The organism is Hoeflea phototrophica DFL-43 (genome assembly GCF_000154705.2).
Classification (GTDB): Bacteria; Pseudomonadota; Alphaproteobacteria; order Rhizobiales; family Rhizobiaceae; genus Hoeflea; species Hoeflea phototrophica.
Genome location: NZ_CM002917.1, coordinates 170979 through 396513, shown reverse-complemented (window position 1 = coordinate 396513; position 225535 = coordinate 170979). Strand labels below are relative to the sequence as shown.

The following is a 225535-nucleotide window of genomic DNA, read 5'->3' as shown; positions in this document are numbered from 1 at the left end:
CGGGGCGGCTATCGCGCCGAACCTACGCCTGGGCCTTGCTGTTTTGGACGCTCAGCCTCAGCATAACGGTGTCAGCTGCAGCCAACGCGCCTGATGACAGCACATCGCTGGCTCTGGCGGGCCTCGGATTCATTCTGGTCTGCGTAACCGGAGCCTGGTCGATCGCCGTCATGTCGATCAAGCGGCTGCATGATGCCGGTTTGCCGGGGATGCTGGTTATCGGACTGGTGATCCCGGCCGCGTCTTTCCTTGTTCTCCTTGTCATCATGTTCTGGCGCTCTGACAAGGGCCCGAACCGCCACGGCCCTGGATCGGATCAACCCGGATATTGAGCTGTTGGCTCCAGACGCATTGGAACAGTCGACAGCCATGGGGCAATCGTCTAATCACGGTGCATGAAACTTACCGATCCAACCCAGACCTTGACCGCCCTGATCCGTTGTCCCTCGGTGACCCCCGAGGAAGGCGGCGCGCTGACAGAGCTTGCCGGAATGCTCAGCGAATTGGGCTTTGCCAATGACCGGGTGACCTTCTCCGATGAAGGCACGCCGGATGTCGAGAACCTCTACTCAAGGCTCGGCTCCGAGGGTCCGCATCTGATGTTTGCCGGACATACTGATGTGGTTCCGGTGGGCGATGCTGAGGCCTGGACACAAGGACCGTTTTCCGCCGACATCGTTGACGGTGAGATGTATGGCCGCGGCGCAGTCGACATGAAGGGCGGCATTGCCTGCTTCGTCTCCGCACTGGCGCGGCTGATTGAACGAAAAGGCCCGCTCAAGGGCTCGGTTTCGCTGCTGATCACAGGCGATGAGGAAGGCCCATCGATCAATGGCACCGAAAAGCTGCTGGTCCATGCCGCAGGCAAGGGCGAGCGCTGGGATGCAGCGGTGGTTGGTGAGCCGACAAACCCCGATCAGCTTGGCGACATGATCAAGATCGGCCGCCGCGGTTCGCTGTCGGGCACACTGACGGTTGAAGGCGTTCAAGGCCATGTGGCCTATCCGCACCTGGCGGACAATCCGCTTCCCGGCATGATGGCACTGGCTTCGGCGCTGATCGATCCGCCGCTGGATGCCGGCAATGAGCGATTCCCGCCGTCCAATCTGGAAATCACCTCGATCGACACCGGCAACACAGCCACCAATGTGATCCCGGCGCGCTGCACGGCGAAATTCAACATCCGTTTCAACGATCAATGGACTGCGGAAAGCCTCAAGGCGGAACTGCGTGCGCGGATCGAACAGGCATCTGGGGGAGGAAGTTCACGGACCGGGCAGGAGAAGGTGCGCTACACGGTCAAGTTCGCCGACCGGCCGTCATCCTCATTCCTGACCCATGACGCGCCTTTGATCGAGGCGCTGTCCAATGCGGTCACCGAAGCGACCGGACGCACACCCGCGCTGTCGACCACCGGCGGCACCTCGGATGCGCGGTTCATCAAGGACTATTGCCCCGTGGTGGAGTTCGGTCTGGTGGGCAAGACCATGCATATGGTCGACGAACGGGTTGCGGTGTCGGATCTCGAAGCCCTGACGGGCATCTATGAGCTGTTTCTGGAGCGCTGGTTCGACCGCGCGGGAGCGCACTGAGCGTGGCGGCGGGGCTGATTCCCTCTCGCGCAGAAGCCGGGCGATCCATCGCCGGACTGTTTTACCTGAGCCTCAAACGCCCCGAAGGACTCAAGCTGTTCGATGTCTCTTCCGATGGTTTCTGGCGCTCGTTCGGCGCCTTTGCCTGGGCCTGGCCTGTGCAATGTTTCCTGTGGACCGGAATGTGGCGCGCTTCCCCTGACACGAGGCCGGAAAGCGCCGGTGACTATCTGGGTTTCTTCCTTACCTCGACCGCCTTTGATGTGGCTGCCTGGGTGCTGCCAGCGATCATGCTGCTGGCGGTCACGCAGTTGTTCGGCATGGCCGACAAGTTCACGCGGCTGGTGGTGGTCAACAACTGGTTCGGGCTTTTTTCGGCCTATATCGGCTTCTTCCCCGCCGCCCTTCGCTATCTTGCACCGGTGCCCGACGGGCTAAGCGCGATCATCTCGCTCGCGGTCTATGTGATTGTTATCGGGCTCTATTACCGGGTCACCCGGATCGCTGTCGGAGGCGAAACGATGATCGCCGTCTTCATCACCGCGCTGATGGTGGTATCCGGATTGACCATCTCCGAGTTCGCGTTCACGGCGCTGAGCGGCGAATAGCAAAAGCGCCGCCCATCCTCTTGAATGTGCGGCGCCTCAAAAACGGCAATCATATCTGTGCGTGTCGTTCAAATGAACCATTTGAGCACGCCGGTCTATCGGATCGGGTCCCGCGCCCAGCGCGCGGTCCTTGCAGCCGAGCTGATCAGGCCGCTTCGTCTTCCGTATCGGCAAACAGCGTGTCGAGATCGAGGTAGCAGATCATCTGCTTGTCGACCGGGATGATCGCCTTGGTCAGCGCCCGTTCGGCGGCCGGGAGAACATCCGGAGCCGGCTGCAATTCGGATTCGTTGACGGTGATCATGTCCGACACATTTTCAACCAGCAGCCCGACGAGCTTGCCGGCAATATTGGTGACGATGATGGCCGAACGTTCGGTTGGCTCGATCGGCTTTAGTCCGAGCCGGATCGCCATGTCGATGACCGGGATAACCGAACCGCGAAGGTTGATCACGCCCAGCACGTGCGGTGGAGTGTGCGGCAGGGTTGTCGACGGGGCCCAGCCACGGATTTCGCGGACAGCCATGATGTTGACGCAGAACACCTGTTCGCCAAGGTGAAACGAGATGATTTCCAGATAACCGGACTGTGCTGCATTGTTGGTGTTTTCTTGCATCAAAATTTCTCCCAGTTGTCCTGAGACCCTGTGTTTGTTTCTGCAATCGCGACATCAAGTGTTCGGGCGACCGGTTTGACCATGTTGCTGGCGGCTGACGCGTAGACCAACCTGCCATACAGGACTGGTGCGGAGCTTTTGAGCTTGTCACGCATCAAAGCTCTCCGGCACGTGCGTCATCGGGTCCTTTAATCCCCCCGTCGCGCTCGAACCCACTGACATAATCGTCAGCAGAATTGCCGAGAGCGGCGATGTGCGCAAAAGACCCATGTACATCCAGAAACTGGTTTGAAGTCGCCGACATGCCTGCCAACGCAGGCTATCCAGAACAGCTTCATGCACGCAGCGAATTGCTCGCAGCTTCTGGTGAAAGCAGCTTTCCGTGTTTCAGGTTATTATTCGGTTAAGCAAGTGCTTGAATTCCGCTCTCACCCTCAAATTTTGATGGTTTGGAGAGTTCGGAGCCGTTCATCCTTGGCTCGAAGCGATTTGATGGAGCAGTCAGACCGGAAACAACCCATCATAGTCGACCTGCCTGAAGTAGAGCCCTTCAGGTGCTGCCACCGGACCACAGGCCTTGCGCGAGCGGGCCTCCAGTGCGATCTGCACATCGTCGGCAGTCCATTTTCCTTCACCCACCAGGCGCAGGGTTCCTGCAAAAGAGCGGATCTGATTGTGCAGAAAGCTGCGCGCTGTGGCGTGGATCTCGATCAGCCCGTCGAAGCCGCCTCTGGTCACATCAAGCCGGTCAAGCGAACGGACCGGCGAGTCCGCCTGGCACTGCACCGAACGGAAGGTGGTGAAATCATGCCGGCCGACCAGCCGTTGCGCGGCCTCGTGCATGGCTTCGGCATCAAGCGGGCGCGGCGACCAGAGTGCCCGGTTCTTCTCGATCACCAGCGGTGCGCGACGGCAGATGATGCGGTAGACATAGTGCCGCCTGGTCGCTGAAAACCGTGCGTCAAAATCTTCAGGTACCTCACGGGCGGCGAGGATGGCAACCCGCTCACGTGCCATCTGCAGATGCGCGTTGATCGCGTCACGAACGGTGTCGTCGGACCACTGGTTTTCAAGATCGACATGGGCGACCTGGCCCCATGCATGCACACCTGCATCCGTGCGGCCGGCGCCGCGAATGCTAACAGCCTGGCCGCAAAAGCCGTGGATCGCAGTCTCGATCGCCTGCTGGATCGAAGGATGATCATCCTGACGCTGCCATCCGGCATATCCGCTGCCGTCATACTCGATGTCGAGGCGATAGCGCGGCATCAGCCGATCACCGCGCCGGGAGCAACCGGCGTTCCGCGCAGAAAGTCCTGCGCCGACAGCGGCTTGCCGCCGGCCTTCTGCAGCCGGAGAAGCCGTACTGCGCCCTCGCCACAGGCAATGGTCAATTGTTCGTCCAGGACGGTGCCGGGCACCTCGCCTTGCGCACCGCCCGCAACCACCCCGGAGGCAAGCAGCTTCACCCGTTCGGCCCGATCCCCTGTTTGCAATTCGAACCAGGCGCCAGGCGCCGGAGCCAGACCGCGGATGTGGTTGTGCACATCCAGAGCAGTCCGGGTGAAGTCCACGCGCGTCTCCTCCTTGGAGATCTTTGCCGCGTAGCTCACGCCTTGCTCGGGCTGGACACGAACCGGCAGCTCACCGCGCTCAAGCCGCGCCATGGCGTCCGTCATCAGCTTAGCGGTCACTCCGGCCAGGGTGTCGTGAAGCTCGCCGGTCGTCATGCTGGCGGAAATGTCCACGGTTTGGGTCAGCGCCACCGGGCCGGTGTCGAGCCCCACATCCATCTGCATGATCATCACGCCGGTGGTGGTGTCGCCGGCCATGATTGCGCGCTGGATCGGGGCCGCGCCACGCCAGCGCGGCAACAGCGAGGCGTGGCCGTTCCAGGCCCCCAGGCGCGGCGCGTCAAGCACCGGCTTGGGCAGCAGGAGACCGTAGGCGACGACCACCGCGGCATCCGCTTCAAGCGCCTTGAATGCCGCTTGCTCTTCATCCGATTTCAGGCTTTTGGGGGTGAACACCGGAATGCCAAGACCTTCAGCGGCTTCATGCACAGGAGACGGCTTGAGTTCGAGCCCGCGGCGGCCGGCGGGACGCGGCGGCTGCGAATAGACCGCGACGATCTCGTGCCCGGCCTCATGCAGTGCCTGCAGCGTCGGAACGGCATAGGCCGGTGTTCCCATGAAGATGATGCGCAAGGGCAATGATGTTTGTCCGTGGTCTGGCGTTGATCAACGCCCGTGTTCAAACGGGTTTTCAAGCGTCAGGTCAAGCCCGGCGAAGCCGCACGTGATGCCTGACGCCGCGGACGCGGCGTTGGCCGAGTTAAGCCGTCATGCGCTGCTTGGCGAGCTTGGTGAACTTGCGCACCACCATGTCGCGCTTGAGCTTGGAGATGTGGTCGATGAACAAGACGCCGTTCAAATGATCGATCTCATGCTGCAGGCAGGTGGCGAGCAGCCCGTCGGCCTCGGTGGTATGCTCCTTGCCGTCGCGACCGAGATATTTGACCGTGATCGTTTCCGGACGTTCAACATCGGCATAATAGTCCGGGATCGACAGGCAGCCTTCCTCATAGACGCTGATGCCATCACCGGTGGCGACCACTTCGGGGTTGATGAACACTTGCGGGCTTTTCGGCTCGTCCTTGCCGGCCACATCGATCACCAGAAGCCGCCGCGGCACACCGACCTGGATGGCGGCCAGACCGATGCCGGGCGCGTCATACATGGTCTCGAGCATGTCATCGATGAAGCCCTCGAGTTCCGCATCAACGCGCTCCACCGGCAGGCTTTGCTGGCGCAGAATAGGATCGGGCAAAAGGACGAGAGGCTTGATGGTCATGAGAGGTGAAATAATCACTGACAGGCCCCGCGTCAATCGGGCAAGGCCGGCCAAGAAGGGGCGTCGCGTCGCGGTTGTTCCTGTTTTGATCTGGCATTCAAGTCAGAATCAGCTAGGCTTGCTGGATGGAAAATCCGGCAAACCCGTTTCTGACACCCGTTTTCGAGCTCAATGGACTCGCGATCACGCTTGGCCAGTCGCTGTTTGGTTTGGCAATCGCCGTGTTGCTGCTTGTTGTCTGGCTGACGCTGGCGCTGGGGCGCTCGAACCGGGCACGGGCGCAAATCAATGCCGAGGCAGCAGCGCGCGCCGCCCAGGCGGAGGCACGGCTTGCCGAGATCCTCAAGGCGCAAGCTGAAATGCAGGGCCGGATGGGAACCATGGCCGAGGTCTTCGGCGCGCGGCAGGCCGAACTCAACCAGGCCATCGGCCAGCGCCTTGACGGTATGACACAGCGGATCGGCTCGACACTGACGGACCAGACCCGCGCCACCCACGAGAATCTGGCGCGGCTTCAGGAGCGCCTGGCTGCGATCGACACGGCCCAGTCCAACATCCAGTCGCTGGCACGCGATGTGGTCGGGCTGCAGGCGATCCTGTCGAACAAGCAGACCCGCGGCGCCTTCGGCCAGTCGCGGATGGAAACCATTGTCCAGGATGGGCTGCCGATGGGCGCGTTCCGCTTCCAGCCTACCCTTTCGAACGGCACCCGGCCCGATTGCACCGTGAAGATGCCCAATGGCGCGCCGGATCTGGTGATCGACGCCAAATTTCCGCTCGAGGCATGGAACGCCATGCGTGAGGCGCAGGCCGAGGCGCTCGGCGAGCAGGCCTTTCAGGCCGCGCAGCAGCGCTTTCGCAGGGACATGGAAGTGCATATCCGCGACATCTCTGAAAAATACCTGATTGCGGGGGAAACCCAGGACACGGCCTTTCTGTTCGTGCCGTCGGAATCGATCTTCGCTGAGATTCACGAGACCCTGGAAGCGATCGTGCAGCGGGCGCACCGGGCGCGGGTGGTGATTGTCTCGCCCTCGCTTCTGATGCTGTCGATCCAGGTGATCCAGGCCATCCTAAAAGATGCGCGAATGCGCGAACAGGCACATCTGATCCAGGGCGAGGTGGTGCGGCTGATGGAGGACCTGTCACGCCTCGATGACCGCACCCGCAAGCTTCAGGCACATTTTTCCATGGCGCAGAAGGATGTCGATCTGATCCTGACCTCATCGGACAAGCTCACCAAGCGCGGCTCGCGGATCGAAGCGCTCGAATTTGCCCAGCTCAAGAATGATGCCGAGCAGACAGATTCGCCCCAAACCGAACAGCAAGCACCGCCTACCCCAGATCCGGCTCCAAAGTTCGAACCACGGTCCTCGACACTCAAGTTGCGGGTGGTGGATGAGGACGACTAAAGCCTTTTCCCGGGTCCTGGCCTGTGACAAACAGTCGGTCGGCAATGCGGCCTGCAGCCGTCAGCAAAAGGGAGAGCGCCATGATCACTGTCATTGGTTCGATCAACATGGACCTTATCGGCACGACAGCGCGGTTGCCCGCACCCGGCGAGACGGTGTCCGGGTCCGATTTCACCACAGCGCCCGGCGGCAAGGGTGCCAACCAGGCGCTCGCGGCCCGTCGCGCAGGCGCTTCGACCAAGATGGTGGGTGCCACCGGCAATGATGCTTTCGCCGCAGAGGCGCTTGCGCTTCTTGAGGCGGCCGGCACCGATCTTGGCGGCGTGCGCGGACTTGAAGGCGCGACCGGCATCGCGCTGATCCTCGTGGGTGGTGACGGCGAGAACGTGATCGTGGTGATCCCCGGTGCCAACGGCCAGGTGAGCGCCCAGGATGCCAGTGACGCAGTCGCCGCGATGTCTTCGGGCGACACCGTGCTGTTGCAGATGGAAATCCCCGAAGCTGCCGTGCGCGCAGCGCTTGAAGCCTCGCGGGCAAGGGGTGTACGCAGCATTCTCAACATCGCACCGCTGACCGATGCGGTGGAGCGCCTTGCGCCTCTGGCTGACATTGTGATTGCAAATGAGACCGAATTCGCCCGGCTCTCGGGCCGCCCGGTGGAGGCCCTGGCAGAGGTGAAGGCCGAGCTCGAAGCCCTGCATGACCGGAGCGGGCAATGCCTGATCATCACCCTGGGTGGCGACGGCGTCCTCTGGGCCAGGGATGGTCGCAGCGGCCACGTTCCCTCGCTGAAAATTGCGCCTGTGGACACTGTGGGCGCGGGCGACACATTCTGCGGCTACCTTGCACAGGGCCTGGACGCCGGCATGGCATTTGAAGAGGCCGTGCGCCGCGCAGCCGCTGCCGGTGCGCTCGCTTGTCTTACACCGGGCGCACAGCCGTCTATCCCGCTGGCTGAGGACGTCGACGCCCGGCTGTGATCCGCCTCAGAGCCGGCCAAGCCGCTCGATGAACAGATCAAAAAACCGGTCGGCATCAACGTCGCCGATCACTAGTGCATTCTCCTTGCGGCCGGTGACCTTCCACCAGTCGACCACCGTGGCGCCCAGGGTCAGCTCGGAGCCGGTCTCGATTTCGACATTGCAGTTGCGCCCGGTAAACATCTCCGGGTCAATCAGCCAGGCGATCACGGTCGGATCATGCAGCGGGCCACCATCGGTACCATATTTCTGCTCGTCATAACGCTCGAAGAATTCCAACATGCTGGCCATTTCAAGCGAGGCCCGGTTGCCGTTGGCTCTGAGACGGTCGACCCGCGTCCGCGTGGTAAGAACCTTGTGGGTGACATCAAGCGGCATCATGGTGATCGGAACGCCCGCGGCAAACACGATCTTGGCGGATTCCGGATCGACATAGATGTTGAACTCTGCCGCGGGGGTGATGTTGCCGCCCTCAAAAAAGCCGCCGCCCATCAGCACGATCTGCGCAACCCGCGCGATGGTGTCAGGCGCCCGCTCAAACGCCATGGCGATGTTGGTCAGCGGGCCTAGCGGGCACAATGTGATTGTCTTTTCCGGATTGGTGCGCAGCGTTTCAATGATGAAATCGACAGCATGAGCCTGTTCCAGCGGCCGCGCCGGCTCAAAGATGTCAACGCCATCAAGACCGGTCTTGCCATGCACATGTTCAGCCGTCACCAGCTTGCGCTTGAGTGGCGCCTCGGCACCGGCATAGACCGGAATGTCGGAGCGTCCGCTTATCTCGGCCACGATGCGGGCGTTCAGCGCGGTGCGTGAGAGCGGCACGTTGCCTGCAACGGCGGTAATACCAAGCACCTCAAGCTCCGGGCTTGCAAATGCCAGCATGATGGCTGCCGCATCGTCCTGACCTGGATCTGTATCGATGATGATCTTGCGTGGCGTCATGGCGTGTCTCCGGAGCTGGCGATTCGATTTCGCGCCACACTATTCATCCCGACCAGCGGCGGGCAAGGTTCTTGCGCAGGCGCTTTCAAGTTCCCATATTAGCGCCAGGCCGGATGCCAGTAAGGGTCCGGCGCCTGTCGCTTGAGAACGAGGACAAGCCATGTCGCGCATGACTCCCTTTTCTAGCCCGCTTCTGCTGGGCTTCGATACCATGGAAAAGACCCTTGAGCGGATCGCCAAGGGATCGGAAGGCTACCCGCCCTACAATATCGAGCGCATTCGCGCTTCAGCAGACGGTTCGAACGCCGATCGGTTGCGCATCACGCTTGCAGTCGCGGGCTTCTGCGAGGAAGACCTGGATGTCACAACCGAGGAGAACCAGTTGGTGATCCGAGGCCGCCAGGCCGAGGTGGAAGGGCGGGAATATCTGCATCGCGGCATCGCAGCCCGGCAGTTCCAGCGCATGTTCGTGCTTGCCGATGGCATGCAGGTTGTCGGTGCGGAATTGAAGAACGGCTTGCTTTCGGTTGACCTTATTCGACCCGAACCCGAACGTATGGTGCGAAAAATTAACATTTCGGTTCGAGACTGAGTTTCAAGGTTCGATTCTGCAGGATGCTTCCTGCCCCAAACCGAAGGAAATCGACATGATTGCCAAATCGGGGAAAACCCAACTCTCCGCCCAGGATCTGGCGCTGCTCGGCGCTGGAAAGGTTGGCTATATCCGAAAGATGCGCTCGGAAGACGTGCTCGCCAAGTTCCCCGAAGCGCCGGAACTGGATCCAGGCGTGGAGCTGTGGGCCCTGTTCGGTGCCGACGGCACGCCAATCCTGCTGACCGACAACCGGTCAAGCACGTTCTACCGCGCGGCCGAAGACGAGTTGAAAACCGTTTGCCTGCACTAAAGGATTCCGGCCGGAGAAAACCTCAGGCGGCGTTGGATTCCGGCTCTTCGGCAAGAAAAGCGTAAAGCGACGCCGCGTCGTCGGTGGCGCGCAGCTTGGCCACCATCTCACTGTCGCGCATCACACGCGCGATGCGTGAAAGCGCCTTGAGATGGTCAGCGCCCGCGCCCTCCGGCGCCAGCAGCAGAAACACCAGATCAACCGGCTGGTCGTCCAGCGCCTCAAAATCCACCGGCTGATCAAGCCGTGCAAACACACCGATAATCCGGTCCAGCGACGGCAACTTGCCGTGGGGAATGGCAATGCCATTGCCCACGCCGGTTGAGCCCAGCCGCTCACGCTGCAGAATCACGTCAAACACTTCACGCTCGGCAAGCCCGGTGACCTCCGAGGCCTTGGCAGCCAATTCCTGCAAGAGCTGTTTCTTGGAGTTTGCCTTGAGCGCAGGCAGAACGGAGTTCTGCGCAATCAGGTCAGCAAGCGCCATGTTACATTCCTTGTTTCAAGCCTGGCTTTCAGGCGTTTTTCTTGGCTTTGCGAAGAGGCGTTGTGGCCGCACCCACTCAAAGCTCAGCGCGGCCAAAACCTCATATCCCCCAGGCTTCCGCCGTCAGGATTTCACGCCACCGGCATCAATCCACCCGATGTTGCCATCGTTGCGGCGGTAAACCACGTTGAGGGCGTCATTACCCGCATTGCGGAACATCAAGATCCGCTCGTCTGTCATATCCAGCGCCATCACTGCATTGGCCACGCTCATAGTGACCAGTTGCTTGGTGCTTTCGGCAATGATCGCCGGAGCGTAATCCTCCGGCACTTCATCCGCATCCTCATCGCCAGAGCCGACAACCGCGTAGGCAAGTTCTGCCTGGCTTGGCTGGCTGTTGGCATGGTGATCTTTGAGCCTGCGCTTGTAGCGGCGCAGGCGCTTTTCTATTCGCTCCGCCGCAGCGTCAAATGCAGGTTGCGGGTCCTGCGCTTCCCCTGTGGCGTGGAGCACCACGCCGGTGTCGAGATGTATCTTGCAATCGGCCTGAAACCGGGATCCCGATTTCTCAACGGTCACATGACTTGAAAAGCCGCCATCGAAGTACTTCCGTACGGCTCCTGAAACATGGTCATCGATCCGAGTCCGGAAGGACTCGCCGATTTCCATATGTTTTCCCGACACTCGAACGCTCATGTGACATCCCTTCTTATTGTGACTTGGGGATTTAGTCTAAGCCAAGCGCCGCGCTCATCCAAGCGCCAGACGGTGGACAATTGATCCGGACCAAGCAATTTATCCCTTGACGAAACAGCTTTCCGATAGGCCCTGATTATGTCCAATCAATGCGGAGCGGCTTCTACGCCGCAGTGCCTCTGCTGTCAAGCTTTGCCTGGATTTCCGCCATTCCTGACGTGAATTCAACCTCTTGGCAGAGCGGGGATCAGACCGCTGCAGCGCGGGCGCGGGCGCGTTTTTCGCGGCGGCGCTGTACCGAGGAGGGAATGGACATGGCTTCGCGGTACTTGGCGACGGTCCGCCGGGCGATTTCCACACCCGACTGCTTGAGCAAAGTGACCAGATCATCATCCGAAAGCACTGAATCGGGCAATTCTTCGTCAATCAGTGCCTTGATGCGGTGACGCACCGATTCGGCAGAATGGGCATCGCCGCCCGCTTCCGCCGAGGCGATCGAGACGGTGAAGAAGTATTTCAATTCAAACACACCACGCGGGGTGATCATGTATTTGTTCGATGTCACCCGGCTGACGGTGGACTCATGCATGCCGATGGCGTCGGCCACCGCCTTGAGATTGAGCGGGCGTAGATGGTCCACGCCATGCAGCAGGAACGCATCCTGCTGTCGCACGATCTCGCTTGCCACCTTGGTGATCGTGCGGGCGCGCTGATCGAGCGACCGCACCAGCCAGTTGGCGGTCTGCATGCATTCCGAGAGGAACTCCTGGCCGGGCGTGTTCTTGGCCATCTGGCTCGACACGGTGGCGAAATAGGACTGATTCACAAGCACCCGAGGCAGGGTTTCCGAATTGAGCTCGACCACCCAGCCACCATCAGCGCCCGGTTTGACCGAGACATCGGGCACAATGAGTTCGCTGGAACCGGTCTCGAACCGGGTGCCCGGCTTCGGATCAAGGGCGCGGATCTCGGCGAGCATATCGAGAAGGTCTTCCTCATCAACGCCGCAAAGCCGTTTCAGCGTCGAAAAATCACGGCGCGCCAGCAGTTCGAGATTGTTCACCAGCGCCGCCATTGCCGGGTCGAGGCGGTTCTTGCGGTCAAGTTGCAACGCCAGGCATTCGGAAAGCGACCGTGCAAACAGACCGGCCGGTTCGAATTCCTGAAGGCGCCCGAGCACATGTTCCAGCTTGGCCTGATCGATGGAAAGCCGTTCGATGGTCTCCAACAGGTCCCCGGCGATGTATCCGGCTGCGTCAAGCTGATCGGCAATATCAGTGGCGATCAACCGTTCGGCAGGATCGGCGAAGGTGAAGGCGATCTGCTCGGCGACATGGTCGCGCAAGGTCGGCGCGCGGGCAGCGAAATCATCAAGATCATAGCCTTCGCCACCCTGCCCTCCATCATTGCCGGGCATGGATTTCCAGTTGTCGACAAATTCGGGCGCGGATGGCTTCTCGACACCGTGGTCGTCAGGGAACACATTCTCGTAGCGGCCATCAATTTCTTCGTTCAGTCGTTCCGTAGATGTCTCCGAGGAGGCCGCCCAGAGACCATCAGCGCCCTCCCCGCCCTCGGAAGACGACGCGCCGGATTGGGAATCCTGAGCGCTATGATCGCGAGACGTCTCGCTGCCATCACCGTTGGCGCCCTCATTGTTGGCTTCCGATTCCGGCGTCACCAGTTCGAGCAAGGGATTGCGCTCGACTTCCTGCTCGATGAACCGGTTCAGTTCGATATGCGAGAACTGCAGCAGCCGGATCGACTGCATCAGCTGCGGCGTCATGACCAGCGACTGGCTTTGGCGCAATTGAAGGCTGGCTGACAGGGCCATGATAACGCACTACTCCCGGTTGGGCCGTTCAGGAACGGCAGGCCGCGGCTGTTTTAGTGGCCTTTGCCACTACAATGCCTTAACGCGCCTTACCCATCTGGCCCGAAAATTGCGTTTTTATTTCTTTGTGGTCAAGTGCGGCGAAAGAACAAGGTAAAAACGACCGGGCATTGGGCAGCTTTATCGAGATTTTGACTCAAGGTTCGCCACGTGCCGCTTTTGCGGGCTCGCGATCCATTGACGCTAAAGCGAGAACTGCTCACCCAGGTAAAGCCGGCGGACATCCGGATTGGCGACAATTTCCGACGGGCGCCCATGGGTCAGCAGCACGCCCGCGTTCATGATGTAGGCGCGATCGATCAGGCCAAGGGTCTCACGCACATTATGATCGGTGATCAGCACCCCGATGCCGCGGCGGGTGAGGTGCCTGACCAGATCCTGAATGTCCGACACCGCGATGGGGTCAACACCGGCAAAGGGCTCGTCAAGCAGCATGAAGGTGGGATCCGACGCCAGCGCTCGGGCGATTTCCAGACGCCGGCGCTCGCCGCCTGAAAGCGAGATCGAGGCGGATTTGCGCAGATGTGAAATGTGAAACTCCGAGAGCAGGCTGTCGAGTTTCTCCTCGCGCAAGGCCCGGTTTTTTTCGACAACCTCAAGGACCGCGCGAATGTTGGCCTCGACACTCAGGCCCCGAAAGATCGAGGCTTCCTGTGGCAGATAGCCGACACCGAGCCGGGCGCGGCGGTACATCGGCAGATCCGAAACGTCATGCCCATCGATCTCGATGGTGCCTGAATCGACAGGAACCAGGCCCGTGATCATGTAGAAGCAGGTGGTCTTGCCGGCTCCATTGGGGCCGAGCAGGCCGACGGCCTCACCCCGGCGAACACCCAGCGACACCCCATCCACAACGCGCCGTGACTTGTAGGCTTTGGTCAGATTGCGCGCGATCAGCGTGCCGTCGTAACGCCCCACACCGTCTTCGGCGACATCAGCGTCGCCCTTGCCGCCCCGGTTGCCCAGCGATGAAAAAAGCGCGCGGATCACTGTTTGGATCGCGACTTCGGATCGAGCTGAATCATCACCCGACGACCGCAGCTGTCGAGCTTGGCCTGGCCGTTTTGCATTTGGACGGTCAGCTTACAGCCGATGAACACATTCTCGGCGTCGGTCAGGACAACCTTCTCGCCCGACAGCACCAGAACCTCATTGGCCATGTTGAAATTGCCGGTATCGGCGGTGGCCGTCTGGGTGCCCGAGCGGATCAGCACTTTCTTGAACAGGTCGATTTCACGGATATCGGCTGCGCCGGAGGCCACCGATCCGCCATTCTTGGCATAATGAACGATCATCTCGCCTGCCTGCAGCACGGTATCGCCCTGCAGCACCCGGACGTTGCCGGTAAAGGTCGCCTGGCTGGTTTCCTCGTTGATCTGAAGCAGGTCGCTCTCGATCTGGATCGGCTCATCGCCCGAAAGCGCAAGGCCGGTCATCCGGCTTTCACTGGTTTGCGCCTGCACCGGCTGTGGGCCGGCCAGAACGGCGACACCCAGAAGTGCGGCAAGGCCAACGATTGGCAGAGATGTCTTGGCCATGTCAGTTGCTCTCTCGGGCCGGCTGTTTGATCGCCGAAGGGTTGATTGTCATGCGGACCTGATTTTCGAGTATGATGAGGCGGCCCTTATCCTGCATCTTCATGGATTTCGCAACCACCGAGGCCTCCCCCGAACGGATGGTGACCGGGTCAGACGTGGACATTTCACTGGTCGCCATATCGATGTCCGCGGACTGCATCTCTGCGGAGAATCCGCCCTCGCTCTGAACCTTGAAAGGCTCCCTGAACACCAGTGTCTGGGCGCCGCGGTCAAAAGTCGCGCTTGTTGCCTCGAGCACTGCCGTCTCACCTGCCGAGACCGGAAGTTCGGCAAGGATATCCTCAAGCACGATCACATCCGGCGTCGCCAGATCCTGAATCGCCCTGAGTGCTTCGAGCCTGTAGCTCCGTGCATCCGAGGTCTGGCCGCTCATCACCGGGTTCTGCATGACCAGCTTGCCATCACGCACCGCCACAGATTCGATCGCCACGCCCTCGGGCACCAGTGTATCGACAAAGGACACGGCAACAAAGCCTATGACAACCAGCACCGAGGCGAGCGGCAGAAGGATCTTGAGCGCTCTCACCCGGCGCGAGTGGGTCTGGGCGCGACGGTATTCGGCATGGGACCTTCCCGCATAAGCGCCTGTTCGCGGTATTTCTGAAACTGACGTCGTTGTCATGAAGCCCCGTGTTTTCAAACCGTCTCTGCACCCGGTCGCCTGACCGCGAGCACAGCACTGTTGCGACCGCTATGGCATGACAATATGGTGGCATTGCGAAGCAGTCGTACAAGACTGCCATGCCTTGACCGCGTTGGCAAAGATACCAATTTCAGGCGGTGCCTCAACGACCCTAACCGGAGACCTGACCTTGACCGACCCCAATGTTCTTGCCGATCGCCGCCGCCTGCGGCGCAAGCTCGGTTTCTGGCGTATATTTGCCGTTGTCGCGGTCATCGCCGTGGTCGCGGCACTGGCGTTCAATCTCGACGGACCTGACACCGGGTCGGACCATATCGCCCGGATCGACATCAGCGGGGTTATCTCTGACGATGAAGACCTGATTGACCTGATTGAAGACGCTGCCTCAAGTGAGACCGCCAAAGCGCTGGTGGTCCGCATTTCGTCGCCCGGTGGAACCACCTATGGCGGAGAACGTATCTACAAGGCGCTGCTGGAGGCCGGCAAATCAAAGCCTGTTGTCGCCGATGTGCGCACACTGGCCGCCTCGGCCGGCTACATGATTGCCGCATCGAGCGATCATATCGTCGCCGGAGAAAGCTCGATTGTCGGGTCGATCGGGGTGATTTTCCAATATGCGCAGGCGCAGGAGCTGCTCAACAAGATCGGCCTTCGCATCGAAGAGATCAAATCGGCCCCGCTGAAGGCCGAGCCATCGCCCTTTCACGACACCAGCGAGGAAGCCAAGGCAATGATCCGGGCTATGGTCCTCGACAGCTATGACTGGTTTGTCGACCTGGTGACCGAACGTCGCGGCATGACGCGCGCTGACGTGCTTGCGCTTGCCGACGGATCGATCTTCACCGGCCGCCAGGCGCTCGGGAACGGATTGGTGGATGCGATTGGCGGGGAGGCCGAGATCCGCGCCTATCTCGAGAGCCGCGATGTCGAGGCGGATCTGGAAATCATTGAATGGGAAAAGCAAAGTGATCCGGCTCGACGGCTGATTGGGGCGCAGGCCGTGGACCTGATCGCAAGCTATTTCGGTGTGCCTATGCGCCTCTCCGATGAAATCGACCGCTTGTCGGGCGGCAAGTTGTTTCTTGACGGTCTGGTGTCTGTTTGGCAGGTTGGAGGGAAACAGGCGGCGGATAACTAGGGGAAATTTCATGATAAAGTCGGAACTGGTTCAGGCGGTTGCTGCGCGCAACCCGCATCTCTACCACCGCGATGTGGAAAACATCGTCAATGCGGTTCTTGATGAGATTACCGATGCCCTGTCCCAGGGAACCCGGGTTGAACTGCGTGGCTTCGGAGCGTTTTCCGTGAAAAACCGCCCACCGCGCTCCGGGCGCAACCCCCGCACCGGTGAACCGGTGTTCGTGGAGGAGAAATGGGTGCCGTTCTTCAAGACCGGAAAAGAGCTGCGCGAGCGCCTCAATCCCGACGACAAGGACTGAGAATCGAGGCGACCGGCACACGGTGCGCCAGGACAGTTTGACAAGATTGCATTGGCGCGGATTGACCGCGTGGCCCTTGCGGCGGCACTATGACGCTTTGAACGCCGCGCCCCGAAAGAGTACAGACAGACCATGATCAAACGCATTGTCGCCCTTGCGATCCTTCTTCCGACGGCCATCGTGCTCATCATGCTGTCGGTTGCCAACCGCACGGCGGTCACGCTGGCACTCAATCCGTTCCAGCCATCAGATCAGGTTCTCTCTGTAACCGCGCCTTTCTTCGTGTTTCTTTTCGCAACCTTGATGCTGGGGATGATCATCGGCTCGCTTGCCACGTGGTTCAAGCAAGGAAAGCACCGCAAGCAGGCCCGCGCCAATGCCAGCGAAGCCGTCAAATGGCATACGGAAGCCGATCGTCACAAAGCCAAGGCCGAGCAAATCGCCGCCGCCCTGCCCGCACCGGACAAGCGCAACGCGGCCTGACGCCTTTTGCCGGTAAAGCCACTCATGGACGGTCTGCGGGCACTTATGCCTGCGCGGCTTTTTCGCTGACCACCTCGTTGAACCGGGTGAAGAACTGGCCCGCGAGCTTTTTCGAGGTTGAATCGATCAGGCGGGAGCCGAGCTGGGCGATCTTGCCGCCGACCTGGGCCTTCACCTCGTAGCTCAAAACCGTTTCGGCGCCTTCCTCGACAAGTTTCACATCGGCGCCGCCATTGGCGAAGCCGGCGATGCCGCCCTTGCCCTCGCCGGAGATCGTGTAGCTTTCCGGTGCATTGATGTTTTCGAGCGTCACCTCACCGGAGAACTTTGCTGACACCGGACCGATCTTGACCTTGACGGTGGCCGACATCTCCGTATCCGAGCTTTTTTCCAGCGACTGACACCCCGGAATGCACTCGCGCAGCACATCGGGATCATTCAACGCTTCCCAAACCAGTTGACGCGGGGCTGCGATGCGCTCTTCGCCGTGCATTTCCATTTGATAATTTCCTCCATGGAATCAGACCGCGGAAGCGGCCGGTCTTCGTGCTCATCTAAGCAAACCGAAAACGGCTTTGCCAAGTGGATTTCTGATTGCTATGTCGAGCCTGCAATCCAACCTACACGTTCCGGCCGCGTTGTTCGCCCCGGAACCGCGACAGATCGGACTTTTCAGACGTGGCGGACAAGCGCTCACAACAGCCCCGACGTGGTGGCCGGCCGACTGCAAAGTCCGCCGGGACGGGCCGGGACGCGTCAAAGGGCCCATCAAAGGGTCAGCCAAAAGCGACGTCCAAGGGAAAGCCGCGGCCCGGCTCGGCAGCGGGCGGTCAACCCACATTCAAACCCGGGCAAGGCGCGCGCAAGGGCAAGCCATCCTTTTCCAAATCCGGGGCCCTTTCACAATCCGGGGCGCCGCTCCGGGCTGATGCACGCTCTGCGGAGGCCGGGGCACAGGCCAGGCGCTCAGCCAACGCCACGCCGACACAAGCTCCGATCCGTGCCTTGACCGGGCGCAGCGGCGCCTTGCCCCGGGAGAACGCACCGCTGATCCTGGAGATCGGTGACGAGCATGGCTACCGGCTGATCGACAGCGGCCGCAACGCCGATGGCGTCGGCGAGAAACTCGAGCTTTACGGTGATTTACGGGTGATCCGGCCCGAAGCCCAGGCGCTATGGCCGCGCGGGCTGCCGGATGCTGACTGGGCCAAGGCCGATGCACTGTTTACCGGCGACACCGACGAGGATGGCATCGGGCGCTGGGCGTTTCCCAATGCGCCACTGGGTGAAACCTGGCCGATGCAACTTCTCGGTGTCGATTTCTTCGGCCGGCTGACCTCCTTCCGCCATGTCGGGGTTTTTCCCGAGCAGATTGCCCACTGGCGCTGGATGGCGGACCAGATCACCCAGGCCAAGCGACCGCTGAAGGTGCTCAACCTGTTCGGCTACACCGGCGTCGCCTCGCTGGTGGCGGCAAAGGCCGGGGCCGAGGTCACCCATGTCGACGCTTCCAAGAAAGCCATCGGCTGGGCCCGTGAGAACCAGGCTCTTGCCGGGCTTGAGGATCGGCCGGTGCGCTGGATCTGCGAGGATGCGATGAAGTTCATCGCGCGCGAGGAGCGCCGCGGCAGCCGTTATGACATCATCCTCACCGACCCGCCGAAATTCGGCCGCGGCCCCAATGGCGAGGTCTGGCAATTGTTCGACCATCTGCCTTTGATGCTCGATATCTGCCGTGAACTGCTGAGCCCCAAGCCGGTAGGCCTGGTGCTTACGGCCTATTCGATCCGGGCCTCCTTCTATGCCATTCACGAATTGATGCGCGAGACCATGCGCGGCGCGGGCGGCGTGGTGGAGTCGGGCGAACTGATCCTGCGCGAGAGCGGCAAGCCCGATCCGGCTGCCTGCCGCGCCTTGTCGACCTCGCTCTATTCAAGGTGGCTGCCTGCATGACCGACAAACCCTCTTCCACCGGTCCAGGGCGCGTCGGCCAGGTCAAGGAGATCACCAGCCTTTCCAATCCGGTGATCAAGGACATCCGTGCGCTGTCAATGAAGAAACATCGCGACGAGACCGGCAGTTTTCTGGCCGAAGGGCTGAAACTGGTGATCGACGCGATTGATCAGGGCTGGAACATCCGCACGCTGATCTACGCCAAGGCCCAGCGCGGCAAGCCACAGGTCGAGAAAATCGCAGCGCTGACCGTTGCCCGCGGAGGACTGGTGCTGGAGGTCAGTGAAAAAGTCCTGACCGCGATCACACGGCGCGACAATCCGCAGGCGGTGATCGCGGTGTTCGAGCAGAAGCTGACACCGCTCGACGCAGTCGCGCCAAAGCCCGATGAAACATGGATCGCGCTGGACCGGGTCCGTGATCCGGGCAATCTGGGGACCATCATCCGCACCGCCGACGCAGCCGGTGCGTCCGGTGTGATTCTGATCGGCGACACGGTGGATCCGTTTTCGACCGAAACCGTGCGCGCCACCATGGGGTCGATCTTCGCCATGCCACTGCTCCGTGCCTCGGAAGCCGAGTTCCTCACCTGGTCGAAAAAAACCGCGCCGCTCGTGGTGGGCAGCCACCTCAAGGGCAGCGTCGACTACCGTACAATTGCCTACAAGGGCCGGCCGGTGGTGCTCTTGATGGGCAACGAGCAAGCCGGACTGCCCGACACGCTGGCGCAAAGCTGCGGCAAGCTGGCCCGGATCCCGCAGACCGGACGGGCAGATTCGCTCAATCTGGCGATCGCCACCGGCGTGATGCTGTTTGAGGCCCGGCGGCATCTGCTGAGCCTTGAGGCTGACGCACAATGAGTGGGGCCTCGCTCAGCCGTATGGGGCCGATGCTGACCATGGTGACCGGCGCCGTGGCGCTCGATCAGGTGATCAAATATCTGGTCGAGACCCGGCTTCCCTTTCATGAGCTTATTCCGGTGATGCCGATGCTGGGGCTGTTTCGCACCTGGAACGAGGGTATTGCCTTTTCACTGCTCAAGGATCTGCCCGACACCGGGCTTTTGATGCTCACCGCCATGGTGATCGTCTTTGTGATTTTCTTGTGGTGGCGCACGCCGTCCGACCGCAGCATCGCCCATCTGGGCTTTGCGCTGATCATCGGCGGAGCGCTTGGCAACCTGGTCGACCGGGCGATCTATGGCCATGTCGTCGACTACATCCTGTTTTACACGAGCACATGGTCCTTTGCCGTGTTCAATCTCGCTGACAGCTTCATCTCCATCGGCGCCGGATTGATCGTGCTGGACGAGGTGATCGCGGCCCTGCGGGAACGAAAAGCAAAGAAGCAATCGGACTGAAGCGCTTCCCGCGCTCTTGATCTTCGCATGGCCAAAGGTCAGTGTGCCGACAGAGGAATATGAGGAGTTTCCATGGACAATCGTTTCAAGGGCATCCAGCTCACCCGTGATGAAAACAAGGTGATGTCGGTCAATGTGGCCGAGCTCGGCCTGGACGATCTGATGGAGGGCGACGTGGTTGTCGAGGTCGAGTGGACCACCGTCAATTACAAGGACGGGCTGGCGATCACCGGCAAGGGTCCGGTGGTCCGGCGCTGGCCGATGGTGCCCGGGATCGATTGCGCCGGCACGGTGGTCAGTTCCGAGAACGCCCGCTTCTCACCCGGCGACAAGGTGATTCTCAACGGCTTTGGCGTCGGTGAGACCCACACCGGTGCCTTTGCCGCCTATGCGAGGCTCAATGGCGACTGGCTGATCCCGATGCCCAACGGCATGGACGGCCGCTCATCCATGGCGATCGGCACCGCGGGATATACGGCCATGCTCTCGGTCATGGCACTCGAGCGCCACGGCATCACGCCCGAGCGTGGACCGGTGGTGGTTACCGGAGCCAATGGCGGTGTCGGCACGGTCGCAATCGCAGTGCTCGGCAAGCTCGGCTACGAGGTGATTGCGTCGACCGGCCGCACAGAGGAAGCGGACTTCCTCAAAGAGCTCGGCGCATCGGACGTGATCCACCGTGATGAGCTGTCCGGTCCGGCAAAGCCGCTCAACAAGGAGCGCTGGGCGGGCGGCATCGACGCAGTGGGCAGCCACACGCTGGCCAATGTGCTGTCGATGACCTCCTATGGCGGGGCAGTTGCGGCTTGTGGACTGGCGCAGGGAATGGATCTGCCATCGTCGGTGGCCCCCTTCATTCTGCGCGGTGTCTCGCTGCTGGGCATCGATTCGGTGATGGCTCCGCTGGCGCTTCGGCAGGAGGCGTGGGCGCGGCTCGTGACCGATCTCGACATGGCCAAGCTTGAGGCCTTGTCGACCGAAATCGGCTTCGACGGCATCATTGACGCGGCGCATTCGATCGTCGACGGAAAGATCCGCGGCCGCGTCGTGGTCGATATGAAACACTAAAATCAGCGATCGATAAAATTCGATCTTTTCGCTGAAGTCTTTGCTCACCGGGCCCGTGTTAATCACGGGTCCATGAGCACAGAACCGCACCGACTCCAGAGCGCGCTGTCCACGGCGCTGAACCAACCGGCGCCTTATTCAAACGAGGTTCCGCCGGTTGCCCCAGCCGTAAGATATCCGGTCCCAGGAGCGGCACCGGCTTCGCACGACGAAACATTGCGAGATTCAGCGCCGAACGCCTTGGCAGGCTTGAGTGGGGCGCTGCCGCTTTTCCTGATTTCCGGCGCACTGGGCGCAGCGGCGCTGTCTGTTGCATTCGACACGCCGGCGGCGCTCCTGGCCTCGGTGGCGGGCATTTCCGTCGTTGCCGCCATGCCGTTGTTGAAACGCCCTGCAGATCCGTCATCGGCTGCTGATAAGCCGGGCCGCAAGCCAATCAAGGCCAACATGACACCTGATCCGGATCGGTCAAAGGCCGAACACGACAGCGACCGGACCTGGGAGCTGGGCGAGTTCACCAGCCATCTCACCACACTGTTCGACGGCCTGAGCGACATGATCGCGGCCTGCGATCTCGAAGGCCGCATCATTTTCGCCAATGAGACATTCCGCCTTGCAATCGGCACCGAAAACCCTGTCGGCCTGACGCTGGCGCAGGCTGGCGTTGCACCAACCCAAACGGATGGAACCGGACAACGAGAGCTGGTCCTCGGCGAAGGCGAGGCACAGTCGGTCTGGACCTGGCGCGAGACCATCGCGCGCGATCCGGTGTCAGGCAAGATGTTTGTCCATTGTGTTGGACGCAATGTCACCGCGACACGCAAGGCCGAAGCCGAACTGGTCGAGGCCCTGGAACGCGCGGAAGCCGCAAGTCACGCCAAGACCCGGTTTCTGGCCACGGTCAGCCACGAGATCCGCACGCCGCTCAACGGCATCCTGGGTATGACCCATCTGCTCAGCCAGACCGAGACGACGCCCGAACAGGCAAGCTATATCCGCAATGCGCGCGAATCCGGACAGTCGCTGTTGTCTCTGATCGAGGACCTGCTCGACGTCACATCGATCGAAGCCGGACGGCTCAACCTGCGTGAGGAAGAGGGCGATCTCAGTGAGCTCGTCCATGGTGTTTGCGAGCTCATGGCATCAAAGGCACATGAGAAGAACATCGAGATCGCCGTACATATCGCCGTTGATGCTCCGCAACGAATCGCCTCTGACATCGGCCGTGTGCGGCAGATTCTGTTCAATCTGGTCGGCAATGCCATCAAGTTCACTGAATCCGGCGGAGTGCTGGTCGAAGTGTCACTCGAAAATGCCGCGCTTGTCTTCAGCGTCACCGACACGGGTCCCGGACTGAAAGAAACGGACAAGGCGAAAATCTTCGAGGAGTTCGAACGCGCCGACAACGGCCCTACCCGCAAGCATGGCGGGGCAGGCCTTGGCCTGTCGATTTCTGCGCGGATCGTCGAGGCACTGGGCGGCGAGATCGGGGTGGACTCCACGCCCGGCAAGGGCAGCAAGTTTCATTTCAGCGTGCCGATTGCAGATATCTCCAACAGCGCCCAGGTTACCGCTTTGCGCGGGCCGTTGTCTGACCGAGCCGTTCTGGTGATCGCCCCGCGCGGACCGGTTTCTGCCGCGATGCTTTGGAGCATCCGCGATCTCGGCGGGTATGCCGAAGCTGCCAGCGACGCCGAAAGCATGCTCGCAGCGCTCTCCCGGCTGAACCGGACCGGATTGATGTTGAGCGATATCATCGTTGACCGCCGCATCGCCGATCAGGCCGAAAGCCTGCTGGCATCAGCTCCCACGGTGCTCTCCGACAAGATCGCAAGAACCCTGGTGATTGCGCCTGAAGACAGCCGCGACCTGGAAGGCCATGGCGATCATGGCGCCGATGCCTGGCTGGTGCGGCCGGTGCGGCGGACATCTCTGATCAATGTCCTGACCCGCCGGGACGACCGGGACGACCGCAACCGGCTGGCAAGCAAGCCCCGGCCGCCCGTGCTGGAACGGACATCGGACAATCCCACGCTCGACATTCTTCTGGCCGAAGACGACCCGGTCAATGCGCTGATGGTGCGCACCATGCTGGCGCGTCAGGGCCACCGCATCACGCTGGTCGAGAATGGCCGCGCGCTGGTCGAGGAAGCCATGAACCGTCCGGGTGGCAAGATGAATTACGATCTCGTCATCACCGATCTGTCCATGCCGGAGCTTGACGGCCGCAGTGCAATTGCCCGGATCCGCGCCGACGAAGACGTCAACCAGCTCGACCACCTGCCGATCATCGTTCTCTCTGCTGATGGCCAGGCCTCGACCCGCGATGACATTCTCGCAGCGGGTGCCGATGGCCATGCGGAGAAGCCGGTTGACCCGGAATGGCTGATTTCGCTGGTGGCGATGACCGCGCGCAAACGATCCGCCACGGCAGGCTAAACCTCCGGCAATTCGCTCCCATTGGGGCGATTGAGGCCGGGCTGCCACAGATTCTCCCCGAAATGATCACATCCGGGATGGCAAATGTCACTCGGATGTCGCAGAATCATGGTTGAAACCCGCCAACACCAAAGCGGGAGATCATCCATGGAAACGCAAGTGCAACCGCCTTCAGCGACATCGATTTCCCTGCCTTTCACACCCGGACAAAGCGGGACGCGAACGCTCGGCCGAATCGGATCGCTCGAGGTCCGGCTGGCCACCACCCGGGCAGAGATCGAGGCCGCGCAGGAGCTGCGCTACAAGGTTTTCGTTGAGGAAATGGGCGCCCGGCTGCCGCTTGAAGCGATGCAGCAGAAGCGCGACTTTGATACCGTCGATCGCTATTGCGACCACCTCTTGGTGTCCGACACCGCCCTTGGCGGTGAGCCCGAGACGCAGATCGTGGGCACCTACCGGCTGCTCAGGCAGGATGTGGCAGAGCGCCATGACGGGTTCTACTCGCAAAGCGAATTCGATGTCGCCGATCTGGTCGGCCGGCACCGCGGCAAGCGTTTTCTTGAGCTCGGCCGCTCCTGTGTGCTGCCGGCCTACCGCACCCGGCGGACGCTGGAAGCGCTTTGGCAGGGCAACTGGGCCTATGCGCTCGAGCACCGGATCGACGTGATGTTCGGGTGCGCGTCGTTCTCCGGCGACAAACCCCATGCCCATGCGCTGGCGCTGTCGTTTCTCAACGAGACCGTCGCAGCCCGTGACGAGTGGACCGTGCGGGCGATCCCCGGCCGCGGTCTTTCCATGGACATGATGCCGGTCGAGGCGATCACCCCGAGAGCCGCGTTGAGCGCAATGCCGCCGCTGGTCAAAGGCTACCTGCGGCTCGGCGCACTGGTTTCACACGAGGCCGTGGTCGACCGCGCCTTCCGCACCACCGACGTGCTGGTGATCCTGCCGGTCAAGCAGATCAGCGGACGCTACATCAACCACTACGGCGCCGACGCCTCACGGTTTGTGGCGTAAGGCCAGCGCCGATCGCACCAAAAACTGCTGACAAAGATACCGGCATCCGGACGACATTCCGGGTGTCGTCAGCATCGTCAGAGAGTTTTCTTGCCGCTGAGAATGGTCCTATCAACTCGCCGCGTTATAGGCCGCAATCGCGGCCATGTTGACGATGTCGGAGTCCTTGGCACCCATCGAGACGATCTGAACCGACTTGTCGAGGCCGACCAGAAGCGGGCCGATGACGGTGGACCCGCCCAGTTCCTCGAGCATCTTGGTCGAGATCGAGGCCGAGTGGAATGCCGGCATCACCAGTACATTGGCGGTACCTGACAGGCGGCAGAACGGATACTGTTCCATCACATCCGCATTGAGTGCCACATCGGCGGCCATCTCGCCGTCATACTCGAAATCAACCCGGCGCTTGTCGAGAATCCTGACCGCCTCGCGAACCCGGTCCGAGCGTTCGCCGGTGGGATGGCCGAAGGTCGAATAGGCGAGCATCGCGACCCGCGGCTCGTAGCCCAGACGCCGGGCCATGCCCGAGGCTTCCTCGGCGATATCAGCCAGCTCCTCGGCATTGGGCATGTCGATAACGGCTGTGTCCGCGACCAGAACGGTGCGGCCACGGCAAAGCGCCAGTGACACGCCGATCATCCGGTGGCCAGGCTTCACATCGATGCAGCGCCGCACATCTTCGAGAGCCGTGGAGTAATTGCGGGTGATCCCCGTCACCATGGCATCGGCATCACCCAGCGCCACCATGCAGGCGCCGAAATGATTGCGGTCGGTGTTGATCAAGCGCTGGCAATCGCGCTGCAGGTAGCCTTTGCGCTGCAGCCGCGAATAGAGATAGTCAGTGTAGGCCTCGACACGCCGCGACACGCGCGCATTGACCAGCTCGATGCCGGGCCGGTCGAGATCGATGCCGGCAAGCCTGGCGGTTTCGCGCATCTGCTCCTCGCGGCCGAGCAGGCAGGCGGTGCCGAGCCGCTGGTTCACATAGGAGACGGCGGCACGCATAACCTGCTCTTCCTCGCCCTCTGCAAACACCACACGGCGCGGATGGCGGCGGACGCGCTCGTAAATCCGCTGCAGTGTTGATGCGATCGGATCGCGCCGGGCCGAGAGTTCATGCGCATAGAGATCCATGTTGAGGATCGGTTTCTGGGCTACGCCCGAATCCATTGCGGCCTTGGCAACAGCAGCCGGGATGGCGGAGATCAAACGCGGATCGAATGGCACCGGAATGATGTATTGCGGGCCGAAGCGCGGGCGCACACCCTGATAGGCCGCCGCCACATCATCGGGCACGTCCTCGCGCGCCAGATCGGCCAGCGCCTGGGCGGCAGCGATCTTCATGCTGTCATTGATGGTGGTGGCGCGGACATCGAGCGCGCCACGGAAAATATAGGGAAAGCCCAGGACGTTGTTGACCTGGTTGGGATAATCGGACCGTCCGGTGGCCATGATCGCGTCGTCGCGGATCCCGGCCACTTCCTCCGGCGTGATTTCCGGATCCGGATTGGCCATGGCAAAGATGATCGGATTGTCCCCCATGGAGCGGATCATGTCCTCGGTCAACGCTCCCTTGACCGAAAGCCCGAAGACCACATCCGCGCCTTCCATGGCGTCGGCGAGCGACCGCGCCTCGGTCTCCACCGCATGGGCGGACTTCCACTGGTTCATGCCCTCGGTGCGGCCCTTGTAGATCACGCCCTTGGTGTCACAGAGCGTCACGTTCTCGGGCGCAAAGCCCATGGCCTTGACCAGCTCGACGCAAGCGATTGCCGCCGCACCTGCGCCATTGCAGACAAGCCTGGTGGTTTTGAGATCGCGGCCGGTCAGATGCAGCGCATTGATCAGGCCCGCGACCGCAATGATGGCGGTGCCGTGCTGGTCGTCATGGAAGACCGGAATGTCCATGATCTCGCGCAGGCGCTGCTCGATGATGAAGCAATCGGGCGCCTTGATGTCCTCGAGATTTATGCCGCCGAAGCTAGGGCCCAGAAACCGGACGCAATTGACGAACTCATCGACATTCTCGGTGTCGACCTCAAGATCGATGGAATCGACATCGGCAAAGCGCTTGAACAGGACCGCCTTGCCCTCCATCACCGGCTTGGACGCCAGCGCGCCGAGATTGCCCAGGCCCAGAATGGCGGTGCCGTTGGAGATCACCGCCACCATGTTGCCGCGCGCGGTGTAATCGAAGGCGCGCGAGGGATCCTCGGCAATGGCCTTGACCGGAACCGCGACGCCCGGCGAATAGGCGAGCGACAGATCGCGCTGGGTCGCCATCGGCTTGGTCGGATTGATCTCGAGCTTGCCAGGTCGTCCCCGAGCGTGGAAATCCAGCGCTTCCTGGTCTGTGACTGCGGAAAATGAGCGATCTGACTTGTCCGTGCCTGGCATAGGTTCCATCCCTTGTGGGCGACCTTGAGTACGGCGCCTCGTAGCTGTTGTCTTTGTCCTCATCCCACCGTTAGGGTGGAAGCGACGGCCTGTAAAGCCGCGCCGCTGGCGAAGCATACATTCCAAACCATTGAAAACCGAGACAGGCATCCCCTCTTGAACGCAGAGACTCCGCTCCCCTCTTCCACGCTGACGACGGCCCAGCTGGCCACAGCGGAAAGCCGTGCAACTGCGACCCCGATGATGGAGCAGTTCATCGAGATCAAGGCGGCGAACCCGGATTCCCTGCTGTTTTACCGGATGGGTGATTTCTACGAGCTGTTCTTCGAGGACGCGATCGATGCCTCTCGCGCGCTTGGCATCACGCTGACCAAGCGCGGACAGCATCTGGGTCAGGATATCCCGATGTGCGGCGTGCCGGTGCATGCCGCCGATGACTATCTGCAAAAACTGATCTCGCTTGGGTTTCGGGTCGCCGTCTGCGAGCAGACCGAGGACCCGGCGGAGGCCAAGAAACGCGGATCGAAATCGGTGGTCAGGCGCGATGTGACCCGGCTGGTCACGCCCGGCACGCTGACCGAAGAAAAACTGCTTGATCCCTCGCAGTCCAACTTCCTGATGGCGCTGGCACGGATCAAGGGATCGGGCGAAGCCCAGTTCGGACTGGCCTGGATCGATATCTCCACCGGTGCGTTTCATGTGGCTGAAAGCCGCCTGGCAAGGCTTCTGGCCGACATCGCCCGGGTCGAACCGCGCGAGCTGATCCTGGCGGAGAACGTGTTTCACGATCCCGATATCCGGCCGCTGGTGGACCAGCTCGGACGGGTGGCGACGCCGCAACCAGGCGTGTTGTTTGACAGCGCCACCGCCGAGGGCCGGATCACGCGGTTCTATGATCTCGGTTCTCTCGACGGGTTCGGCAGTTTCTCACGTGCCGAGATGGCGGCGGCGGCGGCAGTCATTGCCTATGTCGAGAAGACCCAGATATCCGAGCGGCCGCCGCTTGGCCGGCCCGAGCGGGAAAGCGACGGCGCGCGGCTGTTCATCGATCCGGCGACACGGGCGAGCCTTGAATTGGTGCGCACGCTCTCGGGCGCACGGCAAGGCAGCCTGATCAAGGCTATCGACCGCAGCGTGACGGCAGGTGGGGGGCGCAAACTCGGCGAATGGCTGATGGCGCCACTGACCGATCCGGCCGCCATCAATGCGCGACTTGACGGCGTGTCCTATCTGATTGGCGATAGCACGCTTACGGATGCGCTTCGACAGGCGCTCAAGGGTGTTGCCGACATGCCGCGGGCGCTGTCGCGGCTGGCGCTCAACCGCGGCGGCCCGCGTGATCTCGGAGCCATTCTCGCCGGGGTCCGCGCGGCGGGTGAGATCGCCAACCTGTTTGACGGCATGGAGGTGCCCGAGCATCTGGCAGCCGCGGCCTCCTGCCTGCGCAATCTTCCCAAAGAGATCGAGGCACGCCTGTCGGCAACGCTTGGTGATGAATTGCCTCTGCTCAAGCGCGATGGCGGCTTCGTGCGCACAGGTGCCTCCAGCGAACTCGACGAATTGCGCGCGCTGCGCGATCAGTCACGCCGGGTGATCGCCGGGCTGCAACTTTCCTATGCTGAGGAGACCGGTGTCCGGTCACTCAAGATAAAGCACAACAATGTGCTGGGTTACTTCATCGAGGTGACGGCGCTCAATGCCGGGCCACTGACCGAGGGTGACGAGGCCAAGGCAAAATATATCCATCGGCAGACCATGGCCAACGCCATGCGCTTCACCACCACCGAACTGTCCGATCTCGAAACCCGCATCGCCAACGCCGCCGGCGAGGCGCTGGCGATCGAGCTTGCAGCCTTTGACGAGCTGGTGCTTCTGGTCGTCTCGCAAGCAGATGCCATCAAGGCGGCGGCTGATGCGCTGTCGGTGATCGACGTTACGGCAGCCCTCGCCGAACTTGCCCAGGAACAGGGCTATTGCCGACCAAAGGTCGATTCGAGCCTTGCCTTCGAGATCAGTGCCGGACGGCATCCGGTGGTTGAGCAGGCGCTCCGGCGGCAGGCCGAACAACCGTTCGTGGCCAATGATTGTGATCTTTCACCGCCTGAGGGAAGCGGTGACGGCGGCGCAATCTGGCTGCTTACCGGACCCAATATGGGCGGTAAATCGACGTTTCTCAGGCAGAACGCTCTCATTGCCGTGATGGCGCAAATGGGCTCCTTCGTCCCCGCAGGTTCCGCCCATATCGGCGTGGTTGACCGGCTGTTCTCCCGTGTTGGCGCATCCGATGATCTGGCACGCGGACGCTCGACCTTTATGGTCGAGATGGTGGAAACCGCGGCGATCCTCAATCAGGCCGGCCCGCATTCGCTGGTCATTCTCGACGAGATCGGGCGTGGCACAGCGACATTCGATGGTTTGTCGATCGCCTGGGCGGCGGTCGAGCATCTGCATGCCCAGAATCGTTGCCGGGCGCTGTTCGCCACCCATTTCCACGAGCTTACGGCACTGTCCGAAAAGCTGCCGCGGCTGTCCAATGCCACCATGAAGGTCAAGGAATGGGAAGGCGACGTGGTGTTTCTGCACGAGGTCGGCCCCGGAGCCGCCGACCGCTCCTACGGCATCCAGGTTGCGCGTCTTGCAGGCCTGCCAGACGCGGTGGTGGTGCGCGCCCGCGAAGTGCTCGATCTGCTTGAGAGCAGCGAGCGGGAAAACCCGGCAGCTCGGCTGGTCGATGACCTGCCACTGTTTGCCATGCCAGCCGTCAGGGAGCCGGCCAAACCGGCCAAGGGGCCGTCAGAATCGGATGCCTATCTGGGCGAACTGAACCCTGACGACATGACGCCACGTGAAGCGCTCGATGCGCTTTACGAACTCAAGCGGCGACTCGAGCCATCGGGAAAAACATGATGATGGTTTTTCGGCCGCTTCTTGTCGGGGTTTTACAAACTCCTAAAATCTGCCAAGAAGGCCAGGCTGCGCACCGGATCGCAGTCTGTTTGAAGGGATCCCCATGAGCCGTTTTGATGTCCTGTGCATCGGCAATGCGATTGTCGATATCATCGCCCGCTGCGACGAGGCCTTCCTCGTTGACAACAGCATCATCAAGGGTGCGATGAACCTGATCGATGCAGACCGCGCCGAATTGCTGTATTCGCGCATGGGACCGGCAATCGAAGCCTCGGGCGGCAGCGCCGGCAACACGGCAGCCGGGGTTGCCAGTTTCGGCAGCCGCTCGGCCTATTTCGGCAAGGTCTCCGCAGACCAGCTCGGCAAGATCTTCAGCCACGATATCCGCGCCCTGGGCGTGCATTTCGACACCAAGCCGCTCGAGGGCACGCCGCCGACCGCGCGCTCGATGATCTTCGTTACACCCGATGGCGAGCGTTCGATGAACACCTATCTAGGCGCCTGTGTGGAACTGGGACCAGAGGACATCGAAGCTGACGTCGTGGCAGACGCCAAGATCACCTATTTCGAGGGATATCTGTGGGATCCGCCACGGGCCAAGGATGCGATCCGCCAATGCGCAGAGATTGCCCACAAGAACGGCAGGGAAATGGCTATGACGCTGTCCGACCCGTTCTGCGTCGGGCGCTACCGAGACGAATTTCTCGATCTGATGCGCTCGGGCACAATCGATATTGTGTTCGCCAATGCCGACGAAGCAAAGTCGCTCTATGAGACCGACAATTTCGAGCATGCCATCGCCCAGCTCCGCAAGGATTGCAAGATCGCCGCCATTACCCGATCCGAACACGGATCGGTCATCATTCGCGGCGACGAGCGGGTCGACATTGACGCCATCGACATCGACGAGGTGGTCGACACCACCGGCGCCGGCGATCTGTACGCGGCGGGCTTCCTGCATGGCTACGCCAACGGCAAGCCGCTTGACGTCTGCGGCAAGCTCGGCAGCCTCGCTGCAGGTCTGGTGATCCAGCAGATCGGCCCGCGGCCGCTTCTGTCGCTCAAGGATGCAGCGGAAAAGTCGAAACTCGGCTGACCCGGACCGTGGCGGCAAGGTCCCGGTCAGGATGACCTGGACACAGGCAACCCTTGCTCGCGTCACACGTTTACAGAACGTCTTCGGGCGGACGGCCGGCACGTGAGCGGTAGGGCGAGAAGGCCCAGCCGTAGCGAATCGCGCCGCCACGCAAGGCGAAAGCGGCAATCACGCCCAACCCGGACCCGACAATGAGCGGCGCGCCCAGCAGGCTTGCGGCAATAAAGAAGGCCGAGCCCAGAAGAGCAGCGGAAACGTAGATTTCCGGGCGCATCAGCACCGAAGGCTCGCCAGAGAGAAGATCGCGCAGGATGCCGCCAAAGGTCGCCGTCATCATTCCCGTGACGACCGCGACAATGGGAGAACCAGTGAGGGCGAGCCCCTTTGCAGCGCCCATCACCGCGAAGGCTGCAAGCCCGATCGCATCGAGCCAGATCAGCAGCCGGTAGCGTGATTCCACAAGATGGACGGTGAAATAGACGATGGCCGCAACCGCCACGCAAACCACAAGATAGGCCGGTTTCTCGACCCAGAACACCGGCACATCACCCAGGATCAGGTCGCGGATCGTTCCGCCGCCGATGCCGGTGACAGCGGCCAGAAAGCCGAAGCCGATCAGATCGAGCTGTTTGCGCGAGGCGGACAGCGCACCAGTGGCGGCAAACACCGCCACGCCTGCATAATCGAGCCCTTCAAGCGGGGTCATGTCTACCTTCCGCCCGCCCCGAAAGCGGCGCTGTGATCCGGCAACCGGATTGATCAGTCGTCCTTGCCGTCGTCCTGATAGGCTTGAGCAGCATCGCTGACGGGAACATCCTTTGGACCACCCTTGGCGACACCAACCATTGCGGGACGAAGCATCCGGTCGGCAATCACATAACCGGGCTGAACCACCTCGATGACGGTGTTGTTGGGCACCTCGGTATTGGGCACCTCGAACATGGCCTGGTGAAAATTCGGATCGAATTTCTGGCCCTTCGGCTCAAGCTTGCGCACGCCATGGCGTTCAAGTGCCGACAGCATAGCCTTGCCGGTCAGTTCGACGCCCTCAATGAGAGTCTTGAGGCCGTTGTCCGTGGCATCATCAGCCTGCTCGGGAACAGCCGCAAGCGCGCGCTCGAGATTGTCGGAGACCTGCAGCATGTCGCGGGCAAAGCCCGAGATCGCATAGCTCTTTGCATCCTTGACGTCGCGGGCCGTGCGGCGGCGCAGGTTTTCCATCTCGGCTGCCATGCGCAGACGCTGATCCTTGAGCTCCTCGATTTCGGCCGTCAACGCGGCAATCGGATCGATTTCCTGCGGACTGTCAGCCTCTACGGAAGCGTCGGCCTCTGGCTTGTCGTGTTCGCGGCCTTGGCTTTCATCGCTCATGGTGTGGATGTCCTGTCTGTTGAATACAATGTCGATGGGGTTGACCCGCATATCGAGGTTCAGGGACCAAAAATCAAGGCCCGAGAGCCAAACAGGCAGGCTTGAGAGCCTATTTGCGCACCAGTCTGGAAACGAGCTGCGCGGTGTAATCCACCATTGGCACGATCCGCGCATAATTAAGCCGGGTCGGACCAATGATGCCGACAGCTCCGACAACCCGTTCCTCGCTGTCGCGCCAGGGGGCAACGATGACCGACGAGCCTGAAAGCGAAAACAGCTTGTTCTCCGAGCCTATGAAGATCCGCACACCCGAGCCTTCCTCGGCCGCCGTCATCAGTTCGGTAAGGTTTTCATTGCGTTCGAGTTCATCAAAGAGCATGCGCAGCCGGTCAAGTTCTTCGCCCTCGCTCACACCTTCGAGCAGATTGGCGCGTCCGCGCACGATCAGCCGCGCCGCGCCGGAGCCACCCTGGCTTCCGGCCCAGGCCGCCAGCCCGCGTTCGACCAGATCACGCGAGAGCGCATCAAGTTCATTGCGCACCTCGTCGGTGATCCGCTGCAGCTCGGCCCGGACCTCAGAGAGTGTCCGGCCAGCCAGATGTGCGTTTAAAAAATTCGCCGCTTCGACCAGCTGTCCGGCGGTCACGCCATCGGGCAGTTCCATGATGCGGTTTTCCACCTGATCATTGCCGCCCACCAGAACCACCAGCGCCCGTGACTGATCGAGCCTGATGAACTCGATGTGACGGATGGTGGAATCCTGCTTGGAGGCAATCACCAGCCCGGCGCCGCGGGTCATGCCCGAGAGCATCTGGCTTGCTTCGGTGAGCAATGTTTCAACCGGGCTGTTCTGATCGTTGGGGCGCACTTGACGCTCAATGCTTTCGCGCATTTCTGGCTGCAGGTCGCCAACCTGCATGAAGGCGTCGACAAAGAAGCGCAGGCCTTTCTGGGTGGGCAGACGGCCGGCGCTCACATGCGGCGCATAGATCAGCCCCAGATCTTCCAGATCGCTCATCACGTTGCGGATCGACGCGGGCGACAGAGACATTGGCAGCATGCGCGACAGGCTGCGAGATCCCAATGGATCACCCGACTCCATGTAGCTTTCCACCAGTGCGCGGAAGATCTCCCGCGAGCGGTCGTCAAGCTCGCCGGCAAGTTCGGCCGGCAGTGCTGTCCTGTCCATGCTCATATTGTATCCTCGGGCCCGCGCTGATGCCTGACCCTGTTCAACGCGAATATAGGGATTTGCCGCACGACAAGAAAGGGGTACGACCAGTTCAGGAGCATCCGGGCTTCCCGGCGCCGCAAGCGGCCTGCGGTGAAAACAGACGGTTTTGCTTTGCATATTGGCTGCCCTGCCGATAGAAGGCGGCTCAATTGAATTTAGGAGACACAGTATGCGTCCATCGGGCCGGAAGACAGATCAGATGCGGGCGGTCAGCTTCGAGCGCGGCGTGTCCAAACACGCCGAGGGCTCCTGCCTGGTCAAGTTCGGCGATACCCACGTGCTGTGCACCGCAAGTCTTGAGGAACGCGTTCCACCGTGGCTGCGCAATGGTGGCAAGGGCTGGGTGACAGCTGAATACGGCATGCTGCCGCGTTCGACTGGCGACCGCATGCGCCGCGAGGCAACGTCCGGAAAGCAGGGCGGGCGCACGCTTGAGATTCAGCGTCTGATCGGCCGCTCGCTGCGTGCGGTTGTCGATCTGCCGGCACTTGGCGAGCGCCAGATCACGGTGGATTGCGATGTCATCCAGGCCGATGGCGGCACACGGACCGCAGCCATCACCGGTGCCTGGATCGCGCTGCATGATTGTCTGAAATGGATGGAAGAGCGTTCGATGGTCAAGGTCGAGCGGGTGCTCAAGGATCATGTGGCAGCCGTTTCCTGCGGTATTTTCGCCGGCCAGGCGGTGACGGATCTCGACTATCTCGAAGATTCCTCTGCTGAAACCGATGCCAATTTCGTCATGACCGGTACCGGCGGTATCGTCGAAATTCAGGGCACCGCCGAGGGCGAACCCTTCACCGAAGAACAACTCGGGCAACTGATGGGGCTGGCCAAGGCCGCGATCAACGACCTGGTGGCGCTGCAAAAAAGCGCAGTAGCCTGAGGCAAGGGAAACACTGATCTGATGGCACACGCACCGCTCACGGAAATTCTGGTCGCAAGCCACAATGCAGGCAAGATTGCAGAAATCCGCGATCTGTTCGGCCCGCTCGGTGTTGCCGTCACATCGGCGGCGGAGCTCAATCTTCCTGAGCCTGAGGAAACCGGCGACACGTTTGAAGCCAATGCCGCGACCAAGGCGCTGGCAGCCGCCACCGCGTCGGGCAAGATCGCGCTGTCGGATGACTCCGGCCTGATTGTCGACGCGCTTGACGGCGCGCCGGGTGTCTACACCGCGGACTGGGCGACCCTGCCCGATGGCAGCCGCGATTTCGCTGTTGCCATGCAGAAGGTCGAGGATGCGCTCCAGGCCCGCGGTGCGCTCACCGAGGCGAAACGCACCGGACGGTTTGTGAGCATGTTGTGCCTGGCGACACCGGATGGTGACGTCAGTTTCTATCGCGGCGAAGCCGATGGCGTGATGGTCTGGCCGCCGCGCGGGACTTCCGGGTTCGGCTATGATCCGGTGTTCCGGCCGGACGGGCACACCCGCACATTCGGCGAGATGACGGCGGAGGAAAAGCACGGCTGGAAACCCGGCCAGGCGACGGCAACGTCGCACCGGGCACGTGCCTTCAAGCTGTTTGCCGAGCAACGCCTGGGCGTCCCCGTCACGTGAGCGGCCTCGTCGATCAGGCCGAAGCTCCGGATCCCCTGGCCGCGATGGCGAAGGCCCGCAGCAATGCGTTCAAGGACGGGCTGGCGCCAGACACCGGCAAGCCCGGTTTCGCGGTCTATCTGCATTGGCCATTCTGTGCCGCCAAATGCCCCTATTGCGATTTCAACAGCCATGTGCGCCATGAGGGCATCGACCAGCAGGCCTATATCGATGCGTTTCGCGCCGAGATCGCTGCGATGCGGAAGCTGTCAGGTCCGCAAGTGGTCACCAGCATCTTCTTCGGTGGCGGCACGCCATCGCTGATGCACCCGGAAACCGTTGCCGCCATCCTTGACGCGGTGCACGAAACTTGGGTTGTCCCCGAAGGCATCGAGATCACACTGGAGGCCAATCCATCAAGCGTTGAAGCGGGCCGCTTCCGCGGCTACCGCGCCGCTGGCGTCAACCGGGTGTCGATGGGCGTTCAGGCACTCAATGACAGGGACCTCAAACGGCTGGGCCGGCTGCATGACCGGGCCGAGGCGCTGAGAGCCATCGGGCTGGCGCGGGACATCTTTCCAAGGATGTCCTTTGATCTGATCTATGCGCGGCCTGACCAGACGCCCCACGCCTGGGAAGCCGAGCTTAAGGAAGCGATTTCGCTCGCCGCCGACCACCTCTCGCTCTACCAGCTCACGATCGAGGAAGGCACGCCGTTTTATGGCCTGCACAAGGCGGGCAAACTGATCGTGCCCGATGGTGATCTCTCGGCCGAACTCTATGAGCTCACCCAGAGCGTCTGCGAAGCCCATGGGCTGCCCGCCTATGAAGTCTCCAATCACGCCCGCCCGGGCGCCGAGAGCCGTCACAATCTCACCTATTGGCGCTATGGCGATTATGCCGGGATCGGGCCCGGCGCACATGGGCGGTTGACCACCTCGGCAGGCAAGATCGCCACGGCGACCGAACGGACGCCCGAGACATGGCTAACAAGCGTCGCGGACCGTGGCCATGGCATGAGCGAAAGCGAAGTGTTGGGCACCAGTGAGCAGGCCGACGAATTGTTGCTGATGGGATTGCGACTGCGCGAAGGGGTCGATCTCGGCCGCTGGCAAGCCCTGTCCGGCCACCGGCTGGATGCCGAGCGGGTCGAGTTTCTGATCGATCACGGCATGATCGAAACGATGGGCAAGGACCGGATCCGCTGCACGCCGCAAGGCATGCTGGTGCTTGACGCCGTGGTGGCCGATCTGGCGACCTGAAGGTTGTCGGATGCTGCTGTCTGTGACGCCGGGCGGCAAGAGATCAGATCACCTGTCGGGTCACAGCAATTCCTGCGAAAGCAGGGACCGGTTTCGTACCGGCAACTGCGTCAAAGCAGTAACCCAAGGCATTTTTCGGTGGTTCCGTGCTCAGCGGGAATGACTGGCTCGGCGTCGCACCTATAGGAATCACCGTCGCCTGTACCAGAGTTTCTTAACAATTTGCCGAGACACTACTCTGGATTGAAGCATATTTGTGCAAGCAATTGCACTCCACCCTGAGCACCTCAACCGCGTGTTTGGAGGATCGATAAATGTCAGGCATGGGTCCGCTTCCCGGCAGTGCGATGGGGCGTGTCACAACGACCCTCGTTGTGGCTGTTGCCCTGTCTATCCTGATCACTGCAACACTTGGTTACGTCAAGGTGTCTGAGTTGACAGCGACCAACTCAGCCATTCGGATTGACCGCGCAGCGCGCACAGCAGTCGCCACTATTACGCACGATCTCAAGAGCGAGTTTGAATCGGTTCTGGATGAAGAAGGCAGACCTCTCGCCGTTCGCCTCAAATATGACAACGCGGAGACCGCTCTTTCATTTCGCGATGAGCATAGCGTGTTGCTCAACGAGATTGCCAGGGTCAACCAAGGGGCGGCCAATCTTTTCAAGTTCAATCGCCAGACTGACGGGTTTGACCGTTTTGCAACCACATTCCGCAAGCCGGACGGATCAATGCCGCCGCCGATGTCGATCAGCGCCGGCCATCCGGCTTATGCAAGTTTGGCAGCCGGCAAGCCCTTCCTGGGTGAGGTGCCGGTCATGGGGCGTTTGCGGCTGGCTTACCTCACGCCGATTGTCTCGTCTGCTGGCACTGTTGAAGGTGCACTGGCCGTGGATGTTGGCTGGGTGGATGATCTGATTGTCGCGCGGACCGAACTGGGCAGCGAAATGATGGTCACCGCCGGACTTCTCCTGCTCATCGTCGCGTTCTTTGGCGCAGCCTTCATGGCATGGCAGCTCGAGCCCATCCGGATTCTGGCCGGCTATGCGGACGATCTGGCAGACAACCGGCAGAGCACAAAGGTCCCTTTCAAAGACAGCAAGGACGAGTTCGGTGCCCTGGCCCTCGCACTTGAACGGCTTGCCAATCTTCAGCACCGGCTGGCTGGCATCGCATACACTGATCAAATCACGGGATTGGGCAACCGCAGCCGCTATCTGGCCGATCTCGAAGCCGCCGTGGCCGAGACCCGCTCCGGATCTGCGCAATGGTGCCTGCTGCACCTGGATCTCGACAATTTCTTCCAGATCAATGACGCCTACGGGCCTGTCAATGGTGACAAGCTTCTGATCATGGTTGGGGAAGAGGTCAAGCGCCTTGCCGGCGCCCGGGCAAAGCTTGCCAGACCAGCCAGTGATGAGTTCACCATTCTGGTTGACGATCGCCCCACAGCGGATGAAGTCGCCTGGCTTGCGGAGAGCGTGCTCGAAGCCCTGCGCCAACCTTTCCATCTGCCCTGTGGCGAGGTCCATACCTGCGGCTCGATTGGCATTGTCCTGCCAGGGGACGACGCTGCCGATGCAGACACGATGCATCTGAATGCCGAGCTTGCGCGTCGCAAGGCCAAGGCAAACGGCGGCAACCAGGCCGTATTCTTCACTCCGGAACTCAACAACGCCCTGCAAGACCAGCTTGAACTGGAGGGCATGCTGCGTTCGGCAATCGCTGAGCGTGAACTGGAGGTTCATTTCCAGCCGCAGATCAATCCAGCCAATCACCAATTGGTCGGCCTGGAGGCGCTGGCCCGCTGGACCCATCCCGAGAAAGGGCCGATCCCGCCCGGGCGGTTCATCCCGATTGCCGAATCCAGTGGTCAGATCATGGATCTGGGCAGCCTGGTTTTCGACCTCGCATGCGCCCAGGCCGCCAAATGGCGCAGGGACGGTTTCGACTTCAAGCACATCTCGGTCAATGTATCGCCGATGCAGCTCGGGCAGGCCAATTTCATTGAGATGTTGAAAAGCACGCTTGAGCGCCACAACCTGCCAGGCGAAACCATTTGCATCGAGATCACCGAGAGTGTCTTTGTGGATCAGAACGAGGAGCGGATTGCCAGGATTTTTGCGGGTGTCCATACGCTTGGCTTGAGACTGGCGCTGGATGATTTCGGCTCGGGCTATTCGTCGCTGGGCTATCTCAATCAGCTGCCATTGGAACAGTTGAAAGTTGACCGCTGCTTTGTCTCCGACATTGATACAGACACCCGCAAACAAAAGGTGCTTCGCGGCATTCTGGAGCTGGCGCGTGGCCTCGGATTCGAGATCGTCGTCGAAGGCACGGAGACCTTGGAGGAGGTCCGTATGGTCGAGGCGATGGGCTGCGATGCGGTTCAGGGGTATTACTTCGCCCGTCCCTCTCCGGCATCGCTGGTGCCGGACATGGTAGCGAAAATCGCGCTCTCCAGGCGGGAACCACCCGCGCTTCGGGCCTGATACAACCAACCGCAGAGGTGCCATCGCGGCTTTTGGGCATCCGTTTGCGCGTGCTTTCCAATTGCTCTGCCTGGACCAGTGTCGCCGGCAATCTGGCCTTTGCGTTGCCGCCGCCGCCGATCCACACTGACCGGCACAGCAACAGGCGACCATATGATTCTCACCCTGTCCCAGCTCACCGGGCTTTCCGCCGCTCAGTTGGCTTTCGTTGTCGCTGCCGTTTTCATGGCAGGGCTGGCCAGAGGCTTTTCCGGCTTCGGCCTTTCGGCCGTTGTGATGGCATCGCTTGCCGTCATCATTCCGCCCGTTGAACTGATTCCCGTGTGTTTTCTGCTGGAGTGTGCCGCCAGCCTTGCGATGTTCCGGGGCGGGATGGCGCTGGCTGACATGCGGGTTGTCTGGGCATTGGTGATCAGTTCATCGATCGGCGTTCCGATCGGGCTTCTGGCAACCACGAGCATCGATGTCGCCTGGTCCCAGAAAATCGCGTTGAGCATCATTCTGTGCCTGACGCTGATGCAGTTCTTCAATCTGCGGCCCGGGTTCCTGGCAACGCGGGGAGGCCTTTATATGAGCGGTGTCACAGCCGGCATCGCTACCGGCCTGGCATCCGTCGGCGGCATGGTAATCGCGCTTTACGTTCTCGCAAGCGGAGCCCCGCCGAAACAGATGCGGGCATCTCTGGTCATGTTCCTGGCGATCACCATGGTGACATCACTGGTCTTCCTGATCGCCTATGACCTGATGACGATGCAGGCTCTCTGGCGCGGCGCGCTGATGGTACCTCTGGTTCTGTTGGGCGTGTTCTCGGGTGCCCGGCTGTTCCGCCCGGCCTATGAGCATCTTTACAAGGCTGCATGTCTGGGCTTGCTCGCGCTGCTGTCCGCAGCCGGACTGATAAGCCAGCTGTTCTGACCAGGGACACGGCCACAGGCGTCGCGCTTTGCAAAGGCTGTTGTTTGGAGGGATCTGCCCTATCGCGCATCCACTGCAATCTCTGCTACACCCACTTTGAAGACGAACGCGACACGGGCCCGCCCGGTCCCAAAGCGAAGTGAAGATGGCACGCAGGACACCCAAGGATACCGGTTCCGACAACACCGCAGCCACGGGGCAAACATCGCGCGGCTACCGCATTGGCGCGCATGAGATCGGCGCCCGGCCGCTGGCAGCCGGGCTCTATCTGGTGGCAACACCGATCGGAAACCTCGGCGATATCACCTTGCGCGCACTGGAAACACTTGCCGGGGCAGACATCATCGCCTGTGAGGACACCCGCGTCAGCCGGGTGCTGCTTGACCGTTTCGGCATTGCCACCCGGCCTTACGCCTATCACGAACACAATGCCGAGCGGGTCGGACCGAAGCTGATGGCGGCACTGGAAGCAGGCAAGAGCGTGGCGCTGATCTCCGACGCCGGCACGCCGCTGGTCTCCGATCCCGGCTACCGGATCTCGCAGACCGCGATCGAGGCCGGGTTGCCGGTGATCCCGATTCCCGGCGCCTCGGCGCCGATGGCAGCCCTCGTCGCCTCGGGCCTGCCCAGCGACACCTTCCTGTTCGCCGGTTTTTTGCCATCGAAGGACAAGGCGCGGCGTGACCGGCTGGCAAGCTTCGCGGCGACGGAGGCAACGCTGATGTTCTTTGAGAGCCCGAACCGGCTGGCGGCGTCGCTGAAATCCGCTGCCGACATGCTTGGCGCTGAGCGTCCGGCTGCCGTCTGCCGCGAGCTGACCAAGGCTTATGAGGAAATTCGCCGCGGTACGCTGGGTGAGCTTGCCGCGCGTTATGAGAACGAGAATGTGCGCGGCGAGATCGTGCTGGTGATAGGTCCCGGTTTCACGCCTGCGCCATCGGAAGATGATGTAGATGCACTGCTGGCCAGGCTCGCGAGCGACCTGCCCGCAGGCAAGGCTGCAACAGAGGCCGCACGGCTGACCGGGCTCAACCGCAAGGAGCTTTATGCGCGACTGCTCGCCATGAAAGCCGCCCCACCAAAGGGCGAGGCGTGAGCGCGGGCGGCAAGCTCACTCGAAAACGGCGTTCCGAGCGCAAGGGACGCCGCGCTGAATGGCTTGCAGCCTTTGCCTTGATGCTCAAGGGCTACCGGATTTCAGCGCTGCGCTACAAGACACCCCTTGGGGAGATCGATCTGGTGGCGCGCAAGGGCGATCTGATCGCCTTCATCGAGGTCAAGGCGCGGCGGGACCTTGCGGCCGGTGTGGATTCGGTGAGCTATGCGTCGCAAAGGCGGATCCGGGCGGCGGGCGATGTCTATATCAGCCGCCAGCCGGATGCAGAGCGGCTGTCCTGGCGTTTCGACATCATCGTGGTCAGTCCCTGGCGCTGGCCGGTGCACCTCGAGGACGCGTTTTAACCCCGGCGCCAGACCGCCAAGGCAATCGCAAGTGGGCCATGCCGCGCAGACCAAGCGCGGTTCGCACCAGCATCGCCTCGATCATGCACACTGTCAGGTAAACGGTTCGGCTGCCGCGCCCGCCATGCAGCTCCATGAAACGGTCCTCCTCTGTGAGAGCCGGACTTCTGCGCTCTCCGGGAAACGGGCAGCCTTTGTCGGCGCCATGATCCTTGGTTCTTTGCATTGCCGTCTCCTTTGCGCGGGCTTGTACGGCTTGAGCGCTTTGATGGCGGGCTCTCTTCCAGCCGCCGCTGGGCCGATTGGCCGAGACCCGGCAGCACCCTTGACCTCGGCCCAACTTAGTGACTCTCTTGATCCTTCGAAATGAAACAGTTTGAAGGATTATTTTCATGAATGAAAAGACTGCCTCCTGGGACGATCTGTATCTTTTCCTGGCCGTGGCGAGGGAAGGCGGGCTGTCGCCGGCGGCCCGGGTGACCGGACGAAGTGCCGCCACACTCGGCCGGCGGATGCTGGCACTGGAGCGGGCGACCGGCCGAGAATTGTTTGTCCGCCACGAGCGCGGCTACGAATTGACAACGCAAGCGCGGGAGCTGCTGGAAGAGCTCACCGGAATCGAAGCCCGCATCGCAAGGCTGACGTCCCATCCGGGAGAAACGGAACGGCCCTTGGTCAAGGTCTCCGCCGGGACCTGGACAACGCTTGCCCTGCTCGCGCATCTCGACGAGATCACCGGAACTCCGGCCGATATCCGCCTGCGCTTCGTCTCTGCCGAAACGACGCTCGACATCGCGCGGCGCGAAGTGGTGATCGGGTTTCGCAACGCGCGACCGACCGGCGACAGCCTGGCGGGCCGAAAACTCTCACGCGTCGAATTTGCCCCCTATGCGAGTGCCGGCGCACCCGAACGCTGGATCAAGGTGCTAGCTGATACGCCATCGGCACGCTGGCTCGACAGGATGGTGGGAAACGACGCGGTCTGCGAGGTCAACGCCCCGCGCAACAGCCTCGACCTGGCGCTTGCCGGTCAGGGCATAGCGCTGCTGCCGACCTTCATCGGTGAACGGCAGCCCGTGCTTCGCCAGACCGGCAGCACAATCCCGGAACTGGCGCACGACCAGTGGATCGTCACCCACCAGGACGACCGCCACCTGCCGGAAGTCCGCCGCACCATCGACCGGCTATGCCGGGTGTTCGGGGGACGGTGACGGGCAGCGGAGCCGCTCGCGTGGTCTGCTGGAAAAGTTAAGATGCGAGATCGGCGAGACAATTGTGATCAAGCCTATCTGGATGTTGCGGAACCTTGCTGATCGACTATCATCGCCACGAAGCAAATCGAGGCACGACCCAAACAGGGGTGCCGCACAACCCAACAAGGAGCACGACAGATGCGCATTATTCCTCAAACCCGCCCCTTCTCCAATCGTTCCAACACAGTCACTCCGCTTAAGGGACTGGCGCTGCTCGCGCTCACCGCTTGCGTGATGGCAGCCTCGCCCGCACTGGCCCACACCGGCGAAGGCATGACTGGCGGGTTTTTGAGCGGCCTGCTGCACCCGATCTTTGGCTGGGACCATGTGGTCGCCATGGTGGCTGTCGGGCTCTGGGGCGCGGTGCTGGGAAGCCCAGCGATCTGGATCCTTCCGATCACCTTCCCGCTGGTCATGGCGCTTGGCGCAGCGCTCGGCATCGCCGGCATTCCTGTGCCCTTCATTGAAGCAGGCATTGCGCTTTCGGGCGTAGTTCTGGGACTATTGGTGCTGTTCCTGGTGCGGGCTCCGGTCGTCGTTGCCGGCGTGCTGGTGGCTTTCTTCGCAGTCTTTCACGGCTATGCGCATGGCACAGAGCTTCCCACCGCTGCCAATCCCTTCGCCTATGCCATCGGCTTCGTGATCGCAACCGGTCTGCTGCATGGCGTCGGCATCGGGCTTGGCGCACTGAACGGACTGGCATGGGGGAAGCCGGCGATCCGTGTCGGCGGTGCAATCATTGCGCTGGTCGGCACCGCCTTCCTGACCGGCATTGCCTGACGGCTGACATTGATGCGGCCAGCAAGCATCCGGTTTGACCAACTGGCCGCCCGCCTTGTGCCCATGGCGCTTGCGGGCGGCCTTTTCTGTTTCGTCCCGCTTGACGCCAAGGCCCATGAATTCGCCCTGGGCGGTGACGCCTATGAGGATTTCCTGGCAGGGGGCATGGCGGTCCTGATCGATCTGCCGGTGATGATCGCGCTGATCAGCACCGGAATCCTGGTTTCCATGTGGAAACGGGAGGGATTGCCGCTGGTTTGGCCGGCCTTTCTGCTGGCCATACCCGCAGGCTTTGTCACTGCGGCGCTTGTGCCGGTTGATCCGGTGCCGCTGTTGTTCGCGACAGCCATCGCACTGGGACTTCTGGCCGTCATGGCAATCCGCCCCGCGGTGCGAACCATGGCAGCCATCGTGTTTCTGGCAGGTTTGCTGACAGGCTGGGGCATTCTGGCCGGTCACGCATGGGGAGAGGTCCCGCCAGGCGCCTATGCAGGCATCTTCGGCCTGTTCAACCTGGTGCTCGCCACATCCGCTGCCATCGTGTCGACCGGGCTCAAGCGCCTGCCCTATGGCTGGGTCGAGATCAGCTTCCGCGCGCTGGCCTCCTGGATGGTCGCCATCGCGATGATGGGCTGGGCTTTTCTGGCGGGGCAAACGGGGTGAGATAGCGTCGGATTGCGGATCGACAATTTGGAAAGACTGAGGTGTGGCGGCGCTGCGGTCGTTCCGCCCATACCCACCCGAATTCCATCTCCTGTAACCACCATCGCCATTTCCCATCCGCCCCCGTTGCAATCCCCCCCGTTCCCACCCTATGTGAAACCCATCAGAATGGCGGAGACACCTGACCCATGAGCAAGATCAAGAATGTTGCGGTCCAGATGGACCATGTGCGCTCGATTTCGATTGCCGGAGATTCCACCTTCGCCATGTCGATGGAAGCGCAGGCGCGCGGCTACAAGCTGTTTCACTACACGCCGGACCAGCTGTCGATGCGCGACGGGGTGGTCCAGGCGGTGGCCGAGCCGATGATCCTGCGTGATGTCGAGGGCGACCATTTCGAGCTCGGGCCGCAGGAAACCATCAATCTCGCCGACATGGATGTGGTGCTGCTCAGGCAGGATCCGCCATTTGACATGGCCTATATCACCTCGACCCATCTGCTCGAGCGGGTGCATCCGAAAACGCTGGTGGTCAATGACCCGGCCTGGGTGCGCAACTCGCCGGAAAAGATCTTCGTCACCGAGTTCCCCGACCTGATGCCGAAAACCCTGATTTCTCGCGATCCCGAAACGATCAAGGCGTTTCGCGCGGAGGTCGGCGACATGATCCTCAAGCCGCTTTACGGCAATGGCGGCGCCGGCGTGTTTCACATCAAGCCTGACGACCGCAACATGACCTCATTGCTGGAAATGTTCGCGCAGATGTACCGCGAGCCGTTTATTGCGCAGGAATACCTGCCGCATGTGCGCGCCGGCGACAAGCGCATCCTGCTGATTGACGGCGAGCCGGTGGGCGCCATCAACCGGGTGCCTGCCGAGCATGATTCGCGCTCCAACATGCATGTGGGCGGCCGCGCCGAACACAGCGAGCTGACGGACCGCGAGAAAGAGATCTGTGCCCGCATCGGCCCGGCGCTTCGTGAGCGCGGCTTCATCCTGGTGGGGATCGACATCATTGGTGATCTGATGACCGAGATCAACGTCACCTCGCCGACAGGGCTTCGCGAGGTCAAACGTTTTGGCGGCGCCGACATCGCCAGCCTATTCTGGGACGCCGTCGAAGCCAAAAAGCACTGAGCCCGAAGTTCTCTCAAGGCATGGCAAAATCCAACGGATTCTTGTGAACCAGGACAGCCAGGCATCCTTGCTTGACGCAGGAATCTTTCAGCCTCCGTGGGCTTGCGGGATTTGTCCATCTCCGCAAGTCCGGCCTCAACATACCAGACTGCACCAGGAGCACCGGAATGGCCTTTCTCGACGACGGCGATCATCTGTTTGTGATTGATCTGACTTACGTAACGGCGCTGGAAAATGTTGATCCGCTGATCGAGCCGCACATGGCTTTCATCGAGCGCAACTATGGCACCGGCAGGTTTTTAGCATCCGGGGCCAAGGTGCCTCGCACAGGCGGTGTCATCATCGCCCGAGGACAGTCGCTGCAGGATATCGAAACCCTGATCCGCGATGACCCGTTCCACAGTGCGGGCATTGCCGACTATACCATCACGGAGTTTCGGCCCGGCAACATTGCGGCTGTGTTGACATAACCCCACGCATCATTTTGCCCGGATCTGGGCGCGGAACGCTTTCAGCCGCTGATCAACGGCCCGTAAATGCCGTCAATGGCCAAAAATGCCCTGGCTTTTGCTGCCAAAACCGCTGAACGCACGCATAGGATGCGTCATTTCCTGTTCTTGTGATGCAACCGTATGCAGCCCGAGATCCACTTTTTGGTGTATTCGTTTCTTTAATGTTCTTGTTTTATTCCGGTTTATATGATTTCCTTTCCCCTATATCGTGTATAGGGGCGACAATACCCCCGAGTCGCTGTCTGGAGGAATAGACGCCATGGTTGCGCGGGTCAGCACAGTCGCATTTGAAGGCATCGAGGCGGTGCCTGTCGACGTTCAGGTGATGGTCGCCCCGGGCAAGGTCGGGATGCATATTGTCGGTCTTCCCGACAAGGCGGTGGCGGAAAGCCGGGAACGGGTGCAGGCAGCTCTTCACGCCTCGGGGCTCGCCCTTCCCGCCAAGAAAGTGACAATCAACCTCGCCCCCGCCGACCTGCCCAAGGAAGGTAGTCATTTCGATCTGCCCATCGCGCTGGGGCTGATGGCCGCGCTCGGCGCGATTCCCGGAGATGCGCTCAACGGCTATGTGGTGCTGGGCGAACTCTCGCTTGACGGCACCATCGCAAGTGTCGCCGGTGCATTGCCCGCGGCGATCGGCGCCAATGCGCTGGGCAAGGGCCTGATCTGCCCCGCGGCCTCGGGTCCGGAAGCTGCCTGGGCCGGAGAAGACATCGAGATCCTCGCGCCACGGTCGCTGATCGCGATGGCCAATCATTTCCGCGGCACGCAGGTTCTGGCCCGGCCAAAGCCTGCGATGCGGGCTGAGCCGGCCAACATGCCGGATCTGTGTGACATCAGGGGCCAGGAGACCGCCAAGCGGGCGCTTGAGGTGGCCGCCGCAGGCGGTCACAATCTGATCATGGTCGGCCCTCCGGGATCGGGCAAGTCCATGCTCGCGGCACGGTTGCCGTCGATCCTGCCGCCCCTGTCGCCGGCAGAGCTGCTCGAGGTTTCGATGATCCACTCCATCGCCGGTCGACTGGCAGGGGGCAGATTGTCCGAGCGGCGGCCGTTTCGCGCACCGCATCACTCGGCCTCGATGGCCGCGATGGTGGGTGGCGGCTTCAAGGCCCGCCCGGGCGAGGTGTCCCTTGCCCATCACGGGGTCCTGTTTCTGGACGAATTTCCCGAATTCACCCCGCAGGTGCTCGATTCACTCAGGCAACCGCTTGAGAACGGCGAATGTGTGATCGCACGCGCCAATCACCGGGTCAGCTATCCCGCAAACATCCAGCTGATCGCCGCGATGAATCCCTGCCGCTGCGGCATGGCGGGTGAGCCGGGCCAAAGCTGCGCGCGGGGCCCACGTTGCCAGAGCGATTACCAGGGCCGGATTTCCGGGCCACTGATGGACCGGATCGACATTCGCATCGATGTGCCGGCGGTCACCGCACAGGATCTGATCCGCCCGCAGGACGCCGAAAAGAGCGTTGATGTTGCCGCCCGCGTGGCCATGGCACGCGTGACACAGCAGGAGCGCTACCGAGCGCTTGGACGGTCTGATATCCGCACCAATTCACAATGCACCACCGCTCTGGTCGAAGAGGTGGCACGACCCGATTCCGGCGGGCAGGCTCTGCTTTCCGATGCAGCAGAGAAGATGCGGTTTTCCGCCCGCGCCTATCACCGGATCCTCAAGGTGGCACGCACGCTGGCCGATCTCGACGGAGCAGAGACGGTCAGCCGGATTCATCTGGCCGAATCGATCTCCTACCGCATCGCCGCCGAGCGGATCACCAAGGCGGCGTGACGGGCAACATGAAAACACAGCACAAGCTGCAAGACCGGGAGGACGGAAACCGCCATCCCGGTCTTGAGCTTGCATACCGTCGGCAATCAGGCCGCTCCGGCCGGGTGATCAGTCGCCAAGACCATCAAACAGTGCGGTCGAGAGGTAGCGCTCGGCGAAGGAGGGGATTATCACGACGATCTGCTTGCCGGCATTTTCCTCACGGCTGCCGACCTTGACCGCGGCCGTCAGCGCAGCACCAGACGAGATGCCCACCGGCAGGCCTTCCAGGCGCGCCACCTCACGGGCCATGGCGAAGGCCTCGTCATTGCTGACCTGGACAACCTCGTCATAGATCCCGGTGTCGAGAATGGCAGGCGCGAAGCCGGCGCCGATGCCCTGGATCTTGTGCGGGCCGGGATTGCCGCCGGACAGCACAGGCGAATCCGCGGGCTCGACCGCGACGACCTTGACCCCGGGCTTTTTCGCCTTGAGCACCTGCCCGGTGCCGGTGATGGTGCCGCCGGTGCCAATGCCGGAGATCAGAATATCGACACCGCCGTCGGTGTCGTTCCAGATTTCCAGCGCCGTCGTCTTGCGGTGGATTTCCGGGTTGGCCGGGTTTTCGAATTGCTGCGGCATCACCGAGCCTTCGATCTCACCTATGAGCTCCTCGGCACGGGCAATGGCGCCCTTCATGCCCTTGGGGCCTTCGGTCAACACCAGCTCCGCGCCCAGCAGCGCCAACATCTTGCGGCGCTCGACGGACATGGTCTCGGGCATGGTCAGGATCAACCGGTAGCCCTTGGCGGCGGCGGCGAAGGCCAGCGCAATGCCGGTGTTGCCCGAGGTCGGCTCCACCAGCGTGGTCTTGCCCGGTTCGATCTTGCCTTGGGCTTCGAGGCTTTCGATCATGGCGACGCCGATGCGGTCCTTGACCGAGGCGATCGGATTGAAGAATTCAAGCTTGCCCAGCAGGTGTGCCTTGACGCCCTTCTCCTTCGCCAGCTTGTCGAGCCGCACAATCGGTGTGTCGCCGACAGTGTCGAGGATCGAATTGTAGATCCGGCCGCGGCCTATTTCCTTTGAATCCGACATATCGAAACATCCTTTTCTCATTGCTTGTACAACAATTAGACGGCTTCTTGCGCATATGCCAGTCAGCAGCGTGCAGCCGACCCCACGAACGAGCAAGATTGTTCTCCCCAGCGGCCATTTTCTGAAATCAGCTTCTCACCCCGCCAGGAAACGGGCAACACCACGCAAAACAGTCCTCCATCCGCCAAAAGCACTCTCAGACGCGGCACGACCGGTTGAACGGTCGATTGAACTGCTGTTTTCTCCTCTGTGATAAATGGGCTTCATGACAGTCCCAACAAGCTTCCGGGAGGAGCAACATGCGTATCATTCTGGATCCCGAACCCCGTACTGCTGAGGACATTTTCAGCGAAGCCGATTATCAAGAGCTGACGCGCCGTCACGATGTCATCGTGTATAGCGGCGAAGACCGGGATGTTTTTTACACCCGGCACTTGCCTGACTGCGATATCCTGCTGGGCCAGGCCGATATGGGGCCTGATCGGCTTGCAATGGCCTCGAAGCTGAAGGCAATCATCAATGTCGAAACCAACTTCCTGCCCAATGTGGATTATGAAACCTGCTTTCAGCGTGGAATTCATGTGCTGGCGCCAAGCGGCGTGTTTGCGCTCCCGGTCGCCGAGATGGGGCTGGGCATGGCGATATCGCTGGCACGCGGAATTCATTCCGAGCATAAGCGCTTTACAGAAGGCAACGAGCGCTACGGACTGAGCGGCAATCAGGATGCGGAACTGCTCAGCGGCAGCGATTTCGGCTTTGTCGGCTTCGGTGATCTCGGGCGGGCGCTTTTTGCCTTGCTGCCTGGCTTCCGGCCGAATTCCGTCAAGGTATTCGACCCCTGGCTGCCCGATGCCCATCTCGAGCGAATGGGCGTTGCACCGGCCAGCCTGGATGCGGTTCTGGAGCAATCCCGGTTTGTCTTTGTGGTCGCCTCGATCACCACCGAAAACCAGCATCTTCTCAATGCCGGCAATCTTTCCCGAATGCAGCCAGGCGCCTCGCTCATCCTGCTCAGCCGCGCCGCCGTGGTGGACTTTGATGCTGTGTCGAAACTGGTAGGGTCCGGCGCGATCCGCTTTGCGACAGATGTCTTCCCCGAGGAACCTGTCACCGCCGATGATCCTGTCCGTGCCCTGCCCAACACGCTGTTTTCACCACACCGCGCCGGGGCGCTGGAATCTGCGCTGAAGGACATCGGCAACCGCGTAATCGAAGACATCGGCCAGATCGCCAACGGCTTGCCGCCAATCAGCTGCAAACGCGCCGAACGCGAAACTGTGACGCGTATGCGCAGCAAGCCGATCGACAAGACCTGAGACACCCCAGAGCGTTGCCAATTGCGGCCCGGTCTATCGGCCAGGTTTTTTCAGCGAACGAGAAATCCGGCCGCCAGAGGGTCATCATCCTCGACAATAAACTCGGTCTTGCCGGAATAGTAAGCGCGGCCTGACACTTTGGCCGTGATCGCCGGATGCGGCCCGCAAGCCGTCACCGAGGCAACCGAGCCTGAAAACCGGCTGCCGATGATGCTCTCGAATGTCCGCTGCTGCCCGAGCGCGATCTGGCCGCGCGCGTGCATCGCAGCCAGCCGCGCGGTGACGCCGGATCCGGTGGGCGAGCGATCCACCTGGCGGTCGGCGAAGACGCAGATGTTGCGGGTGGACTGATCGGAGAAGGCGTCCTGCCCGTCGGTCAGGATCGAGCCATAGAGAAACGCCAGATCCTGAGCGTCGGGATGGCTCAGTGGAATTGCCGCGTGCGCCGCCCTGGTCAGCTGATCGGCAGCTTCGACAAAGGCGGCGACCGGATCGCGGCCGAATTCAAGTCCGAACTGGCTGCAACCGGCCAGTGCGTAGAACGCGCCGCCATAGGCGATGTCGAAGGTGATTTCGCCGTGTTTTTCGAGGCTGAGTTTTTGATCTCCGGCAAACAGAAACGATGGCACGCTTTCGAAGCTGACTTCGGCGGCCTTGCCGTCGCGGACGGCGACCTCGGCGCGCACCATGCCGCAGGGGCACTCGATGTTGACCAAGGCCCGGTCGCCCTGAGGCTCGACCAGCCCCTGATCCACCGCATAGCGCCCGAGCGCGATGATGGCGTGGCCGCACATGGTGGAATAGCCTTCATTGTGCATGAACAGCACCGCGAGATCGGCGCCTGGAAGATCCGGTTCGACCAGCAGCGCGCCGTACATGTCAAAGTGCCCGCGCGGCTCGAACATCAGGATCTTTCTCAGATCATCAAGATGATCGCGGACATGGGCGCGTTTCTCGAGGATCGTGCCCTTTGGTAGTTCGGGATATCCAGCTGTGACGATCCGGAGCGGCTCGCCGCCGGTGTGCATATCGATGACTTTGAGCGGGGCGCTCATGCGGTTCCTGTGGAGCCGAAGCCGCCGGCGCCGCGCGCGGTTTCATCCACCGCTTCGGCCAGCAGGATGCGGGCCTGAACCACCGGGGCGATGACCATCTGCGCGATGCGCATGCCGCGGGTGACAAGGAAGGGCTCGGCGCCGAGATTGGCGAGGATCACCTTGACCTCGCCACGGTAATCGCTGTCGATGGTGCCGGGCGTGTTGAGGCAGGTAATGCCGGATTTGAGCGCCAGGCCGGAGCGCGGCCGGACCTGGCCTTCGAAGCCGTGCGGGATCTCCATCACCAGCCCGGTGGGGATCGCGGCGCGGGCGCCCGGCGCAAGTTCGAACGGTTCGCCTTCGCTGACCGCTGCGCGCAGATCCATGCCCGCGGCGCCGGGGGTTTCATAGGCGGGCAGCTCCAGCCCCTCGCCATGGGGCAGCCGCAGGATGAGCAGCTCGGGCACGCGTGCAGCGGTCGGATCAACGGCGATGTTTGCGGGGCGGTCATGATGGGTCATGGGCCAAGCTTTTCCTGTCGCGGGGCCGAGGTCAATTGCATGGCGGGCGGCAAGCGGTTAGAACGCAGCGCCATCAACAGGAATTCGTGATCGATGCCCGAACCACTTGCCGAGGAAGTCGGCCGCCGCCGCACCTTCGCCATCATCTCGCACCCGGATGCGGGCAAGACGACGCTGACCGAAAAGCTGCTGCTGTTCGGCGGTGCGATCCAGCTCGCGGGTGAGGTGAAAGCCAAAAAGGACCGGATCCAGACCCGCTCGGACTGGATGAAGATCGAGCGCGAGCGCGGTATCTCGGTGGTCACCTCGGTGATGACGTTCGAGTATGACAACCACGTCTTCAACCTGCTCGACACGCCGGGGCATGAGGACTTTGCCGACGACACCTACCGCACGCTGACGGCGGTGGACGCGGCGGTGATGGTGATCGACGCGGCCAAGGGCATCGAGCCACGGACGCTGAAGCTGTTCGAGGTCTGCCGGCTTCGCGACATTCCGATCATCACCTTCGTCAACAAGATGGACCGCGAGGCGCGCAATCCGTTCGAAATTCTCGACGAGGTGGAGCAGAAACTGGCGCTCGACACGGCGCCGATGACCTGGCCGATCGGTCAGGGCAAGAGCTTTTCGGGCACCTATCATCTGGCGAAATCGGCAATGCGCGGCCCCGACAGGGAGACCGCGCTGACGCCGGTCAACGGGCCGGAATCGGACAAGGTGGCGGGGCTCTTGCCCGAGAACGAGCGCGAGACCTTTATCGAAGAGACTTCACTTGCGGTGGAAGCCTGCCGGCCGTTTGATCTTGAGGCATTCCGCGAGGGGCATCTGACGCCGGTCTATTTCGGCTCGGCGCTGAAGGCGTTCGGGGTGCGCGACCTGATCAATGCGCTGGGGGAGCTGGCGCCGCCGCCGCGCGCCCAGGTGGCCGACATCCGCACGGTGGAGGCGACTGATGCAAAGATGACCGCCTTCGTGTTCAAGATCCAGGCCAATATGGACCCCAATCACCGCGACCGGATCGCCTTTGTGCGGGTCTGCTCGGGCAAATTGCAGCGCGGCATGAAGGCGCGGCTGTCGCGCACCGGCAAGCCGATGGGGCTGTCGGCGCCACAATTCTTCTTCGCCTCGCAGCGCCAGATCGCCGACACGGCCTATGCCGGCGACGTGGTCGGCATCCCCAATCACGGCACCTTGCGGATCGGCGACACGCTGACCGAGGGCGAGGCGCTGGTGTTTCAGGGGGTGCCGAATTTCGCCCCGGAAATCCTGCGCCGGGTCAGGCTCGAGGATGCGATGAAGGCCAAGAAACTGAAGGAGGCGCTGCAGCAGATGGCCGAGGAAGGCGTGGTGCAATTGTTCTCGCCCGAGGACGGCTCGCCGGCGATTGTCGGCGTGGTCGGCGCGCTGCAGCTTGATGTGCTGAAGGAACGGCTGCAGGCGGAGTATGGCCTGCCGGTGAGTTTCGAAATGGCCCGCTTCTCGGTCTGCCGCTGGATCTCGGCGCCGGAAAAACCCGAGCTCGAGCGCTTCATCGACCGCCACCGCGGCGACATTGCCCGCGATCTCGACGGTGACCCGGTGTTCCTGGCATCCGACCAGTTCTCGCTCAATTACGAGGCCGAGCGCTACCCGGACATCAAGATGGTGGCGATCAAGGAATACCACGTCGCCAAGGCTGCGTAAGTTCATACTTACAATTTGTTTTGTCTGTGGGTCCTCGGCTCGGGGGCCGAGGATGACGAGGCTCGGGGGCCGGGGATGACGAGGCTCGGGGGCCGGGGATGACGAGGCTCGGGGGCCGGGGATGACGAGGCTCGGGGGCCGGGGATGACGAGGCTCGGGACCGGGGATGACGAGGCTCGGGGCCGAGGATGACGAGGCTCGGGGGCCGGTCTGACGGCGCGGGGAGAGGCCGTGTGTCAACCTCTTGGGCGTCAACCTGACCGCGATCACCCACACGCCAACCACGCATGCCAATTCACCGCGCGCGAACATCTCGCCGGCGGGATGGGGCAGTTTCGGGTTCCGGCGTGACAGCCGGACTGCGGGGCGCGGGCCGCTGGCCCGTGGTGGTGGCAAGAAGGGCTTGGCGCAGTGGCCCGCGCCCCGCCGGTGACGGATCTCCCGTGCCTTCCGGGCACGGGCGGGCTTCTCCTCCTGCGGTCGATCATCTGGAGCCCTGGGCGGTTTCGTCCTGTTCGGCGCTCGCGCCGAACCCGCCCTCTCCCCTCATGCGCGCGCGGCAAGCCGTGCGGCGTCACATGGGGACTTGTCAGGCCGGCGTTCAAAGCGGGGGGTACGCAAGGTGCCCGGCCAGCCCGCCGGGCACGCAACCACACCTGAAACGCCGCCGGGTCCGGCAGAGCCGGCTTTCCGGTTCCGGCCTTCGCATGATCACCCTTAGGTCAGCTCCGCTTGAGGTTGACGGGCACCGGTGCTGGCCGGGATGAACTTCCCGCAAGTGCCTGACGCGCGATACGGCCCCCGCCCGCCAGACCTCACCGCCTCCCGCCAACCGCAGCTCTGTAAACCGCGGCCATCCGTTCAAGCGGAAGGTGGGAGGAGTATCGCATGGGGGGAGAGGGTGGGGAAAAGATTTGGGGGGGATAATAGCCAGCCAGCACGAACCGCGCTCATAATACAATCTAGTTTGGTTCTTCGCCCGCCGCTTCTCCGATTAGTCTCGCGACATCGTGTTTCTGCGTGCCCGGCATCCTTCCTACATGCCTCATACTCGATCCGACATTCGTGGGACATCAGAACGGCTTCCCATCTTCTCGTAAAAGTGAAATAAGGGGAAAGCACAACTTAAGAGGCAAATCAATCTATGCCAGGTCACATTAAAATAAGGAACTTGAAAGGTATCGTTAGCATTGATTATGAGGTTCCGGGCCCGGGGCTTCATCTTCTTTCAGGTGCAAACGGCTCTGGAAAAACGACCCTTCTGGCATGCTTGAGGCGGATTGGCTACGGAAATGCATTTCCTGTTCACTTCGCGACATCTGCTCAGTCGCCGCAGCTGGATAACTATAGCGGCGCATCAATTGAGTATTCAATAAATGGTCGTTCCGTTACTTACGGGTACCGAAGCGAACGCTGGACCCCAAGACCCCGAAGCGGTGCGGCATTGATCCGAGATTTCGGATTTCCCAATGTAATTTACGCTGGTGCCGTTGCTGAAAGGATTACACCTAGCGCTCAAGACTTTGTACCAAACCGGATCAAGGCTGCCACCCCAGAATTGATTGCCTCTCTGAACCGCGTCTTTCAGACGAGTAAATTCAATAACTTAAAAGTGGTCAATCTGACGCGGGGGGCTGGAAATCAAGCATATCTAATGCGCGTCGGGTTAAGTGCGCCTGCTAAGTACCATACGGAGAAAAATTTTGGATTGGGAGAGCTATGTGTTTTGAAACTAATGCTGTCTTTGCATAACTGTCCAAACAACTCCTTGGTATTAATTGATGAGTTGGAAATGGCACTGCACCCGATGGCGCAGATCAAATTTGTTGAATATCTTAAAGAGATTTCTGAACAAAAAAACCTTACATCAATCGTCTCAACCCATTCCGCATCATTGATAAAGTATTTTGGGCGAAAACACCTAAGTTTTCTAAATAAAAACGGACAAAATACGAGAGTTCTCAAAAATTGCTTCCCGACATACGCTTTAGGACAATTGGGATTTGGCGAAGAACGTGCGCCTGACTACCTTGTATATGTAGAAGATAAAGCTGCTCGTAGAATTTCGGAAATTCTTTGGCAAAACCTCGTCGCAGAGAGATTAGGAGCTCGGGCAGCCTACGCGCCTACTGTGCACTTTGTCGAGATTGGCGGAATTTACAATGTGCTCAACATGATAGCAAACGGAGGTGGCCTTGTTCCCGAACAGACAAAAGTTCTGGCTTTGCTGGATTTGGACGCAAAGACGGAAACGCTACAGAAAGCAATTGATAGCAAAAACCTCTCCGCCCAACAGTTATTTGCGAATTGTGACAAGCAACTGAAGTATCTTCCTTGGACACCAGAAGTCGGAATAATTCATTATTTGTCCACCCATCATGCGGATGCACAAGATGCGCTAAGACTGCAAACGAGTACCAACTATCTGAGGTTACCCGAACCGACTGCCGATGAACTGACTGCAGATACCGGCGGACAGCAACGAAAAGTAGCCAAAACTGGCCTAAGTCGGATCTGTCGGGAAACTGCAGAAGCATTACCAAACCTTGGTGGCGATGACATCAAGGATTTAATATATAAAGCGTTTTGCGATTGGAGCTTCGTTAATGAAAAGCCTAGGGTTCAGGCAATTTTTGGACCATTTTTTTGAATATTAACTTATTTTTTCTTTATACTAATGAACTTTATGACGAAAATTAATTCACCCGACCTTGTTGGTTTAGGTTCAAAGTCGCAAATGCAGCTGGGCACTTCTAAACGTCCATTCACATCGGCTATCAGCGGTCGGCATTCCAATTTCGCGACAACAACGAACGACAGATTTGCACACACACCACGCCCTCACCTGATCACATGCACCGCGCATTTGGCGTGGCGGACCACGCGGCTTGCGGTGGAGCCGAGGAAACAGTCCTGCAGGCCGGGGCGGTGGGAGGCAATGATGATGCAGTCGATCTCGTGGGCGGCGGCGTATTCGACGATTGTGGAGCCCGGATGTCGTGCCTGAACGGCATGGAGTGGTGGCCGCGATGCGGCCAGGCTTCCACACACGACAGACTGACTGGCCCGGACTGACTGGCAAGCCGGGCACAGCGGAGTGATTGCTGCGCGCTGTGTCCGGTCCGGCTTGCACGGTGGAAAGGCCGCTTCCCGGTGCCGGGTTGTCAGAGCAGGACGATGGTTGAGTGACCGCTGCCGCGACGCAGGGCGTGTACCGGGGCGAGTTCGGGATCTTCGATCCAGGCAAGGGCGTCCTCGCGGCGCGGGAAGCTGAGGACTGCCGCCATGGTGGGCAGGTCCGGGCCGCCTTCAAGCAGATCCAGCGTGGCTGACGCCTGCAAGACGGAGCCGCCATGGCGGGACAGTGCATCGGCGGCCTTTTCGCGGTATTGCGCCAGGCTGTCAGGCGAGGTGATGGTCATGGTGACAATTGCATGGGCGGGTTTGCCGGCTGGAGTGGTCATGATGTCAGTTCCTTGGTTGTGTTGACTGGCCCTGATGTAGCTGCCACCCGCCTGTTCGAAAACAGATGAACTTTGCAAACAGTATGTGCAATACTGCACAGACGATGATTGACTGGAGCGACCTTCGATATGTGCTTGAGACCGTCCGCCATAGCGGGCTGAGCGGTGCTGCGCGGGCGCTGGGGGTGAACCACGCCACCGTGGCACGGCGGATCCAGGCGGCCGAGCAGGCCTCCGGCGCAGTGCTGTTTGACCGGTTGCCGGGCGGCTATGCACCGACGGCGGCCGGGCTGGAGGCGGCAAGGGCCGCGGAAGCCATGGAAGCAGCCAACGCCGCTCTGAGCCTGTCGATCACGGCCCGCGACGAGCGGTTGAGCGGGCCGCTGAGCGTGACCGCGCCGCAATTGCTGATCGAGCGGGTTCTTGGCGGCATTCTTGCCGAATTCTGCGCCGCGCATCCCGAGATAGAGCTGCAGCTGTTCGCCTCGAACGAGGCGCTGAACCTGTCGCAGCGCGAGGCCGATGTGGCAATACGTGTGTCGGATGCGCCGCTGGATACGCTGGTGGGAAGCCGTGTGGCGGATCAACGGGCCGCGGTCTATGTCAGCCGGGCCTATGGCGAACGGCTTGGCACAACGCCGGGGCAGCGGCTTGACTGGATCCGGTTTTCACACTGGCCCGGCGTTCCCGCCGAGCTCAACACTGCCTGGCCGGAGCGGCGCGTGGCGCTGGTGCTGGACGACATGGCGGCGGCAATCGGCGCAGTACGTGCGGGGATCGGCGCAACGCGTATGCCGTGTTTTCTTGGCGAAACCGATCCACAGCTGGTCCGGCTGCCAGGTGTTCCGCTGTTTGCCTATCCAAGCATATGGGTTCTCACACATCGCGACCTGCAGCGGGTCAGGCGGATCGAGACTTTCGTGGAGTTCGCCTCCGCGCGGCTGCGGCGGCTCAGGCCGGTGTTTGTCGGCGATCCAAAAGGCTGAGAGTGGATGCGGCAGCTCGGACTCTCTGGCGGCAATGGCGGCGTTGGGCCTGCGCCCCCCTCACCTGATCACATGCACCGCGCACTTCGCGTGGCGCACCACGCGGCCGGCGGTGGAGCCGAGGAAATAGTCCTGCAGGCCGGGGCGGTGGGAGGCGATGATGATGCAGTCGATGTCGTGGGCGGTGGCGTATTCGACGATTGTCGAACCCGGGTGGCCGCTCAGGACGACGGGTTTGACATCGGTGACGCCGCCGAGATCCGCCTTCAGCTCCGCTTCGGCTTCCGAGCGGCGGTTGGAGGTGTTCTCCGGCGGGATGTAGTGGGCCACATAGGCGGGGATTTCCTCGAGCACATGCAGGGCGGTGATGGCCGCGCCCCTTGAGGCGAGCGCCCGGGCAATGTCGAAAGCAGCGGCGCTGTCATGGGCCTGGTCAAGCGCGACGGCGACGAGAATGTTCTTGTACATGGTCTGGTCCTCCTGTGCGGTGACTGTTGCACAGCTGGCCGGCGGGTGTTTTGACCTGCGTCAATGAACGGGTTTTGCTGTTGCGCGCCCTCGGCAGGCGGCGCGCGGTGGGGGATACCGGGGCTGGACCAAAGGCCGTTGCCGCCGCCTTGCCATTCGCGCTTGCATCTGTATTTGATTCGATATAACTAGTTTTATCGAATAATATGGAGTGACGCGGATGAATGCGATTGAAGCGGCGCAGGGATTTTCGGCGATGGGGTCGGAATCGCGGCTGGAGGTGTTGCAGACGCTGGTGCGGGCCGGGGAGGCCGGATTGCGGGTCGGCGATATCCAGGAGCGCACCGGGATCACGGCCTCGACGCTGGCGCATCATCTCAAGTTCCTCAGCGCCGCCAATCTGATTGTCCAGCGCAAGCAGGGCCGTGTGATCATGAGCACGGCGAATTTCGCCCATCTGAATTTGCTGGCCTCATTCATTTTGGAAAAGTGCTGCAGCGAACAGGGAGTTCAGCCATGAGCCTTGCAACCGAAACCGGCCGCCCGGGGGCGCAGGAGCTGAAGGCCTGGCTCACCACGCCCTGGGCCTTCATGCTGTTGATCCTGGCCGGTGTTGCCGTGCTGGACGGCGGGCGGTTCACCGGGATTGTCAGCTTCGCGGTGGCAGCGCTTGGCAGCACCCTGCCCTACATCATCTTCGCCGTGGCGCTGATTGCCGGGCTCAAGGCGGCGGGCGCGGAAGCGGTGATCGCCGAGGCGTTCAAGGGCCGCGAGACCAAGATGATCGTGATGGCGGCACTGTTTGGCGGGCTGGCGCCGTTCTGCTCGTGCGAGGTGATCCCGTTTGTCGCAGGCCTGCTGGCGCTGGGCGCACCATTGTCGGCGGTGATGGCGTTCTGGCTGTCGTCGCCGCTGATCGACCCGCCGACATTGCTTATCACGGCGGCTGCCCTGGGCTGGCCCTTCGCCGCCGGCAAGGCAGTGGCGGCGGTGGCGCTGGGGCTGTTCGGCGGGTTCGCGATCAAGGCGGCCATTGCCGGCGGCCGGTTCAGCGCTCCTCTGAAGATCTACAACAAGAAGGGTTGCGGCTGCGGACCGGATCCGTTTTCGGGCAAGCCGGTCTGGCGTTTCTGGGGCGAGGCAAGCCGCCGCGAAGCCTTCCGGCACGAGGCGATCATCAATGGCATGTTCCTGATCAAGTGGCTGGCGCTGGCCTATGTGCTGGAAGCGCTGCTGGTCACCTATGTGCCGGCCGAGATGGTTGCCGGGCTGGTGGGCGGCGAAGGCGTGGTGCCGATCGGCATTGCCGCCCTGGTGGGGATGCCCGCCTATCTCAACTCCTATGTCGCGCCGCCGCTGCTGGCGGGTCTGATGGAGCAAGGCATGAGCCCGGGTGCTGCGATGGCGTTCATGATCTCGGGCGCGGTGAGCTCGGTGCCGGCGATGGCGGCGGTCTGGTCGCTGGTCAGGAAGCCGGTCTTCGCCACCTATATCGGACTCGGGGTTTCCGGCGCTGTTGCGTCTGGGATCATCTTTCAGATGGTGCTGTGAGAGAGCAACGCCTGGCCGAAGAGGCGCTCTGCATACCGGCTTGACGGTTACTCCGAAAGCAAGTATCCCATTTTCAGGATATTTTCCTGAAAACGGGATGTCACATGGATACACTCAATGACAGGCTGGCGGACCGGCTGAAACAGCTGCGCGCAACGCGGGGCTGGTCGCTGCAGCAACTGGCCGACATCAGCGGTGTCAGCCGCTCGGCCCTGTCGCGGATCGAGACCGGCGAGGTCAGCCCGACGGCGGAGACGCTGGGGGCGATGTCGAGCGCGTTCCAGATGACAATCTCGCAATTGCTGGCGCCTGTCGAAGCGCCGTTTCAGCCGCTGGTCCGGGCGGAAGAGCAGAGCACGTGGCGCGATGACGAGAACGGGTTTTCGCGCCGAGTGGTGTCGCCGCCCGCGGGCGGGCTGAGCGCGGAGGTGATCCGCTGCACGCTCGAACCCTATCAGATCATCTCCTATGCGGGGCCGTCGAAGCCCGGGCATGAGCACCATCTGGTGATGCTCGAAGGCGCGCTGACCGTGACGCTTGGCGAGGAGATGCATCAGCTCGCCGCTGGCGACTGCCTGCGCTACCAGCTTTACGGGCCGTCGCGGTTTCAGACCGGTGTCGATGCGGCCTGCTATCTGATCATGCTTGTGTGAGAGGTCCCATGGCTGAAATTCATGTTCAATCGCTTGCCGGAGAGGCGCTGGAGGCCCATGCGGACGCACTTGCCGAGATCATAGCCCAGACCGTGAACGACGGGGCGGCGATCGGCTTCATGCAGCCCTTCGATGAGGCCGACGGTCGGGCGTTTTTCGAGGGGCAGGTGTTCCCCGAGGTGCGCGCCGGGCGGCGCAGGCTGATCATGGCCTGGCTCGATGGCGTGCCTGCGGGCTCGGTTCAGCTGATCGTGACGCTGCCGGCCAACCAGCCGCACCGCTCGGAAGTCGCCAAGATGATGGTGGCGCCGGCGGCCCGGCGCAGGGGCGTCGGCCGGGCGCTGATGGCGGCAGTGGACACGGCGGCGCGCGACCTTGGCAAGAGATTGATTACGCTCGACACCAGGACCGGCGATGTGTCCGAGCCGCTCTACCGGACGGCAGGGTTTGTCGAGGCCGGGGTGATCCCGGGCTATGCGCTCGACCCGGATGGCAAGCAGCTGCACGCCACCACCTATATGTACAAGACGCTGTGAGGGCGGGCATGGGCTTTTCCCTGCTCCTGGTTCTGGCGGTGATGCTGGGCGGTGTTCTGGTCGCCGCCCAGGGTCCGCTCTACGCGCGGATGGCATCGGGGCTCTCGGCCAATCCGCTGGTGGCGGTGTTTTTCGCCTTTGCCAGCGCGACACTGGTGCTGGGCGCCTGTCTGCTCATCGGCCAGGTCCGGCTGCCCGAGGCGAAACAGGTGCTGGCACTTCCTTGGTGGGTGTGGCTTGGCGGCCTGTTCGGCGCCTATCAGGTCATGATCTCGGCACAGGCGGTGCCGGTGCTTGGGGTAACGCTGTTCCTGATGCTTGTGATGCTGGGGAACATGGCCGGTGCGGTGATCTTCGATCATTTCGGCTGGTTCGGCTTGCCGCGGCGGCCGGTGTCATGGCCGGCCGTGGCCGGTGTCGGGCTGATGCTGGCGGGGGTATTCGTGACCGTCAGCCGGGGGTGAGACCGGACCGGCGCATGCAATAGCCGGCGCGTGAACGGGCAGCGTCAAGTGTCCACGCTCAGGTCCCTTTTCCCGCCTTAAGGATCTCGTCCTGCAGATCGGCATCCGAGACAGCGCGCGCCAGAATCAGCGTGCCGACCATCTGGGCCATGGTGCGAATCGCATCCTCCCTGGCTTCCACCGAATCTCCAAGCTTGCCAGCCAAGGCGGAGACCTGCTGTTCAATTGCCGCGCCGAAGACCTGCTGCATTTCGCGCCCCTGGCGATTGGCTTCCGCGCCAAGCGTTGCGTAGGTGCAGCCCTTGCCGACAGCGGACACATGCTGGGGCGAGAGATACCAATCCTTGAGCACCTGAATCGGACCCGAGGCCCCGTCCATAATCTGGGCCCATCGCTGATGGTTTTCCTGCAGCGCTAGCCGGGTGGCTTCGATTTCGAGCGCGTCCTTGCTCTTGAACTGCTTATAGAAGCCGCCCTGGGTCAGGCCGGCGGCCTTCATCAGGTTGGCGATGCCAATGCCATCATAGCCTAGCGTTCGAAACTGCTCACTTGCGGTACGCACCACTGTCTCGCGGTTTTTCTCTGCGGTTTGTCGGCTGACTCTCATCTACCTTCGCCTCTCCTTGGAATGAGTAAGATTTCGATCGAAATCTAAACTTGACAGAAATAGATTGCAATCATAATCTATTTGTTACGCCGCTTACGGCATCCCAACCCAAGGAACTTGAAATGTTGTTCAGTGATCATGTTGCTCTCGTCACCGGCGCCAATCGCGGCCTCGGGCGCGCTGTTGCTGCAGCCCTCATCGCTGCGGGCGCGAAGAAGGTCTATGCCGCTAGTCGATCCGGCGACCCCATTGGCCTTGAGGGCACGGTCCCGATCAGAATCGATGTCACCGATCCCGAGACGGTCCGTGCAGCCGCGCTCGCCTGCCCGGACGTGACACTGCTGATCAACAACGCCGGAGTGGCCGGTTTTAGCGGACCGATCTCGGCCCCGTCGATGGACACCGCACGGCATGAAATGGAGGTGAATTATTTTGGTACTCTCACGACCACCCGCAGTTTCGCGCCGGTGATTTCGACAAATGGCGGCGGTACCATCGTCAATGTGGCATCGATCCTGGCCTATGGGCCGATCCCCCAGGTTGGCACCTATTCCGCGACCAAGGCGGCGGTGCTGTCGATGACCCAGAGCCTGCGCGGCGAATTGGCGCCAAAGAACATCCAGGTTCTGGCGCTGTGCCCTGCCTTTGTAGACACCGACATGATCGCCAAAGTCGATCAGCCGAAAATGACTCCGGAAGATGTCGCAAATGCGCTTGTCGAAGGAGTGATTGCGGGAACCGAAGAGATGTTTCCGGGACCATCTGCAGGCATGGCTGCTGCCTTTCGCGCCGATCCCAAGGGCTATGAGCGCAAGATCATAAACTTCCTAGCCTGACACATGCCGGTGTTATCATCCGCCTGTTATCACCGTACATGAGCAAGGAGCCACAGCCATGCCAGATCGATCCGCACCCGCCCTGGCATTCCATCCAAGCCTAATACCCGATGTCCCTTTCGGCATTGCCCGCCCGGATTAGTCCATGGGGTTGACGTAATCCTCGGAGGGATCGGCACGGGAAGCACGAGGCCTAGAGATCGCGGTTGTCGTCCAGCAATTTGCGGATCGCGACCAGGCCGGGCATGGCCTGGCGCATGATTTCGGCATGCTCATCCCCGATGATCCGGCCGAATGCGCGGATCACCCCCTCAATCGCCTCGGCATGGAAGGCGCGGCCTGCATCTGTGAGATAGACAAGCTTGGAGCGGGCGTCTTCGGGGCTCGGACGGGTTTCGACGAAGCCGCGCTTTTCGAGAACGGCGAGCGAATGGGTCATTGTCGCCTTGGTGATCTGCATCGCAGCGGCGATGCGCACGGGCGGTTTGCCGTCACCGCGGCGGATGAGATGCTGGACGATGGCAAAATGCGACGGGTGCACGCCATCGGGCAGAACCCTGGCGAGCAGGGCCGACGAGAGCTGTGAAATGATGCCGATCTCGGTGAAATAGGCGAAGATCTCACCGGGACCGGGCTTCCCATCCTGGCTGTTGCCGGCACCCATTGGCGTTTACGCCTCCCTCAATTTTGCCTCCAGCGGCCAACGCGGGCTGACCGGGACCCCGGGACCATAGCCGAGCCTGACAAGCATTTGAACCGTTCCGCCATTGGGCGCAAGCCGGGCATGAACGTCCCTGTAGAGTTCCGCCATTTCGGGGAATTCCTGCAAGGCCTGGCTGAGCGGCTGGAAGCCGATGCCCTGCGACGTGGCGGCGAGATTGGCGCGCAGCCAGTCAGCCCCGGCGGCGATCTGGTCGGCACGGCTGTTGCCATCGGTGACCATCCAGACATGGGCCATGGCCGTGCGGGTGTTTTCGAGGACGGCGTCCACCCCCTGTTTGAAGCCGGCGGAAGTCCGGTCCAGCGCCAGTTCGCGATTGAACTGACCGAACAATGCCAGGGTTTCGAACATCGGGCCGGAGAAATCGATGCCATCGGGATTGGCGTTGACCTCGGCCTTGCCGATGCGGAAGAGGTCGACGCTTTCCTTGTAGGTGTGGGGCGTGTCGATCTCGATCTGCAGCGCCGTTTCTGTGAGCGTGCGCCAGGATGCGACCTCGGCGGCGTCATTGGTCCCGCCGAGCCGTCCGCCATGGCGCGCGGAGGCGACAATGGCGGCCAGTGCCGCGTCCGGGACGGCCCGGGCGGTATCGAATGGCTCCTTGTTGGACCGGCGCGCCATGACATGGGCAAACAGCGGATCCGGCCTGATGCCGGGATCCTGCACAAAGCGGGCAATCGCCACCGGCGCGGTGGTGAGGCGCTCGCTGTCCGCACCTTGCGGGAACGGCTCGATCTCAACCCGGTGCCCGGTTTGTGCGGCCGCCATCACCATCAGTTCGAGGAAGCACCCCAGGCCAATGGTGATCTGGCGGCTGAACGGATCGGTGTGGGGCAACAGGCGATCAAGATCAACGGTGAGGACAACCGTGTCCTCGCCCTGCAGTTCGACCTGCCAGGGCTGGCGGTTGTGCGGGTTGGGCGCAAGGATGGCATAGGACAGGGCCCGCATTCGGGGATCCGCGTAGGTGCTGCCCCCTGCCCGCTGCCAGGGCGCAAGGGCCCTGGATGGCGTACGGGTCATGGCAAAACCGGCCCCTGCGCCAGCCGCAAGAATGACACCGCCGCCCAGGACTTTCATAAAATTTCTGCGTTGCATGATCATCTCCATTGGTTTGACATCATACCATATATGGTTCGATATCTTACTTGTCAATGTTGAGATGTTGGACCTATTCAGACCTCAGGGAATAGCAAATGGCGCCGGACGCAGATGATGGGGCGCGTCCGGCGCGGGTAGCAGGTTCAGGTGTCAGCCTTTGGGCACCAGCTTCAGGCGACCGCTTCCTCAATGCATTCGAGGATTGCTGTCCAGCCGCCTCTGTGGCTGTCACGCGCCTGCTCGCTGAGGAACCTGACCTGGTGCAGCGTGACGTCGGTGATGCCCGGCTCAGACTCGGTGAAATCGATCGTAACGACGCTGTCATCGGGGGAATGCGCCGATTCCCAGGTGAAGGCCAGGCGCGAATGCGGGTCGATTTCCAGATAGGTGCCGGCGTGCGGCATTTCCTTTCCCGCGTCATTCATGATGATCGAGAAGCGGCCGCCCTTGACCGGATCATTGGTGACTTTCGAGGTCATGTGCTTGCCGCCGGGGCGCATGATTTTCGCCAGGATCGGCGGCGACAACCAGGCGTCGAACACCTTGTCACGGGGGGCCGGAATTCGGCGGCTTACGGTCAGTTCAAGCTCATTGATTGTTTCCGTCATTGTCATCGTCCTTTGAAACGAGTGCTTCTTCAAGCGCCACAAGGCGCAACTCCCAGATGGACTTGAGTTGCCCGAACCAGCTCTCAGTCAGCTGCAGCGGTTCGAGCTCGGCGGCGATGAAGTGCTCGCGGCCCACAGTCCGGCGGGTGACAAGCCCTGCCTCCTCCAGCACCTTGATGTGCTTGGAGACGGAGTTCAACGACATGTCGAAATGGGCAGAGAGTGCAGTCACTCGCAACGCCCCTTCCTGAACAAGAAGCGTCAAGATCTGCCGCCGGGTGGTATCACCGGCGGCCTTGAGAATTCGCGACATAGCATCTTCGTCCATTTGTTCATCCTTATGGTTGAATATGCCAAACCACAGCAATAGTCAACCTTTTGGTTGAATGTTTCTGCAGGCTTCGTTGAACCATCGTTTCAGGATCCTCCATAGCCGCAGGAACCACCGAACACAAAAATGGCGGGACGAATGAAGGTGGCGTATTGCGGTTCGGGCACGGCCTGAAAGGCGGCGGTCAAACAGGACGGATGGTCAACCTACGCCTTGCGGGACAGTGCCGACAGCGGAATGGCCGTGGTCTCCTTGATCTCTTCCATGACGAAGGAGGCAGAGACATCGGCGAGTTTCACCTTGGCGATGAGGCGCTGGTAAAGCCGGTCATAGGCTTTCACGTCGGAGACGCGGGCGCGCAGCACGTAATCGAGATCGCCGGAGGTGCGGTAGACGCCGACAATCTCCGGGAACGTCCCGACCGCCTCGCGGAAAGACTTCAGCCAGTCGGCATCATGGCTGGCGGCGCGCAAGAAGATGAACACCGACAGGCCGCATCCCGCGGCTTCCGCATCGAGGATTGCGACACGGTCCCTGATCAGCCCGCGTTCCTCAAGCTGCTTGACCCGGCGCCAGCAGGCATTGCGTGACAGGTTCACCCGCTCGGAGAGCGCGTCCACCGACAGGGTGCCGTCACGCTGCAACTGGCCAAGAATTCGAACATCCATATCGTCAATCTGATGCATAGCGAGATATATATCCCAACTATAGACTTTTTGAAAGGACATTTGAGACAAGTCTTCTTCTGAATCGGGTTAACCTCACACAACAGATTCAAACGAGGGAACAACCCCATGCCCAGACAGATCGCCCGGCTTTTTACCGACCATCCGCAATCGGTTGACGAAACCTATTTCGAGCACCTCGTTTTTGCCGGCAAGTTTTCGGCCAAGCTGTTTGCCGCCGGGGTCTGCGCACTGGTGCATGCGATCCTGCCATTTACCTTTGAGAAAACTGCAAGCCGTATAATCAACGAGTTGCATCACCGGATGCACAACCGGAGCTGAGAGCAAGAGCCATGTGTCGCTGGGCCGCTTATCGTGGAATGCCGATCCCGCTGGAGCAGATCGTTTCGGCGCCTGGGCATTCGCTGATCGAGCAATCCCACCACGCCACCGAGGCCAAGACCGCCACCAATGGTGACGGCTTCGGCATCGCCTGGTATGGCGAGCACCCCGAACCCGGGCGCTACCGCGATGTGCTGCCGGCCTGGTCGGACTGCAATCTGAAATCGCTGGCGCGGCAGATCCGCTCGCCGCTGTTTCTGGCCCATGTGCGCGCCTCCACCGGCGGGGCGACCAGCCGCGACAATTGCCATCCCTTCGTCAACGGCAAATGGTCGTTCATGCACAATGGACAGATCGCCGGGTTTGAGAAGATCCGCCGGCCGATGGAAGCTGCTCTCTGCGACCGGCTCTATCAGGCGCGGCAGGGCACCACGGATTCGGAACTGCTGTTCCTGCTGGCGCTGGAATTCGGACTGGAAACTGATCCGGCAGCGGCCTTTGCCCAGGCAATCAGGTTTGCGCTGTCGGAAGCGGCGCGTGCGGGCGTGCGCGAGCTGGTGCGTTTTACCGCGGCGTTCAGCGATGGCGAAACCTTGCACGCGATCCGCTATTCCAACGACGCTCAGGCTCCGACCCTCTATTCCGCGCCGACCTGCAACAATCAGGGCCATTGCCTGGTCTCCGAACCGTTCAAGGACACCGACACCAAATGGCACGAAATCCCGGCGGGCAGCTTCGTGACGCTGACGGCAGGCGGGATTTCGTCTGCGCGGTTTGACCCGGCTCAGACGGATGCGGTGAAGGTTGCCGAGGTGGCTTGAGGCTGCTTCGACCTGCAGCCTATTGTTTCAGTATTGGAACGGGACCCCTCCCCAACCCCTCCCCACAAGGGGGAGGGGCTTAACAGGGTCCGCTCTTTTTTGCTCACCTCAAACTTTCGATTCTGTTTGTCCTCATGGCTTGGGATGGCCCGCGATGAACGCGTAGCCCCTCCCCCTTGTGGGGAGGGGTTGGGGAGGGGACTCGCTACCCATCCAGAACCGTTGTTCTGGAATTCTGGGAGTGGGCCCCCATCTAAATCGCCTCCGCAATCCTTTCTGCCAGCCTCTCCGCCACCTCGTCCTTGCTCAGATCCGGCCAGTCCTCGACGCCGTCCTTTGAGACAATGCGGACGCGGTTGCGGTCGCCGCCCATGATGCCGGTTCCGGGGGAGACGTCGTTGGCGACGATGAAATCGGCACCCTTGCGGGCAAGCTTTACTCGCGCATTGGCGATCACGTCGGCATCCTGCCTCCCCCTTGAGGGGAGGCGGGCGATTGACCGGCTATGGGGGCGGGCAGAGCCGGTGGGGGTGCGGTGCTTACGGCTTGGATCAAGGCTCGTCGCGGACTCCCTACCCCCACCCGGATCAGCTGCGCTGCGCTTGCTTCTCCGACCTCCCCTCAAGGGGGAGGTTGGGGGCGACTGCCGCCTCAGCAGCTAAAATGCTCCCGCAATCCTCTCAGCGAGCCGTGCCGCCGTCTCGTCCTTGCTCAGATCCGGCCAGTCCTCGACGCCGTCCTTTGAGACAATGCGGACGCGGTTGCGGTCGCCGCCCATGATGCCGGTTTCGGGCGAGACGTCGTTGGCGACGATGAAATCGGCGCCCTTGCGGGCGAGTTTTGCCTGAGCGTTGGACACCACATCGGCGGTTTCGGCGGCGAAACCCACGACCAGTTGCGGCCGGTTCTCGTGGTGGCCGATGGTCTTGAGGATGTCGGGGTTCTCGGTGAGCTCCAAGGGTGCGGGGCCCTCGCCTTCCTTCTTCTTGATCTTGTTGCCCGAGGCTGTGGCCACGCGCCAGTCGGCAACGGCTGCGACAAAGACGGCGATGTCGGCGGGCAAGGATGATGTCACGGCGTCGAGCATGTTGGCTGCGCTTTCGACATGGATCAAGTTCACCCCGGCGGGATCGGGGATCGTCACCGGGCCCGAGACCAGGGTGACCTCGGCGCCAAGGCGGGCGAGCGCGCCGGCGATGGCGTGGCCCTGCTTGCCGGAGGAACGGTTGGCGATGTAGCGCACCGGATCGATCGGCTCATGGGTGGGGCCGGAGGTGACAATGGCCTTTTTGCCCGCGAGCGGTTTGGGAGCGTCATCCAGAAGCGCCTCGATGGCGGCGACGATCTGCAAGGGTTCTGCCATGCGCCCCTCGCCTGCCTCGTTGCTTTCAGCCATTTCGCCGGACATCGGGCCGATGAAACCTATGCCGTCGCGTTTGAGGGTCTCTGTGTTGCGGCGGGTCGCGGGATGCGCCCACATGGCAGGGTTCATCGCGGGCGATATGAGCACCGGCTTGTTGGTGGCAAGCAACACGGTGGTGGCGAGATCACCCGCAAGACCGTTCGCCATCTTGGCCATCAGGTCGGCGGTGGCGGGGGCGACGCAGATCAGATCGCAATCGCGCGCCAGGCGGATATGGCCAACATCCTGTTCGTCCTCGCGGGAAAACAGCTCCGTGTAGACATGATCGGCGGCCAGCGCGCCAACGGCCAGCGGGGTGACAAACTCCTGGGCACCGGCGGTCATGACGGGCCGGACCTCGGCGCCGCGCTCGCGCAGGCGGCGGATCAGATCGAGCGATTTGTAGGCGGCGATGCCGCCGGAGATGATCAGCAGGATGCGTTTGCCGGAGAGGGTCATGGGGCAGGATCCCAGGGGTTGATGAGGGTGACGCCGCACCCTTCGAAATCGCGGACATTGCGGGTTGCAATCGGCAGACCACGCCGGAGCGCGATGGCGGCGATCTGGGCGTCGAGTTCCTTTAGCGGCCGACCAGCTCGTCGCCGCGTTGACATTGCTTCGGCGAAGAAAGTTGCATCGGCGCTTTCGAACGGAAGGATGGGGTTTCCCGTTTCCAAACTGAGTATGCGTGCAATGGCCGCTGCATATTCATTTCGCCGCTTGCCTATCGGCATCAGACTTATCCCAAGGAGGAGTTCAGCCTCGGTAATCGCGGTGATATGCCGCTGTTCACTCACCGTCTCATCAAACCATGCAACAACATTATGGTCCGGTACAGGACGCATGATTTCGGAGATCACATTTGTATCCAGAATCATTCCTCGGGACTTTCATTCTGCCATTCAGAGAATGGCAGAGGGCGGTCAGCCAACTGGCGCGGCGGCACATCAAACTCGATGCCTCCAATTGGCTCAACAATTGCGCGTACGCGATCATAGAACGATTTTCCAGCGTCGGCGGCGGCTCCACCCTTTGCTTCAATGCCCCGCCTTAGCAATACGCGGGCCTCTTCTTCCATGGACACGCCATGCCGCGCGGCACGCTCGCGCAGCGCCTGCTTCACAGAGTCATCCAGATTGCGAATGGTCAGCGTAGCCATGGTGAACCTCCCCAGGCAGGGATCTTCTGTGACTTCAATGTAGGCACTGCATGCATTGCAGTCAAACCGGCGATGTCACTGCACTGACATGAGGGGCCGGTACGGCAGGCGGAAACCGGAGCAACTCCCATGACACATATCCCGATGGCGCATCCTGCCCTGATGGTCATCGACCTGACCAATGACTTTCTTGCCTCCTGGGAGACCAAGCGGCGTGCGCGGCTGATTGCGGCAACCAATGATCTGGTGGTGTATTTTCGCGGCAAGACCCGGCCGGTGATCTGGGTCCGGCAGGACTTCAAGGATGATCTCAGTGACGCATTTCTGGAAATGCGCGACAGAAACGTAAAGCTCAACATCATCGGCACCGCCGGTGCCGAGCTTGATCCGCGTCTGGAGACAGGCGAGGACGACGTCACAATCGTCAAGAAACGCTACAGCCCGTTTTTCGGCACCGATCTGGATGCGGTGGTTGTCGAAAAGGGGATCGGCTCAATGGTGATCGCAGGGATCAACACCCATGCCTGCGTCAGGATGGCGGCGATCGACGCCTATCAGCGCGACATGCGGGTGATCCTCGCCAGTGAGGCGATTGATTGCTACGACGAAGAACATGCACGCGTGTCATTGAGATATATGGACGGAAAGATTGCCCGGGTGCTTGGCAATGCTGAGATCAAGGCGGAAATCACCTGATCCGCTTGGCATGGGTCGCCTCGGCCTCGTCGACCTCTTCGAACCCGAGCAGCTCATAGAAGCTTCTCGAGGCCGGGGTGGCGCGGAGGCGGATGCGGGGAAACTGGATGGATGCGCCGTCGAGGGCCTCGCCCACCAGCGCACGGGCGATACCGATGTGGCGGTGATCGAGGCTGACATAGAGGTGGCGGATGCGACCGGTGTTTTCACTCACATAGGGATCACGGTTGAGACCGCAAAAACCGATCAGGGTCTCGCCCTCGAAGGCACCGATCAGGCGTTCACCGGGGCCATCAAACCGGTTGTCGCCCGATTTCCAGTCATGCCGCATACGTTCGACAAAGGGATAGCCATCGGCCCAGGCTTCATCGGCCAGGGGCTCTACATCGATATCATCCAGGGAAATGGGCCGGTAAGCGGTCAAGCCTACCATATAGGGTGGATGGCGAGCGCCAACCAGACCGCAGCGGCAGCAATCACCCACAAAGCCACCCGGCCCGAGCGGGTGTGGCGGGCTTCGGCCTTGCCGATGGCCTCGGATGTGGCCGCGTCGAAGCGCAGGCCGTTCTCGGCCATGTCGCCGACTTCAGTGGCAAAGCGCTCGGTGCGGGCAGCGAGATCGGGCAATTGCTCGGCCAGCTTCAGTGCCGCAATCGCGCCTTCCTTGATGTCGACAGCGATGCGCTTGGGGCCGAGATTGTCGCGGATCCAGTCGCCAACCACCGGCTCGGCGGCCTTCCACATGTTGAATTTGGGGTTGAGCGTGCGCGACACACCCTCAACAACGACCATGGTCTTTTGCAGCATGACCAGCTCGGGCCGGGTTTCCATGTCGAACAGCTCGGTGACCTCGAACAGAAGTGTAAGCAGCCGGGCCATCGAGATGGTTTCCGCCGGCTGGCCGTGGATCGGCTCGCCGATGGCGCGGATCGCCTGGGCAAAGCTGGCCGGATCATGGCGGGCAGGCACATAGCCCGCTTCGAAATGCACGTCGGCGACACGGCGGTAATCGCGGGTGATGAAGCCGTAGAGGATTTCGGCGAGGAAGCGGCGCTCCTTCTTGCCCAGACGGCTGACGATGCCCATGTCGACGGCGACAATCATGCCGGCCGGATCGACGAAGAGATTGCCCTGGTGCATGTCAGCATGAAAAAAGCCGTCACGCAGGGTGTGGCGCAGGAACGACTGGATCAGCGTGTCGGCAAGCGCATCAAGATCATGGCCGGCCGCCTTGAGACCCGCGACATCGCTCATCTTGATGCCGTCGATCCACTCCATGGTGACGCAGTCGCGCCCGGTGCGCTCCCAGTCGACAAAGGGCACCCGGAAGCCCGGATCGCCCTTTGTGTTGTCGGCCATCTCGGACAGGGCAGCGGCCTCGAGCCGGAGATCCATCTCGATCCGGGTGGTCTGCTCCAGCGTCTTGGTGATTTCCACCGGGCGCAGCCGGCGGGAGGCGGGGATGAAGCGCTCCTGCAATTCGGAGACCAGATAAAAGGCCTCGAGATCACGCTTGAAGCGCTGGCGCACGCCCGGGCGGACGACCTTGACGGCAACCTTGCGCGACCCGTTTTCATCGGTCACTTCGGCCGGGTGCACCTGGGCGATCGAGGCGGCGGCGATCGGCGGATCGAAGCGCGAGTAGAGATCACTGATCGGCCTGCCGAGCGAACTTTCGATGGCAGCACGCGCCTGGACCTCGGGGAAGGTTGCCATCCGGTCCTGCAGACCAGCCAGATCATCAGCGATGTCGGCGCCAACCACATCGGGACGGGTGGCGAGAAACTGCCCGAGCTTGACCCAGGACGGGCCCAGACGCTCCACCGCCCGGGCGAGCCGGTCGCTGCGCTCGGCGCTTTTTGCACGGCGTTTGGCGAGCAGCCCCGCAACACCATGGGCAAAACGTGCCGGGCCGGGCAGATCCTCGGCAGGAAGGGAGGACACCACGCCCTCACGCACGAGAATGAAGCCCGCGCGCATCAGGCGCAGATAGGTGCCAAGGCTTGCCATAGGTTTAGAGCTTCCAACCGGAATGAAGGGCTGCGATGCCGCCGGTGTAATTGGTGTAATGGACGCGGGAGAAACCGGCGCGCGTTATCATCGCGGCGAAATCATCCTGACGCGGAAACTTGCGGATCGATTCAACCAGATACTGGTAGGGCTCGGCGTCACCGGCAATGGCCTTGCCCATCGCCGGAATGCCGTTGAACGACCAGGCATCATAGATTCGGTCGAGCAGCGGCATCTCGACCTCGGAGAATTCGAGACAGAGAAAACGGCCACCGCGCCTGAGAACCCGGTAGGCCTCTCTCAGAGCCTTGTCGATGTCGGGCACATTGCGGATACCGAAAGCAATGGTGTAGGCGTCAAAACTGTTGTCCTCGAAGGGCAACTCTTCGGCATTGGCCTCGACAAATTCGAGATTGCCGGCATAGCCCTTCTTGACGGCGCGTTCAGCGCCGACGCCGAGCATCGAGCCATTGATATCAAGCACCGTGCCTTGCGCCTGATTGTCTGATGCCGCAACAATGCGGAACGCGATATCGCCAGTGCCGCCCGCCACATCAAGAAAGCGGAAGCCCGCACGGCGGGGCGGGTTGAGTTTTGCAACAAGCGCGTCCTTCCAGACCCGGTGCAGCCCGCCCGACATCACGTCATTCATGATGTCGTAGCGTTTGGCGACCTTGTGAAAGACGTCATTGACCAGGGTTTGCTTTTCGCCGTCATCGACGGTGCGAAAACCGTAGGAGGTTTGCATTCCACCCTGAGTGGAGACGCGCTGATCAGACATGACCGGTTCCTGTTGTTTCATTTCATGCCCGCGCAGCCATGCGCACGAACGCGCACAACCGCTTTGGAGCAGGGCGACCATAGCGGATCGCCGCAAGCCAGACCATCCGCTCCGGGACCATCTTGCTGCGGCAATAGAGCGCCGCCTTATAGGCCAGACAGCGAAGAAATGCCATCGCGCACCGGCGACGGCTGCGCCAAATCAGTTTGCTTCGCGATTGAAGCCGGGGCAGCAATACAATAGATGCGGTCGGTAAATGCTGGAGAGCGCCCGGCCATCACCGATTGGCACACGGCAGAGGAGACCGATTTGCCCGAACTGCCCGAAGTCGAAACCGTTCGCCGCGGATTGCAGCCGGTGATGGAAGGCGCCCGGATCATCCGCGTCGAACAGCGCCGCGCGGATTTGCGATTTCCCTTTCCGGAGGACTTCGCAAAGCGGCTTGAAGGCCGGCAGATCATCGCGCTGGGCCGCCGGGCAAAATATCTGCTCGCCGATTTCGATGATGGCATGGTGCTGATCTCGCATCTGGGGATGTCGGGCTCGTTCCGGATCGAACCCGATGGCGATTCACCGCTGACCCCGGGGGTGTTTCATCACGAGCGCTCGAAAGACGACAAGCACGACCATGTGGTGTTTCATATCGACGGTCCGGCAGGACGGGCGCGGGTGATCTACAATGACCCACGCCGGTTCGGATACATGGATCTCATGGTTCGGGCGGAGCTTGCGGAACACCCATGGTTCAGGAGCCTTGGGGTGGAGCCGACGGGCAACAGCCTGGAAGCCGACGAACTGGCAAGGCGCCTTGCAGGCAAGGCCGCGCCATTGAAGGCAGCATTGCTCGATCAGAGGATCATCGCGGGTCTGGGCAATATATATGTATGCGAAGCATTGTGGCGTGCGCGCCTTTCGCCACGCAAACCGGCCGGACGCCTGGTGACCAAGGCCGGCCAGCCGCGCAAGGCGCTGGAACGGCTGACCGGCGATATCCGCGAGGTGATCAGCGAGGCGATTGCCGCAGGCGGATCATCTCTGCGTGATCATATCCAGACCGATGGGACGCTGGGATATTTCCAGCATGGATTTTCGGTCTATGATCGGGAGGGAAAGGCTTGCCCCCGGCCGGGCTGTGGCGATACGGTCCGCCGCATCGTGCAAAGCGGGCGTTCGACATTCATGTGCGCGCGCTGCCAGAAGGATTGACGCCGTCCGGGAGGAACCGCGGGTGGCAACCGGCAGACAAGGAGACAGGCAATGGCGCTCAATACGCTGAAGACGGAAACACGCGGCCGGGTGGCCATTATCACTCTGAACCGGCCCGATGCGCTCAACGCGCTCAATTCGGAACTTCTTGGCGAGTTGCGCGAGACCATGGCCAAATTTGGCGATGACGAGAAAATCGGCGCGATTGTGTTGACCGGATCGGAAAAAGCCTTTGCCGCGGGCGCCGATATCAAGGAAATGCAGCCGCTCGATTATGTCGGCGCCTATATGAATGACTTCTTTGAAGGCTGGAGCGCGGTTGCCAATACCCGCAAGCCGGTGATCGCTGCGGTGTCGGGCTATGCGCTGGGTGGCGGCTGCGAGCTTGCCATGATGTGTGACATCATAATTGCGTCAGACACCGCCAAGTTCGGCCAGCCCGAAATCACGCTCGGCGTGATCCCTGGCATGGGCGGCACCCAGCGGCTTACCCGCGCCATCGGCAAGGCCAAGGCAATGGATCTGTGCCTGACCGGCCGGTTCATGGAGGCTGAGGAAGCCGAGCGCTCCGGCCTGGTGGCGCGCGTGGTGGCGGCGGACGACCTGATGGCGACGGCGATCAAGGCCGCGGAGAAAATCGCAGGCTTTTCGCTGCCGGTGGCAATGATGGTGAAGGAGTCGGTCAACCGGGCCGACGAGATGACCCTTGCGGAAGGGCTTCGCTTTGAACGCCGGCTGTTCCACTCGCTGTTTGCAACCGAGGATCAGAAGGAAGGCATGGGCGCCTTTGTCGAGAAGCGCAAGGCGCAATTCAAGCATCGCTGAGACAATGGGGCCAGCCATATGGTGATTTGGGCGCAGCAACGGCCTTGCCGAGGTTTTTCGCGTTGACGCCCGCCCATATACAAGCTATACGCCCGCCATCGAATGGCAGCTCTAGGGCTCGCCGTGGTTTTTCCGCATCCCGGATATTAATGCGACACGCTCCGCGAGGAGACGCTTTTTTGCCGGGCTCGCGATTTTGACAACTGAGAGGCATTCATGGCCAATACAACTTCGGCGAAAAAGGCGACCCGCAAGATCGCTCGCCGCACCGAGATCAACAAAGCCCGCCGCTCACGGGTCCGCGGTTTCCTTCGCAAGGTCGAAGAAGCCATCAGCTCCGGCGACAAGGATGCAGCGGCAGCAGCTCTGAAGGCAGCACAGCCCGAACTGATGCGCGCGGCCACCAAGGGTGTGGTTCATGCCAACACAGCTTCGCGGAAGATTTCCCGCCTGTCCAACCGGGTCAAGGCGATCTCCGCTTAAGCGGCGCAAAATTTCATTAGTCGACGAAAGGCCCGGCATGTCCGGGCCTTTTTTTTGTTTTGGTCCCAATGGTTTGCGGGACTGGCCTGAAATACGGCACCATGAATTGTCACGGAACCGTCACGGTCGCAACAAAAATGTATATTTTTCAGCATTTTAGCGAAGGTGGAAAATTTTAACGCGGCCACAGGCGAGGGAATCGGCAGAAGTCCTGTCAAGTCCCATAATTTAATATGCACCGCAGTTTAGATTGGCCTAAAAATCATGAAGCCGCGAAAAGGCAATGAATCCAATTGTCTGCTGATGAGTGCCGTCGCGGGGCCGTTTTCGGCTTTTTGAGTCAAGCCCTAAAGTGTCAAGAATTCGTAAATAACCTGCTTGATCTGCCTGCCTCATCCTGCCTAAATACAGACATCAGAGAGCGCGGAGCCTAAGGGTTTCGAAGAGGACAGCGGCGCAATTTCAGTGCCCCGTTCTTGCCCGCTCACTGAGGCTCGGCTCTCTTGCCAGGCGAACCCAAAAACAACTCTCCGAGTGCATCGGCAAACGTTTTGCCGTGCAGAGGAGTTTTAACCGAGGAATCCGGGGGATTCAACGGGACGGTGAAACAATGCCGTGTTGGCGATACGAGGTCGCCAACGCGCGGAGCAATGAAGGAGATAAGTTGGCGGGGGCGCCGGCAAAGAAAACAGGGCGGGATCGGATTGAATTCGACCCATAAGGACGGCCGGAATGATTCCGGTCGGATGCGGCAACAGGGGTTACGGCGGCGATGCAAGCACAAACAATCAAGACGCAGACGGCAGGGGCATGGAGTAACAAACAGACCAGCACCAAACCGCAAAGCGGCGATGTTTGCCCGACGACGGACGAAGGGGCGGACATGAAAAAAACCAATGATGTGTTTGAACGGGTTATGGCGCGATTGAAGGCGCAGGTCGGGCAAGAAATTTTCACCAGCTGGTTTGGACGGCTGAAGCTTCAATCAGCCTCCAAGAGCGTGGTACGGCTGTCGGTTCCGACGGCTTTCCTGAAATCATGGATCAACAACAAATATCTCGACCAGATCAGCGCTTTGTACCGCGAAGAGGCGCCTGACGTTCTCAAGATCGAAATCGTGGTGCGCTCGGCAACGCGCTCGACAGCTGTTTCCAGCGCGCCGGACGCCGCCAGCCTGCCAAATGCTTCGCAGGCAACGCCGGGCGCTTCGGCTTCCCGCAAGGAGCAGCATGTCACGGTCAAGGGGGCCGGCGCAAAATTCGGCGCTTTCAACAAGGGGCCGCAGGCAGCCAATGCCGTGATCGGCTCCCCGCTTGACCCGCAATGCACCTTTGACAGCTATGTTGAAGGGTCCTCCAACCGGGTGGCGCTGGCGGCGGCCAGAACCATTGCGGAAGCCGGGACGGGCGCTGTGCGCTTCAACCCGCTTTTCATCCATTCCAATGTCGGGCTGGGCAAGACCCATCTGCTGCAGGCGATCGCGGCAGCGGCAAGCAGCCATTCCCGCAATCCCCGCGTGGTCTATCTGACTGCCGAATACTTCATGTGGCGGTTTGCCACCGCGATCCGCGACAATGATGCGCTGTCGTTCAAGGAATCTCTGCGCAATATCGATTTGCTGGTGATCGACGACATGCAGTTTTTGCAGGGCAAGTCGATCCAGCACGAGTTCTGCCATCTGCTCAACATGCTGCTGGACTCGGCCCGCCAGGTGGTGGTTGCCGCCGACCGCGCGCCGTGGGAGCTGGAATCGCTCGACCCAAGGGTGCGCTCGCGGCTGCAAGGCGGTGTGGCGATCGAGATCGAAGCGCCCGACTACGAAATGCGACTGGAAATTCTGCGCAAGCGCCTGGCGATTGCACAGATGGAGGATGCCACGCTCGACATCGACGAGACCATTCTCGCCCATGTCGCCCAGAACATCACCTCAAGCGGGCGGGAGCTCGAGGGGGCGTTCAACCAGCTGCTGTTCCGGCGCAGCTTCGAACCCAATCTGAGCATTGAACGGGTGGACGAGCTCCTCGGCCATCTGGTCAATGCGGGCGAGCCCAAGCGGGTGCGCATCGAAGACATTCAGCGGGTGGTTTCGCGGCACTACAATGTGACGCGGCAGGAGCTGGTGTCCGACAGGCGGACACGGGTGATCGTCAAGCCGCGCCAGATCGCGATGTATCTGGCAAAGACCATGACGCCACGTTCGTTCCCCGAAATCGGCCGCAGATTCGGCGGTCGAGATCACACGACTGTGCTGCATGCGGTGCGCAAGATCGAGGAATTGATCAACGGGGACACCAAGCTCGGCCACGAGATCGAGCTGCTCAAACGGCTGATCATCGAATAATCGCCAACTGCGACAAATTATCCCCAGAATCTCGGTCCGGGCAGCAATGCCCGGGCCGGTTTTAGTTGCATTGCCGTCCCATTATCTGCCATTTTGCCCGCCCGGGCCGGGCGTTATGTGCCATTCAGCAGGACGCCATCCAACCGGCCTTGCAAGGCTCAAGCCTGACAAGACAGAATTTGAACGGCCAGCGCTCACCAAACGCCGGCCCAAGCCAAGCGGTAAACAGATCATGCGTGTCACCCTCGAGCGTTCCAACCTTCTGAAATCGCTGAACCACGTGCACCGCGTGGTCGAGCGCCGGAACACGATCCCGATCCTGTCGAACGTGCTTCTGAAGGCCGAAGGCGCCACGCTTGACATGAAGGCGACCGACCTGGATCTGGAAATTACCGAGGCGACCCCGGCAATGATCGAACAGGCCGGGTCAACCACGGTGCCGGCGCACCTGCTTTATGACATCGTGCGCAAGCTTTCGGACGGATCGGAAGTGATGCTGGCCACCAACCCCGACGGGGCTTCGATGACGGTCGCCTCGGGCCGCTCGAAATTCACGCTGCAGTGCCTGCCTGAATCTGATTTCCCGGATCTGACCGCCGGCGCCTTCAGCCACACATTCCGGCTGCCGGCAACAGAGCTCAAAATGTTGATCGACCGCACGCAGTTTGCGATCTCGACCGAGGAAACCCGTTATTATCTCAACGGTATTTTCGTTCACACGATCGAAAGCGAAGGCGCTCTGAAGCTGCGCGCGGTTGCCACGGACGGCCACCGTCTGGCCCGCGCCGATGTCGATGCGCCTTCCGGTTCGGAGGGCATGCCCGGCATCATCATTCCGCGCAAGACCGTGGGTGAAATCCAGAAGCTGGTCGACAACCCCGACCTGACGGTGACGGTCGAGGTGTCTGACGCCAAGATCCGCTTCACCATCGGTTCGGTGGTGATGACCTCGAAGCTGATCGACGGCACCTTCCCCGACTACCAGCGCGTGATCCCGACTGGCAACGACAAGGAACTGACGGTTGATTGCCAGACCTTCGCCCAGGCGGTCGACCGGGTGTCGACGATCTCGTCGGAGCGTGGACGCGCGGTCAAGCTCGCCATCGCCGATGGTCAGCTGACGCTGACGGTCAACAATCCGGACTCGGGCAGCGCCACCGAGGAACTCGCCGTGGGTTATGACCGCGATCCGATCGAAATCGGCTTCAACGCCAAATATCTGCTCGACATCACCAATCAGCTTTCGGGCACGGATGCGGTGTTCCTGCTCGCGGATCCCGGCTCTCCGACACTGGTGCGCGACACCGCCGGCGATGACGCGCTTTATGTGCTGATGCCGATGCGCGTCTAGATGCGGGTCTTCGGCGCTTGATCCATTGCAATGCAATGGCCTGCCCGCCGCAATCATACTGAGCGGAGACAGGGATGGCCCAGAAGGTGCACATCGAGCGTCTGAAGCTCACCGGATTCCGCAATTATGCCAGCCAGTCGCTGGAACTTGATGCACGCCATGTGGTGCTGGTGGGCGACAATGGCGCCGGTAAAACCAATCTGATGGAAGCGGTCTCGCTGCTCTCCCCCGGGCGGGGCATGCGGCGCGCGCCCTACAGCGATGTGATCAAGGCCGGCTCCGAGCCTGCTTCCGGCTTCAGCATTTTCGCTAGCCTTGAGGGAATGGCCGGCCCCGTCGACATCGGCACCGGTGTGGACGGGCTCGAGGAGAGCGGTGCGCGCAAGGTGCGCATCAACGGATCGCCGGCACGCTCAGCCGATGACATGCTCGAGCATCTGCGATTGTTGTGGCTGACACCGTCAATGGACGGGCTGTTCACCGGGTCTGCCGGCGACCGGCGGCGGTTTCTCGACCGGCTGGTTCTGTCGGTCGATCCGGCGCATGGCAGCCGCGCCTTGAGCTATGAGCGGGCAATGCGCAGCCGCAACCGGCTTTTGTCCGAAGGCCGCGCCGACCCGACCTGGCTGGACGGGCTTGAGGCGCAGATGAGCGAACTGGGCGTGGCCATGGCGATGGCGCGCAGCGAAGTGGTGCGGCTCTTGTCGGCCCTGATCGACGACAGCCAGGCCGAAAGCCCGTTTCCGGCAGCAAGTGTAAGGCTTGAAGGCTTTCTCGAAGATGAGGGGCTGGAGACGGCAAGCGACATGGAGGTTGCGTTCATCGATCTGATGAAGCACGGGCGCGGACGCGACGCTGCTGCCGGGCGGACCTTGTCGGGTCCACACCGGATGGATCTGGTGGTGCATCACCGTGCCAAGGCGATGCCGGCGGCGCTGTCATCGACCGGGGAACAGAAGGCATTGCTGATCGGGATCATTCTGGGTCATGCGCAGCTGGTGCGCAGCCTCACCGGCCATGCGCCGATCCTTTTGCTCGATGAGGTCGCCGCCCATCTTGACGAGGGCCGCCGTGCGGCGCTCTTTGATCTGATCGAGACGCTGGACTGCCAGGCCTTCATGACCGGTACCGATGCGGCGATGTTTGGAAGCCTTGGGCCACGCGGCCAGATGTTCGAGGTCAGTGAGGGCCGCGCCACCCCCAGGCGCGAAGCGGCAAGCTGAAACGGACACCCTGAACGGGCAGATGGAGAGAGACATGGACGACACCCATCTCAATGCCGATGAAATCGCCCGTTATGCCCGGCATATCGTGCTGGCGGAGGTGGGCGGTGCCGGACAGCAGAAGCTCAAGGCGGCGCGGGTGCTGGTGATCGGCGCCGGCGGGCTGGGGTCGCCGGTGCTAAGCTATCTGGCGGCTGCAGGGGTCGGGGTTCTCGGCGTGACTGACGATGACGAGGTGTCGCTGTCAAACCTGCAACGGCAGATCCTGCATGACACGGCAAATGTCGGCATAGGCAAGACCGAGAGTGCCGCACGTGGGCTCAAGCGGCTCAACCCGCATGTCCGCGTGATCACGCATCCGGTGAGGCTCACGCCGGACAATGCCACCGACATCATCACCGCCTATGACATGGTGGTCGACGGATCGGACAATTTCGAAACCCGTTACCTGCTTGCCGACACCTGTGAAACGCTGGCAATTCCGCTGGTGACGGCAGCGGTGGGACGGTTTGACGGCTCGGTGACCGTGCTTGCGCCCTATCAGGTCAACGCGGACGGCAAGCCCTGCCCGCGCTACCGCGACCTGTTTCCCGAAGCCCCACCGCCGGGACTGGTGCCCTCCTGCGCCGAGGCCGGGGTCATCGGCGCGCTGACAGGGGTGATCGGCACCTTGCAGGCGATGGAAGTGATCAAGCTGATCACCGGCGCGGGCGAACCGCTGATCGGAAGGCTGCTGCTCTATGACGGGCTGGCGGCGAGCTTCCAGACCGTTCGCTACGGGCGGAAAGGCTGACGTTTCGATATTGGAGATATAAGCGCTTTCAGCTTCTGAGCGGCAGCACGCGGTCGGGCGGGCGGTGGCCGTCGAAGAAGGTGCGGATGTTGATGATCACCTTGTCACCCATGTCGATCCGCCCCTCCATGGTGGCCGAGCCCATATGCGGCAACAGCACCACCCTGCCTTCCGAAGCGAGCTTGACCAGACGCTTGTCGACTGCCGGCTCATGTTCGAACACATCGAGGCCCGCGCCTGACAGACGGCCTTCACGCAACGCCTTGATCAGTGCATCCTCGTCGATGATGCCGCCGCGCGCAGTGTTGACTATGTAAGCGCCAGGTTTCATCAGCTCGAGCCTGCGGGCCGACAGAAGGTGGAACGTGGCGGGTGTCGAAGGGCAATTGACCGAGACAATGTCAACGCGCGCCAGCATCTGATCCAGGCTGTCCCAATAGGTCGCCTCAAGCTGATCCTCGGTGTCCGGATCGACCCGGCGGCGGTTGTGATAATGGATCGAAAGGCCAAAGGCCTTGGCGCGGCGGGCCACCGCGGTGCCAATGCGGCCCATGCCGATGATGCCAAGCCGCTTGCCGCCAATGCGGTGGCCAAGCATCCAGGTCGGCGACCAGCCCTTCCAGCTCCCATCATTGCCGACAAGGACATTTGCACCCTCGGTGAGCCGGCGCGGCACGGCCAACATCAACGCCATGGTCATGTCTGCAGTGTCGTCGGACAGGACATTGGGCGTGTTGGTGACGGTGATGCCCTTCTTCTGCGCTGCATCGACATCGATGTTGTCAACACCATTGCCGAAATTGGCGATCAGCTTCATCTGCGGGCCGGCCTGCTCAATCAACGCGGCATCGATCTTGTCGGTCACAGTGGGGACCAGAACATCAGCCGAACGCATGGCCGCCACCAGTTCGGGCTGGGCGCGCGGTTCATCAGTGATGTTGAGTTCCGCATCAAAGAGTTCACGCATCCGCGTCTCAACCTGATCAGGCAGGCGGCGGGTGATATAGACCTTCGGTTTTTTTCGATTTGGCATATTGTTGCAGGTCCGGCGTTGAGAGCTCTTTAACCAAACTGGGCGATAGTGTCGCTTGCGTATCGCTTTTTCTATCAGACCCTCCGGGGATGACAATCCAAACGGTCGGGATTGATACCGAAAAAGCATTATGGTTGCAGCGCCCTTGCATGCTGGCGCAGACCATAAAGACGCTGCCAGCGCGCTGATGCCCGCCGAACGCGGGATGAGCCGAGCCTGGCGTGAGACATTCAGAGGCGCTCCGCAGAGCGCCCGAACCGAAAAGGTGTGAGTAATGCGTCGCCTTTCCCTTCTTGCCGCAAGCTGCCTCGTGCTCGCGGCCACAACGATTGTGCCATCGGGCCCGTTCTGCCCGTCAGGCGTCGGTGTGGCCCATGCCCAGAGCGCAGGCAAGGGACCCAGCGGCCTGCCCTTGCCGCGATTTGTCAGCCTCAAGGCGACACGGGTCAATCTCAGGATCGGACCCGGACGCGACTATGCGGTGGCCTGGCTTTACACCCGGCCGGGTGTGCCGATGGAAGTGATCCAGGAGTATGACAACTGGCGCCGGGTGCGCGACGCCGAGGGCACCGAGGGCTGGGTCTACCAGTCGTTGCTTTCAGGTGAGCGCACCGCCACGGTGGCACCCTGGAAGGCCGCCAGCGGCAAGGACGAGTTCACCAGCATGCACCGCGAGGCCCGCGCCAACGCCCGGGTGGTGGCGCGGCTCGAGCCCGGCGTGGTCGTCAAGGTCAAGGCCTGTGACGGCGAGTGGTGCGAGGCCAGCGCCGAAGGTATGGACGGCTATGTGGCCCAAAGCCAGATCTGGGGCGCCTATCCGGGCGAAGCCTTCAGGTAAGGCGACAACAGACCGGAGCTCAGGACAAATCTGTCATAAAGCTCCGCAAGTCTGCATCCGTCACGGTCATCAGACGATACGCACGGCCCCCTTGGCCGCAGAACTGGTCATGGCCGCATAGGCCTTGAGCGCCGTTGTGACCTTGCGCTTGCGCTTTTCGGACGGCTTCCATGCGTCGGCGCCACGGGCCTCCATCGCCGCGCGGCGATCGGCCAGGACGCTGTCGGGCAGGTCCACCTTCATGACCCGGTTGGGAATGTCGATGACGATGGTGTCGCCCTCTTCGACCAGACCGATGGCGCCGCCCTCGGCCGCTTCGGGAGAAACGTGACCGATGGACAGACCGGACGAGCCACCCGAGAAGCGGCCATCGGTGACCAATGCGCAGACCTTGCCCAGCCCCTTGGACTTCAGGTAGCTCGTCGGGTAGAGCATCTCCTGCATGCCGGGACCGCCACGCGGACCCTCATAGCGGATCAGGACCACCGCGCCCGGCTTGACCTTGCCGGTCAGGATCGCGGAGACAGCGGAATCCTGGCTTTCAAAGATGCGCGCGGGCCCGGTGAACTTGAGGATGGATTCATCGACGCCTGCGGTTTTGACGATGCAGCCATCGAGCGCGATGTTGCCGAACAGCACGGCCAGTCCGCCGTCCTGGGAATAGGCGTGATCCCTTGCGCGGATGACGCCGGTCTTGCGGTCCAGATCGACGCCTTCCTCGTAGCGGCGCTCCTGGGAGAAAGCGGTCTGTGTCGGAACCCCGCCGGGGGCCGCGGAATAGAATTTGTGCACGGCCTCGGAGTCAGTCTGGACGATGTCCCAACCCGCCAGCGCTTGCTTCATCGTGGCGGAATGAATGGTGGGCAGCGAGCTGTCGATCAGCCCGGCGCGGTCCAACTCGCCAAGAATTCCGAAGATGCCGCCGGCGCGGTGCACGTCTTCCATGTGGATGTTCTCGACTGCGGGCGCCACCTTGCACAGCACCGGAACCTTGCGGGACAGCCGGTCGATATCATCCATGGTGAAACCGACTTCCCCCTCATGGGAGGCCGCAAGCAGATGCAGCACCGTATTGGTCGAGCCGCCCATGGAGATATCCAGCGTCATGGCGTTCTCGAAGGCGGCAAAGCTGGCGATGGAGCGCGGAAGGGCGGTTGCGTCATCCTGCTCATAGTAGCGCCTGGCCAGATCGACAATCAGATGCCCGGCCTCGACGAAAAGACGTTCACGGTCCTTGTGGGTGGCGAGCGTCGAGCCATTGCCCGGCAGCGCCAGACCGAGGGCTTCGGTCAGGCAGTTCATGGAGTTGGCGGTGAACATGCCGGAGCACGAGCCGCAGGTGGGGCAAGCGTTCTGCTCCATCGTCATGACATCGGCATCGGAAACACTGTCGTCGGCAGCAAGAACCATCGCATCAACGAGATCGACGGATTTGGCGACGCCGTTTTCCAGCACGACCTTGCCTGCTTCCATCGGGCCACCGGAGACGAACACCGCCGGTATGTTGAGCCGCATGGCGGCGTTGAGCATGCCTGGAGTGATCTTGTCGCAATTGGAGATGCAGACCATGGCGTCGGCACAATGGCCGTTGACCATGTACTCGACACTGTCAGCGATAATCTCGCGCGAGGGCAGCGAGTAGAGCATGCCGTCGTGGCCCATGGCGATGCCATCATCGACCGCAATGGTGTTGAACTCCTTGGCGATACCGCCCGCCTTCTCGATCTCGCGGGCGACAAGCTGGCCGAGATCCTTCAGGTGCACATGGCCAGGCACGAACTGGGTGAAGGAATTGACCACCGCGATGATCGGCTTGCCAAAATCTCCGTCCTTCATTCCGGTGGCCCGCCACAGGCTGCGCGCGCCTGCCATGTTGCGGCCATGGGTGGAGGTTCTCGAACGATAGGGCGGCATGTGTTTTCCTCTTAAGCTCCCGAAACATGTCTGTCCGGGCACGCAAGCGCGCCAAACAGCATGAGCAAGCTAGTAATGGGAAAACCACGACAATTCCAGAGCGATCGGCCCAATATGATCAAGGCAGCCGGCAAAACTCCGGCTGCGGGAAATCTTTATCAACCTTTGGAGGCAATGCCCCACGCAAAGATCGGCCAACCGGGCCGGCTCAGAGGCCGGGTTGAAGCTTCAGGAATGCCTTGGGGGCTTGTTCAGCGTTTGGGGCGAACGCGGATCACCACGTCGACATGGGTGATTTCCATGCCTTCGGGTGCCTCGGGCAGATCACTGACCGAAATGTTGCCAACCGGAATGTCGAGCACGTTGTTGGATCCCTCGACCACGAAATGGTGATGATCGGAGACATTGGTGTCGAAATAGGTTTTCGCGGTTTCGAGCGACAACACACGGAGCATTCCAGCCTCGGTGAACTGGTGCAGCGTGTTGTAGACAGTGGCCAGCGAACAGGGCACGCCGACGCTGACGGCCTCTTCGTGCAATTCCTCGGCTGTCAGGTGCCTGTCGCCCTTTGCGAACAACAGATCAGCAAGTGCCACGCGCTGACGCGTCGGTCTTAGGCCGGCGTCGCGCAAGCGCAAGGCCGAATCGCGGTCGGCGGTTTTTGATCTCGTCGCGGAATGCATGGTCAAAACTGTCCAGACGTTCGAATTCGTCCCCTTCATATATCTTTTGTAGAGATTGCTTTCAATAGAGATGCCTAGCCTGTGACTTTCCGTACCGTCACCTCTTTCGTTCCTAAGCCGCTTCCGGTATTCGGGAGTGCCTCGCAGGTGCGGTTTCGCCCCACAGCGTTGGTATGCTAGCGTGAGAGCGGTTTTCGCCTGGCATAAGGATCGAGAACCAAGGCCGCGCGGAAGACGGCGAACGGGGAGACGCAGTTTACATGGTCGACAGGCAATCAAGCTACAGCTACGACGAACTCATCAAATGTGCCGAGGGCGATCTTTTCGGCCCGGGCAACGCGCAACTGCCGTTGCCGCCGATGCTGATGGTCAGCCGGATCACAGATATCTCGGAAACCGGCGGCGAGTTCGACAAGGGCTATCTGCGCGCGGAATTCGACATCACGCCGGATCTCTGGTTCTTCCCCTGCCACTTCAAGGGCAACCCGGTGATGCCCGGCTGCCTGGGCCTTGACGGCATGTGGCAGCTCACCGGGTTTTACCTCGGCTGGCTCGGCGAGGAGGGCCGCGGCATGGCGCTGTCGACCGGCGAAGTGAAATTCAAGGGCATGGTGACGCCGGAGGTGAAGAAGCTCGAATATGGCATCGACTTCAAGCGCGTCATGCGCGGCCGGCTGGTGCTCGGCATCGCCGATGGCTGGCTCAAGGCAGATGGCGAGACGATCTACAACGCCTCCGATCTTAAGGTCGGTCTTGCCAAGGACAAAACCGCCTGACACATCGGGCTGATACCCCTGAACCCGCCAGGCTGGCGCCGGGCGGACACCGGACCCCTCCACGCGAAAGGGCAATCACATGAGACGAGTCGTCGTCACGGGCATGGGGATCGTATCCTCAATCGGAAACAACGCGTCAGAAGTGACCGAATCGCTGCGCAATGCCAAGTCGGGCATCAGCTTCAGCCAGGATTTTGCGGATCACGGCTTCCGCAGCCACGTCTGGGGCGCGCCGACGCTCGACCCGACGGAACTGGTGGACCGGCGCGCCATGCGGTTCCTGTCGCGCGGCGGCGCCTGGAACCACGTCGCCATGCAGCAGGCAATCGACGATGCCGGGGTCAGCGAAGCCGACATCACCAATGAGCGCACCGGCATTGTGATGGGATCGGGCGGACCGTCGACCCGCACGCTGATCGATGCCGCCGACATCACCCGCAAGAACGGCAGCCCGAAGCGGATCGGCCCCTTCGCGGTGCCGAAATCCATGTCTTCGACCGCCTCGGCCACACTGGCCACCTGGTTCAAGATCCATGGCGTGAACTACTCGATCTCCTCGGCCTGCTCGACCTCTGCGCATTGCATCGGCAACGCGGCGGAGCTGATCCAGTGGGGCAAGCAGGACATGATGTTTGCCGGGGGCCACGAAGATCTCGACTGGACCATGTCGAACCTGTTCGACGCAATGGGAGCGATGAGTTCGAAATACAATGAAAGCTCGCCGGCCACCGCCAGCCGCGCCTATGACACAACCCGCGACGGCTTCGTCATCGCCGGCGGCGCGGGCGTTCTGGTGCTCGAAGAGCTCGAACACGCCAAGGCCCGCGGCGCCAAGATCTATGCCGAGCTGACCGGCTACGGCGCAACATCTGACGGCTACGACATGGTGGCGCCATCGGGCGAGGGTGCGGTGCGCTGCATGCGCCAGGCGCTGGCAACCGTCAAAGGCCGGGTGGATTACGTCAACACCCACGGCACCTCGACGCCGGTGGGCGATTCCAAGGAAATCGGCGCAATCCGCGAGGTTTTCGCCGATGATCTTCCCTACGTGCAGTCGACCAAGTCCCTGACCGGACACTCGCTGGGAGCAGCGGGCGCGCAGGAGGCGATCTATTCGCTTTTGATGATGCAGGAAGGTTTTGTGGGAGAGAGCGCCCATATCACCGAGCTCGACCCCGAATTCGATGGCGTGCCGATTGTGCGCGAGCGCATCGATGATGCGAAGATCGACACGGCGCTGTCGAACTCCTTCGGCTTTGGCGGCACCAATGCGACGCTGGTTTTCCAGCGTCATGACCGGTGAGTGAGATGACAGGGATCATGAAAGGCAAGCGCGGCCTGATTATGGGCGTGCTCAACAACCACTCGATTGCCTGGGGCATCGCCCAGCAACTGGCCGAGGCCGGGGCGGAACTGGCATTTACCTATCAGGCCGAAGCCTTCGAGAAGCGGGTCAGGCCACTGGCGGAAAGCGTCGGTTCGAAACTGCTCTTGCCGTGTGACGTTGAGGATGTGGCGAGCGTTGATGCGGTGTTCGACACGCTCAAAGCCGAATGGGGCACAATCGATTTTGTGGTGCACGCCATCGGGTTCTCCGACAAGTCGGAACTCAAGGGCCGCTACGCGGATGTGACAACACGGGAGAACTTCTCCCGCACCATGGTGATCTCGGCCTATTCGTTCACCGAAGTGGCGCAGCGCGCCGCACCGCTGATGAGCGAGGGTGGCTCGATCCTGACGCTGACTTATGGCGGCTCGATGCGGGTGATGCCGAACTACAACGTGATGGGCGTCGCCAAGGCGGCGCTGGAAGCCATGGTGCGCTATCTGGCCGCCGATTACGGCCAGGACGGCATCCGCGTCAACGCCATCTCGGCAGGTCCGGTACGCACGCTGGCTGGTGCAGGCATCGGCGATGCGCGGGCGATGTTCAACTACCAGAAAAAGAACGCGCCTCTGCGCCGCACCGTCGATATCGGCGATGTCGGCAAATCGGCTCTCTACCTGCTTTCGGACCTGTCGTCGGGTGTGACCGGAGAGATCCACTACGTGGATTCGGGCTTCAACATCACTTCGATGCCGATTGTCGATGAGTTGAAGAAGGCTGACGAGGGGTAGGCGGAAGCCGCGCGCTTTATCCCAGTTTCTGAGCCCCGGTTCTCGCGAATCGGGGCTTTTCAATATGGCGGCACGGAAAACAGTCAGCGCGGAAGCTGACCGGTTGTGGCCTGCAGGCTCGGATGCTTGGCTCCGGGACCTGTCTGTGGATTAAATTTTCCCGCCAGAATGATCGTTGCGGAGAGTATGGCTTCAGATCCACTCTGGTTGAATGAAAAGCCCCCGAACCATCACGATCCGGGGGCTTCTCTCAATTCGCCAGCCTCGAGCAGTCACCCACCCAAGCCCTGAAATCGCGGGACTTATTCGTCGCCGGTAACTTCCTTGCCGGTTTCCTGGTCGACGACCTTCATCGACAGGCGGACCTTGCCGCGCTCGTCGAAGCCGAGCAGCTTGACCCAGACCTTCTGGCCTTCCTTGACGACGTCGGAGGTCTTGGCGACACGTTCGGCAGCGAGCTGCGAAATGTGGACCAGGCCGTCCTTGGGGCCGAAGAAGTTCACGAAGGCACCGAAATCGGCGACCTTGACGACGGTGCCTTCATAGATGACGCCGACTTCAGGCTCGGCGACGATCGAGTGGATCCACTTCTTGGCGGCCTCGATTTCCTTGCCCGAGGACGAGGCAATCTTGATGGTGCCGTCGTCGTCGATGTTGATCTTGGCGCCGGTCTTCTCGACGATCTCGCGGATGATCTTGCCACCGGTGCCGATGACGTCACGGATCTTGTCGACCGGGATATTCATGACTTCGATGCGCGGCGCGAACTCGCCCAGCTGGCCACGGCTCTCGGTGAGCGCGTTGCCCATCTCCTTGAGAATGTGCAGACGGCCGCCTTCAGCCTGGCTCAGCGCAATCTTCATGATTTCTTCGGTGATGCCATCGATCTTGATGTCCATCTGAAGCGCGGTGATGCCGTCGGCGGTGCCCGCAACCTTGAAGTCCATGTCGCCCAAATGATCCTCGTCACCGAGAATGTCGGAGAGGACTGCGAAGTCTTCGCCTTCCTTGATCAGGCCCATGGCGATACCTGCGACGGGCTTGGCCAGCGGCACGCCTGCATCCATCAGCGCCAGCGAGGTGCCGCAGACCGTGGCCATCGAGGAGGAGCCGTTGGATTCGGTGATTTCCGAGACCACACGCAGCGTGTAGGGGAACTGCTCGGCGGACGGCATCATCGGGTTGATGGCACGCCATGCGAGCTTGCCGTGGCCGATTTCGCGGCGGCCGGGCGAACCGGTGCGGCCGGTCTCGCCGACCGAGTAGGGCGGGAAGTTGTAGTGCAGCATGAAGGTGGCCTTCTTGGTCCCCGTCAGGCTGTCGACATACTGCTCGTCCTCGCCGGTGCCGAGCGTGGCAACCACGATGGCCTGGGTCTCGCCGCGGGTGAACAGCGCCGAGCCGTGAGTGCGCGGCAGAAGGCCGACTTCGGAGACGATCGGGCGCACGGTCGAGAGATCACGTCCGTCGATGCGGCTCTTGGTCTCGAGGATGGCGCCGCGCACGACCTTGGCCTGGAGCGACTTGAAGACCGCGCCGATGACTTCGGAAGTGAAGCGGGGCTCTTCGCCTTCAGCAGGCGCGAAGTGTTCCTTGACCTTGGCCTTGACCTCATCGATGGCGGCATAACGGGCTGCCTTGTCGGTGTTCTCATAGGCCTTGCGCAGATCGGCTTCGCACATGGAGAGCATTTCGGCTTCGAGGTCCGAGTGATCGGGAGCGGAGAAGTCGCGCGGCTCCTTGGCAGCGGCTTCAGCAAGCTTGATGATTGCATCGATCACCGGCTGGAAGCTCTTGTGGCCGAACATAACGGCGCCGAGCATGACGTCTTCAGCCAGTTCCTTGGCTTCCGATTCCACCATCAGAACGGCGTCATTGGTGCCGGCGACGACCAGGTCGAGATCCGATTCAGGCATCTCGTCGACATGCGGGTTGAGCACATATTCGCCGTTGATGTAGCCGACGCGCGCACCGGCGATCGGACCCATGAAGGGGATGCCGGAGATGGTCAGGGCAGCGGAGGCTGCGACCAGCGCGAGAATGTCCGGATTGTTTTCCAGATCATGCTGCATCACGGTGATGATGATCTGGGTGTCGTTCTTGTAGCCATCGGGGAACAGCGGGCGCAGCGGACGGTCGATCAGACGCGAGGTCAGCGTCTCGTTTTCGCTCGGACGGCCTTCGCGCTTGAAGTAGCCACCGGGGATCTTGCCGGCTGCGTAGGTCTTTTCCTGGTAGTTGACGGTCAGCGGGAAAAAGTCCTGACCGGGCTTGGGCGACTTGGCCGAAACGACGGTGGCCAGCACCACAGTCTCGCCGTAGGTGGCGATGACAGCGCCATCGGCCTGACGGGCAACCTTGCCGGTTTCCAGGATGAGCGGACGGCCACCCCATTCAATTTCGACCTTATGGGTATCGAACATAACTTGTCCTTCATGTGCGGATTTCGAGGCGGGCCGGCTGTAGCCGCCGCGCGCATTGCGAAATCCGGTTGTTTCAGCACATCACGGGCAAGACAGCGGGAGGCTTTGTGGCTTTGCTGCGCACCGTCATCGGCGGTCAAAGCATCCGGCAATCCTGCCCCATGACAGGCTATCAAGTGTGCCGGGGACCTGTCTCTCAGGCCGCCGGACGGTTAAGGCGCTTGGCCGGTCATGAACCGGTTCGGCGTGCGCCCGGACGCCTGTGCCCGCAACCCTGCGGGCCGTAGATAGCCGACCGGCGGGAAAGGTGTGCACCCTGCCCGCCGGAAGATTTGTTAGCGGCGGATGCCCAGACGGGCGATCAGCGTTGCGTAGCGCTCGTGGTTCTTGCCCTTGACATAGTCAAGCAGCGAACGGCGCGTGGAAACCATCTTCAACAGCCCGCGGCGTGAATGGTTGTCCTTCTTGTTGTCCTTGAAGTGACCGGTCAGATTGTTGATCCGTTCGGTCAGAATTGCGACCTGGACTTCCGGGGAACCCGTATCACCTGGTGTGGTCGCGTATTCTTCGATCAGCGCAGCCTTGCGCTCAGCAGTAATCGACATCGTAGATCCTTTCAAATTGGATGGATATGGCGCCCGCTGCCGGGATGTCGTCCAGCAAGGGCCTCGAATGCCGCACGGGATCGCCGATAAAGGCAAACCGGCGCGACGGCTGGGCTATAGGGCAAATTCACCCGAAATGAAAGGGAAATATCATGCAACGCCTTGAGGTGAAGGCATCGCCCGCGGCAATGCACCACCCGACGTTGCCAGTCTCAGGACTTCACATTGAAGTGCCGCATGCTCTAAAGTCTGGAACCAGACTTCTCGGCAAAGCAGGAGGTCTTCATGAAAGGCACGTTGTGGCTTATGCTTTGTGTCTCGGTATCGGGGGGCATGGGATGCGGCGGAATGGCTAAAGCTCATGCCGGAGAGATGGAGATAGAGCGGCTGGAACAGGTTTTCGGTGCGCCCACCCTTGAAGAAACACTCTTTTCCGCACGGTTTCTGATGGCCGTCCCCACCAAGCGGCTTCAAAGCATAATCCGGGATGTCGAGGACAGATATGGTGAGATGCTTTCAGTGCGACAGGACTCGGAACGGTATCTTGTAGAAACCGAGACCCATTCAATCCCCGTTGAGATCAAACTGGACCAAGACGGACTGATTGTCGGCTTGCTGATCAAGCCGGCGGAGCCAAAGACCGCATCTTTTGAGGAAACGCTCGCGGCTATCGCTGCAACTCCCGGAGAGGTGTCCTACCTGGTTCGCCGGGAAAATGTCCCGGACTTCGCATTGTCCGCTGAACGTCGGCTTGCTGTTGGCTCCGCATTCAAACTCGGCGTACTGGCAGTCCTGATGGACGATCTCAACGCAGGTCGCCGGTCATGGGACGATGTGATGCGGCTTGAAGAGCGGGACCGCTCGCTGCCCTCGGGCAGGCTTCAGGACTTCCCTTCCGGGGCGCCATTCACACTGCACACACTGGCCGCAGCGATGATTGCTGAAAGCGACAATACAGCCACAGACATGCTGATTCGCCTTCTGGGCCGCGACCGAATCGCCGAAAGACTGGGCCTGAACACGCTTTTGACCACTCGGGCCTTTTTTCATCTCAAGGCCGATCCAGAGCTAGCCGCACGCTACGCTGCTGGCAATAGCCAGGAGCGGCTGATCTTGTTGGAAGACCTCGAGTGGCGCAAGCTTCCCGAAGTTGAAGACGTAACGGGCCCACACCACCAGGGCGTCGAATGGTACGTTCCTGTGGAGCAACTGTGCGAGCTCGCCATCGAAGTGGCTCACCTCGACATCTTTACACTCAATCCCGGGCCGGTTCGGACCGCAAATTGGAACCGGGTCGCTTACAAAGGCGGCAGCGAACCAGGTGTGCTCAACCTGACGGCGGCCCTTCGCCATGCCGATGGCGACACATCGTGCATTTCAGTCTCAGTCAATGCCGAGACGCCGATAGATGAGACCGCAGTCTCAAGCCTGTTTGCCCGATTGGCCAGCCAGCTTAGCGAACCACTACCGTGATTGCCGCCGCCTCAACAGCCGCGCTTGACGTAGGCGTCGGGCACGGCCTCGATCCAGGCCACCGATGCAGCATCGGCTTCGGAAACGTAGGGGCCATCGGCCACGCAGTAGAAACCGTTGCGGAAACCATCGACATCGGAGGTGTTGAGCACCCGCGAACCGGCGCCGCCGCCGACCATCGGCCCGCCGAGTTGCCGGAGCGTTTGCTGCGCGTCCGCGCGGCTGGCCGAGCACCCTAGAATGATGTACCAGCCGCAGCCATTGCCGTCATAGCCGGGTGTCTGGGCGCTTGCCGAAACAGGGCTCATGATTGCGGCCGCAGCAAGCGCAAACAGCGCTGCCATGGCTGATCTGGACAGTCTTTTCACGGCATAATCCCCCGGTACCCTTACGCACGCCCGTCTCCGGTCCATGTCATGGTCATCGCACATGTCATGGGCTCACTCTGCTACGGCGGGTGGCGGGACGCAAGGCGCGAACAGCGGCAAGGTTTACGCCTTGAACACCCGGCGTGGGCGGAACTCGCCGCCTGCCACTTCCCCGATCGCCACCAGCACACCGGCATTGAAGGCGCAGGCGTCATCGGTGGCAACCGGTGCGTCGCGGCCGCGCAGGATGATCGGATTGCCCATGCGGAGCCGGTGCGCCTGATCGCCCGAGATGTCGATGCGCGGCAAGCCGGCGAGCGCTTCTCCTGCAGGCACCAGGAAAGCATCGAGGGCCGCCAGCCGCTCCGCATCGTCCTCGATCTCTTCAAGTGCTGTGAGATCGGCGAGCGGGACCATCTGGTCTTCGCTGAAGGGGACGACCATGGTCCGGCGCAGCGCCGAGATGTGACCGAAACAACCCAGATCACGGCCGAAATCACGCGCCAGAGCCCGCACATAGGTGCCCTTGCCGCATTCGACCTCAAAGATCGCGTGGTCAGGATCGGGACAGCTGAGCAGGGTGATCCGGTGGATCTCGACCTCGCGCGAGGGGATTTCCACAACCTCGCCGCTGCGCGCCATGTCATAGGCACGTTCGCCGGCGATCTTGACGGCGGAGAAGGCCGGCGGGACCTGCTCGATCACGCCGGTGTAATTGGGCAGCAAGGCCTCGATTGCAGCGCGGCCGGGGCGCTGATCGGAGCTCTCGGTGACCTCGCCTTCGAGATCATCGGTGGTGCGTTGTTCGCCCCAGGCGACGGTGAATTCATAGATCTTCCGCCCATCCATGACATAGGGCACCGTCTTGGTGGCCTCGCCCAATGCGATGGGCAGCATTCCGGACGCAAGCGGATCCAACGTTCCTGCATGACCGGCCTTGTCGGCCTTGAACAGCCATTTGATCTTGGAGACAGCCTCGGTGGAACCGAAATCCCAGGGCTTGCCGAGGACCAGCCAGCCCGAAATCGGACGGCCCTTCTTCTTGCCGCGGCGGCCCATCTCAGCTTTTCCCTTCGCCTTGGGAATCTGGGTTTTCCGTCGTGCCGTCCGCGTCCTCATCGTGATCGAGATCACGGGCGACTTCGGGCGAGCGCAAAAGCGCATCAATCTTTGAATAATTCTCGAAGCTGGTGTCGTCGCGGAAACGAAGCTCGGGGATGTTGCGCATCTGGCGCAGATCCGGCGAGATCCGGCCCCGGATGAAGCGGGCGTTCTTGTTCAGCGCCGCAATGGTTGCAGCGTGGTCCTCAACGCCCAGCGGCGTGACATAAGCTGTCGCGACCTGCAGATCCGGGGACATCCGCACTTCCGTCACCGAAATCAGGGTGTTGGAGAGAATCGGATCGCGGATATCACCGCGCTGAAGCACCTGGGTGATCGCAGCGCGAACCTGTTCCCCGACACGCAGCATGCGCTGGGAGGGGGCCGATGTCGTTGGCTTGCTCATGGGTTCCCAACCTGATTTGCGGACGCAAACGTCCGGACAGGAGACAACGGACAAACGCCCGGCGCTTTACACGCCAGGCTGTTTTTCCGGTCAAAGCGTGCGGGTAACGTGCTCGACGCGGAAGCACTCGATGACGTCGCCGGCGCGGATGTCTTCGTAGTTTTCGAAGGCCATGCCGCATTCCTGGCCGCCATTCACCTCAGCCACTTCATCCTTGAAGCGCTTGAGGGTCTTGAGCTTGCCTTCGTGAATGACAACGCTGTCGCGGATCAGGCGGACGCCTGCGCCACGCTCGACCTTGCCTTCGGTGACCCGGCAACCGGCAACCTTGCCGACCTTGGTGATGTTGAAGACCTCGAGGATTTCGGCGTTGCCCAGGAAGGTCTCGCGACGTTCCGGCGAGAGCATGCCCGACATCGCCGCTTTCACATCATCGACCAGATCGTAGATGATGTTGTAGTAGCGGATCTCGACACCGTCGCGCTCGGCTGCATCGCGTGCCTGCTTGTTGGCGCGGACGTTGAAGCCGATGATCGCAGCGCCAGAAGCTTCGGCGAGGCTGATATCGGATTCGGTGATCGCACCGGCGCCAGAGTGGATGATCCGGGCACGGACTTCGTCGGTCCCCAGCTTCTCGATGGCGCCAGCGATGGCTTCGATCGAACCCTGCACATCGCCCTTGACCAGCAGCGGGAATTCCTGGCTGCCGGTATCCTGCAGCTGGGTCATCATTTGCTCGAGCGAACCGCGCGAGCCGCTCTGGCGGGCGGCTGCCTTGTCACGGGCCAGACGCTGGCGGTACTCGGCAATCTCACGGGCACGGCCTTCATTCTCGACCACTGCAAAGCGGTCACCGGCCTGCGGCGTGCCCTGAAGACCAAGGATTTCCACCGGAAAGGCCGGACCTGCGGATTTGACCTGTTCGCCACGGTCATTGACCAGAGCGCGCACACGGCCCCACTGATCACCTGCGACGAGGATCTCGCCGGGCGTGAGTGTACCGGCCTGAACCAGAACGGTGGCGACCGAGCCGCGACCGCGATCAAGCTTGGCCTCGATGACCACGCCTTCGGCGGTGCGGTCAGGATTGGCCTTCAGGTCGAGCAATTCGGCCTGAAGCAGGATCGCGTCGAGCAGCTTGTCGAGATTGAGCTGCTTGAGCGCCGAAACCTCGACATCAAGCACTTCACCGCCCATGGATTCGACGAAGACTTCGTGCTGCAGAAGATCGGTGCGGACCTTCTGGGCATCAGCGGTCGGCTTGTCGATCTTGTTGATCGCCACGATGATCGGCACTTCCGCCGCCTTGGCGTGATTGATCGATTCAATCGTCTGCGGCATCACGGCGTCATCGGCGGCCACAACCAGGATGGCAATGTCGGTCGCCTGGGCGCCACGGGCACGCATCGCGGTAAAGGCGGCGTGGCCCGGCGTATCGATGAAGGTGATCAGCTGGCCGTTCTTTTCGACCTGGTAGGCACCGATGTGCTGGGTGATGCCACCGGCTTCGCCCGAAACCACATTGGCGTTGCGGATCGCATCGAGCAGCGAAGTCTTGCCGTGGTCAACGTGGCCCATGATGGTGACCACAGGAGGCCGCGGCTTGAGTTCGCCCTCGTCGCCCTTGTCGGCTCCAAAGATCCCCAGCTCGACGTCTGATTCCGACACGCGCTTGACCGTATGGCCGAATTCGCCGGCGATGAGTTCAGCAAGATCGGCGTCGATGACGTCGCCAGGCTTCATCATCTGACCTTCCTTCATCAGGTACTTGATCACATCGACCGAGCGTTCGGCCATGCGCTGTGAAAGTTCCTGAATGGTGATGGTTTCCGGCAGCGTAACCTCGCGGGCAATCTTCTCGCGGGTCTCCTGCATCATCGAGCGGCGCATCTTTTCCTGGCGGCGGCGCATCGCGGAGAGCGAGCGGCCACGGGAATTGCCGTCATCGTTGAGCGCGGCAGTCAGCGTCAGCTTGCCGCGGCGGCGATCGTCTTCGCCCTTGGTGCGGCTGGGCTTGGGGGTTTCCGGCCGCGTTACCTTTGCGCCGGGGCGTGCAGGCGCGCCGGATCGTGCCGGTGCAGCGTCACCGGGTTCCCGGCGGCGGCCACGCGCGGCGGCATCTTCCGCCGGAGGAGGGGGAGGCGGCACAACAGCTTCCACTGGTGCATTCTGAGCAGCTTCTTCCTCGGCCTGCTTGCGCTCTTCGGCTTCCTTGGCCAGACGGGCCTCTTGCTCGGCGCGGGCCTTGGCTTGCTCAGCTTCTTCGACAGCACGGCGAGCCTCTTCTTCGGCGCGGCGAGCAGCTTCTTCTTCGGCGCGCTTGCGGTCTTCAACATCGCGCACGCGGCTGTCCTGCAAAGCGCGGCGGCGAGCCTCGACTTCGCTGGCGGACAATTCATTGAGCACGACGCCGCCACGGGCCGGAGCGGCAGGCGCCGGTTTGGGCGCAGGGGCCGGAGCGGCGGGCTTTTCAACGGCCTTTTCAGGGGCAGGTGCCGCGCGCGGCTTAAGCGTAACCGGCTGTGCCGGCTTCTCGTCCTCAGGACGGTTGATGCGGCGCTTGCGCGTTTCCACCACCACCGCCTTGGTCCGGCCACGGCCCATCTCCTGGCGCACCATCCCCTGTTCCACAGAGGGGCGCTTCAGCGAGAAGGTCTTCTTGCCGGTAACACTGATTGTCTTGTCGTCTTTGCTGTCGCTCATTCCGTATCCGTTTCCGCGGAAGCCGCACTGCACAAATCCGCACAATGGCTTCTTGATCGATCGCACCCGGGCGGTCGTGCCCGGTAGCCCGTCTTCAGTCCACGCCTTTGTCAGGCCCATATCTGTAGCGCGCAAGTATCATTGCGCGCTTCACTACACCTTCTCCTGCCTGCCCTGCAAGCGCAGCGGCATGGATAAACCCGCCTTCGCCCATGGCAAGCGATAATTCCTCGGCTGAAAACAGCCTGAAGACAGGAATTTGAGCCTGTCTGTCACCCTTCGCCCGCGCCGTATTGGCCTGGCGCAACTTGCGTATGCCGTCTTCGGCCGCATCGCTCGCATGCATGAGCGCGATCGCTGCACCGGACCTGACCGCCTCTTCGACCTTGCCCGAGCCGGAGATGAACTGGCCCGATTTGCGCGCCATGTTCATCATACCCAAAAGGCTCGCGCAAAGCAGCCCCTCAACTGCCGCCCCCAGATCGGGGTCGACAATCACCTCGGTTTTCAGAGCCCGGCCGAAAAGCTTGCGCTTGACCGCAAGCTCGACCTTTTCGCGCTCGGCCGTTACCCAGCAGCCACGTCCGGGCAGGTTCAGACGCAGATCGGGGATCAGCTGTCCGTCCGGGCCGGCCACGAAACGCAACAGGCCGTCTGGCTGGCCGCGCTCACGGGTGACGATGCACATACGGTCGTTCACGGGCTCGATCCTGACCTTCACCGACACACCCCCGGGCGCAGACGCCGCTTCAGGCGCCCTCGCCGCCGGACGCTACCTCAGTTTCCGCTTCGCCCTCGGCTTCGGCCTCATCCTCGGAATCGGCCTCTTCGGCCTGAAGTTCATCCTCGGTGATCCAGCCCACGGCCAGACGGGCCGAGAGGATCATCGATTCAGCTTCGGCGCGGGTGATGTCCATTCCGGTGAAGAGACCATCAAAGCGCTTGGTTTCGCCGTCCTTGCGTTCGGACCAGCCGGTCAGATCATCAACGGCGCAACCGGCGAAATCCTCGACCGTCTTGATCTCGTCGCCGCCCAGCGCAACCATCATTGCGGTGGTCATGCCGGCGATGGAGCGTAATTCGTCCTCGACACCGAGTTCCTTGCGCTTTGCGTCGAGCTCCGCCTCGACCTTGTCGAGATATTCGCGCGCACGGGTCTGCAGCTCTTCGGCAGTCTCGTCGTCAAAACCCTCGATCGCGGTGATTTCACCCAGATCCACATAGGCGACTTCCTCGACCTGGCTGAAGCCTTCGGAGGCAAGAACCTGACCGACCATCTCGTCGACATCGAGCGCTTCCATGAACAGCTGCGTGCGCTCGTTGAATTCCTTCTGGCGGCGCTGGCTTTCTTCTTCCTCGGTCAGGATGTCGATGTCCCAGCCGGTGAGCTGTGAAGCAAGGCGGACATTCTGACCGCGGCGGCCGATGGCCAGCGACAGCTGTTCGTCGGGCACCACAACCTCGATGCGCTCGGCATCCTCATCCAGCACCACCTTGGCCACTTCAGCCGGCTGCAATGCGTTGACGATGAAGGTCGCGGGCGACGGCGACCAGGGAATGATGTCGATCTTCTCGCCCTGCAGCTCGCCGACCACCGCCTGGACGCGGCTGCCGCGCATGCCTACGCAGGCGCCGACCGGATCGATCGAGGAATCGTTGGAGATCACGGCGATCTTGGCACGGCTGCCGGGATCGCGGGCCACGGAGCGGATCTCGATGATGCCATCGTAGATTTCCGGAACTTCCATGGTGAACAGCTTGACCATGAACTGCGGATGGGTGCGCGACAGGAAGATCTGCGGACCGCGCTGCTCACGCCGCACATCGTAGACATAGGCACGGATCCGGTCGCCATAGCGGAAAGCTTCGCGCGGAATGGTCTCGTCGCGCCGGACGATGCCTTCGCCACGGCCGAGATCGACAATGACGTTGCCATATTCGACACGCTTGACGGTGCCATTGACGACTTCGCCGATGCGGTCCTTGAACTCATCAAACTGACGGTCACGCTCGGCTTCGCGAACCTTCTGCACGATCACCTGCTTTGCGGACTGGGCGGCGATACGGCCAAAGTCCATCGGCGGCAGCGGGTCGGCGATGAAGTCACCAAGCTGGGCATCGGGGTTGCGGTCGCGGGCCAGCATCAGCGGGATCTGGGTCGAATAGTCTTCAGCGTGTTCGACCACTTCGAGCAGACGCTGAAGCTTGATTTCACCTGTCTTTGCGTTGATGTCGGCACGGATGTTGGATTCCGATCCGTAACGCGACCGGGCGGCTTTCTGGATGGCATCGGCCATTGCTGCGATCACGATCTCGCGGTCAATGGACTTCTCGCGCGCAACCGCGTCGGCGATCTGAAGAAGCTCAAGCCTGTTTGCACTGACTGCCATGTCTGTCTCCATCTATCGGGCCATGTTGGCTGGCCCGCTTTGGTTTGGGTCCGGATACCGGACCTGATTGAATGCGCACGCTGCTCAGGGCGCACGGGGTATATGTTCAGGCGAGATCTTCGTCCTGCGAAGGATCTTTGCCGGTATCGTCGTCATTGGCGGCATCACGGGCAGCCTTGTCGGCGCGCAGCGATTCGCGGATGAGCTCGTCGGTCAGCACCAGCTTGGCCTCGGCCAGCGCCGAAAACGGGATCTCGGCCCTGTTTTCCTCGCCATAGACCGGCTGATCGCGCTCGACGATGAAGCCTGTGTCACTGACGTCGCGGATGAATCCGCGGAAGCGCTTGCGCCCGTTGATCAGCACCGAGGCATCGCAGCGAGCCAGGTGACCTTGCCAGCGCTCGAAGTCGGACTTGCGCACCAACGGCCGGTCAATGCCGGGAGAGGAGATTTCCAGATGATAGGCCTTTTCCACCGGATCCTCGACGTCGAGCACGGGCGAGAGCGCGCGCGATGCCGCCTCGCAATCCTCGACCGTCATGGTTCCATCGGTCCGCTCGGCCATGATCTGCAATGTCAGGCCGTTCTGACCCGACAGCCGCACCCGCACCAGCCGCATATCGATGGAAGCCAGCACCGGCTCAACAATTTCCGCAATGCGCGCGTCAACACCGGTCTCGGTGACCAGTCTCGGCTCATAGGCTGATGCGGCGTTGTCAGTCATCGGACGGTGTCCCGGTTTGATGTCTCGAGTCTGTCTCGGCTTATCGAACGGCAACAAAAAAGAGCGGGTCCTGGCGGGCCCACTCTTGTTCATGACGATCAAGAATTTGGCAATCATATAACGTGATTTGGCTCCGGGGGCAAGGTGTTTCGGATCCCCTGGCCCGATCAATCAGTGCATGTGATTTCGCATTCGAAGAATACGCACAGCAGTGGTCAGATCAACTCAACCTGACAAATTCGAGATAGGCTGGCGTGCGGCCTTCGCGGATTGCCTTGGCCTCGTAGCGGGTACCGGGCCACCCGGACCAGGGCTCACGCCAGTCCCTGGCTGTCTTTGCGGTCCATTCGAACTCCGGATGGGCGGCGATATGGGTCAGCGTCCAGTTCACATAGGTGTCGATGTCGGACGCAAAGCAGAACCGCCCACCAGGTTTGAGAACACGGGCGAAGCGATCAAGATTGACCGTTGAAACGAACCGGCGCTTCCAGTGCTTCATCTTGGGCCAGGGATCGGGATAGAGAAGATCAATCCGGTCAAGAACTGCATCGGGCAGCCAGTCGAGAACCTGCGTGGCATCGTCGTCGTAGACGCGGATGTTGGTCAGACCATCCGCATCCAGCGAAGTCAGCATCTTGGCCATCGAGTTGACGAAGGGCTCGACACCGATGAAACCGGTCTGCGGATTTGAAGCCGCCCGGTGCAGCAGATGCTCACCGCCACCGAAGCCAATTTCAAGCCGCACCTCTTCAACACGGCCTGGCCAGAGGCTTTTGATGTCCCGGGGCGCCGGCAAGGAGAGGTCAAGTTTGAGCTCCGGCAACCGGCGGGTCAACGCGTCGGCCTGAGCGCTCTTGAGCGACTTGCCTCTGCGCCGGCCGTAGAATGCCTCTGTGGCGCGGCTGCGCCTGGTCGGCTCGGTCATGACAGAAGCCTGCGGATTTTCTGCCTCAGCCCTTGATCGCAGCCTTGAGAGGCTTGACCAGATCAAGCTTCTCCCAGGAGAACGAGCCATCACGGCCGGCCTTGCGGCCGAAGTGACCATAGGCTGCGGTGCGCGCATAGATTGGCTTGTTCAGGTCGAGATGGGTCCGGATGCCGCGCGGCGTCAGATCCATCACCTTTGGAAGGGCTTCCTCGAGCGCTGTCTCGGATACTTTCCCGGTATCATGGAAATTGACATTGATCGACAGCGGCTGCGCCACGCCGATGGCGTAGGAGAGCTGGATCGTGCAGCGGTCGGCAAAGCCTGCGGCGACCGCATTCTTGGCCAGGTAGCGCGCCGCGTAGGCAGCAGAGCGGTCAACCTTGGTGGTATCCTTGCCCGAGAACGCGCCGCCGCCATGGGGCGCAGCACCGCCGTAGGTATCGACGATGATCTTGCGGCCGGTCAGGCCGGCATCGCCGTCCGGACCACCGATCTCGAACTTGCCGGTGGGATTGATGTACCACTTGCAGTCATCGGCGATGGACAAGCCTTCAAGCGCTTCGCGGATATAGGGCTCGACCACCTTGCGGACCTTCGCCGAATCCCAGCTGCCATCGAGATGCTGTGTGGACAGCACGATCGAGGTGACTTCCGAGGGTTTGCCATCGACATAGCGAACCGTAACCTGGCTCTTGGCATCCGGACCAAGCTTGCCGGCATCGCCTTCACCCTTGTGGCGGGCAGCGGCGAGCAGTTCGAGAATCTTGTGGCTGTAGTAAATCGGGGCCGGCATCAGTTCAGGCGTCTCGTTGCAGGCATAGCCGAACATGATGCCCTGGTCGCCTGCGCCTTCGGATCCCTGGTGGTCTGCGGCATTGTCGACACCTTGGGCGATGTGTGCTGACTGGAAGTGCAGGAGCACATCAATCTTGGCGGTTTTCCAGTGAAACCCGTCCTGCTCATAGCCGATCGCCTTGATCGCCTTGCGCGCGGCGGACTTGAACTTGGACGGATTGATCACGTCCTTGCCGGCCTTGTCCTTCTTGACAAGCGACGGCGGCACACGGACTTCGCCGGCAATCACCACCCTGTTGGTGGTTGCAAGCGTTTCGCAGGCTACGCGAACGCTCCATGGGTCAACACCAGCCTTCTTGGCCTCGCGGTAGACCAGATCGACGATTTCGTCGGAAATCCGGTCGCACACCTTGTCAGGATGGCCTTCGGACACTGATTCACTGGTGAAAAGAAAGGTCGATCGCTCCATGGCGGGCTCCATCATCAGAATTGTGCAGCCTGTTTAGTGCCAACGCGCTCAACTGACAAGGTCACAATGACATAAATATATCTTGATGTGATTGGCCGCCGAGCTGGCTCAACAACGCCGCGCGTCCAATTGGATACACAAACGTCGCTGCCTCGTTTTGAAGCAATGCATGTAGAACATCACCCAAATGAACGCATTTGGGTGCGACATGCATCAGGCTCGGCGGCCGGATGCCGCACTCATCCTTGCAATCAGTCGGTTTCGGGGTCGGAGGCCAGTGACTTGACGAGATCGACAAGTCTGCGCCGGACCTTCGGGTCGGGGATTTTGATGAAGGCACGGTTGAGCTGCAAACCTTCGGATGAGGACAGGAAGTCCACCACGTAGTTGGAGCTGTTGGCTTCAGCCATGCCTGGCTGGCCAGTCGCCGGATCGCCCGGGGCATCTTCAAAAAAGAAGCTGACCGGAACATTGAGAATGGTGGAGATGTTCTGCAACCGGCTGGCGCCAACGCGGTTGGTGCCTTTTTCATATTTCTGAATCTGCTGAAACGTAATGCCCAATGCCTCGCCGAGTTTTTCCTGGCTCATACCCAGCATTGTGCGGCGAAGCCGGATCCGGCTGCCGACATGAATGTCGATCGGATTCGGCTTTTTCTTGTTCTCAATCATATTTTCGTCCTGACAAGAGTCCCTGACTCTTTGGTTGATTTGCCCCGCATCGACTGCAGCCTGGAATACAAATTCGCCAGATCGACATAGGGTGATCCTGCAACGGGGAGTGAGTTGACGAAAACAACTACGCAATTTTAGGGTTTTTCGTCAATCGAAGCGTTACGATTTACCCCTGCGCGCAACCAAGGTCAGTAATACCATTATGCCGATAATCAATCCAAATGTAATTAGACGGCTGCCATTGTGCCATAATGAAACACCTGCCGCTGGAAGCTCAACATCGAACACACCAGCATCGCCAAGCGGCAAGCTTCCTACAATCCGGCCGAATGAATCAGTCACCACTGATATGCCGTTATTGGCTGCGCGAACCAGAGGAAGACGCGTTTCTACTGCGCGAAGCTGGGCCTGACGCAAATGCTGATAGGGACCTGGTGTAAATCCGTACCACGCATCATTGGTGAGATTGAGGAGCAGTGCGCCAGGTTCACCATCGATCTCGGCCAGACGCGGGAAGATGGCTTCATAGCAGATCAACGGAATGGCATTGAGACCGCCAGGCAAAGACAGCAAACCACGCCTTTCAGCGCCGGAAAAACCGCCGAAACTCTCTGCCACCGGAGTCAGGCCAAAACGCCGCAGGAGCGCTTCGAACGGGAGATACTCGCCAAAAGGAACAAGGTGTGCCTTGTCAGCCGAGCCTATGATCTGGCCTTCATCGTCGATGGCGTACATCGAATTGTAGAAACGGCGTGTAGTCCCTCCAACTCCATCTTCCTGCCGCACTGCGCCTGTGATCAGCGTTTGCCCGACCTGCAGCATGTCGGCCATGCGTGAGAGTGCACCGGGGTTTTCAGTCAGCAGAAACGGCAATGCCGTTTCTGGCCAGATGATGTGGGTGGGCCGCGGGGCGCCTTCTTTTTGGGGCAAGGCACTGAGCTGCAACAGGTTGGAGAAAATACGTTCGCGCTCGGCGATGTCCCATTTGGCAGACTGATCTATGGCAGGCTGGACGATGCGGATCACTGCCCCGTCATGAATAGGTCTGGTTGTGCCATTTTGGGACAACACAACCAAACCATAGCCAGCATGTGTGCAAAAAAGAACCAGCGCGATCAGAATGCCTGGCACCGCGCCACGCCTTGTGCCGATCAGCGCGGGCGCAGAAAAAACAAACACTGCGAGCGCCGACATGCCGTAAATTCCGACGATTTCGGAACTCTGCATCATTAACGGCGTCGGCATTGCGGCATAACCGATGGCATTCCATGGAAAACCGGTGAGCACGAAAGCGCGCGCAAATTCGGCAAGCCCGAACGCGGCTGAAAGGGCCGCGATGCGGCCGAGGCCATCGGACCAAAGCAGCCTCGCAGCCGCGGCAGCCACGCCGTAAAACACTGCAAGCACGGCAGGCAACCCGAGCACGGCAATCGGCAGCGCCCAGGCAAAGCTGTCCGCTTCGATAAGAAGGGCGTTGCCCAACCACCACAGGCCCGCAACAAAATAGCCAAAACCAAACCACCAGCCGGTCAGGAAGGCCGGGCGCAGCCGACCCACCGGACCTGCCTCAGCCGGGCCGATGGCACCATCGAGCAACCAGACCAGAATGGGAAAAGAGACAAACAGAACAGCAAAGAAATTGAAGGGCGGCAAGGCCAGCACAGCAAGAGCGCCGGCGAACATCGACAGCAGGATGCGCTTACCGCCCCAGCACAACACTATGTTTTCCGCAATCCGTTCCAAATCCTGCCACCCCGCGCGACTTCATTCCCGGTCCGCAGACTGCCGCGACCGATTGCGAATCAGATGCTCATAGTTTCAAAAAACCCGCCATATGTCCGGTGCATGGAGCCGCTTTTTTCCATGTCGAGATAGGACAACCCGCGTGCCGCATACCCAAGGAATGCGGATCAGACAGTGTTTCATCGCACCATCCGGTGGAACAGATGCTGCATGGGTTGCAAACCGGGTTCTGCGAGATGATTTCAGGCCGCGCTGGCGTCGTCAGGTTCCACGACTTTCTTGACGGGCGCGGCTTTCTTGGACGGGGTTTCACTGCGTGCCGGCCTGCGGCGGGCACCAAGCCGCTTGCGAACGATGCGAACGCGCTTGACCCTGCGCGGATCGGCATCAGTGACATGGAATTCAAAACCGGGTAACGCCTGAACCACCTCGCCGCGGGCCGGAACGCGCCCCAGTTCCGAGAAAATCAGCCCGCCGATAGTGTCCACGTCTTCGCTCTGCTCTCGCACATCAAAATCCGGACCGATCTCCTTGGCGATATCGTCGAGTTCCGCCTTTGCGTCCACGACCCAGATGTCGTCACCGGTCTTGCTGATCAGCGTTTCTTCCTCGTCATCATGTTCGTCGGCGATGTCACCGACCACCATTTCGACGATGTCTTCCAATGACACCAGACCATCGGTTCCGCCATATTCGTCAATGACCAAGGCCATCTGGGTCCGGTTTGCCTGCATGCGCTGCATCAGATCATTGGCAAGCATGGAGGCGGGAACAAACAGCACCTTGCGGGTGATGCCAGACTCCTGAAGGGTCTTGGACAAATCAACGCGGGACAATTCGAGCGCATTGAGCGACGTGCGCTTTAGCGCTGCGGCGCTGGCGCCCTTGGCGGAGGGCCTGCGCTTGGCGCGGGCTTGCTTGGTAATCCAGGCCAGCAGATCGCGGATGTGGATCATGCCACGCGGATCATCGAGATTGTCGGCATAGACCGGCATACGCGACCGCCCGGATTCCTCAAAAATCTCAAGCAGATGCCCAAGCGTTGTTGCCTGATCAACAGCTTCGATCTCGGCACGTGGAACCATGACATCCTCGACCCGGACTTCGCGCAGACGCAGGATGTTGTGCAGCATAGCGCGCTCGTCAGCGGAAAACGCCTCGTGCAGCTCGCCGCCCGATTTGAGCGCGTCGGTCAGGTCCTCGCGGATGGTTTCGCGATCGGAAGGAGGGAACAGGGCACGGCTGAGCCGTTGCCAAAGGCCCGTACCGTTGCGCTCGTCTGGCGCTGCCGGTACGGGCACGGGAAGGTAACTGTCCGTGTCTTCGGTAGATGAAGCGCTCGTGGCGCTGTTCGCGTCGCCGGATTTTGCTGGCGCCGCGGCCATGGCATTGCTGTCGGTCATCGTCTCTTCGGTTTCAAACCGGCTCTATATCGCCGTAGGGATCAGATAGGTTAAGCGAAGTCAAAATGCGAGTCTCTATCGCTTCCATTTTTTCCGCATCTTCATTTTGGATGTGATCATAGCCGAAAAGATGAAGAAATCCGTGCACGACGAGGTGCGTGATGTGCTCGTCAACGGGTTTGCCGAGATCACCGGCTTCGCGTTCGATGGTTTCGCGTGCCAGGATGATGTCACCGAGCATTGGCCCGGGCATGGCTCCGGGCGTGAGCGGAAAGGCCGGAAACGAGAGCACGTTGGTCGGCTTGGCCTGCGCTCGCCATTCGGAATTGATGCCGGTCATCATCGCATCATCGGCAAGCACCAGCGAGACTTCCGGCGGCTCTGAAGGAAACGGTTGCGCCTCGTTGCGCGTCAGATCCGCAGCCGCGGCTTCAAGCGCCGTTTGCGCGAGTGCCTCGATCCTCGCCTCATCGCCCCATTCCCCGGCCTCAAGCGCAAGCGCCAGGCTGAACAGTGGTTCGGGGATCATGACGTGGAATCGGCCTTCGGATGCTCCTTCCGGCCATAGGCCTCGACAATTCGCTGAACCAGAGGATGGCGCACCACATCGACTTCTCGGAAGCGGCAGGTGACCACGCCATCCACGCCGTCGAGAATCGACAGTGCCTCGACCAGGCCGGAGGTAACGCCACGCGGCAGGTCGACCTGACTCGGGTCACCGGTGATGATCATCCGGGAATTCTCGCCCAGCCGGGTGAGAAACATCTTCATCTGCATCTGCGTGGTGTTCTGGGCCTCATCGAGAATCACAGCCGCATTTGCAAGCGTACGGCCACGCATGAAAGCCAGCGGCGCAATTTCGATGACGCCGGCGGTGATCGCGCGTTCGACCTTGTCGCCGGGCATCATGTCGTACAGCGCATCGTAAAGCGGCCTGAGATAGGGATCGACCTTCTCTTTCATGTCGCCGGGCAGAAAGCCAAGCCTCTCACCCGCCTCCACCGCCGGGCGCGACAGGATGATCCGCTCGACCGAGCCACGCTCTAGAAGTTGCGCCGCGTAGGCGACCGCCAGATAGGTCTTGCCGGTTCCCGCCGGGCCGACACCGAACACAAGCTCGGCGCGCTCCATCGCCCGCATATAGGCGTCCTGAGTGGGCGTGCGGGCCATTACGGTCTTTTTGCGGGTCGAGATCTGCGCCAGGGCCAGTTTGCCCTTGCGCTCGAGTGTCGGCAGCACCAGCTGGTCATCGGCGGCCAGCGCCATGCGGATGGCGCCTTCCACGTCCGAGGCCTCGACGGTGGACCCCTTGAGCAACCGGTCATAGAGATGGTCAAGCGCGCGCCGGGCCTGATTTGTGGCAATTTCCTCGCCGCGCAGGCTCACGGTGTTGCCGCGTGAACGGGCATCGACTTTGAGTTTTTGTTCAATCAGGGCGAGGTTCTGGTCGAATTGCCCGAAAAGTTCGCTGGCAAGCCGGTTGTTCTCGAAGGTGAGCGCGACGTGGGTCGCGTCGGACGCACCCGATGTGGGCGCCCCCGCGTCTGTCTGGGACAGGTGCTCAGCTGTCAAACGATATCGCTCCTTGGTTGCCGCTCTGAGTTTCGACTGGCTCGGCGTAGAGCCCGTTCGAACCCGTTTGCATGATTCGCATGTTGACAATGTCACCGATTTTGCCGGCCTTTGCATCAACAATTACCGGCTGGAGCCAGGGAGAACGGCCAACAAGCTGGTCAGTGTTGCGCCCGGGCTTCTCCAAAAGCAAATCTGCGGTCTTGCCAACGCATTGACGGCCGAAATCGCGGGTCTGCTCATTGATCAGCGCCTGAAGCCGCGTCAGCCGTTCGGACTTGACCGCCTCATCCACCTGACCGTCCATGCCGGCGCCCGGGGTACCGGGGCGGATCGAGTATTTGAACGAGAATGCGGCGGCGTAGTTGACCTCGCGGATGAGGCGCATTGTGTCCTCGAAATCCTCGTCGGTCTCGCCCGGGAAACCGACGATGAAATCACCTGACAGGGCGATATCCGGACGCGCCATGCGAATGCGCTCTACCAGCCGGATGTATTCGGCGGCGGTGTGGCGGCGATTCATGGCCTTGAGGATGCGGTCCGACCCCGATTGCACCGGCAGATGCAGATAGGGCATCAGTTCGGGCAGATCGCGATGGGCATTGATCAGTGCATCGTCCATGTCGCGTGGATGGCTGGTGGTGTAGCGAATGCGATCGATACCTTCGATGGCTGCCAGACGGTGCACCAGCTCGCCCAAGCCCCACTCGCGTCCGTCGCTGCCCTGACCATGCCAGGCATTGACGTTCTGACCCAGAAGCGTGACTTCGCGAACCCCGGCTGCTGCCAGGCGTTCGGCTTCGGACATGATGCGCTCAACCGGGCGGGATACCTCCGCACCTCTTGTATAGGGCACAACACAGAAGGTGCAGAACTTGTCGCAGCCTTCCTGAACGGTGAGAAACGCCGTGACGCCGCGGGTCCGGATTGTGCCAGCGCTGGCATCGGGCAGACGGTCGAACTTGTCCTCGGTCGGGAATTCGGTCTCCACCACCCGCTCACCATTGCGCGCCTTGGCAAGGGCACCTGGCAGGCGGTGATAGGTCTGCGGCCCGATGACCACATCGACGACCGGGGCACGGCGGATCATTTCCTCGCCTTCGGCCTGGGCCACACAACCGGCGACCGCGACCATCAGGTCGCCACCTTCCGAGTTGCGCCTTTTCTTGAGTTGGGCCAGGCGTCCGAGCTGAGAGTAGACTTTTTCGGCCGCTTTCTCACGGATGTGGCAGGTGTTGATCAGAACCAGATCCGCGGCCTCGACGGAATCGACAGGCTGGTAGCCGTCGCGGCTCAGCGCGTCGCCCATGCGCTCGCTGTCATAGACATTCATCTGGCAGCCATAGGTCTTGACGAAGACCTTCTTTGTTGCCGTACCGGCGTCGGCAGGCTGGCCGGCCCTTGTCAGTGATGTGGGTGTCGCTTGTGTCATGGGAGGGCTTTTAACCGTAAAGCTGTGACTTGAAAATGGCCATTCAGTCAGGAAGCGTTCCGCGCAGCGCGGCAGCAACCGCCGATCGGATCTGGGCTTCAACATGGCGGGCCGTCTTCTTGCGGTCCGCCGCCGCATCAAAGGCAATGGTCTCACCAAACACCACGTCGACTTCGAGCGCGCCTTCCCTGAGCACACCCAGAAGGTGCGGAACGAGAGCCACATCTCCGGGCCAGGACGCTACGGGGCGGTGGTAACGCCCCATCGGAAGCCCGTGAATGCCGGTATAGGCGATGGCAACCGGCTGAATATGAACGGTGTTGTCCGGCGCGCGCGGCAGAGCAGCGCTGGCCGCACCGAACAGCGAGGACTTGAACGGCATCACCCGGTTTCCGTCCGACGTGGTGCCTTCGGCAAACAGAACCACCGCCTCCCCGGCAAGCAGACGCTCGGACACTTCGGAGGTCTGCACCCCAACCTCACGTGGCCTGGCGCGATCGACAAAGACAGAACGCTGCAAGCGCGCCAACCATCCGAATACCGGCCATTGCCGAACTTCGAATTTGGCGATGAAGACAACATCAGCGACAGAGCCCAGAACCATGATGTCTTTCCAGGAGATGTGGTTGGAAACGATCAGCAGCGGCCGTTCGGCTGAAAGCCGGCCGTGAACCACAACCTTGAGACCGATGATCCGGCACATGATGCGATGCCACAGGCGCGGCAATCTGCGCATCAGCGAATGACCGGCCGCCAGCGCGGCAAGCTGCACGGGCAGCAGGCTCAGGGTAACAATCAGAAAAGCCGCAGCGACAACAACAATGCGCAGGGTAGCGATCATGCCGGGACGTCGCCCCGAAGGTCTACAATGGCCAAGGCAGGGCCCTCAACGCTTGTCACCCTTGAGCGGAACGCCATAAAGCTCGAGCCGGTGGTCGACCAGGCGGAACCCGTGCTCACGCGCGATCCGTTCCTGCAGCGCCTCGATTTCTGGAGAGTGAAATTCAATCACCTGCCCGGTCCGCAGATCGATGAGATGGTCATGATGCTCTTCAGGCACAGTCTCGTAGCGCGAGCGGCCATCGCGGAAATCATGGCGTTCGATGATGCCGATATCCTCGAACAGCTTGACCGTACGGTAAACCGTGGACATGGAAATCCGCGGATCAACTTCGACCGCCCGGCGGTGCAATTCCTCGACATCGGGATGATCGTCTGCCCCATCGAGCACACGCGCGATGACGCGGCGCTGTTCGGTCATCCGCATGCCCCGTTCGGCGCAGCGGTCTTCCAGGGGCTTTTGTTCGTCCAGCGGTTTTAGTTCATCCATCGTCTGCCCCGCCCGTTCCGGTGGTGAGGGTCGTCACCCTCTGCCCGATCGCATGGTCACCGCCGGGCCGAGATACACTCCAAGCGGGACTAGCGAAGATCGCGGCGCATGACAAGCGCCGTGGTGCTTTCAGCATTGTCCTGCTTGTAATAGGCGCGGCGCTCCCCAACCTTGACGAACCCCAGCCGGTTGTAGAGCTGGATCGCCGCGAGATTGGTTTCATCAACCTCGAGAAACATCTCTTCGGCACCCCGGCGTACGGCCTCCTGGAGGGCGCTGCGCATCAATCGCCAGCCAAGGCCCGCGCGCCGGTGCGCGTTCAGAATTCCGATGGAGAGGATTTCCGCCTCCCCTGCGGCCTCGCGGCACAGCACAAAACCTCCAGCCCGGTCGCGGGCGCGGCCTTCGGGACAGGCCAGATAGCCGAACACGGACGCTTGTGAGGTCAGGCTCTCAAATTCGCCGTCACCCCAGGCGCGTGCGAAGGCCTCGCCGTGAATGTGCGACAGCGTTGCGGCATCCTTCATCTCGACTTCGAGGATGAGGCATTCGGGCGAGCGCGAGAACAGGCCGAACATGACGACTAGACCGTTGCATGGGGCAGCGCGAAGCCTGTCTGCGGCTTGGCATCGGCCTCGCGCAGATAGCGCGGCTCGGGAGGATTGTCTGCCGGATCGAGCCTGGCCGCGAGCCTCGCCACCTCGGCGATGTCCGGGGCAATCCGATTTCCGATGTGCCGGTCAGCGAGGCCTGGGTCGATGGCCGCCAGCAAAGGGCCACCGCTGCCGACGATGTCGCAGCCGACATCAGCAGCCAAGCGCGCCGCTGCTTCGGGTGTCAATTCGCAACCGGGCTCGAGAATGCTTGAATCCGCGGCAGCAACAAGGGTCCAGACCCGGTCACGGCGGGCGTCAAGCACCGCCATCACCGGTCGGGCAGATGTCAAAGCTGCGGGAATGGCCATGGCTTCAAGCGACCCAACACCAACGCAAGGGATCCCGAGCGTCAACGCCAGACCGCGGGCAAAGGCGACACCAACACGAATACCGGCAAAGGAGCCAGGACCAACGGTGACACCAATACGCTCAATGGCAGAGAGTTCGACACCCGCGGCATCAAGCACGGATTGCAGGATCCCGGGCAGTTGCTCGGCGTGGCCGCGCCCTATCGCAGGGCATTGCTCCCCAAGAATGCGGTCGCCGTCACTTGCGTGGACAGCGACAGCGCAATGAATGGCCGAACAATCGATTGCGAGTGTGAGCACGTTAGCAGTCCGCCCGATCCGGCACGCCATCAGCGTGAAATTGCGACGTCAGAGTTTTAGCGCAGCAACCCGCCCGGGCAAAGCAGCCAAACCGGATTGATTGGCACGCTCCCTCCAAGACAGCATCCCAAAGGACGCCGGGAAGACCTCAGACTGCTTCGACTTCCCGGACTTCGGGAACGAAGTGGCGAAGCAGGTTCTGAATGCCGTGCTTGAGGGTCGCGGTCGAGGAAGGGCAGCCGGCGCAGGCACCCTTCATGTGCAGAAACACCTTGCCATCGCGGAAGCCGCGGAAAGTGATGTCGCCGCCATCCTGTGCAACAGCGGGGCGCACCCGGCTTTCAAGCAGCTCCTTGATCGTGGCAACAATGGTCTCATCACCAGATTCGAAGAACTCCTCTTCACCCTCGGGGACCTCACCGACAGGACCGGACATGACCGGCGCACCGGACATGAAATGCTCCATGATGGTGCCCAGAATTGCCGGCTTGAGATGCTGCCAATCCGCATCGTCCTTGGTGATGGTGATGAAATCATAGCCGTAGAACACCCCGATGACGCCGGGGATGCCGAACAATTTGCCGGCCAGCTGCGATGTCGCGCCAGCCTCCTCGGCGTCGCGGAAATCGGCAGTGCCGCTTTGCATCACGACCTTGCCGGGCAGGAACTTCAGGGTCGCCGGGTTGGGCGTGGATTCGGTCTGAATGAACATATCAGGTCTCCTGCAAGGCCTAGGCCCTGCCAGTTTAGAATTCTTCAAAACAAGATAGGCGCACGCGCCGGATCGATCAAGGGCAGAACTTGCTTCAAATCTCTGCAAACGAGCAGATTATTCTAGCTCAATGCATCGATCTCGTCGTCAGAGAGCGCATCGGGGATGACAGTAACAGGTATCGGGAAGGCCGCGCCGCGCCCGGCGATCGAGGCAACCAGGGGCCCCGGGCCGTCCTTGGCCGACCCGGCGGCAAGCACCAGAATGGCAATGTCCTGATCTTCCTCGATCGCGGCATGGATCTCTTCGGTGGTATTTCCCTGGCGAATGACCACCTCGGGATCGATGCCGATCAGCTGCCGCATCTTCTCGCTGGCCTTGGCAAGGGTGGCCTCGGCCTCCTCCATCGCTTCGGCGCGCATGATCTCCTCAACTCCGAGCCAATGCTGGAAATCACCGGGCTCGATGACATAGACCAGAACCAGTCCGCCACCGGAATTGTGGGCGCGCATGCCTGCATAACGCATGGCGCGTTCGCATTCGGGCGTATCGTCAATGACCGCCAGGAACTTGCGCCGGTGACCGGCCTCGCGGGAGCGTCTACGTGATACCATAGCGGGACCATGCCATCACAGCCGGGGTTGCGGCAAGGAGGATTTTCGCGAAGCTCACAGGAAGCCAATGATCTCGCGAACGTCCCGCATGGTGTTGTGGGCAATCACATTGGCACGCTCGGAGCCGTCCTTGAGGATGGCATCGATATGGCTCGGGTCATCCATCAGGCGCTGCATTTCGCCGGTGATCGGGGCCAGCACGGTGACCGCAAGCTCGGCCAGCGCAGGCTTGAAGACCGAGAATTGCTGACCGCCATATTCAGCAATCACATCCTCGCGGGTGCGGTCGCTCAGTGCGGCGTAGATAGCGACCAGATTGTCGGCCTCAGGGCGGCCCTTGAGCTCATCAAGCGTTTCGGGCAGCGGCGCCGGGTCGGTCTTTGCCTTGCGAATCTTCTTGACGATGGTATCGGCATCATCGGTCATGTTGATGCGCGAGAGGTCCGAAGGTTCGGATTTCGACATCTTGCGTGATCCGTCGCGCAGGCTCATCACCCGCGGCGCCGGGCCGTCAATCAACGGCTCGGTCATCGGGAAAAAGCCTGTCACTTTCTCTTCGCCGACCATCATGTCCACGCCGAGACCGGCCGCCTTGATGCGGTCGGAGAAATCGATGTTGAATTTCTGCGCGATGTCACGGGTCAGTTCGAGATGCTGCTTCTGGTCGTCTCCGACCGGCACGTGGGTGGCGCGGTAGAGCAGAATGTCGGCAGCCATCAGGCTGGGGTAGGCCAGAAGCCCGAGCGAGGCATTCTCACGATCCTTGCCCGCCTTGTCCTTGAACTGGGTCATCCGGTTCATCCAGCCGATGCGGGCGACGCAGTTGAAGATCCAGGCAAGCTCGGCATGGCCGGAGACCGCGGACTGGTTGAACACGATATGTTTGACCGGATCGATGCCCGAGGCAATGAACGCGGCTGCTATGGAGCGGGTCTGGGCCTTGAGATCCTCATGCACAAGCTGCGCGGTGATCGAGTGCAGATCGACCACGCAGAAGATGCAGTCGTGCTCGTTCTGAAGCGCCACGAATTTGCGGATTGCGCCCAGGTAGTTGCCCAGATGCAGATTGCCGGTCGGCTGGACCCCGGAGAAAACCTGGGGCTTGAATGTGGCGGTCATGATGCGCTCCTGGCGGGCTGGTGGAGGGCCCGAATGCCTCGTTGAAATCGGGCGGGGTTATGCGGGGGAGCCACGCCCACGTCAAGATCTACGCTCTTTGAAAACCGGTTTCAGACGCTTTTGCGGCGTTTGAACAGCCTCGCGAACTCGGCACGGTCAAGCCCGCCGGTCAGGAAGGCAAAGCCGAAATAGACAGTAACTGCCGCAATAACGGTGATGAATACCGACACCAGGCGCACCAGCAGCGTGCCCTCAAGCAGGAATTGCGGGAAACTGGCTTCCACCCACCAGAGCAGGCTGCCCATCAACGCCGCAGCAACGAGGATCAGCCCGATCCGTTTCACCGTCTGACCCGAGGGGCGGAACAATCCGCCTGAGACAAGCCTCTGGCCAAGAAAGAGCACCGAGACCCAACCCGCGAAGCTGGTGGCAATGGCAATGCCGGTCACACCCAGGCGCGGAAACAGGATCAGACTGCCGGCAATGTTGAGGACAACCGACACGACCGACGCCCAGAGCGGCGTGCGCATGTCTTCACGCGCATAGAAGGCCGGCGTGAAAATCTTGGTCAGCACGAAGGCGGGAAGGCCGAGCGCGAAGGCCGCCAGCACGGTGGATGTCAGAAGGGTCGTTTCGCGGGTGAACGCGCCACGCTCGAACACCAGCGCAATGATCGGTTCGGGCAGCAGCGCAAGGCCAACGGCAGCGGGTACCGTGATCGCGAGGCCGAATTCAAGGCTGCGGTTTTGCAGATGCTGCGCTTCCTTGGCGTCACCGGCCCGAAGAGCACGGGACAATTCGGGCAGCAGCACCACCCCGATGGCGATGCCAATCACGCCGAGTGGCAACTGGTTGAGCCGGTCGGCATAGTTGATCACCGCAATCGCACCGGCCTGACCCGACGCGATGATCTGCCCGACCAGAAGATTGATCTGGGTGATACCACCGGTCACCGCCGCGGGCAGCGCCAGCCACAGAAGCCGTCTGACCGCCGGGGTCAGGCGCGGGCGCACGAGTCCCAGGGTGAAGCCCTCACGCATCAGAGCCCAGACCAACAGGCCAAGCTGGAGGACGCCCGAAATCGTGACCGACCAGCCCAGCACAACACCGATCTGGGGTGCGGCCAGATCGAGATATCCGGACATAATCAGTCCCGAGACGAGCACGATGTTGAGCAGAACCGGGGCCAGCGCGGCAAGGAAATAGCGGCGCAAGGAATTGAGAATGCCCGCCAGCATCGCAACCAGGCTCATGGCCGCGAGATAGGGAAACATGATGCGCGCCAGCTGCACGGTGAGATCGAATTTGGCCGGATCCCCGGCGAATTTCGGGGCGATCACCGTGCCGACCAGAAACGGCATGAAAATCATCGCCAAAGCGCTCAACGCAAAAAGGGTCAAGACCAGAACCGAGAGTACCTGCTCGGCAAAGCGTTTGGCAGCCTGTTGCCCGCCGCCTTCGATTTCCTTTGCAAACAGGGGGACAAAGGCAGCGTTGAATGCGCCTTCGGCAAACAGCCGGCGGAACAAATTGGGGAAGCGGAATGCCGCGTAGAAGGCATCGGCCACCGGACCCGCGCCCAGAAAGGCCGCGATCATCGCCTCGCGCACAAACCCGAGCACCCGGCTTGCCATGGTGGCAGAGCCAACGCTTGCGAATTTGCCGATCAGGCTCATGCGCCGGTTTCCGCCTTGGCTGCCGTTGTGCGGGTCCGGCGGGTCGAACCGTGCGGTGCGATCATGCCTGGGGGCATTTGGTCACGCAGTTCGTCATCTTCCTTGGCCAGAACCGCCTTGAGCCGCGCGACAATGTTGGTCTGGCGGTTCTCGTTGGTGATCTTCATTCCGACCAGATCCCGAACGTAGAAGGTGTCGACCACCTTCTCGCCAAAGGTGGTGATGTGCGCCGACGCGATGTCGAGCGACAAATCGGACAGCACCGAGGTTATCTCCGACAACAGGCCCGGACGGTCGAGACACTCGAGCTCGATCACGGTAAACTTGTTCGACAATGCGTTGGAGATCGTCACCTGCGGTCTCACCGTGAAAGGCTTCGTCTTGCGCTTTCCGCGGTTCTTGCGGGCGATCACCTCCGGAATATGGGCCTTGCCGGCCAGCACGTCCTCGATCATCCGGCCAATCGACTTGGCGCGCCGCAGCTCGTCTTCATCATCGGGCAGTTCACGGTTGATCAGGATGGTGTCCAGGGCACGGCCATCGGATGTGGTGAAGACCTGAGCATCGGCGATGTTGGCGCCGGCTGCAGCGCATGCGCCGGTGACGATCGAGAGAAGCCGCGGGTGGTCCGGAGACAACAGCGTGATTTCGGTGATGGCATGGAACGCATGGGTACGCACCATGGTGGCGAGCTGCTTCTTGGCCTTGTTGGCATCACGGACAAAGGCGGCATGGCGCACCTGCTCCTCGAGCGGCACGGCCAGCAGATAGGGTTCGTAGTGCAGCTTGAGATAGGCCTTGCGGTCCTTTTCGGTCCAGTCACTGAGGGCTTCGCCGAGCGCCTGGCGGGCGTGGGCAGTGCGCTCCTTGCGTGAAACTTCGGAGAAGCCCCCGGACAGCATCAGCTCGGTCTCATAGTAGAGCGTGCGCAGCAATTGCCCCTTCCAGCCATTCCAGACACCGGGGCCAACGGCGCGGATGTCGCAGACGGACAGAACCAGAAGCATCTTGAGACGCTCGAGCGTGCGGACCTTCTCGCCGAAATCGGTAATTGTCTTGCGGTCATTGAGATCGCGGGTCTGCGCAACCATCGACATGGTGAGATGTTCTTCCACCAGCCAGGCCACCAGCTCGGTCTGATTGGGTGAGAGCCCGAAGCGGGGGCAGAGCTTGCGCGCCACCTTCGCGCCAGCCGTTGAATGGTCCTCGGGGCGGCCCTTGGCGATGTCGTGCAGGAAGACTGCCACATAAAGCGCTTCCCGCTCCTCGATGCTGGGAAACAGTTTGGACGCCAGCGGATGCTCGCGCTCTTCAAGGCCCTTGTCGATGCCGGAAAGCACCGACACGGTCCTGAGCAGGTGCTCATCGACCGTGTAGTGATGGTACATGTTGAACTGCATCATCGAGACGATCTTGCCGAATTCGGGTATGAAGCGGCCAAGCACGCCGGCCTCGTTCATGCGCCGCAGAATGATCTCCGGATGCCGTTTCGAAGTCAGCATCGACAGGAACAGCCGGTTGGCCTCTTCGTCGTTGCGCAGTTCGGTGTTGATCAATCTGAGTGAGCGGGTGACGCGCTTGAGGGCATCGGGGTGGAACTCGAGTTCACGGATATCGGCGAGATGGAACAGCCGGATGATGTTGACCGGGTCGCGCTTCAAAACATCGGCGTCGGCGAGATTGATCCGGCCCTTGTCCTCGATGAAATCCAGCGTGCCTGGGATCTTGCGCGGGCGGCTGGCAAAACGGCTCATGACACCGCTCAGACCGGGTGCTGTCTTGGCCTGCTGGTCCTCAAGCCCGGCGCAGAAGATGCGGGTCAGGTCGCCAACATCCTTGGCGACCAGAAAATAGTGCTTCATGAAACGCTCAACGGCGGAAAGGCCGGGATGGTCATGATAGCCGAGACCTTCGGCGATATCGCGCTGAATGTCGAAGGAGAGCCGCTCCTCGGCCTTGCCGGTGAGGAAATGCATGTGGCAACGCACCGCCCAGAGAAAATCCTCGGCCTTTTCGAACAGCGCGAGCTCACGGCGTGACAGCACACCGAGGCCAACCAGCTCGGCGGTGTCGCGGATATGGTAGAAATACTTTGCGATCCAGAACAGCGTGTTGAGATCACGCAGCCCGCCCTTGCCCTCCTTGACGTTGGGTTCGACAAGATAACGGGTGTCACCGGCCTTGCGGTGGCGTTCATCGCGCTCGGCGAGCTTTGCGCCAATGAATTCCGGTCCGGTTCCCTCGACCACTTCCTTGTCGAAGCGGGCACCCAGATTGTCGAACAGGGTCTTTTCGCCGCAGAGAAAACGCGCCTCGAGAATCGCGGTGCGGATGGTCATGTCCGATCGCGCGAGCCTGATGCATTCATCAACATTGCGAGTGGCGTGCCCCACCTTGAGCCCCATGTCCCACAAAACATAGAGGATCCATTCCACAACCTGCTCGGTCCACGGCGTCTTCTTGTAGGGCAGCACGAACAGCAGGTCGATGTCGGAGCCGGGCGCCAGCGTGCCGCGGCCATAGCCACCGACTGCGGTCACGGTCATGCGTTCGGATTTGGAAGGATTTTCGACACGGTAGACATGGACGCTGGCATAGTCATACAGCGCCTCGGTGATCACATCCTGCAGATGACAGATCCGCCGGGCACACAGCGTCCCGCCGCCATCGTCAGAGAGCATCGCCCTGGCACGCTCCCGGCCCGCGGCATTGACCCGCTTGACTTCCGCCAGAACCGCTTGGCGGGCGGCAGGCGTCGCGCCGCCGTGATTATCCGCAATGGTATCGAGGCTTGCACGCAAGACCGCCGGGTCAACGACTTCTTCGAGGCGGAGTTTGTTTTCGGCGGGATTTGGCATTCAAACAGTCCTGGTCACGGGCATGGATAGGCACGGCGGGCCATTTCGCAAATCGCGCTCTATCGGAACCAATGAAGCCGGCGAGGGCAGAACCCGTGTCACGGCCATGTGTCCGGCATAGCAGCGATTCGGCCGAGCCCGATTTGCAATGGCCGCGGCTGCTATAGCCTTTTTCTCAAGCCAGCAACAGGGGCAGACCCACCCGGGCCTTCAGCCCTCAATTCGCTCGATGAACCAGTTGGTCAGCCGGGTCCAGACCTCGTCCTTTTCGGCCGCGTCCTCGACACCATGTTCGAGATTGGGGTTGTCGTTGACCTCAATGACGAAGACGCCGTCATCGGTTTCCTTGAGATCGACGCCATAAAACCCGTCTCCAATCGAGCGGGCGGCACGCAGGCCGGTGTCGAGCACGAGCGGTGGCACCTGCGCCAGGGTGAAGGGCTTGAAACCGCCTTCAAGCGGCTTTCCGCCGGTGTCATGCTTGACGATCTGCCAGTGCTTCTTGGCCATGAGATACTGGACCGCGAACAACGGCTTGCCACCCAGAACCCCGATTCGCCAGTCAAAGCTGGTGGGCATGTAAGCTTGGGCAATCAACACCTCGGAGTCCGCGAGCCATGCGCCGGCAAGCTTTCTCAGCTCCTCCATTGAGCCGACCTTGGAGACGCCGCGCGAGAAGGAGGAATCGGGCACCTTGAGGACCATTGGAAAGCCAAGCTGATCAGCGGCGCGCTGAAAATCCTCCGGGCCGATCAGCATCACGGTGGGCGGAACCGGAATGCCGTTCGCAGCCATCAGCTCATCGAGATAGACCTTGTTGGTGCAGCGGATCATCGAGACCGGATCATCGATCACCGGCATGCCTTCCTGCTGGGCGCGGCGGGCAAAGCGGTAGGTGTGGTTGGAGATCGAGGTGGTTTCGCGAATGAAGAGCGCATCGAAATTGGCCAACCGCGGCAGATCCTTGCGGGTGATAGGTTCCACCGACACACCCATTCGGGCGGCAATGCGTGCCCAATGCTTGAGGCTGTCAATGGTTGATGGCGGCATTTCCTCGGAGGGATCGACCAGGGTGGCAAAGCTGAAGCGCGCCGGAGCGCGGGACTTGGCATCCTTCCATTGCCGCGCCGTGTAACGCGCCATGGCCGCGTAGAAAACCTCCTTGTCGGCGCCATCAAACTTGCCAAGCGGCAAAAGCGCGATGCGCGGGATCGATGACCAGGAGCCCGGCTTGATCGTCACCTCCAGAGCCGGCGCGCGAAACCAGTCAAACAGCAGTCGGCAGAAACGCTCGAAACGCGGATCGGCGCTGGTTCCAAAGAACACACGGAGCCGGGCGGGCGCGGCCTCATCCGGCCCGGCTGAAATGGCCTTGTTGAGCGCATCCTCGAGCTCGGGGATGGCGTTTTCATACAGTTTGCGCGCGGAGAGATCGATAATGGTCTCGACAGAGGGGATCACCCGCTGGCCCCGCGCCGCCGCCAGCAGCGAGGCGTAATAGCCTCGGCTCTGGTAGCTGTAGGAGCGCGACAGGTTGATGATGTTGGGCCGGGCACCGCGGAACAGCTCCGGTCGGGCGAGATAATCGCGCGTTGTGAGAACCTTGTGGGCTGTTGCGGCGTGATCGAAACTCGCAAGCGTGGTGGCGAGGATAACCCAGTCAGACATCGGGTGATTTTCCCTTGATGAGAACGGCGGCGCGCAGGCCGGAACGGCCAAAACAGGCGATGCGGTCGAAAATGGCATAAGGAAGCGGAATGTTGGCGGCGTCGGCGGCGGTCTCGCCCCATTCGTCCTCGACCCAGGGGTCATGAACGAAGATGTGGCGGCCGTCATCGCCATGGGCGAGCACCCAGTGCGGCACCTTCTTGCCCATCATCAGATAGCCGCTGACCAGAATGATGACGACATGCCCCTCGGCCAGCCGGGCGCGGAGCCAGTCGAGTCCGAAGGCTTCATAGTGCACCGGGGTTCCTGCCCGGGCGACACGGGCGCGAAAATCGGTCTGAGCCAGTTCCATAACCCGGCGCTTTTCCGGATCGCGGACGGTTTCGAGAAACAGCATGTCACTGGTCGAGCACCAGACCTCCGGATCAAGGCCGTGTTCGCGCGCCACCATGGCGAGGCCGAACGGCTCGCAGCCGCCCGGGCCAGACAGCATGAACACGGTGGTGGCCTCGCGCCAGAGCCGGATTTCCCAGACCGGATCCAGGAATTCCGGTGACCGGAAGCTGGCCAGCGCCATCAGCAGGCAGGCGGAGCCGCAGGTGAAATCGGCCGTCTGCTCGTAGAACGGCGTCGCCACATCCGGTGCTTCCGGGCCACGCAACAGTTTCTCGAAACGCAGCGCCGCCATGCCGTCTTCATAATAGTCGGCGACCCGGCCGATGCGGCGGTAGCCTGCATTCTTGTAAAGCGGGATCGCCGCCGCATTGTCCTCGCGGACTTCAAGGCGCAGCAGGATGCGGTCATGGTCCATGGCGGCAGTTTCGGCCGCGGCAAGCAGGGCCCTGCCGTAGCCCTTGCCAGCCTGTCCGGGGGCGACTGCCAGCGAATAGAGCCGGGCCAGCGCCGCGCCCGCGCGAAACAGGATCATCGCATAGCCGCGGACCTCGCCACCTGTTTCGATGACTATCGTTTCAGCGGTTGGCCGGTCGATCAAGGTGCGAAAGGAGCGCCGGGAAATCCGGTCGGACACGAACACAGAACGCTCGATGGCATCGAGCGCATCGATGTCAGAGATGGCAGCAGGGCGAATCCGCGGTGCGGACATGGAAAATCCGGAAAAAAAGAGGCCACCACAGCCGTCTGTGGCAAAACCTTCAAGCGCGCAGATCATGGCTGATTTGTGTCGCTTTGTCAGTGGAAATCTGCGCCCGCAAACCAGGCTGCAATCCGGGCCGGAAGTTGACGCGGCGAGGCACAATCCCCACATGGAAACAGGCCGCGAAACCGCCACACAATGTCAGCCGGATTCGATCCCAGCGGCGCAAAAGGAACAGCCTGCCATGATCTTCGAAGCAGCCAGACTGGCTGGATCCAACCTTCTCCTGCCTGCATCACGATCGGTGCTGTTCAAATCCCTGGGGCTGACGATCCTGTTGCTGATCGGGCTGTGGTTCGGCCTTGGCGAGATCTTTGCCATCATGGCGATGCCTTGGCTCGACTCTCTGCTGCCCGGACTGCCGGACTGGGCAGGCTGGGCGGGAACGATCGCCGCGATCATCGCCGGGGTCGGGCTGGCGCTGGTGCTTGCCCTGTTCATCGCCCCGGTGACGGCGGTGATGGCGGGGCTGTTTCTCGACGAGATTGCCGATGTGATCGAGGTCCGCGATTACCCCGGCGAGACGCCCGGACGCCCGATGCCGCTTGGCCAGTCGGTCAAGCAGTCGCTGGGCTTTCTGCTGGTCGTGGGCCTCGGCAACATCGTGGCGCTGCTCTTGCTCCTGGTGCCCGGCATCAACATCGCCGCCTTCTTCCTGGTCAATGGCTACCTGCTGGGCCGGGAATATTTCGAATTCGCCGCCATGCGCTTCATGAGCCCGGCAGATGCCAAGCGGCTGAGAGCGCGCAATTCAACCACGATCTTCTTCGCCGGCCTGATTATCGCGGCCTTCCTGTCGGTGCCGCTTTTGAACCTGCTCACACCGATGTTTGCGGCAGGCATGATGGTGCATCTGCACAAGATGATTGCGGGGAAGGCGGGGTGATGGGTGAGTCGGCACACCGATGTTGGGACGCTCAAGTCGCTGCCTTAGTCTAACAGCTTCTGCCATTGGCGCGCGCCATGAACAACGCGGACGATCTCCGCGCCTTCGGCAATCATGCGATAAAGGATCATGTAGCTCCCGGCCGGGAATGTTCTGAGATCGGGCCGCACGTCCGGCCGTGCGACGCCGAGTTCAGGCGCTTCGCCCAGGTTTCGACAGTGGCGCAACATGTCTTCATACCAGCGAACCGCGGCTGCCGGGTTGTCTTCAGCGATATAGAGCGCGATGGTAGTGATGTCGGCTTCGGCCCGCGGTGTGAGCCTGAAGCTCACAGGGACCCGCCCTTGCCAATCCTGGCGTCTAGCGACTGCCTGATCCGCTCAAACGCCGCCTCACCGTCAATGGCTTCGCCGCTGGCCACACCATCGTCCCAGAGGCGTCCCAACTGCACCAGCGCCTGTTCGCGCTCGGTGCGGCGCGCATGCCACTCCCGCATGGCCTCGCGCATGACTTCACTTGCGGACGCATATTCACCGGATTCGACAGCCTGACGCATGGTCATTGCCATTTCGGGCGTCAAGGCAACACTGATTTTCTCGACATTTGCCATCGGGTCAGCTCCTTCGCTTAATGGTAGGCAAGTTTCCTACCAATTTCAAGAATCACTGATGACGACGAGAACTCGCTTTCACAACCTGCTGAGGCAGCCCCACCAGCGGTGCGGGCAAATCAACCGTCTTTTCCGGCGACTTGCAGATTTCGGCGATGATGCAGCGCTCGCATTCGTGTTTGCGGGCCTTGCAGCAACGGCCGTGCCGGATCACCCCGCCAGCCCACCCACCGGTATGATTTCGGGAGATGTTTCGGTCATCGGGCCGCCGGTCCAGTCGCCCATCCAGCGGTGAGCCTTCAAACCCGCAGACTCTATGGCTGTGGCGATCTGTGATTGGCTGGCGAACAAAATGCGCGAGGTGGCCTGCCATGTCTGGCCGGTTCTTTGATCGCAATAGACGGTGTCATAGGCGGCGATTGCGGTGTCATGATCGAAGCGGGCGTCATGCCAGGTCTCGAATTCGCCAAGACCGGGAACATCGAGCATCCGGCGTGACTGATCGGGCGTCCATTGCCGCCATTCCTCCACGGCCGGATTGCGGCTGTCGAAGATGAAGGTGCCGCCCGGCGCCAGGTGGGCTGCGATGGTGGCGCAGAGCGCCTGCTGGTCGTCCTTGGTGAGAAGGCACTGGAAGGCGTGGCCGGTCATGACGATGAGATCGAAGGTTTCGTCCAGTCGGACGCTGCGGGCATCGGCCTCGACCCAGCGCACACGCTCCGCGCCCTGCCGCCGTCGGGCATGGTCAAGCATCGCGGCCGCCGGCTCGACGCCAGTCACGCGGCGGCCATCGGCAAGCACCGTCGCCAGTTCCCCCGTGCCGCAACCCAGATCCAGAACACACCCGGCATTCTTCGCCAGCGCGAGGCAATACTCCTTGTCCGTGTCCCAGGGATTCTCCGCATCGTAGAAACGGGTGAAATCGGGATTGTGGAACAAGGGCTCGGTCATGGGGTCCTCACACAATCTGCTGAGGCAGCTCCACCAGCGGCGCTGGCACATCGACGGTCTTTTCCGGTGACTTGCAGATATCTGCGATAACGCAGCGTTCGCATTCCGGCTTGCGGGCCTTGCAGCAGTAGCGGCCATGCAGGATCAGCCAGTGGTGGGCGTGGAACAGATAATCCTCGGGGATGATCGCGAGGAAGGCTGCCTCGACCTCGTCGGGGGTCTTGCCCGGGGCGATGTTGAGCCGGTTGCCGATGCGCAGCACATGGGTGTCGACGGCGAGCGTTGGAATCCCGAAGGCCATTGACCTGACCACATTGGCGGTCTTGCGGCCAACGCCCGGCAGGGTGACCAGTTCCGCCTCGGTGCGCGGCACCTCGCCGCCGAAATCGTCAACCAGCTTCTGGCTGAGCGCGATGACATTTTTGGCCTTGTTGCGGTAGAGCCCGATGGTCTTGATCAGGTCGCGGACCTTGTCTTCGCCGAGCGCGAGCATTTTTTCGGGCGTGTCGGCAAGGGCGAACAGGCCCCGCGTTGCCTTGTTGACGCCGGCGTCCGTGGCTTGCGCGGAGAGAGCGACCGCAACCACCAGGGTGAACGGATTGACATGCTCGAGCTCGCCCTTGGGCTCGGGCCGCTGGACCGAGAAACGGCGGAAAATCTCGCGGATTTCCGCCTCGCTGTAGGGGTTCTTGCGCCTGCGGGCGGCGCGTTTGGTCTTCGGCTTTGGCTTTGTCCGGGGCTTGGCGGCAGCAGTCTTTGCCGCGGTTGCAGCAGGCGCTTTTGCCCTAGCGGCAGAGACGCGCGGCGTTTTGGCAGGTTTCGGGCTCTTGGGCTTTTCCATTCCTTGCCTATAATCAGGATGTAGGGAAGTGGCAAACCGCGAGCGGGAGTGCACAGTGCAAATGAACGAGGAACCGGTTTTCGAGGCTGTGTTGAGCCCGCACCGCTCGTTGGGGCGGAACGGGTTGATCGCGCTGGTCGCCATCACCACGGCGCTGACTGTTGCCCACATGTTCCTGTTTGCCGTGATTGGCGCCTGGCCGGTCATCGGATTTTTCGGGCTCGATCTGGCGCTGTTGTTCGGCGCCTTCTGGCTGAGCTACCGCTCGGGCCGGACGCGCGAATTTGTTAGCGTGTCGCGCACCGACCTCACCGTGCGCAAGGTCGCACCCTCGGGCCGCGCCGTCGAGCACAGGTTCAATCCGTTCTGGGCGCGCTTCAACATCGACCGGCATGAGGAGATCGGCATCACCCAGATGCAGATCACCGGCGAAGGCCGCCGCACCGACGTCGGCATGTTTCTCAATCCCGACGACAAGGAAAGCTTTGCCTCCGCCTTTCAGCGCGCATTGGCGACCGTCAAGCGCTGAGATCCTTTTTGGGGGTGCGGCGCGTTTCGGGTGGCGGGGCTGAGCGGCGCATGGTTGAGTGGGGCAAGGAGACTTGCCATGACCATCACCGCACAACTTGACCGCGACATCACCCCGAAGAACGAGGATTACGACCTGGTGCGCCAGACTATCGAGCGGATCTCGCTCGATTTCCGGGCACAACCCTCGCTGGAGGAGATCGCCTCGGATCTCGATGTTGCGCCGGGAAAGCTTCAAAAGACCTTCAGCCGCTGGGCCGGTCTGACGCCAAAAGCATTTCTGCAGGCGGTGACGCTCGATCACGCCCGCCGGCTGCTTGGACACGAGGGGTTGCCGCTGCTCGACGCCAGCTATGAGCTAGGGCTTTCAGGCCCCGGGCGGCTGCATGATCTGTTTGTCACCCACGAGGCGATGAGCCCGGGGGATTTCAAGAGCGGCGGCGCGGGGCTCGAGATCCGCTACGGCTACCACCCCTCGCCTTTTGGCATTGCGCTGGTGATGGCAACGGAGCGCGGGCTGTGCGGGCTGGCCTTTGCCGATCCCGGCGAGGAGGCCGCAGCACTTGAGGACATGGCGCGGCGCTGGCCCGGTGCGGTGCTGAGCGCCGATCAGGCAGCCACGGCGGGCTATGTGGAGCGGGTGTTCTCGCCCGCGCAATGGCGCGCCGACCAGCCCTTGCGGATCGTCATGATCGGCACCGACTTTCAGGTCCGGGTGTGGGAGGCGCTTTTGCGCATTCCGCTGGGAACTGCGAAGACCTATTCCGATGTCGCAACGGAAATCGGCAAGCCGTCGGCCTCGCGCGCGGTGGGGGCTGCGGTCGGGCGCAACCCGATTTCCTTCGTGGTGCCGTGCCACCGGGCGCTGGGCAAATCCGGTGCTCTGACCGGCTATCACTGGGGCATCACCCGCAAACGGGCGATGCTCGGCTGGGAGAGTGGCTGCTTGCAGTCGGGCTGATGATCCAGGCTCAATGCGCCTTGGACATGTCGCCCAGCACCTCTTTCGAGGCGACGGTGGAATCGGCGTTGAGCTTGTAGACCATGGGTACACCGGTGGCCAAGTTGACCGAGAGGATCTGTTCGCGATCGAGGCGGTCGAGGATCATCAAGAGCGAGCGCAGGGAATTCCCATGGGCTGCGACCAGAACGGTCTCGCCGCGCAGCACGCGGGGCAGGATCTCGGTCATGTAATAGGGCCAGACGCGGGCGCCGGTGTCCTTGAGGCTTTCGCCACCGGGCGGCGGCACGTCGTAGGAGCGGCGCCAGATGTGAACCTGCTCCTCGCCCCATTTCTTGCGCGCGTCATCCTTGTTGAGACCTGCGAGATCGCCATAATCGCGCTCGTTGAGGGCTTCATCGCGGATCACCGGCAGATCGGTCTGGCCGATGCCGTCCATGATCAGGTCGAGCGTGCGCTGGGCGCGGATCAGGTTGGACGTGAAAGCAACATCGAACTTGAGGCCGGTTTCCTTCAGCGCCTGGGCGCCGGTCTTGGCTTCCTCGACACCGAGCTCGGTGAGATCAGGATCCTTCCAGCCCGTGAACAGGTTTTTCAGGTTCCATTCGCTTTGGCCGTGGCGGACAAGGACGAGTGTTCCGGACATGGTGATTTCCCTTTCTCAGGCGGTTTGGTCTCAGGCGGTTTCGATCAGTGGTCGGAAAGACCAAGCACATCAAGCATGGAGTAGTAGCCGGGCTTCTGGGGCCGCGCCCAGAGCGCAGCACGAACGGCGCCGCGGGCAAAGATCGAGCGGTCGGTGGCCTTGTGGGTCAACTCAACCGTTTCGCCCTCGCCGGCGATGATCACAGAGTGCTCGCCGACCACCGAACCGCCGCGCAAGGTGGCAAAGCCGATGGTGCCCGGCTCGCGCGGGCCGGTGTGGCCGTCGCGGACCCGGACAGAATGCTGTCCCAGGCCGATATCGCGGCCCTCCGCTGCAGCCTCGCCGAGCAGCAGCGCGGTGCCCGAAGGTGCATCGACCTTGTGGCGGTGGTGCATTTCCAGCACCTCGATGTCCCAGTCACCGGCGGCAAGTGCCTTTGCCGCTTGGCGCACCAGCACCGAAAGCAGATTGACGCCGAGGCTCATATTGCCGGATTTGACGATGCGGGCATGGCGTGAGGCGGCATGCAGCTTGGCCTCGTCACTCTCGCCCATGCCGGTGGTGCCAATGACATGGACAATGCGGGCCTGGGCGGCCAGCTCGGCAAATTCGAGCGTGGCTGCAGGCGCGGTGAAATCGAGCACACCTTCGGCCTTGGCGAAAACCGTCAGCGCATCATCCGTGATCGCGACCCCGTTCGGCCCGACACCGGCAAGTTCGCCCGCATCCTTGCCAAGTGCAGCTGATCCCGGCCGTTCGATGGCGCCGGCGAGATGCGCTCCGTCGATCTCGGTGATGGCGCGGATCAGCGACTGGCCCATGCGGCCTGCCGCACCAACCACAATCAGACCCATGCTGTCCGGCATCGCGCTCATGACTTGTTTCCCTTTTTTTTGGCCTTCTTTGCCTTGCCCGCATCCACAACGTCGGTCTCGCTGAAGGCCTGGAGCCTCGCGTAAAGGCCGTCCGTGGTGTCGCTCAGTTCAGCGTGACTGCCGCTTTCGACCACATGACCCGCCTGCATCACCACGATCTTGTCGGCCTTGGCGATGGTTGAAAGCCTGTGGGCGATCACCAGAACCGTGCGGTGCTGCATCGCGCTTTCGAGCGCCTTCTGGACCGCGGCCTCGGATTCATTATCGAGCGCAGAGGTGGCTTCGTCGAGCAGCAGGATCGGCGCGTTGCGCACCAGCGCCCGGGCAATCGAGATGCGCTGGCGCTGACCACCGGACAGGTTGGCGCCGTTTTCACCCAGCGGCGTGTCGTATCCCTGGGGCTGGCCGAGAATGAAGTCATGGGCATGGGCCAGCTTTGCCGCGTCCTCGATCTCGGCATCGGTGGCATCGGGCCTTGCATAGCGCAAATTGTCACGAATGGTGCCTTCGAACAGCCAGGCCTGCTGGGAGACATAGGCGATCTGGTGGCGCAGTGACCCCTTGGTCACGTCCGCAATGTCGACGCCATCGATCAGCACCTGGCCCGAAGACGGGTCGTAGAACCGCGGCACCAGGCTGATCAGCGTGGATTTGCCCGCGCCGGAGGGGCCAACAATCGCCGTGGTCTTGCCCGCTTCAGCGGTAAAGCTGACACCATCGAGCACCTTCTCGCCATTGCCATAGGCAAAGCCGACATCGCGGAACTCGATCTCACCGTGCGGGATTTCGATCTCGACCGCGCTGGAGCGGTCTCCCTGCGTGGGCTCTTCATCGAGGATCTCGTAGATCATCCGCGCGTTGACGACTGCGCGTTCGAGGTTGATCTGCAGCCGCGCCAGCCGCCGAACCGGATCATAGGCAAGCAGAAGTGCGGTGATGAAGGAGAAGAACGCGCCCGGGAGCACGTCGTCATAGATCGAGCGGTAGGCGGCATAGGCGATGACGCCCGAAATCGCCAGGCCCGCCACGGTTTCCGTCAATGGCGAGGTGCGTTCGGTGAGACGTGCGATGCGGTTGGAGCGCTCCTCTGCCGAGCCGATCAGATGCGATGTCCGCTCGCTGATCTGGGATTCCATCGTGAACGCCTTGACGATGGTGATGCCCTGCACGGTTTCCTGCATGGCGCTGAGCACACGGCTGTTGATATCGATGGATTCCCGCGTGGCGCTTCTGAGGCGCTTGGAGATGTAGCGCAGCGCGATGAGAATCGGCGGAGCCCCGACAAAGACGATCAGGCTCAGCAAAGGATCCTTGGTGATCATGACGACAATAAGTGCAATCAGCGTCAGCAGATCGCGCGCGAAAGAGGTGATGGTGAGGTTCATCACATCGCGAATGCCGGCGACATTCTGGCTGATTTGCGCGGCGATCTGCGCCGAGCGGGTTTCACCGAAATAGCCCACGCCGAGCCGCATCAGGTGATCGATCAGCCGCTGCTGGTAGCGGGCGACAAGATTGTTGCCAACCTGCGCCAGCGCCACCGCCTGGCCATAGGAGGCCGCGCCCCGGATCACGAATGCAGCAAGCACCGAGCCGCAAATGAGCCAGATCACATCAGCATTCTTCTTGGCGAAGGCCTCATTGATGACCGCTTCCATGATCCAGGCCATGAAGGCGGTGGAGGCTGCGACTAGGACCAGACAGAAGGCGGCGAATATGTAGGTCTTGACGTAATCGCGGCCGTTTTCACGGATGATCCTGCGGATCACCATGGTTAGCGATTCGACATCGTCCCTGATGTTTCTGCCGCGCGCCACGTTGCCTTGTCCTATCAGGCCGCCGGTCGATGCCGGGGCTTTGCCGCATTCGGGCGAGGACCAGCCTGCCCGTTTCAAGCGGCTCTATAGCGGGTTGAAGGCAGTTTGCCTATGCCTTCCAGCGACTGCCTTTGGTGGAAACGCCGAAACGGACCGGGGTGCGCGCATAGGCCGCCAGGCCATGCAGCGCGGCAAGCGGATGCGTGATGACGAAGGTGGGGATGTTCTCAAGAATTTCGTTGTGCGGCGCCTTGTCCTCGAAAGCCTCCCGGAAGCGCGGTTGATTGAGCGCGGGAATGATCTTCTGAACGATGCCGCCAGCGAGATAAACGCCGCCGCGCGCCATGAAGATAAGCGCCAGATCGCCCGCAACCCGGCCAAGATAGGTGACGAAGAGTTCGATTGCCTCGACTGCCGCGGGATCGGATCCTGCAGACCATGCGGCGGTGACTTCCGCCGGGCTTGTGGCGCTTTCCTTGATCTTGCCGGCCTTGCAGACAGCCCGGTAGATGTTCATCAGGCCACGGCCGCACAGAAGCTGCTCGGCGGAAACACGTCCCCCGATCGTGTCGTACAGCGGGAACAGCTCAAGATCGCGGGGCGTTCTCGGGCCGATGTCGACATGGCCACCTTCACCGGGAACGGGGAACCATGTGTGCCGGGCATGGACCAGGCCTGCGACACCCAGGCCGGTGCCCGGTCCCACCACAACACGGGAAGAGGCGGGACGGACTTCGCCGCCACCCACTTTCTCAAGATGCTCCTGCCCAAGCGAAGCGGCGGCCAGGGCTTGCGCTTCGAAATCATTGATCACAATCACATCTTCGAAACCGAGTTCGCGGATCAGGGCTTCGGGCTTGATCACCCAATCGCAGTTGGTCAGGTCGATCTCGTTGTCCTTGATCGGGCCTGCAACGGCGAGAATGGCCGACCGCGGCTGTAGCGAGGTCTTGTCGAGAACACCGGTCTGGATGGCAAGGTCGATGGTCTCAAAGTCGGCCGTGGCCAGAACCGGAAACTCCTTGGGTTCGGCATAGGCATCCGTCAGAATTGCAAAACGCGCGTTGGTGCCGCCAATGTCGCCAATCAGAATCGGAAAGGCGATTGTGTGGTCGGAGTCGCTGGGATTTGGCATCGGTTGGGTCCCTGTCAGGCCGGATCTGGTTTCGGGGCGACCGGGCTGGTCGCGCGATGTGGGTGTCAGTGCTCAGTCGAGCGTCGACAGAAGGCGTTCCGCGGTGGCACGGTTGAGCGCCATGGGAACATCATAAACAATCGCAAGCCGCATCAACGCCTTGACGTCGACATCATGCGGCATCGCGGTCAACGGATCGACAAAAAAGAGCACGAGGGCAACCTCACCCGTGGCGATCAAGGCGCCGATCTGCTGATCACCGCCCAGTGGCCCGCTCTTGAGCCGCGTGACATCAAGATCCGGGCAGGCCTCGAGAATGCGGCCGCCGGTGGTGCCAGTGGCTACAATGGGATAGGCCGACATGGCCTTGCGATGAGAACGGGCAAAATCCGCCAGATCGTCCTTTTTCTGATCATGGGCGATCAGCGCGATGGCTTTGCGCTCAGTCATGGCGGTCCAATTCCAGCAAAACGGGCATTTTGCTATTCAATCGATTTGACCGCTTCCCTATAGCGGCTTCGTTCCGGTTCGGAAAGCCGCTATAGGAAGGAAATTTCACGCCGGGCGACCAGCGCATGACCAAATGACAGCCTCAGGCGTCGGTCTCAGTCGCGTGGACGCCAGACCGGCAGCGGGACCACCTTCGGCAAGGTGGCGAAAGCGGATGCGGCGGGAGCCATTTCGACCGCGGATGCGGCGATGCGGCCGATCGGATCTGCGCCGAGGGTTACCTCGGCTTCCGATGCGGGTGCCGGCGCCGAAGCCACCACGGCGCAGGCGGCAGGCAGATCAGCCAGTCGGATTTCGCGTTTCTTGGGTTTGGGCTTGGTGTCTTTCTTGGGCTTGGCCGGAGCCCAGGGTTCGTCGCTGAACCACCATGCCAGGGGCGCACCGCAGCCTGATCCGGCAGGCGGCGGGGTCTGGCTCTTGCACCCCGTGGCGCCAGGCGGACACTTGATGCGGATGTGGAAATGATAGTGATGGCCGTAATAGGGACGGACCTTGCCCATCGCGGCGCGGTCACCCTGCCAGCTGTCACAAAGTTTCTTCTTGATGCCGGGATGGACGAAAATCCGTTCCACTTCGGGGTAGCTCGCCGCGCGCATCAATAGCCGCGCATGGGCGGGCGTCCACCGGTCCGGGTCGACATAGAGCGTGTTTTGCTTGAGCATCGAAGTCGCCGAAACATCTTCGCGCTCCTGAGGTGAAAAACGGCGCTCAGGCATCGGAGTGAGCCATATGTCGGCATCCAGCCCCATCTGATGCGAGGCATGGCCCGAAAGCATCGGACCGCCTCTCGGTTGGGAAATGTCGCCGACCAGAAGGCCCGGCCAACCGTCCTGGGCCGCGGCCTCGCGCGACAGCCGTTCGACAAGCGCAATTAGATCGGGATGACCCCAGCGCCGGTTGCGCGACAGCCGCATCGCCTGCCAGGTCTCGCCATCGGTCGGGATTGCAATGCCGCCCGCAAGACACCCTTTTGAGTAAAACCCTATCGCCCGTGAAGGGAGCACTGCCGGCAGCTTTGCGGCACCAAAAATCTGCTTGGCGGGCTTGCCGGTTTCAGCAGCCTGCGCGCCAGATATCGCGAGCCCCAGATCCGGCGCGACCAGGCTACATGTGAGCCCCAAGGCCATCAGATAGCGGGCGAAGATGCGATAAAGGGGTCTGCTCATGCTCTGGCTCCATCTGCCAAAGAGGTGCGCAAGATGCGCAAATCACCTCAACAGATTAGCCTGATGCCACGTGAAGGGGAACAGGCCGCGATCACATGACCGCGGCCGCAGGCCAATTGTCAGGGCAACACCCGATAGAGCTGAAGCGGCGCGGATCCGGTTCCTGGCACCGGCTCGAGCCAATCGGGGACATTGCCCTTTGCAAGCTCCGCATACAGCCCATCCGGCGCGGCCGCCATGACCGTCCGCGTCTGAGGGTCGCTGAGGCAATAGGCCAGAACGGTGACGCCGGCTCCACGCAAAAACTTGACTGCATCTTTCGGCCTGGCCATGGCGGCGTAAAGCTCGGTCAGCATGCCACCCTGATTGCGGTGATAGGGTGCCGAAAGCGCCCTGTGCGAGGTGAAGCGGAGAATATGGGCACCCAGATTGGACGGGCTGGAGACAACACCCGTCGGCTCTTGCGCCAAGGGTGCCATCGCCGCCGCATCCGCGCATTTGTTCTCGCTTCGCGTTGGCAGGCCTTCGACTTCCTTGCCCATCACCTTGTCGACGCCCATCAAGGCGAGCGCCCCGGCGAAAGCCCATATGAAAGGCACTGCAACAAAGGAGACGCCCGCAAAGGCCAGCCCCTTGCGCAGATTCTTGGGATCAGCATTGGCGCGGGCGCGGAGATCGGCGATCAACGCCGCCATCGGAATCGCCGACAAGAGGTTGGCAAAAACCGAACCACGCACCTGCACCAGCGCGATCGCCCAGGAGACCAGCAGCAACACCAGCAGAACGCCATGGGCGTGGACCTGATGGCGCTTACGAATGTTCCAGACGCACAAGCCCATCGCCAGCACTGGCACCGCATAGAAGCCGCCGATGGTCCAGGGTTCGGCGCGCAGCTGCGCCATAAAGGACTGGGCTTCGGTGACATTGTCGAGCCACATCGATTTGAGCAGCGGGTCAAGCCCTGCGAGCGGATTGCCCAGGCACTGTGGCGCGATCAACAGCGTCATGCCAAGCGTGGCGGCACCAGCAAGGCCAAGCGCTGCGAAGCGGAAAGCCAGGCTTCGATGCGAGGTGGCGGCGGCCGCGAGGAAAAATGCGCCCGCACCAACAACGCCGAGTGCATAAAAGCCGGTCGAGAGCGCATCACAGGCAACGAGGCCGTATTGCGTCTGGGGCACGGTGGCAAAGAAGACCGCTGTGAGGGTCGACGCCATGCTCAGCGAAAAAGCCAGTGCGGCCGCCCGCACGGGTTCGCCAAGCCAGAGCCATTGAAGCGCAACGATCAGTGCAATGACCGCAATATGTGGCGTGGTTTCCGCGCCAATGGCAACCGCCAAGGCGGCGGCAAAGCCGGCAACCCCATGCGCCAGGGCCGGTCGTCCGGGCATGATCAGGCAGGCAGCGATGACCGCGACAAGCCCCAGCTGAACATTGTGATGATCGATCGATCCCGGCTGGAAGCGATTGACACTGAGCACGAACAGAAACGCCAGCAACAGTGCGATCACTCGCCCTGAAGCGCCAGAGAGGGTCTGACCGGCCAAGGCCAGGGCGTAGAAGATGGGCACCACGGTGATCAGTGGCCAGACAAACAGCGCCGTTGCCTCGGCCATCACCGGATCCATGACCATGGAAAAGACGAAGACCAGGCTTGCGATAGGAAGATCGATGAGCCGCGACCAGTGCATCAGCGTGCCGCCCTCAAGACCAAGCCTTGTCTGGGTGAGATCAAACCAGCCCTGGCCGGACAGGAGATCGCGCACCTGCACGAGGCGCATCACGTCATCATTGTCGGCGCCGACATAATCGACATAGGAGGAGAAGTGCATGATCGCGGTCAACACCGTCAGAACCAGCATCGCCAGCATGACCGGACGATGCAACGGCGCAAGCGTCCTGAAGGCCGTGGAATGTGGCGCAACCGCTTCAAGCGCCAGACCCGCCTGGCCCACCGCCGGATTATTCTTGGTCAAAAGCAGGACTCCAGCTCACTTATTACACGCGCCGCAACCTAGCCTTAACCTTCTCAAGAAATAGTAAAGCCAGCGCTGAGGATGGACCGCAGCAAATAGGATTTCCCATGTCAGACGGTGTTTTCGAAGATCTTGATATCGCGGTGGTGCTGCCGTGCTACAATGAAGCCGAGACAATCGGCGCGGTTGTCGCCGGTTTTCGTGCGGCACTGCCAAGCGCCAGAATTTATGTCTATGACAACAACTCCAAGGATCAGACGGCACTTCGTGCAGCCCTTGCCGGGGCAACCGTGGTCCGTGAGACCCGTCAGGGCAAAGGTCACGTCGTCCGCCGGATGTTCGCAGATATCGATGCGGATGTGTTCTTGATGGCGGACGGGGATGGCACTTATGCTCCCGACGACGGTCCGGAGCTGATCCGGACGCTTCTGACAGAGCGCAGCGACATGGTGGTCGGCACTCGCCGTGGTGTCACCGACGACGCCGGACGCCGCGGCCATGCCTTCGGCAACTCGATTTTCAACACTCTCTACAAGACCATCTTCGGCAATGATTTCACGGACATCTTCTCCGGATACCGGGCATTTTCCCGGCGCTTCGCCAAAAGTTTCCCGGCGGTGTCAGGTGGTTTCGAGATCGAGACTGAAATGAGCGTCCATGCATCGGTGCTGAAATTGCCGGTGACCGAACTAATGCTTGATTATGGGCGACGTCCGGAAGGATCTCAGTCCAAGCTTTCCACCTTCAAAGACGGCGCCAAGATCCTATGGATGTTCGCCATGCTGATGAAAGAGACACGGCCGTTCACGTTTTTCAGCTATCTCAGCGTGATGATGCTGTCGCTGTCGATGCTGTTCATGGTGCCGGTCCTGAACGAATACTTCCTGACCGGTCTGGTAACGCGGATGCCAACCTGGATGCTTGCCGTGGCGATGATGATGATGTCGCTGATCATCTTTGCCGGTGGCGTGATTCTCGATTCGGTGGCCCGCGGAAGGGCCGAACAAAAGCGGTTTCACTACATGTCGATCGCTCCGTCACCAAGAACCGGGAGCAAGCCGGATGTGGTGTCGGGCAAGACTGTCAAAGCGGTCGCCAAAAGGCGCAGCGCTGCCTGAAGCAGGCGCAGAAATGAGCCAATGCGGATCTGGTTGATGTCTACTCCACAGGGCGGCGGTCGGCACGCCTGATTGCGCCTGACGCGCCCAAATACCCGCGCAGGGTTCAGGCTTTCATCCCGCTCACGACAATTCCGACACAGATGATCAACGCGCCGATGATCTGTGGTGTGGTGATCGATTCGGAAAGAAACAGCAGAGAAAGAAGCGGAATGTAGAGATAGGACAGCGCCATGAACATGTAGGCGCGTCCGATCGGCATGTCGCGAATTACGAAGACCCAGGCCACTGTGGCCAACCCGTACATGACCAGCGCGATCCAAAAATGCGGACTTGTGATCAATCCCCAGATCGGGCCATCTGGTCCGCTCAATGTCTCGCTCGACCGCTTGAACAGAATCTGACCGATGGAAATGACAAGCGGGACAGCGATGACGCCCATCAGTGTGGAGGTCTTCATCACAGCGGAACCGTCCTCTCTTCCGAGAAATAGATGTCACGCCCGATGTCAACGCACTTGAAGCGATGTTCGAGCGGCTGAATGGCGCGCAGGAAACTGTGCTTGTAGGGGAAGAAGTTGAAATGCGGGTTGAAGGTGTAGATCGCCTCACGCTCCCGCGGCACCACGATGATCAGCCGCTTGCGTGCAATGCGCCGCAACTCGGCCAGGGCCTTGCGGTAATCAAGAATGTGTTCGATCACATGGGTGCAGATCACCGTATCGAATTCGCCATCGGCGAATGGCAGCTTTTCAATAGGTGCCTTGACGAACTCCAGCCCCTGATCGCTAAAATGTTCGGGAATGACAAAATCGACGCCAACGTAACGACGAGGCGTCTCGTTGCGGCGCTCAGCCAGGCTCCGGAGAAGATATCCGGTCCCGCAGCCCACATCACAGACGCTGTCGCCGGTGAGGTCCTTTGCGATTTCGGCGATGCAGGCCTTTGAATTGTCAGTCTCGTCATGCACCCGCGGATGCTCGGTGTAGAGCGCCTCATATTCTTCAGGTGTCAGAAATGGTGCGCGGACACGAAAATCGGCAAGCGTGTCAATGTGCTTTCCCCAAACCAGACGAGCCAGCCCTGTAAAAAGCACCGAATCACGCACGATCGGCGGCAGCAATTCCTCAATTGCGAACCTGATCCGGTTTGTCTGCTCGCGGTTCATTCTGATCCTCGCCCCGTTTTGTGACTGCATTCACTGCCCATCGCCCGCCGAAGCGAAATATTTTCTTTAACTTTCAAATACTTATGGAACAAAGGTGATTCGCTCTTGGGCAGTCCGGACGGACAATTTGCATACATCAGGCCTTTGCCAGTTGCAAATCGGCGTAACCCGGTGCTGGCGCTGTTCGAAGACGTCCGTCAGACCTGTTCCCAGCCATCATGGGTGGCGGCACGGTAGATCGCGTCTATCAGTTTCTGGTTGAGCACGGATTGTTCAAGGGTGAAAACCTCTTCATCTGCGCCCTCGACCTTGCGCACAAATGCCTCGGCCTGCAGCCGGTACTGGCGCACGCCGGGAAAGCGAAAACTTTCGGCCCCGTCATGACCACGATTGTGCAGCGTGACGACGGCGTGGCCGTAATCGCCTGCATTGAAAGGGGCCGTGACCTCGATGTATCCGGCCTCGCCGTGGAACACCATGATCTGCCGAAGCGCCATCTGCGTCGAGCAGTAGAAGCTCAGATCGAAATCACCGAAGTCAGCCTTGACGCTGGCGTACCGGTCAGTGCCGAAGTCCGGATCACGCTCGACAGTGGCCTGGACCCTGACCGGCTCGCGCCCGGTTGAGAACCGGGTTGACACGGTGGGATACACACCGATGTCGGGCAGCCCGCCGCCACCGAGACTGGGCTGGTTGCGCATGTTCTCCGGATCGGTGTTGAAGTAGGAGAAAGCGCCCTGGACGTGGCGCAAACGGCCGATCGCGCCATTGGCAATCAGATCCCGAACCTTGTGCCATTGCGGATGGTAGGTGACCATGAAGGCCTCACAGACCAGCACATTGGCCGCGTCGCGCGCCTCAATCAGCGGGGCGATTTCGGCGGCGTTGAGGGCGATGGGCTTTTCACACAGAACGTGCTTGCCCGCACGCGCGGCCTTGATCGACCATTCGATATGCTGAGACGTTGGCAGGGGGATATAGACGCCGTCCACATCCGGTGAGCTCAGAAGTTCCTCATAACTGGAAAATGCGTAAGGCGCGCCGAACCGGTCGGCCACAGCGCGAGCGCGGGCATGATCACGGCTGGCGATTGCCGTGACCACGCCGTTTTCCGAATCCTGCAATTGCGGAATAACCTGGTCGCGGCCGATCTTGGCCGTCGACATGATGCCCCATCGAAACATGTTTTTTCCTCCCGTTCCCGCGGATGTTTGGCAGCCATCAGCCATGCCGCGGATCAGGGCGCATTCAAGCCCGCCGGAGGCGGGGCCTGTCAACACCCGGGCTGCATTCAATCATCGACAGAATGGATATGGGCAGAAGAATTGTGACAAACCCGGTCAAGGGCGGGTTGACGCTGGCACGGATGTAAGCGAGGACGTTCCGACAAGCGACCGGGCCAGAATTCCGGTTTCCAGAACCGAAAGCCGAAACCGCACCGCATGAAAAGACTGTCATTCTTCCTGTTTGCCGGCGCTGTGGGTTTCGTGGTCGATATGGGCGTGCTCTGGCTGCTGCTGGAACTGAAAATGCTGGACCCGTTCACCGCCCGGGCGCCTGCCATCGGCGCGGCACTGGTGTGCAGCTATATCATCAATCGCACTTTCACCTTTGGCGCCTCGCACCGGAACGTGGCTGTGGAAGGCGTCCGCTATGGCGGCGTCGGCCTTGTTTCCACACTGATCAATTACTCGGTCTATTCCGGCCTGCTGTTGCTGCTGCCGGGGCTCTCGCCCTATCTGGCGCTGATCTTCGGATCAGGCTCCGCCACCTTGTTTGCCTATCTGGGCTATTCCCGCTTCGTGTTCGGTCCCGGGCCGGATGTGTAACCGCGGTCGCTGCTGACCAACGTCAATCGCTCGATGCGGCCCGCTCGCGGATCTGGGTGAGTGTCCAGTCGACCAGCAATTCGCCATCACGCCAGACCGGCTGCATCAGGTTTTCACGGTCTCCGATGTCCTTGAGCGCTACGCCCAGGGGGCAGCCCTTTTCCACCACCACGGCCTGGCGGTAGCGCTTGGAGGCCTTGCCCGGATCGGTTTTCGGGTTCTTGTTGATGCCGTGCCAGACGCCGTCATCATCCTGGCGGGCATTGGCCTTCATGGCAAAGCGCAGCGTGTCACGATTGACCTTCTGCAGCAGACCCGCGCCCATGCCGAAGGCGATGTTTTCAGCCGACCAGCCGCGGTCTTCGAGACGGCCCAGAATGACCCGGATGGTCTCAGGCGTGATCCCGTCCCCCTGGATCACCCGCACCGCCGGATTGAGCACCTTGTAGCCTTTGGCGTTGAGCGAGAAGCCGAAGATTTCGCCCAGCATTTCCACCGTGTCGACCGGCACCCGGGAGGCGTCGCCCGAGTCCGGCCGCACCACCAGCGTGCCGCCCGAGGCCTCGACCTCGGCCTTGAGCTCTTCGCCCCAGATGTTTTTGACAGCGCGGTAGAGATCGTAGGAATCCGACACCACCGCGACGAGCTTCCCCGGCCCCGCAAACTGCTTGAGCATGTTGCGGTAGGCCTCGGTCTCGCGGTCCTCGCCCCAGCTGGTCATGGTCGAGTGTTCGGCGGCGGGAATGGAAAAACCAGCCATCTGCTCGTGGTAGAAGCGGCGCGCATAGACGAGCGCGCTGACGGTGTCGGTGCCCATGAAACTCACCAGATGGGCGACGCCGCCGATGCCCGCCTGCTCGGCAGAGGTGGCGCCACGGGCGCCGAAATCATGCAGGCGAAAGGGCAGAACCTCATCGGGTGTGTCGCAGGTACGCTCGAGCGATGCCGAGATGATCTGACGCGCGCCATGTGACACGGTGGCCACGGTGGAGGGATACCAGACAGCGCGCAGCAGCGCGGTCTCGATGAAGGTCGGGAGCCAGAAGAAATCCGGATCGGTGTTTCTGACCTGCACCAGCGGCGTGCCTACGGGGGCGATCATCCCTTCAGGCAGCGCCTCGATCAGCAGGGGAAGATGCCCATTATGACGGGTAACGATCTTCTCGAAGCCTTCGCGGTGGAAGGGCAAGCCGTGGGCGGTGATCATCGCTTCCGCCTCGTCGACATCGTTCATGGTGATCCTGCGGGAAAGATAATCCTTCAGGAACATCTGCAGCCCGAAGAACAGCACATGGTCATGCTTGCCGCCAGGGCGGGCCTCGACATAGGCCGAGATCGCCGCGGTTTCGGGCGGATACTGCGCAAAGTGCGAATATTTGTAGCTGTCTGAATTCAGAATAAGGTTCATGGGCCCATTTCTCACGCAAGTTCGGTTCGCTTATAGACCGCCCGGTGACCGTTCGCCTACCGCACAGGATGAAATTTCATTGGAGCGTGCCTGTCACCGCAAAATCCTGCTCGGAATTTTAAGAAGGGGCCTTGCAATCCAAAGGAGCCCTCGATAGAGGAAAACGTTACGTTATTACATGACGTATCCATTGAGAGTAATCTCTCCACCAACAATCGAGGTTTTAGGCATGCAGAACATTTTCATCTTCAGATATGGCAGGGCTCTGGGGATCGCTTGCGCGGTGCTGATGGCGACCATGTCGCTCGCCCACAGTCCGGCAGCGGCGGCATCGGACAAGGGACACACCCACGAAGCACACAAGAGTGACGACATCTATCGTGGATATTTCGAGGACAGCCAGATCGAGGACCGGACGCTTTCGGATTGGCAAGGCGACTGGCAGTCGGTCTATCCCTATCTGCTTGACGGCTCGCTGGAGCCGGTTATGGCCCACAAGGCTGCACACGGCGAGAAGAGCGCCGAGGAATACCGCGCCTATTATCAGACCGGCTACAAGACGGATGTCGAGCGCATCACCATCGGTGGCGACATTTTCACCTTCTATCGTGAAGGCAAGCCGGTGGCGGCGCAGTATGCCCCGGACGGGCGCGAGGTGCTGACCTACAAGAAAGGCAATCGCGGCGTTCGCTACATCTTCAGGAAAACCGCCGGCGACGACGCAGCGCCGATGTTCGTTCAGTTCAGCGACCATGCCATCGCTCCGGGCAAGGCAGGTCACTATCATCTCTATTCCGGCAATGATCGCGCCGCCCTGCTGGAGGAAGTCACCAACTGGCCGACATACTATCCATCGGGTCTCACAGCAGACGAAATTGTAAAGGAAATGCTCGCGCACTGATTGCGCGCCGCAAAGTCCTGTTCACATGAAAAAGGCGGCGCTCTTCACATAAGAGCGCCGCCTGATTTTTTCGCCGATACATCGGGGTCGGCAATCGGGTTCGAACCTCTTAACCCCGCAAGACGCCGCCTGAGGACTTCTCGACATTGGCGATGACCGATTTGGCGATCTTGTCGAGGTCCTCGTCGGTCAGCGTCCGCTCGCGCGGCTGGATGGTGATTTCGATGGCGACCGACTTCTTGCCTTCGCCAAGCGACGGGCCTTCGAACAGGTCGAAGACCGTGACTCCGGTGACGAGTTGCTTGTCAGCTCCCTGCGCCGCGCGCACCAGCGTGGCGGACGCCACATCGGCATCGACCACAAAGGCAAAATCGCGGCGCACAGCCTGGAAGGCCGAGAGCTCAAGCACCGGCTTGGTGCGGGTTACCTTGCGTTTTGGCTCGGGAATCGCATCGATGAAGACCTCGAAGCCGCAGAGCGGACCTGAGACATCCAGCGCATCAAGCGTGTTTGGATGGAACTCGCCGAAATGGCCGAGCACGGTCTTTGGGCCGAGCTTGATCAGGCCGGAGCGGCCTGGGTGGTACCAGTCGGCCGCCCCGCGTTCAAACGAGAGGCGATCAACTGGCGCGCCGCAGGCTTCCAGTACGGCAATGGCATCGGCCTTGGCGTCAAACACACCGACAGGCTTTGCCGCACCGTCCCAGTGACGCCCGCCCCCGTTGAGCCCGGCAGTGCCACGGCGAACACCGCCGGCAACACGGCGTTGACCCTTTGGTGTGTCGTTCTCATAGGTTCCGGAAACCTCGAACAGCGCCACATCGCCATAGCCGCGGGCGCCATTGCGGCCAGCGGCAGAGATCAAGCCGGGCAGCAGCGAAGGCCGCATGTCGGACATGTCGGCGGCAATCGGATTGGCGAGCTTGAGGCTGCGGTCGCCGCCACCGAACAGTTTCGCCTGTTCTTCGGAGATGAACGACCAGGTAACCGCTTCGAGCATGCCGCGTGAGGCGAGCGCACGCTTGGCAAGCCGCGTGCGGATCTGCAGCGTGGTCAGGATCTTCTCATTGACCGCACCCATGGTCGGCAGGGGCTCCGGCTTGATGTTGTCGACGCCATGCACCCGCATGACTTCTTCCACCAGATCGGCCTTGCCGTCGACATCCGGACGCCAGGAAGGAACCGCGACCTGAACCGTCTCACCGCTGCCGCTCACTTCGAAGCCCAAACCATTAAGAATGGCGCGTGCTTCCTCATTTGAGACCGACAGCCCGGTCAGGCGCCTGACCTCGGAGAAGGGGAAATCGACGATCTTCTTCTGATGTCCCTTGTAGCCTTCAACACGCGCCGCTGCTGCCTTGCCGCCACACATCTCGAGCACCAGTTCGGTGGTGCGCTCAAGGCCCGGCACCATGTATTCAGGATCAACGCCGCGCTCGAAGCGATACCGCGCATCGGTGATGATCGAATGGCTGCGGCCGGTCTTGGCGATGTTGATCGGATCCCAGAGCGCGGATTCGATCAACACATTGGTGGTGTTCTCGTCACAGCCCGAATGCTCGCCACCCATGATGCCGCCAATGGATTCCGGCCCATTGTCATCAGCAATCACCACATTGGACGGGTTGAGCTTGTAGGTGCGGGTGTCGAGCGCCAGGATTTCCTCGCCCTCCTGGGCGCGGCGAACCACCAGATCGCCCTTGACCTTGTCGGCGTCAAAGACGTGCATCGGCCGGCCCTGATCGAAGGTCATGTAATTGGTGACGTCGACCAGCGCCGAAATCGGGCGAAGGCCGATGGCGAGCAGACGCTTCTGCATCCATTTCGGACTTGGTCCGTTCTTGACGCCGCGCACCAGCCGCCAGGCGAAGCCGGGGCAGAGGCTCTCGTCATCGAGAATGAGTTTCACGTTCTGCGTGGTCTCGCCTTCGACGGCAAACTCCGGCGCCTTCGGGGCCTTCAGCGTTCCCAGACCCGAAGCCGCCAGATCCCGGGCGATGCCGAAGATCGAGGTGCAATCGGGACGGTTCGGCGTCAGATTGATTTCGATGACCGGATCATCCAGGCCGGCATAGGCCGCAAACGGCGTGCCGACCGGCGCATCATCAGGCAGATCGATGATGCCATCATGCTCGTCGGACATGTCGAGTTCCCGCTCGGAGCACATCATGCCGTGGCTTTCGACGCCGCGGATCTTACCGACCGAAAGCGTCACGTCGATGCCCGGCACATAGGTCCCGGGACGCGCCAGCGCGCCGACCAGACCCGCGCGTGCATTGGGCGCGCCACAGACGATCTGTACCGGGTTGCCGTCGCCCGCATCGACGGAAAGCACCTTCAGGCGATCTGCTTCCGGGTGCTTTTCAGCGCTGAGCACCTTGGCGATGACGAAGGGCTGGTAGGCCTTCTTGTCATCGACATCCTCGACCTCGAGCCCGATCGCGGTCAGGCGCTCGCAGATCTGATCCAGCGTTGCATCGGTCTCAAGATGATCCTTGAGCCAGGAGAGTGTGAATTTCATGGGTCTATACTCCTTGCACGCTCAATTTATGCACTCAGGCCGCCGAACAGCGTCGGCACGTCGAGCGGGCGGAAACCATAATGGCTGGTCCAACGCACATCGGCGTTGAAGAAATCGCGAAGGTCCGGCATGCCGTATTTCAGCATGGCAATGCGGTCGAGCCCCATGCCCCAGGCAAAACCCTGGTATTCATCGGGATCGAGCCCGCCGGCGCGCAACACATTGGGGTGTACCATGCCGCAGCCCAGAATCTCCATCCAGTCGGAGCCTTCGCCGAACTTGACGATCGGTCCCGAGGTGCGGTCGCACTGGATGTCGACCTCGAAGGACGGTTCGGTGAAGGGGAAGAAGGAGGGTCTGAACCGCATGGTGACGTTGTCGACCTCGAAGAAGGCCTTGCAGAACTCTTCCAGCACCCAGCGCAAATGCCCCACATTGGCCTGCTTGTCGATCACCAGGCCTTCAACCTGATGGAACATCGGCGAATGGGTCGCGTCACTGTCCTGCCGGTAGGTCTTGCCCGGAATGACAATGCGGATCGGCGGTGTCTGGGCTTCCATGGTGCGGATCTGAACCGGCGAGGTGTGGGTCCTGAGCACCTTGCGCTCGCCATTTGCATCAGGCTCGAGAAAGAAGGTGTCGTGCATTTCGCGCGCCGGGTGTCCGTCGGGGAAATTGAGTGCGGTGAAATTGTAGTAGTCGGTTTCGATGTCCGGACCTTCGGCGATCGAGAAGCCCATATCGGCAAAGATCGCCGTGATCTCGTCGACGATCTGGCTGATCGGGTGAATGCGCCCACGCTCGACCGGTGAGGTCCGCGCCGGCAGGCTGATGTCGACACTTTCATGCGCCAGACGCTCTGTGATGGCGGCATCCCTGAGCTCGGTCTTGCGCGCGGAAATGGCATCAGCGACGCGGGTTTTCAAACCGTTGATCGCGGGACCAGCCTCCTGACGCTCCTCGGCGGACATCTTGCCCAGCCCCTTGAGCAGCTCGGAAACCGAGCCCTTCTTGCCGAGGGCTGCGACCCGCACCGCTTCGATGGCGGCCTCGTCGGAAGCGCCCGAAATCTCGGCCATGATTGAGGATTCGAGTGTCTGGTACTGGCTCATGACTTTACCTGTTGTGATCCTGCGCGATGACCGTTTGTGGCGATTGCGCTGTCCATATCCGAAATTGACGCGACGAGGAACCTTGCCGTGCCAAGAAATCGCTTGAGATCGCTGCCCTGGAGCGACACCGGCACCAGCCGCGCCAACCCCAGCAGCGGCCTGCAGAATTTGAGGAAACGCAGGAGAGCCGCGATCGATGCGACCGGCGCCCTGTTCAGCCATGCCTGCAACAACAACCGGCACTGCCCAGTGTCAGACTCTGCCGCGACCACGGGCAGCATCATGAGCCACAGATCGCGGGCCTGGGCATCGGCAAGCGGCATGGTGGTTTCAGGCGCCTCCTCGAAGTCGAAGAAACATATGTCGCCATTCCTCATCGACATGTCGCGCAGATGCGGGCGGCCATGAACCAGACCCATACTGTGAATCCGGCCCAAAACGGCAAACAGTATTGGCAGCAGCTCACGCCGCTCCAGTTCGGTCGCGCCGGCCAGTTGCTCGGTCAGGATCGGAGACACATCCGACAGGACAAGAGTTGCGCCCGAACGGTAAACCACATCCGGCGTCTGGAAACCCGCAGCGCGGAACGCAGCCAGTTTGGAACACTCGCGTTCGACACCGGCCTCCCCCAGAGCAGGCTCCGAGCCACGCAGGAACACAGGAAACAGGATCGGCGAGATCAGCCAGTGCAGCCGCTTGGCCAATGCCCGCGGCTCGATGTCGTAACGCTTGATCCAGACCCGACGCCCCGAAATGTTGATCGGTGTGATGCGGCGATCCGGCGAGCCGGCAAGCGCGTGCAGCACCTGCGACAGCTCGTCGGCGGACAGTACCTCATCCTTGTTTGTGTCGTCGCCCATGCTTCATCCAAAACGAAAGATCCCGCGCCAGCCGTGCCAGCGCGGGATCCCAAATGGTCAATTCAGACTGTGTCGAGGGGAAAACGCTGGCTTAGGCGACAGCGCTTTCAAACTCGTTCGGAGTCTTGTCCTTGAGGTATTCAAGCTCTTTCTTCGCGGCTGCAACCAGCACGCCGAAGGCTTCCGCATCATGGATCGCCATGTCGGAAAGCACCTTACGGTCAACTTCGATACCGGCCTTTGTGAGGCCATCGATGAAGCGGCCATAGGTCAGGCCATGTTCGCGGACAGCGGCATTGATGCGCTGGATCCACAGAGCGCGGAAATTGCGCTTGCGCACCTTGCGGTCGCGGTAGGCATACTGCATCGACTTGTCGACAGCGGCCTTCGCAGCGCGAATGGTATTTTTGCGGCGTCCATAAAAGCCCTTGGCTTTCTTCAGGACCTTCTTGTGTTTTGCATGGGCGGTAACGCCCCGTTTTACGCGTGCCATCTCATGATCTCCTTAAAATCGCTGGTCCCGGCTCTGCTTACAGGCCGTTGGGAAGGAACTTCTTGACGATCTTGGCGTCAGGCTCGGAAAGAACCATGGTGCCGCGTGCGTCGCGAATGAACTTGTTGGACCGCTTGATCATGCCGTGGCGCTTGCCCGCGGCGGCGGATTTCACCTTGCCGGTTGCGGTGATCTTGAACCGCTTCTTGGCAGACGACTTCGTCTTCATCTTGGGCATTTCGCTACTCCTTATCAGGCCTTTAAGCGCCACAATGACGCCTGTGCAGCCATCTTCTTGTTGGGTGAGACGCTCAGGGGCGAAGAACCCTTGAGCATCAAGCGTTGGAAACCGCCTCGGCATGCCCTGCCGGCCGGTTTGAACGCGCGCCTTATAGACCCGGCTGCGCAAAAGCGCAACGGCCCAGTCTTGAATTTGCGCGTTTGCAGCAAAAAACCGGCCCCGCGACAGCAGGACCGGTCAATCATATTGCCAAAAAGGCGTTATTTCGGAGCCAGGACCATCATCATCTGACGGCCTTCGAGCTTCGGCTCGGCTTCCACCTTGGCGATCTCGACGGTGTCATCCTTGACCTTCTGAAGCAGCTTCATGCCCAGCTCCATATGGGCCATTTCACGGCCGCGGAAGCGCAAGGTCACCTTGACCTTGTCACCCTCGTCAAAGAAGCGGTTCATGGCGCGCATCTTCACATCATAATCATGTGTGTCGATATTCGGGCGCATCTTGATTTCCTTGACCTCGACGGTCTTCTGCTTCTTGCGCGCCTCGGACGCCTTTTTCTGTGACTGGTATTTCAGCTTGCCCAGATCGACGATCTTGCAGACCGGCACGTCGCCGTTGGAGTTGATCTCGACAAGATCGAGACCTGCCTCTTCCGCCATGGCAAGTGCCTGGTCGGTTGCCAAGACGCCATGGTTCTGGCCTTCAGCATCGATGAGTTGGACCTGTGCGGCCCGGATGTTCTGGTTCGCGCGGGGGCCTTCATTGGTGGTCGGCGGCGCTCTGAAAGGTCTGCGAATGGCTTTGGTCTCCTGAATAATTGGTCCGGTTCCGCCGATTGCGAAGCGCGAGCACAGATGTTTTCGCGCAATGTCCTGATCAGCGGGCGGCTGTCAATAGCATGACTTAGCGAAAAAATCACCACAGGTTACGCCGATCAGCGCCGAATCTTGTAAGAGAGCAAAAACTTCTTGAGAAACGGGGTGATGACGATGAACCCAATTGCCAAAGAACTGACCGTCGGTGACGGCAATGCAGCAAGACCAATTGCAGCGCTTATGCGCGCCGCAACCGGGATCGGACGCGATCTGCCAGGCGTGGTCTGGCTCGGCGGTTACCGGTCTGACATGAGCGGCTCGAAGGCAGTGGCCTTGTGTGACAAGGCGGGAGAGGAAGGCCGGGCTGCGCTCAGGTTTGATTATTCCGGTCATGGCGCTTCGGGCGGCGAATTCCGGGAGGGCACGATTTCACGCTGGCTTGAGGAGAGCCTGGCGGCGTTCGACACATTCACCTCCGGCCCGCAGATCCTGGTCGGCTCATCGATGGGTGGCTGGGTTGCGCTCAGGATGGTTCAGGAGCTTCGCAAGCGCGGTGAGGGCGAGCGCATCGCCGGTCTGGTGCTGATCGCGCCGGCACCGGATTTCACGCTTGAGCTGATGGAACCCGAACTGACAGAAGCGCAGCGCGAGGCGCTGGAACGGGACGGCTACTATGAAGAGCCCACACCTTACGGCCCGGATCCGAACGTGTTCACACGCGCCCTGTTCGAGGACGGCCGCAAGAACCGGGTTCTTGAGGGGCTGATCGAAACCGGCGCACCGGTTCACATCATTCAGGGCATGGCGGATCCGGACGTGCCGTGGCAGCACGCGCTCAAGCTGATGGAGCACTTGCCATCGGAGAATGTCACCCTCACCCTCATCCGTGACGGCGACCACCGGCTCTCGCGCGATGAGGACATTGCCAGGATCCTGGCTGCCGTAGAGAGCATACCGGCAGGTTCCTGAAAAGCGGGAACGCCGCCGACCCCACACTCGGCCTATCCTCAGGTGGCGCTCGAGCCGGCCAACCACTGCGGTCGCGGCCGGTAACCATATCGGGAGATGCGGGAATCCTGTAATTGACTCTTCGCGCCAACCGTTCTTAACTATTTGTTAATGAATTGGGATGGCGTGGAGTACACCGGAAATGTTTCGTGGACCGGGAAAATACAAGGCTATGATGGTCGCGTCCGCGGCGTTTTTCGCCTTTACTGGCGTCAGCGGTTCGACCGGGCTGTCGATGCAGACCGGCCGGATCACCTCCCAACCCATCGGCCATTATGAATTCTGCAAACAGTTCAGTTCCGAGTGCGAACCGGTCAAAGGATCAGGCGCCGCTCCGAAGGTCACCGATTACGGCTGGGAGGTGATCCGGGAGATCAACCGTGCGGTCAATTTTTCGGTGATGCCCAAGACCGATCTGGAGCTGTTCGGCAAGGAAGAGGTCTGGGCGTATCCCCAGATCGCAGGTGACTGCGAAGACTATGTGCTGCTCAAGCGCCACATGCTGATGGAACGGGGCTTTTCAGCGGCTGATGTGCTGATCACCGTTGTCCGCAAGCCAGACGGAGAAGGCCATGCAGTGCTGACGCTGAGGACCTCCGAAGGCGATTTTGTGCTCGACAATCTCGAAGACGATGTGAAGCTTTGGCGCGACACGCCCTACAGCTATCTCAAGCGTCAGGCCTCCAACAATTCGGGCCGCTGGGTGACCATCGAGAACAGCACAGAGGTCATGGTCGGCGCGTTGCGCTGATCAGGGGTCCGGCAGGGCCGTTTTTCAGCTCACCATCTCATTGCGCGGATGCGAGAGCTTGCGCGCTGCCGCAGCGCCTTTCTATCCCCCACAAAGCCCATGACGCTGCGACGCTGACGGCGGCAATGCCGATCAGCATGGCGAAGGTTATGCCGATGCCTGCATGGGTCAGTGCCAGTGCCGTACAAAACGGGGCACCGGCCATCGCAAACAAGCGAATGGTGGCGAGCTTTCCGGTCATTGCGCCATACCCATCAGTTCCGAACAGTCTGGCGGGCAGAATCGCGCGGGCGATGAAGTTGAGCCCCTGCCCGATGCCAAAGCTGACCGCGAAAGCGATGATGACCAAGTCCGCATCAAACCATAGACCCGCAGCAAGGATCACGATGCCCAGAAACAAGGTGCCGGTGGAGATCAATCCGACCATCGAAGAGGCAACGCGCTCCCCGGTGACCATTTCGATCAATCTGGCAGCGACCTGCATCGGGCCGATCACCGCACCAGCCAACGCAGCCAACGCAGCCGCGCGGCCCATCTGATCGAGGATCAGGAAAAATGAGGTGTGCACCGCAGACATCAGGAAGCTGCCCCCCGCGAAGGCGAGTGAAAGCAGCAAAAAGGCCGGCATGCGACGGCCGGGTTGCAGCAGGCCAGGATCCCGAAGCGGCTGGGCGACCAAGCCAGCGGCGCTCGCGGTTTGCGGTTCCGGCTCGTCGTTCCGATCTGCAGCACGCAGTTCCGGCCTGTTGGGAACCAGCATATGAATCGGCAGGGCAACAAGAAAATTGATCGCAGCGAGAACCAGAAAGACCCCGCGCCAGTCCATGAAGCCCAGCAACCAATGGATCAACGGCCAGAAGACGGTCGAGGCGAAACCGGCGACCAGGGTCACGTGGGCAATGGGGCGCCTGGCGTTGCGGCCATGCAGGGCGGTCAATGCGGCAAAGCCGGTCTCATACTGGACCATGCGCGCGGCGAATTCGATCAGCAGCATGGCAACGGCAAAGCCAACCATGGTCTCGACAAAGGAGAGATTGACAAGCACGCAGGTGGCGAAAAAAGACCCTACGACCATCACCGGCCGCGCGCCGAAACGGTCCATCGCATGGCCAACGACCGAGGCTGTGGCCGCGCTGGTCAGCAATGCCACCGAGAAAACACCAAACACAAAGCTGTTGCTCCAGCCCTGGGCCCGAGCGATCTCGGGACCGAGAATGGCGAAGGGGTAATAAAGCGTGCCATAACCGATGGTCATGGAAACGCCTATGAGCAGCGTCAACGGCTCGATGCGGCGCGGCTTCGCACTCACAATTGGGATCTGTTCTTCACAGTCGGCTCGATCATCCTGATGGTCCGCACCAGTGAGCAGAACCAACGGTCATTGCGGAAATTGTGGTGTCCACCTGCGGTGTCCAATCGCATCGCTACCGCGGGAAAAACACCCTGCCACATCTTAAAGCCCCTGAGATGAAATCGAGGCCAGACTAGAACCGGATCAGACCAGCTGCAACGAAAAAGGCGCCGGGTCCGGCATTGATATCCAAGCCAGAGCAACGTGATCCCAGCAGAGGGCTGCATCAATCCACCCGAAGACCGGGTTGCTGTGTTAAACCGTCCGCGGGCATGAACTGTCCGGATTGCTTTCGTCGCCATCTTCAGGGCGGCTAAGACCCGTGACACGAGAGAGCAGTTCCATAAGCCGATCATGGTCATGTGCCGCTGCGATCTGTCTCAGGTCCGCGTAGAGCTGATCGAAATCCAGAGCTTCGGCCGGGGGTTCGGATGCAACCGAGATCTTCGGATGGGCGGTCGGGTTTGGCTCTTTGACCGAATAGCGCAAAACCTCATGGAGTTTTTCACCGGGTCGCAGGCCGATGATCTGCATGGCGATGTCACCTTGCGGATTGGTTTCGTCGCAGACGGTCAGGTTCGACAGCTGGATCATCTTGACCGCCAAATCCCTGATCAGAACCGGATCTCCCATGTCGAGGAGGTAGATATCCCCCTCGCTCTCGGATTGTTTGCTGTCAGGCCGCGCGATGCTGCCTGCCTGAATCACCAACTGGGCCGCTTCGGAAACAGTCATGAAATACCGCGTCGCGCCGGTATCGGTCAGAGTCAGCGGCCCGCCGCTGCGGATCTGCTCGCGAAACAGGGGAATGACCGAGCCGCTCGATCCGATGACATTTCCAAAACGGACAGCACAGAAGGTCTTGGACAGCTTGTCGCGCTTCGACTTCGCAGCGAAATCCTGAATGATAAGTTCGGCAATCCGCTTGGATGCGCCCATGACGCTTGATGGCCAAACCGCCTTGTCTGTGGAGACCAGAACCATGACCTCGACATTGGATTCAAAGGCCGCGGTTGCGACTGACAGTGTTCCGAGCGAATTGTTGATGACACCCTGAAACGGATTGTCTTCGACCAGCGGCACATGCTTGTAGGCCGCGGCGTGAAACACGGTGTTGACCCCGTGTTCATCGAAGAGCCGTTTTACAAGCGGTTGGTCCATCACCGATCCGAGGATCGGTACGATTTCCAAATCGCCCTTCTGGCTGAGTTCGCGCATAATCTGGTAGAGCGCAACTTCGCTGTTCTCCAGCAGCACCAGCTTGGATGTGCGCAGCGAGATCGCTTGGCGGCAGAGCTCAGATCCTATCGACCCGCCCGCACCTGTGATGAGCACGACTTTGCCGCTGGTGTTGATTTCCATCAATTTCTTGTCAGGTGTCGCCATTTCACGGCCGAGAAGATCACCAATTTCGACCTCCCGAACCATGTTGACCATGTGCTTGCCGTCCACAATGTCCGCGAACGGTGGCAGTATCCGCACCCGGACACCCTGTTTGCGCAGCGATTCAACCACATCCATCCGCTTTGCATTGCTGGTGTAACGAAGGGTGATGATCGCATCCTTGATCTCGTAGCGACGGACCAAGTCGGGGACATCCTTTGAGGGAAAGACCGCGTTGCCGCCGATCAGACGGCCATATAGGCTCGGATCATCGGTGGCGTGAATGACCGACAACCGAGGATTCTGGCTTTGCAACGTCGATGCAATCTGTCTCGCCGCCTCTCCCGCCCCGTATATGAGGAAATACCTGCGCGGTACAGAGCCACTGCTTTGCGTAACAAGAAACCAGCGTGCCCAAAACCGCAGGCTGATCACCATGACAAGCACGAAAAGCCAGGTCAGGACGAGAACCGAACGCGGAACCCCCTGGATCCCATAGGCGCGCGTCATAAATGCTAGCAATCCCCAGAGCAGTGCTGTCAAACCAACAGCCTTGAAGGCCGACCAGATCGCCTCCTGACCTACGTATCGGATCAGCGACCGATACATCCCGAAACCAAAGAAAATGGGGATAGCGATCAATGGCGCCGAGAGGATCATAACCAGCTGAGACTGATTGGGAACATATATTGCATCCAAACGGATGCAGTAAGCCAACCACGCTCCGAACACGACAATGAAGGTGTCAGCAGCCACCAGGACCAACTGCTTTACACGCCGGTCCCTCGCCAACAGCCAGACAACAAAATTCTGCAACATGGCCCTACTTCCCCGGCCCGCCAGCGCCCAAACCGGTCAACTCATTATTATTTTAGGCCGCACATATCCTTTACATCTGACCTATTGGCAAGAGCATGCTCAAGCGTTTCCGATCAATATCCCGGCCGCGAACACCAGCGCTCCGCCGAGAACCACCTGAAAAATCGCCCGGCTCCAGGGTGTTTCCATCCAATGATTTTGGATCCAGGCAATGGCCCAGAGCTCAATGAAGACAATTGCAACAGCAACCGTGGTGGCAATGGTGAAGTCGGGGATCAGATAGGGCAGCGCATGACCCAAGCCGCCGACTGCGGTCATGATGCCCGATGCAAGCCCACGCTTGAGTGGTGAGCCCCGGCCTGAAATCACACCATCATCATGCGCGGCCTCGGTGAAGCCCATTGAGATACCGGCGCCGACAGATGCCGACAGGCCGACCAGGAATGTGGTCCAGGTGTCGCCGGTGGCGAAGGCGGTGGCAAAAATCGGCGCCAGGGTCGAAACAGAACCATCCATCAGACCGGCAAGACCCGGCTGGACATAGGTGAGAATGAATTTGCGGCGCGCGGTCTGGTCTTCCTCAGACTTGATATCTTCCGGTGTGTGCTCGAGCCCAAGCCGCCTGGCCAACGAACCGTGACCCTTTTCGGCGATCGCCAGGTCGCCAAGCAATTGCCGCGTATCGGCATCGCCGGTGCGCTGCGCAGCTGCCAGGTAAAAATTATGGGCCTGAGCCTCCATGTCTTCTGCAGTCTGACGGATCTTGTCGAGCGGCTGGCTCTTGATCAGCCAATCGGGCTTGCGTTCATAGAAGCCGCGAACATGTTCGCGCCGGATCAGCGGAATCCGGTCTCCGAAGCGGGCCTTGTGGCGGTCGATCAGCCGGGCACGGTGGGCCCCTTCTTCCTGGGCCATCTCATCGAACACTTTTGCGGATTGCGGGTAGTCCTCGCGCAAATGATCCGCATAGGCGAGGTAAATGCGGGAATCATCTTCCTCCGACGAAATTGCCAGGGCGAGGACCTCCTGCTCACTCAATGAACTGAAGGGACGGCGATTGAAACCAATGAGACGGGTCAGCATGGCAGCCTCTTGTTTAGAATTATTCTAAACTATGGGATGCCACTCCTTTTTTCAAGCGCGGCAAACGCAAAGTTGAAGGAAAGCGGGTTGATCCTGTCCGATTCAACGGCCAAGTGTTCCACTATGACTGAAGCACGCGAAACAACCGAAACCTTGTTGGACCGCCTGGGCCGTTTTCTGGCCCGGCGGCTGAACTCGCCCAATACAGATTATGAGCCCTATACGCCGTCAGACCCGGAAACGCTGTCGCGAACGCTCGAACCCGGAGACATTCTTCTGATCGAAGGCAATCAGAAGGTTTCTGCCGCGATCAAGTATCTGACCCAGTCAACCTGGTCACATGCGGCCCTCTATGTCGGAGACGCGCTCCAGACCGACCCGGCCGCCAGGGCCGGGGAGAACGAAAGCGCTGACAGACTGGCCGCAGCGGCCGAAAAGCCGCAACTCGTCGAGGTCAATCTTGGCGAAGGATGCGTCGCCGTCCCGCTGTCAAAATATGCCCGGTTCAACACACGTATCTGCCGTCCCGTTGGCCTGACACCGGAAGATAGAAAAGCCATCGTTACCTACATGGTGGAGCGCCTGGGTGTGCGCTACGACATGAAAAACATCTTCGATCTGATGCGGTACTTTCTCCCCACGCCGCCGGTGCCGGTGCGCTGGCGGCGACGCATGCTCGCCTTCGGATCAGGCGACCCGACCCGCGCGATCTGCTCCTCGATGATCGCCCAGGCCTACCAATCGGTCAAATACCCGATCCTGCCAGAGACGACGCGGATACCGGGCCGCCAATGTGCAGATTCCGACTATTCGCGCCGTGAGATCCTGCATATCCGGCATCATTCGCTGTTCGCCCCGAGGGACTTTGATCTCTCGCCCTATTTCCGGGTGGTCAAGCCGACGCTGGAATACGGGTTCGATTACAAGCAGCTTCATTGGAGCAAGAAGACCGACGCCAGCAGCGATCATTCCGGACACATACCGCAATCAACCAATTGACATCCGCCGTCGTTGAGCAGGATTGCACCGTCTGGCGGAAATGATTGTAAAGATCCGGCCAGTCACACCACGCTGCGACACAAGCGGAATGGGGTTGTTCAGCCGAAGATCCTGACGACGCTGCCCAGCTGATATGTTTTGAACCCCGGCGGCTGATCTGGGCGCTGGGTTCAGCGCAGCCATCGGTGCAGCCTTTTGCAATCGGGCTGATGCTTCGGTTGCACAACCGGGACGCGCCGGAATCCGAATGGCAGGCTCCGGACCGATCGATCGGCAAAACATAGCCGCGACCGGAAGCCGTTCACCAGTTCCCTTTTCCGCCTGTGCATTCAGGGCAAAATAGATGTAAGGGCTTGGGCCGGACCAACACATGCTGCCAGGAGTGGGGCTCGATGAAGATCGTGGTAACAGGCGCAAGCGGATATGTCGGGCGCCATCTGGTTCCGCTGCTTGCGGACCGGGGTGCCGACCTCTTGCTGGCTGGACGCGATCCGGACAAGCTTGGTGAGATGTTCCCGGGACAGGCTGTTTGTGGCTATTCCGAACTTGCCGAGGCTGCTCAAGGCTACACCATGCTGTTGCACCTGGCCGTTCTGAACACCGGTTCCGATGCCTCGCTTGAGGCGTTTATCAAGGTCAATGTCGAGCAGATGATGGAGATGGCAGCGCTGGCGCAAAGCGCCGGAATCGAGACTTTTGTCAATGCATCCTCGATCCACGCGCTCGATCCTTCGAACAAGGCACCCTATGCGATCAGCAAGAAAATGGCGGCCAAGAAGCTTGCAAGCTTTGACGGGCTCAATACGGTCAACCTCTACCTTCCCTATGTGTATGATCCTGACTTCAAGACCCGGTTCCGTTTCGCAGCAAAGTTGCCCAAACCACTTGGTCGGCTGGCGTTTCAGGCGGCAACCTGCCTCAAATCGTCCGTCAATGTGTCCCGCATCGCAGACTTCATGATCAGCCTCTCGGGCCAGGGTCCGACCGACCTGCCACAGCCCCTGATCCTTTCCGAGGGTCAGAGCGGCAATCCGGTCTTTCAGATCACCAAACGGACGATCGATTTGGGCTTCGCGATTTGCATTCTTGTGTTGCTCTGGTGGCTGCTGATCGCGATCTTTGTCCTGATACGGCTCGATTCCAAGGGGCCGGGGCTGTTCCTTCAGGAACGCGTCGGCAAGGATGGGAAAGTGTTCTCCTGCTACAAATTCCGCACCATGAAAACCGGAACGGCGCATGTGGGGACCCATGAAGTCAGCACCAGTGCGATCACAAGACAGGGTCAATGGTTGCGCAAGAGCAAACTCGATGAGCTGCCGCAGATCATCAACATCTTCCGCAACGAAATGAGTCTTGTCGGACCGCGACCCTGCCTGCCCAGTCAGAGCGAGTTGATTGCTGAACGAGACCAGCGCGGTGTGCTGGCGGTCAAGCCCGGCATTACCGGTCTGGCGCAGGTCAATGGCGTGGACATGCGTTTCCCCGCGAAGCTGGCCCAATGGGACGCCCGGTATCTGGCGCTTCAATCACTGCTCTTGGATCTGCGGATTCTGCTCGCAACCGCATTCCGGCGCGGATGACCGGCTGTTTATCAGACAACGTCGGCCCATGACGGATGACTGGTGGTTTTCCGCCTACCGAAGACTTGCCTTGCCTCCCCCAAAGCAGCACTTTGTGCTGCAACCCGCGCCAGCGGAAGATGCGCAATGTTGCAGATCACAAGGGCCGCGCCACTTTACCTGATTGCCTTTTTCGCCGGTCCTGCTACATCGCGCATATGACAAACACGCCCCTCTCCCATATCCGCAACTTTTCGATTGTCGCCCATATCGATCACGGCAAGTCGACGCTGGCCGACCGGCTGATCCAGACCTGTGGCGGCCTTGCCGAGCGCGAGATGAGCCAGCAGGTTCTCGATTCCATGGACATCGAGAAAGAGCGCGGCATCACCATCAAGGCCCAGACAGTGCGTTTGCACTACAAGGCCAAGGATGGCGAAATGTATGTGCTCAACCTGATCGACACGCCGGGCCATGTCGACTTCGCCTATGAGGTGTCGCGCTCGCTGAGGGCCTGCGAGGGCTCGCTGCTGGTGGTTGACGCCAGCCAGGGCGTCGAGGCGCAGACGCTGGCCAATGTCTATGCCGCGCTGGATGCCGATCACGAGATCGTGCCGGTGCTCAACAAGATCGACCTGCCGGCGGCCGAGCCTGACCGGATCAAGGAACAGATCGAGGAAGTGATCGGCCTTGACGCGTCGGATGCGGTGATGATTTCGGCCAAGACCGGCATCGGCATACCGGAGGTGCTGGAGGCCATCGTCACGCGTTTGCCGGCGCCAAAGGGCGGCACCACCAAGGATGCGCTGAAGGCCATGCTGGTTGACAGCTGGTACGACACCTATCTCGGCGTGATCGTGCTGGTGCGGGTGATCGACGGCGAAATGAAAAAGGGCCAGCAGATCCGGCTTATGGGCACCGGCGCCCGCTACACGGTGGAGCGGATCGGCATCATCACGCCAAAGCTGGTGGCGACGGATACCCTTGGCCCGGGCGAAATCGGGTTTATCACCGCTTCGATCAAGGAAGTGGCCGACACCCGCGTGGGTGACACCATCACGGAAGAAAAGCATCCGACCGCAGAAGCGCTGCCGGGCTTCAAGCCGGCACAGCCTGTGGTGTTTTGCGGCTTGTTCCCGGTCGATGCGGCGGATTTCGAGGATCTGCGCGCGGCGATGGGCAAGCTCAGGCTCAACGACGCCTCGTTCTCGTTCGAGATGGAGACCTCGGCGGCGCTCGGCTTCGGCTTCCGATGCGGCTTCCTGGGGCTTCTGCATCTGGAAATCATTCAGGAGCGGCTCGAACGCGAATTCAATCTCGACCTGATCGCCACGGCGCCTTCGGTGGTCTACCGGATGAACATGACCAATGGCGACGTGATCGAATTGCACAATCCGGCCGACATGCCCGATGTGGTGAAGATCGCCAGCATCGAGGAACCCTGGATCAAGGCAACGATCCTGACGCCGGATGATTATCTGGGACCCATCCTGAAACTGTGCCAGGAGCGCCGCGGCATCCAGACCGACCTCAGCTATGTCGGTAAGCGCGCGATGGTGACCTATCAGCTGCCGCTCAACGAGGTGGTGTTCGATTTCTACGACCGCCTGAAGTCCATCACCAAGGGCTATGCGAGCTTCGATTATCAGATCACCGGCCACGAGGCAGGCGACCTGGTGCGGATGTCGATCCTGGTCAATGAGGAGCCCGTGGATGCACTGTCGATGCTGGTTCACCGCTCTGCGGCGGAAAAACGCGGCCGGGTCATGTGTGAGAAGCTCAAGGACCTGATTCCACGGCACATGTTCAAGATCCCGATCCAGGCCGCCATTGGCGGCCGGGTGGTGGCGCGCGAAACCATTTCGGCAATGCGCAAGGATGTGACGGCGAAGTGCTATGGCGGCGACGCCACCCGCAAGCGCAAGCTCTTGGACAAGCAGAAGGCGGGCAAGAAGCGGATGCGTCAGTTCGGCAAGGTCGAAATTCCCCAGGAAGCCTTCATCGAGGCGCTGAAGATCGGCGACTGATCCGCGCCCGGCCCGGCCGGGCGCATCACGTCTTCACGTTCGGGGGTAGGTCCTCAATTCAGCGCCCTCAATTGGGCAGCGGCAACGCTGTGCGGCGGCTTTTGTGCCATTGCCAGAGAATGTGGCCGATCAGCGCCAGGAACACCATCACGCCACCAACAAGCGTGCGTGACGCGGGCACCTCGGAATGAAGTATCCACACCCATATCGGGCCAAACACCGGCTCCATGGTGGAGATGAGAGCGGCCAGCGCGGAGGGGATCAGCCGCGCGCCGGTGACAAACATCGCCAGCCCGAGACCCAGATTGAACGCGCCGAAAAGCACCAGCAGTCCCAGATCACGGATTGAGACCACCAGCGTTTGGGCCAGTGAGATGCCGAAAGCTGCGCCAATGATCACGCCCAGGCACACCGCCGGCGTCATCCGCACGTCGGAATAGCGCCGCGTGATCACCGTAGCGGCGGCAAAGACCACAGCGATCAGCAGCGCCAGCCCGTCGCCGATGAACGACACATTGGCTGCAAAGGAATCGGAGACCATGACGCCGACCCCGGCAATCACCGCCAGGATTGCCGCCCAGGTAACCCGGTCAACGGCCTCGCGCAGAAAGATGACGCCGAGCAAGGCGGCGATCAGCGGCGCGCCCGCCTGCATCAGCAGGATGTTGGCAACGCTGGTGTATCCAAGCGCCACCACGAAGGACATCGATGCCGTTGCGAAGCACAGGCCGACCCCGACGCCGGGCAGCCCCATGGTGCGGAACAGGCGGATGGTTCCTGTCGGACCGTCGCGCCATAGCATGAAGGCCAGCAGGAACAGGGCGGCGAATATGGAGCGCCATGCGACAATCGCCCAGGGGTCCCCGGTTTCGAGACCGCGCGCGATCGCGCCGCCAAAACTCCATATGATCGCTGCTCCCAAGACCAGCAGAACGCCACGGCGGTTTTCGACGGGATCAGGTGCCGGGGTCTTGATGGAAGGCGGTGGTGCGAGATCTTGAGCCATGATTATTCCTAGCGCGGGGACCAGTCCGGCGATACGCCACAGATGCGACATCGCCGGCCGCGAACAGACAGAGCTCCCGGACTTGCCCCCAAGGGACCCGCCGGAGCGGCCATACAGAACACACATTCGGGGCCGCCCAACGTCCTGACGCAGTTTGGACTTTGGGTAAAGTGCTCAAACTCCCTTTGGAAAAAGAACGGCTCGGGCGAATTAAATTCTCTTTGCGGTGACGCCCCTCATTGACACAGCCGCGCAGACCCCCTAAATCCGCGCCAATGCCCAGATGGCGGAATTGGTAGACGCGCCAGCTTCAGGTGCTGGTACTGGCAACGGTGTGGAGGTTCGAGTCCTCTTCTGGGCACCATTGATTTGCGCTAAGGCGTTGAAAAACCGTCGTGATCTGAAACAGATCGTGGCGGTTTTTTGCTTTTTTCAGCAAGACAGAAAACGTTGTTTTACCCTGACTTGTTTCCGCTGGTTTCGGTTCGCCATAGCATTTGGGGGCTTACCGGCCCCGTTTTCATCTCGGCCTAGTAAAAGAATTATGGCACCCGGCAACGCTGCCGTTTGCCCGCGTTTTTGGGCAGCCCTGCAACGACGTTGAAGCGCGGCAACACCCGCAGGTTATCAGCCGATCGCCTCAACGATCTTGCGCAGTTCGGCGCTCTTTGCTCCCAGCAGCAGGACGTTCTTGAGGGCCGTCTTGGGGTCGGTGGTTCTGAACAGGACACCGTTTTCGCGAAAGTCGCGATTGATGATCTGCCGCCGCTGCGCCGCATTTTCCTCCGTCTTCATGGCCACCGCAAAATACATCCGGGAGTAGTTGGGATTTATGCGGTTGAAAAACTGCTCATCGGCGGTGATTTCGGCCGTGAAATTGGCAATGTAAAAGCCCCAGGTGACACCCTTGTATTCGGCAAAGTCGGTTTTCGAGGCCGTTACGTGGACATAGCCAAGATGCGGTGCCGTGGCCAAGGTCTTGTGAAAGATGATCTTCGGAAACTGTATGTCGTAGTGGAATGTGTTGAGCCGCTGATGCGTCTTTTTGCCAGCGTTTTCAAGTCGGACGCCGGTTCGCTCCGCGACCTCTTGATAGGTCAGGAAGCGCCGCTCCTCTTCGAGCCAATCCTCGGCGTCGCGGGCAATGCGCCCGGTTCTGAGGAAATTGGTATGGACTGCCTTCTTCAGATCAAGCCCCTTCTTGGGCGACTTGGCCGTGTAGTATCTGAATTTTGACATTTCGAGCACGAGTTGAGGTTTCCTTAGGGAAATCATGACCTTCAATGGTTAACGGGACGCTGCAGCCACCGCGCAAACGAGCAATGCAGCACTGACTGATCCAGCATGACCATCACAACATACCATGAAGCCCCCTGATTCGGGTGCGCTCATGTCTGCCTCTCTTTACCCGCCACAACCAGCCCGAACCTTTCGAAGCGCGGCAAGATGCCATGAGCATCGCATGACCATACCTCGCGCCCAAACCCGTATCAGGTCTTGGCTTTCCAGTCCGCGTACCAGCTCTTGAAGAGATGGTACTGGCTTTCCGCGTAGTTCCTTTGCGAATCGGTCAGTGCATCCGTCTCGTTGAAATGCAGCGTGTATTCTTCGTCACCGTTCAAGACCATCAGATGCTTGTAGTAGAGAACCAGGTCCGCGCCTTCGTCAAATGAGGACAATACGCCCAGCGCCTCCTCAAGTTCCTTGGCCTGTACCCGCGCTTCGGCATCGCCTCCTGCGGCCTTCTGGCAAAGCGCCACCAGGTGCAGCACTTCGCGCGGCAGGGCATTGCCGATTCCGGTGATGGCTCCGGTGGCGCCGCAATTGACGAAGCCGTGATAGACATTGGTGTCGACACCCACCATCAGCGTGACACTGTCGTCCGCCGAGGTGATGTTTTCAGCCGCATAGCGCAGATCCTCAGCGCCGCCGAATTCCTTGAAGCCGATCAGGTTTGGATGGTCCTTGCGCAGCGCGAAAAACAGATCGGCGCGGGTCGCAAAACCATAATAGGGGCTGTTGTAGATCACCGCCGGCAAATCGGGTGCTGCCGACAGGATCGCCTTGAAATGGGCGGCCTGGGCCGCAGCCGAGGCTCCACGCGAGAGGACCCGCGGAATGACCATCAGTCCCTGAGCTCCGATTTTCGCTGCGTGCGCCGCATGCGCCACCGCTGCTGCGCTGTTGATTGCGCCGGTCCCGACCACTGTCGGGATGCCGGCGGCGACAAGGCGCTCCACGCCTGCCATGCGCTGCGCGTCGGTCAGAAGCGGCCAGTCGCCCATCGACCCGCAATAGACCACCGCCGACATGCCGGCCGCGATCAACTCCTGCCCCTTGCGCACCAGCGCATCGAAATCCGGGGTCCGGTCTGCCTTGCACGGCGTCATCAGGGCAGGCATGCAGCCGGTGAAGATCGAGTTGTCCATCAGGGTGTGTCCTTTGTTTGCAGCGAAACGATATCAGAATCCGGCAATCCGGTGGAAGTGGGTCCGGAAGACTGATGTTGCCGCGGGGCTATCGTATCTGATCGCCGGCGCTTTGTTTCACAAGCGCCATGGTCGCGGCAATCACCGCCTGGGCATCGGCCAGCGATCCGGCCTCTGAGTAGACCCGCATCTCCGGCGCGTTGCCCGAGGGCCTGAGATGCACGATCCGGCCATCCTCGAGCGTCACCCGGAGACCATCGGTCCGATCGATGTGCCCCACGGTTCCAAGCGTGGCAAAGAACCCGGCGCAAACAGCCGCATCACCGGAGAGCCGGACGACCAGCTGCTGGCTCTGTGCGGTCGGGAAGTTCTCGATCCGGTCGCTGGCAGCAACCGGCAGGGCCAGGCTCGCCACATGGGCCGAGAGGCTTTGTCCGGCTTGCCGCGCGGCCGCAAAGGCGCAGAGGATCGGGAGCACGCTGTCACGGGTTGGCAGCGGCGCAAGACGGGCCTGCGAAGACTCGATCACATTGCCGGTGAGCACTCCGCCATTGGCCTCAAACCCGATCACCCGGCGCATGTCTTCCTCCAGCGCCGCATTCATGCCGGCGATCACGAAGGGGGACCCGACCCGGGTGCGCCAGACCCGCGCATCGCAGTGATCTTCGATGCCGGAATTGGAGGTGACCGGGGTGACGACCGCATCGGCACCGAGATGGCGCGCAACGATCAGGCCCAGGGCGTCGCCACGCAGCACGCTGCCGGTTTCATCGACAACCAATGGCCGGTCGCCATCCCCATCGGCAGAAACCAGGCCATCAAGGGACTCGCTTTGCACCCAGCCCGCCGTCAGCCTCCGGGTCTCATCCGAAACGGCTTCGGTATCGACCGGAATGAACCGGTGCGAATGACCCAACCGGATGACCGCTGCACCTGCTTCGGTGAGAATTCGTGCCAGGGCCTCGCTGGCGGCCGAGCTGTGCTCATAGAGCCCGATGCGCAAGCCATGCAGACCTTCACCCGCCACAAAGCCGCGATAGCGCGCAACAAAGGCGTCGAGAACCTTGTCATGTTCGCTCTGCATCGGCGCAGCGTCGGGCAGGGTCTGTCCCAGGAATTCAGGCGCCAGGGCCGATATCGCCGTTTCATCGGTCTTGTCGATCTCGCCGTCGGGCCGATAGAATTTCACGCCATTGCGGTCATCCGGGATGTGCGACCCGGTGATCATCAGCGCGGCGGCGCCACGGCCCATCGCATGGAGCGCCAGCGCCGGGGTCGGCACCACACCGCAATCAACGGGAACATACCCTTCCGCGCGCACTGCGGCAGCGCATTGGCGGGCGATCTCGGGGCTTGAGGCGCGCATGTCGCGGCCGATGAAGATGGGCGAGCCAGGCTGAGCCATCGCATGCGAACCAAGATGCCGGGCGAAAGCGCGGGCATGGGCGGATGCGGTCCCGTCGGTCAGGTCGCCAACCAGGCCACGCAGGCCGCTGGTACCGAATTTCGCAGCCATCATCACCTCTCCTGATTGCCCACCGCGCTGCCGCTCAGGGCAGCAATTCCTCATGCCGGAGATACTCCACCAGAGCGCAGAACACATGGTAGAAGCTGCTCGTCGGCATGTCTTTTGAAATCACCCGGCCATTGGGATCGATCTGATCGTACCAGCCGCCAGGCGTGGGCGCGGTGAGATAGCGGTTGAAGATCACATCGAGCATCCGGATGAACAGCGTCTCGTCGCCGGGCAGACCGTCTGCACGCGCCAAGAGCCCCGCCTTGAGCGCTTCTGTCTGACACCACAACCGCGCCGTACCGATCATGTCCGAGCCATCCGGCGCCATGGAATCACACACCGCATCGGTGCCGCGGGCATGGCCAAAGGCGTGGCTGGTCGCATAGAGCTTGCGGCAATATTCCTTGAGCTGCGGATGGTCCGTAAAGCGCGCCTGGCGCAACAGCAACCAGACCCATTCATAGTGATGGCCGGGTTCGATCCGGGTGGGCTTGTCGGCGCGCACAGACCAGTCGCGATTGAAATGCTCCGTCACACTCCAGCTTTCGGGGTCAAAGAACACGTTTGTGAACAGATCAACCGAGGTCTGGGCCCGGTCGAGGAAAGCCCGCTCGCCGGTGACCTCATACCAGGCCTGCATGGCCTCGAGATAATGCATGTGTGGATTGGCGCGGCGGTAATCGAGCCGGAGGCTAGATTCGTAAAACCCGCCATTGGCCCGGTCGACCAGATTTTCGTCCATATAGGCAATGGTGCGCTCGGCCCAGACGCGTGCTTCGGGCCATTTGGTCGCGCGCCAGAGCCAGGCCAGCGCCAGCAGCACAAAGCACTGATCATAGGTGTCGCGCTGCGCGTCCTTGACCGTGCCATCGGGGTTCCACAGGTGGATCCAGCCGCCACTCTCATGCCATCCGGTCTCGACCAGGGTCTTGAAGCAATGCTCCAACAGATCAGGCGGCCCGCCCTCCCAGCCCAAAAGCCGGGCGTAGGCGAAGCAGTAGATCTGCCGTGCGAGAACACGGAGCCGTTTGTATCCATGGTCCGCAGGGGTTCCATCATGATTGAGGGCTTCGTGAACGCCGCCGTACTGCCGGTCGATCCCGGCACCTGCCCAAAGCGGCAGGGCGGTGTCAAACAGCCATTTGCGGATCACCCGCGGCGAGGGCACCGGCCGTCCGGAATGGGCGACGGCAAGCGGTGGCCATTCGCCCGATTGCTTGACCTCATTGGCAATGTCCTTGACCAGGTGCGACTTGTCACGGTGCACGATGAGAAGCGCATCAGGTTGTGAAACCACGATGATGTTCTCGAGACCCGCAACCGTAAGCAGCCTGTCCTCGGAGCGCAGATAGCTGTTCCTGACATCAATGGTCAGCACATCGCCAAAGCGCGCATTGCCGGCTTCGTCGAGCGGCGACCCATCATGCAACTGGTTCCATGACCCCAGGTCGTTCCAGTCGAAGGAAGCGGCAACCACGCCAATGACAGGCGCGTTCTCCATAACCGCATAGTCGATGGAGATCTTGGGGCTCGCAGCAAAGGCTTCAGCATCGAGACGGCAGCACTTTCCGTCGATGACGGCATTCTCGACCGCGCGCTTGGCCTGGGCCCAGACCTCGGGTTGCTGACGGGCGAGTTCGGCCGCCATCTCGCCGGCCCGGAACATGAAAATCCCGCCGTTCCAGAAAAATCGCCCGGACCGCAGAAAGGTCTCCGCAGTCTCGAGATCCGGCTTTTCGCGAAAACGGGTGACATCGTAGACGGGGCCGTTGCCCTCGCCGCGCTCAATGTAGCCATATTGGGTTTCAGGCCGGGTCGGCGTGATGCCAATGGTCATGATGCCGCCGCGTTCGGCCAGCGCATCGGCGCCGGTGCGGATCACTTCGAAGAATGCGCTGGTGCCCGAAATCTGATGGTCGGAGGGAAGCACCAGCACCATGCGTTGCGGATCGCTTTCGGCGAGATCGGCAATCGCCGCGGCGATGGCTGCGGCGGTGTCGCGAATCAGTGGCTCGAGAATGTAGCGCTCAACCTCGACGGAGCCGGTTTCGCCCTGCTCGACCAGCAGGGATTCAAAGGCTACTCCACCAACGATCCGGGTCGGAAGATAGCGAAGGCCTTCACCCTTGTGATCAACGCGCTCCAGCGTGTTGGTCAGCAAGGTCTTGTCGTTGACCAGCTTGTGGAACTGCTTGGGCTTGGAATCGCGCGACATCGGCCACAGCCGCGATCCTGCACCACCGCACAGGACAACAGGCGTAATGGTGTGGCGTGAGCCCATGAAATGCTCCGGAAATGCTTCGCCGGAAGACCGGCCTTGTGACTGGCCGCATTCTATCGGCAAATCGTGAAAATACCCTAAGGACGAGCGGGGTTAACCTGCAATATCCGATATGAGTTGCAAATGCCAAGGCCCTGATTGTGGCGGACAATCGACAAGGCATCCAAAACCCTGCGCTCAGTCCTCGACACGAAGAGGACGAGACATCAGGGCGATGCGCGCCTCATCTGCTGACATCCGCCCTGCAAGCACCTCCCCGGCGGTCTGCATAACGGGGCAGACAATTTGATGCTGCGCGGCAAGGGTGTTGGCGATCGCGACGGTGTGAACCCCTTCAGCGAGTTTCAGGCCTGTCACATCCCGGCCGCTGCCAACAGCAACGCCATAGGCAAAATTGCGCGAAAGCTCCGAAGAGCAGGTCAGCACCAGATCGCCAAGGCCCGACAGGCCCATCAATGTTTCAGGGCGCGCGCCCATGGCCACACCGAGCCGAACCAGTTCCGCATAACCACGTGTGACCAGTGCCGCTTCTGCGCTGGCGCCCATGCGTCCGCCCCGGCAGATGCCGACAGCGATCGCCATGACGTTCTTGAGCGATCCGCCGATCTGGACGCCGATCACATCATCGGATGCATAGATCCGGACGGCGCCGCCAGACAACGACTGGGCCAGCGCCTGGGCCAGGTCAAGATCCGCCATGGCCAGAGTGACCGCTGTGGGCAGACCACGCACCACATCGGCCGCAAAACTCGGGCCTGACAGCACCCCGATCGGATGACCGGGCAGATGATCGGCAATCAATTCGCTTTGCATGCGGCCAGTCTGGTTGTCGATGCCCTTGGCGCAGGCAACCACTGTTGCGCCGGGCGGTAGCGATTGCACAGCCCGGGCGGCGATTTCGGCAGTGGTTTGCGCCGGGGAAACGAAGAGCACTGTCTCTGCGTCCGAAAGCACGGCGCTCATGTCCGTGCTGGCACTGAGCCCTTCCGGCAAGGATGCCGTATCCAGATAGGCGCGGTTGGTGTGGTGGCGGTTGATTTCGTCGCAGATCTCACTGCTACGGCCCCACAGCCGCACCGTATGCCCCTGAAGCGTAAAGGCCGCGGCGAGTGCTGTTCCCCAGGCGCCAGCGCCGAGAATGGAGATGCGGGACATGGATTTGCGGCCTTTCCGGTTGGTTCAGCGGCCATTTCCGCTCGGCCCGGACAAACAGGCATTGTACCGGGCGGTACCCAGTTACTAAGCAGGGAAACCGCGTGCAAGCTCTAAGCGGATTTGGCTGCCTGAGCCTGAGCCTCAGCATCCTCAACAGGCTTGAGCTGCATCGCGGTCCGGCGCCAGAAATCCGACATCAAGGCCGGGTCGCGAATCGCTTCAAGCTCCCGCCAGTTCGGGAACGAAGTCTCGAACATTTCAGCCGACATGCGCTGGTCCTTGTAGGGATTGAGCGCACCACCAGCCGACAGGACGATCTCGTCGAGCGCGTCGAGCATCTTGAGCGTCGCCGGACCCGAATTGGCGAAATCCAGCGTTAAGGTGAAGCCCGGACGCGGGAACGACAGCAAGCCCGGAGAAGGAACATCGCCAAAGCGTTTCAGCACGGTCAGGAAGGAAGCTGCGCCACGGCTCTGGGCACATTCGATCAGCCGGATGGTGGTTTCCCGGGCGGTCTCGGCCGGATAGACGCTCTGGTGCTGAAACAGGCCACCCGGTCCGTAGAGCCGGTTCCAGTCGCGGATTGCATCAAGCGGATGGAAATAGCTCCCCCAGGGGACGATCGCCGTGGCCGCCGATTTCGGGGCGCGGCCAAAGTAAAGCGCATTGAAGGCTTTCAGTGTCAGACGGTTGAGCAGATTGACCGGCGGTGAAAACGGGATCGCGAGCCGCGGCGGCGCTGGTGGCTTGGCCGGTCCACCGTCCTCGGCATGGTCACCTGCCATCAAAACGCCCCGGCCAAGGTTTGCACCGCGGGCAAGCTGATCGATCCAGGCGACAGAATACTCATGTTTGGCATCGATGGCATCAATCGCATCGAAGTAATCATCGATGGACCCGAACCGGAAGGCGGTCTGGCGCACATTTGCCGACGGCACCTTCATCAGCCGGATGGTGGCTGCTTCTATGACGCCGGTCAGTCCCATGCCGCCAATCGTGGCCTCAAACAACTGCCGGTTCTGATCAGGCGAACAGGTGACCCGGCGGTCATCGCTCATGAACAACTCGAACGAGATGACAGAGCGGCCGAAGGTGCCCCGGCGATGGTGGTTCTTGCCGTGGACGTCATTGGCGATGGCTCCGCCAAGCGTCACCTGTGCGGTGCCGGGAGTGACCTCGAGGAAATAGCCATGCGGCATCACAAGGGTCAGGATTTCCGACAGCAGCACGCCCGCATCCGCGGTCAGCAGGCCGGTATCGGGATCGAAGGCACGGATTGCAGATCCCGGACGCATCGGCACCAGGCGGCCCGAATCATTGTGGCAGCTGTCGCCATAGGAACGGCCATTGCCATAGGGCAGCATGGCTCCTGCCGCGCTGCCGGTCAGGCTGGCGAGGCCGGTGGTCGCGCGCGGACATCGGACCACCCGGCCCCAGCTGTTGAGTTCGGATTGCATGTTCACCACACATTCAGCGTCGCAAGAATGACCAGCGCAGCACCAACAAAGGTGGTGACCTGGCTGCGCCAGTCACGCATGATGAAGACCACCGGATCGTCATGCATCTGCGAACGCCGGGCCAGGATCCAGATCCTGAGCAACATGTACAGAATCAGCGGGCAGAGCGGCCACAGCAGCCAGGGCTGGGCGTACATCGAAGTGACTTCATCGCTGTGGACATAGAGCGCCAGAACCATGGCAGCAGAGAATGCCGAAGCGACGCCAGCCTGACCGATCATGTCCTTGTCGGATCCGGCGTATCCACGGCCCTTGAGTTGCGCATCGTCGCTGTTGGCAAGCTCATCGAGTTCGACATAGCGCTTGACCAGAGCCAGACTGAGGAAAAAGAAGATCGAGAAGGCGAGCAGCCAGAATGACAGATCGGTGCCGGTCGCAGCCGCACCGGCGACGATTCGCAACGTGTAGAGGGCTGCAAGCGTGAACACGTCGACAAGAAGCTTGCGCTTGAGCACAAAGGTGTAGGCCGTGGTGATGGTCGCATACATGGCCAGCACGGCCCAGAAAAGCGGCGGCAGAAGGCTTGCAAGCGCAACCGAGGCAGCAAGCAGGGCGACAGCAGCAACGCTGATCACCGGAACCGACACAGCGCCACTTGCCAGGGGGCGCAGGCGCTTGCGCGGATGCTGCCGATCATTGGCCAGATCCGAGATGTCATTGACGATATAGACCGCTGAAGCAAGGAAGCTGAAGGAGAAGAAGGCCGCGATGGCTGCCAGCACGAGATTGGTGTCGGCGAATTCATGGTTGAGCACCAGCGGGACCGCAATCAGCACATTCTTGAGCCATTGATGGACGCGGATCGATTTGAGAATCGCAAGCGGTGAAATCTGCGCGAGCGGAAGGAACTCGGCCCGGTTCTTCGCGCCCCACTTTCTGGCAGCCGAATCCGGCGCAACGATAATGGCGCGGCGGGCGGCATCAAAGACGGCCAGATCGTCGCGGCTGTTGCCGGCATAGTCAAATCCGCCATCGCCACAGATCGAGACCAGCCGCTCACGCTTGCGCGATGAAGTGAGGTTTTCAGCATCGGTGGAATGGAGCACCCTGTCGAACAGGCCGAGATGGTCTGCGACGGCCTTGGCGGTGGACTCGGCGGCGCCGGTCACCAGCCAGACCGGTTGGCCTGCCTCACGCGCCTGCTTGATCCTGGCAATCACCTCATCGCGATAAGGCCAATCTGCGCCCTTGTGGGCAAGCCGGGCGGCAATTTCCCGTTTGAGGACTGCTTTGCCGGACAGCGCCCAGAAAATGGCGGCAAAAAACAGCCAAGGACGCCGGATCAGAACCGAAACCAGCCCTTCCCAAAGGCTGTCGGTTGCGATCAGTGTCCCATCGAGGTCAATGCATAGCGGCACATGCCGATTGTCGCTTAGAGCGTCCATGATTGTATCCCTGGTTCAATCCGATCCAAGGATTGGCAGGTAAACACTGTTTTTTTGGTAATAGGGGCGAGATTTCGGGGTGAATTGCGGGAGAAATAGCCCGAAACCTGCCCTTTTGGTTAGTGAAATCTTATGCTCGTTGCGGCGCAACTGACCGGAATCGCCTTGAGAGGCTGGTCATCGGAGATACCCCGGGGTGATATCCAAGAGCCGGACAGTGTGATGCAGCCAAAGCTTTACTCTGGCTCTAGGATGGCTCGCAAACGAACGTTGAAGCTGGTCTGTGAAGAAGAAATGGTGGAGCCAAGCGGGATCGAACCGCTGACCTCCTGCATGCCATGCAGGCGCTCTCCCAGCTGAGCTATGGCCCCGGGACGCAAAGGATCGAACGAAGTTCTGCTGCCTTTGCGAGAACCAGCCGCGTCTGGCGGCTGGCAGGTGCGGCTTAATACTTCCCAAGCCGCACAAGATCAAGACGTAAAATCAATCCTGCGACAGTTTCCCGAACCCATTGGTCGCGGACGCGCCCGGAACCTTGATCCTAGTGGTCGTCATCGTCGTCGTTAACACCGATGATGTCGCTGACATCGTCATCGTCGTCATCATCATCGTCGGCAAGGAATGTATCGTCTTCGTCGTCTTCCAGGTCGACATCGGCATCATCGTCGATATCAGGAATATCGTCGGACTTTCCGGTCTTCGTGGTATCCTCGTCAGCCTCTTCAAGGGAAACGATTTCCACGTCAGCGGTTTCGTCATCGAGTTCTGCGACTTCCTCCTGCTCCTCTTTCTCCTGTTCCTTCTCCAAGACAACGGCTTTCGACGTTTCCTCGAAGAATGAAAGCGGATAGGAGGTGCCGGTGTAGGGCGACACGATGGGGTCTTTGTTCAGATCGTAGAATTTGCGCCCGGTTTCGGGGCAAACGCGTTTTGTTCCAAGTTCCGGTTTTGCCACTGTCGAAGCCTCATATACTTGGCGGGAAGGTCAAGGCAGGCGCGCCCGACTTCCCATTTCGGCGGGTCCGGTCCCCATAATGATGTTGGGCGCGGCTGTCAAAGCCATTCTCACCGATAATTTGAAGCAAGCCGGATGACGCAGGCCCAAGGCCTGTGGTAGTCAGCCAAGCGCAACGGTCAGCTTCGCGGCCGAACCAACCTCAACAGCCTGGAAATCGACTATGGGCCACGCCGAAATACCCCTTCGCCCCGCAAGTGCGTCAAAAAGCCGATCGCTCAAAGGCGATATCCGGATACCGGGCGACAAATCGATTTCCCACAGATCCTTCATGTTCGGCGGACTTGCCAATGGAGAAACAAGGATTACCGGGCTGCTCGAAGGCGAGGATGTGATCAACACGGGCAAGGCGATGCAGGCCATGGGTGCGTCGATCCGCAAGGAGGGCGATGCCTGGGTGATCAACGGAGTCGGCAATGGATGCCTGCTGGCGCCGGAGAAGCCGCTGGATTTCGGCAATGCTGGGACCGGCTGCCGGCTGACCATGGGCCTTGTCGGGCCCTATGATTTCGATACGACCTTTGTTGGCGATGCATCCCTGTCACGCCGCCCGATGGGACGGGTGCTCGACCCGCTGCGGCTGATGGGCGTTCAGGTGCGCTCGGAAGACGGTGACAGGCTGCCCGTGACATTGCACGGCCCGCTCGCACCCGCTCCCATCAGCTACCGGGTGCCGATGGCCTCGGCCCAGGTCAAGTCGGCGGTGCTGCTGGCGGGATTGAACGTTCCGGGCGTCACCACCGTGATCGAGCCGGTGATGACCCGTGACCACACGGAGAAGATGCTCGCCGGCTTCGGTGCCCAGCTGGAGGTGGAAACCGGCGCTGACGGTGTGCGGACCATCCGGCTCGAAGGCCGCGGAACTCTGACCGCCCAGATCATTGATGTCCCAGGAGACCCCTCCTCGACTGCTTTCCCGCTGGTCGCGGCACTGCTGGTTCCCGATTCGGATGTGACAATCCGCAACGTGTTGATGAATGAAACCCGCACCGGGCTGATCCTGACGCTGCAGGAAATGGGCGCCAATATCGAGATCATCGATCCGCGCCAGGCCGGCGGCGAGGATGTGGCCGATCTCAGGGTGCGCTCGTCGGAGCTTACGGGCGTGAACGTCCCCGCTGATCGCGCGCCGTCGATGATCGACGAATATCCCGTTCTGGCGGTCGCTGCGAGCTTCGCGGAAGGCGAAACCGTGATGACCGGGCTCGATGAGCTGCGGGTCAAGGAAAGCGACCGGCTTTCTGCCGTTGCGCGCGGGCTCGAGATCAATGGCGTTGACTGCACCGAGGGCGATGACTGGCTTTCGGTTCGCGGCCGGCCCGATGGCAAGGGCCTTGGCGCCCGGTCAGAAAAGGCCGTGGTCAAGACCTGGCTCGATCACCGCATCGCCATGAGCTTTCTGGTGATGGGGCTTGCGAGCGAGCATCCCGTGCATGTTGATGACAGCGCCATCATCGCCACCAGCTTTCCCGAATTCATGGACATGATGACCGGGCTTGGGGCCAGGATTGACATCGGGAGCGCCCGGGGATGAGCGGCCGAACCATTGATTTCTGCTATGACCTTATCTCACCCTTCGCCCATGTGGCGCTGAAGCGGCTTGATGAGCTTCCCGCAGACGTCACTGTCAGGCCGGTGCCGGTATTGCTCGGCGCCATTCTCACCCATTGGGGTCAGCGCGGGCCTGCGGAAATTTCGGCCAAGCGGCTTCACACCTACAGGCTGTCGGTGTTTCTGGGCCAACAACACGGACTTGAGATCCGCTTCCCGCCAAGGCACCCGTTCAACCCGCTGAAGGCACTCCGGCTATTGGCGGGTCGTGAAGCAGATTTGACAAAAGTGCAGGCCGCGTTTGACTTCGTCTTTGAGCAAGGCCGGGCACCCGACACCGAGGAAGAGCTCGCCGCCCTTGCGGCAGCGATTGGCGTTCCCGTTTCGCTGGCCGAGGATGATGCGGCCAAATCGGCGCTGAGGGCCAATACCGATCAGGCCATTGCACGAGGCGTGTTTGGCGTGCCGAGCTTTGTCGTCCCCGCCGTTTCAGGCCACCCCACCTCTTCCGGTCAAGAGGTGTTCTGGGGCGTGGATGCTTTCGACATGCTTCTGGCATGGCTGGATGATCCAGGCCTCTTCGAACAGCACCGCTACAGCCATCTTGATGATGTGAGCATAGGGATCGCGCGCAAATAGCAGCTGCGAGCCCCGGTCTTTCAGGAGCCTGTGACATGTACCTTCCCCCCCAATTCGCCGAGACCGACGAAGACGTCATGCGGGCGCTGATTGCTGCGCACCCGCTGGGTCTGCTGATTTCCGCCTCTGAAACCGGCGTGCAGGCCAATCCGGTGCCGTTTCTGGTGTCGAGCGAGGACGGCGCAACACGGCTGCGCGCCCATCTTTCGCGCGCCAACCCGCAATGGCGCCATCTGCAGGACGGCGCTTCGGTGCTGGTGGTGTTTCAGGGCGACGACACCTATGTGACGCCATCCTGGTATCAATCCAAGGCCGAGCACGGCAAGGTGGTTCCAACCTGGAACTATGCCATGGTGCAGGCACGCGGGTCTGCGAGCGTGGAAGAGGGGCCAGACTGGCTCGCTCAACAGGTGGGCGCGCTCACCGACCGGCATGAAGCGGGCCGGAACGCACCATGGAAGGTGGAGGATGCACCGGACAAATTCGTCAAAGCGCAATTGCGCGGCATTGTCGGCATCGAGATCGCGGTGAGAGAACTGACCGGCAAATGGAAAGTCAGCCAGAACCGGCAAGAAGCCGACCGTCAGGGCGTGCATGCAGGCCTGACAAAAGATGGTGCAGTGGAGATGGCCGAGCTGGTGCGGCGTTACGGCGGGCTGTAAGGCAGTTGAGAGGCGGACGGATATTTGAAAGACACACACATCATCATTGCGATTGACGGCCCTGCGGCAGCCGGCAAGGGAACATTGTCAAGGCGCCTGGCGGCCCGGTACGGGCTGCATCACCTCGATACCGGCCTGACCTACCGCGCCACCGCCAAGGCGCTGCTGGATCGCGGTCTGCCGCTCGATGACGAAGGGCTGGCTGCGGATGTGGCCCGCAATCTCGATCTTTCCAGTCTCGACCGTTCGGTTCTGGCGGTTCATGAGGTGGGCGAAGCCGCCTCCAAGGTGGCGGTGATGCCCAAGGTCCGCCGGGCCCTGGTGGAAGCCCAGCGCGACTTTGCCGCAACGGCACCCGGAACAGTGCTGGACGGGCGCGATATCGGCACGGTTGTTTGCCCGGATGCGCTGATCAAGTTCTATGTTACCGCCAGCCCGGAGGTCCGGGCGCAGCGGCGATATGAGGAAATCATTGGCCAGGGCGGAAGTGCCGACCTTGCCGGAATCCTCGCTGATCTGAAGAAACGCGATGCCCGCGACAGCGAGCGGACCGATTCGCCGCTCAAGCCCGCGCCCGATGCGCACTTGCTAGACACGAGTGAAATGGGTATAGAAGCCGCGTTTGAAGCAGCCCGCGTCCTGGTGGATGCTGCGCTTCAGACGTGAACTAAGCCAGCGAGCCTGTCCCGCGCCGTACTTGCCCTGCCTCGATGAAGGTTCAGGGCAGACAGGCATCGCCGGTCCGATCAACACCAACCAGGCGCATCCGACCGCACTAATTTTTGCGGTCGCCAGGAGAATTCATGTCACAAACTGAAACCATGACAGAGGATTTCGCATCCCTGTTTGCTGAATCGCTTGCCACGCAGGACCTGTCCGAAGGCTACGTTGCCAAGGGCACCGTGATGGCTATCGAGAAGGACGTCGCGATCATCGACGTCGGCCTCAAGGTCGAGGGCCGCGTTCCGCTGAAGGAATTCGGCGCCAAGGCCAAGGACGGCACGCTCAAGGTCGGCGATGAAGTCGAAGTCTATGTCGAGCGTATCGAAAACGCTCTTGGCGAAGCCATGCTGTCGCGCGAGAAGGCTCGCCGCGAGGAAAGCTGGGTTCGTCTGGAAGAGAAGTTCACCGCGCAGGAGCGCGTCGAAGGTGTCATCTTCAACCAGGTCAAGGGCGGCTTCACCGTCGATCTGGACGGCGCCGTGGCGTTCCTGCCGCGCAGCCAGGTGGACATCCGTCCGATCCGCGACGTGTCCCCGCTGATGCACATCCCGCAGCCGTTCGAAATCCTCAAGATGGACAAGCGCCGCGGCAACATCGTGGTCTCGCGCCGTACCGTTCTCGAAGAGAGCCGTGCCGAACAGCGTTCGGAAATCGTGCAGAACCTCGAAGAAGGCCAGACCGTTGAAGGCATGGTCAAGAACATCACCGATTACGGTGCGTTCGTTGACCTTGGCGGCATTGACGGCCTGCTGCACGTCACCGACATGGCATGGCGCCGCGTCAACCATCCATCCGAGATCCTGTCGATCGGCCAGACCGTCAAGGTCCAGATCATCCGCATCAACCAGGATACACACCGCATCTCGCTGGGCATGAAGCAGCTGGAAAGCGATCCGTGGGATGGCATCGGCGTCAAGTACCCTGCCGGCAAGCGCATCACCGGTACCGTGACCAACATCACCGACTACGGCGCATTCGTCGAGCTGGAGCCGGGCATCGAAGGCCTGATCCACGTTTCGGAAATGTCCTGGACCAAGAAGAACGTGCATCCGGGCAAGATCCTCTCGACCTCCCAGGAAGTCGATGTGGTTGTTCTGGAAGTCGACCCCAACAAGCGCCGCATCTCGCTCGGCCTCAAGCAGACGCTCGAGAATCCGTGGGATGTGTTCGCACAGAGCCACCCTGCCGGCACCGAAGTCGAAGGCGAAGTCAAGAACAAGACCGAGTTCGGTCTGTTCATCGGCCTCGAAGGCGATGTCGACGGCATGGTCCACCTCTCCGATCTCGACTGGAACCGTCCGGGCGAGCAGGTCATCGAGGAGTACAACAAGGGCGACATGGTCAAGGCCGTCGTGCTTGACGTCGATGTCGACAAGGAGCGCATCTCGCTTGGTATCAAGCAGCTTGGCAAGGACTCGATCGGCGAAGCAGCAGCCTCCGGCGAACTGCGCAAGAACGCTGTTGTTTCGGCCAAGGTGACCGGTGTGACCGATGGCGGCCTGGAAGTTGTGCTGGTTGATCACGAAGACCTGTCTTCGTTCATCCGCCGCTCCGACCTGTCGCGTGACCGTGACGAGCAGCGCCCCGAGCGCTTCTCGGTCGGCCAGACTGTTGACGCCCGCGTCACCAGCTTCTCCAAGAAGGACCGCAAGGTCGGCCTGTCGATCAAGGCTCTGGAAATCGCCGAAGAAAAGGAAGCAGTCGCACAGTTCGGTTCGTCCGACTCGGGCGCTTCGCTCGGCGACATTCTGGGCGCTGCGCTGAAGAAGCAGAACAGCGACGACTGATCCATCTCGGATCTGACTGTTAAGAACCGAAACCCGCCGGAGCGATCCGGCGGGTTTTTTGTTTGTGGGTGCACTGTTCGCCACCCGCGCCATCGTCATCCTATGGCTCCGACCAAGACAAGCGCAGCGACGTCGTTGCCTCATAGAATCCATTTGTCCAGACCGGATAGGGTGTTTACATTCCGGCATTGGCCGGCGGAACAAGAAATTCAATGAACACTTGCAGAGTTCCGCGGCCCGACGCTTGATCGCAGTGATTGACGTTATTTCTTGTACGTGATACGTATCGTGTATGATTGTGTCATTTGCCAATGCAGAGACTGAGGCTGTCTTTAATGGCGATCCTGTCAAAGGCTTACAGCCCGGCATCTGTAAAACAGCGAGGCGCAAACTCGATCAGATTAACAGCGTCAGTTCGGTGGAGCAGCTTAGAAGCCCGCCCGGCAATAAGCTGCATCCACTGACAAAAGATCGCTCAGGCCAATGGGCCATAAGGATTAATGATCAGTACAGGATATGTTTTCGATTCGAAAACGGATCGGCCTCACTGGTCGAGATCGTAGACTACCATTAGGAGGTTACATCAATGCGCTTACCCGCAAACCGACTGCCGACACACCCCGGCGAAATGCTCCTTGAAGAGTTTATGAAGCCTTATGGTCTGTCTGCCCGTAAAGTCGCTGCCATGATTGGCGTGCCCGCCAATCGGATATCCGAGATCGTGGCTGGGAATCGCTCCGTAACGGCCGATACGGCGCACCGTCTCGACAGGCTTTTTGGGATGGGGGTTGAGACGTGGCTTAGCCTGCAGGCGCATTATGACGCAGCTCTTGCTCTGCAGCAGCACGATTATTCCGAAATAAGGCTATACGCCTAGCGCTAGGTCATAGATTTTCCTGGTGGGGGACATTCCGGCACTGAATCCAACCCCTCTCTTGCAAAAATCTACCGTTTGGCCTGCGATCAAGCCGTTGATTTTGCTTTCTCCCCCACCAGGCTGGAGAGGGCGCGCGCGGCGGCGTCGCACGAAAATCCGCGCCGTTTCTTCCACACCCCCGGCCCCCATGCCATGCTATCCGCACTCCCGCTGCCGGATGGATCGCGAACGTGTCGGACCAGGCGGGAGGAAGGCCTTTTGCGGATCTGGCGTAACGTGCGGCAGTTTGCGAAAGGAGGCGGACACCATCGGAGCTCCGCTGGCGGGCGGTCCTTGTCTGAGGAGCGTGCAAAGCCAGCCACCGGGCCGGGTTTCGCGTCATGCCAGCCTCAAGGCTGGATATGGGCTGAAACACCGGTGCGGGCCTGTGGCGGACATGAGCGGCTCAGTTTGGCCGGTCAGGGTCCGTGCCGGACTCCGGCAAAACCATTCCCGTGGCCTGTCCAGGCTGCGGCCGGAGCAATCCGGGCGGGGGTGAAATCCCGGGGATGGGAGGATCTGCCTGTCGGATGCGGACATCATCCGGCGAGCTTCGGGCCGCGCGCGGGTTGCGCCACCCATTATCTTCATAGTTTCAGAAGGCAAAGCCCGCGGGCGGCCCTCCGGAATGCAAGTGTAAAGTCACACCCCGGCTTTCACCGGCGCGGGTTCGCTGCCGTGTGCCGGGATTTCCCAATTCAGCTGTGGGCGAAAATGTCGGTTTCTTCCCAGCCCATGAGATCAAGCTTGGCGCGGGTCGGCAGAAACTCGAAACAGGCCTTCGCATGGGCCTCCCGGTCATCGCGCTGGAGCCGCTCGGTGAGCTTTGCGGTCAGCGCGTGAAGATGCAACACATCGGAGGCGGCGTATTCGAGCTGCGCCGGCGTCAGCGTCTCAGCGGCCCAATCGGAGGATTGCTGCTGTTTGGACAGATCCACTTCCAGCAGTTCTCTGGTGACATCCTTGAGCCCGTGCCGATCGGTGTAGGTGCGGGTCAGCCGCGAGGCGATCTTGGTGCAGAACACCGGCTCTGTGGTCACGCCGAAGGCATTGTAGAGCACGGCAATGTCGAAGCGCCCGTAGTGGAACAGCTTGCGCCGCTTTCTGTCCGTTAGCAAAGCCACCAGATTGGGCGCCCGCTTCTGCCCCTTGGCGATCTGGATCACATCGGCGGAGCCATCTCCGGGGGAAAGCTGCACCACGCACAGCCGGTCACGGCGCGGCACCAGTCCCAGCGTCTCGGTGTCGACGGCGATGTCGCCCGTGTAACGCGCCATCGCCTGATCGGAGATATCGCCCTTGTGGGCGCGGATGTCGGCCATTGGAAATGTCCTTGTTTAGAACCCCCTGGGCTCATGCACGCAGGTTATCGCGCCTTGGCGGCACCACTCAAGAAAACGGCCAGGCAATTTCTCGCCCGGCCGCCCTGATCTTCAACCGGCCCGAAAGCCGTCATCTGCCTCAGTAGGGGCAGTTGTTGTCCGACATATAGTCGTGAACGGTGATGGTACCGGCAATGATGTCGGCCTTGGCAGCTTCCACTGCAGCCTTCATGTCGTCGGTGACCAGCGGTGCATTGTTCTCATCCATTGCGTAATCAACGCCGCCCTCGGCCAGGCCAAGCACGCTGAAGCCATAGCTGAAGCTGTCGTTCTTGGCATCGGAGAAAGCATTGTAGACGGCCACGTCGACGCGCTTGAGCATCGAGGTGAGAACCTTGCCCGGCTGAAGGCCGTTCTGGTTGGAGTCAACGCCGATGGCGAGCTTGCCGGCGTCAGCCGCTGCCTGGAGAACACCGATACCGGTGCCGCCGGCTGCTGCATAGACAACATCCGAACCCTGGTCGATCTGGGACTTGGTGATTTCACCACCCTTGACCGGGTCGTTCCAGGCCTCAGGCGTGGTTCCGGTCATGGCTTCAAGCACTGTGGCATCCGGATTGGTGGCCATCACACCGCCCTTGTAGCCACAGGCGAACTTGCGGATCAGCGGGATGTCCATGCCACCGACGAAGCTGACAGTGCCGCTCTCGGAGGCCTTGGCTGCCATCACGCCGACAAGGAAGGAGCCTTCCTGTTCCTTGTAGACCACCGAACGCACGTTGGGCTTGTCAACGACCATGTCGATGATGGCGAAATCGATGTCGGGATACTCACCGGCGACTTTTTCAAGCGCGCTGCCCCAGGAGAAGCCGGCCATGACGATCGGGTTGTTGCCGTCGCGGGCGAAGCGGCGCAGGGCCTGCTCGCGCTGGGCATCATTGCTGATTTCGAATTCCCGGTACTCGATGCCGGTCTCGGTCTTGAACTTCTCGGCGCCGGTGTAGGCGGCCTCGTTGAAGGATTTGTCGAACTTGCCGCCAAGGTCGTAGATGATGGCCGGCTTGATGTCTGCGGCCAAGGCGGACGCCGACATGGCGGCCAGTGCGACAATGCTCAAAAGCGTGCGTTTCATAATGTGCAGCCCTGTAGGTTGATTGTTGATCTTATTGGTCCTCCCGCATGCCCGTTGCCGGGCAGACCTGCGGTGTGCGCCGGCTGCATTGAGCCGGATACACGCATCCTTGCATGGCTTTCGGCAAAAACCAACGGCGAAATTTAACACGTGGCGCTTGGCCGCGAGCTGACCCAGCGTCAAAATCCGCAGTTGCGCGGGTTAGCTTGAAGCGCCGCGCGGAAACAGCACCCCGGATGGCTTCAGACCACTTTGTCCGCCGGGGTTCCTGGCAAGATATTGCTGATGGTGTGCTTCGGCGAAAAAGAACTCGCCCACCGGCACGATCTGCGTTGTGAGTTTCGCAGTGAGGCCGGCAGCAGCAAGTGCTTGCTGATAGGTGACAACGGCTGCTTCGGCCGCTGACACCTGCACATCGTCCCTGGCAAAGATGACCGAGCGGAAGAAGGTGCCGATATCCGAGCCCTGCCGCATTCCCTGGGTCGGATCATGGTTTTCAAAGAACATGGCCAAAAGATCTGCATAGGCGAGCCTGGCGGGGTCAAAGACCACCATCACGCTCTGCGCATGTCCGGTCAGCCCTGTGACCACCTCCTGGTAGGTGGGATTTGGTGTGGTGCCGCCCGAATAGCCGACGGCGGTGACGTAAACACCTTCAAGACTCCAAAACCGTTTTTCCGCGCCCCAGAACTTGCCCATGGCAAAGCAGGCGGTTTCAAACCCGTCAGGATATGGCGGCGTGAGCGCCATGCCGCTGACCGCATGCGGTTGCGCGACGTCCATCGCCTCGGCGCGGCCGGGAAGGATTTCGGCCGGTGTCGGCATGGTGGTCTTGCGGTTGAACATGTCGATCAGGAACAAGGCAACACCTTCTTTGCCGGGTTTCGCTTGGTCAGGCTTGGCTTTATCGGGATCCGGGGCACCCAACAGGCACCAGCCTATGTCTTCGCCTGCCAATCATGCAACGGATTTGCGCCATTCCCTGACAAGCAAGCCGGCCGGCTCTGCCCGAAGCGGACCGCTCAGGCAGCGAACCGTCCGGCCGGTTTCTTGCGGCGGTAACCGATGAGGTAGAACAGCAGCGACAGACCCAGAAACACCGCGAAGGACGGTTGCGCCATGACCCAGATCGCCGCCGGGTCCCAGACCCAGAGCGGCAAATGTCCGGCAAACAGATCGGCGACCAGCTCAAGAGTTGCAGGGCTTGCTTCGTTCCAGGACTGGATAAGCGGAGTGAAGATCGGCTTGTGGGCGGCGACAGACTGAATGGCATCGACCAGACCGGCGATGACAGCGACCACCAGAAAGATCAAACTCATGACACGGGCGACAAAACGCATTGCTTCCTCCGGCCTGCTCTCTGCCCCGGGATCGGGCTGTGGGGGCTGCCCCCATCGCCATGACATAAAGGTCTCAAAACGTTCCTGCAATGGCTTCGCCCAAGGCCTGTTCAGCACGCGCCAGAACATTGTGCGCGAGAGCTGCCAAATAGCGGTTGCCAAGAGGGGCGTCTTGGCTATAGTGCCGCCCGATCCGGACCGGGGAAATGCAGCTGCTTTGGCTGCGTGTCAGCGGGATCGGGCGAGGGCCGAAAATGGCCACCGGCTGAGCCGGACAGTCGCCCGGAAAACGGATATGCGGAGAGGTGGCCGAGTGGTCGAAGGCGCACGCCTGGAAAGTGTGTAGGCGGGGAACCGTCTCGAGGGTTCGAATCCCTCTCTCTCCGCCAGCCCCTCGGGGCCCCATTTGTCTTCCCGCTATGCCGCCCGCAAATCCAATGTGCTGGCTTGTTCGCCCGCAAAATAAGCGAAGCCTGTCGGTGAAGGCGGGAGATTGCTTTGTGTTCCGCCAAAAAGCGTGGACGATGTTTCCCCTTACCATCACATCGAAATGTCTCTATGTATTCCCTTCCAAAGGGAGACCCAGATGATCAGATATCTCAATGCCGTGGCGATTGCGCTTATGGTTCTCGCAGGAACAGCCGCAGCGGATGACCTCAAGGTCGGGATCACGCCGCAGATGCAGGCTGTGACGGTGGAGACCCCGGAAGGGCCGATGGAGATCCGCCGGATCCAGGATCAGAACCACGAGATCACCGGCGAGTTCGCCAAGACCTCACGGGCGTGCCCGCCATTCTGCATCCAGCCGGTTTCACCGGCGCAGGGCGTGACGACGATCGGAGAGGTCGAGTTGATCGAAATGCTCAAAAACCCGGAGGCGGTCGTCGTTGACAGCCGCACGGTCGACTGGTTCCGGGGCGGGTCGATCCCGGGCGCAATCAACCTGCCCTACAGCGAGATGGGTGACCGTTTGAACCGGCTTGGTTGCGAACCGGATTTCGATGGCTGGGACTGCGCCAATGCCAGGCCGGTCGCCTTGTTCTGCAACGGATTGTGGTGCGGCCAATCGCCAACCGCAATTCGCGCAATGATAGCTGCGGGCTATCCGGCGGAACGGATTTTCTACTACCGCGGCGGCATGCAGAGCTGGCGGGTTCTGGGCCTGAGCGTCACCGGTGACGGCAAATAATGCCATCCTGTTGACGCTCTGGCGAGGGTTCAAGAACGCCGGAAGGTCACGCCCAGATTGTTGGCCGGCATTTCGGCGACCGAGGCGATGGACAGGCCGGACTGCCCGCCCGTTTCCTCCAGGTCTTCCAGCCGGCGGATCCCCCAGGCGGGATTGCGGGCGCGCAGGTCCGCATCAAAATCGACATTGCTTTGAACCAGTGGATGCCCATCGCGCCGGTAAGGACCATAGAGGAAGAGCACGCCTCCAGCCGGGAGAAGCCTGCCAGCCGCCTTGAGCAACCCCTGTGTCGCGGGCCATGGACTGATGTGCACCATGTTGATCGCAATCATCGCGTCGGCGCGTTGAACCGGCCATTGGTCACCGGCGGCATCGATGTCGAGGGGCGGCAGCACATTGACCGGCTGTTCCGCCTTGCTCCATGCCAGAATCGAAGCGCGCGCCTCCGGTGACGGATCGGAGGGCTGCCAGTCCAGCGCCGGAAACAGGCTGGCGAAATGGATAATGTGTTCGCCCGAGCCGCTTGCGATCTCGAGCACGGTTCCGGTTTCGGGCAGGATATCAAGCAGCACGTCAGATATCGGGCCGCGATTGCGCAGGGCCGCCGGGCTGGAAAGCCGTACGTCTCTTGATGTCATTTGCAATCCTCACCGGCAGCGCAGAGACGTCATTCTTCCCATAAAAGCTTTCGCAAAACCATATCGCATAAGAACCGGCGGATGGATTGGAGCAGGCCAATGCGCTGCCGATGCCAAGGCAGCGTTCTGATGGTGATGTCTGCAAACCTGCAAGGCGAGGGACGTTTCCGTTCATGGTATCATCCTTGCTTGATTGACAGCCTTCAATGACGACAGGGCGGCCATCTGCCATTCAGCAAGAGTGGAGCGGTTGTTCGCGTTTCCAGATTGAGGGCGCTTGGTTTGAAGCCGGGATATGTATCAGATGAGTGTTTTGTTTCATGATCGGCTGAACCTGGCTTTGCTGGGCCTGTCCCTGTTCGGCCTGATTGGCGGGCTTTTCCTGTTGCTCACGGGGCAGCCGGATTTTGCGAAAATCGTCTGGACAACCGGTGTCCTCCCCGTCCTTGCAGCGCTTTGCCTCGAAATCGTTCGCAGCTTGATCAAAGGCGAGGTCGGACTTGACGTCGTGGCGGCGCTGTCAATGTCAGCGGCGCTGCTGTTTGGCGAAACACTCGCGGCAGCGGTGGTTGCGCTGATGTATTCCGGCGGAACCTTCCTTGAGAGTTTTGCCCAGGGCCGCGCCCGGCGGGAGATGAGCGATCTACTAGCACGCGTGCCCAGGACGGCCACACGTCATTGCAACGGCGCCCTGGACGAAGTGCCTCTGGATGACATCGTTGCGGGCGATCTGCTTCTGATCCGGCAAGGCGATGTGGCCCCGGTTGACGGGACGGTCGACAGCCCAAGCGCCTTGCTCGATCAGTCGGCGCTGACGGGCGAATCGATGCCCGTCCGGCTCGCCAAGGGTCAGGATGTGATGAGTGGCTCGACCAATGCGGGCGAAGCCTTTGATCTGCGGGCGACACGGCGGGCCGCTGACAGCACCTATGCCGGGATCGTCAGGCTGGTCGAGGCTGCACAGGAGTCAAAGGCGCCAATGGCCCGGCTTGCCGACCGTTATTCGCTGGTGTTCCTGATCGTGACAGTGGTGCTGGCAACCGCGGCGTGGTGGCTCACCGGCGATCCGATCCGTGCGGTCGCGGTTCTGGTGGTCGCCACACCCTGTCCGCTGATCCTTGCCGTTCCCGTTGCCCTGGTGGCCGGGCTCTCCCGCGCCGCCCATTACGGGGTTCTTATCAAGGGGGCAAAGCCTCTTGAGGCGCTGGCACGGATCAACACGCTGATTCTCGACAAGACCGGCACGCTGACCGACGGGCGGCCGCAGATCGTGTCGATCGACACCCGGGGCGGCATGTCCGAAGACGAGGTTCTGTACTTCGCCGCAGCACTCGATCAGGCATCAAAACACCCGATTGCACAGGCGATCATCGCCGCGGCGCATGCGCGTGGCTCCACCTTGCCGGTTCCTCAAAACCTGGTGGAGACGCCAGGCGAAGGCGTCACAGGAACCGTCGATGGCCTGAAAGTCGTCGTGGGGGGTACCGGGTTCGTCGGGGCCCAGACCGGTGTGGCTGAGGCACAGAGCTCGATTGTCGAGGCGGGGTCTGTGGTGGTGGCTGTTGCCGTGGACGGGCAGCTCGTGGGGCATCTGGTGATGGCCGACGCCTTGCGCAGGGGCACAGCCGGACTGCTGGCCGGTCTTCGCAGATTGAGGGTCAGGCGTATTCTGCTCGCCACCGGGGATCGCCGTGCCGTGGCTGAAGCCGTCACAAAGGGGCTGGATCTTGACGCCGTCCGGTCCGAGCTGACCCCGGATCAGAAGGTGCTGCTGGTGCTCACCGAGCGCAAGAACGGCCCGGTGATGATGGTCGGCGACGGCGTCAATGATGCGCCTGCACTGGCAGCAGCCGATATCGGTGTCGCGATGGGCGCGCGTGGCGCCGCGGCCTCGGCGGAGGCCGCAGATGTGGTGCTGCTGGTCGATCATCTCAACCGGCTGCTGCCGGGCATCGAGATCGCGCAGCGTTCGCGCCGGATCGCCATTGAAAGCGTGGTTGCCGGGATCGGCCTGTCGATTGTCGGCATGTTCGCCGCGGCATTCGGATATCTGACGCCGGTGCAAGGCGCGCTGCTGCAGGAGGTGATCGATGTGGCGGTTATCCTCAACGCGCTTCGCGCACTCAGGATCGTGCCAGGACAACTGGACGGCCAGGAAGAATAGCTGCTCAGGCCTTGTGCAACGACGCCGTGATCTGAGCGCACAGATCTTCGGGCAATGCGCTGGTGGCCTGGGTGAGATTCAACAGTTTGAAGCGTGCGACCACATCATCTTTTTTAGATTTGTTGCATTCATCTTGAAGATCCGGAGATCAATGTCACTGTGATGGTCGACCCAAATGGCCGATCAACAATGACAATCTCACTGGGAGAACCATGCCATGAAAAAGCAGTCCCTTCTGATTGGCGCGGCCCTTCTGATTGGCGCGTTCTTCATCTATCGCGGCTTTGGTGGACCAGACCACTCACCGTCTGCAGCGCAGCCAGGAGCTGCGATGGCGAATGTGCTCGTTCCGGAGCTATCGGCCGCAACACGGGACGGGGAAGCTCTTTTCGTTCGCTCCTGTGCCGATTGTCACGGCACCAACGCAGCCGGGCGAGATGGAATCGCCCCGCCACTGGTTCACAAGATCTATGAACCCAACCATCACGGCGATGCTTCCTTCTATCTGGCGGCCAGAAACGGGGTCCGGGCCCACCACTGGCGGTTTGGCGACATGCCTCCAGTCGAGGGTCTTGCCGATACCGACATCGCCAAGATCGTTTTCTATGTTCGCGAGCTTCAACGTGCGAACGGAATACACTGACTGCGGCGCCGCATATCAACAAAACACGACGGGCATTGGTTCTGGAGTTTGGTCACTTCCGGATCAGCTGGCAAAGCACCGGGCTTCGACCCGGAATGCCGTCAGGTCCGTGCCTGTTCGGTTCCCGCGCCGAGCTCGCGTTGGCGCCGGGCCGTCCGGTAAATCCACGGCCATGGGTGACGGTGGATGCGTACATTTTGAAGAGTCCTGAGAAATCCGGCAGCCCTGCGACCCTCTTGCGCGCAGAATTTCCGCTTCAAGAGAATAGCGAGCCGGATCTCGCCACATTGGTTTTAAAGACTCCCGCCCGCCGGTTGAAACATATTCAGCACATGCTTATTTATATTTTTGACTTACCGAAGTCTATTTTCGTCGATTTTGCGCAACACGGACAAATTCGGGGTAAGATTGACCGCATTCTTTAAATCTTCCTTGTGGTTGTTTCTAGTCCTCGATACAATATCCCTGGCACGGACAAACTGAATTGATAGAAGCGAACCTGGGGCTAAGACTCACCCTTGAGTCAAGCGGTCACTTCTGGAGCCGCGTTGCGCGCAGAGTCCTTTGCGCCGAAAGTAGTATGGTAAAATTCCCGGTTGTTTCTAATTCTTAGGTCCCGCCACTATTGGCGTTTGCCGGCTGAAATGAGGATTGGCCGGTGCTCACACTGGGAGGTTATCAATGAGCAAATTCTCGATTTCACGCCGGGGTTTGATCAAGACCGGCGCATATGTTGGCGCCGGCTTGGCCATGCCGACAATTTTCACCAGCAGCGCCAACGCGTTCACCAACGAGCCGACAGGTTCGACCGTCACGCTCGGCTTCAACGTTCCGCAGTCCGGCCCCTATGCTGACGAAGGCGCGGACGAGCTGCGCGCATTCCAACTGGCCGTTGAGCATCTCAATGGCGGCGGCGATGGCGGCATGCTGAACACCTTCTCGTCCAAGGCCCTGCAGGGCAGCGGTATCATGGGCAAGAAAGTGGAATTCGTCTCGGGCGATACCCAGACCAAGTCCGACGCAGCCCGCGCATCCGCTCGCTCGATGATCGAGAAAGACGGTGCGGTGATGATTTCCGGCGGTTCGTCCTCGGGCGTTGCCGTGGCCGTGCAGGCGCTCTGCCAGGAAGCCGGCGTGATCTTCATGGCTGGCCTTACCCACGCCAACGACACCACCGGCAAGGACCGGAAGGCGAACGGTTTCCGCCACTTCTTCAACTCCTACATGTCCGGTGCGGCGCTGGCGCCGGTGCTGAAGAACGCCTACGGCGCAGACCGCAAGGCCTACTACCTGACAGCTGACTACAACTGGGGTTACACGACGGAACAGGCTGTCCGCGAATCCACCGAGGCCGTGGGCTGGGAAACCGTCAACAACGTGCTGACGCCGCTGACCCAGACCGACTTCTCCTCCTACATCGCGCCGGTTCTGCAGTCGGATGCCGACGTGCTCGTGCTCGTGCACTACGGCGGCAACATGGTGAACTCGCTCACCAATGCCGTTCAGTTCGGTCTGCGCGACCGTATGGTCAATGGCAAGCAGTTCGAGATCGTTGTTCCGCTCTACTCCGAGCTGATGGCTCGCGGTGCGGGTGAAAACGTGAAGGGCATCTTCGGCTCGCAGAACTGGGACTGGAAGCTCGAGAACCAGCTCGGCTCACGCTACATCGGTACGAACGCTTTCGTTCGCTCGTTCGGTGAGAAATACGGCTTCCCGCCAAGCCAGGCTGCTCACACCTGCTACGTTCAGACACTGCTTTATGCGGATGCTGTCGAACGTGCCGGATCGTTCAACCCATGCGCGGTTGTCGAGGCTCTCGAAGGCTTCGAGTTCGACGGCCTGGGCAACGGTCCGACCCTTTACCGCGCCGACGATCACCAGTGCTTCAAGGACGTTGTCGTCGTGAAGGGCAAGGAGAACCCCGAGAGCGAGTTCGATCTCGTGGAAATCGTTGAGGTCACCCCGGCCGAGCAGGTAACATATGCTCCAGACCATCCGCAGTTTGCAGGTGGCGATCTGGGTACCTGCAACCCAGGCGCATAATCGTACTGTTCCGCAGACTTTCGGCCCGCACCCCAACAAGGCGCGGGCCGATTCAAACTGTAGCATAGCACGTGCTGGCATAGGCCAGCACACAACAGTGGCGTGACATTTTTTCACGTGGGATGGCCATGGAAGCGATACTTTTGCAAATACTGAACGGGCTCGACAAGGGCAGCGCCTATGCGCTGATCGCCCTGGGCCTTACCCTCATTTTCGGAACCCTGGGCGTTGTCAACTTCGCCCATGGCGCCCTGTTCATGATCGGCGCGTTCTGCGCGGTCATATTCAGCCGAATCCTGAGCCTTTCCACGGTGACGGAGGACCCAACCCGCAAAGACTTCCTCGGCAATCCGCTGAAAATTGAAACGCCCTATGTCGAGAGCTGGTTCGGACCCGAACTGGGGTCGGTTCTCATCAACTGGTCTGTGCCGCTGTCGATCATCCTGGCGATCCCGGTGATGATCCTGGTTGGTCTCGCCATGGAGCGCGGGCTGATCAAGTATTTCTACAAGCGCCCGCATGCCGATCAGATCCTGGTAACGTTCGGCCTTGCCATCGTGCTTCAGGAAATCATCAAGTATTTCTTCGGTGCAAACCCGATCCCGACACCAGCACCGGATGTGTTCGCCGGCAGCTTCGACTTCGGCGCACTGATCGGCCTGGAGGCCGGGCAGATCATCTATCCCTATTGGCGACTGGTCTATTTCGCCTTTGCGGCCGCAATCATCGCTGCAGTGTTCTCATTCCTGCAATTCACGACCTTCGGAATGGTGGTGCGCGCGGGCATGGCTGACCGGGAAACCGTGGGCCTGCTCGGCATCAACATCGACAAGCGTTTCACCATCATGTTCGCCATTGCCGCGGTCGTCGCCGGCCTTGCCGGGGTGATGTACACACCGATCAATTCACCGAACTACCACATGGGCATGGACTTTTTGGTGCTGAGCTTCGTGGTGGTTGTGGTCGGCGGCATGGGATCCCTACCGGGCGCTGTTCTGGCCGGTTTCCTGCTTGGCATTCTCGAAAGCTTCGCGTCGATGGCGCAGGTGCTGTCGGTTGTTCCCGGCATCAACCAGATCATCATCTACCTCGTCGCAATTGTAATTCTGCTCACCCGTCCGCGAGGACTGATGGGTCGTAAAGGCGTCATGGAGGAGTAATCAGATGCTTGGCTTGCAAAAGAAAGACTTCGCCCTCCTGATGTTTGTGGCCGCGTTGACCGCGTTTGCGCCATTCCTGCTCAACCCGTTCCCGGTGGACTCCGCTCTGGCGCAGTTCAATGCGGGTTACCCAGATCTGATGCAGCGGTTTGTGATCTTTGGCATCTTCGCCGTTGGTTTCAACATCCTGTTTGGCCTGACCGGGTATCTCAGCTTCGGACATGCCGCATTTCTGGGTGTGGGAAGCTATGCCGCGATCTGGTCGATGAAGCTGATGACCATGAATGTCATCCCGGCCATCATCCTCGCAGTTATCGTGGCGGGCCTGTTCTCGCTGTTCGTTGGCTGGATCTCGCTGCGTCGTTCGGGCATCTATTTCTCGATCCTGACACTTGCCTTCGCGCAGATGTCCTTCGCCCTGGCCTACTCGGTGCTGACACCGATCACCGGCGGTGAAACCGGCCTGCAGCCCAAGGTCGCCGATCCGCGTATTTTTGACGCGGCGCTGGGTGATGGCGAATTGCCGGCTGCGAACCTCTTCGGCCTGACCATGAAGTCCAGCTATGAACTGAACATCGGTGGTTGGCTGTTCACCTTCAATGCAGGCTATTACGTCGCAGCCATCGTCATGCTGCTGGCCTTCTACATGGCGATCCGCATCTTCCGTTCGCCATTCGGCATGATGCTTCGCGCGATCAAGACCAACCAGACACGGATGAACTACACCGGCCTCAATCCCAAGCCCTACACGCTGGCAGCCTTTGTTATTTCGGGCATGTATGCCGGTCTGGCTGGCGGACTGATGGTCGCCATGGACACTCAGGTGGGCCCGGAACGCATGTTCTGGACCGCATCGGGCGAAGTGGTGCTGATGACCATTCTCGGCGGTGCCGGCACGTTGATCGGCCCGGTCCTGGGAGCCGGCATGATCAAATACATGGAGAACATCATTTCCAAGATCAATGAAGGTGTCCTTTATGAATGGTTCGCTTTCCTGCCAGAAAGCCTGCAGGACCTGCTGGTGACGATCATATATCCCTTCATCGGCAAGGGCTGGCACCTTACCCTGGGCATCGTGTTCATGCTTGTCGTGATCTTCCTGCCCGGAGGCCTGCTTGAAGGCGGAGAGCGCATCCGCAACATGCTCTCGCGCAAGAAGAAAGCGGACCCCGGCAAGGATCCCGAGCATCACCCCAAACCTTCACCGCATGTGGCTTGACCGGAGATATTTCGACAATGGGTATTCTTGAAGTCAAAAACGTCAACAAGCGCTTCGGCGGGTTGCAGGCCCTGGGCGATGTGAACCTGTCGGTCGCGGAAAACTCGGTCCACGCCATCATCGGTCCCAACGGCGCGGGCAAATCGACCCTGCTCAACGTTCTGGTTGGCAAGCTCGTGCCCGACACCGGAACCGTGACCTTTGACGGAAATTCGGTGCTTGGTAGAACGCCTTTCCAGATCAACCAGATGGGCATAAGCCGGGTGTTTCAGACGCCGGAGATCTTCGGCGACCTGACGGTCATGGAAAACATGCTGATTCCCTGCTTTGCCAAGCGCGACGGCTCGTTCCGGATGCATGCGATCGAAAGCATCGCCTCGGAACACGCGATCATCGAGCGCGCTGAAGAAATGCTGACGGAAGTCAATATGATAGACAAGCGCGAGATGCATGGTGCATCGCTGTCACGTGGTGACAAGCGCCGTCTGGAAATGGCCATGTGCCTGGTGCAGGAGCCGCGCCTGCTGCTGCTTGATGAGCCGACGGCCGGAATGTCGCGGGCTGATACCAACAACACCATCGAGCTGCTCAAGGAAATCCACACCAAGCGCAACATCACCATGGCGATCATCGAGCACGACATGCATGTGGTGTTCTCGCTGGCGCAGCGGATTACCGTGCTTGCTCAGGGCACGCCGCTTGTCGAAGACATTCCCGAAAACATCAAGGGCCACCCGAAAGTGAAAGAAGCGTATCTGGGAGAAGCGGCATGAACGCGGTCGTTGCAGAAACCGGCACAACTGACTTCTCAAAACACAGGAACCATGCGGCGACTGCACCGGCCTTCCTGTCGGTTCACGATATCCACGCCTATTACGGCGAGAGCTACATCGTTCAGGGAATCTCGTTCAATGTCCACGAAGGCGAGATCCTGGCATTGCTCGGCCGCAATGGCGCGGGAAAGACATCCACGCTGCGGACACTGGCACGGTTGTCAAATCCGACGCTGACCCATGGTGAGATCTGGCTCGATCACAAGCCATTGCATACCATGCCCAGCCATGAGGCAGCGCGTGGGGGACTTATTCTGGTTCCCGAAGACCGCCGCATCATTCCGGGGCTGACGGTTGAGGAAAACCTGCAGCTGGCGCAGATCGTCGAACCCATCGGCTGGTCGATCGAGCGGCTGTATGAGCTGTTTCCACGGCTTGGCGAGCGCCGTCAACAGGAAGGTGTGACCTTGTCTGGAGGCGAGCAGCAGATGCTGTCGATTGCCCGTGCTTTGGCGCGCGACATCAAGGTCCTGCTTCTCGACGAGCCCTATGAAGGCCTGGCGCCGGTTATCGTCGACGAAATCGAGAAGACGCTTGCCATCATTAAGGCGCAGGGCATCACGACGATCCTGGTGGAGCAGAACGCGGTGCGTGCGCTCAACCTGGCCGACCGTGCGGTGATCCTCGACACAGGCACTGTGGTGTTTGACGGCACCGCGAAAGAAGTGCTCGACAACAAGGAACTGCGCGAGGAGTACCTCGCCATCTAGAGGCAGGGGTGCTGTGGTCCTTCAGGCCAATTTTCCAGAACGCGCTCAAATCGATGCATTTGGGCGCGTTTTGCATTCACCAGCCGGCAGGGAATTCGCCATCGTCAGGCATGGGAGGAATAAGGTCGCACAACGACAGTTGGTTGGTGGCAAGGACCGAAGCTGGCTTGTTCGGCCCGGTTCTGATGGATCCCGTCGAGGGGCAATGCGCATTTTGCCTTGGGGCCGCTTGTACAGCGGCAAGGGCCAGATAAAACTGTGGCCAGACCTGACTGCGGAGACCTGCCGATGACACTTTCCCAAGCGCGAGCTCCGCTGGCTCTTCTGGTTGCCATCCAGGCCGTGGTCTCCGGCTCCAGCCTGGTTGTGGAGATCGTCGCGGGGCGTATGCTCGCGCCCTATGTGGGCATGTCGCTCTACACCTGGACGTCGATCATTGCGGTGGTGCTGGCAGGGTTCTCGGTGGGCCATTGGTGGGGCGGCCACGTGGCCGAACGCACCGCCCGGCAGGCATTGGTCTATACCGGCTGGGTTCTGCTTGCAGCGGCTTTTGCAACAGGATGCGCGCTGGTGCTGCTGCGCTTCACCGGCGGCCCGGTTCTCGAAAGTGTCGGCCATCCGGTCGTAAGCATTGTGATCCTGACAATCTGCGTCTTTTTTCTGCCTTCGGTTTTTGCCGGGGTCCCGGCTCCGGTGCTCACGCAGATCGCCGTTACAACGCGGGCAGACAAGTCAGGGCGGGCCTTGGGGGCGATGTTCGCTGCTGGCGCCGTGGGTGCCATCGCCGGTACGGTGCTGGCGGGCTTTTTGTTCATCCCCTGGCTCGGCACCGCAATCACGCTGTCAATTGTGACCCTCGTGTATCTGGCCTCGGCCGGCCTGTTGTTTTTCATGGCGCGGCCGGTTCAGCGTCCGGGCCTGCCTGTGCTTGTTGCGGGCCTTGCCATCGCAATGAGCGCCGTCACCCTTACCCGCCTTTCCTATTGCTCTCTGGAAAGCCGCTATTTCTGCATCAAGGTTCTGGATGTCTCGGCTGACCCCGCGTCTCCAGTTCGCCGCCTGGTGCTCGATCATCTCTCGCATGGAACAAGTTCGCGGGAACAACCCCGCCTCATGTTCTCCGAATTCACGGCAATGATTGACGAGATCGGCAGGGGACGGATGGGGTCGGAGGCTTTTTCGACATTCTTTATTGGCGGCGGCACCTATTCGGTGCCACGCGCCTGGGCCGACCGCAATACCGGCCCTGTTACGGTCGCCGAGATCGATCCGGACGTCACCGCCATTGCTGTCCGGGATTTCTGGGTTGCAGCCAGTCAGTTCGAGATCCTGCACGAGGACGCGCGGCGGGCGCTGCTCACACGAAGCGAGCGGCGCTATGACGTGATCGTCGGGGATGCCTTCGGTGACATCGCGGTCCCCTCACATCTGGTCACCCATGAGTTCTTCACGCTGGTTCGAGACCGGCTCAGCGACGACGGCGTTTTCCTGATGAATGTGGTGGATTTTCCCGAACGGCTTGAGGCGCTGGGCGCGATCACCGCCACTTTGCAGTCCGTTTTCCCCAGCGTCGAAGTCTGGACCGCCCAACAACCACCCGTAGCCGGTGAGCAGCGCGTTTTCGTGCTGGCCGCAGGGTCGCAACCCACACCATTCTCAACGATTGTCACCGGCGCTTCTGATCCGACCCGGTTTGCGGCGCTGGCTGACAGTTTCGTGCAGCGGCTAACGGAGCGTGGTGGCTCAATCGTATTGAGCGATGATTACGCGCCGATTGACCGGCTGCTGGCAGGCAGTCTGTGGGGTGGGTGACGGGCGGTCATTTTCGTCAACGAGCACCCGATTGAGACTGCAATACAGCCTTATGCGGTCGTGTCGGAAAGGATGTTGAGCACCAAAACGCCAGCGACGATCAGCGCAATGCCGAGATAGGCGTACAGATCAAGCTTTTGCCCGAACACGAAAACACCGATCATCGTGACCATGGCGACACCGGTGCCTGACCAGATCGCATAGGCGACACCGACCGGCATGGTCTTGAGCACGATCGCGAGAAAGTAGAAGGCGAAGGCGTAGCTGGCGAAGGAAAACCCTGCATAGCCCCAGTGGGTGAACCCGTTGGATGCCTTGAGAGCCGTGGTGCCAACCACTTCGCCGGCAATCGCGATCAGGAGATAGAACCAGACCATAGGTGGTCTCTCCGTATGTGAGATGAAAGAAGCCAACCACGGACCACGCCTCAAGGGCTATGGACGTGGTTGATGGATTACCCGAAACCATATCTGTTGGGCGGGTTTGATCAAGCACGGTCTTGCGCCCAAACACTTTTTGTCATCCCCACAGGTGTTTCCACTCTTGCCCTGATGGTGATAGCCAGTCTCTATGCGCTCACAGCATTGGAGAGGAACAGTCATGAAAGCAATGTTTTGTGTCGCCCGTGGCGCCGCCGGTGAAACCCTTGAACTGCACGATGTGGATACGCCTGCCCCGGGACCCGGCGAGGTTCGCGTCCGGATGCACACGTCAGGCGTCAATCCGTCGGACGTCAAGCTGCGCAGCGGGGTTCAGGGGCCGATGGTTGCGGACCGGGTCGTGATTCACAATGACGGTGCGGGGGTGATTGATGCGGTCGGCGAAGGTGTGGAGCCGTCGCGCGTTGGCGAGCGCGTCTGGCTCTACAATGTCAATCGCTCGGCGGACGGGTTGGGCCAGGGTGTCTCGGGCACCGCGGCGGAACTGACTTGCGTGCCCGCCGCCCTCGCCGCTCCGCTGCCTGATGTGGCAAGTTTCGAGGCCGGCGCATGCCTCGGTGTTCCGGCAATGACGGCGCATCGTGCGGTCACCTGGGCCGGTCCGATTTCCGGCAAGACGGTTCTGGTGACCGGAGGTGCCGGTGCGGTGGGCCATTCGGCAATCCAGATCGCCAAGGCGATGGGGGCACGGGTGATTGCGACAATCAGCTCGCAGGCCAAGGACGCAATCGCACGCGATGCAGGAGCGGACGTGGTGATCAACTATCGCAGCGAAGACCTCGAGGCACGCATCACGCAGGAAGCCGGCCGGAACGGCGTGGAGCATGTCGTGGAGGTGGATCTCGCCGCCCACGTGACCCTTTACCCGAAGATCCTGGCATTCGATGCGACAGTGGGTGCCTATGCCTCATCAAGCGACATGACACCCAAGCTGCCATTCTATCCTCTGGCCTTCCGCAACATCTGTCTTCAGCCGGTGTTCGTCTATTCGATGTCTGACAAGGCAAAAGGCCTGGCCATTGCCGACATCAATGCGCTGCTCACAAGTGGCGCACTGACGCCGCGCATAGACGCCCGCTTCGAGCTTGCTGACGCGGTCTCGGCACATCAGGCGGTGGAAGGCGGCCAGCTCACGGGCAACGCAATCCTGACGATCTGATTGCCCACAGAGCAAAACGGCCCGCTTCATTTCAAAGCGAGCCGTCAAATGCAATAATCCAGTACGGTCTGACCTACTCGGCAGCAGGATCCCAGCCGGAGATGGCCTTTACCTCAAGGAACTCATCAAGCCCCCAGACGCCGCCTTCGCGGGCCCGGCCGGATGTCTTTGTGCCGCCAAAGGGTGAACCGGCACCGCGTGACTGACCGTTCATCTCGACCATACCGGAGCGCAGCCGGCGGGCCAGGCGGTTGCGCTTGGCGCCATCCTGGCTCTGGACGTAGTTGGTCAGGCCGTAGATCGTGTCATTGGCGATGGCGACCGCCTCTTCCTCGGTGTCGAACGGCATGATCGACAGCACCGGGCCGAAGATCTCTTCGCGTGCGATGGTCATGTCGTTGGACACATCGGCAAACACGGTCGGACGCACGAAATAGCCACGGTTGAGGCCTTCGGGACGGCCCACGCCGCCTGCCACAAGCCGAGCCCCTTCATCGATGCCTTTCTGGATGTAGCCCTGGATCTTCTCATACTGGGCAGCAGAGACCACCGGACCGATGTGATTTCCATCCTGGTGCGCACTCGCAACCTTGGTGGATTCGGCGATCTTGATCGCAGTCTCGATGGCCTGTTCATAGACGGGGCGCTCAACCAGCATGCGGGTTGGTGCATTGCAGCTCTGACCGGTGTTGTTGAAGCAGTGACGGACACCGCGCGTCACGGCCTTCTCGTCAGCATCGGCGAACACGAGATTTGCACCCTTGCCGCCAAGTTCGAGGCAGACGCGCTTGAAGGTGTCCGCGGCAGCCTTGGAAATCGCGGCGCCGGCGCGCGCCGAGCCGGTAAAGCTGATCATGTCGACATCGGGGTGAGTGGACAGATCGGTGCCGACACCCATTCCGTCGCCATTGACCATGTTGAAGACGCCGGCAGGAACGCCAGCGGCATGGACAATTTCTGCAAAGACGATCGAGGACAGCGGCGCGACTTCGGAGGGCTTGAGCACCATGGTGCAACCCGTCAAAAGCGCGGGAATGACCTTCAGCGCGACCTGGTTCATCGGCCAGTTCCAAGGCGTGATCAGGCCGGCAACACCAATCGGTTCCATGGCGATCCGGTCATTGGGCGCATGCGGTCCGAGCGGGCGCAGAAACTTGAAATCCTTGAACGCCGTGATGAAATTGTCGATGTGCCAGGTGCCCGACGTGGTCTGGCTGGCGCGCGACATCTCGATCGGTGCGCCCATCTCGAGGCTGATCGCCTTAGACATGTCCTCGGCGCGCTCGAGATAGATCTCGCGGATCTTCTTGACGTAGCCCAGCCGGGTCTCAGGATCGGTCTGCGACCATTCATCAAAGGCCGCCTTGGCAGCGGCGACGGCAGCATTGGTGTCTTCGGTTCCGCCCAGCGAGATCACCGCGCAAGCTTCTTCCGTCGACGGATCAATCACCTCGCAATCACGGCCGGCACGCGGGCCTACCCATTCACCATTGATGTAGAATTCGCGTTTCTCGATCATGAAATTCTCCAAACAGTTTCACCGGTACATACCGCCGGAAACATTGACTGCCCGATCTCTAGGGGGGGAAGGGGGATGAATGCAACCTTGTTTCCGCCTCCACCTGACAGTTGTTGTCATGCAAGCCCAAAGTCAACAATGACGCCGGCAGATTGCAAGAACCCCGCATATCCGCTGATCGGTCGCAGAAACCTTTTCATACCACTCATTTCAGCGTATTGGGGCGTCATCTTTCGGCGTCGACTTCGGGCGCCTATGGCATCGAACACCGGGCTGACTTCATGAATTACAGTATCCTGTCATTCTTCTTGCCGTTCACAGGCTACCCCTATCAGGGCCATGAAGTCGCTTGCCCCGGGTGCGGCCATGAAAATCATACACGCATCGCCGGAATTGACCGCAGACTCAAACGGCTCCCGACCGTTGCATGCGATTTTTGTGGTCTGATTTTCACAAATCCGATGCCGACTGACGCAGAACTTTCGACATACTACTCGGATTTCTACCGCTTCGACTATCAGGCCGCTGATACTGCACCGAAGGAAAAGCACCTGAGAAAGCGACGGCTGGAAGCCGCAGGCAGGGTGAGTCAGCTCGAAGGACTGCTTCCCGGCACCGGGCGCACGCTGGATTTCGGCTGCGGTTCAGGTGAATTCGTGGGCGCGATGCTTGCGCTTGGGCACGACGCACACGGCTTTGAACCGGGCGACACCTATGGCAGCCACGCCAAGTCCCTATATGGCGACCGGATCACGGTCAATGGCTGGCAGGATGTGACCTATTCGGACCAGTTCGATCTGGTCACCTGTTTCCACGTGCTTGAACATCTGAGCAATCCGGTGGATGCATTGCGCCAGATGGCGGCCTGGGCGAAGCCGGACGGGTTTGTGTTCATCGAAGTGCCTGATCTGGGCAAGACTCATCCCAACAAGGGGTTCGGCGCCCTGCATTTCGCCCATCTTCTGGGCTTCAACCAACACAATCTGATTGTTGCTGCGGCACAGGCCGGACTGGCGCCGGAACGGATCGTGGCTCCGACCGGAATCATCTTCCGCAAAGGCACGACGGAAGCTGGCAGTGTCGAGGCTGAAGCGGCGAAGGGCCGAGCGCTCTCCGAGCATCTCTATGCAGGTGGCAAGATGATCTCGAGCTATTTCAGATATCAGGTCGGCAAGCTGACCGGTTCCAACAAACGGCCAGGCTGAGAGAGAAATTCGGGCATTCCCCCTGCCAGAACTGATGTTCGGGCTCTTGTCAGTTCAAACCCTTGAGCAGTTGAGGTGTCGGGAAGCAGGTGGGCTGCGCGCCGTTCTTGGCCTGCCACTCGCCGATTGAGCGCCGGGTCTTGTAGCCAGGCAGACCATCGGCACCACCAACGTCATAGCCCTGTCGCTCGAGCACTGTCTGCAGCTTGGCAATGTCCGAGCGGAGCATGCCACCGACATTGCCCCAAGGCGTGATGAATGCGCCGCCGCCATAGGCCATGCGGTCGGCAAGATTGCCGATAAACAGCGCGTAAAGATCGGAGTTGTTGTACTCCTTGATCACATAGAAATTTGGCGTGACAACGAATTCCGGCCCGTAGATGCCTGCGGGCACAAGCACCATGCCCGGTGCGGTGCGCTCATGTTCGGGAAACGGCCGGCCCGAGATGCGAATGATGCCCATAGCCGTGAGATCGCGGATTGGCATCGCCCGGTCCGGCCCCTCAAGGGCGCATGTGGTCCCTTGCGGGATCACCGCCTCAAAGCCCCAGTCGCGGCCGCGGACCCAGCCGGACTGGGCAAGATAATTGCCGATCGATGCGAGCGAATCAGGGATGGAGTTCCAGATATCGCGCTTGCCGTCGCCGTCAAAGTCGACGGCAAATTTGAGATAGCTCGACGGCAGGAACTGGGGCTGCCCCATGGCACCCGCCCAGGAGCTGCGCATGGCCGACGCGGAAACATCGCCGCGCTGGAGAATCTGCAGGGCGGCGAGAATTTCCGTGCGAAACAGGTCAGGCCGGGTGGACATGAAGGCCTTGGTGACCAGCACACCCACTGCGGAGTGGGGGATCTTGGCGCGGCCAAAACCGGATTCGCGGCCCCAGACGGCAACAATGATCGAGGCCGGCACACCGTATTTGTCCTCGATCCGGCGCAGCACGGCCTGGTGTTTCTGCATCAGCGAGCGGCCCGACGCGGCAAGGCTCTGCAGCCGTTTTTCGCTGAAATAGGCGCCAGGGCTTCTGAATTCCGCCTGACTCTGGGTGCGTTTTTTTGGCTTGGGGAACCCGGGAGGTGCAAGATCCGGCAGATCCCAGTCGAGCTGGACCCCGTTGAAGGCGCGGTCAAAGACCTGTTTGGTGACGCCCTTTGCGCGCGCCTCAGGCCAGAGATCCGCCTCGAGCCAGCGGGCAAACTGGGATTCGACCTGCGCTTTCGTGGCAGCCCATGCCGGGCTGACACCGCACAAGGCGACCAAAAGGCTCAGGACTGCAAAGACGGCGGTTCGAATCATGGGGTCATCCTAACGCGCCAAAGCTTGTCAGAAAATGGCGGGTGAACCGCATTGCATCGACTCAGTCCACCGCGAAGGCTTCAACCTCGATCTCCGTAAGAAAATCCGGGCTGGCCAGCCCAGCCACAATCACATAGGTCGAGGCCGGGGCATGGCCCTGAAGCATCCGGTCCCGGATCTGGCGATAGGCGGCGACATTTCCCGGCGCCACGTCATAGACCCGGATCGCAATGATATCGGAGAGCCCCATGCCGGCGGCTTCGAGCCCTGCGAGCGCATTGCGCCAGGCCTGTTCCGCCTGGGCCTCATAGCCTTGCGAAACCTCGCCATTCGCAGCGACGCCGATCTGGCCAGAAATGATCAGCCTGCGGCCCGGGCCCGTGGTCTCGACCATCTGGACATAGTTCGACGCCGGCATCGGCATGGTGCCGGGGTTGGAGAATTTTGTCATGGGAGCCCCTAGAATGCGGTTCGGGCGCGAATGGCGGCAGCCAAGGTGCCCTCGTCGAGATAGTCGAGCTCGCCGCCCACCGGTACGCCATGGGCAAGCCGGGTGACCTTGAGGTCGAAGCCTGAAAGCTGCTCGGTGATGTAGTGGGCGGTTGTCTGTCCCTCGACTGTGGCATTGACCGCAATCAGGATCTCGCGAACGCCGCCCCTGGCGACGCGATCCACAAGGCCCGCGATTGACAAATCATCCGGGCCGACGCCATCGAGGGGCGACAGGGTGCCACCCAGCACATGGTAGCCGGCATTCATCGCGGCAGCACGTTCCAGCGCCCAGAGATCAGCGACATCCTCAACGACGATGATCACGCTCTGATCGCGCGCGGGATCGGTGCAGACGGTGCAGGGGTCAACTGTGTCGGCGTTGCCGCAGGTCGAGCAGATCTGCACCTTGTCATGGGCTTCGTTCATGGCCAGTGCCAACGGTCCCATGAGCTGGTCTTTCTTCTTGATCAGATGCAACGCCGCACGGCGTGCCGAGCGGGGCCCCAACCCGGGCACCCGGGCAAGCAATTGGATCAGCCGTTCGATTTCCGGGCCGGTGACGCGCTTCTGCATTCGGATCTGGCTCCTGGCAAGCTGGCTTAGAACGGCAACTTCATGCCGGGGGGAATTGGCAGGCCGGCGGTGAGTTCCTTTGTCCGCTCGGCCATCATGGTTTCGGCCTTGACCTTGGCGTCATTGTGCGCGGCGATGATCAGGTCTTCCAGGATCTCGACGTCATCTTCCTTGAACATGGACGGATCAATCTTGAGACCCAGCATCTGGCCCTTGCCCGATAGCTTTACAGTGACCATGCCACCACCGGACACGCCTTCGCATTCCATCGTGGCGATTTCCTCCTGCATGCTCTCCATCTTGGCCTGCATGTCCTTGATCTTGCCCATCATGCCCATGATGTCCTTCATCGGCGTCTCCTTTTCTGTTCTTGAGTCTGTGAAACGTGCTTGCTGGTGCAGGCTTCAGTCTGAATTGTCGTCCGGTTCAGTTTCGGCCGGAAGGATGTCGCCATCCTCGCTCGGCGACAAAGCCGCCCCCGCCAGCTCTTCTTCAGTGGCCGCTATGCGCACATCTGTGATCTTGGAACCTGGAAATTTCGACAGGATGGCTGCCACGTCCGGGTCCTGCCGGGCATCGCTGACCAGCGCGTCGCGCTTGGCAGCCTCGCGCTCGGTTATGGTTGGTGCACCTTCCTCACGGCTGAGCGCGACCGACCAGTTGGCACCGGTCCAGTCTTTCAGTTTCTTGACCAGTTCACCGGGCAGGCTGGGGCTTGCATCAGGCGCCAGGCTGATTTCGAGCCTGGTCTGTTCGATCCTGACCAGACGGACACCGGTGCGGATCTGAACCTTCATGGCGATGTCGCGGTGTTTTTCGGCGAGCACCACCATGTCTTCCAGACTTGCGACGGCAACCTGTTCGACCGGTTCGGCGGCAGGGGGGGCAACGGAAGGCTCGGCGGAATGGGCCAGCCGCATCGACGGTTGGCCATTGCCGGTTTGGGGCATGTGCCGCTCGCCTACGGCGCGCGCCATGGCATCGCCGCCCGATGAGCTGCCCGCAGAGCCACCATGACTGCCGCCAGCGGTTGTTTGAGCGACACCCGCACCACTGGATCCGCCGCCGTTCTGGAACGCCTTGAGCGCCTCCTCGGGCGAGGGCAGGCTGGCGGCGTGGGCAATCCGGATCAGCGCCATCTCGGCAGCCGCGGCCGGGCGGCTCGATCCTTCTGTCTCGGAAATGCCCTTGAGCAGCATCTGCCAGACCCGGGAGAGAATGGCGGTCGACAATTTGCCGGCATAGTCGGCCCCGCGCTCACGCTCGGTTTCGGTCAGGGACGGATCGTCAGCGGCTTCGGGAACGAATTTGAGCCGCGTGACAAGATGGGTGAAATCCGCCAGATCAGTGAGAATCACCGAGGGGCCGGCGCCCGAATCATACTGGTCGCGAAAACCCGTCAAGGCGGCGGCGACATCGCCCGCCATCAGGTTGCCGAAGAGTTCAACCACGCGCGAGCGGTCCGCGAGGCCAAGCATCGCGCGCACGGCTTGCGCATCGACCTGACCTCCGCCATGGGCGATTGCCTGATCAAGCAGCGACAGCCCGTCACGCACCGAGCCCTCGGCAGCGCGGGCGATCATGGAAAGCGACTCATCATCGATGCCGATGCCTTCCTGGGCGGCAACACTGCTGAAATGGGAAGCGAGCGCCCCGGTTTCGATCCGGCGCAGGTCAAAACGCTGACAGCGCGACAGAACCGTGATCGGAACCTTGCGGATTTCGGTGGTGGCGAAAATGAATTTCACATGGGCCGGCGGCTCTTCAAGCGTCTTGAGCAGGCCGTTGAAGGCCTGCGTCGAAAGCATGTGAACCTCGTCGATGATGTAGACCTTGTAGCGCGCGGAGACCGGGCGATAGCGGACCTGCTCAATGATCTCGCGGATGTCGTCGATACCGGTGTGCGAGGCTGCGTCCATTTCGATTACATCGACATGGCGGCCTTCCATGATCGCCGGGCAATGCTCGCCGGGTGTTGTCAGGTCGATGCTTGGCTGGTCGATCTCGGCGGTCTTGTAATTGAGCGCCCGCGCCAGAATGCGTGCGGTTGTGGTCTTGCCCACACCACGCACACCGGTCAGCATCCAGGCCTGTGCGATACGCCCTGTGGAAAAAGCATTGGTCAGGGTGCGGACCATCGGCTCCTGGCCGATCAGGTCGGTGAAGTCCTTGGGACGGTATTTGCGGGCCAGCACACGGTAGGGCGTCTGCTCTGCGCCAGGCGTTGCCTGGGATGCAGCCGGACCGGCCGGGTTGGCGCTGGTTGTGTCATCCATGATCTTTGTGCCGCCCTCGTGCTGTCCCAGCCTGTCCGTCCCGTCCATCGGGACCCGTATCGTTGGGCCCCAAGAGCACGACAGAATGGATATCTTGCACCGGGGCCGGACCCCGTCAATGACGCGATATGCCATTTGCGGCGCGGGCGATGGGGTGGGAGGCTGGCACGGTGACCCGTGCCGGGCTCGTTAGGGCTGCTTCCTTCCGGACCTGACCCGGTTGGCGAGTGGCTCGTCCACCACCAACCTCCCGGAGGCACATATCGTCAATCGCCCCGGCAAATGCAAGCCAGACCCGCAAAAAACTGCTAAGGTTTTTTCCCCGACACTCCAGATGCGGATCTAAAATGGCCGGTTTCAGCCTTGATGAGCGTCTAGCCAAGGACACAACCCTGCTGATGAAGCTGGGCCTTTGCCAATTGCGGCTGATGCATGACAGCCGCTGGCCCTGGGTCCTTCTGGTGCCGCAACGCGCCGGCATCAGCGAGATCTTTGATCTGACACCACTTGATCAGACAATGCTGACATTCGAGACTTCCATCGCCGCCAAAGCCGTCAAACAGGCAACTGACTGTCACAAGATCAATGTTGGCGCCTTGGGGAACCAGGTTCGTCAGTTCCATCTTCACATCATCGCCCGCAACGAGACCGATCCCGCCTGGCCATGGCCGGTCTGGGGCCACGGCACAGCCTTGCCATGGGAGGCCGGCGCCCAGGCCGAGTTTACCAACAGGCTTCTTCAGGCCCTGTAGGCTGATCCTGAGCCCGCGTTTCCGCTTTATCCCAAATCCAAGCCCTGCTAGATCAAGCATATGTCTGTTTCCCTTTTTGAGCACAATGCGCCCCATGGCGAAGCCAGCCGGCTGGTCGCCTTTTCCACCAACCGGCTCGACCGGCGGTCTGAACACCGCAACGAAAGCGAACTCGGAGAGGCTCTGAGCGACCCGAGAACGCGCTATTTCGGCATCACCCAGGGCCGTTTGGCAATGCGAGTGAACGGGGACACGCCGGAGGGCTTGTTGAGCGCGGGCGACCTCTCTACCCTAAAGCCAGAGCACAAGAACGCTATTCTGATCGGCTGGGATGCGGACAATGCGGCACACATCGCCGTGCCGCTGGAAATGGCCGCGGACGACCTTCCAGATCCGTTCAAGGCGATCGATACACGTTCGGTCTACCGGCAGGCGCTCCTGAACGAGGAGACACTCGGGGCCTATGCGCAGGGCAACAGCCTGGTTGCGTGGGCGCTAGCCAACCGGTTTTGCGGTTGCTGCGGCAGTGCGATGACACCCGAATCGGGCGGCTACCGGCGCAAATGCCAGGCTTGCGGACATACGGTGTTCCCGCGCACAGACCCCGTTGCAATCATGCTTGCGGTAGATGAAACACGTGACCGCTGCCTGTTGGGCCGCAGTCCGCATTTTCCGCCGGGCATGTATTCCTGCCTTGCAGGCTTCATCGAACCCGGCGAGACCATGGAGGATGCCGTCCGGCGCGAGACGCTCGAAGAATCGGGCATCCAGATCGGCCGGGTGCGCTACCACGCCAGCCAGCCCTGGCCGATGCCGCATTCGCTGATGATCGGTGTCTATGCGGAAGCCAAAAGCCTGGACATCACGCGGGATACCAACGAGCTGGAGGATTGCCGCTGGTTCGACCGTTCCGAGACAGAAGCGATGCTGGCGGATGTGCTTGGGGAAACCGACGCGTCAGCACCGCCACCCGGGGCCATCGCGCACCGGCTGATGCGCGACTGGCTCGACTGGGGCCGTTAAGGAGCGCTTTAGCCCTCGGCATCTTCGGCGTGCGATCCGTTCTGCGCAAGGCGAAACGGATGCGCCGGGTAGACGCCCAGGATCCGCAATTCCTTGGAGAAGAAACCCAGTTCTTCCATGGCGCGGGCCACCGGAGCCTCGTCGGGATGGCCCTGGATGTCGGCATAAAACTGCGTCGCAAAGAACTTCCCGCCGATCTGATAGCTTTCCAGTTTGGTCATGTTGATGCCGTTGGTGGCAAACCCGCCCATCGCCTTGTAAAGCGCGGCCGGAATGTTGCGCACCCGGAAGACAAACGTGGTGACGACAACCTCGTCGGCCACAGGGCGCGGCGGGGTCTTTGCGTCACGTGACAACACAACAAAACGGGTGACGTTGGTTTCGGTGTCTTCGACATTTTCGGCAAGAATATCGAGGCCGTACAGATCGGCAGCCAATTTTGGTGCGAATGCAGCCATGGTCTTGTCACCGCTGTTGGAGACGAGCTTGGCGGCACCGGCGGTATCGCCGGCAACGATGGCCTTCCAGCCATTGGCGCGAACGATCTTGCGGCACTGCCCCAGCGCGTGGACATGGCTGTGCACTGTCTTGATATCCGAGAGCTTGGTGCCCGGCAGGACCATAAGCTGGAAATGGATCGGCATGAAGTATTCGCCAATGATGTGGAGCTGCGATTCGGGCAACAGATGGTGAATATCCGCGACTCGGCCGGCGATGGTGTTTTCAATCGGGATCATCGCCAGATCGGCCTCGCCCTGAGCGAGCGCATTGAACGCATCCTCAAAGGTGGGGCAGGGCAAAGGCTCAAGCGCCGGAAACATGTCACGGCAGGCCATATCCGAGTTGGCGCCAAACTCGCCCTGAATGGCGATGCGATTGGTGGAGTAAGTCATGGGATTGGTCCGTTCAGAATGCAGCGCACTAGCCGGCAGCAATGATTTGCCGTGCACGCTCGAGATCGGCGGGAGTATCGACACCCAGGGGAACCGAGTCAACGATTGCCACATCAATGCGCATGCCATCCTCAAGCGCGCGCAGCTGCTCAAGTGATTCGCGCTTTTCAAGCGTCGATTGCTTGAGCGAGACAAAGCGCTTGAGCGCCGAGCGCCGCCAGGCATAGAGCCCGATATGGTGATAGAGCGGGCCATCGCCATAGGGCGCGGTGGCACGGGTGAAATAGAGCGCGCGCAGAATATCATTTCCGACCGGGGTGCCGATGACCTTGACGATACTCGGATTTGTTTTCTCATCCTCATCGGTGATTTGAACAGCGATGGTTGCAAGCTCAGCCGACGACAAGGTCAGCGGCAAGGCCGAGCGGCGTATCGTCTCGGGCTCGATGGCGGGAATGTCCCCCTGAATGTTGAGGATAACATCGCTCTTGCCCTCGGGATCAAGCTTCATCGCCGCCTCGAAAACCCGGTCCGATCCGGACTGGTGGTCATCCCGGGTCATCACCGCGACCAGGCCCGCGGCCTCGACCACATCGGCGATCTCGCGTGCATCAGTGGCCACCGCTACCGGGCCGACACCAGCACGTTCAGCCTGGCGTGCGACCCGGACGATCATCGGAACGCCATTGATGTCGGCCAGCGGCTTTCCCGGCAGCCGGGAGGCCGCCATTCTGGCCGGAATGATGACGAGCATGGGCTCCTGATCCTGTTTCATGGTGGCTCCTATCCGGGGCTATTGATTGCGGGCGGCAAAAAGTCTCACAGCAACAGCCACAAACAGTGTTGCAACAAAACTGCAAAAGACATAGGTTCCGCGCGATTTCAAGGCTGGTCCAGCTATTGCGGGAAACAGGCGGGAAGCTGGACCGAAACGGAGCGACGGAACATGAACTCCTCATATTTCAATTCGGGCGCAGGTGCTTTTCTGGGCATCGTGTTTGTACTCATGACACTTTCCATCGTCTCGGATGGGATTTATCACGCCGCGAAACCGGAAACCGAAGGCTTTGCCATCGAAGTGGCTGAAGCCAGCACGGACACAAGCGAACCGGCCGAAGAAGCCGCTCCGGAACTGGTCGAGCCGCTGCTGGCCAGCGCCGATCCGGCCAAGGGCGAGGGTGTGTTCAAGAAGTGTGCGGCTTGCCACACCAATGATGCCGGAAACGGCAACAAGGTCGGCCCTGGCCTGTGGAACATCATAAACCGTCCGGTGGCACAGCATGCCGATTTCAAATACTCGACTGCGCTTGTCGATTACTCGGAAGGCGGCGCGGTCGCATGGACCTATGAGCGTCTGAGCAACTTCCTGGCGGCTCCAAAGAAGTACATCTCCGGCACGACGATGGGCTTCGCCGGTCTGAAGAAAATCGATGATCGCGCCAATCTGCTGGCCTATCTTCGCACTGTCGCCGACACCCCGCCGCCGCTGCCGGGCGAGTGATCGACAGAGCGAGACACCAAATGATGAAAAGCCGGGCTTCTGCCCGGCTTTTTTGATTGTATGAAGAGGTTCCGGGCAGTTTTTGCAGCAAGACCCTGTTAGCGCCGCGCAACTGTCCTATTCTCAATGAATGGAAATGGTTTCGAGAGGATATGCATCGATGATCAACCGCTTCTCCCCGCTCCTTGCGACGTTGGCCGCATTGATGATGACAATGCCGCCCGGATTGAGTGCGGAGCCTGTCTGGCGGCACGCGACTGCTCTGGTGGGTGAGGCCAAGTACCCTGAGAGGTTCGAGCGGTTTGATTATGTGAACCCCGAAGCGCCCAAAGGCGGCACGCTTAAACTGTCATCATCCGGCTCGTTCGACACACTCAACCCAATCCCGGCGAAAGGCGATCTCGCGGTGGGACTTGATCTGGTCTTCGAGACACTGATGACCTCGTCCGAAGATGAAATCTCCTCAAATTACGGGTTGCTGGCAGAGGCCGTCCGCTATCCGGACGATTACTCCTGGGTTTCCTACCGTTTGCGCGAAGGCGCACGCTGGCATGACGGCGAACCTGTCACCGTCGAAGACGTTGTCTGGAGTTTTGAGCAGACGGTGGCCAACAACCCGCAACGCGAGTTCTACTACCGGCATGTGACCAAGGCGGAGGCCACCGGGCCACGCGAAATCACCTTCACCTTCGATGAGAAGAACAACAAGGAACTGCCCAAGATCGTCGGAGAGCTGATCATTCTGCCCAAACACTGGTGGGAATCAGAGAGCGGCGAGCCTCGCTCCATTGATGAAACCACATTGCAGCCGGTTCTGGGATCCGGACCCTACCGGATCGCCAATGTGCGGCCGGGCGACATCATGACTTTCGAGCGGGTTGAGGATTACTGGGGTGCAGACCTCAATGTGAATGTGGGCCAGAACAATTTCGATCAGATCGAGTACACCTATTTCGGGGATCGCAATGTCGAGTTCGAAGCCTTCAAGTCGGGCAATGTGGATTTTTGGCAGGAGAACGAGGCCAAACGATGGGCCAACGCCTATAATTTTCCCGCCATGGAGGAAGGTCGAATCACCCGCGAAGAGCCCGAAAACCTCTATCGCTCATCGGGCATTCTGGTCGGCTTCATTCCCAATCTGCGGCGGGAAAAATTCTCTGACCCAAGAGTGCGGCAGGCGCTGAACCTCGCCTATGATTTCGAGGAACAGAACCGCACCCTGTTCTTTGGCCAGTATGAACGGATCAACAGCTTCTACTACGGTACCGAACTGGCCTCGTCGGGCTTGCCGCAAGGCCAGGAACTCGAAATTCTCGAACGCCTGCGCGACAAGATCCCGGAAAGTGTCTTCACCACACCCTATGAAAATCCTGTTGCGGGCGACCCGACAAAATTGCGCGCCAATTTCCGCAAGGCCGTCTCGCTCTTCCAGGAAGCAGGCTACACACTTCGGGGCAACCAGATGGTAAATGCCGAAACCGGAGAGCCCTTCACCTTCGAGATCATTCTGAACGGACCGATTATCGAGAAAGTGGCGCTGCCCTATGCCCAGAACCTCAAGCGTATTGGCGTTGCCGTCTCGGTTCGGGTTCTCGACTCCTCGCAATATACCAACCGGTTGCGCGCGCGAGATTTCGACATGATCTATTTTGGCTGGGGCCAGACGCTGGCGCCAGGCAATGAGCAGGCCGAGTTCTGGGGCTCAAAGGCCGCGGCACGGGAGGGATCGGCCAACTACGCCGGCATCGCCGACCCTGCCGTTGACGAACTGGTGCGAGAGGTGGCGTTTGCCAAGGATCGCACCACGCTGATCGACACGGTGCGGGCGCTCGACCGTGTTCTGCTCGCCAATCATTTTGTGATCCCAACCTACACCTTGCGGAAATCAAGGCTGGCCTACTGGAATCGGATAACGCGCCCCGAAGAACTGCCTTATTACGGGCTCGGATTTCCTGCTGTCTGGTGGTTCGAGGGCGATGAATAGATCATATCGGCCTGTGAGGCCTTGCATGGAGGCAGACATTCGATTCTGAATTGGCCAATCGCGAATCATCTTGGGGCCCAAGGGCCAAAAAGGACAGCAGTTGACGATAATCGCCTGCGACATGGACGATGCGACCGTGGCACGCCGCAGCCTTGAGGGGGCGCGCTGATGGGTGTCTATATTCTCCGGCGCCTGCTTTTGATGGTTCCGACAATCATCGGCATCATGGCGATCTCTTTTGCGGTGATCCAGTTCGCGCCCGGGGGACCAGTTGAGCAGGTGATCGCACAGCTCACCGGTCAGGGTGATTCGGCCGCAGATCGCATATCGGGCGGCGGTGGCGACCAGGGATTTGAAACCCAGCAGTTTGGCGATGATGTGACATCGCAGTACCGCGGCGCCCAGGGCCTCGATCCGGAATTTATCGCCAAGCTCGAAGCCCAGTTCGGCTTCGACAAGCCGCCGCTCGAGCGGTTCGGGCTTATGATGTGGAACTATATCCGCTTCGATTTTGGCGAAAGCTATTTCCGCAGCATCGATGTGATCGACCTTATCGCCGAAAAACTGCCGGTTTCCATTTCACTCGGCGTCTGGATCCTGCTGCTGTCCTACATCATCTCGATTCCGCTGGGGATCAAGAAAGCCGTCTCCGATGGCTCGCGCTTTGATGTCTGGACCTCGGGGGTGATCATTGTTGCCTATGCGGTTCCAGGCTTCCTTTTTGGCATCCTGCTGATCGTGCTGTTTGCGGGCGGATCGTTTTACGACCTGTTCCCGCTGCGCGGGCTGACATCGGACAATTTTTCCGAGTTGAGCCTGTTCGGCAAGATCGTCGACTATTTCTGGCACCTGACGCTGCCCTTGATCGCGCTGTCCCTGTCGGCCTTCGCAACGACCACGCTTTTGACCAAGAACTCGTTCATCGATGAAATCCGCAAGCAATATGTCACCACGGCAAGGGCCAAGGGACTGACCGAACGCCAGGTGCTTTACCGCCATGTGTTCCGCAACGCGATGCTGATCATCATTGCAGGCTTTCCCGGCGCCTTCATCACCGCGTTTTTCTCGGGGTCGCTGCTGATCGAGTACATCTTCACACTCGACGGACTCGGCCGGCTCGGCTTTGATTCGATCACCAAGCGTGACTATCCGGTGGTGTTTGCAACGCTGTTCATCTTTTCCCTTATGGGCCTGGTGGTCGGACTGATCTCGGATCTGATCTACACCTGGGTCGATCCGCGGATCGATTTCGAAAAGAGGGATGTCGGATGAACGCGCCGGCTTCCGCCACCAGTCAGAGCTATGATGCCAAGGGCCGGCCCAAGGGCTGGCTGTCTCCGACCAACCGGCGCCGCTGGGCCAATTTCAAGGCAAACCGGCGCGGCTACTGGTCGCTGTGGATCTTCATGATTCTGTTCATTGCCAGCCTGCTGGGTGAATTCATCGCCAATGACCGTCCGATCCTCGCCTCCTACAAGGGCGAGATTCTCTATCCGGTGCTGATCGACTACCCGGAAGAGAAATTTGGCGGGTTTCTTGCGCGTACGGATTATCGCGATCCCTTCATTCAGGAGGAAATCGAGGCCAATGGCTGGATGATATGGCCGCCGATTCGCTACTCCTACACCACCGCCAATTCCTATATTCCCCATTCTGCACCGACCGCGCCGTTCTGGTTGATGGACAAGGAAACCCGCTGTCAGGCCTATCCGCTCAAGCATGAGGATCCGGGGTGCAGGCTCGGCAACATGAACTGGCTTGGCACGGACGATCAGGCCCGCGATGTGACCGCGCGGATGATCTACGGCTTCCGGATATCCGTGCTCTTCGGCCTGACGCTGACCATCCTGTCGGCATTGATCGGCGTGGCCGCCGGCGCGGTGCAGGGCTATTTCGGCGGCTGGACGGACCTTCTGATGCAGCGCTTCATCGAAATCTGGTCCTCGATGCCGGTGCTCTACATTCTCCTGATCATCGCAGCCGTGCTGCCGCCGGGCTTCTGGATCCTGCTCGGAATCATGCTGTTGTTCTCCTGGGTTTCCTTTGTCGGCATTGTCCGGGCGGAGTTCCTGCGGGCGCGCAATTTCGAATATGTCAACGCCGCCCGGGCGCTTGGCGTCGGAAATGGCACCATCATGTTCCGGCACCTGTTGCCCAACGCCATGGTGGCGACACTGACCTTCCTGCCGTTCATCCTGTCGGGCTCGATCACCACGCTGACCTCGCTTGATTTTCTGGGTTTCGGCCTGCCGCCCGGATCGGCATCGCTGGGCGAAATGATCGCGCAGGGCAAACGCAATCTGGACGCTCCGTGGCTGGGGCTGACCGCCTTCTTCACCATCTCGATCATGTTGTCGCTGCTGATCTTCATCGGCGAGGCGACCCGTGACGCCTTTGATCCGCGAAAGACCTTCCGATGAACCGGATGGCGCAACCAGCCAAAGCCGCAGACAATACCAGCGAGCCGCTGCTGTCGGTGCGCGATCTGTCGGTGGCGTTCCATCAGGGCGGCGACAGCCAGATGGCCGTCGACCGCATTTCCTTTGACATCAAGCGCGGCGAGACGGTGGCGCTGGTGGGGGAATCGGGCTCGGGCAAATCGGTTTCGGCGCTGTCGGTGCTGAAATTGCTGCCCTACCCGGCAGCGAGCCATCCGTCCGGAAAAATCCTCTTCAAGGGCGAGGACCTGCTCTCCGCGCCCGAAGCTGCGATCCGCGACGTGCGTGGCAATGCCATCACCATGATCTTCCAGGAGCCCATGACGTCGCTTAATCCACTTCAGACAGTGGAAAAACAGATCTCCGAGATTCTGCATCTGCATCAGCCGATCAGTGCTGATGAAGCGCGAAAACAGGTTCTCGAACTGCTGGACCAGGTCGGCATTCGCGATCCGCGGCAGCGCCTCAACTCCTATCCGCACCAACTCTCGGGCGGACAGCGGCAGCGTGTGATGATCGCCATGGCGCTCGCCAACCGGCCTGAATTGCTGATTGCTGACGAACCGACCACGGCGCTTGATGTCACCGTGCAGGCGCAGATCCTTGAATTGCTGCGGGACCTGAAGACCAGCCACGGCATGGCGATGCTGTTCATCACCCATGATCTCGGGATCGTGCGAAAATTCGCCGACCGCGTCTGCGTGATGACCAAGGGCGAAATCGTCGAAAGCGGGCCGACGTCCGAGATCTTTGCCAATCCGCAGCATGCCTACACAAAGCATCTGCTCGCCGCCGAACCCAAGGGTGAACCTCCCTATCGCGCGGAAAACGCACCGCAGGTGATGCGCGCTGACGACATCAAGGTCTGGTTCCCGGTCAAACAGGGTTTCCTGCGGCGCACGGTCGATCACATCAAGGCGGTGGACGGGCTGTCGCTTACGCTCAAGGCAGGGCAGACGCTGGGCGTGGTCGGTGAATCGGGCTCCGGCAAGACAACGCTCGGACTGGCGCTGATGCGCCTGATCCGCAGCGAGGGTCAGATCTTTTTCGAAGACAAGCCGCTGCATGAGCTGAGCTTCAAGCAGATGAAACCACTTAGAAGCGCGATGCAGGTGGTGTTTCAGGATCCGTTCGGTTCGCTGAGCCCGCGCATGTCGATTGCCGATATTGTCGGCGAAGGTCTGGCAATCCATGCCAAAGGTCTTTCCGCAAAGGAGCGCGACCGCCAGGTGGCCAACGCGCTTGAAGAGGTGGGGCTGGATGCCGCCACGCGCTGGCGTTATCCGCATGAGTTTTCAGGCGGTCAGCGGCAGCGGATCGCCATCGCCAGAGCGATGGTGCTCAAGCCACGCTTCGTGATGCTGGACGAGCCGACCTCCGCACTTGATATGAGCGTTCAGGCGCAGGTGGTGGATCTCCTGCGCGATTTGCAGGCACGACATGATCTCGCCTATCTTTTCATCAGCCACGATCTCAAGGTGGTGCGGGCGCTGGCCAATGACGTGATCGTCATGCGCGCCGGCAAGGTGGTCGAGCAAGGCATAGCGGACCAGATTTTCGATCAGCCGAAGACCGATTACACCAAGGCGCTGATGGCAGCTGCCTTCAATCTCGAGACCGCGGACAGCGGTGTGGTCAGCGAATAGGATTTTCATGAACACCACCGCAGCCAAGGGCCATATCCTGCTCTCGCTTACGGGCTGGGATCCGAGCATCTGGGTAAAGGAGCTGTCGCAGGCAGCGCCGGAGCGCCCGGTCAAACTTGCACCCGATGGAGAAACCGACCCGGATATCGAATATGCCGTGGTCTGGAAGCCCGAGGCTTCAGCCCTGGCGAAACTTCCCAGGCTGAAGGCGATTTTTTCGCTCGGGGCTGGTGTTGATCACGTCTTTGCAACCCCCGGCCTGCCGGATGTGCCGATCGTGCGGGTTGTCTCACCGGATCTGACAACACGGATGAGCGAGTATGTGGTCTGGCAGGTGCTGGACCACCAACGTCTCGGACCGAAGTACCGGGCGCAACAGGCAGCCCGGATCTGGGAGGAAGACCGCGGACAATGCGCGGCGGGCGACATTACCGTGGGCATCATGGGGATTGGGGAACTGGGCATGGATGCGGCGCACAAACTGCGCTGTCTGGGCTTCGATGTCTCGGGGTGGTCGCGTACACCGAAGCAGGTCGAAGGCATAATATGTTATGCCGGACGGGAAGGACTTGGTGAGTTTCTCGCATCTGCCGACATCTTTGTGGTGTTGTTGCCGCTGACACCGGACACACGCAATATTCTCGACAAGGATCTGTTCGCCCGAATGACCAAGCGGGGGCCGCTTGGCGCGCCGGTGCTGATCAATGCCGGGCGTGGCGGCTTGCAGAACGAAGCTGACATCCTGAGCGCTCTGGATCAGGGTCTCTTGTCAGCGGTCACGCTTGATGTGTTCCATGAGGAACCCTTGCCACCGGAAAGCCCTTTCTGGGGGCATCCCAAGGTCACGCTGACGCCGCATGCTGCCGCAGCCTCGGTGCCATCGTCGCTGATCAGACCAATGGTGGCACAGATGAATGCCTATGATCGCGGCGAACCGCTGATCAATCTGGTGGATCGCAAGGCCGGTTACTGAGTGCCGGGCTCATGGCTCGGGTTTCGCTTCTACGGCCTGCGATAGCCGGTTGGATGACCATAAAGCTTTGCGATCCGCTCAATGGCCGCCTTAAGCGGCTCCCGGGTCACTGACATGGTGCCGCCCGAGGCATGCAACAGCGTATGCGGATCTTCGAGAAATCCAACATGACCTTTCCAGAACACCAGGTCGCCGCGCCTGAGGCCATGCTGGACAGGATCTATGGCCTGACCCAGACCGCTTGCCTGCTGATCGGAATCGCGCGGAGCCGGCTTGCCGGTCATCGCCAGCGCCATCTGCACCAGTCCCGAGCAATCAATGCCGAAGCCTGAGCGCCCGCCCCAGAGATAGGGGGTTTGAAGAAACATCGCGGCCACTGCGACTGCATCATGGCTTGCCGCCTCCGCCAGTGGCCTGAGATGCTCCGCGATCATGGCGGGGCCGTCACCCATCAACGCGTAGATGGTTCCCCTGGTCTCGGTCATGCCGGTGACGCGCACCCGGCTTGCCATCGACAGGGCATGCACCACCGGGAAACGCAGATCGGCTCCGCTGTAGACAAATGTGCGGGGAACGCAGACGAGATGCGTGGCCTCGCTTGAGCGGTCGCCGAGCGCCTCCTCGCGCAGATAGCCGACATAGCCGTCAGCGTCCAGCTGCACCCACGCCCAGCCATCCCTGCGGTCAAACACCTGCAGCGTCTCACCAAACAGGGCTTCGGTGTCGATGGCGCAATCGGGATCAGGTTTGGGATGGAGCTTAGCCAGCGGCACAGCAACTTCAGCCGCCATACCTTGGGTATAGCGGCCGGCAGAGACTTTCTCCCTCAGCCGTATGTCGGCCAGATCCGGCCGGTAGGCATGGAGACGGCGATCAAGGGTCTCCGTCATGGGGTCTTTGGCTCTGCTGCGGTGAGCTTCCGGCCTTCCGTGATGATGATGTCGCCGAGCCTTTCGACAAACAACGAACCTTCAACGGTTCGCTTGATCACCACGTTTCTGCGGTCCCGCTCGTCACGCACGCGGCGTACGAGCCCCATATGGCCCATCGTGTCGAGCGCTCGGGTGATGACCGGTTTTGTCACTCCAAGCATGGCGGCAAGGCCACGCACCGTGTGCGGCGGGGCGGCCAAATAGATATGCAGCAGGATCGCCAATTGCCGAATGGTCAGATCGGGGCCAATCAAACGGACATGTTCGAGTGTGGCGGCATGCCAAAGACCGAGCGCTTCCGAGGGTCTGAGATCAACTGACATACGCACGCCTTGGTCGTTACGGAACCGGTCTACTTTGAACGAAACCATATTGGCGCGCAAGGCAAAGGGCCGACTTCAGGCCGGGTAACGCTGACTGACGACATCAAACAAGGCGCGGATTGCCTGTGCTTCGCCGCCAACCGGCCCATGCGGCCTTTCCTTTGGCGACCAGGCAAAGATATCAAAATGCACCCAACTCACCTCAGGTTCGATAAAACGTTTGAGGAACAGTGCCGCTGTGATCGAGCCTGCAAAGCCGCCTGACGGCGCGTTGGTAAGATCGGCGATCCTGGCTTTCACATCCGCTTCATAGGGCTTGTAGAGCGGCATTCGCCACATCGGATCGGCAACCGCGCGCGATGACTCCGAGAGACTGCCGGCAAGAGTTTCATCGTCGGTGTAGAACGGTGGCAGATCGGGACCAAGCGCCACACGGGCGGCCCCAGTCAATGTCGCCATGTCGACGATGAGGGCCGGCTTGTCCTCGCAAGCGTAGCTCAGCGCATCAGCCAGAACCAGGCGGCCCTCGGCATCGGTGTTGTCGATTTGAACTGTCAGCCCTTTTCTACTCGTAAGCACATCGCCCGGGCGGAAGGCGGAGGCAGATATGGAATTCTCGACGGCGGGAATCAGCACCCGCAAATCAACAGCGAGGCCGGCATCCATGATCATCATCGCCAACGCCAGCACATTGGCTGCCCCGCCCATGTCTTTTTTCATCAACAGCATCGAGGATGCGGGCTTGATGTCGAGGCCGCCGGTGTCAAAACAGACACCTTTGCCGACCAGGGTGAGCTTCGGCGCACCCTTCTTGCCCCACCGCATTTCGAGAAGCCGCGGCGCCTGCTCCGCCGCCCGGCCGACCGCATGGATCATCGGAAAATTCGCAGACAGCAGCGCATCGCCGGTGACCACTTTCGTCTTTGCCTTGTAGCGTTTGGCAAGAGCCAGAAAGACGGTTTCCAGCGCGTCGGGGCCCATGTCGTTGGCAGGCGTGTTGACCAGATCGCGAGCCAGCGACACCGCTGCCACCGTCCGGGTGATGGTGTCCGCATCGGCATCGGCGGGGATTACCAGACGCGGACCAGCCGGAGCCGGCTTCCTATAGCTCTCATAACGGTAGGCCCCCATGCCGAAGGCCAGCGCCATAACGGCGCCTGAGATCGGGGAGGTCTCGATGTGCCAGTCACCGGCGGGAAGCGCACGGGCAAGCTTGCCGCCAATGAAGGGGTTGCACTCGGTTTCATCGCCGAGTCCAAACAGCGCGCCGGCGAGCTTGCCATGCCGCGAGGGGGCGAGCAGCAGCGATCCTTCAGCGGCGTTGAAACCAGCGCTTGTGGCCCAGGCCAGCGCGGTCTTGTCGAATTGACCCCTTTCCAGATCCGCGCGCGAGATGGCCCAGACAGGCAAGGAGGCTGAGGACATCGGTGCAAAGGGCGAAGGTCTTTCGATGAACTGATAGGGCGGCATGGTTTCTCCTTGCGTCTTCTTTGGTCCCTGCCCGGTCAAAGCCTGTCACGAAGAATCGCTTGTTAACGGTTGATTAGGGTTAACAGATTATTGCTGGAACGAATATTGCGGCGCTCCTGTTGTCGGGTTGCCGCGGCCCACAACCCTCGGGATCAGGTCAATGTTGAAGCCAGGTATCCGCTCCAATTTCTCCCGCCGACTGTTCACAGCCGTCTGTGTCGCTGCGATCGGCATATCGCTTGCCGGCTGCGCCTCCAAAGGTAAGTTGACCACCGGGTCGATTCCTTCGATGAACAAGCCGCTTGAAAGCATGAATGCAGCCGAGCTGCATTCCGCCGCCGAGCAGGTTGGCCGTGCCTATGACCGCAATCCGAAGGACCCGGCGATCGGAATGCACTACGCTTCGGTTCTGACCATGGGCGGGCGGTCTTCGCAGGCGCTGGCAGTGATGCAGCAGGTGGCGATCCACAATCCGACCGACCGCACAGTTCTTGCAGCCTATGGCAAGGCGTTGGCGGGCGGAGGCCAGTTTGACAAGGCCCTGGACGCGATCCGACGGGCACAAACGCCCGACCGGCCGGATTGGCAATTGCTGTCCGCCGAGGGCGCTATCCTTGACCAGATGGGTGATCCGGCGGGCGCACGCAACCGCTATCGCAAAGCACTCGACATCAAGCCAAACGAGCCGTCGATCCTCTCCAATCTCGGTATGTCCTATCTGCTCCAGGGTGACTTGCGAACTGCAGAGACCTATCTTGCTTCAGCTGTTCAGCAACCCGGCGCCGACAGCCGTGTGCGGCAGAACCTCGCATTGGTCGTCGGCCTGCAAGGCCGCTTCGGCGAAGCCGAGAAAATCGCCAGTGCCGAACTCTCACCGGAGCAGGCGCAGGCCAATGTGACCTATCTGCGCAGCATGCTGTCGCAGCAAAATGCCTGGAACAAGCTCAAGGACAACGACAGGAAGAACACCAACTAGGCCTCTTTTTGCTTCGGGCGCCGTGCAAATCATCCCTGCAGTCAATTGAGCGGTTACAAGCCCGTCAGGGCTGAGTTTGATCTCCCCGGCGCATGGCGGGCCACAAGCCACGAAGCCCCAGGTTCTCGCTTCCAGCTTCTCCCGGAATGTCTCCAGTTTCTCGATTGATCGACATTGCCCGCGCATCCTGCGGGATTGCGCCCGGTCTGGCTTGCCTACCTCTCCTGTGGATACGATCCCAACTCGCCCGATCAGTCGAGTTTGATTTTCGCAACGGGTTGCGCAGCTCCCGCCCCGGTCCGCTTGACGCCTTGTTGGATTTTTAGAACCTGTCCATCACCTGGATCGCGGCTGGGCCGAGGATAACGCCGATCAGAACCGGCAGGAAGAACAGGATCATGGGCACGGTCAATTTGGGCGGAAGGGCCGCAGCCTTCTTCTCGGCCTCGGTCATCCGCGCATCGCGGCTTTCCTGCGCAAGCACCCGCAACGCTTGAGCGATCGGTGTACCGTAACGTTCTGACTGGATCAGCGCCTGAGTTACCGACTTGACCGCCTCCAGTCCGGTCCGGTTGCCCAGGTTTTCAAAGGCTACGCGACGGTCCTGCAGATAGGACAGCTCAGCCGTGGTCAGGAGAAACTCCTCGGCCAGAGCCGTCGACTGAATAGCGATCTCCTCGGCAACCCGCTTCATCGCAGCCTCAATGGAGACCCCCGATTCCACACAGATAAGCAGCAGGTCAAGCGCGTCCGGCCATGCCATCTTGATCGACTGCTGGCGTTTTTTGGACTGGTTTGAGATGAATATGTTGGGTGCATAGAAGCCCGCATAGGCAGCAACGATACAGGCCAACAGACGCACCGTTGTCGGCTTGTCCGTCATGTTCTCCAAAACAAAAACATAGACCACCGCCGCAACGAAGAAAAAGAAGGGCAGCACAAAGCGCGCCAGCAAGAACATATTCAGCGCATTCTGGGTCCGATATCCCGCAGCACGGAGTTTGGCGACGGTCGCATCGTCGGCCAGCGCTTTACGCAGATTGAGCTGTTCAACAATGCCGCGAACTGATGCGTTGTTGTGGGCGCGCAGCCCGGCGCTCTTGGAACCACCGCGCGATTGCTCGGCATGCAAACGCGCGCGCTCCCGAGCCCGGATTTCGTCGCGCTCCAGAGCAGCCGATTTCATTCGCTTGTCGAGATCGCCGCGCTCGAAGTATGGCGCCATAATGGTGAACAGGGTTGCAAACACCGCCACGGAGACAAGGATCGGGACCAGATAGGCCGGATCTGTGAGGGAAGACGCAATATCGGAAAGCATGATTTGTCCACCCTAAATGTCAAAATTGATCATGTTGCGCATCACGAGGATGCCAATCGACATCCAGATTGCTGAAGCGCCGAGAATGAGGTGCCCGCGGGTGTCGGTGAACAGGATCATGATGTAATCCGGAGAAGTTAAGTAGACCAGAAGGGCCACAATGAATGGCAATGCGCCAATGATTGCCGCTGAAGCCTTTGCTTCCATCGACAAAGCGTTGATCTTCGCCTTCATCTTCTTGCGGTCGCGCAGAACGCGCGAAAGATTGCCCAGAGCTTCAGACAGATTGCCACCTGCCTGCGCCTGAATCGCGATCACGATGGAAAAGAAATTGGCTTCGGACAGCGGAATCCTGCTGTAAAGCCTGGCGCATGCTTCGGGTATATTCATGCCCATTTGTTGCGAATCGACAATGCGCTTGAATTCGGTCCGCACCGGCTCCTGGCCCTCAGCAGAAATCATCCGGATCGCGTCATTGAGCGGCAGGCCGGACTTGATCGAGCGGACCATGATATCAAGCGCGTTGGGAAACTCGGAGAGGAACGCCTTGAGACGACGGTTGCGCAGATATCCTACGATCCACCGAGGCACTCCGGCACCAAAAATGATCGCAATCCCCGCGGCAACGAGCGGGCTGCCATAGGCAACGAAACCGACTAGACCAGCAACAAGACCCAACACCAGCGAGATCATATAGAACTGGCCAAGCGAGAACGGCAAACCCGCCTGTCCAATCTTGTCCTTGAGCGGCGGGGAGGTCTTCTTATCGTTTTCCTTGTTTTTCTCGTCGAGCGTTTTGAGCGAATCCTGAACCGACTTCCGCCGCTTGTTGGCCTCGGCGAGCCGGTCGCGTGCCGCTGAGGCCTTGCTGCGGTCGGTTTCAGCAGCCTTGACCCGCTTGACCCGGTTTTCTGCCTTGCGGTCGCCTTCGATACGGCTGTAGAGCACGCCGTAACCCAGCGCCCCGGCTGACAGCGCAGCCAGACCGATAATTGCGACCACAACTGTATCCAGACCAAACACGCTTGCGTCTCCTTAAGAGGTCATTTTTTCCATGGCGTCGAGGGCAGCGGCCAGGCGCTTGTCTTCACCGTAATAGCGTGCCCGATCCCAGAAATGCGGACGGCCAATGCCCGTGGACCGATGCTCCCCGATGATCTTGCCATTGGCGTCTTCGCCGACCATCTCGTACTTCATCAGATCCTGGGTGATGATGACATCGCCTTCCATGCCGACAACCTCGGTGATGTGGGTGATACGGCGTGAACCATCCCTTAGGCGCGTTGCCTGGATCACAACATCGACCGAACCGGAGATAATTTCACGAACGGTCTTGGCCGGCAGTGTGAAACCGCCCATGGCGATCATGGATTCCATACGGCTGAGACATTCACGCGGGCTGTTGGCATGAATTGTACCCATCGAGCCGTCGTGGCCGGTGTTCATCGCCTGAAGAAGGTCGAACACCTCGGGGCCACGAACCTCACCCACGACAATGCGCTCAGGTCGCATGCGGAGACAGTTCTTGACCAGATCACGCATGGTGATTTCGCCCTCACCTTCGATATTGGGCGGGCGGGTTTCAAGCCGCACCACATGCGGCTGCTGCAGCTGCAGTTCTGCCGAGTCTTCGCAGGTGATCACCCGCTCATCGGTGTCGATATAGGCCGTCAAGCAATTGAGAAGCGTTGTCTTACCGGAACCGGTGCCGCCGGAAATGACGACATTGCAACGCACGCGCCCGATAATCTGCAACAACACAGCGCCTTCCGGCGTGATCGCGCCAAATTTGACCAGCTGATCCAGCGTCAGCTTGTCCTTTTTGAACTTACGAATGGTAAGCGCGGCACCATCGATGGCGAGCGGTGGCGCAATCACGTTGACGCGGGAACCGTCAGGGAGACGGGCGTCGCAGATCGGGCTCGATTCATCGACCCGGCGGCCAACCTGGCTCACGATTCGCTGGCAGATTGACAGAAGCTGGCCGTTGTCGCGAAACCGGACGTCTGTTTCCTGGACCTTGCCGGAGACTTCGATGTAGGTCTTACCAGCGCCATTGACCATGATGTCGGCGATGTCATCACGGGCAAGCAATGGCTCCAGCGGTCCGTAGCCCAAAACGTCGTTGCAGATATCGTCGAGCAGTTCTTCCTGCTCTGCGATGGACAGCGCAAAGTTCTTGATGGTGATGATATCGTTGACGATATCCCTGATTTCCTCGCGCGCGCTTTCGGCGTCAAGCTTGGCCAGCTGAGAAAGGTCAATGGTATCGATCAGCGCCGAGAAAACCTGGCTCTTGGTGTCGTAATAGGCCTCGTTGCGTGCTGATTTGCGCTTTGCCGGGGGTTCTTCTCGGCGAACCGAGGCAACCGGTTCCGGCTGGGGCGCAGCCGCAGGAGCCTGGGCGGTAGCAGGAATTGGCGCGACCGGCGCCGCTTCCGCGGCCGGTTGCGTGGCCATAGCCTCAGCCGCTACCGACGGCTTTGGCACTGGGGCCATCGGCGCCTTCACGGATCCATCGTTGCTGCGTTTGCCGAACATGTTGTTGCGAACTCCAGTTTGGCTGTTACTTGCGACCGAGCATGCCCATAAGGGATGCGAGGCCCGCTTTTTTGCGTTTTTTCATTTCAGCCCGCCCGGTGACCACATGCGCGATCTGTGAAAAGGACTCCGCCACTGGCGACTTGGCTGCAGATTCGGAAATCATCAGGCCGGAATTGGCTGCCTCGCCAAACAGCGGCGCATCAAACGGAATGATTGCCAACGGCTCGATTTCCAGCGGATCGCAGAAGACTTCCGGAGCAATCTCCGGTCGCTTGGCCATACCGACCTGGTTGAGGATCAGGAACGGCGGATGATCGTTTGGCCGCAGCTTGCGCAGTGTATCGAACAGATTCTTGGTGTTGCGAAGGTTGGCAAGATCAGGTGTGGCGGTGATGACGACCTCATCCGCAGCGCTGAGAATCTTTCGGCTCCAGTCAGACCAGATATGCGGCACATCGAGCACCGAGACTGGCGCATTGCGCTGAACGATCTCCAGGATCGGCAGGAATGCATCGCCGGAAAAATCATAGGTCCGGTCAAGCATTGATGGCGCGGCCAGCATCGAGAGATGTTCCGAACACTTCGCGAGCAGGCGATCAAGAAACACTTCATCAAGGCGATCGGGTGAGAACACCGCTTCGGCAATGCCCTGGGTCGGATCATTGTCAAAATTCAGGTTGGCGGTCCCGAAAGCGAGGTCAAGATCGGCGAGAATGACCTCGCTCGAGAAAAGGCTTGAAATGCTCCAGGCGCAATTGTGCGCCAATGTCGATGAACCGACGCCGCCCTTTGCGCCGACGAAGGCAATGGACTTGCCCAGAGGGGCTGCCTCGGGGTCGACAAAGATGGAGGAGACAACACCGATCACATCAGCCATTGACACCGGTGCAACGATGTATTCGGACACGCCATTGCGCACCAGCTCGCGATACAGCGATACATCATTGACGTGGCCAATCACCACCACGCGGGTATCAGGATCGCAATAATTGGCGAGTTCTCCGAGCTCTGCGATCAGTGTTGCGCCATCAGCGTTGGTTTCCAGGATCAGCAGATTGGGTGTCGGTGAAGAGGCAAACATGTTGGTTGCCGCCGATACACCGCCTGAATTCACTCGGAGATTGACCTTGGCCATGCGGCGATCCTCGCCGCAGCGTTCCATGGTCTTGGCCAGGCCTTCGGTCTCGTAAAATGCATGCACCGAAATGCGGGGCAGCGGTCTGATCCGGTCAAAGTCCCCACGTGCAGTTTCAACTTCGACCGTTTCGGCCGGTTCTGACTGCTCGAGCGAATAATCTAGTTCTGTCATTACGATTGTCCTGCTTCAGAGGTCGCGTGCCGTAATTTTTCCATCAAAGTGCCCCAAGCCCGGCACCGCTTTCCCGATAGGTCTCAATAATTGTCGAGCGGCGCTCTGCATCAATCGGCGACATGCCGCGTGGTGCTATGAGATCGCCGGGGTTGGCAATCTGAGCGGCCAGGTTGCTCTGGCTTGCGCAGCCAAAATTTGCCCAGTGCTTGTTCTCTGTCGTGTCGGCGGCGAGATCCTCGGGCCAGCGACCGCATTTTTCCGTCGACGCCGTGATGGCTAGATAGGCGATGCGGATCGGCGCCGCGTCGTCGGGAGACGAAACGCTGTAGGGCGAAGAGAGAATGCGATCACGCGGAACGCCCTCCTTCTGAAGAATCTTTGCTACCTGACCGGAAAGGATCGAAGCAGCGCCGGCATTGGCTGAGCCGACCGGCACCATGATGCGGACTGCGCCCGACGCACTGGAGCGGTAGCTGTGTGCCGCGCCACGGACGATCTCGCGCATGGATGTTGTCAATTCACGGTCGCCGGTGCCAACGGGAATATCAACCGTGCGCTCTTGCTCGGCGACAATGATCGGGTGGTTGGTTCTATAATCGTCGGGGACCGCACCGACGACCACACTCTTACCACCCCATCCCGCGCAGCCGGTCAGCACAGACGCGGCGGCCAGCATCGAAATCGCGAGATACCGGACCCTGGGAAGATCAGGAGTGGCTGGAACTGAAATCTTGCTCAACATTGTGGGGTTCCTGATCACTTGTAAATGAAGCCAACTGCGCCGTGGTAGCGGCCGGCAGGCAAGCCGGTTTCCATCTGGCCATAGACACGGTTGACCCGGCCAAGGAAGAAACCGGCGCCATCGCTGGGCGCATTGAAGTTGTCATCCGGGCGGGAAAGCTCATTGCGAGCAACGGGTTTGACGAGATAGGGGGTAGCGATGATGACCAGTTCAGTCTCATTGCGCAGGAACTCCTTTGAGCGAAACAGGCTTCCCAGAACCGGGATCTTGGAAGCGCCAGGCATCCCCGAAATAGTCTGGCGATAGCTGTCACGCACCAAGCCGGCAAGGACCATCGATCCACCCGAAGGAAGCTCGACAGAGGTTTCGGCTTCGCGCTTCTGAATGGATGGCAGCGGGCTTTGACCCTCGAATGTCGGCTCGGAAACTTCGGTCTTAATGCGAAGCGAAATCCGCCCCGGCGCCAGAACCACAGGAGTGAATTCGAGCTTTATTCCGTATTCCTTCTCCTCGAAGATGGTTCCATCTTCGTCGCGTTCACTTTCGATCTCGAACGAACCGCCAACACTGAAGCGCGCAACTTCACCGGAAATGGCCGTGAGGCTCGGTTCTGCAAGGGTGCGGATCACACCGGCGCGCTCAAGGGCGCTGATATCGGCGGAAATCCGCGCACCCGAAATGGTGCCGGCAACGGATCCAACGGACGCAAGACCGGGAACCGAAAGCCAGGGCGATGGGCTGTTGCCAAAACTGGATGAGCCATCCCCGCTTATGGTTGTGTTGAAACCCAGCTGCTTGAGGACCTGGCGGCTGACCTCTGCAATGGTCACCTTGAGCGTGACCTGGTCCTCACCATCAATCTTGAGCAGGTTAACGATCTTGGATTTCTGCCGATCTTCCGCGTTGATAGCCGCGTCCCCGCCTTCACTGGTGGCAGTTGTGACACGCGTCGTTGCTTCACCACCTGTCAGGAATATCTCAGCCAGCCTGGCCGCTTGCGACGCATCTTGCGGCGTCCTCACCGAACCGGTCAGCACGATGTTGTCCGAGATGATCTCAACTTGGATGTTGGAATCGGGAAGGAAACGGGCCAGATGGACCTCAAGGCCGGCAACATCGCGCTCGATCTCAAGTTCGATGGCGATGATTTCCTCGCCGTTGGGGCCAAAAACGAAAATGTTGGTCTGACCTACCGTCTTACCGAACAGATAGAGCCTGCGCGATGTCCGTGTCACGGCATCGGCAAGCGCCGGGTCGGCGACTAGGATATCATGGGCATCGGTGGGCAAATCAACGACGATCGCCTTGTTGAGACCAAGCTTTACACGCTTTGAGACACCAGGACCGGACTTCTTGATCTTGATAATGTTCTGCGAGGCCTGGGCTGGGGTTGCCAGCCGGCCTGTGGTCGGATCGACGAGCACACCAGTGACCAGGACAGACCCAACCAGTGCGATACCGGCGATTGAAGACAAAAGCGATTTTGCTATATGACGCACGTTCATTCTCCGCTTCAGTTGGTGGCGCCAACATTGGTGATTGCGCCGGAGCGGATCAGCTGGATGGCTGAGGTGCCGTCTTCGCCGCTCAAAAGGTGTTTCGCACCGTCGGTATCCGGCTCCTGAACGTCCGCGACACTGCGAAGAGCAAGCGTCAAGCGGTCTGCCATTTGCTGGGCGACGGTGATGATCTTGGATTGGTCTGGGGTCAGCTCAAGTGTTGCCGTGGTCCCGACCGCAGTGCGATTGCCCTGGGCGTCTTCCTCGATCCGCTGGTCGATCGCCAGCACCC

Annotated in this window: 218 protein-coding genes, 3 tRNA genes, 1 other RNA gene and 2 pseudogenes (2 of these 224 only partly in view); 97 read left to right on the top strand and 127 right to left on the bottom strand. The window is 60.8% G+C overall.

The features are described from left to right. From HPDFL43_RS01895 to HPDFL43_RS01885, 3 genes are all read left to right on the top strand, one after another. Positions 1 to 332, top strand: the 3' portion of a protein-coding gene (locus tag HPDFL43_RS01895) for a DUF805 domain-containing protein (RefSeq protein WP_084594551.1). It extends 49 nt beyond the left edge of the window; only the last 332 of its 381 coding nucleotides appear in the window; the start codon falls outside the window, past its left edge; it ends in the stop codon at positions 330 to 332. 63 nt (positions 333 to 395) lie between these two features. Further along, positions 396 to 1592 carry a succinyl-diaminopimelate desuccinylase gene (gene dapE, locus HPDFL43_RS01890; protein ID WP_007199866.1) on the top strand — a complete coding sequence of 399 codons (1197 nt, stop codon included), beginning with the start codon at positions 396 to 398 and terminating at the stop codon, positions 1590 to 1592. Between the two features lie 2 nt (positions 1593 to 1594). Beyond that, complete coding sequence (locus tag HPDFL43_RS01885) at positions 1595 to 2200, top strand: hypothetical protein (protein WP_007199865.1); 606 nt, start codon at positions 1595 to 1597, stop codon at positions 2198 to 2200. 145 nt (positions 2201 to 2345) lie between these two features. Here the strand turns inward: HPDFL43_RS01885 and HPDFL43_RS01880 are convergent, their stop codons facing one another. The 5 genes from HPDFL43_RS01880 to def form a co-directional block, all read right to left on the bottom strand. Beyond that, positions 2346 to 2816, bottom strand: a complete 471-nt coding sequence (locus tag HPDFL43_RS01880; protein WP_007199864.1) for a chemotaxis protein CheW — start codon at positions 2814 to 2816, stop codon at positions 2346 to 2348. Further along, entirely contained in the window at positions 2816 to 2971 is a 156-nt protein-coding gene (locus HPDFL43_RS21845; protein ID WP_007199863.1) for a hypothetical protein, read from the bottom strand. Before HPDFL43_RS21845 ends, HPDFL43_RS01880 begins: the two co-directional genes overlap by 1 nt. Positions 2972 to 3317: 346 nt before the next feature. After that, the gene (gene truA, locus HPDFL43_RS01875) at positions 3318 to 4085 is read right to left on the bottom strand and encodes a tRNA pseudouridine(38-40) synthase TruA (protein ID WP_007199862.1); all 768 of its coding nucleotides are present in this window, start codon (positions 4083 to 4085) and stop codon (positions 3318 to 3320) included. Continuing rightward, positions 4085 to 5029 carry a methionyl-tRNA formyltransferase gene (fmt, locus tag HPDFL43_RS01870; RefSeq protein WP_007199861.1) on the bottom strand — a complete coding sequence of 315 codons (945 nt, stop codon included), beginning with the start codon at positions 5027 to 5029 and terminating at the stop codon, positions 4085 to 4087. The genes truA and fmt overlap by 1 nt, the downstream gene beginning before the upstream one ends. Positions 5030 to 5150: 121 nt before the next feature. Further along, entirely contained in the window at positions 5151 to 5669 is a 519-nt protein-coding gene (gene def / locus HPDFL43_RS01865) for a peptide deformylase (RefSeq protein ID WP_007199860.1), read from the bottom strand. A 125-nt stretch (positions 5670 to 5794) separates the two neighbouring features. Here def and HPDFL43_RS01860 point away from each other — a divergent pair, with 125 nt between their 5' ends. Further along, positions 5795 to 7081, top strand: coding sequence for a DNA recombination protein RmuC (locus HPDFL43_RS01860; RefSeq protein WP_007199859.1), 1287 nt, complete (start codon positions 5795 to 5797; stop codon positions 7079 to 7081). A gap of 80 nt (positions 7082 to 7161) precedes the next feature. Further along, positions 7162 to 8061: a ribokinase gene (locus HPDFL43_RS01855; protein WP_156970157.1), complete on the top strand. Its 900-nt coding sequence runs from the start codon at positions 7162 to 7164 to the stop codon at positions 8059 to 8061. A 6-nt stretch (positions 8062 to 8067) separates the two neighbouring features. On the opposite strand, the gene HPDFL43_RS01850 is transcribed toward HPDFL43_RS01855, so the two are convergent. Then, complete coding sequence (locus tag HPDFL43_RS01850) at positions 8068 to 9006, bottom strand: nucleoside hydrolase (protein WP_007199857.1); 939 nt, start codon at positions 9004 to 9006, stop codon at positions 8068 to 8070. 160 nt (positions 9007 to 9166) lie between these two features. Between HPDFL43_RS01850 and HPDFL43_RS01845 the strand changes: the two genes are divergently transcribed. Continuing rightward, complete coding sequence (locus HPDFL43_RS01845; RefSeq protein ID WP_007199856.1) at positions 9167 to 9598, top strand: Hsp20 family protein; 432 nt, start codon at positions 9167 to 9169, stop codon at positions 9596 to 9598. 55 nt (positions 9599 to 9653) lie between these two features. Continuing rightward, positions 9654 to 9911 (top strand): BQ00720 family protein, encoded by a 258-nt coding sequence (locus HPDFL43_RS01840; protein ID WP_007199855.1) that lies wholly within the window; start codon positions 9654 to 9656, stop codon positions 9909 to 9911. A gap of 22 nt (positions 9912 to 9933) precedes the next feature. Here the strand turns inward: HPDFL43_RS01840 and ptsN are convergent, their stop codons facing one another. The 6 genes from ptsN to lptC form a co-directional block, all read right to left on the bottom strand. Next, a complete protein-coding gene (ptsN, locus tag HPDFL43_RS01835) occupies positions 9934 to 10398 on the bottom strand; it encodes a PTS IIA-like nitrogen regulatory protein PtsN (RefSeq protein ID WP_007199854.1) in 465 nt (154 codons plus the stop codon). A gap of 123 nt (positions 10399 to 10521) precedes the next feature. Further along, complete coding sequence (hpf, locus tag HPDFL43_RS01830; protein WP_040448907.1) at positions 10522 to 11094, bottom strand: ribosome hibernation-promoting factor, HPF/YfiA family; 573 nt, start codon at positions 11092 to 11094, stop codon at positions 10522 to 10524. A gap of 247 nt (positions 11095 to 11341) precedes the next feature. After that, entirely contained in the window at positions 11342 to 12928 is a 1587-nt protein-coding gene (gene rpoN, locus HPDFL43_RS01825; protein WP_007199852.1) for an RNA polymerase factor sigma-54, read from the bottom strand. A 243-nt stretch (positions 12929 to 13171) separates the two neighbouring features. Continuing rightward, the gene (lptB, locus tag HPDFL43_RS01820; RefSeq protein WP_052093250.1) at positions 13172 to 13954 is read right to left on the bottom strand and encodes an LPS export ABC transporter ATP-binding protein; all 783 of its coding nucleotides are present in this window, start codon (positions 13952 to 13954) and stop codon (positions 13172 to 13174) included. A gap of 20 nt (positions 13955 to 13974) precedes the next feature. Continuing rightward, positions 13975 to 14526, bottom strand: a complete 552-nt coding sequence (locus tag HPDFL43_RS01815; protein WP_007199850.1) for an LptA/OstA family protein — start codon at positions 14524 to 14526, stop codon at positions 13975 to 13977. Between the two features lies 1 nt (position 14527). Then, the gene (gene lptC, locus HPDFL43_RS01810) at positions 14528 to 15208 is read right to left on the bottom strand and encodes an LPS export ABC transporter periplasmic protein LptC (protein ID WP_007199849.1); all 681 of its coding nucleotides are present in this window, start codon (positions 15206 to 15208) and stop codon (positions 14528 to 14530) included. 190 nt (positions 15209 to 15398) lie between these two features. On the opposite strand from lptC, the gene sppA reads away from it, so the two are divergent. From sppA to HPDFL43_RS01795, 3 genes are all read left to right on the top strand, one after another. Further along, entirely contained in the window at positions 15399 to 16367 is a 969-nt protein-coding gene (gene sppA / locus HPDFL43_RS01805) for a signal peptide peptidase SppA (protein WP_007199848.1), read from the top strand. A 10-nt stretch (positions 16368 to 16377) separates the two neighbouring features. Then, positions 16378 to 16668 (top strand): integration host factor subunit beta, encoded by a 291-nt coding sequence (locus tag HPDFL43_RS01800; protein ID WP_007199847.1) that lies wholly within the window; start codon positions 16378 to 16380, stop codon positions 16666 to 16668. Between the two features lie 132 nt (positions 16669 to 16800). After that, positions 16801 to 17151, top strand: a complete 351-nt coding sequence (locus tag HPDFL43_RS01795; protein WP_007199846.1) for a LapA family protein — start codon at positions 16801 to 16803, stop codon at positions 17149 to 17151. 43 nt (positions 17152 to 17194) lie between these two features. Here the strand turns inward: HPDFL43_RS01795 and HPDFL43_RS01790 are convergent, their stop codons facing one another. Then, positions 17195 to 17650 carry an SRPBCC family protein gene (locus HPDFL43_RS01790; RefSeq protein ID WP_007199845.1) on the bottom strand — a complete coding sequence of 152 codons (456 nt, stop codon included), beginning with the start codon at positions 17648 to 17650 and terminating at the stop codon, positions 17195 to 17197. Positions 17651 to 17829: 179 nt separating this feature from the next. On the opposite strand from HPDFL43_RS01790, the gene HPDFL43_RS01785 reads away from it, so the two are divergent. The 6 genes from HPDFL43_RS01785 to olsB all read left to right on the top strand — a co-directional run bounded on the left by HPDFL43_RS01785 (position 17830) and on the right by olsB (position 24988). Then, complete coding sequence (locus HPDFL43_RS01785) at positions 17830 to 19104, top strand: class I SAM-dependent rRNA methyltransferase (RefSeq protein WP_007199844.1); 1275 nt, start codon at positions 17830 to 17832, stop codon at positions 19102 to 19104. Continuing rightward, on the top strand, positions 19101 to 19964 hold the full coding sequence (locus HPDFL43_RS01780) for a TrmH family RNA methyltransferase (RefSeq protein WP_007199843.1): 864 nt from the start codon (positions 19101 to 19103) through the stop codon (positions 19962 to 19964). Before HPDFL43_RS01785 ends, HPDFL43_RS01780 begins: the two co-directional genes overlap by 4 nt. Beyond that, positions 19961 to 20464, top strand: a complete 504-nt coding sequence (gene lspA, locus HPDFL43_RS01775; protein WP_007199842.1) for a signal peptidase II — start codon at positions 19961 to 19963, stop codon at positions 20462 to 20464. Before HPDFL43_RS01780 ends, lspA begins: the two co-directional genes overlap by 4 nt. A gap of 72 nt (positions 20465 to 20536) precedes the next feature. Beyond that, on the top strand, positions 20537 to 21532 hold the full coding sequence (gene acuI, locus HPDFL43_RS01770; RefSeq protein WP_007199841.1) for an acrylyl-CoA reductase (NADPH): 996 nt from the start codon (positions 20537 to 20539) through the stop codon (positions 21530 to 21532). Positions 21533 to 21772: 240 nt separating this feature from the next. Then, entirely contained in the window at positions 21773 to 23971 is a 2199-nt protein-coding gene (locus HPDFL43_RS01765) for a PAS domain-containing hybrid sensor histidine kinase/response regulator (protein ID WP_169743214.1), read from the top strand. Between the two features lie 147 nt (positions 23972 to 24118). After that, a complete protein-coding gene (olsB, locus tag HPDFL43_RS01760) occupies positions 24119 to 24988 on the top strand; it encodes a l-ornithine N(alpha)-acyltransferase (protein WP_007199839.1) in 870 nt (289 codons plus the stop codon). Between the two features lie 111 nt (positions 24989 to 25099). Here the strand turns inward: olsB and HPDFL43_RS01755 are convergent, their stop codons facing one another. Beyond that, entirely contained in the window at positions 25100 to 27385 is a 2286-nt protein-coding gene (locus tag HPDFL43_RS01755) for an NADP-dependent malic enzyme (protein WP_007199838.1), read from the bottom strand. Between the two features lie 156 nt (positions 27386 to 27541). Between HPDFL43_RS01755 and mutS the strand changes: the two genes are divergently transcribed. Both mutS and HPDFL43_RS01745 read left to right on the top strand, forming a co-directional pair. Then, positions 27542 to 30292 (top strand): DNA mismatch repair protein MutS, encoded by a 2751-nt coding sequence (gene mutS / locus HPDFL43_RS01750; RefSeq protein ID WP_007199837.1) that lies wholly within the window; start codon positions 27542 to 27544, stop codon positions 30290 to 30292. Between the two features lie 103 nt (positions 30293 to 30395). Further along, on the top strand, positions 30396 to 31388 hold the full coding sequence (locus HPDFL43_RS01745) for an adenosine kinase (protein ID WP_007199836.1): 993 nt from the start codon (positions 30396 to 30398) through the stop codon (positions 31386 to 31388). 70 nt (positions 31389 to 31458) lie between these two features. On the opposite strand, the gene HPDFL43_RS01740 is transcribed toward HPDFL43_RS01745, so the two are convergent. The 3 genes from HPDFL43_RS01740 to hrcA all read right to left on the bottom strand — a co-directional run bounded on the left by HPDFL43_RS01740 (position 31459) and on the right by hrcA (position 33954). Beyond that, the gene (locus tag HPDFL43_RS01740; RefSeq protein WP_007199835.1) at positions 31459 to 32094 is read right to left on the bottom strand and encodes a trimeric intracellular cation channel family protein; all 636 of its coding nucleotides are present in this window, start codon (positions 32092 to 32094) and stop codon (positions 31459 to 31461) included. 53 nt (positions 32095 to 32147) lie between these two features. Beyond that, entirely contained in the window at positions 32148 to 32759 is a 612-nt protein-coding gene (gene grpE, locus HPDFL43_RS01735; protein WP_040449508.1) for a nucleotide exchange factor GrpE, read from the bottom strand. A 109-nt stretch (positions 32760 to 32868) separates the two neighbouring features. After that, positions 32869 to 33954, bottom strand: a complete 1086-nt coding sequence (gene hrcA / locus HPDFL43_RS01730) for a heat-inducible transcriptional repressor HrcA (RefSeq protein ID WP_007199833.1) — start codon at positions 33952 to 33954, stop codon at positions 32869 to 32871. A 208-nt stretch (positions 33955 to 34162) separates the two neighbouring features. Between hrcA and rph the strand changes: the two genes are divergently transcribed. The 13 genes from rph to HPDFL43_RS01665 all read left to right on the top strand — a co-directional run bounded on the left by rph (position 34163) and on the right by HPDFL43_RS01665 (position 47799). Next, entirely contained in the window at positions 34163 to 34879 is a 717-nt protein-coding gene (rph, locus tag HPDFL43_RS01725; protein ID WP_007199831.1) for a ribonuclease PH, read from the top strand. Positions 34880 to 34900: 21 nt separating this feature from the next. Continuing rightward, positions 34901 to 35554 (top strand): non-canonical purine NTP pyrophosphatase, encoded by a 654-nt coding sequence (locus HPDFL43_RS01720; protein ID WP_007199830.1) that lies wholly within the window; start codon positions 34901 to 34903, stop codon positions 35552 to 35554. Positions 35555 to 35598: 44 nt separating this feature from the next. Continuing rightward, positions 35599 to 36795 carry a radical SAM family heme chaperone HemW gene (gene hemW / locus HPDFL43_RS01715; RefSeq protein ID WP_040449506.1) on the top strand — a complete coding sequence of 399 codons (1197 nt, stop codon included), beginning with the start codon at positions 35599 to 35601 and terminating at the stop codon, positions 36793 to 36795. Between the two features lie 314 nt (positions 36796 to 37109). Further along, the gene (locus tag HPDFL43_RS01710) at positions 37110 to 39287 is read left to right on the top strand and encodes a bifunctional diguanylate cyclase/phosphodiesterase (RefSeq protein WP_156970155.1); all 2178 of its coding nucleotides are present in this window, start codon (positions 37110 to 37112) and stop codon (positions 39285 to 39287) included. Positions 39288 to 39440: 153 nt separating this feature from the next. Next, positions 39441 to 40202, top strand: coding sequence for a sulfite exporter TauE/SafE family protein (locus HPDFL43_RS01705; RefSeq protein WP_040449505.1), 762 nt, complete (start codon positions 39441 to 39443; stop codon positions 40200 to 40202). Positions 40203 to 40347: 145 nt separating this feature from the next. Then, entirely contained in the window at positions 40348 to 41298 is a 951-nt protein-coding gene (gene rsmI / locus HPDFL43_RS01700) for a 16S rRNA (cytidine(1402)-2'-O)-methyltransferase (RefSeq protein WP_007199826.1), read from the top strand. Further along, entirely contained in the window at positions 41295 to 41663 is a 369-nt protein-coding gene (locus HPDFL43_RS01695; RefSeq protein WP_007199825.1) for a YraN family protein, read from the top strand. Before rsmI ends, HPDFL43_RS01695 begins: the two co-directional genes overlap by 4 nt. Before the next feature lie 392 nt (positions 41664 to 42055). Further along, positions 42056 to 42874 carry a LysR family transcriptional regulator gene (locus tag HPDFL43_RS01690; protein WP_007199824.1) on the top strand — a complete coding sequence of 273 codons (819 nt, stop codon included), beginning with the start codon at positions 42056 to 42058 and terminating at the stop codon, positions 42872 to 42874. Between the two features lie 276 nt (positions 42875 to 43150). Further along, positions 43151 to 43696 carry a HupE/UreJ family protein gene (locus tag HPDFL43_RS01685; RefSeq protein ID WP_007199823.1) on the top strand — a complete coding sequence of 182 codons (546 nt, stop codon included), beginning with the start codon at positions 43151 to 43153 and terminating at the stop codon, positions 43694 to 43696. A 12-nt stretch (positions 43697 to 43708) separates the two neighbouring features. Then, positions 43709 to 44359, top strand: coding sequence for a hypothetical protein (locus tag HPDFL43_RS01680; protein ID WP_007199822.1), 651 nt, complete (start codon positions 43709 to 43711; stop codon positions 44357 to 44359). Between the two features lie 188 nt (positions 44360 to 44547). Continuing rightward, positions 44548 to 45495 carry a glutathione synthase gene (gene gshB / locus HPDFL43_RS01675; RefSeq protein ID WP_007199821.1) on the top strand — a complete coding sequence of 316 codons (948 nt, stop codon included), beginning with the start codon at positions 44548 to 44550 and terminating at the stop codon, positions 45493 to 45495. A 167-nt stretch (positions 45496 to 45662) separates the two neighbouring features. Beyond that, entirely contained in the window at positions 45663 to 45965 is a 303-nt protein-coding gene (locus HPDFL43_RS01670; RefSeq protein ID WP_007199820.1) for a YciI family protein, read from the top strand. Between the two features lie 301 nt (positions 45966 to 46266). Continuing rightward, the gene (locus HPDFL43_RS01665; RefSeq protein WP_007199819.1) at positions 46267 to 47799 is read left to right on the top strand and encodes a YifB family Mg chelatase-like AAA ATPase; all 1533 of its coding nucleotides are present in this window, start codon (positions 46267 to 46269) and stop codon (positions 47797 to 47799) included. Positions 47800 to 47907: 108 nt separating this feature from the next. Here HPDFL43_RS01665 and cysK read toward each other — a convergent pair whose 3' ends face one another. Further along, complete coding sequence (gene cysK / locus HPDFL43_RS01660; protein ID WP_007199818.1) at positions 47908 to 48876, bottom strand: cysteine synthase A; 969 nt, start codon at positions 48874 to 48876, stop codon at positions 47908 to 47910. Between the two features lie 299 nt (positions 48877 to 49175). Here cysK and HPDFL43_RS01655 point away from each other — a divergent pair, with 299 nt between their 5' ends. Then, positions 49176 to 50192 (top strand): NAD(P)-dependent oxidoreductase, encoded by a 1017-nt coding sequence (locus tag HPDFL43_RS01655; RefSeq protein ID WP_007199817.1) that lies wholly within the window; start codon positions 49176 to 49178, stop codon positions 50190 to 50192. Positions 50193 to 50242: 50 nt separating this feature from the next. Here the strand turns inward: HPDFL43_RS01655 and HPDFL43_RS01650 are convergent, their stop codons facing one another. Together HPDFL43_RS01650 and dut are read right to left on the bottom strand one after the other, a co-directional pair. Next, positions 50243 to 51247, bottom strand: a complete 1005-nt coding sequence (locus HPDFL43_RS01650; RefSeq protein ID WP_007199816.1) for a proline racemase family protein — start codon at positions 51245 to 51247, stop codon at positions 50243 to 50245. Then, the gene (dut, locus tag HPDFL43_RS01645; RefSeq protein WP_007199815.1) at positions 51244 to 51750 is read right to left on the bottom strand and encodes a dUTP diphosphatase; all 507 of its coding nucleotides are present in this window, start codon (positions 51748 to 51750) and stop codon (positions 51244 to 51246) included. Before dut ends, HPDFL43_RS01650 begins: the two co-directional genes overlap by 4 nt. A 93-nt stretch (positions 51751 to 51843) precedes the next feature. On the opposite strand from dut, the gene HPDFL43_RS01640 reads away from it, so the two are divergent. Both HPDFL43_RS01640 and HPDFL43_RS01630 read left to right on the top strand, forming a co-directional pair. Continuing rightward, complete coding sequence (locus HPDFL43_RS01640; protein ID WP_007199814.1) at positions 51844 to 53433, top strand: peptide chain release factor 3; 1590 nt, start codon at positions 51844 to 51846, stop codon at positions 53431 to 53433. A 1144-nt stretch (positions 53434 to 54577) separates the two neighbouring features. After that, the gene (locus tag HPDFL43_RS01630; protein WP_040448900.1) at positions 54578 to 56083 is read left to right on the top strand and encodes an ATP-dependent nuclease; all 1506 of its coding nucleotides are present in this window, start codon (positions 54578 to 54580) and stop codon (positions 56081 to 56083) included. 191 nt (positions 56084 to 56274) lie between these two features. Here HPDFL43_RS01630 and HPDFL43_RS21840 read toward each other — a convergent pair whose 3' ends face one another. Continuing rightward, complete coding sequence (locus HPDFL43_RS21840; RefSeq protein ID WP_245271088.1) at positions 56275 to 56484, bottom strand: universal stress protein; 210 nt, start codon at positions 56482 to 56484, stop codon at positions 56275 to 56277. 113 nt (positions 56485 to 56597) lie between these two features. Then, positions 56598 to 56897, bottom strand: a complete 300-nt coding sequence (locus HPDFL43_RS01620) for a DUF1330 domain-containing protein (protein WP_040448898.1) — start codon at positions 56895 to 56897, stop codon at positions 56598 to 56600. An 83-nt stretch (positions 56898 to 56980) separates the two neighbouring features. On the opposite strand from HPDFL43_RS01620, the gene HPDFL43_RS01615 reads away from it, so the two are divergent. Then, entirely contained in the window at positions 56981 to 57883 is a 903-nt protein-coding gene (locus HPDFL43_RS01615) for a LysR family transcriptional regulator (protein WP_169743213.1), read from the top strand. A gap of 60 nt (positions 57884 to 57943) precedes the next feature. Here the strand turns inward: HPDFL43_RS01615 and HPDFL43_RS01610 are convergent, their stop codons facing one another. After that, entirely contained in the window at positions 57944 to 58351 is a 408-nt protein-coding gene (locus HPDFL43_RS01610) for a universal stress protein (RefSeq protein ID WP_007199809.1), read from the bottom strand. Positions 58352 to 58571: 220 nt separating this feature from the next. On the opposite strand from HPDFL43_RS01610, the gene HPDFL43_RS01605 reads away from it, so the two are divergent. The 5 genes from HPDFL43_RS01605 (at position 58572) to HPDFL43_RS01585 (ending at position 61555) form a co-directional block, all read left to right on the top strand. Beyond that, the gene (locus tag HPDFL43_RS01605) at positions 58572 to 58871 is read left to right on the top strand and encodes an ArsR/SmtB family transcription factor (RefSeq protein WP_007199808.1); all 300 of its coding nucleotides are present in this window, start codon (positions 58572 to 58574) and stop codon (positions 58869 to 58871) included. Continuing rightward, positions 58868 to 59902, top strand: coding sequence for a permease (locus HPDFL43_RS01600; protein WP_007199807.1), 1035 nt, complete (start codon positions 58868 to 58870; stop codon positions 59900 to 59902). Before HPDFL43_RS01605 ends, HPDFL43_RS01600 begins: the two co-directional genes overlap by 4 nt. A gap of 104 nt (positions 59903 to 60006) precedes the next feature. Next, the gene (locus tag HPDFL43_RS01595; RefSeq protein ID WP_007199806.1) at positions 60007 to 60555 is read left to right on the top strand and encodes a helix-turn-helix domain-containing protein; all 549 of its coding nucleotides are present in this window, start codon (positions 60007 to 60009) and stop codon (positions 60553 to 60555) included. An 8-nt stretch (positions 60556 to 60563) separates the two neighbouring features. After that, positions 60564 to 61091 (top strand): GNAT family N-acetyltransferase, encoded by a 528-nt coding sequence (locus tag HPDFL43_RS01590; RefSeq protein WP_007199805.1) that lies wholly within the window; start codon positions 60564 to 60566, stop codon positions 61089 to 61091. 8 nt (positions 61092 to 61099) lie between these two features. Further along, positions 61100 to 61555, top strand: coding sequence for a DMT family transporter (locus tag HPDFL43_RS01585; RefSeq protein WP_007199804.1), 456 nt, complete (start codon positions 61100 to 61102; stop codon positions 61553 to 61555). A 58-nt stretch (positions 61556 to 61613) separates the two neighbouring features. Here the strand turns inward: HPDFL43_RS01585 and HPDFL43_RS01580 are convergent, their stop codons facing one another. After that, the gene (locus HPDFL43_RS01580) at positions 61614 to 62162 is read right to left on the bottom strand and encodes a TetR/AcrR family transcriptional regulator (protein WP_007199803.1); all 549 of its coding nucleotides are present in this window, start codon (positions 62160 to 62162) and stop codon (positions 61614 to 61616) included. 122 nt (positions 62163 to 62284) lie between these two features. On the opposite strand from HPDFL43_RS01580, the gene HPDFL43_RS01575 reads away from it, so the two are divergent. Next, complete coding sequence (locus tag HPDFL43_RS01575; protein WP_007199802.1) at positions 62285 to 62998, top strand: SDR family NAD(P)-dependent oxidoreductase; 714 nt, start codon at positions 62285 to 62287, stop codon at positions 62996 to 62998. Between the two features lie 193 nt (positions 62999 to 63191). Here HPDFL43_RS01575 and HPDFL43_RS01570 read toward each other — a convergent pair whose 3' ends face one another. From HPDFL43_RS01570 to HPDFL43_RS01550, 5 genes are all read right to left on the bottom strand, one after another. Continuing rightward, a complete protein-coding gene (locus HPDFL43_RS01570) occupies positions 63192 to 63662 on the bottom strand; it encodes a MarR family winged helix-turn-helix transcriptional regulator (RefSeq protein WP_007199801.1) in 471 nt (156 codons plus the stop codon). A gap of 6 nt (positions 63663 to 63668) precedes the next feature. Then, complete coding sequence (locus HPDFL43_RS01565) at positions 63669 to 64817, bottom strand: Acg family FMN-binding oxidoreductase (RefSeq protein WP_040449497.1); 1149 nt, start codon at positions 64815 to 64817, stop codon at positions 63669 to 63671. Between the two features lie 173 nt (positions 64818 to 64990). Next, positions 64991 to 65428, bottom strand: coding sequence for an SRPBCC family protein (locus HPDFL43_RS01560; protein WP_007199799.1), 438 nt, complete (start codon positions 65426 to 65428; stop codon positions 64991 to 64993). Continuing rightward, positions 65409 to 65756 carry an ArsR/SmtB family transcription factor gene (locus HPDFL43_RS01555; protein WP_007199798.1) on the bottom strand — a complete coding sequence of 116 codons (348 nt, stop codon included), beginning with the start codon at positions 65754 to 65756 and terminating at the stop codon, positions 65409 to 65411. The genes HPDFL43_RS01560 and HPDFL43_RS01555 overlap by 20 nt, the downstream gene beginning before the upstream one ends. Positions 65757 to 65965: 209 nt before the next feature. Then, on the bottom strand, positions 65966 to 66445 hold the full coding sequence (locus HPDFL43_RS01550; protein WP_007199797.1) for an Lrp/AsnC family transcriptional regulator: 480 nt from the start codon (positions 66443 to 66445) through the stop codon (positions 65966 to 65968). A 108-nt stretch (positions 66446 to 66553) separates the two neighbouring features. Here HPDFL43_RS01550 and HPDFL43_RS01545 point away from each other — a divergent pair, with 108 nt between their 5' ends. Next, positions 66554 to 66766 carry a DUF6356 family protein gene (locus HPDFL43_RS01545; RefSeq protein ID WP_007199796.1) on the top strand — a complete coding sequence of 71 codons (213 nt, stop codon included), beginning with the start codon at positions 66554 to 66556 and terminating at the stop codon, positions 66764 to 66766. 11 nt (positions 66767 to 66777) lie between these two features. Next, positions 66778 to 67587 (top strand): class II glutamine amidotransferase, encoded by an 810-nt coding sequence (locus HPDFL43_RS01540; RefSeq protein WP_040448895.1) that lies wholly within the window; start codon positions 66778 to 66780, stop codon positions 67585 to 67587. Between the two features lie 253 nt (positions 67588 to 67840). On the opposite strand, the pseudogene HPDFL43_RS21835 reads toward HPDFL43_RS01540, so the two are convergent. The 4 genes and pseudogenes from HPDFL43_RS21835 to HPDFL43_RS01520 all read right to left on the bottom strand — a co-directional run. Beyond that, positions 67841 to 68047, bottom strand: a pseudogene (locus HPDFL43_RS21835) (phosphopantothenoylcysteine decarboxylase domain-containing protein); the annotation flags it as partial. A gap of 198 nt (positions 68048 to 68245) precedes the next feature. Continuing rightward, complete coding sequence (gene coaBC, locus HPDFL43_RS01530; RefSeq protein WP_007199793.1) at positions 68246 to 69448, bottom strand: bifunctional phosphopantothenoylcysteine decarboxylase/phosphopantothenate--cysteine ligase CoaBC; 1203 nt, start codon at positions 69446 to 69448, stop codon at positions 68246 to 68248. Continuing rightward, a complete protein-coding gene (locus HPDFL43_RS01525) occupies positions 69445 to 69867 on the bottom strand; it encodes a type II toxin-antitoxin system VapC family toxin (protein WP_007199792.1) in 423 nt (140 codons plus the stop codon). Before HPDFL43_RS01525 ends, coaBC begins: the two co-directional genes overlap by 4 nt. After that, on the bottom strand, positions 69864 to 70148 hold the full coding sequence (locus tag HPDFL43_RS01520) for a FitA-like ribbon-helix-helix domain-containing protein (protein WP_007199791.1): 285 nt from the start codon (positions 70146 to 70148) through the stop codon (positions 69864 to 69866). The genes HPDFL43_RS01525 and HPDFL43_RS01520 overlap by 4 nt, the downstream gene beginning before the upstream one ends. 129 nt (positions 70149 to 70277) lie before the next feature. Between HPDFL43_RS01520 and HPDFL43_RS01515 the strand changes: the two genes are divergently transcribed. Continuing rightward, positions 70278 to 70844: a cysteine hydrolase family protein gene (locus HPDFL43_RS01515; RefSeq protein WP_156970153.1), complete on the top strand. Its 567-nt coding sequence runs from the start codon at positions 70278 to 70280 to the stop codon at positions 70842 to 70844. On the opposite strand, the gene HPDFL43_RS01510 is transcribed toward HPDFL43_RS01515, so the two are convergent. Genes HPDFL43_RS01510 through ubiE form a run of 3 tightly spaced genes read right to left on the bottom strand, consistent with a single transcriptional unit; the run spans position 70837 to position 73635 of the window. Beyond that, complete coding sequence (locus HPDFL43_RS01510) at positions 70837 to 71277, bottom strand: GNAT family N-acetyltransferase (RefSeq protein ID WP_007199789.1); 441 nt, start codon at positions 71275 to 71277, stop codon at positions 70837 to 70839. The genes HPDFL43_RS01515 and HPDFL43_RS01510 overlap by 8 nt on opposite strands. After that, positions 71271 to 72854, bottom strand: a complete 1584-nt coding sequence (gene ubiB / locus HPDFL43_RS01505) for a 2-polyprenylphenol 6-hydroxylase (RefSeq protein ID WP_007199788.1) — start codon at positions 72852 to 72854, stop codon at positions 71271 to 71273. The genes HPDFL43_RS01510 and ubiB overlap by 7 nt, the downstream gene beginning before the upstream one ends. Positions 72855 to 72858: 4 nt before the next feature. Next, a complete protein-coding gene (gene ubiE / locus HPDFL43_RS01500; RefSeq protein WP_040449495.1) occupies positions 72859 to 73635 on the bottom strand; it encodes a bifunctional demethylmenaquinone methyltransferase/2-methoxy-6-polyprenyl-1,4-benzoquinol methylase UbiE in 777 nt (258 codons plus the stop codon). 309 nt (positions 73636 to 73944) lie between these two features. Between ubiE and mutM the strand changes: the two genes are divergently transcribed. The 7 genes from mutM to HPDFL43_RS01465 all read left to right on the top strand — a co-directional run bounded on the left by mutM (position 73945) and on the right by HPDFL43_RS01465 (position 81857). Beyond that, positions 73945 to 74841 (top strand): bifunctional DNA-formamidopyrimidine glycosylase/DNA-(apurinic or apyrimidinic site) lyase, encoded by an 897-nt coding sequence (mutM, locus tag HPDFL43_RS01495; protein ID WP_040449493.1) that lies wholly within the window; start codon positions 73945 to 73947, stop codon positions 74839 to 74841. Positions 74842 to 74892: 51 nt separating this feature from the next. Beyond that, on the top strand, positions 74893 to 75666 hold the full coding sequence (locus tag HPDFL43_RS01490) for an enoyl-CoA hydratase (protein WP_007199784.1): 774 nt from the start codon (positions 74893 to 74895) through the stop codon (positions 75664 to 75666). Between the two features lie 216 nt (positions 75667 to 75882). After that, on the top strand, positions 75883 to 76149 hold the full coding sequence (rpsT, locus tag HPDFL43_RS01485; RefSeq protein ID WP_007199783.1) for a 30S ribosomal protein S20: 267 nt from the start codon (positions 75883 to 75885) through the stop codon (positions 76147 to 76149). Between the two features lie 883 nt (positions 76150 to 77032). Next, positions 77033 to 78490 (top strand): chromosomal replication initiator protein DnaA, encoded by a 1458-nt coding sequence (dnaA, locus tag HPDFL43_RS01480; RefSeq protein WP_007199782.1) that lies wholly within the window; start codon positions 77033 to 77035, stop codon positions 78488 to 78490. A 232-nt stretch (positions 78491 to 78722) separates the two neighbouring features. Beyond that, positions 78723 to 79841: a DNA polymerase III subunit beta gene (dnaN, locus tag HPDFL43_RS01475; RefSeq protein ID WP_007199781.1), complete on the top strand. Its 1119-nt coding sequence runs from the start codon at positions 78723 to 78725 to the stop codon at positions 79839 to 79841. 74 nt (positions 79842 to 79915) lie between these two features. Continuing rightward, positions 79916 to 81064 (top strand): DNA replication/repair protein RecF, encoded by a 1149-nt coding sequence (gene recF / locus HPDFL43_RS01470; RefSeq protein ID WP_007199780.1) that lies wholly within the window; start codon positions 79916 to 79918, stop codon positions 81062 to 81064. Positions 81065 to 81098: 34 nt separating this feature from the next. Further along, positions 81099 to 81857, top strand: a complete 759-nt coding sequence (locus HPDFL43_RS01465) for a molybdopterin-synthase adenylyltransferase MoeB (protein ID WP_007199779.1) — start codon at positions 81099 to 81101, stop codon at positions 81855 to 81857. A 28-nt stretch (positions 81858 to 81885) separates the two neighbouring features. Here the strand turns inward: HPDFL43_RS01465 and HPDFL43_RS01460 are convergent, their stop codons facing one another. Then, positions 81886 to 82890, bottom strand: a complete 1005-nt coding sequence (locus tag HPDFL43_RS01460) for a 2-hydroxyacid dehydrogenase (protein ID WP_007199778.1) — start codon at positions 82888 to 82890, stop codon at positions 81886 to 81888. 274 nt (positions 82891 to 83164) lie between these two features. Between HPDFL43_RS01460 and HPDFL43_RS01455 the strand changes: the two genes are divergently transcribed. Continuing rightward, positions 83165 to 83728: an SH3 domain-containing protein gene (locus tag HPDFL43_RS01455; RefSeq protein ID WP_007199777.1), complete on the top strand. Its 564-nt coding sequence runs from the start codon at positions 83165 to 83167 to the stop codon at positions 83726 to 83728. 69 nt (positions 83729 to 83797) lie between these two features. On the opposite strand, the gene ilvD is transcribed toward HPDFL43_RS01455, so the two are convergent. Both ilvD and irrA read right to left on the bottom strand, forming a co-directional pair. Next, positions 83798 to 85642: a dihydroxy-acid dehydratase gene (gene ilvD, locus HPDFL43_RS01450; RefSeq protein ID WP_007199776.1), complete on the bottom strand. Its 1845-nt coding sequence runs from the start codon at positions 85640 to 85642 to the stop codon at positions 83798 to 83800. 251 nt (positions 85643 to 85893) lie between these two features. Continuing rightward, the gene (gene irrA, locus HPDFL43_RS01445; RefSeq protein WP_007199775.1) at positions 85894 to 86325 is read right to left on the bottom strand and encodes an iron response transcriptional regulator IrrA; all 432 of its coding nucleotides are present in this window, start codon (positions 86323 to 86325) and stop codon (positions 85894 to 85896) included. 260 nt (positions 86326 to 86585) lie between these two features. Between irrA and fabA the strand changes: the two genes are divergently transcribed. The 3 genes from fabA to fabI all read left to right on the top strand — a co-directional run bounded on the left by fabA (position 86586) and on the right by fabI (position 89219). After that, positions 86586 to 87101 (top strand): 3-hydroxyacyl-[acyl-carrier-protein] dehydratase FabA, encoded by a 516-nt coding sequence (fabA, locus tag HPDFL43_RS01440; protein WP_007199774.1) that lies wholly within the window; start codon positions 86586 to 86588, stop codon positions 87099 to 87101. A 79-nt stretch (positions 87102 to 87180) separates the two neighbouring features. Beyond that, positions 87181 to 88404, top strand: a complete 1224-nt coding sequence (fabB, locus tag HPDFL43_RS01435) for a beta-ketoacyl-ACP synthase I (RefSeq protein WP_007199773.1) — start codon at positions 87181 to 87183, stop codon at positions 88402 to 88404. Positions 88405 to 88409: 5 nt separating this feature from the next. After that, positions 88410 to 89219 carry an enoyl-ACP reductase FabI gene (fabI, locus tag HPDFL43_RS01430; protein WP_007199772.1) on the top strand — a complete coding sequence of 270 codons (810 nt, stop codon included), beginning with the start codon at positions 88410 to 88412 and terminating at the stop codon, positions 89217 to 89219. A 302-nt stretch (positions 89220 to 89521) separates the two neighbouring features. On the opposite strand, the gene pnp is transcribed toward fabI, so the two are convergent. Together pnp and rpsO are read right to left on the bottom strand one after the other, a co-directional pair. After that, positions 89522 to 91642 carry a polyribonucleotide nucleotidyltransferase gene (pnp, locus tag HPDFL43_RS01425; protein WP_007199771.1) on the bottom strand — a complete coding sequence of 707 codons (2121 nt, stop codon included), beginning with the start codon at positions 91640 to 91642 and terminating at the stop codon, positions 89522 to 89524. A gap of 335 nt (positions 91643 to 91977) precedes the next feature. Further along, positions 91978 to 92247, bottom strand: a complete 270-nt coding sequence (rpsO, locus tag HPDFL43_RS01420) for a 30S ribosomal protein S15 (RefSeq protein WP_007199770.1) — start codon at positions 92245 to 92247, stop codon at positions 91978 to 91980. Between the two features lie 348 nt (positions 92248 to 92595). Here rpsO and HPDFL43_RS01415 point away from each other — a divergent pair, with 348 nt between their 5' ends. Beyond that, positions 92596 to 93720: a serine hydrolase gene (locus HPDFL43_RS01415; protein WP_040449491.1), complete on the top strand. Its 1125-nt coding sequence runs from the start codon at positions 92596 to 92598 to the stop codon at positions 93718 to 93720. 11 nt (positions 93721 to 93731) lie between these two features. On the opposite strand, the gene HPDFL43_RS01410 is transcribed toward HPDFL43_RS01415, so the two are convergent. The 26 genes from HPDFL43_RS01410 to HPDFL43_RS01285 all read right to left on the bottom strand — a co-directional run bounded on the left by HPDFL43_RS01410 (position 93732) and on the right by HPDFL43_RS01285 (position 122774). Further along, the gene (locus HPDFL43_RS01410) at positions 93732 to 94088 is read right to left on the bottom strand and encodes a hypothetical protein (protein ID WP_156970152.1); all 357 of its coding nucleotides are present in this window, start codon (positions 94086 to 94088) and stop codon (positions 93732 to 93734) included. Between the two features lie 123 nt (positions 94089 to 94211). Beyond that, positions 94212 to 95147 (bottom strand): tRNA pseudouridine(55) synthase TruB, encoded by a 936-nt coding sequence (gene truB / locus HPDFL43_RS01405; RefSeq protein ID WP_007199767.1) that lies wholly within the window; start codon positions 95145 to 95147, stop codon positions 94212 to 94214. Between the two features lies 1 nt (position 95148). Next, positions 95149 to 95595, bottom strand: a complete 447-nt coding sequence (gene rbfA, locus HPDFL43_RS01400) for a 30S ribosome-binding factor RbfA (protein ID WP_007199766.1) — start codon at positions 95593 to 95595, stop codon at positions 95149 to 95151. Between the two features lie 90 nt (positions 95596 to 95685). Beyond that, positions 95686 to 98298, bottom strand: a complete 2613-nt coding sequence (gene infB, locus HPDFL43_RS01395) for a translation initiation factor IF-2 (RefSeq protein ID WP_007199765.1) — start codon at positions 98296 to 98298, stop codon at positions 95686 to 95688. 94 nt (positions 98299 to 98392) lie between these two features. Next, complete coding sequence (locus HPDFL43_RS01390) at positions 98393 to 99025, bottom strand: RNA-binding protein (protein ID WP_007199764.1); 633 nt, start codon at positions 99023 to 99025, stop codon at positions 98393 to 98395. A gap of 22 nt (positions 99026 to 99047) precedes the next feature. Further along, on the bottom strand, positions 99048 to 100688 hold the full coding sequence (gene nusA, locus HPDFL43_RS01385; protein ID WP_052093248.1) for a transcription termination factor NusA: 1641 nt from the start codon (positions 100686 to 100688) through the stop codon (positions 99048 to 99050). 106 nt (positions 100689 to 100794) lie between these two features. After that, positions 100795 to 101412, bottom strand: coding sequence for a ribosome maturation factor RimP (gene rimP, locus HPDFL43_RS01380; protein WP_007199762.1), 618 nt, complete (start codon positions 101410 to 101412; stop codon positions 100795 to 100797). A gap of 220 nt (positions 101413 to 101632) precedes the next feature. Next, on the bottom strand, positions 101633 to 102337 hold the full coding sequence (gene trmB, locus HPDFL43_RS01375) for a tRNA (guanosine(46)-N7)-methyltransferase TrmB (protein WP_007199761.1): 705 nt from the start codon (positions 102335 to 102337) through the stop codon (positions 101633 to 101635). A gap of 25 nt (positions 102338 to 102362) precedes the next feature. Next, positions 102363 to 103604, bottom strand: coding sequence for a methionine adenosyltransferase (metK, locus tag HPDFL43_RS01370; RefSeq protein WP_007199760.1), 1242 nt, complete (start codon positions 103602 to 103604; stop codon positions 102363 to 102365). 251 nt (positions 103605 to 103855) lie between these two features. Continuing rightward, entirely contained in the window at positions 103856 to 104275 is a 420-nt protein-coding gene (locus HPDFL43_RS01365; RefSeq protein ID WP_007199759.1) for a helix-turn-helix domain-containing protein, read from the bottom strand. Positions 104276 to 104437: 162 nt separating this feature from the next. After that, positions 104438 to 106021, bottom strand: a complete 1584-nt coding sequence (gene lnt, locus HPDFL43_RS01360) for an apolipoprotein N-acyltransferase (protein WP_040448890.1) — start codon at positions 106019 to 106021, stop codon at positions 104438 to 104440. A gap of 242 nt (positions 106022 to 106263) precedes the next feature. Then, positions 106264 to 107424: a hemolysin family protein gene (locus HPDFL43_RS01355; RefSeq protein ID WP_007199757.1), complete on the bottom strand. Its 1161-nt coding sequence runs from the start codon at positions 107422 to 107424 to the stop codon at positions 106264 to 106266. Positions 107425 to 107437: 13 nt separating this feature from the next. Next, complete coding sequence (ybeY, locus tag HPDFL43_RS01350) at positions 107438 to 107953, bottom strand: rRNA maturation RNase YbeY (RefSeq protein WP_007199756.1); 516 nt, start codon at positions 107951 to 107953, stop codon at positions 107438 to 107440. Further along, positions 107950 to 108996, bottom strand: coding sequence for a PhoH family protein (locus HPDFL43_RS01345; RefSeq protein ID WP_007199755.1), 1047 nt, complete (start codon positions 108994 to 108996; stop codon positions 107950 to 107952). Before HPDFL43_RS01345 ends, ybeY begins: the two co-directional genes overlap by 4 nt. After that, positions 108986 to 110428: a tRNA (N6-isopentenyl adenosine(37)-C2)-methylthiotransferase MiaB gene (gene miaB, locus HPDFL43_RS01340; RefSeq protein WP_007199754.1), complete on the bottom strand. Its 1443-nt coding sequence runs from the start codon at positions 110426 to 110428 to the stop codon at positions 108986 to 108988. The genes HPDFL43_RS01345 and miaB overlap by 11 nt, the downstream gene beginning before the upstream one ends. 43 nt (positions 110429 to 110471) lie before the next feature. Continuing rightward, positions 110472 to 111269 carry a lyso-ornithine lipid O-acyltransferase gene (gene olsA, locus HPDFL43_RS01335; protein ID WP_007199753.1) on the bottom strand — a complete coding sequence of 266 codons (798 nt, stop codon included), beginning with the start codon at positions 111267 to 111269 and terminating at the stop codon, positions 110472 to 110474. 45 nt (positions 111270 to 111314) lie between these two features. Then, the gene (locus HPDFL43_RS01330; protein WP_007199752.1) at positions 111315 to 111758 is read right to left on the bottom strand and encodes a Fur family transcriptional regulator; all 444 of its coding nucleotides are present in this window, start codon (positions 111756 to 111758) and stop codon (positions 111315 to 111317) included. 89 nt (positions 111759 to 111847) lie between these two features. Next, positions 111848 to 112336, bottom strand: coding sequence for a GNAT family N-acetyltransferase (locus tag HPDFL43_RS01325; RefSeq protein WP_007199751.1), 489 nt, complete (start codon positions 112334 to 112336; stop codon positions 111848 to 111850). A 5-nt stretch (positions 112337 to 112341) separates the two neighbouring features. Beyond that, positions 112342 to 113022, bottom strand: coding sequence for a tRNA (adenosine(37)-N6)-threonylcarbamoyltransferase complex dimerization subunit type 1 TsaB (tsaB, locus tag HPDFL43_RS01320; RefSeq protein WP_007199750.1), 681 nt, complete (start codon positions 113020 to 113022; stop codon positions 112342 to 112344). A gap of 148 nt (positions 113023 to 113170) precedes the next feature. Then, positions 113171 to 113734, bottom strand: coding sequence for a NifU family protein (locus HPDFL43_RS01315; protein WP_007199749.1), 564 nt, complete (start codon positions 113732 to 113734; stop codon positions 113171 to 113173). Positions 113735 to 113856: 122 nt separating this feature from the next. After that, positions 113857 to 114348 carry a universal stress protein gene (locus HPDFL43_RS01310; RefSeq protein WP_007199748.1) on the bottom strand — a complete coding sequence of 164 codons (492 nt, stop codon included), beginning with the start codon at positions 114346 to 114348 and terminating at the stop codon, positions 113857 to 113859. Between the two features lie 54 nt (positions 114349 to 114402). Further along, entirely contained in the window at positions 114403 to 115467 is a 1065-nt protein-coding gene (gene trpS, locus HPDFL43_RS01305; RefSeq protein WP_007199747.1) for a tryptophan--tRNA ligase, read from the bottom strand. A 110-nt stretch (positions 115468 to 115577) separates the two neighbouring features. Further along, positions 115578 to 117143, bottom strand: a complete 1566-nt coding sequence (murJ, locus tag HPDFL43_RS01300; protein ID WP_007199746.1) for a murein biosynthesis integral membrane protein MurJ — start codon at positions 117141 to 117143, stop codon at positions 115578 to 115580. Next, positions 117140 to 120001, bottom strand: coding sequence for a [protein-PII] uridylyltransferase (locus HPDFL43_RS01295; protein WP_007199745.1), 2862 nt, complete (start codon positions 119999 to 120001; stop codon positions 117140 to 117142). Before HPDFL43_RS01295 ends, murJ begins: the two co-directional genes overlap by 4 nt. 210 nt (positions 120002 to 120211) lie before the next feature. After that, on the bottom strand, positions 120212 to 121669 hold the full coding sequence (locus HPDFL43_RS01290) for a RimK family alpha-L-glutamate ligase (RefSeq protein WP_007199744.1): 1458 nt from the start codon (positions 121667 to 121669) through the stop codon (positions 120212 to 120214). Next, positions 121662 to 122774: a peptidase C39 family protein gene (locus HPDFL43_RS01285; protein ID WP_040449484.1), complete on the bottom strand. Its 1113-nt coding sequence runs from the start codon at positions 122772 to 122774 to the stop codon at positions 121662 to 121664. The genes HPDFL43_RS01290 and HPDFL43_RS01285 overlap by 8 nt, the downstream gene beginning before the upstream one ends. A 235-nt stretch (positions 122775 to 123009) precedes the next feature. Between HPDFL43_RS01285 and HPDFL43_RS01280 the strand changes: the two genes are divergently transcribed. Further along, complete coding sequence (locus HPDFL43_RS01280; RefSeq protein ID WP_040449483.1) at positions 123010 to 123711, top strand: sulfate transporter family protein; 702 nt, start codon at positions 123010 to 123012, stop codon at positions 123709 to 123711. 44 nt (positions 123712 to 123755) lie between these two features. Here HPDFL43_RS01280 and HPDFL43_RS01275 read toward each other — a convergent pair whose 3' ends face one another. From HPDFL43_RS01275 to nth, 5 genes and pseudogenes are all read right to left on the bottom strand, one after another. Beyond that, the gene (locus tag HPDFL43_RS01275; RefSeq protein WP_007199741.1) at positions 123756 to 124043 is read right to left on the bottom strand and encodes a type II toxin-antitoxin system RelE/ParE family toxin; all 288 of its coding nucleotides are present in this window, start codon (positions 124041 to 124043) and stop codon (positions 123756 to 123758) included. After that, the gene (locus HPDFL43_RS01270; RefSeq protein ID WP_007199740.1) at positions 124040 to 124321 is read right to left on the bottom strand and encodes a ribbon-helix-helix domain-containing protein; all 282 of its coding nucleotides are present in this window, start codon (positions 124319 to 124321) and stop codon (positions 124040 to 124042) included. Before HPDFL43_RS01270 ends, HPDFL43_RS01275 begins: the two co-directional genes overlap by 4 nt. A gap of 52 nt (positions 124322 to 124373) precedes the next feature. Beyond that, positions 124374 to 124532: pseudogene (locus tag HPDFL43_RS22185) on the bottom strand (endonuclease III); the annotation flags it as partial. After that, the gene (locus HPDFL43_RS01265; RefSeq protein ID WP_007199739.1) at positions 124532 to 125272 is read right to left on the bottom strand and encodes a class I SAM-dependent methyltransferase; all 741 of its coding nucleotides are present in this window, start codon (positions 125270 to 125272) and stop codon (positions 124532 to 124534) included. The gene HPDFL43_RS01265 and the pseudogene HPDFL43_RS22185, both read right to left, overlap by 1 nt. 7 nt (positions 125273 to 125279) lie before the next feature. Next, positions 125280 to 126113 (bottom strand): endonuclease III, encoded by an 834-nt coding sequence (gene nth / locus HPDFL43_RS01260; protein WP_007199738.1) that lies wholly within the window; start codon positions 126111 to 126113, stop codon positions 125280 to 125282. A 61-nt stretch (positions 126114 to 126174) separates the two neighbouring features. Here nth and HPDFL43_RS01255 point away from each other — a divergent pair, with 61 nt between their 5' ends. Both HPDFL43_RS01255 and HPDFL43_RS01250 read left to right on the top strand, forming a co-directional pair. Further along, complete coding sequence (locus HPDFL43_RS01255) at positions 126175 to 126642, top strand: DUF2244 domain-containing protein (RefSeq protein WP_007199737.1); 468 nt, start codon at positions 126175 to 126177, stop codon at positions 126640 to 126642. 78 nt (positions 126643 to 126720) lie between these two features. After that, positions 126721 to 127602 carry a methylated-DNA--[protein]-cysteine S-methyltransferase gene (locus HPDFL43_RS01250; RefSeq protein ID WP_007199736.1) on the top strand — a complete coding sequence of 294 codons (882 nt, stop codon included), beginning with the start codon at positions 126721 to 126723 and terminating at the stop codon, positions 127600 to 127602. Between the two features lie 10 nt (positions 127603 to 127612). Here HPDFL43_RS01250 and HPDFL43_RS01245 read toward each other — a convergent pair whose 3' ends face one another. The 7 genes from HPDFL43_RS01245 to HPDFL43_RS01215 form a co-directional block, all read right to left on the bottom strand. Next, positions 127613 to 128248: a 2,3-bisphosphoglycerate-dependent phosphoglycerate mutase gene (locus tag HPDFL43_RS01245; protein ID WP_007199735.1), complete on the bottom strand. Its 636-nt coding sequence runs from the start codon at positions 128246 to 128248 to the stop codon at positions 127613 to 127615. A gap of 44 nt (positions 128249 to 128292) precedes the next feature. Continuing rightward, on the bottom strand, positions 128293 to 129123 hold the full coding sequence (gene dapB / locus HPDFL43_RS01240) for a 4-hydroxy-tetrahydrodipicolinate reductase (protein ID WP_007199734.1): 831 nt from the start codon (positions 129121 to 129123) through the stop codon (positions 128293 to 128295). Further along, positions 129120 to 130895, bottom strand: coding sequence for an ABC transporter ATP-binding protein (locus HPDFL43_RS01235; RefSeq protein ID WP_084594758.1), 1776 nt, complete (start codon positions 130893 to 130895; stop codon positions 129120 to 129122). Before HPDFL43_RS01235 ends, dapB begins: the two co-directional genes overlap by 4 nt. A 154-nt stretch (positions 130896 to 131049) precedes the next feature. Then, complete coding sequence (locus HPDFL43_RS01230; protein ID WP_007199732.1) at positions 131050 to 132075, bottom strand: glucokinase; 1026 nt, start codon at positions 132073 to 132075, stop codon at positions 131050 to 131052. 72 nt (positions 132076 to 132147) lie between these two features. Continuing rightward, the gene (locus HPDFL43_RS01225; protein WP_007199731.1) at positions 132148 to 132525 is read right to left on the bottom strand and encodes a methylglyoxal synthase; all 378 of its coding nucleotides are present in this window, start codon (positions 132523 to 132525) and stop codon (positions 132148 to 132150) included. A 155-nt stretch (positions 132526 to 132680) separates the two neighbouring features. Then, complete coding sequence (gene mepA / locus HPDFL43_RS01220; protein WP_040449480.1) at positions 132681 to 133712, bottom strand: penicillin-insensitive murein endopeptidase; 1032 nt, start codon at positions 133710 to 133712, stop codon at positions 132681 to 132683. 158 nt (positions 133713 to 133870) lie between these two features. Further along, complete coding sequence (locus tag HPDFL43_RS01215; RefSeq protein WP_156970151.1) at positions 133871 to 135724, bottom strand: hypothetical protein; 1854 nt, start codon at positions 135722 to 135724, stop codon at positions 133871 to 133873. A gap of 107 nt (positions 135725 to 135831) precedes the next feature. On the opposite strand from HPDFL43_RS01215, the gene HPDFL43_RS01210 reads away from it, so the two are divergent. Then, on the top strand, positions 135832 to 136842 hold the full coding sequence (locus HPDFL43_RS01210; protein ID WP_007199728.1) for a glycosyltransferase: 1011 nt from the start codon (positions 135832 to 135834) through the stop codon (positions 136840 to 136842). Positions 136843 to 136948: 106 nt separating this feature from the next. On the opposite strand, the gene HPDFL43_RS01205 is transcribed toward HPDFL43_RS01210, so the two are convergent. From HPDFL43_RS01205 to HPDFL43_RS01195, 3 genes are all read right to left on the bottom strand, one after another. Continuing rightward, positions 136949 to 137302: an EamA family transporter gene (locus HPDFL43_RS01205; RefSeq protein ID WP_007199727.1), complete on the bottom strand. Its 354-nt coding sequence runs from the start codon at positions 137300 to 137302 to the stop codon at positions 136949 to 136951. Continuing rightward, on the bottom strand, positions 137302 to 138009 hold the full coding sequence (locus tag HPDFL43_RS01200) for a class I SAM-dependent methyltransferase (protein WP_007199726.1): 708 nt from the start codon (positions 138007 to 138009) through the stop codon (positions 137302 to 137304). The genes HPDFL43_RS01205 and HPDFL43_RS01200 overlap by 1 nt, the downstream gene beginning before the upstream one ends. 197 nt (positions 138010 to 138206) lie before the next feature. After that, a complete protein-coding gene (locus tag HPDFL43_RS01195; protein WP_040449478.1) occupies positions 138207 to 139193 on the bottom strand; it encodes a Gfo/Idh/MocA family protein in 987 nt (328 codons plus the stop codon). Positions 139194 to 139451: 258 nt separating this feature from the next. On the opposite strand from HPDFL43_RS01195, the gene HPDFL43_RS01190 reads away from it, so the two are divergent. Next, positions 139452 to 139838 carry a GtrA family protein gene (locus HPDFL43_RS01190; protein WP_007199724.1) on the top strand — a complete coding sequence of 129 codons (387 nt, stop codon included), beginning with the start codon at positions 139452 to 139454 and terminating at the stop codon, positions 139836 to 139838. Positions 139839 to 139860: 22 nt separating this feature from the next. Here the strand turns inward: HPDFL43_RS01190 and HPDFL43_RS01185 are convergent, their stop codons facing one another. After that, positions 139861 to 141246 (bottom strand): nicotinate phosphoribosyltransferase, encoded by a 1386-nt coding sequence (locus HPDFL43_RS01185; protein WP_007199723.1) that lies wholly within the window; start codon positions 141244 to 141246, stop codon positions 139861 to 139863. A gap of 229 nt (positions 141247 to 141475) precedes the next feature. On the opposite strand from HPDFL43_RS01185, the gene HPDFL43_RS01180 reads away from it, so the two are divergent. Beyond that, positions 141476 to 142147, top strand: a complete 672-nt coding sequence (locus HPDFL43_RS01180; protein ID WP_007199722.1) for a ZinT family metal-binding protein — start codon at positions 141476 to 141478, stop codon at positions 142145 to 142147. 109 nt (positions 142148 to 142256) lie between these two features. On the opposite strand, the gene pheT is transcribed toward HPDFL43_RS01180, so the two are convergent. The 6 genes from pheT to infC all read right to left on the bottom strand — a co-directional run bounded on the left by pheT (position 142257) and on the right by infC (position 148171). Beyond that, positions 142257 to 144668 (bottom strand): phenylalanine--tRNA ligase subunit beta, encoded by a 2412-nt coding sequence (pheT, locus tag HPDFL43_RS01175; protein WP_007199721.1) that lies wholly within the window; start codon positions 144666 to 144668, stop codon positions 142257 to 142259. Between the two features lie 26 nt (positions 144669 to 144694). After that, positions 144695 to 145780, bottom strand: coding sequence for a phenylalanine--tRNA ligase subunit alpha (gene pheS / locus HPDFL43_RS01170; protein WP_007199720.1), 1086 nt, complete (start codon positions 145778 to 145780; stop codon positions 144695 to 144697). Continuing rightward, on the bottom strand, positions 145777 to 146640 hold the full coding sequence (locus HPDFL43_RS01165; RefSeq protein ID WP_007199719.1) for a BUD32 family EKC/KEOPS complex subunit: 864 nt from the start codon (positions 146638 to 146640) through the stop codon (positions 145777 to 145779). The genes pheS and HPDFL43_RS01165 overlap by 4 nt, the downstream gene beginning before the upstream one ends. A gap of 91 nt (positions 146641 to 146731) precedes the next feature. Beyond that, positions 146732 to 147133 (bottom strand): 50S ribosomal protein L20, encoded by a 402-nt coding sequence (gene rplT / locus HPDFL43_RS01160; protein WP_007199718.1) that lies wholly within the window; start codon positions 147131 to 147133, stop codon positions 146732 to 146734. A gap of 37 nt (positions 147134 to 147170) precedes the next feature. Beyond that, positions 147171 to 147371 (bottom strand): 50S ribosomal protein L35, encoded by a 201-nt coding sequence (gene rpmI / locus HPDFL43_RS01155; protein WP_007199717.1) that lies wholly within the window; start codon positions 147369 to 147371, stop codon positions 147171 to 147173. Between the two features lie 263 nt (positions 147372 to 147634). Beyond that, positions 147635 to 148171 carry a translation initiation factor IF-3 gene (infC, locus tag HPDFL43_RS01150; protein WP_084594544.1) on the bottom strand — a complete coding sequence of 179 codons (537 nt, stop codon included), beginning with the start codon at positions 148169 to 148171 and terminating at the stop codon, positions 147635 to 147637. Positions 148172 to 148357: 186 nt separating this feature from the next. Here infC and HPDFL43_RS01140 point away from each other — a divergent pair, with 186 nt between their 5' ends. Together HPDFL43_RS01140 and HPDFL43_RS01135 are read left to right on the top strand one after the other, a co-directional pair. Further along, entirely contained in the window at positions 148358 to 149158 is an 801-nt protein-coding gene (locus HPDFL43_RS01140) for an alpha/beta hydrolase (protein ID WP_007199714.1), read from the top strand. A gap of 211 nt (positions 149159 to 149369) precedes the next feature. Then, positions 149370 to 149948, top strand: coding sequence for a transglutaminase-like cysteine peptidase (locus tag HPDFL43_RS01135; protein WP_007199713.1), 579 nt, complete (start codon positions 149370 to 149372; stop codon positions 149946 to 149948). Positions 149949 to 149985: 37 nt separating this feature from the next. Here the strand turns inward: HPDFL43_RS01135 and HPDFL43_RS01130 are convergent, their stop codons facing one another. From HPDFL43_RS01130 to mbfA, 3 genes are all read right to left on the bottom strand, one after another. Beyond that, positions 149986 to 151257 (bottom strand): MFS transporter, encoded by a 1272-nt coding sequence (locus HPDFL43_RS01130; RefSeq protein WP_156970150.1) that lies wholly within the window; start codon positions 151255 to 151257, stop codon positions 149986 to 149988. Between the two features lie 297 nt (positions 151258 to 151554). Beyond that, on the bottom strand, positions 151555 to 153501 hold the full coding sequence (locus HPDFL43_RS01125) for a polysaccharide biosynthesis protein (RefSeq protein WP_007199711.1): 1947 nt from the start codon (positions 153499 to 153501) through the stop codon (positions 151555 to 151557). A 99-nt stretch (positions 153502 to 153600) separates the two neighbouring features. Then, positions 153601 to 154584 (bottom strand): iron exporter MbfA, encoded by a 984-nt coding sequence (gene mbfA / locus HPDFL43_RS01120; protein WP_007199710.1) that lies wholly within the window; start codon positions 154582 to 154584, stop codon positions 153601 to 153603. A 123-nt stretch (positions 154585 to 154707) separates the two neighbouring features. Here mbfA and HPDFL43_RS01115 point away from each other — a divergent pair, with 123 nt between their 5' ends. The 3 genes from HPDFL43_RS01115 (at position 154708) to lepA (ending at position 159169) form a co-directional block, all read left to right on the top strand. Beyond that, positions 154708 to 155583 carry a YiiX/YebB-like N1pC/P60 family cysteine hydrolase gene (locus HPDFL43_RS01115; protein ID WP_040448883.1) on the top strand — a complete coding sequence of 292 codons (876 nt, stop codon included), beginning with the start codon at positions 154708 to 154710 and terminating at the stop codon, positions 155581 to 155583. 392 nt (positions 155584 to 155975) lie between these two features. After that, a complete protein-coding gene (locus HPDFL43_RS21545) occupies positions 155976 to 157163 on the top strand; it encodes a sugar transferase (RefSeq protein ID WP_084594543.1) in 1188 nt (395 codons plus the stop codon). A gap of 197 nt (positions 157164 to 157360) precedes the next feature. Next, the gene (gene lepA / locus HPDFL43_RS01105; protein ID WP_007199706.1) at positions 157361 to 159169 is read left to right on the top strand and encodes a translation elongation factor 4; all 1809 of its coding nucleotides are present in this window, start codon (positions 157361 to 157363) and stop codon (positions 159167 to 159169) included. 67 nt (positions 159170 to 159236) lie between these two features. On the opposite strand, the gene HPDFL43_RS01100 is transcribed toward lepA, so the two are convergent. Further along, the gene (locus HPDFL43_RS01100; protein WP_007199705.1) at positions 159237 to 160175 is read right to left on the bottom strand and encodes a DMT family transporter; all 939 of its coding nucleotides are present in this window, start codon (positions 160173 to 160175) and stop codon (positions 159237 to 159239) included. A 277-nt stretch (positions 160176 to 160452) separates the two neighbouring features. Here HPDFL43_RS01100 and HPDFL43_RS01095 point away from each other — a divergent pair. After that, a tRNA-Leu gene (locus HPDFL43_RS01095) sits at positions 160453 to 160539 on the top strand. 263 nt (positions 160540 to 160802) lie between these two features. Here the strand turns inward: HPDFL43_RS01095 and HPDFL43_RS01090 are convergent. From HPDFL43_RS01090 to HPDFL43_RS01050, 9 genes are all read right to left on the bottom strand, one after another. Beyond that, the gene (locus tag HPDFL43_RS01090) at positions 160803 to 161414 is read right to left on the bottom strand and encodes a DUF6656 family protein (RefSeq protein WP_007199704.1); all 612 of its coding nucleotides are present in this window, start codon (positions 161412 to 161414) and stop codon (positions 160803 to 160805) included. A 251-nt stretch (positions 161415 to 161665) separates the two neighbouring features. Beyond that, on the bottom strand, positions 161666 to 162604 hold the full coding sequence (locus HPDFL43_RS01085) for a dihydrodipicolinate synthase family protein (protein ID WP_007199703.1): 939 nt from the start codon (positions 162602 to 162604) through the stop codon (positions 161666 to 161668). 88 nt (positions 162605 to 162692) lie between these two features. After that, on the bottom strand, positions 162693 to 164123 hold the full coding sequence (locus HPDFL43_RS01080; protein ID WP_007199702.1) for a phosphohexomutase domain-containing protein: 1431 nt from the start codon (positions 164121 to 164123) through the stop codon (positions 162693 to 162695). Between the two features lie 31 nt (positions 164124 to 164154). Continuing rightward, positions 164155 to 166401 (bottom strand): AGE family epimerase/isomerase, encoded by a 2247-nt coding sequence (locus HPDFL43_RS01075; protein WP_040448880.1) that lies wholly within the window; start codon positions 166399 to 166401, stop codon positions 164155 to 164157. Between the two features lie 177 nt (positions 166402 to 166578). After that, the gene (locus HPDFL43_RS01070) at positions 166579 to 167556 is read right to left on the bottom strand and encodes an NAD(P)H-dependent glycerol-3-phosphate dehydrogenase (protein ID WP_007199700.1); all 978 of its coding nucleotides are present in this window, start codon (positions 167554 to 167556) and stop codon (positions 166579 to 166581) included. A gap of 110 nt (positions 167557 to 167666) precedes the next feature. Then, the gene (locus tag HPDFL43_RS01065; protein WP_040448878.1) at positions 167667 to 169013 is read right to left on the bottom strand and encodes an FAD-binding oxidoreductase; all 1347 of its coding nucleotides are present in this window, start codon (positions 169011 to 169013) and stop codon (positions 167667 to 167669) included. 2 nt (positions 169014 to 169015) lie between these two features. Next, positions 169016 to 170458: a UbiA family prenyltransferase gene (locus HPDFL43_RS01060; RefSeq protein ID WP_007199698.1), complete on the bottom strand. Its 1443-nt coding sequence runs from the start codon at positions 170456 to 170458 to the stop codon at positions 169016 to 169018. Between the two features lie 295 nt (positions 170459 to 170753). Further along, positions 170754 to 170829: transfer RNA gene (locus HPDFL43_RS01055), tRNA-Ala, on the bottom strand. A gap of 170 nt (positions 170830 to 170999) precedes the next feature. Continuing rightward, positions 171000 to 171413, bottom strand: coding sequence for a TIGR02300 family protein (locus tag HPDFL43_RS01050; RefSeq protein ID WP_007199697.1), 414 nt, complete (start codon positions 171411 to 171413; stop codon positions 171000 to 171002). 223 nt (positions 171414 to 171636) lie between these two features. Here HPDFL43_RS01050 and aroA point away from each other — a divergent pair, with 223 nt between their 5' ends. The 7 genes from aroA to HPDFL43_RS01015 all read left to right on the top strand — a co-directional run bounded on the left by aroA (position 171637) and on the right by HPDFL43_RS01015 (position 177712). Continuing rightward, the gene (gene aroA / locus HPDFL43_RS01045) at positions 171637 to 173007 is read left to right on the top strand and encodes a 3-phosphoshikimate 1-carboxyvinyltransferase (RefSeq protein ID WP_040448875.1); all 1371 of its coding nucleotides are present in this window, start codon (positions 171637 to 171639) and stop codon (positions 173005 to 173007) included. After that, positions 173004 to 173663 carry a 2-hydroxychromene-2-carboxylate isomerase gene (locus HPDFL43_RS01040; RefSeq protein ID WP_007199694.1) on the top strand — a complete coding sequence of 220 codons (660 nt, stop codon included), beginning with the start codon at positions 173004 to 173006 and terminating at the stop codon, positions 173661 to 173663. The genes aroA and HPDFL43_RS01040 overlap by 4 nt, the downstream gene beginning before the upstream one ends. 35 nt (positions 173664 to 173698) lie before the next feature. Continuing rightward, positions 173699 to 174325 carry an FMN-binding negative transcriptional regulator gene (locus HPDFL43_RS01035; protein WP_007199693.1) on the top strand — a complete coding sequence of 209 codons (627 nt, stop codon included), beginning with the start codon at positions 173699 to 173701 and terminating at the stop codon, positions 174323 to 174325. Between the two features lie 24 nt (positions 174326 to 174349). Continuing rightward, positions 174350 to 174991: a (d)CMP kinase gene (gene cmk / locus HPDFL43_RS01030; protein ID WP_007199692.1), complete on the top strand. Its 642-nt coding sequence runs from the start codon at positions 174350 to 174352 to the stop codon at positions 174989 to 174991. A gap of 137 nt (positions 174992 to 175128) precedes the next feature. Continuing rightward, positions 175129 to 176835 (top strand): 30S ribosomal protein S1, encoded by a 1707-nt coding sequence (rpsA, locus tag HPDFL43_RS01025; protein WP_007199691.1) that lies wholly within the window; start codon positions 175129 to 175131, stop codon positions 176833 to 176835. A gap of 292 nt (positions 176836 to 177127) precedes the next feature. Then, complete coding sequence (locus tag HPDFL43_RS01020) at positions 177128 to 177409, top strand: type II toxin-antitoxin system RelE/ParE family toxin (protein ID WP_007199690.1); 282 nt, start codon at positions 177128 to 177130, stop codon at positions 177407 to 177409. Between the two features lie 12 nt (positions 177410 to 177421). Further along, complete coding sequence (locus HPDFL43_RS01015) at positions 177422 to 177712, top strand: HigA family addiction module antitoxin (RefSeq protein ID WP_040448873.1); 291 nt, start codon at positions 177422 to 177424, stop codon at positions 177710 to 177712. Between the two features lie 737 nt (positions 177713 to 178449). Here HPDFL43_RS01015 and HPDFL43_RS01010 read toward each other — a convergent pair. From HPDFL43_RS01010 to HPDFL43_RS00995, 4 genes are all read right to left on the bottom strand, one after another. Then, entirely contained in the window at positions 178450 to 179073 is a 624-nt protein-coding gene (locus HPDFL43_RS01010) for a ribonuclease D (protein ID WP_007199688.1), read from the bottom strand. 139 nt (positions 179074 to 179212) lie between these two features. Continuing rightward, positions 179213 to 180205 (bottom strand): BMP family lipoprotein, encoded by a 993-nt coding sequence (locus HPDFL43_RS01005; protein WP_007199687.1) that lies wholly within the window; start codon positions 180203 to 180205, stop codon positions 179213 to 179215. Positions 180206 to 180406: 201 nt separating this feature from the next. Then, on the bottom strand, positions 180407 to 181066 hold the full coding sequence (msrA, locus tag HPDFL43_RS01000) for a peptide-methionine (S)-S-oxide reductase MsrA (protein ID WP_040449471.1): 660 nt from the start codon (positions 181064 to 181066) through the stop codon (positions 180407 to 180409). Between the two features lie 161 nt (positions 181067 to 181227). Beyond that, the gene (locus HPDFL43_RS00995) at positions 181228 to 181545 is read right to left on the bottom strand and encodes a hypothetical protein (RefSeq protein ID WP_040448871.1); all 318 of its coding nucleotides are present in this window, start codon (positions 181543 to 181545) and stop codon (positions 181228 to 181230) included. A 299-nt stretch (positions 181546 to 181844) separates the two neighbouring features. Between HPDFL43_RS00995 and HPDFL43_RS00985 the strand changes: the two genes are divergently transcribed. Together HPDFL43_RS00985 and HPDFL43_RS00980 are read left to right on the top strand one after the other, a co-directional pair. Further along, positions 181845 to 181934: transfer RNA gene (locus HPDFL43_RS00985), tRNA-Ser, on the top strand. Positions 181935 to 182131: 197 nt separating this feature from the next. Further along, entirely contained in the window at positions 182132 to 182734 is a 603-nt protein-coding gene (locus HPDFL43_RS00980) for a rhodanese-like domain-containing protein (RefSeq protein WP_007199683.1), read from the top strand. A 29-nt stretch (positions 182735 to 182763) separates the two neighbouring features. Here the strand turns inward: HPDFL43_RS00980 and HPDFL43_RS00975 are convergent, their stop codons facing one another. Next, complete coding sequence (locus HPDFL43_RS00975) at positions 182764 to 183372, bottom strand: DUF938 domain-containing protein (protein ID WP_040448870.1); 609 nt, start codon at positions 183370 to 183372, stop codon at positions 182764 to 182766. 304 nt (positions 183373 to 183676) lie between these two features. On the opposite strand from HPDFL43_RS00975, the gene HPDFL43_RS00970 reads away from it, so the two are divergent. The 9 genes from HPDFL43_RS00970 to HPDFL43_RS00930 all read left to right on the top strand — a co-directional run bounded on the left by HPDFL43_RS00970 (position 183677) and on the right by HPDFL43_RS00930 (position 193956). Then, positions 183677 to 185536, top strand: coding sequence for a heavy metal translocating P-type ATPase (locus tag HPDFL43_RS00970; protein ID WP_040449470.1), 1860 nt, complete (start codon positions 183677 to 183679; stop codon positions 185534 to 185536). 217 nt (positions 185537 to 185753) lie between these two features. Next, positions 185754 to 186179, top strand: a complete 426-nt coding sequence (locus HPDFL43_RS00965) for a c-type cytochrome (protein WP_007199678.1) — start codon at positions 185754 to 185756, stop codon at positions 186177 to 186179. Positions 186180 to 186214: 35 nt separating this feature from the next. Continuing rightward, a complete protein-coding gene (locus tag HPDFL43_RS21830) occupies positions 186215 to 186604 on the top strand; it encodes a hypothetical protein (RefSeq protein WP_156970149.1) in 390 nt (129 codons plus the stop codon). Positions 186605 to 186860: 256 nt separating this feature from the next. Then, entirely contained in the window at positions 186861 to 188222 is a 1362-nt protein-coding gene (locus HPDFL43_RS00955; protein ID WP_007199676.1) for a substrate-binding protein, read from the top strand. 128 nt (positions 188223 to 188350) lie between these two features. After that, positions 188351 to 189382: a branched-chain amino acid ABC transporter permease gene (locus tag HPDFL43_RS00950; protein WP_040449469.1), complete on the top strand. Its 1032-nt coding sequence runs from the start codon at positions 188351 to 188353 to the stop codon at positions 189380 to 189382. 4 nt (positions 189383 to 189386) lie between these two features. Further along, entirely contained in the window at positions 189387 to 190601 is a 1215-nt protein-coding gene (locus HPDFL43_RS00945) for a branched-chain amino acid ABC transporter permease (protein WP_007199674.1), read from the top strand. 17 nt (positions 190602 to 190618) lie between these two features. Then, the gene (locus HPDFL43_RS00940; protein ID WP_007199673.1) at positions 190619 to 191374 is read left to right on the top strand and encodes an ABC transporter ATP-binding protein; all 756 of its coding nucleotides are present in this window, start codon (positions 190619 to 190621) and stop codon (positions 191372 to 191374) included. Then, complete coding sequence (locus HPDFL43_RS00935) at positions 191371 to 192144, top strand: ABC transporter ATP-binding protein (protein ID WP_007199672.1); 774 nt, start codon at positions 191371 to 191373, stop codon at positions 192142 to 192144. Before HPDFL43_RS00940 ends, HPDFL43_RS00935 begins: the two co-directional genes overlap by 4 nt. A 288-nt stretch (positions 192145 to 192432) precedes the next feature. Further along, complete coding sequence (locus HPDFL43_RS00930; protein WP_156970148.1) at positions 192433 to 193956, top strand: fused MFS/spermidine synthase; 1524 nt, start codon at positions 192433 to 192435, stop codon at positions 193954 to 193956. A 50-nt stretch (positions 193957 to 194006) separates the two neighbouring features. On the opposite strand, the gene HPDFL43_RS00925 is transcribed toward HPDFL43_RS00930, so the two are convergent. Further along, positions 194007 to 194333 carry a DMT family transporter gene (locus HPDFL43_RS00925; RefSeq protein ID WP_007199670.1) on the bottom strand — a complete coding sequence of 109 codons (327 nt, stop codon included), beginning with the start codon at positions 194331 to 194333 and terminating at the stop codon, positions 194007 to 194009. A 223-nt stretch (positions 194334 to 194556) separates the two neighbouring features. On the opposite strand from HPDFL43_RS00925, the gene HPDFL43_RS00920 reads away from it, so the two are divergent. Further along, a complete protein-coding gene (locus HPDFL43_RS00920) occupies positions 194557 to 195555 on the top strand; it encodes an NADPH:quinone reductase (RefSeq protein ID WP_007199669.1) in 999 nt (332 codons plus the stop codon). A gap of 73 nt (positions 195556 to 195628) precedes the next feature. On the opposite strand, the gene HPDFL43_RS00915 is transcribed toward HPDFL43_RS00920, so the two are convergent. Continuing rightward, positions 195629 to 197074 carry an aldehyde dehydrogenase family protein gene (locus tag HPDFL43_RS00915; protein WP_007199668.1) on the bottom strand — a complete coding sequence of 482 codons (1446 nt, stop codon included), beginning with the start codon at positions 197072 to 197074 and terminating at the stop codon, positions 195629 to 195631. Positions 197075 to 197535: 461 nt separating this feature from the next. Between HPDFL43_RS00915 and HPDFL43_RS00910 the strand changes: the two genes are divergently transcribed. After that, positions 197536 to 198279, top strand: coding sequence for a class I SAM-dependent methyltransferase (locus HPDFL43_RS00910; RefSeq protein ID WP_169743212.1), 744 nt, complete (start codon positions 197536 to 197538; stop codon positions 198277 to 198279). Between the two features lie 49 nt (positions 198280 to 198328). Here the strand turns inward: HPDFL43_RS00910 and HPDFL43_RS00905 are convergent, their stop codons facing one another. From HPDFL43_RS00905 to ffs, 6 genes are all read right to left on the bottom strand, one after another. Next, positions 198329 to 199576 carry a lytic murein transglycosylase gene (locus tag HPDFL43_RS00905; RefSeq protein WP_007199666.1) on the bottom strand — a complete coding sequence of 416 codons (1248 nt, stop codon included), beginning with the start codon at positions 199574 to 199576 and terminating at the stop codon, positions 198329 to 198331. A gap of 61 nt (positions 199577 to 199637) precedes the next feature. Then, entirely contained in the window at positions 199638 to 200027 is a 390-nt protein-coding gene (locus HPDFL43_RS00900; RefSeq protein WP_007199665.1) for a RidA family protein, read from the bottom strand. 8 nt (positions 200028 to 200035) lie between these two features. Further along, on the bottom strand, positions 200036 to 200641 hold the full coding sequence (gene recR / locus HPDFL43_RS00895) for a recombination mediator RecR (protein ID WP_007199664.1): 606 nt from the start codon (positions 200639 to 200641) through the stop codon (positions 200036 to 200038). A 26-nt stretch (positions 200642 to 200667) separates the two neighbouring features. Beyond that, the gene (locus HPDFL43_RS00890; RefSeq protein ID WP_007199663.1) at positions 200668 to 200991 is read right to left on the bottom strand and encodes a YbaB/EbfC family nucleoid-associated protein; all 324 of its coding nucleotides are present in this window, start codon (positions 200989 to 200991) and stop codon (positions 200668 to 200670) included. A 54-nt stretch (positions 200992 to 201045) separates the two neighbouring features. Further along, positions 201046 to 202917, bottom strand: coding sequence for a DNA polymerase III subunit gamma/tau (locus HPDFL43_RS00885; RefSeq protein ID WP_040449466.1), 1872 nt, complete (start codon positions 202915 to 202917; stop codon positions 201046 to 201048). 154 nt (positions 202918 to 203071) lie between these two features. Next, an RNA gene (ffs, locus tag HPDFL43_RS21540) (signal recognition particle sRNA small type) lies at positions 203072 to 203168 on the bottom strand. A gap of 96 nt (positions 203169 to 203264) precedes the next feature. Between ffs and HPDFL43_RS00880 the strand changes: the two genes are divergently transcribed. After that, a complete protein-coding gene (locus HPDFL43_RS00880) occupies positions 203265 to 203669 on the top strand; it encodes an HIT family protein (RefSeq protein ID WP_007199661.1) in 405 nt (134 codons plus the stop codon). Positions 203670 to 203729: 60 nt separating this feature from the next. Then, positions 203730 to 204692 carry an NAD(+) diphosphatase gene (nudC, locus tag HPDFL43_RS00875; RefSeq protein ID WP_007199660.1) on the top strand — a complete coding sequence of 321 codons (963 nt, stop codon included), beginning with the start codon at positions 203730 to 203732 and terminating at the stop codon, positions 204690 to 204692. Positions 204693 to 204700: 8 nt separating this feature from the next. Here nudC and HPDFL43_RS00870 read toward each other — a convergent pair whose 3' ends face one another. Next, positions 204701 to 205585 carry a prephenate dehydratase gene (locus tag HPDFL43_RS00870; protein ID WP_007199659.1) on the bottom strand — a complete coding sequence of 295 codons (885 nt, stop codon included), beginning with the start codon at positions 205583 to 205585 and terminating at the stop codon, positions 204701 to 204703. Between the two features lie 28 nt (positions 205586 to 205613). Further along, positions 205614 to 206360, bottom strand: a complete 747-nt coding sequence (locus tag HPDFL43_RS00865) for a 3-deoxy-manno-octulosonate cytidylyltransferase (protein WP_007199658.1) — start codon at positions 206358 to 206360, stop codon at positions 205614 to 205616. A gap of 171 nt (positions 206361 to 206531) precedes the next feature. Between HPDFL43_RS00865 and HPDFL43_RS00860 the strand changes: the two genes are divergently transcribed. The 6 genes from HPDFL43_RS00860 to HPDFL43_RS00835 all read left to right on the top strand — a co-directional run bounded on the left by HPDFL43_RS00860 (position 206532) and on the right by HPDFL43_RS00835 (position 214127). Further along, on the top strand, positions 206532 to 207086 hold the full coding sequence (locus HPDFL43_RS00860) for a c-type cytochrome (protein WP_007199657.1): 555 nt from the start codon (positions 206532 to 206534) through the stop codon (positions 207084 to 207086). 160 nt (positions 207087 to 207246) lie between these two features. Continuing rightward, positions 207247 to 209070 carry an extracellular solute-binding protein gene (locus tag HPDFL43_RS00855; RefSeq protein WP_156970146.1) on the top strand — a complete coding sequence of 608 codons (1824 nt, stop codon included), beginning with the start codon at positions 207247 to 207249 and terminating at the stop codon, positions 209068 to 209070. Between the two features lie 168 nt (positions 209071 to 209238). Next, a complete protein-coding gene (locus HPDFL43_RS00850; protein WP_007199655.1) occupies positions 209239 to 210342 on the top strand; it encodes a microcin C ABC transporter permease YejB in 1104 nt (367 codons plus the stop codon). Next, positions 210339 to 211490 (top strand): ABC transporter permease, encoded by a 1152-nt coding sequence (locus HPDFL43_RS00845; RefSeq protein ID WP_007199654.1) that lies wholly within the window; start codon positions 210339 to 210341, stop codon positions 211488 to 211490. The genes HPDFL43_RS00850 and HPDFL43_RS00845 overlap by 4 nt, the downstream gene beginning before the upstream one ends. Beyond that, positions 211487 to 213154: an ABC transporter ATP-binding protein gene (locus tag HPDFL43_RS00840; protein WP_007199653.1), complete on the top strand. Its 1668-nt coding sequence runs from the start codon at positions 211487 to 211489 to the stop codon at positions 213152 to 213154. The genes HPDFL43_RS00845 and HPDFL43_RS00840 overlap by 4 nt, the downstream gene beginning before the upstream one ends. Before the next feature lie 7 nt (positions 213155 to 213161). Beyond that, positions 213162 to 214127: a 2-hydroxyacid dehydrogenase gene (locus tag HPDFL43_RS00835; RefSeq protein WP_007199652.1), complete on the top strand. Its 966-nt coding sequence runs from the start codon at positions 213162 to 213164 to the stop codon at positions 214125 to 214127. A gap of 29 nt (positions 214128 to 214156) precedes the next feature. Here HPDFL43_RS00835 and HPDFL43_RS00830 read toward each other — a convergent pair whose 3' ends face one another. From HPDFL43_RS00830 to HPDFL43_RS00820, 3 genes are all read right to left on the bottom strand, one after another. After that, positions 214157 to 215017, bottom strand: a complete 861-nt coding sequence (locus HPDFL43_RS00830) for a C40 family peptidase (protein ID WP_007199651.1) — start codon at positions 215015 to 215017, stop codon at positions 214157 to 214159. Beyond that, on the bottom strand, positions 215014 to 215382 hold the full coding sequence (locus HPDFL43_RS00825; protein WP_007199650.1) for a MarR family transcriptional regulator: 369 nt from the start codon (positions 215380 to 215382) through the stop codon (positions 215014 to 215016). Before HPDFL43_RS00825 ends, HPDFL43_RS00830 begins: the two co-directional genes overlap by 4 nt. A 75-nt stretch (positions 215383 to 215457) precedes the next feature. Further along, positions 215458 to 216852 carry a leucyl aminopeptidase family protein gene (locus HPDFL43_RS00820; RefSeq protein WP_007199649.1) on the bottom strand — a complete coding sequence of 465 codons (1395 nt, stop codon included), beginning with the start codon at positions 216850 to 216852 and terminating at the stop codon, positions 215458 to 215460. 160 nt (positions 216853 to 217012) lie between these two features. Between HPDFL43_RS00820 and HPDFL43_RS00815 the strand changes: the two genes are divergently transcribed. Beyond that, entirely contained in the window at positions 217013 to 217828 is an 816-nt protein-coding gene (locus HPDFL43_RS00815; protein WP_007199648.1) for a tetratricopeptide repeat protein, read from the top strand. Positions 217829 to 218150: 322 nt separating this feature from the next. Here the strand turns inward: HPDFL43_RS00815 and HPDFL43_RS00810 are convergent, their stop codons facing one another. The 7 genes in view from HPDFL43_RS00810 to cpaB are tightly spaced (at most 43 nt apart) and all read right to left on the bottom strand, a layout consistent with a single transcriptional unit that may run on beyond the window. Continuing rightward, a complete protein-coding gene (locus tag HPDFL43_RS00810; protein ID WP_007199647.1) occupies positions 218151 to 219146 on the bottom strand; it encodes a type II secretion system F family protein in 996 nt (331 codons plus the stop codon). A gap of 12 nt (positions 219147 to 219158) precedes the next feature. After that, the gene (locus HPDFL43_RS00805) at positions 219159 to 220169 is read right to left on the bottom strand and encodes a type II secretion system F family protein (protein WP_007199646.1); all 1011 of its coding nucleotides are present in this window, start codon (positions 220167 to 220169) and stop codon (positions 219159 to 219161) included. 12 nt (positions 220170 to 220181) lie between these two features. After that, on the bottom strand, positions 220182 to 221687 hold the full coding sequence (locus HPDFL43_RS00800) for a TadA family conjugal transfer-associated ATPase (protein WP_007199645.1): 1506 nt from the start codon (positions 221685 to 221687) through the stop codon (positions 220182 to 220184). Between the two features lie 25 nt (positions 221688 to 221712). After that, complete coding sequence (locus HPDFL43_RS00795) at positions 221713 to 222999, bottom strand: AAA family ATPase (protein ID WP_007199644.1); 1287 nt, start codon at positions 222997 to 222999, stop codon at positions 221713 to 221715. 43 nt (positions 223000 to 223042) lie between these two features. Further along, complete coding sequence (locus HPDFL43_RS00790) at positions 223043 to 223744, bottom strand: CpaD family pilus assembly protein (RefSeq protein WP_007199643.1); 702 nt, start codon at positions 223742 to 223744, stop codon at positions 223043 to 223045. Positions 223745 to 223758: 14 nt separating this feature from the next. Next, the gene (locus HPDFL43_RS00785; protein WP_007199642.1) at positions 223759 to 225249 is read right to left on the bottom strand and encodes a type II and III secretion system protein family protein; all 1491 of its coding nucleotides are present in this window, start codon (positions 225247 to 225249) and stop codon (positions 223759 to 223761) included. 8 nt (positions 225250 to 225257) lie between these two features. Continuing rightward, a protein-coding gene (gene cpaB, locus HPDFL43_RS00780) for a Flp pilus assembly protein CpaB (RefSeq protein WP_007199641.1) crosses the window boundary here: on the bottom strand, positions 225258 to 225535 show its end. 532 nt of this gene lie beyond the right edge of the window; 278 of the gene's 810 nt are visible here — the last part of the coding sequence; the start codon falls outside the window, past its right edge; it ends in the stop codon at positions 225258 to 225260.

Bases quoted from the DNA above. Each gene is read 5' to 3' on its own strand.
- HPDFL43_RS01690 (WP_007199824.1), top strand. From the start codon at position 42,056: ATGAATGAAAAGACTGCCTCCTGGGACGATCTGTATCTTTTCCTGGCC.
- HPDFL43_RS01605 (WP_007199808.1), top strand. From the start codon at position 58,572: ATGAATGCGATTGAAGCGGCGCAGGGATTTTCGGCGATGGGGTCGGAA.
- HPDFL43_RS01650 (WP_007199816.1), bottom strand. From the start codon at position 51,247: ATGAGCGCCCCGCTCAAAGTCATCGATATGCACACCGGCGGCGAGCCG.
- HPDFL43_RS01455 (WP_007199777.1), top strand. From the start codon at position 83,165: ATGCGTCGCCTTTCCCTTCTTGCCGCAAGCTGCCTCGTGCTCGCGGCC.
- fabB (WP_007199773.1), top strand. From the start codon at position 87,181: ATGAGACGAGTCGTCGTCACGGGCATGGGGATCGTATCCTCAATCGGA.
- hpf (WP_040448907.1), bottom strand. From the start codon at position 11,094: ATGAGCGTTCGAGTGTCGGGAAAACATATGGAAATCGGCGAGTCCTTC.
- aroA (WP_040448875.1), top strand. From the start codon at position 171,637: ATGGGCCACGCCGAAATACCCCTTCGCCCCGCAAGTGCGTCAAAAAGC.
- HPDFL43_RS00930 (WP_156970148.1), top strand. From the start codon at position 192,433: ATGACACTTTCCCAAGCGCGAGCTCCGCTGGCTCTTCTGGTTGCCATC.
- HPDFL43_RS01580 (WP_007199803.1), bottom strand. From the start codon at position 62,162: ATGAGAGTCAGCCGACAAACCGCAGAGAAAAACCGCGAGACAGTGGTG.
- HPDFL43_RS01290 (WP_007199744.1), bottom strand. From the start codon at position 121,669: ATGTCTGACTGGGTTATCCTCGCCACCACGCTTGCGAGTTTCGATCAC.
- HPDFL43_RS01630 (WP_040448900.1), top strand. From the start codon at position 54,578: ATGCCAGGTCACATTAAAATAAGGAACTTGAAAGGTATCGTTAGCATT.
- HPDFL43_RS01035 (WP_007199693.1), top strand. From the start codon at position 173,699: ATGTACCTTCCCCCCCAATTCGCCGAGACCGACGAAGACGTCATGCGG.
- recF (WP_007199780.1), top strand. From the start codon at position 79,916: ATGGCCCAGAAGGTGCACATCGAGCGTCTGAAGCTCACCGGATTCCGC.
- HPDFL43_RS01520 (WP_007199791.1), bottom strand. From the start codon at position 70,148: ATGGCTACGCTGACCATTCGCAATCTGGATGACTCTGTGAAGCAGGCG.
- HPDFL43_RS01080 (WP_007199702.1), bottom strand. From the start codon at position 164,123: ATGATGGCTGCGAAATTCGGTACCAGCGGCCTGCGTGGCCTGGTTGGC.
- HPDFL43_RS01680 (WP_007199822.1), top strand. From the start codon at position 43,709: ATGCGGCCAGCAAGCATCCGGTTTGACCAACTGGCCGCCCGCCTTGTG.
- HPDFL43_RS01720 (WP_007199830.1), top strand. From the start codon at position 34,901: ATGGCACACGCACCGCTCACGGAAATTCTGGTCGCAAGCCACAATGCA.
- trmB (WP_007199761.1), bottom strand. From the start codon at position 102,337: ATGACCGAGCCGACCAGGCGCAGCCGCGCCACAGAGGCATTCTACGGC.
- dnaA (WP_007199782.1), top strand. From the start codon at position 77,033: ATGAAAAAAACCAATGATGTGTTTGAACGGGTTATGGCGCGATTGAAG.
- HPDFL43_RS01665 (WP_007199819.1), top strand. From the start codon at position 46,267: ATGGTTGCGCGGGTCAGCACAGTCGCATTTGAAGGCATCGAGGCGGTG.
- acuI (WP_007199841.1), top strand. From the start codon at position 20,537: ATGGACAATCGTTTCAAGGGCATCCAGCTCACCCGTGATGAAAACAAG.
- HPDFL43_RS00945 (WP_007199674.1), top strand. From the start codon at position 189,387: ATGCTTGGCTTGCAAAAGAAAGACTTCGCCCTCCTGATGTTTGTGGCC.
- HPDFL43_RS01280 (WP_040449483.1), top strand. From the start codon at position 123,010: ATGATCTTCGAAGCAGCCAGACTGGCTGGATCCAACCTTCTCCTGCCT.
- HPDFL43_RS01510 (WP_007199789.1), bottom strand. From the start codon at position 71,277: ATGGTAGGCTTGACCGCTTACCGGCCCATTTCCCTGGATGATATCGAT.
- HPDFL43_RS01845 (WP_007199856.1), top strand. From the start codon at position 9,167: ATGTCGCGCATGACTCCCTTTTCTAGCCCGCTTCTGCTGGGCTTCGAT.
- HPDFL43_RS01800 (WP_007199847.1), top strand. From the start codon at position 16,378: ATGATAAAGTCGGAACTGGTTCAGGCGGTTGCTGCGCGCAACCCGCAT.
- HPDFL43_RS01230 (WP_007199732.1), bottom strand. From the start codon at position 132,075: ATGCCAAATCCCAGCGACTCCGACCACACAATCGCCTTTCCGATTCTG.
- grpE (WP_040449508.1), bottom strand. From the start codon at position 32,759: ATGAGCGATGAAAGCCAAGGCCGCGAACACGACAAGCCAGAGGCCGAC.
- metK (WP_007199760.1), bottom strand. From the start codon at position 103,604: ATGGAGCGATCGACCTTTCTTTTCACCAGTGAATCAGTGTCCGAAGGC.
- HPDFL43_RS00820 (WP_007199649.1), bottom strand. From the start codon at position 216,852: ATGCCGCCCTATCAGTTCATCGAAAGACCTTCGCCCTTTGCACCGATG.
- HPDFL43_RS01615 (WP_169743213.1), top strand. From the start codon at position 56,981: ATGTGCAATACTGCACAGACGATGATTGACTGGAGCGACCTTCGATAT.
- HPDFL43_RS01235 (WP_084594758.1), bottom strand. From the start codon at position 130,895: ATGGTGATCCGCAGGATCATCCGTGAAAACGGCCGCGATTACGTCAAG.
- nusA (WP_052093248.1), bottom strand. From the start codon at position 100,688: ATGGCAGTCAGTGCAAACAGGCTTGAGCTTCTTCAGATCGCCGACGCG.
- HPDFL43_RS01075 (WP_040448880.1), bottom strand. From the start codon at position 166,401: ATGGGCTCACGCCACACCATTACGCCTGTTGTCCTGTGCGGTGGTGCA.
- HPDFL43_RS01365 (WP_007199759.1), bottom strand. From the start codon at position 104,275: ATGATTGAGAACAAGAAAAAGCCGAATCCGATCGACATTCATGTCGGC.
- HPDFL43_RS01005 (WP_007199687.1), bottom strand. From the start codon at position 180,205: ATGAAACGCACGCTTTTGAGCATTGTCGCACTGGCCGCCATGTCGGCG.
- HPDFL43_RS01570 (WP_007199801.1), bottom strand. From the start codon at position 63,662: ATGGGTGCCGGCAACAGCCAGGATGGGAAGCCCGGTCCCGGTGAGATC.
- HPDFL43_RS01210 (WP_007199728.1), top strand. From the start codon at position 135,832: ATGTCAGACGGTGTTTTCGAAGATCTTGATATCGCGGTGGTGCTGCCG.
- HPDFL43_RS01540 (WP_040448895.1), top strand. From the start codon at position 66,778: ATGTGTCGCTGGGCCGCTTATCGTGGAATGCCGATCCCGCTGGAGCAG.
- HPDFL43_RS01850 (WP_007199857.1), bottom strand. From the start codon at position 9,006: ATGACGCCACGCAAGATCATCATCGATACAGATCCAGGTCAGGACGAT.
- HPDFL43_RS01065 (WP_040448878.1), bottom strand. From the start codon at position 169,013: ATGCAATCCGAACTCAACAGCTGGGGCCGGGTGGTCCGATGTCCGCGC.
- HPDFL43_RS01595 (WP_007199806.1), top strand. From the start codon at position 60,007: ATGGATACACTCAATGACAGGCTGGCGGACCGGCTGAAACAGCTGCGC.
- HPDFL43_RS01100 (WP_007199705.1), bottom strand. From the start codon at position 160,175: ATGGCTCAAGATCTCGCACCACCGCCTTCCATCAAGACCCCGGCACCT.
- HPDFL43_RS00890 (WP_007199663.1), bottom strand. From the start codon at position 200,991: ATGAAGGACATCATGGGCATGATGGGCAAGATCAAGGACATGCAGGCC.
- HPDFL43_RS00905 (WP_007199666.1), bottom strand. From the start codon at position 199,576: ATGATTCGAACCGCCGTCTTTGCAGTCCTGAGCCTTTTGGTCGCCTTG.
- HPDFL43_RS00785 (WP_007199642.1), bottom strand. From the start codon at position 225,249: ATGAACGTGCGTCATATAGCAAAATCGCTTTTGTCTTCAATCGCCGGT.
- HPDFL43_RS01525 (WP_007199792.1), bottom strand. From the start codon at position 69,867: ATGATTCTGGATACAAATGTGATCTCCGAAATCATGCGTCCTGTACCG.
- HPDFL43_RS01620 (WP_040448898.1), bottom strand. From the start codon at position 56,897: ATGACCACTCCAGCCGGCAAACCCGCCCATGCAATTGTCACCATGACC.
- rpsA (WP_007199691.1), top strand. From the start codon at position 175,129: ATGTCACAAACTGAAACCATGACAGAGGATTTCGCATCCCTGTTTGCT.
- HPDFL43_RS01125 (WP_007199711.1), bottom strand. From the start codon at position 153,501: ATGTTGCAGAATTTTGTTGTCTGGCTGTTGGCGAGGGACCGGCGTGTA.
- HPDFL43_RS21545 (WP_084594543.1), top strand. From the start codon at position 155,976: ATGAAGATCGTGGTAACAGGCGCAAGCGGATATGTCGGGCGCCATCTG.
- dapB (WP_007199734.1), bottom strand. From the start codon at position 129,123: ATGAGCGCGATGCCGGACAGCATGGGTCTGATTGTGGTTGGTGCGGCA.
- HPDFL43_RS00795 (WP_007199644.1), bottom strand. From the start codon at position 222,999: ATGACAGAACTAGATTATTCGCTCGAGCAGTCAGAACCGGCCGAAACG.
- HPDFL43_RS01195 (WP_040449478.1), bottom strand. From the start codon at position 139,193: ATGTTTCGATGGGGCATCATGTCGACGGCCAAGATCGGCCGCGACCAG.
- lspA (WP_007199842.1), top strand. From the start codon at position 19,961: ATGAGTGGGGCCTCGCTCAGCCGTATGGGGCCGATGCTGACCATGGTG.
- HPDFL43_RS01460 (WP_007199778.1), bottom strand. From the start codon at position 82,890: ATGCCAAATCGAAAAAAACCGAAGGTCTATATCACCCGCCGCCTGCCT.
- HPDFL43_RS00915 (WP_007199668.1), bottom strand. From the start codon at position 197,074: ATGATCGAGAAACGCGAATTCTACATCAATGGTGAATGGGTAGGCCCG.
- lepA (WP_007199706.1), top strand. From the start codon at position 157,361: ATGACAAACACGCCCCTCTCCCATATCCGCAACTTTTCGATTGTCGCC.
- olsA (WP_007199753.1), bottom strand. From the start codon at position 111,269: ATGATCGCTACCCTGCGCATTGTTGTTGTCGCTGCGGCTTTTCTGATT.
- HPDFL43_RS00920 (WP_007199669.1), top strand. From the start codon at position 194,557: ATGAAAGCAATGTTTTGTGTCGCCCGTGGCGCCGCCGGTGAAACCCTT.
- HPDFL43_RS01565 (WP_040449497.1), bottom strand. From the start codon at position 64,817: ATGCAACGCAGAAATTTTATGAAAGTCCTGGGCGGCGGTGTCATTCTT.
- nth (WP_007199738.1), bottom strand. From the start codon at position 126,113: ATGGAAAAGCCCAAGAGCCCGAAACCTGCCAAAACGCCGCGCGTCTCT.
- HPDFL43_RS00860 (WP_007199657.1), top strand. From the start codon at position 206,532: ATGAACTCCTCATATTTCAATTCGGGCGCAGGTGCTTTTCTGGGCATC.
- HPDFL43_RS01590 (WP_007199805.1), top strand. From the start codon at position 60,564: ATGGCTGAAATTCATGTTCAATCGCTTGCCGGAGAGGCGCTGGAGGCC.
- HPDFL43_RS01745 (WP_007199836.1), top strand. From the start codon at position 30,396: ATGAGCCGTTTTGATGTCCTGTGCATCGGCAATGCGATTGTCGATATC.
- rpsT (WP_007199783.1), top strand. From the start codon at position 75,883: ATGGCCAATACAACTTCGGCGAAAAAGGCGACCCGCAAGATCGCTCGC.
- dut (WP_007199815.1), bottom strand. From the start codon at position 51,750: ATGACCCATCATGACCGCCCCGCAAACATCGCCGTTGATCCGACCGCT.
- HPDFL43_RS01270 (WP_007199740.1), bottom strand. From the start codon at position 124,321: ATGGCAAATGTCGAGAAAATCAGTGTTGCCTTGACGCCCGAAATGGCA.
- HPDFL43_RS01515 (WP_156970153.1), top strand. From the start codon at position 70,278: ATGACACATATCCCGATGGCGCATCCTGCCCTGATGGTCATCGACCTG.
- HPDFL43_RS01755 (WP_007199838.1), bottom strand. From the start codon at position 27,385: ATGCCAGGCACGGACAAGTCAGATCGCTCATTTTCCGCAGTCACAGAC.
- HPDFL43_RS01855 (WP_156970157.1), top strand. From the start codon at position 7,162: ATGATCACTGTCATTGGTTCGATCAACATGGACCTTATCGGCACGACA.
- HPDFL43_RS00850 (WP_007199655.1), top strand. From the start codon at position 209,239: ATGGGTGTCTATATTCTCCGGCGCCTGCTTTTGATGGTTCCGACAATC.
- HPDFL43_RS01315 (WP_007199749.1), bottom strand. From the start codon at position 113,734: ATGTTCATTCAGACCGAATCCACGCCCAACCCGGCGACCCTGAAGTTC.
- rimP (WP_007199762.1), bottom strand. From the start codon at position 101,412: ATGACTGACAACGCCGCATCAGCCTATGAGCCGAGACTGGTCACCGAG.
- HPDFL43_RS01255 (WP_007199737.1), top strand. From the start codon at position 126,175: ATGAACGAGGAACCGGTTTTCGAGGCTGTGTTGAGCCCGCACCGCTCG.
- HPDFL43_RS01860 (WP_007199859.1), top strand. From the start codon at position 5,795: ATGGAAAATCCGGCAAACCCGTTTCTGACACCCGTTTTCGAGCTCAAT.
- HPDFL43_RS01815 (WP_007199850.1), bottom strand. From the start codon at position 14,526: ATGGCCAAGACATCTCTGCCAATCGTTGGCCTTGCCGCACTTCTGGGT.
- HPDFL43_RS01265 (WP_007199739.1), bottom strand. From the start codon at position 125,272: ATGACCGAGCCCTTGTTCCACAATCCCGATTTCACCCGTTTCTACGAT.
- HPDFL43_RS01560 (WP_007199799.1), bottom strand. From the start codon at position 65,428: ATGACGGAAACAATCAATGAGCTTGAACTGACCGTAAGCCGCCGAATT.
- HPDFL43_RS00935 (WP_007199672.1), top strand. From the start codon at position 191,371: ATGAACGCGGTCGTTGCAGAAACCGGCACAACTGACTTCTCAAAACAC.
- HPDFL43_RS00995 (WP_040448871.1), bottom strand. From the start codon at position 181,545: ATGCGTTTTGTCGCCCGTGTCATGAGTTTGATCTTTCTGGTGGTCGCT.
- rpmI (WP_007199717.1), bottom strand. From the start codon at position 147,371: ATGCCCAAGATGAAGACGAAGTCGTCTGCCAAGAAGCGGTTCAAGATC.
- HPDFL43_RS01355 (WP_007199757.1), bottom strand. From the start codon at position 107,424: ATGACCGACAGCAATGCCATGGCCGCGGCGCCAGCAAAATCCGGCGAC.
- HPDFL43_RS01600 (WP_007199807.1), top strand. From the start codon at position 58,868: ATGAGCCTTGCAACCGAAACCGGCCGCCCGGGGGCGCAGGAGCTGAAG.
- ybeY (WP_007199756.1), bottom strand. From the start codon at position 107,953: ATGATCCCCGAACCACTGTTCAGCCTGGCGCTTGCGCTTGAGGCCGGG.
- HPDFL43_RS00865 (WP_007199658.1), bottom strand. From the start codon at position 206,360: ATGAAACAGGATCAGGAGCCCATGCTCGTCATCATTCCGGCCAGAATG.
- HPDFL43_RS01245 (WP_007199735.1), bottom strand. From the start codon at position 128,248: ATGTCCGGAACACTCGTCCTTGTCCGCCACGGCCAAAGCGAATGGAAC.
- ubiE (WP_040449495.1), bottom strand. From the start codon at position 73,635: ATGTCTGATCAGCGCGTCTCCACTCAGGGTGGAATGCAAACCTCCTAC.
- HPDFL43_RS01165 (WP_007199719.1), bottom strand. From the start codon at position 146,640: ATGGGCGACGACACAAACAAGGATGAGGTACTGTCCGCCGACGAGCTG.
- HPDFL43_RS00870 (WP_007199659.1), bottom strand. From the start codon at position 205,585: ATGACTTACTCCACCAATCGCATCGCCATTCAGGGCGAGTTTGGCGCC.
- HPDFL43_RS00975 (WP_040448870.1), bottom strand. From the start codon at position 183,372: ATGACATCAAGAGACGTACGGCTTTCCAGCCCGGCGGCCCTGCGCAAT.
- hrcA (WP_007199833.1), bottom strand. From the start codon at position 33,954: ATGAGCATGGACAGGACAGCACTGCCGGCCGAACTTGCCGGCGAGCTT.
- HPDFL43_RS01840 (WP_007199855.1), top strand. From the start codon at position 9,654: ATGATTGCCAAATCGGGGAAAACCCAACTCTCCGCCCAGGATCTGGCG.
- mepA (WP_040449480.1), bottom strand. From the start codon at position 133,712: ATGGCCTTGGGGCTCACATGTAGCCTGGTCGCGCCGGATCTGGGGCTC.
- rplT (WP_007199718.1), bottom strand. From the start codon at position 147,133: ATGGCACGCGTAAAACGGGGCGTTACCGCCCATGCAAAACACAAGAAG.
- ilvD (WP_007199776.1), bottom strand. From the start codon at position 85,642: ATGCCGCCCTATCGTTCGAGAACCTCCACCCATGGCCGCAACATGGCA.
- HPDFL43_RS01190 (WP_007199724.1), top strand. From the start codon at position 139,452: ATGAAAAGACTGTCATTCTTCCTGTTTGCCGGCGCTGTGGGTTTCGTG.
- HPDFL43_RS01310 (WP_007199748.1), bottom strand. From the start codon at position 114,348: ATGGTATCACGTAGACGCTCCCGCGAGGCCGGTCACCGGCGCAAGTTC.
- HPDFL43_RS01325 (WP_007199751.1), bottom strand. From the start codon at position 112,336: ATGTTCGGCCTGTTCTCGCGCTCGCCCGAATGCCTCATCCTCGAAGTC.
- HPDFL43_RS01090 (WP_007199704.1), bottom strand. From the start codon at position 161,414: ATGTCAAAATTCAGATACTACACGGCCAAGTCGCCCAAGAAGGGGCTT.
- HPDFL43_RS00910 (WP_169743212.1), top strand. From the start codon at position 197,536: ATGCCGACTGACGCAGAACTTTCGACATACTACTCGGATTTCTACCGC.
- HPDFL43_RS01225 (WP_007199731.1), bottom strand. From the start codon at position 132,525: ATGACTGAGCGCAAAGCCATCGCGCTGATCGCCCATGATCAGAAAAAG.
- rpoN (WP_007199852.1), bottom strand. From the start codon at position 12,928: ATGGCCCTGTCAGCCAGCCTTCAATTGCGCCAAAGCCAGTCGCTGGTC.
- cysK (WP_007199818.1), bottom strand. From the start codon at position 48,876: ATGTCGGATTCAAAGGAAATAGGCCGCGGCCGGATCTACAATTCGATC.
- trpS (WP_007199747.1), bottom strand. From the start codon at position 115,467: ATGACCGCCACATTCAAGCCCCAGGTTTTCTCCGGGGTCCAGCCGACC.
- HPDFL43_RS01640 (WP_007199814.1), top strand. From the start codon at position 51,844: ATGCCCGAACCACTTGCCGAGGAAGTCGGCCGCCGCCGCACCTTCGCC.
- HPDFL43_RS00825 (WP_007199650.1), bottom strand. From the start codon at position 215,382: ATGTCAGTTGATCTCAGACCCTCGGAAGCGCTCGGTCTTTGGCATGCC.
- HPDFL43_RS01790 (WP_007199845.1), bottom strand. From the start codon at position 17,650: ATGGAAATGCACGGCGAAGAGCGCATCGCAGCCCCGCGTCAACTGGTT.
- HPDFL43_RS00845 (WP_007199654.1), top strand. From the start codon at position 210,339: ATGAACGCGCCGGCTTCCGCCACCAGTCAGAGCTATGATGCCAAGGGC.
- HPDFL43_RS01610 (WP_007199809.1), bottom strand. From the start codon at position 58,351: ATGTACAAGAACATTCTCGTCGCCGTCGCGCTTGACCAGGCCCATGAC.
- dnaN (WP_007199781.1), top strand. From the start codon at position 78,723: ATGCGTGTCACCCTCGAGCGTTCCAACCTTCTGAAATCGCTGAACCAC.
- HPDFL43_RS01200 (WP_007199726.1), bottom strand. From the start codon at position 138,009: ATGAACCGCGAGCAGACAAACCGGATCAGGTTCGCAATTGAGGAATTG.
- HPDFL43_RS01085 (WP_007199703.1), bottom strand. From the start codon at position 162,604: ATGGACAACTCGATCTTCACCGGCTGCATGCCTGCCCTGATGACGCCG.
- HPDFL43_RS01575 (WP_007199802.1), top strand. From the start codon at position 62,285: ATGTTGTTCAGTGATCATGTTGCTCTCGTCACCGGCGCCAATCGCGGC.
- def (WP_007199860.1), bottom strand. From the start codon at position 5,669: ATGACCATCAAGCCTCTCGTCCTTTTGCCCGATCCTATTCTGCGCCAG.
- mbfA (WP_007199710.1), bottom strand. From the start codon at position 154,584: ATGCTGACCCGTCTCATTGGTTTCAATCGCCGTCCCTTCAGTTCATTG.
- HPDFL43_RS01295 (WP_007199745.1), bottom strand. From the start codon at position 120,001: ATGCCAAATCCCGCCGAAAACAAACTCCGCCTCGAAGAAGTCGTTGAC.
- HPDFL43_RS01415 (WP_040449491.1), top strand. From the start codon at position 92,596: ATGGCTAAAGCTCATGCCGGAGAGATGGAGATAGAGCGGCTGGAACAG.
- HPDFL43_RS01285 (WP_040449484.1), bottom strand. From the start codon at position 122,774: ATGTCCGCACCGCGGATTCGCCCTGCTGCCATCTCTGACATCGATGCG.
- HPDFL43_RS01710 (WP_156970155.1), top strand. From the start codon at position 37,110: ATGTCAGGCATGGGTCCGCTTCCCGGCAGTGCGATGGGGCGTGTCACA.
- HPDFL43_RS01180 (WP_007199722.1), top strand. From the start codon at position 141,476: ATGCAGAACATTTTCATCTTCAGATATGGCAGGGCTCTGGGGATCGCT.
- HPDFL43_RS01655 (WP_007199817.1), top strand. From the start codon at position 49,176: ATGCGTATCATTCTGGATCCCGAACCCCGTACTGCTGAGGACATTTTC.
- recR (WP_007199664.1), bottom strand. From the start codon at position 200,641: ATGCAGAAGCGCGTCACCGGCCCGGAAATCGAACGGCTGATCCAATTG.
- truB (WP_007199767.1), bottom strand. From the start codon at position 95,147: ATGGGCCGCCGCGGCAAGAAGAAGGGCCGTCCGATTTCGGGCTGGCTG.
- truA (WP_007199862.1), bottom strand. From the start codon at position 4,085: ATGCCGCGCTATCGCCTCGACATCGAGTATGACGGCAGCGGATATGCC.
- HPDFL43_RS01685 (WP_007199823.1), top strand. From the start codon at position 43,151: ATGGCAGCCTCGCCCGCACTGGCCCACACCGGCGAAGGCATGACTGGC.
- HPDFL43_RS01550 (WP_007199797.1), bottom strand. From the start codon at position 66,445: ATGCATCAGATTGACGATATGGATGTTCGAATTCTTGGCCAGTTGCAG.
- HPDFL43_RS01330 (WP_007199752.1), bottom strand. From the start codon at position 111,758: ATGGATGAACTAAAACCGCTGGACGAACAAAAGCCCCTGGAAGACCGC.
- HPDFL43_RS00840 (WP_007199653.1), top strand. From the start codon at position 211,487: ATGAACCGGATGGCGCAACCAGCCAAAGCCGCAGACAATACCAGCGAG.
- HPDFL43_RS00880 (WP_007199661.1), top strand. From the start codon at position 203,265: ATGGCCGGTTTCAGCCTTGATGAGCGTCTAGCCAAGGACACAACCCTG.
- murJ (WP_007199746.1), bottom strand. From the start codon at position 117,143: ATGAGCCTGATCGGCAAATTCGCAAGCGTTGGCTCTGCCACCATGGCA.
- HPDFL43_RS01250 (WP_007199736.1), top strand. From the start codon at position 126,721: ATGACCATCACCGCACAACTTGACCGCGACATCACCCCGAAGAACGAG.
- HPDFL43_RS01740 (WP_007199835.1), bottom strand. From the start codon at position 32,094: ATGACCCCGCTTGAAGGGCTCGATTATGCAGGCGTGGCGGTGTTTGCC.
- HPDFL43_RS01060 (WP_007199698.1), bottom strand. From the start codon at position 170,458: ATGGACGCTCTAAGCGACAATCGGCATGTGCCGCTATGCATTGACCTC.
- HPDFL43_RS01070 (WP_007199700.1), bottom strand. From the start codon at position 167,556: ATGTCCCGCATCTCCATTCTCGGCGCTGGCGCCTGGGGAACAGCACTC.
- HPDFL43_RS00800 (WP_007199645.1), bottom strand. From the start codon at position 221,687: ATGTTCGGCAAACGCAGCAACGATGGATCCGTGAAGGCGCCGATGGCC.
- HPDFL43_RS21845 (WP_007199863.1), bottom strand. From the start codon at position 2,971: ATGCGTGACAAGCTCAAAAGCTCCGCACCAGTCCTGTATGGCAGGTTG.
- pheS (WP_007199720.1), bottom strand. From the start codon at position 145,780: ATGAGCCAGTACCAGACACTCGAATCCTCAATCATGGCCGAGATTTCG.
- HPDFL43_RS00885 (WP_040449466.1), bottom strand. From the start codon at position 202,917: ATGGATGACACAACCAGCGCCAACCCGGCCGGTCCGGCTGCATCCCAG.
- pheT (WP_007199721.1), bottom strand. From the start codon at position 144,668: ATGAAATTCACACTCTCCTGGCTCAAGGATCATCTTGAGACCGATGCA.
- HPDFL43_RS00980 (WP_007199683.1), top strand. From the start codon at position 182,132: ATGATCAGATATCTCAATGCCGTGGCGATTGCGCTTATGGTTCTCGCA.
- lptC (WP_007199849.1), bottom strand. From the start codon at position 15,208: ATGACAACGACGTCAGTTTCAGAAATACCGCGAACAGGCGCTTATGCG.
- HPDFL43_RS00925 (WP_007199670.1), bottom strand. From the start codon at position 194,333: ATGGTCTGGTTCTATCTCCTGATCGCGATTGCCGGCGAAGTGGTTGGC.
- rsmI (WP_007199826.1), top strand. From the start codon at position 40,348: ATGGCACGCAGGACACCCAAGGATACCGGTTCCGACAACACCGCAGCC.
- HPDFL43_RS00855 (WP_156970146.1), top strand. From the start codon at position 207,247: ATGATCAACCGCTTCTCCCCGCTCCTTGCGACGTTGGCCGCATTGATG.
- fabA (WP_007199774.1), top strand. From the start codon at position 86,586: ATGGTCGACAGGCAATCAAGCTACAGCTACGACGAACTCATCAAATGT.
- miaB (WP_007199754.1), bottom strand. From the start codon at position 110,428: ATGACACAAGCGACACCCACATCACTGACAAGGGCCGGCCAGCCTGCC.
- ubiB (WP_007199788.1), bottom strand. From the start codon at position 72,854: ATGGCAAGCCTTGGCACCTATCTGCGCCTGATGCGCGCGGGCTTCATT.
- hemW (WP_040449506.1), top strand. From the start codon at position 35,599: ATGGCGAAGGCCCGCAGCAATGCGTTCAAGGACGGGCTGGCGCCAGAC.
- nudC (WP_007199660.1), top strand. From the start codon at position 203,730: ATGTCTGTTTCCCTTTTTGAGCACAATGCGCCCCATGGCGAAGCCAGC.
- HPDFL43_RS01795 (WP_007199846.1), top strand. From the start codon at position 16,801: ATGATCAAACGCATTGTCGCCCTTGCGATCCTTCTTCCGACGGCCATC.
- HPDFL43_RS00940 (WP_007199673.1), top strand. From the start codon at position 190,619: ATGGGTATTCTTGAAGTCAAAAACGTCAACAAGCGCTTCGGCGGGTTG.
- pnp (WP_007199771.1), bottom strand. From the start codon at position 91,642: ATGTTCGATACCCATAAGGTCGAAATTGAATGGGGTGGCCGTCCGCTC.
- HPDFL43_RS01015 (WP_040448873.1), top strand. From the start codon at position 177,422: ATGCGCTTACCCGCAAACCGACTGCCGACACACCCCGGCGAAATGCTC.
- rph (WP_007199831.1), top strand. From the start codon at position 34,163: ATGCGTCCATCGGGCCGGAAGACAGATCAGATGCGGGCGGTCAGCTTC.
- HPDFL43_RS01585 (WP_007199804.1), top strand. From the start codon at position 61,100: ATGGGCTTTTCCCTGCTCCTGGTTCTGGCGGTGATGCTGGGCGGTGTT.
- HPDFL43_RS00835 (WP_007199652.1), top strand. From the start codon at position 213,162: ATGAACACCACCGCAGCCAAGGGCCATATCCTGCTCTCGCTTACGGGC.
- HPDFL43_RS01115 (WP_040448883.1), top strand. From the start codon at position 154,708: ATGACTGAAGCACGCGAAACAACCGAAACCTTGTTGGACCGCCTGGGC.
- coaBC (WP_007199793.1), bottom strand. From the start codon at position 69,448: ATGACCCTCTCCGGCAAACGCATCCTGCTGATCATCTCCGGCGGCATC.
- infB (WP_007199765.1), bottom strand. From the start codon at position 98,298: ATGAGCGACAGCAAAGACGACAAGACAATCAGTGTTACCGGCAAGAAG.
- HPDFL43_RS01020 (WP_007199690.1), top strand. From the start codon at position 177,128: ATGATTGTGTCATTTGCCAATGCAGAGACTGAGGCTGTCTTTAATGGC.
- gshB (WP_007199821.1), top strand. From the start codon at position 44,548: ATGAGCAAGATCAAGAATGTTGCGGTCCAGATGGACCATGTGCGCTCG.
- HPDFL43_RS01185 (WP_007199723.1), bottom strand. From the start codon at position 141,246: ATGAACCTTATTCTGAATTCAGACAGCTACAAATATTCGCACTTTGCG.
- HPDFL43_RS01140 (WP_007199714.1), top strand. From the start codon at position 148,358: ATGACGATGAACCCAATTGCCAAAGAACTGACCGTCGGTGACGGCAAT.
- olsB (WP_007199839.1), top strand. From the start codon at position 24,119: ATGGAAACGCAAGTGCAACCGCCTTCAGCGACATCGATTTCCCTGCCT.
- HPDFL43_RS01780 (WP_007199843.1), top strand. From the start codon at position 19,101: ATGACCGACAAACCCTCTTCCACCGGTCCAGGGCGCGTCGGCCAGGTC.
- HPDFL43_RS00965 (WP_007199678.1), top strand. From the start codon at position 185,754: ATGAAAAAGCAGTCCCTTCTGATTGGCGCGGCCCTTCTGATTGGCGCG.
- HPDFL43_RS00815 (WP_007199648.1), top strand. From the start codon at position 217,013: ATGTTGAAGCCAGGTATCCGCTCCAATTTCTCCCGCCGACTGTTCACA.
- rbfA (WP_007199766.1), bottom strand. From the start codon at position 95,595: ATGAGCAAGCCAACGACATCGGCCCCCTCCCAGCGCATGCTGCGTGTC.
- HPDFL43_RS01670 (WP_007199820.1), top strand. From the start codon at position 45,663: ATGGCCTTTCTCGACGACGGCGATCATCTGTTTGTGATTGATCTGACT.
- fabI (WP_007199772.1), top strand. From the start codon at position 88,410: ATGACAGGGATCATGAAAGGCAAGCGCGGCCTGATTATGGGCGTGCTC.
- rpsO (WP_007199770.1), bottom strand. From the start codon at position 92,247: ATGTCGATTACTGCTGAGCGCAAGGCTGCGCTGATCGAAGAATACGCG.
- HPDFL43_RS01555 (WP_007199798.1), bottom strand. From the start codon at position 65,756: ATGGACGAAGATGCTATGTCGCGAATTCTCAAGGCCGCCGGTGATACC.
- HPDFL43_RS01545 (WP_007199796.1), top strand. From the start codon at position 66,554: ATGCCCAGACAGATCGCCCGGCTTTTTACCGACCATCCGCAATCGGTT.
- HPDFL43_RS01010 (WP_007199688.1), bottom strand. From the start codon at position 179,073: ATGGCCGACATCCGCGCCCACAAGGGCGATATCTCCGATCAGGCGATG.
- HPDFL43_RS00810 (WP_007199647.1), bottom strand. From the start codon at position 219,146: ATGCTTTCCGATATTGCGTCTTCCCTCACAGATCCGGCCTATCTGGTC.
- HPDFL43_RS00790 (WP_007199643.1), bottom strand. From the start codon at position 223,744: ATGTTGAGCAAGATTTCAGTTCCAGCCACTCCTGATCTTCCCAGGGTC.
- HPDFL43_RS01205 (WP_007199727.1), bottom strand. From the start codon at position 137,302: ATGAAGACCTCCACACTGATGGGCGTCATCGCTGTCCCGCTTGTCATT.
- HPDFL43_RS00955 (WP_007199676.1), top strand. From the start codon at position 186,861: ATGAGCAAATTCTCGATTTCACGCCGGGGTTTGATCAAGACCGGCGCA.
- HPDFL43_RS00970 (WP_040449470.1), top strand. From the start codon at position 183,677: ATGAGTGTTTTGTTTCATGATCGGCTGAACCTGGCTTTGCTGGGCCTG.
- HPDFL43_RS00950 (WP_040449469.1), top strand. From the start codon at position 188,351: ATGGAAGCGATACTTTTGCAAATACTGAACGGGCTCGACAAGGGCAGC.
- HPDFL43_RS01705 (WP_040449505.1), top strand. From the start codon at position 39,441: ATGATTCTCACCCTGTCCCAGCTCACCGGGCTTTCCGCCGCTCAGTTG.
- HPDFL43_RS01490 (WP_007199784.1), top strand. From the start codon at position 74,893: ATGGCGCTCAATACGCTGAAGACGGAAACACGCGGCCGGGTGGCCATT.
- HPDFL43_RS01135 (WP_007199713.1), top strand. From the start codon at position 149,370: ATGATGGTCGCGTCCGCGGCGTTTTTCGCCTTTACTGGCGTCAGCGGT.
- irrA (WP_007199775.1), bottom strand. From the start codon at position 86,325: ATGCATTCCGCGACGAGATCAAAAACCGCCGACCGCGATTCGGCCTTG.
- ptsN (WP_007199854.1), bottom strand. From the start codon at position 10,398: ATGGCGCTTGCTGACCTGATTGCGCAGAACTCCGTTCTGCCTGCGCTC.
- HPDFL43_RS01880 (WP_007199864.1), bottom strand. From the start codon at position 2,816: ATGCAAGAAAACACCAACAATGCAGCACAGTCCGGTTATCTGGAAATC.
- dapE (WP_007199866.1), top strand. From the start codon at position 396: ATGAAACTTACCGATCCAACCCAGACCTTGACCGCCCTGATCCGTTGT.
- HPDFL43_RS01040 (WP_007199694.1), top strand. From the start codon at position 173,004: ATGAGCGGCCGAACCATTGATTTCTGCTATGACCTTATCTCACCCTTC.
- HPDFL43_RS01465 (WP_007199779.1), top strand. From the start codon at position 81,099: ATGGACGACACCCATCTCAATGCCGATGAAATCGCCCGTTATGCCCGG.
- HPDFL43_RS00900 (WP_007199665.1), bottom strand. From the start codon at position 200,027: ATGACAAAATTCTCCAACCCCGGCACCATGCCGATGCCGGCGTCGAAC.
- HPDFL43_RS00830 (WP_007199651.1), bottom strand. From the start codon at position 215,017: ATGACGGAGACCCTTGATCGCCGTCTCCATGCCTACCGGCCGGATCTG.